Annotated in this window: 214 protein-coding genes and 1 pseudogene (2 of these 215 running past the window's edge); 105 read left to right on the plus strand and 110 right to left on the minus strand. The window is 73.1% G+C overall.

The features are described 5' to 3' along the window. The 3 genes from GA0070603_RS05645 to GA0070603_RS05655 form a co-directional block, all read left to right on the plus strand. Positions 1-694 carry the 3' portion of an FUSC family protein gene (locus tag GA0070603_RS05645; RefSeq protein ID WP_091308156.1) on the plus strand. The gene continues 470 nt to the left of window position 1, outside the view, so only the last 694 of its 1,164 coding nucleotides appear in the window; its start codon lies beyond the left edge, outside the window; it ends in the stop codon at positions 692-694. A 72-nt stretch (positions 695-766) separates the two neighbouring features. After that, on the plus strand, positions 767-1,951 hold the full coding sequence (locus GA0070603_RS05650; RefSeq protein WP_091308159.1) for a low temperature requirement protein A: 1,185 nt from the start codon (positions 767-769) through the stop codon (positions 1,949-1,951). Between the two features lie 68 nt (positions 1,952-2,019). Continuing rightward, positions 2,020-3,180, plus strand: coding sequence for an FUSC family protein (locus tag GA0070603_RS05655; RefSeq protein ID WP_244282420.1), 1,161 nt, complete (start codon positions 2,020-2,022; stop codon positions 3,178-3,180). 30 nt (positions 3,181-3,210) lie between these two features. Here GA0070603_RS05655 and GA0070603_RS05660 read toward each other — a convergent pair whose 3' ends face one another. After that, positions 3,211-3,858: a TetR/AcrR family transcriptional regulator gene (locus tag GA0070603_RS05660; protein WP_091308162.1), complete on the minus strand. Its 648-nt coding sequence runs from the start codon at positions 3,856-3,858 to the stop codon at positions 3,211-3,213. Positions 3,859-3,992: 134 nt separating this feature from the next. Here GA0070603_RS05660 and GA0070603_RS05665 point away from each other — a divergent pair, with 134 nt between their 5' ends. The 8 genes and pseudogenes from GA0070603_RS05665 to GA0070603_RS32475 all read left to right on the plus strand — a co-directional run. Beyond that, positions 3,993-5,126, plus strand: coding sequence for a VOC family protein (locus GA0070603_RS05665; protein WP_091308165.1), 1,134 nt, complete (start codon positions 3,993-3,995; stop codon positions 5,124-5,126). Beyond that, entirely contained in the window at positions 5,123-6,061 is a 939-nt protein-coding gene (locus GA0070603_RS05670; RefSeq protein ID WP_091308168.1) for a fumarylacetoacetate hydrolase family protein, read from the plus strand. The genes GA0070603_RS05665 and GA0070603_RS05670 overlap by 4 nt, the downstream gene beginning before the upstream one ends. After that, positions 6,058-7,941 carry an acyl-CoA synthetase gene (locus GA0070603_RS05675; RefSeq protein WP_091308171.1) on the plus strand — a complete coding sequence of 628 codons (1,884 nt, stop codon included), beginning with the start codon at positions 6,058-6,060 and terminating at the stop codon, positions 7,939-7,941. Before GA0070603_RS05670 ends, GA0070603_RS05675 begins: the two co-directional genes overlap by 4 nt. Further along, positions 7,938-8,291 carry a DoxX family protein gene (locus tag GA0070603_RS05680; RefSeq protein ID WP_091308174.1) on the plus strand — a complete coding sequence of 118 codons (354 nt, stop codon included), beginning with the start codon at positions 7,938-7,940 and terminating at the stop codon, positions 8,289-8,291. Before GA0070603_RS05675 ends, GA0070603_RS05680 begins: the two co-directional genes overlap by 4 nt. After that, complete coding sequence (gene mhpA / locus GA0070603_RS05685) at positions 8,288-9,805, plus strand: bifunctional 3-(3-hydroxy-phenyl)propionate/3-hydroxycinnamic acid hydroxylase MhpA (protein ID WP_091308178.1); 1,518 nt, start codon at positions 8,288-8,290, stop codon at positions 9,803-9,805. The genes GA0070603_RS05680 and mhpA overlap by 4 nt, the downstream gene beginning before the upstream one ends. Positions 9,806-9,841: 36 nt before the next feature. Then, the gene (locus tag GA0070603_RS05690; RefSeq protein WP_091308180.1) at positions 9,842-10,525 is read left to right on the plus strand and encodes a DUF1345 domain-containing protein; all 684 of its coding nucleotides are present in this window, start codon (positions 9,842-9,844) and stop codon (positions 10,523-10,525) included. Positions 10,526-10,732: 207 nt separating this feature from the next. Next, positions 10,733-10,990 carry a zinc finger domain-containing protein gene (locus GA0070603_RS05695; RefSeq protein WP_091308183.1) on the plus strand — a complete coding sequence of 86 codons (258 nt, stop codon included), beginning with the start codon at positions 10,733-10,735 and terminating at the stop codon, positions 10,988-10,990. 19 nt (positions 10,991-11,009) lie between these two features. Continuing rightward, a pseudogene (locus tag GA0070603_RS32475) lies at positions 11,010-11,211 on the plus strand (MFS transporter); the annotation flags it as partial. Between the two features lie 114 nt (positions 11,212-11,325). Here GA0070603_RS32475 and GA0070603_RS05705 read toward each other — a convergent pair. Further along, positions 11,326-12,123, minus strand: a complete 798-nt coding sequence (locus GA0070603_RS05705; protein ID WP_208862818.1) for a winged helix-turn-helix transcriptional regulator — start codon at positions 12,121-12,123, stop codon at positions 11,326-11,328. 59 nt (positions 12,124-12,182) lie between these two features. Between GA0070603_RS05705 and GA0070603_RS05710 the strand changes: the two genes are divergently transcribed. Together GA0070603_RS05710 and GA0070603_RS05720 are read left to right on the plus strand one after the other, a co-directional pair. Continuing rightward, positions 12,183-12,941, plus strand: a complete 759-nt coding sequence (locus GA0070603_RS05710; protein ID WP_091308191.1) for a DUF899 family protein — start codon at positions 12,183-12,185, stop codon at positions 12,939-12,941. A gap of 630 nt (positions 12,942-13,571) precedes the next feature. Continuing rightward, the gene (locus tag GA0070603_RS05720) at positions 13,572-14,075 is read left to right on the plus strand and encodes a DinB family protein (protein WP_091308198.1); all 504 of its coding nucleotides are present in this window, start codon (positions 13,572-13,574) and stop codon (positions 14,073-14,075) included. A gap of 180 nt (positions 14,076-14,255) precedes the next feature. On the opposite strand, the gene GA0070603_RS05725 is transcribed toward GA0070603_RS05720, so the two are convergent. Then, positions 14,256-15,173: an NADP-dependent oxidoreductase gene (locus GA0070603_RS05725; RefSeq protein WP_091308202.1), complete on the minus strand. Its 918-nt coding sequence runs from the start codon at positions 15,171-15,173 to the stop codon at positions 14,256-14,258. A 328-nt stretch (positions 15,174-15,501) separates the two neighbouring features. Next, a complete protein-coding gene (locus tag GA0070603_RS05730) occupies positions 15,502-16,197 on the minus strand; it encodes a hypothetical protein (RefSeq protein WP_091308205.1) in 696 nt (231 codons plus the stop codon). Between the two features lie 173 nt (positions 16,198-16,370). Here GA0070603_RS05730 and GA0070603_RS05735 point away from each other — a divergent pair, with 173 nt between their 5' ends. Continuing rightward, the gene (locus tag GA0070603_RS05735; protein WP_091308209.1) at positions 16,371-16,631 is read left to right on the plus strand and encodes a hypothetical protein; all 261 of its coding nucleotides are present in this window, start codon (positions 16,371-16,373) and stop codon (positions 16,629-16,631) included. Between the two features lie 493 nt (positions 16,632-17,124). Here the strand turns inward: GA0070603_RS05735 and GA0070603_RS31720 are convergent, their stop codons facing one another. Then, positions 17,125-17,322 carry an SRPBCC family protein gene (locus GA0070603_RS31720; protein ID WP_208862819.1) on the minus strand — a complete coding sequence of 66 codons (198 nt, stop codon included), beginning with the start codon at positions 17,320-17,322 and terminating at the stop codon, positions 17,125-17,127. Next, a complete protein-coding gene (locus GA0070603_RS31725; RefSeq protein ID WP_208862820.1) occupies positions 17,319-17,516 on the minus strand; it encodes an SRPBCC family protein in 198 nt (65 codons plus the stop codon). The genes GA0070603_RS31720 and GA0070603_RS31725 overlap by 4 nt, the downstream gene beginning before the upstream one ends. 166 nt (positions 17,517-17,682) lie before the next feature. Between GA0070603_RS31725 and GA0070603_RS05745 the strand changes: the two genes are divergently transcribed. After that, positions 17,683-18,177 (plus strand): GNAT family N-acetyltransferase, encoded by a 495-nt coding sequence (locus tag GA0070603_RS05745; protein ID WP_167544505.1) that lies wholly within the window; start codon positions 17,683-17,685, stop codon positions 18,175-18,177. Positions 18,178-18,201: 24 nt separating this feature from the next. Here GA0070603_RS05745 and GA0070603_RS05750 read toward each other — a convergent pair whose 3' ends face one another. Beyond that, on the minus strand, positions 18,202-18,831 hold the full coding sequence (locus GA0070603_RS05750) for a maleylpyruvate isomerase family mycothiol-dependent enzyme (protein WP_091308216.1): 630 nt from the start codon (positions 18,829-18,831) through the stop codon (positions 18,202-18,204). A 349-nt stretch (positions 18,832-19,180) separates the two neighbouring features. Here GA0070603_RS05750 and GA0070603_RS05755 point away from each other — a divergent pair, with 349 nt between their 5' ends. The 4 genes from GA0070603_RS05755 to GA0070603_RS05770 all read left to right on the plus strand — a co-directional run bounded on the left by GA0070603_RS05755 (position 19,181) and on the right by GA0070603_RS05770 (position 23,186). Continuing rightward, a complete protein-coding gene (locus GA0070603_RS05755) occupies positions 19,181-19,795 on the plus strand; it encodes a dihydrofolate reductase family protein (RefSeq protein ID WP_091308219.1) in 615 nt (204 codons plus the stop codon). A gap of 321 nt (positions 19,796-20,116) precedes the next feature. Continuing rightward, positions 20,117-20,956, plus strand: coding sequence for an alpha/beta fold hydrolase (locus GA0070603_RS05760; RefSeq protein ID WP_091308222.1), 840 nt, complete (start codon positions 20,117-20,119; stop codon positions 20,954-20,956). A gap of 507 nt (positions 20,957-21,463) precedes the next feature. Next, entirely contained in the window at positions 21,464-22,081 is a 618-nt protein-coding gene (locus GA0070603_RS05765) for a DUF5317 family protein (protein WP_091308225.1), read from the plus strand. Positions 22,082-22,421: 340 nt separating this feature from the next. After that, complete coding sequence (locus GA0070603_RS05770; protein WP_091308229.1) at positions 22,422-23,186, plus strand: SDR family oxidoreductase; 765 nt, start codon at positions 22,422-22,424, stop codon at positions 23,184-23,186. A gap of 74 nt (positions 23,187-23,260) precedes the next feature. Here GA0070603_RS05770 and GA0070603_RS05775 read toward each other — a convergent pair whose 3' ends face one another. Beyond that, the gene (locus GA0070603_RS05775; RefSeq protein WP_091308233.1) at positions 23,261-24,154 is read right to left on the minus strand and encodes a LysR family transcriptional regulator; all 894 of its coding nucleotides are present in this window, start codon (positions 24,152-24,154) and stop codon (positions 23,261-23,263) included. On the opposite strand from GA0070603_RS05775, the gene GA0070603_RS05780 reads away from it, so the two are divergent. Both GA0070603_RS05780 and GA0070603_RS05785 read left to right on the plus strand, forming a co-directional pair. Continuing rightward, on the plus strand, positions 24,111-25,259 hold the full coding sequence (locus tag GA0070603_RS05780) for a DMT family transporter (protein ID WP_244282421.1): 1,149 nt from the start codon (positions 24,111-24,113) through the stop codon (positions 25,257-25,259). The two genes, GA0070603_RS05775 and GA0070603_RS05780, sit on opposite strands and share 44 nt — an antisense overlap. Positions 25,260-25,270: 11 nt before the next feature. Next, positions 25,271-25,666: a VOC family protein gene (locus GA0070603_RS05785; RefSeq protein WP_091308236.1), complete on the plus strand. Its 396-nt coding sequence runs from the start codon at positions 25,271-25,273 to the stop codon at positions 25,664-25,666. Between the two features lie 94 nt (positions 25,667-25,760). Here the strand turns inward: GA0070603_RS05785 and GA0070603_RS05790 are convergent, their stop codons facing one another. From GA0070603_RS05790 to GA0070603_RS05810, 4 genes are all read right to left on the minus strand, one after another. Continuing rightward, the gene (locus tag GA0070603_RS05790; RefSeq protein ID WP_091308239.1) at positions 25,761-26,132 is read right to left on the minus strand and encodes a VOC family protein; all 372 of its coding nucleotides are present in this window, start codon (positions 26,130-26,132) and stop codon (positions 25,761-25,763) included. A gap of 153 nt (positions 26,133-26,285) precedes the next feature. Then, the gene (locus tag GA0070603_RS05795) at positions 26,286-27,236 is read right to left on the minus strand and encodes a DUF7710 domain-containing protein (RefSeq protein ID WP_091308243.1); all 951 of its coding nucleotides are present in this window, start codon (positions 27,234-27,236) and stop codon (positions 26,286-26,288) included. A gap of 153 nt (positions 27,237-27,389) precedes the next feature. After that, entirely contained in the window at positions 27,390-28,373 is a 984-nt protein-coding gene (locus GA0070603_RS31730; protein WP_208862821.1) for a mycothiol transferase, read from the minus strand. A gap of 43 nt (positions 28,374-28,416) precedes the next feature. Beyond that, complete coding sequence (locus GA0070603_RS05810; RefSeq protein ID WP_244282422.1) at positions 28,417-29,475, minus strand: Glu/Leu/Phe/Val dehydrogenase dimerization domain-containing protein; 1,059 nt, start codon at positions 29,473-29,475, stop codon at positions 28,417-28,419. A gap of 109 nt (positions 29,476-29,584) precedes the next feature. Between GA0070603_RS05810 and GA0070603_RS05815 the strand changes: the two genes are divergently transcribed. Further along, positions 29,585-30,043 (plus strand): Lrp/AsnC family transcriptional regulator, encoded by a 459-nt coding sequence (locus GA0070603_RS05815; RefSeq protein WP_091308247.1) that lies wholly within the window; start codon positions 29,585-29,587, stop codon positions 30,041-30,043. A gap of 138 nt (positions 30,044-30,181) precedes the next feature. On the opposite strand, the gene GA0070603_RS05820 is transcribed toward GA0070603_RS05815, so the two are convergent. Together GA0070603_RS05820 and GA0070603_RS05825 are read right to left on the minus strand one after the other, a co-directional pair. Then, entirely contained in the window at positions 30,182-30,787 is a 606-nt protein-coding gene (locus GA0070603_RS05820) for a YdeI/OmpD-associated family protein (protein WP_091321612.1), read from the minus strand. A 60-nt stretch (positions 30,788-30,847) separates the two neighbouring features. Then, complete coding sequence (locus tag GA0070603_RS05825) at positions 30,848-31,411, minus strand: hypothetical protein (protein ID WP_091308250.1); 564 nt, start codon at positions 31,409-31,411, stop codon at positions 30,848-30,850. A 114-nt stretch (positions 31,412-31,525) separates the two neighbouring features. On the opposite strand from GA0070603_RS05825, the gene GA0070603_RS05830 reads away from it, so the two are divergent. The 3 genes from GA0070603_RS05830 (at position 31,526) to GA0070603_RS05840 (ending at position 33,637) form a co-directional block, all read left to right on the plus strand. Next, positions 31,526-32,104 (plus strand): alpha/beta fold hydrolase, encoded by a 579-nt coding sequence (locus tag GA0070603_RS05830; RefSeq protein ID WP_091308253.1) that lies wholly within the window; start codon positions 31,526-31,528, stop codon positions 32,102-32,104. A gap of 38 nt (positions 32,105-32,142) precedes the next feature. Then, entirely contained in the window at positions 32,143-32,679 is a 537-nt protein-coding gene (locus GA0070603_RS05835; RefSeq protein WP_091308257.1) for an alpha/beta fold hydrolase, read from the plus strand. Between the two features lie 262 nt (positions 32,680-32,941). Then, positions 32,942-33,637 carry a hypothetical protein gene (locus GA0070603_RS05840; protein ID WP_167544506.1) on the plus strand — a complete coding sequence of 232 codons (696 nt, stop codon included), beginning with the start codon at positions 32,942-32,944 and terminating at the stop codon, positions 33,635-33,637. 272 nt (positions 33,638-33,909) lie between these two features. On the opposite strand, the gene GA0070603_RS32590 is transcribed toward GA0070603_RS05840, so the two are convergent. Continuing rightward, positions 33,910-34,035, minus strand: a complete 126-nt coding sequence (locus GA0070603_RS32590; RefSeq protein WP_208863000.1) for a helix-turn-helix domain-containing protein — start codon at positions 34,033-34,035, stop codon at positions 33,910-33,912. A 95-nt stretch (positions 34,036-34,130) separates the two neighbouring features. On the opposite strand from GA0070603_RS32590, the gene GA0070603_RS05850 reads away from it, so the two are divergent. After that, positions 34,131-34,520, plus strand: a complete 390-nt coding sequence (locus GA0070603_RS05850; RefSeq protein ID WP_244282686.1) for a squamosa promoter-binding protein 15 — start codon at positions 34,131-34,133, stop codon at positions 34,518-34,520. A 150-nt stretch (positions 34,521-34,670) separates the two neighbouring features. Here GA0070603_RS05850 and GA0070603_RS05855 read toward each other — a convergent pair whose 3' ends face one another. Both GA0070603_RS05855 and GA0070603_RS05860 read right to left on the minus strand, forming a co-directional pair. Beyond that, positions 34,671-35,192: a GNAT family N-acetyltransferase gene (locus tag GA0070603_RS05855; RefSeq protein WP_244282423.1), complete on the minus strand. Its 522-nt coding sequence runs from the start codon at positions 35,190-35,192 to the stop codon at positions 34,671-34,673. Between the two features lie 623 nt (positions 35,193-35,815). Further along, entirely contained in the window at positions 35,816-36,307 is a 492-nt protein-coding gene (locus GA0070603_RS05860) for a hypothetical protein (RefSeq protein ID WP_091308268.1), read from the minus strand. A 210-nt stretch (positions 36,308-36,517) separates the two neighbouring features. On the opposite strand from GA0070603_RS05860, the gene GA0070603_RS05865 reads away from it, so the two are divergent. Next, positions 36,518-37,144, plus strand: a complete 627-nt coding sequence (locus tag GA0070603_RS05865) for a GrpB family protein (protein ID WP_091308272.1) — start codon at positions 36,518-36,520, stop codon at positions 37,142-37,144. 110 nt (positions 37,145-37,254) lie between these two features. Here the strand turns inward: GA0070603_RS05865 and GA0070603_RS05870 are convergent, their stop codons facing one another. Further along, entirely contained in the window at positions 37,255-39,870 is a 2,616-nt protein-coding gene (locus tag GA0070603_RS05870; protein ID WP_091308276.1) for a helix-turn-helix transcriptional regulator, read from the minus strand. 78 nt (positions 39,871-39,948) lie between these two features. On the opposite strand from GA0070603_RS05870, the gene GA0070603_RS05875 reads away from it, so the two are divergent. Continuing rightward, positions 39,949-40,296 carry a nuclear transport factor 2 family protein gene (locus GA0070603_RS05875; protein WP_091308281.1) on the plus strand — a complete coding sequence of 116 codons (348 nt, stop codon included), beginning with the start codon at positions 39,949-39,951 and terminating at the stop codon, positions 40,294-40,296. Beyond that, positions 40,293-41,666 carry an MFS transporter gene (locus GA0070603_RS05880; RefSeq protein WP_091308285.1) on the plus strand — a complete coding sequence of 458 codons (1,374 nt, stop codon included), beginning with the start codon at positions 40,293-40,295 and terminating at the stop codon, positions 41,664-41,666. Before GA0070603_RS05875 ends, GA0070603_RS05880 begins: the two co-directional genes overlap by 4 nt. Positions 41,667-41,743: 77 nt before the next feature. Here the strand turns inward: GA0070603_RS05880 and GA0070603_RS05885 are convergent, their stop codons facing one another. Further along, positions 41,744-43,564, minus strand: a complete 1,821-nt coding sequence (locus GA0070603_RS05885; protein ID WP_091308288.1) for a glycoside hydrolase family 15 protein — start codon at positions 43,562-43,564, stop codon at positions 41,744-41,746. Positions 43,565-43,594: 30 nt separating this feature from the next. Beyond that, complete coding sequence (locus GA0070603_RS05890) at positions 43,595-44,071, minus strand: hypothetical protein (RefSeq protein WP_091308290.1); 477 nt, start codon at positions 44,069-44,071, stop codon at positions 43,595-43,597. Between the two features lie 256 nt (positions 44,072-44,327). Here GA0070603_RS05890 and GA0070603_RS05895 point away from each other — a divergent pair, with 256 nt between their 5' ends. Continuing rightward, positions 44,328-44,744, plus strand: a complete 417-nt coding sequence (locus GA0070603_RS05895) for a ribosomal maturation YjgA family protein (protein ID WP_208862823.1) — start codon at positions 44,328-44,330, stop codon at positions 44,742-44,744. Positions 44,745-44,765: 21 nt separating this feature from the next. Here GA0070603_RS05895 and GA0070603_RS05900 read toward each other — a convergent pair whose 3' ends face one another. Both GA0070603_RS05900 and GA0070603_RS05905 read right to left on the minus strand, forming a co-directional pair. After that, entirely contained in the window at positions 44,766-45,857 is a 1,092-nt protein-coding gene (locus GA0070603_RS05900) for a CapA family protein (RefSeq protein ID WP_091308297.1), read from the minus strand. Positions 45,858-46,296: 439 nt separating this feature from the next. Beyond that, positions 46,297-46,893 carry a DJ-1/PfpI family protein gene (locus GA0070603_RS05905; protein ID WP_244282424.1) on the minus strand — a complete coding sequence of 199 codons (597 nt, stop codon included), beginning with the start codon at positions 46,891-46,893 and terminating at the stop codon, positions 46,297-46,299. Between the two features lie 391 nt (positions 46,894-47,284). Here GA0070603_RS05905 and GA0070603_RS05910 point away from each other — a divergent pair, with 391 nt between their 5' ends. The 7 genes from GA0070603_RS05910 to GA0070603_RS05940 all read left to right on the plus strand — a co-directional run bounded on the left by GA0070603_RS05910 (position 47,285) and on the right by GA0070603_RS05940 (position 55,713). After that, on the plus strand, positions 47,285-49,720 hold the full coding sequence (locus tag GA0070603_RS05910) for a low temperature requirement protein A (protein ID WP_091308300.1): 2,436 nt from the start codon (positions 47,285-47,287) through the stop codon (positions 49,718-49,720). A gap of 177 nt (positions 49,721-49,897) precedes the next feature. Further along, a complete protein-coding gene (locus GA0070603_RS05915) occupies positions 49,898-51,871 on the plus strand; it encodes a potassium transporter Kup (RefSeq protein WP_244282425.1) in 1,974 nt (657 codons plus the stop codon). Between the two features lie 151 nt (positions 51,872-52,022). Further along, positions 52,023-52,262, plus strand: coding sequence for a tetratricopeptide repeat protein (locus GA0070603_RS32595; protein ID WP_091308308.1), 240 nt, complete (start codon positions 52,023-52,025; stop codon positions 52,260-52,262). A gap of 209 nt (positions 52,263-52,471) precedes the next feature. Then, a complete protein-coding gene (locus GA0070603_RS05925) occupies positions 52,472-53,434 on the plus strand; it encodes a glycosyltransferase family 2 protein (RefSeq protein WP_244282426.1) in 963 nt (320 codons plus the stop codon). Positions 53,435-53,754: 320 nt separating this feature from the next. Continuing rightward, on the plus strand, positions 53,755-54,258 hold the full coding sequence (locus GA0070603_RS05930; RefSeq protein WP_139131831.1) for a nitroreductase/quinone reductase family protein: 504 nt from the start codon (positions 53,755-53,757) through the stop codon (positions 54,256-54,258). Then, positions 54,255-55,124 carry an SDR family oxidoreductase gene (locus GA0070603_RS05935; protein WP_091308314.1) on the plus strand — a complete coding sequence of 290 codons (870 nt, stop codon included), beginning with the start codon at positions 54,255-54,257 and terminating at the stop codon, positions 55,122-55,124. Before GA0070603_RS05930 ends, GA0070603_RS05935 begins: the two co-directional genes overlap by 4 nt. A gap of 43 nt (positions 55,125-55,167) precedes the next feature. Then, positions 55,168-55,713 carry a TetR/AcrR family transcriptional regulator gene (locus GA0070603_RS05940; protein WP_091308318.1) on the plus strand — a complete coding sequence of 182 codons (546 nt, stop codon included), beginning with the start codon at positions 55,168-55,170 and terminating at the stop codon, positions 55,711-55,713. A 12-nt stretch (positions 55,714-55,725) separates the two neighbouring features. On the opposite strand, the gene GA0070603_RS05945 is transcribed toward GA0070603_RS05940, so the two are convergent. Further along, complete coding sequence (locus GA0070603_RS05945; protein WP_167544507.1) at positions 55,726-56,952, minus strand: RNA polymerase sigma factor; 1,227 nt, start codon at positions 56,950-56,952, stop codon at positions 55,726-55,728. Between the two features lie 43 nt (positions 56,953-56,995). Further along, positions 56,996-57,367, minus strand: coding sequence for a YciI family protein (locus GA0070603_RS05950; protein WP_091308322.1), 372 nt, complete (start codon positions 57,365-57,367; stop codon positions 56,996-56,998). Positions 57,368-57,595: 228 nt separating this feature from the next. Between GA0070603_RS05950 and GA0070603_RS05955 the strand changes: the two genes are divergently transcribed. The 4 genes from GA0070603_RS05955 to GA0070603_RS05970 all read left to right on the plus strand — a co-directional run bounded on the left by GA0070603_RS05955 (position 57,596) and on the right by GA0070603_RS05970 (position 63,412). Further along, a complete protein-coding gene (locus GA0070603_RS05955) occupies positions 57,596-59,422 on the plus strand; it encodes an AMP-dependent synthetase/ligase (protein ID WP_091308327.1) in 1,827 nt (608 codons plus the stop codon). A gap of 115 nt (positions 59,423-59,537) precedes the next feature. Then, on the plus strand, positions 59,538-60,020 hold the full coding sequence (locus tag GA0070603_RS05960; protein ID WP_208862824.1) for a GNAT family N-acetyltransferase: 483 nt from the start codon (positions 59,538-59,540) through the stop codon (positions 60,018-60,020). Positions 60,021-60,336: 316 nt separating this feature from the next. Beyond that, on the plus strand, positions 60,337-62,448 hold the full coding sequence (locus tag GA0070603_RS05965; RefSeq protein WP_091308334.1) for a PQQ-dependent sugar dehydrogenase: 2,112 nt from the start codon (positions 60,337-60,339) through the stop codon (positions 62,446-62,448). 19 nt (positions 62,449-62,467) lie between these two features. Further along, complete coding sequence (locus GA0070603_RS05970; protein ID WP_091308337.1) at positions 62,468-63,412, plus strand: sugar phosphate isomerase/epimerase family protein; 945 nt, start codon at positions 62,468-62,470, stop codon at positions 63,410-63,412. A gap of 71 nt (positions 63,413-63,483) precedes the next feature. Here the strand turns inward: GA0070603_RS05970 and ggt are convergent, their stop codons facing one another. Beyond that, entirely contained in the window at positions 63,484-65,286 is a 1,803-nt protein-coding gene (ggt, locus tag GA0070603_RS05975; protein ID WP_091308340.1) for a gamma-glutamyltransferase, read from the minus strand. Positions 65,287-65,430: 144 nt separating this feature from the next. Between ggt and GA0070603_RS05980 the strand changes: the two genes are divergently transcribed. The 3 genes from GA0070603_RS05980 to GA0070603_RS05990 are packed head-to-tail and all read left to right on the plus strand — an operon-like array spanning position 65,431 to position 66,800. Then, positions 65,431-65,826, plus strand: coding sequence for an ArsR/SmtB family transcription factor (locus GA0070603_RS05980; protein WP_091308344.1), 396 nt, complete (start codon positions 65,431-65,433; stop codon positions 65,824-65,826). Continuing rightward, positions 65,759-66,241 carry an SRPBCC family protein gene (locus tag GA0070603_RS05985; protein ID WP_091308348.1) on the plus strand — a complete coding sequence of 161 codons (483 nt, stop codon included), beginning with the start codon at positions 65,759-65,761 and terminating at the stop codon, positions 66,239-66,241. The genes GA0070603_RS05980 and GA0070603_RS05985 overlap by 68 nt, the downstream gene beginning before the upstream one ends. Then, on the plus strand, positions 66,228-66,800 hold the full coding sequence (locus GA0070603_RS05990) for a TIGR03086 family metal-binding protein (protein ID WP_091308353.1): 573 nt from the start codon (positions 66,228-66,230) through the stop codon (positions 66,798-66,800). The genes GA0070603_RS05985 and GA0070603_RS05990 overlap by 14 nt, the downstream gene beginning before the upstream one ends. Before the next feature lie 9 nt (positions 66,801-66,809). On the opposite strand, the gene GA0070603_RS05995 is transcribed toward GA0070603_RS05990, so the two are convergent. Genes GA0070603_RS05995 through GA0070603_RS06005 form a run of 3 tightly spaced genes read right to left on the minus strand, consistent with a single transcriptional unit; the run spans position 66,810 to position 69,820 of the window. Then, positions 66,810-67,619: an SDR family NAD(P)-dependent oxidoreductase gene (locus tag GA0070603_RS05995; protein ID WP_091308356.1), complete on the minus strand. Its 810-nt coding sequence runs from the start codon at positions 67,617-67,619 to the stop codon at positions 66,810-66,812. Positions 67,620-67,670: 51 nt separating this feature from the next. After that, on the minus strand, positions 67,671-68,825 hold the full coding sequence (locus tag GA0070603_RS06000; protein ID WP_091308359.1) for a mandelate racemase/muconate lactonizing enzyme family protein: 1,155 nt from the start codon (positions 68,823-68,825) through the stop codon (positions 67,671-67,673). Further along, on the minus strand, positions 68,822-69,820 hold the full coding sequence (locus tag GA0070603_RS06005; RefSeq protein ID WP_244282427.1) for a LacI family DNA-binding transcriptional regulator: 999 nt from the start codon (positions 69,818-69,820) through the stop codon (positions 68,822-68,824). The genes GA0070603_RS06000 and GA0070603_RS06005 overlap by 4 nt, the downstream gene beginning before the upstream one ends. 228 nt (positions 69,821-70,048) lie before the next feature. Here GA0070603_RS06005 and GA0070603_RS06010 point away from each other — a divergent pair, with 228 nt between their 5' ends. The 7 genes from GA0070603_RS06010 to GA0070603_RS06040 are packed head-to-tail and all read left to right on the plus strand — an operon-like array spanning position 70,049 to position 77,107. Next, complete coding sequence (locus GA0070603_RS06010; protein WP_091308366.1) at positions 70,049-70,927, plus strand: ABC transporter permease; 879 nt, start codon at positions 70,049-70,051, stop codon at positions 70,925-70,927. A 16-nt stretch (positions 70,928-70,943) separates the two neighbouring features. Next, positions 70,944-71,960, plus strand: a complete 1,017-nt coding sequence (locus GA0070603_RS06015; RefSeq protein WP_091308369.1) for an ABC transporter substrate-binding protein — start codon at positions 70,944-70,946, stop codon at positions 71,958-71,960. Between the two features lie 5 nt (positions 71,961-71,965). After that, the gene (locus GA0070603_RS06020) at positions 71,966-72,787 is read left to right on the plus strand and encodes an ABC transporter ATP-binding protein (protein WP_091308372.1); all 822 of its coding nucleotides are present in this window, start codon (positions 71,966-71,968) and stop codon (positions 72,785-72,787) included. A 19-nt stretch (positions 72,788-72,806) separates the two neighbouring features. Continuing rightward, on the plus strand, positions 72,807-73,958 hold the full coding sequence (locus GA0070603_RS06025; protein ID WP_091308375.1) for a Gfo/Idh/MocA family protein: 1,152 nt from the start codon (positions 72,807-72,809) through the stop codon (positions 73,956-73,958). Then, complete coding sequence (locus tag GA0070603_RS06030) at positions 73,955-75,118, plus strand: dihydrodipicolinate synthase family protein (RefSeq protein WP_091308379.1); 1,164 nt, start codon at positions 73,955-73,957, stop codon at positions 75,116-75,118. The genes GA0070603_RS06025 and GA0070603_RS06030 overlap by 4 nt, the downstream gene beginning before the upstream one ends. A gap of 58 nt (positions 75,119-75,176) precedes the next feature. Then, a complete protein-coding gene (locus tag GA0070603_RS06035; protein WP_091308382.1) occupies positions 75,177-76,013 on the plus strand; it encodes a sugar phosphate isomerase/epimerase family protein in 837 nt (278 codons plus the stop codon). Then, positions 76,013-77,107 carry a glycerate kinase gene (locus tag GA0070603_RS06040; RefSeq protein ID WP_091308385.1) on the plus strand — a complete coding sequence of 365 codons (1,095 nt, stop codon included), beginning with the start codon at positions 76,013-76,015 and terminating at the stop codon, positions 77,105-77,107. Before GA0070603_RS06035 ends, GA0070603_RS06040 begins: the two co-directional genes overlap by 1 nt. A 310-nt stretch (positions 77,108-77,417) precedes the next feature. Here the strand turns inward: GA0070603_RS06040 and GA0070603_RS06045 are convergent, their stop codons facing one another. Then, on the minus strand, positions 77,418-77,723 hold the full coding sequence (locus GA0070603_RS06045; protein WP_091308387.1) for a hypothetical protein: 306 nt from the start codon (positions 77,721-77,723) through the stop codon (positions 77,418-77,420). Between the two features lie 580 nt (positions 77,724-78,303). On the opposite strand from GA0070603_RS06045, the gene GA0070603_RS06050 reads away from it, so the two are divergent. Beyond that, on the plus strand, positions 78,304-78,507 hold the full coding sequence (locus tag GA0070603_RS06050) for a cold-shock protein (RefSeq protein WP_091308389.1): 204 nt from the start codon (positions 78,304-78,306) through the stop codon (positions 78,505-78,507). 650 nt (positions 78,508-79,157) lie between these two features. Here GA0070603_RS06050 and GA0070603_RS06055 read toward each other — a convergent pair. From GA0070603_RS06055 to GA0070603_RS06070, 4 genes are all read right to left on the minus strand, one after another. Continuing rightward, entirely contained in the window at positions 79,158-79,709 is a 552-nt protein-coding gene (locus GA0070603_RS06055) for a YciI family protein (protein WP_091308392.1), read from the minus strand. Positions 79,710-79,932: 223 nt separating this feature from the next. Next, positions 79,933-82,062, minus strand: coding sequence for a ThuA domain-containing protein (locus GA0070603_RS06060; RefSeq protein ID WP_091308395.1), 2,130 nt, complete (start codon positions 82,060-82,062; stop codon positions 79,933-79,935). Between the two features lie 257 nt (positions 82,063-82,319). Next, positions 82,320-84,425: a PQQ-dependent sugar dehydrogenase gene (locus GA0070603_RS06065; RefSeq protein ID WP_091308398.1), complete on the minus strand. Its 2,106-nt coding sequence runs from the start codon at positions 84,423-84,425 to the stop codon at positions 82,320-82,322. 38 nt (positions 84,426-84,463) lie between these two features. Next, entirely contained in the window at positions 84,464-85,414 is a 951-nt protein-coding gene (locus GA0070603_RS06070) for a LamG-like jellyroll fold domain-containing protein (protein WP_091308401.1), read from the minus strand. Positions 85,415-85,693: 279 nt separating this feature from the next. Between GA0070603_RS06070 and GA0070603_RS06075 the strand changes: the two genes are divergently transcribed. From GA0070603_RS06075 to GA0070603_RS06085, 3 genes are all read left to right on the plus strand, one after another. Then, a complete protein-coding gene (locus GA0070603_RS06075) occupies positions 85,694-86,734 on the plus strand; it encodes a LacI family DNA-binding transcriptional regulator (RefSeq protein WP_091308405.1) in 1,041 nt (346 codons plus the stop codon). 17 nt (positions 86,735-86,751) lie between these two features. Continuing rightward, positions 86,752-87,081, plus strand: coding sequence for a DUF4326 domain-containing protein (locus GA0070603_RS06080; RefSeq protein WP_091308406.1), 330 nt, complete (start codon positions 86,752-86,754; stop codon positions 87,079-87,081). A gap of 221 nt (positions 87,082-87,302) precedes the next feature. Then, a complete protein-coding gene (locus tag GA0070603_RS06085; RefSeq protein ID WP_341864953.1) occupies positions 87,303-87,602 on the plus strand; it encodes a YciI family protein in 300 nt (99 codons plus the stop codon). 16 nt (positions 87,603-87,618) lie between these two features. Here GA0070603_RS06085 and GA0070603_RS06090 read toward each other — a convergent pair whose 3' ends face one another. After that, positions 87,619-88,149, minus strand: coding sequence for a GNAT family N-acetyltransferase (locus tag GA0070603_RS06090; RefSeq protein WP_091308412.1), 531 nt, complete (start codon positions 88,147-88,149; stop codon positions 87,619-87,621). 118 nt (positions 88,150-88,267) lie between these two features. On the opposite strand from GA0070603_RS06090, the gene GA0070603_RS06095 reads away from it, so the two are divergent. Next, positions 88,268-89,155, plus strand: a complete 888-nt coding sequence (locus tag GA0070603_RS06095; protein WP_091308416.1) for an alpha/beta hydrolase family protein — start codon at positions 88,268-88,270, stop codon at positions 89,153-89,155. A gap of 19 nt (positions 89,156-89,174) precedes the next feature. Here the strand turns inward: GA0070603_RS06095 and GA0070603_RS06100 are convergent, their stop codons facing one another. After that, positions 89,175-89,483, minus strand: a complete 309-nt coding sequence (locus GA0070603_RS06100; RefSeq protein ID WP_091308420.1) for a TraR/DksA family transcriptional regulator — start codon at positions 89,481-89,483, stop codon at positions 89,175-89,177. Between the two features lie 489 nt (positions 89,484-89,972). Here GA0070603_RS06100 and GA0070603_RS06105 point away from each other — a divergent pair, with 489 nt between their 5' ends. Next, positions 89,973-90,728: an AfsR/SARP family transcriptional regulator gene (locus GA0070603_RS06105; RefSeq protein WP_167544508.1), complete on the plus strand. Its 756-nt coding sequence runs from the start codon at positions 89,973-89,975 to the stop codon at positions 90,726-90,728. Here the strand turns inward: GA0070603_RS06105 and GA0070603_RS06110 are convergent. The 3 genes from GA0070603_RS06110 to GA0070603_RS06120 form a co-directional block, all read right to left on the minus strand. After that, positions 90,659-91,462: an AfsR/SARP family transcriptional regulator gene (locus GA0070603_RS06110; protein WP_091308426.1), complete on the minus strand. Its 804-nt coding sequence runs from the start codon at positions 91,460-91,462 to the stop codon at positions 90,659-90,661. The genes GA0070603_RS06105 and GA0070603_RS06110 overlap by 70 nt on opposite strands. A gap of 81 nt (positions 91,463-91,543) precedes the next feature. Next, a complete protein-coding gene (locus GA0070603_RS06115) occupies positions 91,544-91,918 on the minus strand; it encodes a hypothetical protein (protein WP_091308430.1) in 375 nt (124 codons plus the stop codon). Positions 91,919-91,945: 27 nt separating this feature from the next. Further along, positions 91,946-92,161 (minus strand): hypothetical protein, encoded by a 216-nt coding sequence (locus tag GA0070603_RS06120; protein WP_139131833.1) that lies wholly within the window; start codon positions 92,159-92,161, stop codon positions 91,946-91,948. A gap of 144 nt (positions 92,162-92,305) precedes the next feature. Here GA0070603_RS06120 and GA0070603_RS06125 point away from each other — a divergent pair, with 144 nt between their 5' ends. From GA0070603_RS06125 to GA0070603_RS06155, 7 genes are all read left to right on the plus strand, one after another. Beyond that, positions 92,306-92,746 (plus strand): GNAT family N-acetyltransferase, encoded by a 441-nt coding sequence (locus GA0070603_RS06125; RefSeq protein ID WP_091308439.1) that lies wholly within the window; start codon positions 92,306-92,308, stop codon positions 92,744-92,746. A gap of 151 nt (positions 92,747-92,897) precedes the next feature. Then, the gene (locus tag GA0070603_RS06130; protein ID WP_091308442.1) at positions 92,898-94,457 is read left to right on the plus strand and encodes a phage tail sheath family protein; all 1,560 of its coding nucleotides are present in this window, start codon (positions 92,898-92,900) and stop codon (positions 94,455-94,457) included. Positions 94,458-94,468: 11 nt separating this feature from the next. Further along, positions 94,469-94,990: a phage tail protein gene (locus GA0070603_RS06135; RefSeq protein WP_091261579.1), complete on the plus strand. Its 522-nt coding sequence runs from the start codon at positions 94,469-94,471 to the stop codon at positions 94,988-94,990. A 5-nt stretch (positions 94,991-94,995) separates the two neighbouring features. Beyond that, positions 94,996-95,709, plus strand: a complete 714-nt coding sequence (locus tag GA0070603_RS06140; protein ID WP_091308446.1) for a hypothetical protein — start codon at positions 94,996-94,998, stop codon at positions 95,707-95,709. Continuing rightward, the gene (locus tag GA0070603_RS06145; protein WP_091308449.1) at positions 95,706-96,584 is read left to right on the plus strand and encodes a hypothetical protein; all 879 of its coding nucleotides are present in this window, start codon (positions 95,706-95,708) and stop codon (positions 96,582-96,584) included. The genes GA0070603_RS06140 and GA0070603_RS06145 overlap by 4 nt, the downstream gene beginning before the upstream one ends. Further along, positions 96,581-97,831: a Pvc16 family protein gene (locus GA0070603_RS32345; RefSeq protein ID WP_091308452.1), complete on the plus strand. Its 1,251-nt coding sequence runs from the start codon at positions 96,581-96,583 to the stop codon at positions 97,829-97,831. The genes GA0070603_RS06145 and GA0070603_RS32345 overlap by 4 nt, the downstream gene beginning before the upstream one ends. Continuing rightward, positions 97,828-99,738: an ATP-binding protein gene (locus GA0070603_RS06155; RefSeq protein WP_091308456.1), complete on the plus strand. Its 1,911-nt coding sequence runs from the start codon at positions 97,828-97,830 to the stop codon at positions 99,736-99,738. Before GA0070603_RS32345 ends, GA0070603_RS06155 begins: the two co-directional genes overlap by 4 nt. A 9-nt stretch (positions 99,739-99,747) precedes the next feature. Here GA0070603_RS06155 and GA0070603_RS06160 read toward each other — a convergent pair whose 3' ends face one another. After that, positions 99,748-100,023 carry a DUF2283 domain-containing protein gene (locus GA0070603_RS06160; RefSeq protein ID WP_091308459.1) on the minus strand — a complete coding sequence of 92 codons (276 nt, stop codon included), beginning with the start codon at positions 100,021-100,023 and terminating at the stop codon, positions 99,748-99,750. Between the two features lie 198 nt (positions 100,024-100,221). Between GA0070603_RS06160 and GA0070603_RS06165 the strand changes: the two genes are divergently transcribed. Both GA0070603_RS06165 and GA0070603_RS06170 read left to right on the plus strand, forming a co-directional pair. Then, positions 100,222-100,716, plus strand: a complete 495-nt coding sequence (locus GA0070603_RS06165; protein ID WP_091308463.1) for a GNAT family N-acetyltransferase — start codon at positions 100,222-100,224, stop codon at positions 100,714-100,716. A 128-nt stretch (positions 100,717-100,844) separates the two neighbouring features. Beyond that, positions 100,845-101,270 (plus strand): hypothetical protein, encoded by a 426-nt coding sequence (locus tag GA0070603_RS06170; RefSeq protein ID WP_091308467.1) that lies wholly within the window; start codon positions 100,845-100,847, stop codon positions 101,268-101,270. On the opposite strand, the gene GA0070603_RS06175 is transcribed toward GA0070603_RS06170, so the two are convergent. Both GA0070603_RS06175 and GA0070603_RS06180 read right to left on the minus strand, forming a co-directional pair. Then, on the minus strand, positions 101,271-102,257 hold the full coding sequence (locus GA0070603_RS06175) for an endonuclease/exonuclease/phosphatase family protein (protein WP_425270500.1): 987 nt from the start codon (positions 102,255-102,257) through the stop codon (positions 101,271-101,273). Between the two features lie 292 nt (positions 102,258-102,549). Continuing rightward, positions 102,550-103,071, minus strand: coding sequence for a MarR family winged helix-turn-helix transcriptional regulator (locus tag GA0070603_RS06180; RefSeq protein WP_091308474.1), 522 nt, complete (start codon positions 103,069-103,071; stop codon positions 102,550-102,552). Positions 103,072-103,159: 88 nt separating this feature from the next. On the opposite strand from GA0070603_RS06180, the gene GA0070603_RS06185 reads away from it, so the two are divergent. Then, positions 103,160-103,747 (plus strand): NADPH-dependent FMN reductase, encoded by a 588-nt coding sequence (locus GA0070603_RS06185; RefSeq protein WP_091308476.1) that lies wholly within the window; start codon positions 103,160-103,162, stop codon positions 103,745-103,747. A gap of 46 nt (positions 103,748-103,793) precedes the next feature. Here the strand turns inward: GA0070603_RS06185 and GA0070603_RS06190 are convergent, their stop codons facing one another. From GA0070603_RS06190 to GA0070603_RS06200, 3 genes are all read right to left on the minus strand, one after another. Beyond that, complete coding sequence (locus tag GA0070603_RS06190) at positions 103,794-104,390, minus strand: TetR/AcrR family transcriptional regulator (protein WP_091308478.1); 597 nt, start codon at positions 104,388-104,390, stop codon at positions 103,794-103,796. Beyond that, positions 104,380-105,198 (minus strand): SDR family NAD(P)-dependent oxidoreductase, encoded by an 819-nt coding sequence (locus GA0070603_RS06195; protein WP_091308479.1) that lies wholly within the window; start codon positions 105,196-105,198, stop codon positions 104,380-104,382. The genes GA0070603_RS06190 and GA0070603_RS06195 overlap by 11 nt, the downstream gene beginning before the upstream one ends. 107 nt (positions 105,199-105,305) lie before the next feature. Further along, positions 105,306-105,923, minus strand: coding sequence for a DinB family protein (locus GA0070603_RS06200; protein WP_091308481.1), 618 nt, complete (start codon positions 105,921-105,923; stop codon positions 105,306-105,308). Positions 105,924-106,101: 178 nt separating this feature from the next. Between GA0070603_RS06200 and GA0070603_RS06205 the strand changes: the two genes are divergently transcribed. After that, complete coding sequence (locus tag GA0070603_RS06205; RefSeq protein ID WP_091308482.1) at positions 106,102-106,305, plus strand: hypothetical protein; 204 nt, start codon at positions 106,102-106,104, stop codon at positions 106,303-106,305. Between the two features lie 25 nt (positions 106,306-106,330). On the opposite strand, the gene GA0070603_RS06210 is transcribed toward GA0070603_RS06205, so the two are convergent. The 11 genes from GA0070603_RS06210 to GA0070603_RS06265 are packed head-to-tail and all read right to left on the minus strand — an operon-like array spanning position 106,331 to position 124,565. Then, a complete protein-coding gene (locus GA0070603_RS06210; RefSeq protein WP_139131834.1) occupies positions 106,331-110,932 on the minus strand; it encodes an eCIS core domain-containing protein in 4,602 nt (1,533 codons plus the stop codon). Then, the gene (locus tag GA0070603_RS31420) at positions 110,929-114,006 is read right to left on the minus strand and encodes a DUF6519 domain-containing protein (protein WP_091308486.1); all 3,078 of its coding nucleotides are present in this window, start codon (positions 114,004-114,006) and stop codon (positions 110,929-110,931) included. The genes GA0070603_RS06210 and GA0070603_RS31420 overlap by 4 nt, the downstream gene beginning before the upstream one ends. A 1-nt stretch (position 114,007) precedes the next feature. Next, positions 114,008-116,185 carry a phage tail protein gene (locus GA0070603_RS31425; RefSeq protein WP_091308488.1) on the minus strand — a complete coding sequence of 726 codons (2,178 nt, stop codon included), beginning with the start codon at positions 116,183-116,185 and terminating at the stop codon, positions 114,008-114,010. Continuing rightward, the gene (locus GA0070603_RS06230; RefSeq protein ID WP_091308490.1) at positions 116,182-118,746 is read right to left on the minus strand and encodes a baseplate J/gp47 family protein; all 2,565 of its coding nucleotides are present in this window, start codon (positions 118,744-118,746) and stop codon (positions 116,182-116,184) included. The genes GA0070603_RS31425 and GA0070603_RS06230 overlap by 4 nt, the downstream gene beginning before the upstream one ends. Continuing rightward, positions 118,743-121,247: a putative baseplate assembly protein gene (locus GA0070603_RS06235; protein WP_091308491.1), complete on the minus strand. Its 2,505-nt coding sequence runs from the start codon at positions 121,245-121,247 to the stop codon at positions 118,743-118,745. Before GA0070603_RS06235 ends, GA0070603_RS06230 begins: the two co-directional genes overlap by 4 nt. Further along, positions 121,244-121,627, minus strand: coding sequence for a GPW/gp25 family protein (locus GA0070603_RS06240; protein ID WP_091308493.1), 384 nt, complete (start codon positions 121,625-121,627; stop codon positions 121,244-121,246). Before GA0070603_RS06240 ends, GA0070603_RS06235 begins: the two co-directional genes overlap by 4 nt. Next, on the minus strand, positions 121,624-121,941 hold the full coding sequence (locus GA0070603_RS06245) for a hypothetical protein (RefSeq protein WP_091308495.1): 318 nt from the start codon (positions 121,939-121,941) through the stop codon (positions 121,624-121,626). Before GA0070603_RS06245 ends, GA0070603_RS06240 begins: the two co-directional genes overlap by 4 nt. Next, positions 121,941-122,438 (minus strand): phage baseplate assembly protein V, encoded by a 498-nt coding sequence (locus GA0070603_RS06250; RefSeq protein WP_091308497.1) that lies wholly within the window; start codon positions 122,436-122,438, stop codon positions 121,941-121,943. Before GA0070603_RS06250 ends, GA0070603_RS06245 begins: the two co-directional genes overlap by 1 nt. Before the next feature lie 19 nt (positions 122,439-122,457). Further along, positions 122,458-123,609 (minus strand): hypothetical protein, encoded by a 1,152-nt coding sequence (locus tag GA0070603_RS06255; protein ID WP_091308498.1) that lies wholly within the window; start codon positions 123,607-123,609, stop codon positions 122,458-122,460. Between the two features lies 1 nt (position 123,610). After that, positions 123,611-123,910 carry a LysM peptidoglycan-binding domain-containing protein gene (locus GA0070603_RS06260; RefSeq protein WP_091308501.1) on the minus strand — a complete coding sequence of 100 codons (300 nt, stop codon included), beginning with the start codon at positions 123,908-123,910 and terminating at the stop codon, positions 123,611-123,613. 1 nt (position 123,911) lies between these two features. After that, positions 123,912-124,565 carry a hypothetical protein gene (locus GA0070603_RS06265; protein WP_091308503.1) on the minus strand — a complete coding sequence of 218 codons (654 nt, stop codon included), beginning with the start codon at positions 124,563-124,565 and terminating at the stop codon, positions 123,912-123,914. A 145-nt stretch (positions 124,566-124,710) separates the two neighbouring features. Between GA0070603_RS06265 and GA0070603_RS06270 the strand changes: the two genes are divergently transcribed. The 3 genes from GA0070603_RS06270 (at position 124,711) to GA0070603_RS06280 (ending at position 126,991) form a co-directional block, all read left to right on the plus strand. Beyond that, on the plus strand, positions 124,711-125,769 hold the full coding sequence (locus GA0070603_RS06270; RefSeq protein ID WP_091308506.1) for a S8 family serine peptidase: 1,059 nt from the start codon (positions 124,711-124,713) through the stop codon (positions 125,767-125,769). 66 nt (positions 125,770-125,835) lie between these two features. Next, positions 125,836-126,276, plus strand: a complete 441-nt coding sequence (locus tag GA0070603_RS06275) for a VOC family protein (protein ID WP_208862825.1) — start codon at positions 125,836-125,838, stop codon at positions 126,274-126,276. Positions 126,277-126,325: 49 nt separating this feature from the next. Continuing rightward, entirely contained in the window at positions 126,326-126,991 is a 666-nt protein-coding gene (locus GA0070603_RS06280) for a ribonuclease FAU-1 family protein (protein WP_091308509.1), read from the plus strand. Between the two features lie 9 nt (positions 126,992-127,000). Here the strand turns inward: GA0070603_RS06280 and GA0070603_RS06285 are convergent, their stop codons facing one another. Continuing rightward, positions 127,001-128,122, minus strand: a complete 1,122-nt coding sequence (locus GA0070603_RS06285) for an LCP family protein (protein WP_244282430.1) — start codon at positions 128,120-128,122, stop codon at positions 127,001-127,003. A gap of 226 nt (positions 128,123-128,348) precedes the next feature. Between GA0070603_RS06285 and GA0070603_RS06290 the strand changes: the two genes are divergently transcribed. After that, the gene (locus tag GA0070603_RS06290; RefSeq protein WP_091321622.1) at positions 128,349-128,777 is read left to right on the plus strand and encodes a PPOX class F420-dependent oxidoreductase; all 429 of its coding nucleotides are present in this window, start codon (positions 128,349-128,351) and stop codon (positions 128,775-128,777) included. Between the two features lie 19 nt (positions 128,778-128,796). On the opposite strand, the gene GA0070603_RS06295 is transcribed toward GA0070603_RS06290, so the two are convergent. Then, positions 128,797-129,990, minus strand: a complete 1,194-nt coding sequence (locus GA0070603_RS06295) for a thiolase family protein (RefSeq protein ID WP_091308511.1) — start codon at positions 129,988-129,990, stop codon at positions 128,797-128,799. A gap of 140 nt (positions 129,991-130,130) precedes the next feature. Here GA0070603_RS06295 and GA0070603_RS06300 point away from each other — a divergent pair, with 140 nt between their 5' ends. Next, a complete protein-coding gene (locus GA0070603_RS06300; RefSeq protein ID WP_091308514.1) occupies positions 130,131-130,706 on the plus strand; it encodes a TetR/AcrR family transcriptional regulator in 576 nt (191 codons plus the stop codon). A 4-nt stretch (positions 130,707-130,710) separates the two neighbouring features. Here GA0070603_RS06300 and GA0070603_RS06305 read toward each other — a convergent pair whose 3' ends face one another. Further along, positions 130,711-131,847: a CaiB/BaiF CoA transferase family protein gene (locus GA0070603_RS06305; RefSeq protein WP_244282432.1), complete on the minus strand. Its 1,137-nt coding sequence runs from the start codon at positions 131,845-131,847 to the stop codon at positions 130,711-130,713. 224 nt (positions 131,848-132,071) lie between these two features. Here GA0070603_RS06305 and GA0070603_RS06310 point away from each other — a divergent pair, with 224 nt between their 5' ends. Next, positions 132,072-133,481: an acyl-CoA synthetase gene (locus GA0070603_RS06310; RefSeq protein ID WP_091308520.1), complete on the plus strand. Its 1,410-nt coding sequence runs from the start codon at positions 132,072-132,074 to the stop codon at positions 133,479-133,481. A gap of 77 nt (positions 133,482-133,558) precedes the next feature. On the opposite strand, the gene GA0070603_RS06315 is transcribed toward GA0070603_RS06310, so the two are convergent. Continuing rightward, positions 133,559-134,392, minus strand: coding sequence for a hypothetical protein (locus tag GA0070603_RS06315; protein WP_139131836.1), 834 nt, complete (start codon positions 134,390-134,392; stop codon positions 133,559-133,561). After that, positions 134,389-134,886, minus strand: a complete 498-nt coding sequence (locus GA0070603_RS06320; RefSeq protein ID WP_091308525.1) for a YcxB family protein — start codon at positions 134,884-134,886, stop codon at positions 134,389-134,391. Before GA0070603_RS06320 ends, GA0070603_RS06315 begins: the two co-directional genes overlap by 4 nt. 138 nt (positions 134,887-135,024) lie before the next feature. On the opposite strand from GA0070603_RS06320, the gene GA0070603_RS06325 reads away from it, so the two are divergent. Together GA0070603_RS06325 and GA0070603_RS06330 are read left to right on the plus strand one after the other, a co-directional pair. Then, positions 135,025-135,504 (plus strand): heme-degrading domain-containing protein, encoded by a 480-nt coding sequence (locus GA0070603_RS06325; RefSeq protein WP_091308528.1) that lies wholly within the window; start codon positions 135,025-135,027, stop codon positions 135,502-135,504. A gap of 60 nt (positions 135,505-135,564) precedes the next feature. Continuing rightward, positions 135,565-136,053 (plus strand): NUDIX domain-containing protein, encoded by a 489-nt coding sequence (locus GA0070603_RS06330; protein WP_091308531.1) that lies wholly within the window; start codon positions 135,565-135,567, stop codon positions 136,051-136,053. Positions 136,054-136,068: 15 nt separating this feature from the next. On the opposite strand, the gene GA0070603_RS06335 is transcribed toward GA0070603_RS06330, so the two are convergent. Continuing rightward, the gene (locus GA0070603_RS06335) at positions 136,069-136,566 is read right to left on the minus strand and encodes a DinB family protein (protein ID WP_091321625.1); all 498 of its coding nucleotides are present in this window, start codon (positions 136,564-136,566) and stop codon (positions 136,069-136,071) included. 124 nt (positions 136,567-136,690) lie between these two features. On the opposite strand from GA0070603_RS06335, the gene coaD reads away from it, so the two are divergent. Beyond that, positions 136,691-137,128, plus strand: coding sequence for a pantetheine-phosphate adenylyltransferase (gene coaD, locus GA0070603_RS06340; protein WP_091308534.1), 438 nt, complete (start codon positions 136,691-136,693; stop codon positions 137,126-137,128). On the opposite strand, the gene GA0070603_RS06345 is transcribed toward coaD, so the two are convergent. Continuing rightward, entirely contained in the window at positions 137,125-137,682 is a 558-nt protein-coding gene (locus GA0070603_RS06345) for a DinB family protein (RefSeq protein WP_091321627.1), read from the minus strand. The genes coaD and GA0070603_RS06345 overlap by 4 nt on opposite strands. A 327-nt stretch (positions 137,683-138,009) precedes the next feature. Here GA0070603_RS06345 and GA0070603_RS06350 point away from each other — a divergent pair, with 327 nt between their 5' ends. Further along, positions 138,010-138,747 (plus strand): zf-HC2 domain-containing protein, encoded by a 738-nt coding sequence (locus GA0070603_RS06350; RefSeq protein ID WP_091308538.1) that lies wholly within the window; start codon positions 138,010-138,012, stop codon positions 138,745-138,747. Between the two features lie 24 nt (positions 138,748-138,771). On the opposite strand, the gene GA0070603_RS06355 is transcribed toward GA0070603_RS06350, so the two are convergent. Further along, positions 138,772-139,347, minus strand: coding sequence for a sigma-70 family RNA polymerase sigma factor (locus GA0070603_RS06355; protein ID WP_091308542.1), 576 nt, complete (start codon positions 139,345-139,347; stop codon positions 138,772-138,774). A gap of 153 nt (positions 139,348-139,500) precedes the next feature. After that, complete coding sequence (locus tag GA0070603_RS06360) at positions 139,501-139,974, minus strand: molybdenum cofactor biosysynthesis protein (protein WP_091308545.1); 474 nt, start codon at positions 139,972-139,974, stop codon at positions 139,501-139,503. Between the two features lie 90 nt (positions 139,975-140,064). Between GA0070603_RS06360 and GA0070603_RS06365 the strand changes: the two genes are divergently transcribed. After that, positions 140,065-141,273 (plus strand): hypothetical protein, encoded by a 1,209-nt coding sequence (locus GA0070603_RS06365; protein WP_091308548.1) that lies wholly within the window; start codon positions 140,065-140,067, stop codon positions 141,271-141,273. Positions 141,274-141,292: 19 nt separating this feature from the next. Here the strand turns inward: GA0070603_RS06365 and GA0070603_RS06370 are convergent, their stop codons facing one another. From GA0070603_RS06370 to GA0070603_RS06390, 5 genes are all read right to left on the minus strand, one after another. After that, positions 141,293-142,396, minus strand: coding sequence for a PIN domain-containing protein (locus GA0070603_RS06370; protein ID WP_091308551.1), 1,104 nt, complete (start codon positions 142,394-142,396; stop codon positions 141,293-141,295). Positions 142,397-142,432: 36 nt separating this feature from the next. Continuing rightward, positions 142,433-142,660, minus strand: a complete 228-nt coding sequence (locus tag GA0070603_RS06375; RefSeq protein ID WP_244282434.1) for a hypothetical protein — start codon at positions 142,658-142,660, stop codon at positions 142,433-142,435. Positions 142,661-142,743: 83 nt separating this feature from the next. Beyond that, entirely contained in the window at positions 142,744-143,301 is a 558-nt protein-coding gene (locus tag GA0070603_RS06380) for a dihydrofolate reductase family protein (protein WP_091308555.1), read from the minus strand. Between the two features lie 54 nt (positions 143,302-143,355). Then, positions 143,356-144,303 (minus strand): sigma-70 family RNA polymerase sigma factor, encoded by a 948-nt coding sequence (locus GA0070603_RS06385; RefSeq protein WP_091308559.1) that lies wholly within the window; start codon positions 144,301-144,303, stop codon positions 143,356-143,358. A 44-nt stretch (positions 144,304-144,347) separates the two neighbouring features. Further along, entirely contained in the window at positions 144,348-144,761 is a 414-nt protein-coding gene (locus GA0070603_RS06390; protein ID WP_091308562.1) for a nuclear transport factor 2 family protein, read from the minus strand. Between the two features lie 116 nt (positions 144,762-144,877). On the opposite strand from GA0070603_RS06390, the gene GA0070603_RS06395 reads away from it, so the two are divergent. Beyond that, the gene (locus GA0070603_RS06395; RefSeq protein WP_167544510.1) at positions 144,878-145,393 is read left to right on the plus strand and encodes a DinB family protein; all 516 of its coding nucleotides are present in this window, start codon (positions 144,878-144,880) and stop codon (positions 145,391-145,393) included. Positions 145,394-145,475: 82 nt separating this feature from the next. Here GA0070603_RS06395 and GA0070603_RS06400 read toward each other — a convergent pair whose 3' ends face one another. Together GA0070603_RS06400 and GA0070603_RS06405 are read right to left on the minus strand one after the other, a co-directional pair. Then, positions 145,476-147,062: a DHA2 family efflux MFS transporter permease subunit gene (locus GA0070603_RS06400; RefSeq protein WP_091308570.1), complete on the minus strand. Its 1,587-nt coding sequence runs from the start codon at positions 147,060-147,062 to the stop codon at positions 145,476-145,478. Between the two features lie 163 nt (positions 147,063-147,225). Beyond that, the gene (locus tag GA0070603_RS06405) at positions 147,226-148,158 is read right to left on the minus strand and encodes an AraC family transcriptional regulator (RefSeq protein WP_091308573.1); all 933 of its coding nucleotides are present in this window, start codon (positions 148,156-148,158) and stop codon (positions 147,226-147,228) included. A gap of 81 nt (positions 148,159-148,239) precedes the next feature. Between GA0070603_RS06405 and GA0070603_RS06410 the strand changes: the two genes are divergently transcribed. Continuing rightward, positions 148,240-148,728, plus strand: a complete 489-nt coding sequence (locus GA0070603_RS06410; RefSeq protein ID WP_091321629.1) for an anthrone oxygenase family protein — start codon at positions 148,240-148,242, stop codon at positions 148,726-148,728. Between the two features lie 25 nt (positions 148,729-148,753). Here GA0070603_RS06410 and GA0070603_RS06415 read toward each other — a convergent pair whose 3' ends face one another. Together GA0070603_RS06415 and GA0070603_RS06420 are read right to left on the minus strand one after the other, a co-directional pair. Further along, positions 148,754-149,317 (minus strand): DUF305 domain-containing protein, encoded by a 564-nt coding sequence (locus GA0070603_RS06415; protein ID WP_091308577.1) that lies wholly within the window; start codon positions 149,315-149,317, stop codon positions 148,754-148,756. A 71-nt stretch (positions 149,318-149,388) separates the two neighbouring features. Beyond that, positions 149,389-150,132, minus strand: a complete 744-nt coding sequence (locus tag GA0070603_RS06420) for a lytic polysaccharide monooxygenase (RefSeq protein WP_091308579.1) — start codon at positions 150,130-150,132, stop codon at positions 149,389-149,391. A gap of 247 nt (positions 150,133-150,379) precedes the next feature. Here GA0070603_RS06420 and GA0070603_RS06425 point away from each other — a divergent pair, with 247 nt between their 5' ends. Then, positions 150,380-152,455, plus strand: a complete 2,076-nt coding sequence (locus GA0070603_RS06425; protein ID WP_091308582.1) for a cellulose binding domain-containing protein — start codon at positions 150,380-150,382, stop codon at positions 152,453-152,455. Between the two features lie 12 nt (positions 152,456-152,467). Here the strand turns inward: GA0070603_RS06425 and GA0070603_RS06430 are convergent, their stop codons facing one another. The 3 genes from GA0070603_RS06430 to GA0070603_RS06440 all read right to left on the minus strand — a co-directional run bounded on the left by GA0070603_RS06430 (position 152,468) and on the right by GA0070603_RS06440 (position 155,620). Next, a complete protein-coding gene (locus tag GA0070603_RS06430) occupies positions 152,468-153,415 on the minus strand; it encodes a phosphatase PAP2 family protein (RefSeq protein WP_244282435.1) in 948 nt (315 codons plus the stop codon). A 97-nt stretch (positions 153,416-153,512) separates the two neighbouring features. After that, entirely contained in the window at positions 153,513-155,153 is a 1,641-nt protein-coding gene (locus GA0070603_RS06435; protein ID WP_091308584.1) for an MDR family MFS transporter, read from the minus strand. Continuing rightward, a complete protein-coding gene (locus tag GA0070603_RS06440; RefSeq protein ID WP_208862826.1) occupies positions 155,150-155,620 on the minus strand; it encodes a MarR family winged helix-turn-helix transcriptional regulator in 471 nt (156 codons plus the stop codon). The genes GA0070603_RS06435 and GA0070603_RS06440 overlap by 4 nt, the downstream gene beginning before the upstream one ends. A 101-nt stretch (positions 155,621-155,721) precedes the next feature. Here GA0070603_RS06440 and GA0070603_RS06445 point away from each other — a divergent pair, with 101 nt between their 5' ends. The 5 genes from GA0070603_RS06445 (at position 155,722) to GA0070603_RS06465 (ending at position 159,864) form a co-directional block, all read left to right on the plus strand. Continuing rightward, on the plus strand, positions 155,722-156,312 hold the full coding sequence (locus GA0070603_RS06445; protein ID WP_091308587.1) for a TetR/AcrR family transcriptional regulator: 591 nt from the start codon (positions 155,722-155,724) through the stop codon (positions 156,310-156,312). A 30-nt stretch (positions 156,313-156,342) separates the two neighbouring features. Then, positions 156,343-156,705, plus strand: a complete 363-nt coding sequence (locus GA0070603_RS06450) for an MmcQ/YjbR family DNA-binding protein (RefSeq protein WP_091308590.1) — start codon at positions 156,343-156,345, stop codon at positions 156,703-156,705. Between the two features lie 28 nt (positions 156,706-156,733). Further along, positions 156,734-157,360 carry a GNAT family N-acetyltransferase gene (locus GA0070603_RS06455; RefSeq protein WP_091321635.1) on the plus strand — a complete coding sequence of 209 codons (627 nt, stop codon included), beginning with the start codon at positions 156,734-156,736 and terminating at the stop codon, positions 157,358-157,360. A gap of 65 nt (positions 157,361-157,425) precedes the next feature. After that, positions 157,426-158,757, plus strand: coding sequence for a low temperature requirement protein A (locus tag GA0070603_RS06460; protein ID WP_091308592.1), 1,332 nt, complete (start codon positions 157,426-157,428; stop codon positions 158,755-158,757). A 48-nt stretch (positions 158,758-158,805) separates the two neighbouring features. After that, entirely contained in the window at positions 158,806-159,864 is a 1,059-nt protein-coding gene (locus GA0070603_RS06465; protein ID WP_091308595.1) for an SRPBCC domain-containing protein, read from the plus strand. A gap of 53 nt (positions 159,865-159,917) precedes the next feature. Here the strand turns inward: GA0070603_RS06465 and GA0070603_RS06470 are convergent, their stop codons facing one another. The 7 genes from GA0070603_RS06470 to GA0070603_RS06500 all read right to left on the minus strand — a co-directional run bounded on the left by GA0070603_RS06470 (position 159,918) and on the right by GA0070603_RS06500 (position 173,688). Next, positions 159,918-164,201, minus strand: coding sequence for a discoidin domain-containing protein (locus GA0070603_RS06470; protein ID WP_091308598.1), 4,284 nt, complete (start codon positions 164,199-164,201; stop codon positions 159,918-159,920). Positions 164,202-164,293: 92 nt separating this feature from the next. Next, complete coding sequence (locus tag GA0070603_RS06475) at positions 164,294-167,170, minus strand: galactose-binding domain-containing protein (protein WP_091308601.1); 2,877 nt, start codon at positions 167,168-167,170, stop codon at positions 164,294-164,296. Positions 167,171-167,287: 117 nt separating this feature from the next. After that, positions 167,288-168,913 carry a glycoside hydrolase family 13 protein gene (locus GA0070603_RS06480; protein ID WP_091321637.1) on the minus strand — a complete coding sequence of 542 codons (1,626 nt, stop codon included), beginning with the start codon at positions 168,911-168,913 and terminating at the stop codon, positions 167,288-167,290. A 114-nt stretch (positions 168,914-169,027) separates the two neighbouring features. Further along, complete coding sequence (locus tag GA0070603_RS06485) at positions 169,028-169,915, minus strand: carbohydrate ABC transporter permease (protein WP_091308605.1); 888 nt, start codon at positions 169,913-169,915, stop codon at positions 169,028-169,030. 12 nt (positions 169,916-169,927) lie between these two features. Beyond that, entirely contained in the window at positions 169,928-170,884 is a 957-nt protein-coding gene (locus tag GA0070603_RS06490) for a carbohydrate ABC transporter permease (RefSeq protein ID WP_091308608.1), read from the minus strand. Between the two features lie 84 nt (positions 170,885-170,968). After that, positions 170,969-172,348, minus strand: coding sequence for an ABC transporter substrate-binding protein (locus GA0070603_RS06495; RefSeq protein ID WP_091308611.1), 1,380 nt, complete (start codon positions 172,346-172,348; stop codon positions 170,969-170,971). Positions 172,349-172,686: 338 nt separating this feature from the next. Further along, positions 172,687-173,688 carry a LacI family DNA-binding transcriptional regulator gene (locus GA0070603_RS06500; RefSeq protein WP_244282436.1) on the minus strand — a complete coding sequence of 334 codons (1,002 nt, stop codon included), beginning with the start codon at positions 173,686-173,688 and terminating at the stop codon, positions 172,687-172,689. Between the two features lie 251 nt (positions 173,689-173,939). Here GA0070603_RS06500 and GA0070603_RS06505 point away from each other — a divergent pair, with 251 nt between their 5' ends. Further along, positions 173,940-175,973 carry a glycosyl hydrolase family 28-related protein gene (locus tag GA0070603_RS06505; RefSeq protein WP_091308614.1) on the plus strand — a complete coding sequence of 678 codons (2,034 nt, stop codon included), beginning with the start codon at positions 173,940-173,942 and terminating at the stop codon, positions 175,971-175,973. A 57-nt stretch (positions 175,974-176,030) separates the two neighbouring features. Here GA0070603_RS06505 and GA0070603_RS06510 read toward each other — a convergent pair whose 3' ends face one another. The 5 genes from GA0070603_RS06510 to GA0070603_RS06530 all read right to left on the minus strand — a co-directional run bounded on the left by GA0070603_RS06510 (position 176,031) and on the right by GA0070603_RS06530 (position 184,308). After that, a complete protein-coding gene (locus GA0070603_RS06510; protein WP_244282437.1) occupies positions 176,031-180,539 on the minus strand; it encodes a HAMP domain-containing protein in 4,509 nt (1,502 codons plus the stop codon). A 223-nt stretch (positions 180,540-180,762) separates the two neighbouring features. Then, on the minus strand, positions 180,763-181,575 hold the full coding sequence (locus GA0070603_RS06515; protein WP_091308617.1) for a SigB/SigF/SigG family RNA polymerase sigma factor: 813 nt from the start codon (positions 181,573-181,575) through the stop codon (positions 180,763-180,765). Positions 181,576-181,730: 155 nt separating this feature from the next. Further along, positions 181,731-182,291: a GerMN domain-containing protein gene (locus GA0070603_RS06520; protein WP_091308620.1), complete on the minus strand. Its 561-nt coding sequence runs from the start codon at positions 182,289-182,291 to the stop codon at positions 181,731-181,733. Then, the gene (locus tag GA0070603_RS06525) at positions 182,288-183,637 is read right to left on the minus strand and encodes a sensor histidine kinase (protein WP_091308624.1); all 1,350 of its coding nucleotides are present in this window, start codon (positions 183,635-183,637) and stop codon (positions 182,288-182,290) included. Before GA0070603_RS06525 ends, GA0070603_RS06520 begins: the two co-directional genes overlap by 4 nt. Further along, complete coding sequence (locus tag GA0070603_RS06530) at positions 183,634-184,308, minus strand: response regulator transcription factor (protein WP_091308627.1); 675 nt, start codon at positions 184,306-184,308, stop codon at positions 183,634-183,636. Before GA0070603_RS06530 ends, GA0070603_RS06525 begins: the two co-directional genes overlap by 4 nt. Positions 184,309-184,450: 142 nt before the next feature. Between GA0070603_RS06530 and GA0070603_RS06535 the strand changes: the two genes are divergently transcribed. The 4 genes from GA0070603_RS06535 to GA0070603_RS06550 all read left to right on the plus strand — a co-directional run bounded on the left by GA0070603_RS06535 (position 184,451) and on the right by GA0070603_RS06550 (position 187,207). Next, positions 184,451-184,765 (plus strand): hypothetical protein, encoded by a 315-nt coding sequence (locus GA0070603_RS06535; RefSeq protein ID WP_091308631.1) that lies wholly within the window; start codon positions 184,451-184,453, stop codon positions 184,763-184,765. Further along, positions 184,762-185,301, plus strand: a complete 540-nt coding sequence (locus tag GA0070603_RS06540; RefSeq protein WP_091308634.1) for an STAS domain-containing protein — start codon at positions 184,762-184,764, stop codon at positions 185,299-185,301. The genes GA0070603_RS06535 and GA0070603_RS06540 overlap by 4 nt, the downstream gene beginning before the upstream one ends. Positions 185,302-185,345: 44 nt before the next feature. Then, positions 185,346-185,636, plus strand: a complete 291-nt coding sequence (locus tag GA0070603_RS06545) for a BON domain-containing protein (RefSeq protein WP_091308636.1) — start codon at positions 185,346-185,348, stop codon at positions 185,634-185,636. A gap of 131 nt (positions 185,637-185,767) precedes the next feature. Then, the gene (locus tag GA0070603_RS06550; protein WP_091308639.1) at positions 185,768-187,207 is read left to right on the plus strand and encodes a cellulase family glycosylhydrolase; all 1,440 of its coding nucleotides are present in this window, start codon (positions 185,768-185,770) and stop codon (positions 187,205-187,207) included. Positions 187,208-187,250: 43 nt separating this feature from the next. On the opposite strand, the gene GA0070603_RS06555 is transcribed toward GA0070603_RS06550, so the two are convergent. Further along, entirely contained in the window at positions 187,251-188,153 is a 903-nt protein-coding gene (locus GA0070603_RS06555) for an AurF N-oxygenase family protein (RefSeq protein WP_091308642.1), read from the minus strand. A gap of 47 nt (positions 188,154-188,200) precedes the next feature. Between GA0070603_RS06555 and GA0070603_RS06560 the strand changes: the two genes are divergently transcribed. The 4 genes from GA0070603_RS06560 to GA0070603_RS06575 all read left to right on the plus strand — a co-directional run bounded on the left by GA0070603_RS06560 (position 188,201) and on the right by GA0070603_RS06575 (position 190,746). Next, the gene (locus tag GA0070603_RS06560) at positions 188,201-188,917 is read left to right on the plus strand and encodes a TetR family transcriptional regulator (protein WP_091308645.1); all 717 of its coding nucleotides are present in this window, start codon (positions 188,201-188,203) and stop codon (positions 188,915-188,917) included. Beyond that, positions 188,914-189,189 carry a DUF4873 domain-containing protein gene (locus GA0070603_RS06565; RefSeq protein ID WP_091308649.1) on the plus strand — a complete coding sequence of 92 codons (276 nt, stop codon included), beginning with the start codon at positions 188,914-188,916 and terminating at the stop codon, positions 189,187-189,189. The genes GA0070603_RS06560 and GA0070603_RS06565 overlap by 4 nt, the downstream gene beginning before the upstream one ends. Positions 189,190-189,230: 41 nt before the next feature. Then, positions 189,231-189,866, plus strand: coding sequence for an ElyC/SanA/YdcF family protein (locus GA0070603_RS06570; RefSeq protein ID WP_091308652.1), 636 nt, complete (start codon positions 189,231-189,233; stop codon positions 189,864-189,866). Positions 189,867-189,987: 121 nt separating this feature from the next. Further along, positions 189,988-190,746 carry a glycosyltransferase family 2 protein gene (locus tag GA0070603_RS06575; protein WP_091308656.1) on the plus strand — a complete coding sequence of 253 codons (759 nt, stop codon included), beginning with the start codon at positions 189,988-189,990 and terminating at the stop codon, positions 190,744-190,746. On the opposite strand, the gene GA0070603_RS06580 is transcribed toward GA0070603_RS06575, so the two are convergent. From GA0070603_RS06580 to GA0070603_RS06595, 4 genes are all read right to left on the minus strand, one after another. Continuing rightward, the gene (locus tag GA0070603_RS06580; protein WP_091308659.1) at positions 190,706-191,479 is read right to left on the minus strand and encodes an SDR family oxidoreductase; all 774 of its coding nucleotides are present in this window, start codon (positions 191,477-191,479) and stop codon (positions 190,706-190,708) included. The genes GA0070603_RS06575 and GA0070603_RS06580 overlap by 41 nt on opposite strands. 4 nt (positions 191,480-191,483) lie before the next feature. Further along, the gene (locus tag GA0070603_RS06585) at positions 191,484-191,606 is read right to left on the minus strand and encodes a 50S ribosomal protein L36 (RefSeq protein WP_091265774.1); all 123 of its coding nucleotides are present in this window, start codon (positions 191,604-191,606) and stop codon (positions 191,484-191,486) included. Positions 191,607-191,716: 110 nt separating this feature from the next. Next, a complete protein-coding gene (locus tag GA0070603_RS06590) occupies positions 191,717-194,302 on the minus strand; it encodes a discoidin domain-containing protein (RefSeq protein WP_091308663.1) in 2,586 nt (861 codons plus the stop codon). A 217-nt stretch (positions 194,303-194,519) separates the two neighbouring features. Further along, positions 194,520-195,854: an extracellular catalytic domain type 1 short-chain-length polyhydroxyalkanoate depolymerase gene (locus tag GA0070603_RS06595; protein WP_091308667.1), complete on the minus strand. Its 1,335-nt coding sequence runs from the start codon at positions 195,852-195,854 to the stop codon at positions 194,520-194,522. Positions 195,855-196,087: 233 nt separating this feature from the next. Between GA0070603_RS06595 and GA0070603_RS06600 the strand changes: the two genes are divergently transcribed. Then, a complete protein-coding gene (locus GA0070603_RS06600; protein ID WP_091308670.1) occupies positions 196,088-196,645 on the plus strand; it encodes a GNAT family N-acetyltransferase in 558 nt (185 codons plus the stop codon). Positions 196,646-196,669: 24 nt separating this feature from the next. Here GA0070603_RS06600 and GA0070603_RS06605 read toward each other — a convergent pair whose 3' ends face one another. Next, positions 196,670-197,653, minus strand: coding sequence for an NAD(P)-dependent alcohol dehydrogenase (locus GA0070603_RS06605; RefSeq protein ID WP_091308674.1), 984 nt, complete (start codon positions 197,651-197,653; stop codon positions 196,670-196,672). 102 nt (positions 197,654-197,755) lie between these two features. Here GA0070603_RS06605 and GA0070603_RS06610 point away from each other — a divergent pair, with 102 nt between their 5' ends. Beyond that, entirely contained in the window at positions 197,756-198,472 is a 717-nt protein-coding gene (locus tag GA0070603_RS06610) for a TetR/AcrR family transcriptional regulator (protein ID WP_091308677.1), read from the plus strand. 10 nt (positions 198,473-198,482) lie between these two features. Here the strand turns inward: GA0070603_RS06610 and GA0070603_RS06615 are convergent, their stop codons facing one another. After that, entirely contained in the window at positions 198,483-199,373 is an 891-nt protein-coding gene (locus tag GA0070603_RS06615) for a winged helix-turn-helix transcriptional regulator (RefSeq protein WP_091308680.1), read from the minus strand. A gap of 83 nt (positions 199,374-199,456) precedes the next feature. Between GA0070603_RS06615 and GA0070603_RS06620 the strand changes: the two genes are divergently transcribed. Continuing rightward, positions 199,457-200,722 carry an MFS transporter gene (locus GA0070603_RS06620; RefSeq protein ID WP_091308684.1) on the plus strand — a complete coding sequence of 422 codons (1,266 nt, stop codon included), beginning with the start codon at positions 199,457-199,459 and terminating at the stop codon, positions 200,720-200,722. Between the two features lie 15 nt (positions 200,723-200,737). Here the strand turns inward: GA0070603_RS06620 and GA0070603_RS06625 are convergent, their stop codons facing one another. Both GA0070603_RS06625 and GA0070603_RS31935 read right to left on the minus strand, forming a co-directional pair. Beyond that, entirely contained in the window at positions 200,738-201,811 is a 1,074-nt protein-coding gene (locus tag GA0070603_RS06625) for a DUF4037 domain-containing protein (protein ID WP_091308688.1), read from the minus strand. A gap of 60 nt (positions 201,812-201,871) precedes the next feature. After that, a complete protein-coding gene (locus GA0070603_RS31935) occupies positions 201,872-203,203 on the minus strand; it encodes a haloalkane dehalogenase (RefSeq protein WP_091308692.1) in 1,332 nt (443 codons plus the stop codon). An 89-nt stretch (positions 203,204-203,292) separates the two neighbouring features. Between GA0070603_RS31935 and GA0070603_RS06635 the strand changes: the two genes are divergently transcribed. Further along, the gene (locus tag GA0070603_RS06635; RefSeq protein ID WP_091308695.1) at positions 203,293-204,216 is read left to right on the plus strand and encodes a 5'-3' exonuclease; all 924 of its coding nucleotides are present in this window, start codon (positions 203,293-203,295) and stop codon (positions 204,214-204,216) included. 143 nt (positions 204,217-204,359) lie between these two features. Here GA0070603_RS06635 and GA0070603_RS06640 read toward each other — a convergent pair whose 3' ends face one another. Then, a complete protein-coding gene (locus GA0070603_RS06640; RefSeq protein WP_091308698.1) occupies positions 204,360-205,244 on the minus strand; it encodes an MHYT domain-containing protein in 885 nt (294 codons plus the stop codon). Between the two features lie 164 nt (positions 205,245-205,408). Further along, positions 205,409-208,210 carry a DEAD/DEAH box helicase gene (locus tag GA0070603_RS06645; RefSeq protein ID WP_091308702.1) on the minus strand — a complete coding sequence of 934 codons (2,802 nt, stop codon included), beginning with the start codon at positions 208,208-208,210 and terminating at the stop codon, positions 205,409-205,411. A gap of 86 nt (positions 208,211-208,296) precedes the next feature. Here GA0070603_RS06645 and GA0070603_RS06650 point away from each other — a divergent pair, with 86 nt between their 5' ends. Both GA0070603_RS06650 and GA0070603_RS06655 read left to right on the plus strand, forming a co-directional pair. Beyond that, the gene (locus GA0070603_RS06650; protein ID WP_091321643.1) at positions 208,297-209,061 is read left to right on the plus strand and encodes an HAD family hydrolase; all 765 of its coding nucleotides are present in this window, start codon (positions 208,297-208,299) and stop codon (positions 209,059-209,061) included. A gap of 67 nt (positions 209,062-209,128) precedes the next feature. After that, entirely contained in the window at positions 209,129-210,094 is a 966-nt protein-coding gene (locus GA0070603_RS06655; protein WP_091308705.1) for an EamA family transporter, read from the plus strand. On the opposite strand, the gene GA0070603_RS06660 is transcribed toward GA0070603_RS06655, so the two are convergent. From GA0070603_RS06660 to GA0070603_RS06680, 5 genes are all read right to left on the minus strand, one after another. Then, positions 210,057-210,983 carry a diacylglycerol kinase gene (locus tag GA0070603_RS06660; RefSeq protein ID WP_091308707.1) on the minus strand — a complete coding sequence of 309 codons (927 nt, stop codon included), beginning with the start codon at positions 210,981-210,983 and terminating at the stop codon, positions 210,057-210,059. The genes GA0070603_RS06655 and GA0070603_RS06660 overlap by 38 nt on opposite strands. 71 nt (positions 210,984-211,054) lie before the next feature. Beyond that, positions 211,055-212,098, minus strand: a complete 1,044-nt coding sequence (locus GA0070603_RS06665; RefSeq protein WP_091308710.1) for a zinc-dependent alcohol dehydrogenase family protein — start codon at positions 212,096-212,098, stop codon at positions 211,055-211,057. A 167-nt stretch (positions 212,099-212,265) separates the two neighbouring features. Continuing rightward, positions 212,266-212,964 carry a hypothetical protein gene (locus tag GA0070603_RS06670; protein WP_091308713.1) on the minus strand — a complete coding sequence of 233 codons (699 nt, stop codon included), beginning with the start codon at positions 212,962-212,964 and terminating at the stop codon, positions 212,266-212,268. Positions 212,965-213,110: 146 nt separating this feature from the next. Continuing rightward, a complete protein-coding gene (locus GA0070603_RS06675) occupies positions 213,111-215,162 on the minus strand; it encodes an amylo-alpha-1,6-glucosidase (RefSeq protein WP_091308715.1) in 2,052 nt (683 codons plus the stop codon). Then, positions 215,159-215,536, minus strand: a complete 378-nt coding sequence (locus GA0070603_RS06680; protein ID WP_167544511.1) for an SCP2 sterol-binding domain-containing protein — start codon at positions 215,534-215,536, stop codon at positions 215,159-215,161. The genes GA0070603_RS06675 and GA0070603_RS06680 overlap by 4 nt, the downstream gene beginning before the upstream one ends. Before the next feature lie 164 nt (positions 215,537-215,700). Between GA0070603_RS06680 and GA0070603_RS06685 the strand changes: the two genes are divergently transcribed. Beyond that, entirely contained in the window at positions 215,701-216,585 is an 885-nt protein-coding gene (locus GA0070603_RS06685; protein WP_091308724.1) for an ABC transporter substrate-binding protein, read from the plus strand. 126 nt (positions 216,586-216,711) lie between these two features. On the opposite strand, the gene GA0070603_RS06690 is transcribed toward GA0070603_RS06685, so the two are convergent. The 6 genes from GA0070603_RS06690 to GA0070603_RS06715 form a co-directional block, all read right to left on the minus strand. After that, the gene (locus tag GA0070603_RS06690; RefSeq protein WP_208862828.1) at positions 216,712-217,107 is read right to left on the minus strand and encodes a hypothetical protein; all 396 of its coding nucleotides are present in this window, start codon (positions 217,105-217,107) and stop codon (positions 216,712-216,714) included. 142 nt (positions 217,108-217,249) lie between these two features. Beyond that, positions 217,250-218,203 (minus strand): twin-arginine translocase subunit TatC, encoded by a 954-nt coding sequence (gene tatC, locus GA0070603_RS06695; protein WP_091308727.1) that lies wholly within the window; start codon positions 218,201-218,203, stop codon positions 217,250-217,252. 20 nt (positions 218,204-218,223) lie between these two features. After that, entirely contained in the window at positions 218,224-218,508 is a 285-nt protein-coding gene (tatA, locus tag GA0070603_RS06700; RefSeq protein WP_091308730.1) for a Sec-independent protein translocase subunit TatA, read from the minus strand. Positions 218,509-218,724: 216 nt separating this feature from the next. After that, on the minus strand, positions 218,725-218,973 hold the full coding sequence (locus GA0070603_RS06705; RefSeq protein WP_091308733.1) for a hypothetical protein: 249 nt from the start codon (positions 218,971-218,973) through the stop codon (positions 218,725-218,727). 10 nt (positions 218,974-218,983) lie between these two features. After that, positions 218,984-219,991, minus strand: coding sequence for a helix-turn-helix transcriptional regulator (locus GA0070603_RS06710; protein ID WP_091308737.1), 1,008 nt, complete (start codon positions 219,989-219,991; stop codon positions 218,984-218,986). After that, a complete protein-coding gene (locus GA0070603_RS06715) occupies positions 219,988-220,986 on the minus strand; it encodes a helix-turn-helix transcriptional regulator (RefSeq protein ID WP_091308740.1) in 999 nt (332 codons plus the stop codon). Before GA0070603_RS06715 ends, GA0070603_RS06710 begins: the two co-directional genes overlap by 4 nt. 150 nt (positions 220,987-221,136) lie before the next feature. On the opposite strand from GA0070603_RS06715, the gene GA0070603_RS06720 reads away from it, so the two are divergent. Then, complete coding sequence (locus GA0070603_RS06720) at positions 221,137-222,150, plus strand: cation diffusion facilitator family transporter (protein WP_091308743.1); 1,014 nt, start codon at positions 221,137-221,139, stop codon at positions 222,148-222,150. A 55-nt stretch (positions 222,151-222,205) separates the two neighbouring features. Further along, a protein-coding gene (locus tag GA0070603_RS06725) for a DUF3866 family protein (RefSeq protein WP_091308746.1) crosses the window boundary here: on the plus strand, positions 222,206-222,383 show its beginning. Its footprint extends 908 nt past the window's final position; the window shows 178 of its 1,086 coding nt (coding positions 1-178); the start codon lies at positions 222,206-222,208; its stop codon lies beyond the right edge, outside the window.

Consider the following 222,383-nt stretch of genomic DNA (forward strand, 5'->3'; position numbering starts at 1 on the left):
GGTCCAGCGCAATCTCGAATGGGAGCGGGTCATCGAGGCCGGAGCGGGCGCCGTCGTCGGGCTGGTGGTGGTGGCGTTGCTGGTGCCGCTCGATCCGATGCGCACTCTCGACCGCGCGGCGGCGCCCCTTGCCGAGACACTCGCATCGCAGCTTGAGGAAGTCGCCCAGGCGCTGAGACGGCAGGACCCGGATCGCGGGGTGCGGGCGCTGGACCAGCTTCGCGGCATGGATGGCGACATCATCCGGCTGCACGAGGCCCTGGGCGGCGCCGAGGAGGTGACGTTGATATCGCCGGTCCGCTGGCAGCGGCGACGCGATGTCGAACGCTACCAGCGCGGCATCCAGTACATGGACCGGGTGACCCTCGAGTGCCGGGGGGTGGCACGCTGGGCCGCCACCTCGCTGCAGTACGGCGAGCCGGTGCCGGAGGAGCTCATCGTCGCCCTGGAACGGCTCGCCGACACGGTGCGGACGCTGCAGCGGGAGGCACGAAGGGCTGGGCCGTTGGAGCAGACCCGCGAGGGGGTACTGGACGTCGCGCGGCTGCTCGGCCAGGCGTGCCGGAAAGGCCTCCGGGCGTACGGGAGTGCCATGGTGATCCAGCTCCGCACCGCGTCGAGTGACCTGCTCCGGGCGACCGGCTACGAGACGGAGACGGCCAACCGAATGGTGCGCGAGGCCGTCAACGCCTAGGCCGGTCGGGAACCACTTGCTCCGGGGACGACGACTGCTGGGACGGGCGGGAAGGGCAGAAGCGGGCGACCGATGACGACAGGCAGAGCGGGCGTACTGCTGCGAAGGCCGGAGCAGGCGCGGTCGGCGTTCCTGGAGCTGTTCTTCGACCTGGTCTTCGTCCTCGTGTTCTTTCAGGTCTCGCGCGAACTGCTCGAGCAGCTGACGTGGACCGGCGCGTTCCAGACGCTGGTGCTGCTGTTCGCCATGCTGCATCTCTGGGGCGCCACGACGAGGTTGCTGGACGCGTTCGACCCGCGACATCCGCTGGTGCAACTGCTCACCATGCCGATCATGCTCGGCGCCCTCGTTCTGGCGGCTGCGGCTCCGGAGGCGTTCGGCCGGCGGGGCCTGGTCTTCGCCGGTACGTACCTCACCATCCGGCTTGGTGGCCTCGCCATCGCCATCTTCTTCCTGCAAAGCCACGAGGCACAGGCGAGCGCCATGCGGATCTTCTTCTGGGTCGCCTTGTCGGCGCCGGCATGGATCGCGGGTGCGCTGTCACCCGAGTCGGTGCGTGCGGCGCTGTGGATGACGGCGGCCGTCGTGGAGTTCGCCGCGCTCGCGCTCGGCTTTCCCACGCCGAAGCTGGGCCGCCACGGCCCGCGTCGACTCGAGATCGTGGCGTCCGAGGAGCACGTGGCCGAGCGGTACCAGCAGTTCTTCATCGTCGCGCTCGGCGAGCCGATCCTGGTGACCGGACTGACCTTCGCGAGCGGCGAGGTCGGCCCGGACCGCGGCGCCGCCACGCTACTGGCCTTCGCCACCACGGCGCTTCTGTGGCGCATCTACATCCACCGTGCCGGAGCACTGCTGGCGGGGGCCATCGCGGCCAGTCACGACCCACTGCGCGTCGCTGTCCTGACGTTCTACGGCCATGTGCTGATGGTCGTCGCCGTGGTCGCCATCGCCGTCGGCGACGAGCTCGTCATCATGCACCCGTCCGGTCACGCGGAACCTGCGTGGATCGCCGTCACGCTGGGCGGTCCCGCCCTGTTCCTCACCGGACGGGCGCTCTTCGAGTACGCGGTGTTCGGGCGCGTGTCTCTGCCCCGCGTGATCGGCGCACTCGGCCTCCTCGCCCTCATCCCAGCGCTGATGCCGGTGCCGCCGCTCGCGGTGGCCACCGCCGCCACCCTCGTCCTGGCCGGCGTCGCCGTAGCCGACGCGGCCCGTACCCGAAGACTTCCCGCCGAGCCACCGTCGCCGCCCCGTTGAACGATCGCCGGCGGCCAGCGACAGGAAGAGCCGGAGGTTTGCGGAGGAAGGGTCGGGTAAGCCGTCCGATGGCCGCTGACCGGCGAGACCCGACTTCCCCCGGCGGTGCCGAGCACGGCAAGGCCCTGGTGGCGAAGGCTCGGCGTCGAGGTAGCGAGGCAGGCCGACTGCGGCTGCGTCTGTTCACGATCATTCTGGTCGTCGCAGCTCAGTGTGGGCTGGCCGCGACGTTGTCCTGGGGGCTGGCCCACGACGTTCTGGGGCGCCCCGCGCCCATCTTCGCCCCCAGCGCGGCCGTCGGCACGATCGTCGCCTCGCTCGGGCAGCGCGCCCTCCGTACCGCCGAGATGATGTTGGGCGTCGGGCTTGGTCTGCTCGTCAGTGATCTTCTCATCCGCTCCATCGGGTTCGGGCCATGGCAGATCGGCCTGGTGGTGATGCTGTCCATCACGGTCGCCCTGTTGATGACCGGGCGCAGCGGCGCGCTGGTCGCTCAGGCCGGCGGTACCGCCGTGCTGATCGCCACGCTCTCCCATGTGCAGCAGGGCCTCGAATGGGCGCGGATCATCGACGCGGGAGTGGGCGGTGTCGTCGGGCTGGCGGTGGTGGCGTTGGTGCTACCGGTCAACCCGATACGCATTCTTGAGCAGGCTGTCGCACCGGTCGTCGCTACCCTCCACGCGCAACTCCACGAGGTGGCACAGGCACTCGCCCGGCGTGACCCGGAACGCGCGGTGCGGGCGCTGGACCAGTTCGGCGGGATGGAACCCGACCTCGCCCGGCTGCACGAGGCCCTGGCTGGCGCCGAGGAGGTAACGACCATCGCGCCGGCGCGATGGAAGCGCCGCATCGATGTCGAGCATTACCGGCACGGGATCCAGCAACTCGATCGAATGACCCTTGGGTGCCAGGCGCTGACCCGCTGGGCCGCGACCACGCTGCAATACGACGAGCCGGTGCCGGAGGAACTCCCCGCCGCCGTGGAGCGGATCGCCACGGCGATCCGGCTGCTGCCGCGCGAGGCACGAACGGCTGGGCCGTTCGACCAGACCCGGGCCGCGGTACTGGACGGCGCCCACCTCGCCGGCCAGGCGTACCACAGGGGCGCCGAGCCGTTCGCGGATGCCATGGTGATCCAGCTTCGCACGTTGGCGAGTGACCTGCTCCGGGCGACCGGGTTCGAGCCGGCGACCGCCAACCAGATGGTGCGCGAGGCCGCCACTGCCTAGGAGCGGCCCCGCTCGGGGATGAACATCTGCCTACGGGCGACGGCCATCCAGCTCGGGGAGCGGGCGTCGGCAGACCTCGTGGGCCTCATCGGGCGGGAGTCCGAGCATCCGTAGCACGTCCTCGGTCACCTGGTCGGTGGTTGTGGCGTCGTCACGCTCGGGGTGGTCGTGCAGCAGCTGCCCTAGGCACAGCGCCGCGCCGGCCACGATCACCGTGGCCAGCTCGGGATCGCGGACGCTGAACCGCCCGGCGCGGACGCCGTCTTCGATGTCGCGTCGGGCCCGCGGCGCGAGCCCCTTCTCCGAGCCGGCCAGCGCCAGGCCGTTGTTGAGCAGGACCTTGCTTAGCTCGGGGCTCCGGCGGTGGAGGCGTCCGGTCAGCCGGAAGCTCTGCGCGAAGACGTGAGCCGGGTCGTCCAAACCGACGGTCAGCTCGTCGAGCAGGGCGCCGTAGCGGTCGAGCGCGTCTTCCACCGCGGCCTGGAAGAGCTGCTCCCTGCTGTCGAAGTGGTTGTAGAACGAGCCCATCCCCACGTCCGCGGCCTGGGTGAGCTCCAGGATCGGGACGTTGGGCTTGCCGGCGGCGATGAAGGCCTGGGCGGCGCGCACGAGCGCGCAACGGGTACGCGCTTTGCGCCGTTCCAGGCGGTTCGGGGCGTGCCTGGTCTGCTGCGCCATCGGTGTCCTCTCCAAGGTCGGTCCGCGCTCAGCTTAACCCGGTGACCGTCAGAGATGACGGAATCGTCATCCGCCCTTGACTGACGCTAAACTCGTAAGTGACGATTTCGTCAACGCCTTGAAAGGAGGGCGACATGATCGACCGGCACGATCCCCATACGGATTTGCACAGCGAGCAGGGCGCGGTGCGGGGCGAGCACCCGGGGCGAGCGCGGAACCCGATCGTCAAGGCGCACGACCTGGCCTGGCTGGAGTTCCAGAAGCCCGATCTCGAGCGGGCCGAGCTGTTCGCCCGGGCGTTCGGCTTCACGACGTCGCTGCGCACCCAGGACGAGCTGCACCTGCGAGGCACCGACCCGGGTTCCCCCTGCGTCCTCATCCGCCGGGGCCCCCGGTCCCGGTTCGTCGGCCCCGCCTTCAAGGCTGCCGACTCGAAAGACGTGCTGCGCCTTGCGGACGCGACCGGGAGGACGATGGCCGCCCTGCCGGAGAGCATCGGCGGGGTGGCGGTCGATCTGGTCGACCCCAGCGGGCTGCAGGTACGCGTGGTGGCGGACATGCACGTGCTCCCCGGGCTGCCCACCCAGCAACCGTTGACCTTCAACGTCGGGCACGAGGTGGCCCGGGTGAACGCCACCCAGCGGCCGCCGCGGGAGCCGGCCAAGGTCCAGCGCCTCGGTCACGTGGTGCTGCAGACGACCCGGTACCTGGAGACGCTCAACTGGTATCTCGAGCACCTGGGCCTGATCGTCAGCGACTTCCTCTATCACCAGGGACAGCGCGAGCGCGGACCGGTCATGAGCTTCATCCGCTGCGACCGCGGCAGCACACCCACCGACCACCACACGCTCGCGATGACCCTCGGCCCGGCCAACCGGTACGTGCACTCGGCCTACCAGGTCCCCGACCTCGACTCGCTCGCCGCCGGCGGGCAGCACCTGCTCGACCGGGGCTACCGGCGGTCCTGGGGTATCGGCCGGCACATCCAGGGCAGCCAGATCTTCGACTACTGGCGGGACCCCGACGGCTTCCTGGTCGAGCACTTCACCGACGGCGATCTGTTCGACTGCACGCTCGAGCCGGGCTGGGCGCCGATGGCCGCCTCCGGGCTCGCCCAGTGGGGTCCGCCCGCCACCAAGGACTTCCTCGGCATGACACCCGGCCGGGAAGCACTTCGCGAGCTGCGCGCGGTCATCGGCGCACTTCGCGAGGACAACGAATTCGACCTGCACCGCCTCCGCGGCCTGATGAAAGCGTTCAACTCATGAGCACCTCCGTCCTGCGCACCGCCGACGCCTGGTGGGTCCTCACCCCCACCGGCGCCGCCAAGGTGCACACCAGCGCCACCACCACCGCCGAACTCCTGGCCGACCGGCCGGCGATCGCCGCGGCCGCGACGAGCAGCGACACGGTTCCGGTCGACGACCTCGCCCTTGTCTCCCCGGTGACGGCCCCCTGCCGCGTCGTCGCGCAGATGACGAACTTCGCCTCGCATGTGAAGGACAGCGGCGGCGATCCCGCAACCGTCCCCCTCACCTTCTTCCGCAAGAGCTCGGGCTCGGTCAGTGGGCCGTTCGCCGACGTGGTCCGCCCCGCCCACGTGCGACTGCTCGACTACGAGGTGGAGATCGGTCTGGTCTTCGGCCGCGAGATGCCGGTCGGCACGACCGTCACCGACGGCAACCTCGCCGACTACGTCGCGGGCCTCGTGGTCACCAACGACATCTCGGCACGCGACGTGCAGCTGCCCAAGACCCAGTTCTACGAGGCCAAGTCGTACCCGACCTTCACTCCGGTCGGCCCCGCGCTGGTGCTGCTCGACGCCGATGAGATCACGCGCTTCACCGACCTGCGGCTGAAGCTGTGGGTCAACGGCGAGCTCCGGCAGGACATGACCGTCGCCGACATGATCTACCGCCCGGCCCAGGCGCTGCAGGCGCTGACCCGCTTCCAGCGGATCGATCCCGGTGACCTGCTGCTGACCGGCACGCCCGTCGGAACCGCCCTCAGCGCGCCACCGAAGCCGATCATGTTCCTCGTCTCGCTGCTGCCGCCCGCGGTCAAGTGGAAGATGTTCTTCAAGGGGCAAGCTCGCAACCCCAGGTACCTCCGGGACGGTGACGTCGTCGAGGCCACCGTCGCCACCGACGACGGCGCCATCGACCTGGGCCGCCAGCGCACGGTCGTGAGGTACGCGGCATGACGGGACCTCTGCTGTGGCCGGACTACGCCACGCCCGCCGATCTGGCCGCCATCGAGGCGGTGCCGCTGGAGGCGCGGGGCCTGCCCGAGTCGACGTACGCGCTGCTCGCCCGAGCGGCGACGCGCTGGCCCGACCGTCGGGCGCTCGCCGTCCTGCCGGACGCCGCCCACTGGCGTGAGCCGCTGCACCGTACCTTCGCCGAACTCCTGGCCGATGTCCACCGGTACGCGAACCTGCTCCACGACATCGGGGTGCGGCGGGGTGCTGCGGTCGCGCTGATGGCACCGAACTGCGCGGAGCTGGTCACCGCCACACTGGCCGCGCAGCTCGCCGGGATCGCGGCGCCCCTGGGCGGCGGGCTGGCACGGCAGCACCTCGCCGAACTCCTGCGGCGATCCGGTGCCCGAGTGCTGATCACGGCCGGGCCCGACCTCGCGCCGGACACGTGGGCCACCGCGCAGTGGCTGGCCCGCGACGGCCTGCTCGACGCGATTCTCGTGCTCCGGCCCACCGGTGCCGTGGGCACCCCGGAGCCGTTGCCCGCCATCGGCGACGTGCGCATGGGCTACCTCGGCGAGCAGGCCGCCGCCATGGACTCCTCCGCCTTCCACGGGGACCTGCCCCGGTCCGCCGATCTGGCCGCGATGTTCCACACCGGCGGCACGACGGGCGCTCCGAAACTTGCCGCGCACACGCACGCCAACGAGGTCACCGACGCGTGGATGCTGGCCGCCGGCGCCCTGTTCGACCAGGAGACCGTGGTGTTCGCGGCCCTTCCGCTGTTCCACGTGAACGCGCTCGTGGTGACCCTGCTCGCGCCCCTGTTCAAGGGACAGACGGTGGTGTGGGCGGGTCCGCTCGGCTACCGCGACCCGGCGCTGTACGGCGCGTTCTGGAAGATCGTCGAGCACTACCGGATCGCCGCCATGAGCGCTGTGCCCACGGTCTACGCCACGCTGGCGCAGTGCCCCGTCGACGCCGACATCAGCAGCCTGCGGTTTCCGATGGTGGGCGCCTCGCCGCTGCCGGCCGCGGTCCGGGCGAGCTTCGAGGCCCGCACGGGGACGACCCTCGTCGAGGGCTACGGGCTCACCGAGGCGACCTGCGCCAGCGCGCGCAGCTTCCCTGACGTGTCGCGGCCCGGCTCGGTCGGGCAGCGCCTGCCCTACCAACGGGTGCGGGTGGTGACCGTTGACGGGACCTGGAAGGACCTGCCCACCGGTGAGACGGGCCTGCTGGCGATCAGCGGACCGAGCGTTTTCCCCGGCTACGTCACCGACCGCGACGAGAACGGCCACGTCCTGGACGGACTGGGCAAGCTGGTCGACGGCTGGCTGGACACCGGCGACCTCGCCCGCATCGACGACGACGGCTTCGTCTATCTCACCGGCCGGGCCAAGGACCTCATCATTCGCGGTGGGCACAACATCGACCCCACCATCGTGGAGGACGCCCTGCTGGCCCACCCGCAGGTCACCGCGGCCAGCGCGGTCGGGCGCCCGGACGCCCACGCCGGCGAGGTACCCGTCGCATACGTCACCCTCGCGCCGGGCGCCACGGTCACGGAGGGCGAACTGCGCGACTGGGCGAGCGAACGGGTGCCTGACCGCACCGCCGCGCCCAAGACCGTGTCGGTCCTCGACGAGCTACCCGTCACCGCCGTGGGCAAGCTCTACAAGCCCGCACTACGCGCGGATGCCATCGGTCGAGAAGTCCGCGCCGCGCTCGACACGGTGGCGGGCGTCCGCGACGTCGGGGCCGCGATCGAGGGCAGCTCGGTCGTGGCCACGATCACCGTTTCCTCATCCGCCGACGAGGCGGCAGTCAAGGCCGTCCTCGGCCGTTATGCCATTGAATGGCGATTGGTGGTTATGTCATGACGATCGCTGCGGCAATCCTCGCGGTGCTGCTCGCCCTGGTCTTCCTCGCCCTCGGCACGGCCAAGGTCCTGGCCCTGCGACCGATGCGCGAGCTGGCCGCGGAGGCCGGTTTCACTGTCGCGGCCTATCGCCGCATCGGCCTGCTCGAGGTCGCCGGCGCGGTCGGACTGCTCATCGGCCTGTTCGCGCCGCTGATCGGCGCTCTCGCCGGCGCCGGGCTGCTGCTCCTGCTCGCCGGGGCCCTCGTGGTGCACCTGCGCAAGGGAGACGGCCCGCAGAAGTACGCACCGGCCCTCGTCTGCGGGCTCCTCGTCGCCGCCTACCTCGTCCTTCAGGTGCTGACGCGATGACAGCGGTTCCGGTGGTGATCGTCGGCGCCGGCCCCACCGGGCTCACCGCCGCGACGCTGCTCGCCCAGCACGGCGTCGAGTGCCTGGTCCTCGAGCGCTGGGAGTCGATCTACCCCCAGCCCCGGGCCGTCGCCCTTGACGACGAGGTCCACCGCATCCTGGCGCGCCTCGGGCTCCGGGACGAATTCGCCGCCATCTCCCGGCCGCACCTGGGTCTGCGCCTCCTCGACCGGGACATGCGGGTGTTGGCCGAATTCCGGCGCGACGTCGCGCAGGGCCGGCACGGCTATCCGCAGGGGAGCATGTTCGACCAACCGGAACTGGAGACGATCCTCCGCCGGAATCTCCAGCGGTACGCCGCCGTCACTCTTCGCGGCGGTGTCGAGGTCACCGGGCTGACCCAGGACGCCCAGGGGGTGCGGGTCGACGTCACCGACACCACCACGGGCGAGCGCGACTCCATCCGCGCGGGGTATGTGCTGGGCTGCGACGGCGCCAACAGCCTGGCCAGGGCCTCCATCGGCGCCACCATGCACGACCTGGGCTTCACGCAACGCTGGCTCGTCGTCGACGTGGCCACCGAGGCCGACCTCGACCAGTGGGAGGGCGTGCACCAGCTCTCCGATCCGGCCCGCGCCGGCACCTACATGCGCATCGGGAAGACCCGCTACCGCTGGGAGTTCCAGCTGATCCCGGGCGAGACCGCCGACGACTACCGCGACATGGCCCGGCTTCATCCGTTGATCTCGCGGTGGACCGGGGACATCCCCGTCGCGGAGCTGGAGGTCATCCGCGTCGCCGAGTACACCTTCCGCGCACAGCTCGCCGACCGGTGGCGAGACCGGCGTGTGTTCCTGCTCGGCGACGCCGCCCACCTCACCCCACCGTTCATCGGTCAGGGCATGTGCGCCGGGCTGCGCGACGCGATGAACCTCGCCTGGAAGCTCGCCGGCGTGCTCCACCGGATCCTGCCCGAGACCGTGCTCGACACGTACGAGATCGAACGCAAGCAGCACGCCCGCGCAATGATCAAGCTGGCGAAGTTCATCGGTACGGCAATGACGGCCGGCGGCGAGCTGGGCAGTGTCATCCGTCGCGCCGTGGCGCCGCGGCTTCACCTCGTGCCGGGCCTCACGGACCTCGCCACGGACAGCCGAACACCGCCGCTGCACCGCTCCGACCTCGTGGTGCGGCCACGGCTGCGCCGCGGCCTCGCCGGCTGGCTGTGCCCGAACGCGATCGTCGACGGAGATCGGCGTCTCGACGACGTGGCCGCCGGACGGTTCGCGATCGTCACGTCCCTCGAGCCGACCGCGGCACTACGAGCCGACATCGAACGGCGCGGGGCGGTCCTGATCAGGGTCCGACCCGGCAGCGAACTGCATCGGTGGTTGGTCGCCGGCGCCGCTCGCGCGGCCGTGGTCCGCCCCGACGGGACCGTCCTGCGTGCCGACCGACGGCTCCTCCCCCGGACGATCGAGGCTGTTCCCAGGACCGCCACGCGAGCGGCCTGAGCCGTCATTGGGTGACCGATCGGCGACACTCGGTCGATGACTGAATTGCCGCCGGAGAACCTGTATCACCGATCGCTGGGTTGGCACGCCCCTGCCCTACGGCGAGCCGTCATCGTCGCTGCCATCTGGCTGATCAGTTCCCTGGTCCTCCTGCGCTTCGTGCCCTGGGAGTTGGCGGTAGTGCTGGGGTGGGACACCGCCGCTCTCGTCTTTCTCACGTCCACGTGGCGCATCATCATCGGCGCCGGAAGCGGGCAGACCCCGTTGCTTGCCGGGCGTGAGGACCAGAGGCGCGGCATCGCCGCGGTCCTGGTGATCGGGGCGGGGGCGGTCACCGTGCCCGCCGCCGGCGTCGTGTTCAGCCTCGCCGGCCGGCACAGCGGTTCAGCGCGACTACTGCTCGTCGGCGTCGCCACGCTGACCCTCCTGCTGTCGTGGGCGGCCATCAACACCGTCTTCACCCTGCACTACGCCCACCTCCACTTCAGGACCACGGCCGGCGGCATCGACCTTGACGACCCGCTCGGGCGTCAGCCGCCCACCTACCGCGATTTCGCCTACGTCGCCTTCACCATCGGAATGACCTACCAGGTCTCCGACACCGCCATCCGCGATCCACGCATCCGGCAGAGCGTGCTGTCCCATGCCATCCTGTCGTACGTGTTCGGAGTGGTGATCGTCGCGAGCTTCGTCAACCTGATGGGCGGACTCCTCAGCTGAGCCCCTCCGGCGAGACAACTGCCGCCTGCCACCGTCCGGGTGCGGGTGCGTGGGTGGCCGCAGCCCGCACGAGCAGCTCCGAGGCTCAGCCCGGAGGGTGACGGATGGCGGCCCCACACCGGCGGGCGGGAGGGGCGCCGCCAGCCAGCCCGTTTCATCTGTCCAGGAACGGGAAGCCGGGACGGCATGTCCTCTGATCCTGGCGCAATGGCGAGGCAGCAACTGGAGCGGGCCCGAGAGTCGGTTCAGAAGATCCACCAAGCCGCCGTCCGACACCGGGACCCGGGATTGCACGAGCTGGCCAACGACATCAGCGAGGTGGCTCTGACCTTGGGGCACGACGCGGGCCCGGTTCAGGAGTGGCGAGCCTGCCCGGTGTGCGGCGCCGAGCCCGGATCGAACTGCATCCGCAGACCGGGCCACGAGATGGTCAACGGGATGCACCCCGAACGGACCAAGCTGTAGGTCGACGGGGGCGGCGCCGGGCGCGGTCACCGGGCTGGTCGGCGCGGCCGATGGCCTCGGCGGGTTCGTTCCACCGCTGATGATGGGCTGCGTCTACGGCGCACAGCGCCCGTACGCCCAGCGGGCTCATCCTGCCGTCGGACGTAGCGCTGGCCGCCGCGGTCTTCACCGCCGTCAAGATGAGCGGACTCGGCCGCCGCACGGGTGGACCGCGTCCGTGACTGGCGGCCCCCGGTTCGTGGTCGTCAGTCACGGCTGCCGCGGGGCCGGCCGCCGCCCCGGCGATCGACTCGACTTGACTCTGCCGGGCGGGCCGGATCTGCCGGGGCATCAGGTCACCTTTCGGGCAGCCTCTGGCGGCTATCCGCCGCCCCCCTTGGCCCGGCGGTGCCGTTTGAGCCCTGACCTGTGGCGCCCGGGACTCGCACGCCCGTGACGAGACGGCGTACGACCCCGGGATCACCGATGATGGCGGCGCCGGCAGCTACGAGCCCGGCGAGTTCGTCGCTGCCGAAGGCGGCGAGGAGGGCATCCGTCGTGGTGATCAGGACGGCGTGCGGCTCTCCGGGCGGCTCGTGGGTGACCTCGGCGCCGGCCGACGTGAGGCGGACGCCGAACACCCCGGCAGGGCCGTGGTCGCGTAGTTCGATCCGGAGCGTCACCTCGGGCTGCTCCGGCATCGGCACGAAGTAGGTGCGGATGGTCAGCATGGCGCTGTCCGCGCTCACGAAGAGCTGCTCCGCAGTCGGCGGGGCGGCCAGCGCCCAGGTGCCCAGCGCGACCACGATCGGCTCGAGGCCGCGACCCCAGGCGGTCAGCTCGTAGACCCGCACATTACCTGGCGGAGGCAGCTGCCGACGGCGCACGACGCCCGCGTCGGCCAGCTCGCGCAGCCGGTCGGACAGTGCGTTCGGGCTGGCGGTCGGGAGCGCCTGCTGGAGGTCGGTGAACCGTTTCGGCCCGAGCAGCAGCTCGCGCACCACGAGCAGCGACCACCGCTCTCCCACGATGTCGAGGCCGCGAGCAACGCCGCACGCCTGGCGATAACCCCGCTGAGTGGGCATCGAAAGCCTCCCTACGCCTTGTCCGGAACCGCGCCGCCCGTTCGTCACACCGGTGAGCCCAAGGATCATACTTGCTTGATCATAGCAGTCACTATTAGCCTCATAGCGCCTGACCCGAGGAGGAGCCCATGACCACGCCAGCGACACCCCCGATCACCGACCGCGAGACCTGGCAGAAGCAACTCGACGAGTTCCGGCTCCGCGAAAAGGCGCACACCCGGGAGGGCGACGCCGTCGCCGCGGCCCGCCGGCGGTTGCCGATGGTCGAGGTCGACCCGACCACCCGTCTGGTCGGTGCCGACGGCCCCGTGCCCCTGCTTGACGTCTTCGAGGGGAGGACCCAGTTGTTCGCGTCGTACCACATGTGGCACACGGGCAGGCCGGCAGCCGACCAGTGCGAGGGATGTACGTTCTTCACCGGGCAGGTGCTCGAGTTGTCCTACCTGCACTCGCGCGACGTCACGTTCGCGGTCTTCTGCCAGGGGCCGTTCGAGGAGACGTCGCGGTACCGCGACTTCATGGGCTGGCAGGCGCCCTGGTACTCGGTGCCCGCGGAGTCGCTCGACTCCCTCGTCGCCGGGCGCGCGTTCGGCATGAAGGCGTGCTACCTGCGCCAGGGCGACCGCGTGTTCGAGACCTACTGGACCACGGGGCGGGGCGTCGAATCGATGGCGCCGTCGTACGGCCTGCTCGACATGACCGTCTACGGCCGCCAGGAGACCTGGGAGGACTCGCCGGACGGCTGGCCGCAGCGCTTCCGGACCGACGGCGACCAGTTCCGGCTCGACGGCCGGCCCACCGCGCAGTGGTCGCGGATCGCCGCTGGCCGTGACGACGACCTGGGCGCCACCGAGCCCGCCGGCAGCGCGCACCAGTGCTGCCACTGAGGTTCGGCGTCTGCCGGAGGCCCCGCCACCGTTCGTGGGGCCGATGATCGGCATTGCCCCCCTCCGATGGCTGCTGGCAGTGGCGTTCGGAGGGACGCCGGGCGGTCGTGCCCTTCCGGTGTTCTTCGCCACCCGACAGGGACGATGGTGCGGATGGGTGCCTCAACACCGGGGCACGCCTCCGCCGTCGGCCACAGTGGTATGGACATGGCCGGGATGGGTCATGCGCCGGTCGGGTGTGCCGGATGGGCCAGTGCGCTGCTCGGGGGGGGTACCTGGCACTCGCCGGATTCTGGTGGGTTGGCCGCGGGATGCGCGTCGGTGGACCGTCCACGGCGACGACGGACGCGGTGGGGTGTCCGCTGGACTGGTCGGCACTGCGCCACGGCGTGATGAGCGCGGGTATGTGCATCGCCCTGTTGGCGATGGCGTAAACGATGGGTGCCAGGCGGGATGCTCGTCGCCGGGTGAAATTCGGTTGAGATCAACAGGAACACGCCAAGATCGGGCAGCCACTCTTCGACAGAAGCGGATAACTGGCACGCCAGTCGTCACGGAAAGTGTGCGGGTACGTATGCGCAAGGGTGCATTCGGCCCTATGAAGAAGTGTCGTGTCAGGGAGGCTCAGAAATGACGGTGGCAGTCGACGCCGAGATCACCGCGTTGATGCAGTGCCTCCAGAGGCAGCGAAACCACGTGCTGGGTGCCGTGGAAGGACTGAGCGATGAGGCGCTGCGGCGCCCTGTGCTGCCCTCCGGGTGGAGCTGCCTGGGGATGCTGCAGCACCTCGCGCTGTCGGTGGAGCGTATGTGGTTCCGCGCTGTTGTGGCTGGCGAGCCGGAGGTCATCGACATGGTCGGCAGCCAGGACGGCCCATGGCAGGTAGCCCCGGGACTGCCGGCCGGCGATGTCCTTGACTGCTATCGCCATGAGGCCTCACTGGCCGATGCCGTCATCGCCGCCTCATCTGCCGATGCCGACCTGGCCTGGTGGCCCTTCCCCGGAAGTGAGTGGCGCCTGCACAATCTTCGGGACGTCCTGCTCCATGTGATCACCGAGACCGCCTGCCACGCCGGGCACCTCGACGCGGTTCGCGAGCTCATCGACGGGCAACAGTGGCTGGTGAATACCTGACCAGTAAGCCCGGCGCCATTTCGACTCCCGGTGCGGCCGAACCCATGGTTGCGCCATTCCGGTCCCCCATGTCAGACCTGGCGACCACTCTGACGGCCAACCGGATCTGCCGCGAGGTGGGGTGCCGATCTCGTCAGTGGGGCGTCAGCATGACGGCGCTGTTGGCCTATTCCAGGGCGCTCAGGGGCGTACGCGAATGACGGTCTTGCCCTTGCGCCGCTCGGTCGGGTTGAGCGCGGGGATGGCGCCGTCGAGAGTCGCGACTGTTCCGATGTGCGTGCGAAGGCGCCCGTCTCGCACCCGGTCGACGATCTCCATCAGCTGACTCGGTACGGACTCGACGACGAAATCGACCGCCAAGCCGTGGACAGGGCGAGCCTCAACAGGTCCGACCACCGACACCAGCGTCCCACCAGGCCGGATGATGCTCGCCGAGCGCCTTTGGACATCACCGCCGATGACATCGAAGACCAGGTCGACCCCGCCGATGTCGTCGAGATCCTCGTGGTCGAGGTCGAGGAACTCGTTCGCGCCGAAGTCGAGCGCCGCCTGGCGGTCCGCCGCCCGACCGGTACCGACGACGTAGGCGCCGAACTCCCGGGCGAGCTGCGTCACCACTGATCCGACGGCGCCGGCGGCGCCGTGTGCGAGGACGCTCTGCCCCGCCTGAAGACGACCGTGCTGGAACAGGCCCTGCCACGCGGTCAGGCCGGAGATCGGCAGACTCGCACCCACCGTGAAGTCGACATTCCCCGGCAGCGGCGCAAGGTTGCGTGCCTCCACGGCCGCGTACTCAGCCAGCGTTCCATCGCGGTGCCAGTCCGTGATCCCGAACACCCGCTGTCCCAACGAGAGTCCCGTCGTGCCGTAGCCGAGAGAGGAGACCACTCCGGCGAACTCGTGGCCGATGATCGCCTGGGCGCGATCGTGACCGGAACGATCGACCCATGTCGAGGGCCACTCCCACTCCGCGGGGACGAAGCCCGACGCGTGGACTTCAACGACGACGTCGTTGATCGCCGGCGTCGGCTCAGGCCGCTCCGCGAGTGTGATCCCGGCTGCTTCCGCGGCCTGATCCATCGCGACGATTGCCTTCATGGGTGCCTCCGTATATCTCGTGCTCGTCGGCTCTGTGCGCCGCCTTTTGGGCCTGCTGGCCATGCAGGTGCCGACAATGACGTCCGCCCTGGTCATGGCGGTTTGACCACGACAAGAAAGATCTTGCCCTCATCAACGTGCCCAGGCTGGTCAAATCGCTGAAACCACTGGGCACGGATGACCGGTCGTGCTGCTTCGACTGGCCTACCTCGGCGTAACCAACGCGCTGGCGATGCTGGCACCCGATATCGAAGGCCACCCGAGCCTCGGCACTGGCACACATGCTGGCCGCCGAGGGCGGCGACCACGAGGGCGCTGGAGCGTTGACTTAACGCGACTGGCTGCTGGCATCGGCAAACCGCGGGTACGGGCGGCCGCCCTCCAGCGTGAGCCGTGCCGCGCCGTCGGCCGTGCTGATCTCCACGCAGGTTTCCCGGGTGTCGAGAAGCCAGCCGGCCGGGCGGCAGCTGCGCCCACCGTCGGGCTGCGGCCAGCCCCTGCTCGTCAGATGGCCCCACATCCGTCGGGCCACCTCGTCGGCCGACTCGCCCGGCCCGCCGACGAGCGCGTACGAGACGGCGCAACGACCGGTGCCGCACTCCGAGTCGCCGCCCGCGCCTCGAAGGTCGAGCCCGCCGGGCAGCGGGCCGAGTTCCCCCGCCGACGGCACGAACCCGTCGTCATTGAAGTCCCAGGCGGCTGCCGGGATGCAGGCCAGGGCGACGAAAAGGGCAAGACCGACCGCGATCCGGTACGGCCAGCGCCGGCCCGCCCGATCACCGTCGCCGCTGGCGGCGAGCTTGCGGCGCTGCGTCTCCCCCGCGGCGAGCAGCGTCACGGCGACCCCGAGGAACAGCAGCAGGCGCGCCTCCACCGCCGCCCGGGGCACAACGGCGGCGAGGGAAACCGAGGCGACCGCGACCAGGGTGAGCGCCACCAACACGACGCCGGTGAACCACGGCAGCCGGGCGACGGTCAACCACGCGAGAAGCGCCAGCATGGTGACGACGGACGCGACGAGCATGGGTCAATGATCTATCGGCGGTGGCTCGGCGGGCGACCCCATCGAGCCAGCCAGGTGATGTCGCGGACGGTCTCCTCGCTGAACGGCGTGTCGGCGTCCCGCTGGGGATGACGGGTTACCGACGGGTCACCTCCAGCGGCCGTTGGCTTGCCATTGACGGTTGGCGTGGCGGCATGGGGACGCTGTTGGTCGCACTGCTGGCGGTGTTCACCGGTGCTGCCATCGCCATCACCGCGACTGTTCGCCTCCAGCAACGCCGGACCGCCGGTGCGGGACGGCGGGCGATTCGGCAGCTGGGCCGAGCCGCGGAGCGTCAACGCAGGCGCAAGCCGTCGACAGGCGACGCCCCTCTCGACGACATCAACCGGGATGCGCGAAGCGCCGTCGACCAGCTCGGCGGCGGCTACCAGATGCCCGGTCGCACGACGGGGTGAAACCGACACGGTGGTCGCACCGATCGAAGCTCCGTCGAGCTCTGTGGCGGCAGCAGAATCAGGCCGCCCGACCCCTTCTGCCGCCGGTCGTCCGGGCGTAGCGCTCCCACCGGTCGGCGGGTTGGTCAGTGACACTCCGCTATCCGATGTCATGACGGAGTACGCGGAGACCAGTAACCAGGAAGGCTACGGACGTCTTCTCGGCCTGTTTCGGGCTTCCACCGTCGGCATCGTGGCCATCGGGACACCGTCCCAAGATCCGATCGAGGGCTTCAGGGCAGACGGCAACCTTGCGCGGGCAGGACCACTCACGGCGACGGTCGGGCACTCATACCGGCCTACGCGGATCCCGAGGCAGCCCTACGCAACTTCGGTCCCCGATTCACTGTCGGCCTGGCCGGCGAGGTTCTCCTACAGATGGCCGCAGCCCTTCCCGATTGCGATTGCGAAGGCATCATTGTCAACAGCGCCATCCGCGGAATCAGCCTAACTATCAGCAAGACAACCGCCCGGTCCGTCCTGGCATCCCCATGGGCGCGGTGAAGTCGATGACGTCGCGCATGATCGTGGCCGAGGATCCGGTCAGATCCGGCGTGAAGTTGTACTCGTGGCGCCATCGGCCGAACGGGCCGCTGACCTGCTCGTCGGTGAAGCCGCGCGGCCGCCGGTAGTCGGTGATTCGAACCGTCATCCGCCAGGGCAGGCCCCAGTGCCGGCTTCCCAGGTGACGACATCGCGAGCCCTCAATCGGCCAGTCGTCACGCCGCCGACCGCGCGTTCGGCACTGGCTCCCACGGATGCGGTGTGCAGGCCGACGTCGAGGCAGGCGTCGAAGACCGTTTCCGGGACGGCCTCGACGGCCGTGTTCAACTCGATGTGGGACATCGATCCACCGTGGCCCCTGGCGCCCCCGCTGACGCCAGGGCCGCAACCCGGGGCGTACCTTTCTCGCCCTCACGCCTGCCACCAGGAGACGGAGCGGACAGTGCCATACGTCGTACGCCGAATCGCGCCGGGGGAATGGCGTCAACTTCGTACCCTGCGCTTGGGGATGCTGCGGGAATCCCCGACGGCCTTCGGTACCTCATACGCGGACATGGCCGCGCTCACCGACGAGGCGTGGCGGCAGCAGGCCGAACAGAGCGCGACGTCAGCCACGTCGGCGACGTTCATCGCCGCCACCGAGGACGGCCGCTGGGTGGGGATGGCCAGCTGCGCTCCGCTGGAGGAGGTCCCCGGCCACGCACACATATACGGCGTCTACGTGGCGCCGGCACATCGCGGCCGGCAGTCGGGACTGGCGACCCGGCTAATGGAGGTCGCGATCAGGTGGGCGCGCGACAACACCGACGCCACCTGGCTCACCATCGGCGTGCATGAGGACAACCACCGCGCCCAAGCCTTCTATCGGCGGATCGGGTTCATCGGAACCGGCAAGGTCGTGCCCTACCCCCTCAACCCGTCCAAGACGCTCCACATCATGGGCTACCGGAACTTCCGCCAGACCCGCGCCGCGAGGGCGCTCGACCACCGGGAGCCTCTCTGATGAGCATGCGGCCCGTCCGGCGCCTCAGGTCATCCGGTCGCGCAGCAGCCGGACGCCGTCGCCGTCGAGTTCGTCAAGCACCGCGGGCCGGCCTGTCATGGCGAGCATGACCGCTTCTGCCGTACCCCGCACCACCGGGCCACTCCCCCAGGCCCAGTCCGCGTCCGGCGCCTCGAACCGGAGCCCGTCGAGTCGCCCTCTGCGCACGAAGAAGCCCCGGGCGCGGCGGCTCACCAGGAAGTGCAACGACACCCGCAGCCGGTCCGGGTGCAGCTCGTGCGGCAGGCCGAGCGGTCGGCGGATGTCCTGCCCGTGGATCTGCAGATCGGTGAGTTGGCCCCGGTATCCGACGATGGGTGGGCGGAACCGCCTCTCCGCGTTGTCCCGCAACAGCCCTGCGATCCGGTGGGCCGGCTCCCGGGCCACAACCTGCGCCAGCCGGGCGTTGAGCTGGTGGAGGTTGAAGCCGCTGCGCAGCATCAACGGCAGCAACGAGCGGCGCGGCGCGGCGAACGGCGACACGAGATGGGCGGCCACTTCCCGGACCGTCCACGAGCCGCACAGGCTCGGTGTCTCCAACTGCTCGATGCTCAACGATTCGACCAGATCAGCGGCCCGACGCCGCTCGGCTGCGATCATCCCCGTGAGTTCCATGAAGTGAGGCTACTGACCACAGTGGGCTGTTGCTGACCGCTCGGAAGCCTTGCACGCGGCGGGCATGCGGTGATGATCTACAGCCGGCGGTTCGGTGGGCGACCCGCGCGCCACCTAAGCGATGTCGCGGAGCCGTAGTCGCCCCGCCGGTTCGCGAGAGTCCCGGAAACACGGTCGTCTCACCGACCGAGCTCGGTGGTGGCATCCCAATCAGGCGCCCATCGGCTGTGCCGCCGGTCGTCCGGGCGTCCGCCCCCACCGGTCGGCGGGTTGGTCCCTGGCCAGCCGATGATTCTGAGATGCTGCGGCGGTCCACCTGTCGACGCCACCAACTCGAAGGGACCCTGCGATGGCAAAGGTCATCTCCACGCTGTTCATCTCGGCCGACGGCGTGGCCGAGATCGACCCGGACTGGCACTTTCCGTACTTCGACGAGAACATGGGCCGCGCCGTCGGCGAGGACTACGACACCGCTGACGTCATGCTCATCGGCCGGGAGACCTACGACAGCTTCGCCGGCGCCTGGCCCGACCGCGAGGCCGCCGGCGGCGAGGACGCGGTCTTCGCCAAGCAGCTCGGGGACATGCGCAAGGTCGTCGTCTCGCGCCAGCAGCTGGAGTTCACCTGGCGCAACTCGGAGCTGATCAAGGGCGACCTTGTCGACGCGGTCACCGCGCTCAAGGCCGATGCCGGCAGCAAAGGCATCCTCATCCCGGGGTCGATCTCCGTGGTGCAGCAACTGCTCGCCGCCGGGCTGGTCGACGAGCTGCGCCTGCTGGTGCATCCGGTGGCGGCACGCAAGGGCCGCAGGCTGTTCGACGACGGCGACACGCCGTACCACTTCCAGGTGACAGCGACGGAGGCCTTCCCGACGGGCGTGATCCGCGTGATCTACGCGCCGACCGCGGCACCGGAGAAGGTCGGCTACGCCGACGTCACGGACCAGGTGCCCGCTGGCAGCTAGTCGTGGTGATGGCGGGCGCTGGTCGGCGGAAGTCCTCCGAGTGCGGCGTGGCGCCGTGGGTGTACCACTCGAGCCATGGGGCAAGGGCGGCTGCTCGGTCATCGTTGCCTTGCGGACAGGGTGCCGATGAGTTTCCGTCCCGCCAGGCGTCCACCTCTGAGCAGTCGCCCTCGTCCGACTCGACGCAAACCACCGGCGGGGACACGTAGCGTGTCCCTCCCCGCGCCACCGGCCCACGACGCCACCCTGGAGGTACCTGATGTATCCGACGGTCCACCCGTTCCGCACGTCCGGCGGCATCAACCCGACGGCGGAGGCGTGATGACGACGGTCGAGGCGAACGGTGTCACGCTCGGAGTCGAGCACTTCGGCGACAGGGCTGCGCCGCTCGTCCTGCTCGCGGGCGGCACGACCATGCTCTCCTGGCCCGACGCACTCTGCGAGGCGCTCGCGCGCGGCGGGCGCCATGTGGTGCGGTACGACCTGCGCGATTCCGGCGGGTCGACCACCGCCGATCCCGAGGCTCCGGCGTACACGCTGCGCGATCTTGCCGCCGACGCCGCGGCGCTCGCCCGCGAACTCGACGACCGGCCGGCGCACCTGGCTGGCATCGGCGTCGGCGGGATGGTCGCCCAGGTCGCCGCGCTCGACCACCCGGACGCGTTCTCGGCGCTCACCCTCGTCGGAACGCGGCCCGTCGCTCCTGGCCCGGTCGACGACGACCTGCCCGATCATGACGCGGCGACGATGGGCCGGCTGTTCTCGCATGCGATGCCCGACTGGTCCGACCGCGCCGCGGTGGCCGAGTTCGCCGCCGAAGGCGCGCAGATTCTCGGTGACGACCCCGTCGCCGCGCGCGCGACCGCCGAGCGCAGATGGGACCGCACGCCGGGCACGGACCCCGCGGTGCAGATGGCCAACCATCTGGGCACGGTGTTCGCCAAGCTCGACTGCACGCCGCGCTGGCGCGAGCGCCTTCACGAGCTCGCGATCCCGACGCTGGTGGTGCACGGTCGCCGCGACCCGTTCTTCCCCGTCGGCAACGGCGAAGCGCTCGCACGCGAGATCCCCGGTGCGCGGCTACTCGTGCTCGAACGGGCCGCGACGGCTATCCCCGATGCCGCCGCCGGTGAGGTGGCGGGGGCGATGCTCGCGCTCTAATTGCGCCCCGCCATCACGTTTATCGTGACGGGAGGCTGGTTGACGGCAGTCCTCCGAGTACGGGTGACGCCGCTGAGCGTCCTACCGCTCAAGCGATGGGGCAAGGGCTCGGCTCCCAGATTGGCGACGCGGCCCTTGGCGTCGTTGCTCAGGGTGTAACCGAACTCGGGGTCCTTCCTGTGCTTCCTGTTCCTCGAGGTTGCCTGGCGCCACAGCGCAACGACCAGCGAACGTGGGCTGATACGGCACCAGCTGCGGCCGAACGGGTCCCGATCGGTGTCGGCGTCGCCGAATCAGTTGATGTCCGTCAACCCCTAGCGTTGAGTCATGAAGCTGAGAATCGTCCTTACGTTGGCCGCTCTCGCCACTCTGCTCTACGCCGTCGGCGCACCGCACGAGCACGGCGGCTGAGGTCCGTCGAGCATGAGAGCCCGCATCGTCCTGTTGCTCGTCGCGCTTGCCACCCTGCTCTACGCCGTCGGCGCACCGTACGACCACGGCGGCTAAGTGTCCGTCTTCCTCCTCGGCCCCGTCCTGGTCGGTCTGGCCGCCGGGTACCTCACGGGCGGCCGGCTGCGGCAGCTTGCCCGTCAGCCGCTGCGGGGCGTCCGGCTGCTGTACGCTGCCGCCGCCGGACAGCTGCTGGGCCACGTGCCGCCGGGCTCCCGCCTGCTCTCCTCGGCCGCACAACGGTGGCTGACCGCACTGGTGTTCAGCATGGTCGGCGTCGCGCTGCTGCTCAATCTGGCGCGCCTGTCCCGGCCGGCCCGCGCCGGCGTCGCCGCGCTCCTCGCCGGGGCGGCATTGAACGCGGCCGCCATCGTGCCCAACGGGCACATGCCGGTGGCGCCAGCCGCGCTGGGCGAGATCGGGGGCGTTCCGACTGACACCACCCTGGATCCCCACCACACCGTCAGCACCGAGACGACCCGGTTGGCGGCGCTCGGCGATGTTCTGCCCGTGCCGTGGCTGAACCTGGTGATCAGCATCGGCGACATCGTCGTCATGGTGGGTGTGGCCCTGCTCATCGCCGCCCTCATGCACGACCATCCGCCAGGCCGATGCCGGATCGTCGGCGCGCTGGACCGACGCCGGAACCACAATCGTCCCGAGGCCAACGGCTAGTAGGCCTCAGGCGGGGCCGACACCCGGGTGGGCTGGACCGCTACACGTGAGGCCGCCCGGCCGAAGCGGACCACACGCGGCTGTGCCCTGTCCGGGCCGCCGCACGAGGCCTGGTCCGTCGGTCAGCGGGAAACGGCCCGCACAGGTCGATTTCGGTCCCACGGCATGTCACCCTCCCCTAGGCTGAAGCTCTGGACGAGGCGTCGGCGCGATGTGCCGAATCGCGGACAGATGAAGCGATCGGTCGATGCGCTCGCCGTCCAGCTCGGTCACCATCCGGGCAGCGCTCGTCAACTGCGCGGCGGGTGACTCCCGCGCGGTTCGGAGACAGGAGCCAGACATGCGTGTGGCCGTCGCCGGCGCATCCGGCAACATCGGGTCCCTGACCGTGGCCGCGCTGCGCCGCCACGGCCACGAGCCCGTACCGATGAGCCGGTCGCAGGGTGTCGACCTGGTGGCCGGCACCGGGCTGGACGCGGCGTTGGCCGGGGTCGACGCCGTCATCGACGCGATCAGCGCGCCGGCGGCCGACCGCGAGGCCACCGAGGCGTACTTCGGCGCCGCCACCCGGAACCTCCTGAGGGCTGAGCAGGATGCGGGGGTTCGGCATCACGTCCTGCTGTCCATCGTCGAGGTGCACCGCATCGCCGGAACCGCGCACTACTCCGGCAAGCGGGAGCAGGAGCGCCTGGTCTCGGCCGGCGACGTGCCGTGGACCATCGTGCCCTTCACCCAGTTCTTCGACTTCGGCGCGACGGTGGCCACGTGGACCGAGAGTGACGGCACCGCCTATCTCGCGCCGCTGCTCATCCAGCCGATCGCGCCGGCCGACGTCGCGGAGGTCCTCGCGGAGGTGGCCGCCGGGCCGCCGCAGGGACGTCACCGCGACGTGGCCGGGCCCGATCGGCACGATCTCGTGGACATGGCCCGCCGGACCCACCGGGCGCTCGGGCGCGAGGTGAAACTCGTCCCCACCTGGGAGGCGATCCTCGGCCCGGACATGGCGGGCAATGTGCTGCTGCCCGGACCGGACGCCCGTATAGCGCCCACGACCTTCGACGACTGGCTCGCGGAACAGGAGGCGAACCGGGCGCGGTCGCAGTAGCGACCGTCCTGCGCGGCGCAGAGGCCACACGATTTCCAGGTGACGGGGAGGGAGGCCACCGAAGGGGCTCTCTCTCACGCCTTCGCGGCGCCCACGAGGGCGTCGATCAGCGCGCGCAGCGCGGGCTGATCAAGTGAGATCTCCCGGACGGCGGCGTAGATGGTCCGCACCGGCTCGGGGCGGCGGACCGGGCGGATGGTGACGCCCGGGTGGCGGGTGCCAAGTCCGAGTCGGGGGATCAGGCTGACGCCGAGGCCGGCCGCGACGAATCCCTGAGCCGTGGCGTAGTCCTCCGACTTCGCCACGAAGTCCGGGCTGAAGCCCGCCGCGGCGCAGGCGTCGGTGATGGGCTCCAGGCAGGGGCCCGGCGGTTCGCTGCCGACCCAGGGTTCGCCGGCGAGGGCAGCCAGGTCGATCATCCTTCGCCCGGCGAGCGGGTGTCCGGTGGGCAGCACGGCCTGGTACGCGTCATCGAGCAGGTGCATCAGGCGAATGCCCGGGCGGCTCTCGTCGCTGGTCCGGCGGACCACGATGGCCAGGTCGGCGTGTCCCTGCTCCACGTCCGGCAGTGGATCGTTCGGATCCGTCAGCTTCGGGTCGATCGTCACGTCGGGGTGCTCGCGCCGGAGCCGGGCGAGCGCGGGCGCCAGCAGGGTTGGGCCGACCGAGGCGAAGTAGCGGATCCCCAGCCGACCGGTACGGCCGGCCCGCAGGTCGGCCAACGCGGTCTCGGCCGCAGCCACATGTTGGCTGATGACGGCCGCGTGTTCGGTGAGCAGGCGTCCCGCCGCGGTGGGCCGCACGCCCCGGCCGACGCGTTCGAGCAGCGCGATCCCGGTCTCCTTCTCCAGTGCCGCCACCTGCTGGCTCACGGCGGAGGGGGTGTAACCCAGGTGCGCCGCCGCCGCGGTCACCGATCCGCTGGTGACCACCGCCCGCAACACCTGCATCCGCCTGACGTCAATCATGCAGCGGACCTTAACGTACGTGCAGAACCTTTTGCTTGTTCTTCCAGGTCCGGTCCGGCACCGTTCACGGAGAGAGATCGAGGAGGTCCGGGTGAACGGTGTGGCGGGCAGCGCATGGGCGTGGACGCGGGTGGGCGTGCTCGCCCTGCTGTGGGGCTCGACATTTCTCTGGATCGAGCTGGCCCTGGACGCCTTGACTCCGGTCCAGGTCACCCTCAGCCGGTGCGTACTCGGAACGGCCACCCTGCTGGTCGCATGCCTCGGCTCGGGTCGGCGGCTGCCTCGGGATCGGGCGGTCTGGGGTCACCTCGTCGTGGCCGGGTTCTTCTGCAACGCCCTGCCGTTCGCCCTGTTCAGCATCGGCCAGCAGACCGTCGACTCCGGGGTGGCCGGCGTGCTGAACGCGACGACCCCGTTGTGGTCCCTGCTCATCGGTGTCGTCATCGGCTCCGAGCGCGGACTCCGGCCGGTCCGGCTGGCCGGACTCCTGCTCGGATTCGCCGGGGTCATGCTCATCTTCGCGCCATGGCAGACGACCGGGCCGGTCGGCTGGGGCGCCCTCGCCATCGTCGCCGCGGCCGCGAGCTATGCCGTCGGCTTCGCGTACATGGGCCGCAACCTGGTCGGCAGGGGCATCCCCACCATCTCGCTGTCGACCGCGCAGCTCATCGTGGCGACCGGACTGACCTCGCTGACCCTGCCGGCCGAAGGCCTGACACCGATCGAGATCGACCCGAAGATCGCGCTCGCCGTCGTGGTCCTGGGCGTCGTCGCCACCGGGATCACCTTCCACCTCACCTACCGGATCATCGCCGCCGAGGGCGCCACCAACGCCGCGACGGTCGGCTATCTGCTGCCGGTGGTCTCGGTGGCGCTGGGGGCCATCGTGCTCGACGAGCGTTTCAGCCTCCGGGTCGCCGCCGGGATGGTGGTCGTGCTCGTCGGGGTCGGCCTGACCCGCCGGCAGAAGCGGGCCCCGTCGCCATCGGCGCCGGCGGAAATCCCACCATTGTTGAGCCCCCCGGCCCCTCGGCTCCGGAACGTGATCTTCGCAGACCTGTCGGACGGGGGGCGTGGCCAATACTCTGAGCCCCGTCGGCACTAACTGGGAGAGTCATGACGAGCAGGTTCACCGAGTTGACCGTTGACTGCCACGATCCGGAGAGACTGGCGGCCTTCTGGTGCGAGGTCCTGGACTTCAAGGTGATCGACCGGAGCGAGGGCAAGGTCGAGATCGGCTCGTGGGTGCCGACCGTCGAGGAGGTTCGGGCCCGTCAGATGCCGCCCACCCTGCTGTTCGTCCAGGTGCCTGAGGGCAAGACGGTGAAGAACCGTCTTCACCTCGACGTCAGCCCAATCGACGGCAGCACCGAGGAGGAGGTGACCAGATTACTCGGCCTCGGCGCCACCAAGGCGGATGTGGGCCAGGGCTCAGACCGCAACTGGGTGGTCATGGCAGACCCCGAGGGCAACGAGTTCGACGTCCTACGCACCCTGGCACCGCAGAGCTAGGCCACGGGCGGCACCCGCGCCCCGTCCCACACCGCAAGCGCCACGTCGCCGAGAAGACCTCAGTGCTTTGCCAGAGGTTGTCGTGGGCCTTCGATCAGCCGTTGGGGCGTGACGCGATCGCCTGCAGCGACCACCTGTTGCCGTCAGGATCGCCGAAGTAGACGAAGTTGCCCCATGGCTGCACCTCGACCTCGCTGGCGTCGACGTCGGCGTCGAGCAGTTGCCGGCGCGCCGCCTCGGCGTCGGCGACCACGACCTGGATCTCCTGCGTGCCGGGCGTCTTGTCGGTGATGCCATCGCCGATCACGATGGAGCAGGCCGAGCCGGGTGGTGTCAGCTGGACGAACCGTAGGCCCTCGTGCACCCGGTGATCGTGGTCGGCGTTGAAGCCCACCTTCTCGTAGAACGCCTTGGCCCGGTCGACATCGGTCACCGGAACGGGGATGAGCTCAATCTTCCAGTCCATGGGCCCACCGTAGGACGTGGCTACGACGTTCCGGGTTCACCGCGTCAGCCGTGGCGGACGTGCGCACCTGAGCACGGCCGCTCCGCCACCGGCTTGTCGGCGGCCGGTGCGCCGCCGGGCAGGTTCGCGACCTGCGGCACGAGCGGATGTTCCTCAATCCCGGCGGCCGCTGGTCAGGTGGAGGTGACGTAATCCCGGACTAAAGGCGGCCACGTGGTCCGCGGTGCCGTGGTGTGGCTTCGACGGCGTGAACCGGCCTTCGCTGACTGCGACGTCATAGGCGCCCCCGATGGCGTACTCGGCCAGGATCCCGGTCACGTGATGCTGGGCCGCCCAGGCGAGTCCGGCGTCCAAGGTGTCGAACACGCCGGAGGCGTTCCGGGCGTGTTCACCGTGGAAGAGCCAGACGGTCGGCCTGATCGGGCTCCGCTGATCGCCGGTGGGCCTGCGACGCAGGCCCTCCGGCGTGAACGAGAACGAGTCGGGAAACCTGCCGGGCCGATGGCGTACGGCGAGCACCACCGGTTCGGGGTGCACGCCTCGCCGCGTCGTCTCAGGCGAGGTGTTCGCGAAGGTGTTCCACAGGTGGAAGCAGATCAGGTCGTCGTCGGGATCGGCCGTGGTGTAGGCGAGCGTCTTGGGACAGAGGGGGTTTGTCCCGCCGATCCACAGCGACGGGGGCCCGTACGTCTCGATGACCTCGGACAGTGTGCGGTCCTGCGAAAGCCACCCGCCGACGTCGGCACCCAACTGGTGAAACTCCGCCTCCGACAACGCCCGGTCGAGCTCGAGCCAGCCGAGGCGATGGGCGATCTCGCCGTAGATGGAGGCCGTAGCGTCACGCAGCGCATCGGCCGGCAGGATGTTGCTGTAGGCGCCCACCACACCCGTCGGGCCGAACGCGTCGCGTTCGCGTAGTCCCTCACACTCCGCCCACCAGCGCTCCAGGCTTCCCTCCACGGCGGCCATCGCCTCCAGCAGAAGCCGTTCGGCCATCTCGTCCCTGCCGTACATGCCGGGGCGACGAACCACACCGTTCACCTGCGCCAAGTGGTGCTGGCGGGCCGCACGGAGAACGGTTTCGGAATCCCCACCACTGCTCATCGCCGCCGATCATGGCACTTCACGGAGCTTCGCGACACCCGTCAGCGGGAGCGTGGATCTAACGGAGGCCTCTCTGCTCCCAACGCCTTGGCACAGCAAGGCGCCGTTAGCGGTACAGGCCCGAGCACAGCGCGCCTGATCATGGCGGAAGCGCTACATGCCGATGGTTCCGTCGATGCGCTCCCGGAGCAGGTCGGCGTGTCCGTTGTGGCGGGCGTACTCCTCGATCATGTGGACGAGGACCCAGCGCAGCGAGACGGTGCCGCGCCAGCTGTCCTGGCCCTCGACGTCGAGGCTGTCGGCGTTGCTGATGAACGTGTCGGCGAAGGTGACCTCGTCGTGCCAGGCTCGGCGGGCTGCGGCGACGACGGCAGGATCGGGTACGGCGTCGTCGAAGTCGCCGTCGGGGTGGGTTGGGGACGAGAACAGTGGGGATGCGTGTTGCCCGGCCAGGACCTGGCGGAACCAGCGGCGTTCCACGTCGGCGAGGTGCCGGATCAAACCCAGCAGCGACAGCGTCGATGGTGGCACCGCTCGTCGAGCTAGCCCATCCTCGACGTTTGAGCACTTCATCCTCAGCGTGTTGCGCTGGGCTCGCAGCATGTCGTGCAGCAGCTGCCGTTCGCTGCCGTTGGCGGGTGTGCTGAACCGGCGGTCGTCGGCGGCGGGGAAAAGCCCGGCTCTCCTGTGGGTGGCGTCCGGCGCTGCGGTGACCGGCGCGTCGGCGGCGTAGAGGGGGAATCGCTTCGTCAGGGCGGTGATTCGGCTGCGTGGGCCGTACGCCGCGACGGCGACGTAGCCGATCTCCTCCGCGGGCGTTGCGGCGAGCGCGGCCACGTAGTCGTCGTACGTGCGGGCCTGTCGGGCGACCTCGTTGAAGGCCACGGTAATCAGGTCGCCGTCGGCGCGCACCGTTCGATGCAGGTCGCGGAGCTGGTCGGCGGTGGCGCTCAGGATTGGCACCGGATGGGGGTTCAGCCCGGCATGCGGTTCGCCGGAGCCGTCCTTGGCGTCGGCCGCCGGTGGATGGGGCAGCCGGCCGCCGAGACTCAACGCGAGCACTGCCGCGGCGTTGGCCGCCGATGCGGCTGGCAGGTCGGCACGGATGACGATCACGAGTGTGGTTGCCGGGGTCATGTGGGGGTGCTCCAGGGCGATGGGACGTTAGTGGTGGCTGTGATCAGCGGTGGCCATCCCGGATGCGTTGGCGGGCGTGGGAGCGGGCGGCGTCCGCCGGGGTCGAGCCGGTGGCGCGGGCGGTGTGCAGGATGTCGGTGAGGGTGTCGGCGATGGCGTGGACCCGGACGGTGGCCTGGGCCGAGGTCTCGTCGTGTAGTTCGACGGCGGTGGCGTGGATGATGCCGCCGGCGCTCACGACGATGTCCGGGGCCCAGAGGATGCCACGCCGGTGCAGCAGGTTGGCGGTGGCCGGGGTGTCGAGTTGGTTGTTGGCCGGTCCGGCGATCGCGGCGCAGCGCAGTTCCGGCACCGTGTGCGGGGTGAGCAGGCCGCCGAGGGCGGCGGGGACGAGTACGTCCACGTCGGCGGTCAGGCAGTCCTGGGGGCTGGCCCAGGCGGCGCCAGCGGAGCGGGCGAGCAGACGTCGGCTGTCGTCGACGTCGCTCGCCACCAGCGTCGCGCGGGCGTCGGCGAGCATCCGCAGCACGTGGCCGCCGACGCGGCCAAGGCCGAGCACGGCGAAGCTGCGCGTGGACAGGTCGGAGGATCCGAACCGCTCGGCGCACAGCGCGTGCAGTGCGGCGAGGACGCCGACGGCGGTGTGCTCGGAGGAGTCGCCGCTGCCACCGGCGCTGACCGGTCGGCAGAACGCGTACGGCGTCCGCTCGGCGATCGTGACCATGTCGTCCGGGCCGGTGCCCACGTCCGGGCCGGTCGCGTACGTGCCGTTCAGACCGGCGATGACGTCGCCCACGTCGTGCAGCACCGCCCGGCGGGAGGTGTCGTCCAGTGTCATGCCGAGGGGCAGGGCGACGACGGTCTTGCCGCCGCCGTTGGGCAGCCCGGCCAGCGCGCACTTGTCCGACATCGCGGCCGAGAGCCGCAGCGCGTCGTCCAGGCCGTCGCGCCAGTGTGGGTAGTGCGCCAGCCGGCATCCACCGATGGCCTGCCCGAGCGCGGTGGAGTGCACCGCGACGACGATCGGCAGGCCGGATCGGGCACCCCGCCTGGCGACGACGTTTTCGTGCATGGACTCGGTGCCGATGTCGGTCGCGACCATGTTGGCTTCCCCTCACCTGCTCGTCGGAACGGGACCGACAGTAGGCACATGACCGGCACCAACGGGCTCACACCGAACGTCGTTCGGAGAAGATGACAAGATCTCGGTCGTGGACGAACTTGATACGGCGATCATCCAGCATCTGCAGACACATGCGCGGCAGACCAATCGCGAGCTGGCCCGCGCCGTCAACATCGCACCGTCGACCTGCCTCGAGCGCGTCCGTGCGCTGAGGGAGAGAGGCGTGATCACCGGATACCACGCCGAGATCAGCCTGACCGCCCTCAACCGCGGCGTTCAGGCACTACTGCACGTGCAGGTCCGGCCTCTGAGCCGCACCGTCATCGACGGCTTCAAGAAGTACGCGATGGGGCTGCCCGAGGTGCTGTCGGTGTTCGTCGTGGCAGGCGGCGACGACTTCCTCGTCCATGTCGCCGTGCCCAGCGTCGACAGCCTGCACGCGTTCCTCATGGACAAGTTCAGCGGACGCCGCGAGATCGTCGGCTTCCGCAGCTCAGTGATCTATCAACACGCCCGGAAACAGGTCATCGAACCACTCGATCTGTGAACGGGGAGGCCAGTCCCGACCAGGCCGTGCGCCGCCCCTGCAGCCGCTCGTACGCGCTCGCAGCCGCAGAGTCGAGCGGTAGCGGCTGGTAGGTGCACGCCGGCGGCAAGCACCTCTCCATGATCATGAAGACGCCGCTCAGGGTTGGTTCGCGGGCTTGGCCTTCTGCGGGTAGATGGTCTCCTGACGCGCCAGCATGGCCACGAACTCGGCGATCTTCCGCTCGCGTGTCTCCGCCCGTTTCACGGAATTGACGCGATAGATAAGAGCGAACCGGTTGGCCTTGGTGAGCACGTCGAACATGGCCTGGGCGGCGGGTTCGGCGGCGATCGCGGCGAGCAGGTCGGCCGGCACCTCGGCCTCCGACGGCGGGGCGTAGGCGGCCGCCCAGCGCCCGTCCGCCTTCGCGGCCTCCACCGCCGCGCGGCCCGGGGGCAGCATCCGCCCCTGCGCTTCCAACCGGGCTACGTTGGCGACATTGCGCTGAGACCAGGAACTGCGGGGCCGGCGAGGGGTGAACCGGATCCACGAGGACTCCTCATCCCGCCTACGGGCCTGCCCGTCGATCCAGCCGAAGCACAGGGCCTCGTCGACCGCCTGCTGCCAGGTCAGCGTCGTGACCGAGCCGCCCTTCTTCGTCAGGGCCAGCCAGACCCCGGGCGACGTGGCGTGGTTGGCCGACAACCACGCCCGCAGCGCCTCGGCGTCCGCGACGATCAACTCATCCAGTTCGGCGCTCCCCATGAGTGGCAGGCTATCGCTGGCCCCCGACACTCAGGACGTGCTCGCCCTCGCGGTCCTCGCCTACCAGCTCGCGGTCCAGCTGTACCAGGCACCGCCGAGGTGCTTGAAGACCGGGGACTCGAAGTCGGGGGTCTCCAGGTCCGGAGTGGGGCCGTCGGGCAGGTAGGCAAACCCGGCGTCGTCGGTCATGGATCCGTTCACCTCGTAGAACACAACTCCGCCAGGCACGCGGTATGCCGACATGATGAGGTACGAGCCAATCCTCGACGGCACCGGAACGCTGGACCAGTCACCGTCCACCGCGCCTGTCGTGGGCACGGTGGCGACCACCCGATCGAACGCACTACGGCTCATCGCCCAGCGGGCCTGCAGCGGAGCTCCCGTGCCGAGCAGCGCCAGCGCGAGCACGACGATCATCGGAGCCGGCAGGAACGACCAGGACCATTGCCGCCGTACCCCGAACGTCACCACCCAGACAGCCCAGGCCGCACCGGCCAGACAGAGCAGGGGAAGCGCGCAGAGCACCAGGAGTAGGGAAAAGCCGGGAACGCTGAAGGCCCAGAGCAGACATGCCGCGGCAAGCGAGACCACGGCGTGCAGGGCCCACCACGTGCTGACTACCATCGGAGAACGCTGTCCAGCATCGTGTGATCATGATGCGCCACGACGCGCAGAGCAACCGTCCTGAAGCCAGCTGGCCCCGCACGCACAGGCAGAAGAGCGGGAAGGTGGATCGTCATGGCAGAGACCCGGCAGGTCCTGTTCATTCAGGGTGGCGGCGCGGGCGCGCACGACGAATGGGACGACAAGCTGTCCGACGGCCTGAGGCGAGAGCTCGGGGACGGGTACGAGGTCCGCTACCCCCGCATGCCGGACGAGGCCGACCCGAGCTACGCCAGGTGGAGCGCCGCCATCCGACGTGAGATGGCCGCCCTGGACGACGGCGACGTCGTCGTCGGCCATTCGGTGGGCGCGACGATCCTCGTCAACGCGCTCGCCGAGCGGCCACCGGAGCCGGAGCTCGGGGCGATCGTGCTGGTCGCCGCTCCGTTCGTCGGTGCGGGCGGCTGGCCCGGCGACGAGTTCGAGCTGCCGGACGACCTCGGCGCGAGGCTGCCGCAGGGCGTGCCCGTGCATGTGTTTCATGGGCTCCGGGACGAGACCGCCCCGCCGTCGCACGCCGACCTGTACGCACGCGCCATCCCGCAGGCACAGCTGCATCTGCTACCCGGCCGCGATCATCAGCTGAACAATGACCTGACCGAGGTGGCGAAGACGATCGTTCGTGAGGACCGCGGATCCGTCACCCAGGAATAGCCTCGGCTGGGCCCGCCGTCCTGGATAAGGTCGTCCGCATGGCTGACGCTGTCGTGATTCCCGGCGCTAGGTACGGACCGGGCGCTCCCCTGCTGATGTATGCCGGCGATGTGGCGGAGCAGCGGGGTGCGACGGTGCATCGGTACTCGTGGTCCGAGGAGTTCCCGAAGCCCGATCAGCCAGAAATCGAGAGCTGGGTCGGCCGGGAGATCGCTCCGCTGATCGACGCCGTTGGCGGTCGCCCGCTGCTGATCGGCAAGTCGCTCGGCACGAACGCGGCAGCGATTGCCGCCGGAAGATCCTTGCCCGCCGTGTGGCTCACGCCCTTGCTCACCCTGCCGTGGGTGGCGGATGCGTTGGGCCGTGCCACCGCGCCGTTCCTGCTCGTGGGTGGCACCGCCGACAAGGTGTGGGACGGTGACATCGCTCGCCGGCTGTCACCCCATGTGCTGGAGGTGGAGGGCGCGGACCACGGTATGTACGTCCCCGGCCCGCTTACCGAGTCGATCGCGGTACTGAGCCGAGTCGTGGTCGCCGTGGAGGAGTTCCTCGACGCGATCGGCTGGCCGAGCTAGGCCTCTGGCTCGCAGGCTGCTACCAAATTCGGGTCATTCCCCGCCACGCGTACCCCGGTCATGACCTGAAAGCGGTCCTCCGCCGGCCCGCCGGCCTCCACCAGACTGAACGCGGACGGTCGTGCAGGTTACAGAAAGCATCGGACCGTTCCTGCCCCCTCGTGACCACCCGCAGGCGCTCGCTAGTGGGCACATGGATGGCACACTACGGACGGAGCAAGGCGCGGCATGGACCACGGGCGCGGGGGACACAATGATCGATGTGGAGAGCCAGCGCCCCGCGGCGGCGAAGGTGTACGTGCGGACTCGGGCGTTGGCGGCGGTCGCACTCTGGACCTCGATCATCCCCGCGGCATGGTCAAGCGTTGAGGTCGGTTGGGATGGGGCGTTGATCTGGTGGCCCCCCACCGCCGTCGCCGCGATCCCCCTGTGCGTTCCCGGTCGCAAGCCGTTTCGGGTCGCCGCCCTCACCAGCGCCCTGCTGCTAGCTGTTTTGTCGCTCCCGGGCTTGTTCTTCGGGTGGTACCTACACCTTCCGGCCGCGCTGATTCTCGTCGCCGCCGCACAGGCCGACCCGCTGCAGCGGACGCCGAGGCTGTCCCGTGTAGCGGTCGCCGTCGGCGTGACCGTGGCTATGGTCACGACTGCGGCTTGGGCTGTGGAAATCTACCGGATGGCCCTAGCGCCGGCGGATGCGCTCACGGTCCACACCAGCTCCAGGTTCGACGTGACGGAGCAGCCCTATAGAAGGATCATCGAAGGCGACGGAAGCGGTATCGGATTCGGCGCGGACAGCGTCAGTTTCACAGGCACCGATGACGGCACCGGCCCGATCCTTTGGGTCAGCTTCCGCAAGGGCCTGTCTGGTGAGGAACAGGATCGACTCAGGCAACACCTGCTGGAGTTGCCCGAGGTAACAGCTGTCCGTCTCTGCCCACGCCTGCAGCCCTTGTGCTAGTCCTGGGTCTCCGTCGTCACGGCCACAGACCACGCGCACGTGACTCGAGGCACGCGACTCCGCCGTGCGGCAGCGATCGTCCCGACCAGGGCGGCGGGCAACCACGACGGCACCCGCCCCGGTCGACCATTTCACCGTCCGGTGCCTGTGCAGGCAGAATCCCCCGCACCCGTTGCAACGGGCTGAACCCGCACCCGTCGAAACCCATCGTGCAACGGCCGCGACACCGACCCGACCGATCTTCCGGGACTGGCACCGGGGAAGCAGGCTGGTCACAGCGCCAGGTCCGCCAGCTCGGTGCGGCTGGCGACCCCGAGTTTCGGATACGCCTTGTACAGGTGGTACGCGACCGCCTTGGGGCTGAGGAACAGCTGCGCGGCGATGTCCCGGTTGGACAGGCCGAGTCGGCGAGCCGGGCGATGTCAGCGTCAGCGGACTTGGTTGTACGGGTCCGGCGTGGATTGGGGATGCGGTGAGTTGGGTTGCCAACGTGATGCTGTCGGTGGGTTCGGAGGACCGCCTCAACGCGGAGGCGTTCAGCGGGTGGCTCGACAACGACTGCCCCCGTCGCGAGCTGGGCATGAGGCCGGGCGGCTGCGGCAACCTGCGCCTGATCACCGCTGCGGGCAACCAGTGGGGCGGACATAAGAACCCCGAGTGTGAGGTGTTCGCCGGGGCGCTCAACCACGCCGACCTCGCTGCTGTTGTGCAGCATTTCGGTTCCCTGGCCTGGCACAATCCCCATGTCGTGCAGCTCTTCGTGATGGACCAGGAGGAGCTTTTCTTCCGCGTCTGGATGATTCGCAACGGCGCTCTGCGTCAGTACGCCCCGTCGTCGCCGGACGAGGAGGACGACGAATTTTGGCCCACCGCCGGGTCGTAGCCGCAGGTTGGAAGAGCGTGCTCAAGCGGTGGTGATGCCCGAAACGTCTGCGGCCGCCGGTCCGCCGGGTTGCGTCTCGTGCCCGCCGCGGTTAAAGGCCAAGAGCTGGCCAGTGCCGGCCGCTGCGGAGGCAGACCTCGCTCAGGCGAGTCACTCGTCGCCAGCGATACGGGCGTGTAGGTGCATGTCGTGCCGGCCGTCGGAGTGGATGGCGTCGCTGCGTTTGGTGCCCTCCAGGAGGAAGCCAGCTTTGACGGCGACGCGGCAGGAGGCATGGTTGCGGGTTGAGTGATCCAGGTGCACACGATGGAAACCGGCCTCGCCGAGTGCCCAGGCGCTCAGGGCCGTCAGCGCCCGGGAGGCAACGCCTGCTCCGCGAGCGGCCGGGAGCACCCAGTATGCGCACCCTGCGACACCGTCATCGAGATTCATGCCGCCCAGGGCGATGCGCCCCAGCACCTCACCGCCGCCGCGCGTCACCGCCCAACTCGCGCCGGTCTCCTGCTCCCAGGCCTGGCGGTACTGTTGGAACCACTCACGGACCTGGTCCTCAGATGCGGGTTGGCGAGTGTGCCAGTGCTGGATCTCGGGATCCCGATACGCAGCGAAGAAGACCGGCGCATCGGAAGGCTCCCACGGCCGCAAGAGCAGGCCACCCTGGGCGGAAAGCATCGGTTGTGGACCTGCGGCGAGGGCGCCAGCGGGAATAGCAGGTGGCGTCGAAAGGCAGGACCGCACCCGCCTATCCTCTCCTGGCGACGATGACCTGCGTCAAGCGCCCGGGCCCAAACCGTCCAGCCTCGCTCGCGGAAGGCGGCCGCCAGACTGCCCCCCATCCCCCGGACAGGTGCCGAGGACTGCGGAGCCCGGTCGGGGTCAAGGGTGGCCGTAGGCCATCGGCGTGCCGACGCGCAGCGCCCTGGACACCGACCGGGTGACGAAGGCGATCGGGCTTCCGGAGGATGTGTCACGCCCTGGTCCTCGTCGTCATCACACCGCGGGCGGTGCCCACCAGACTCCGGGGGCAAGCAGCTCCCCTGCGCGGCAGTGATCGCCCTGATGCCGACGGGGAAGCGACCCCGTCAGCGATCGTCCCGCCTCAGCCCTCGCCTCTATGGTCCGTCAGCGCGGCCGGCCGGCCCGGCCCCCCCTTGCGGGCCGCCTTGATCTATGAAAGGTCTGTTCGGCAGTTGGTAGGCAGGAGGGATGTGTCGTGTCCCGCCTGATGCTTGACACCTGCCTCCCCACCTGATGCTTGACGTGATCGCCGTGGGCAGCGTTGGTTGGTGGATGAGCTAAGCCGCCAGCGGCTTCCAGCGCTTGATGACAACCGGGTCGGTATGCGGGGCAGGCCATACCTGCAGTCGAAGTCGCTCCATGGTCGCCGGATCGTCGTCGGAATCAATGCCGAGACGTTCCGCTTCGACCAAGTTGCTTCTCGCGGCCCGTACGCGAACCGGTCCCGCCGCTACCCGGAACCGTGCGGCGTCTGGCTCGTAGTCGGTGCAGCCCATGACGACGAGTCGGCCCGAGGAGACTTGCAGGCTTGCCTCGACGACGTGGTCGAACTCCGCGCTTTCGTCTTCTGGCGCTGCCTCCAACACCTCCACGGTCACGGCCACGTTGACGTTCACGGTGGTGCCGACCGCAATGGCGTCCGTGTCCACGGCAAGGTTGTCGAGCACCGCCTCTTCGGTCCAGGCGTCCCCAAGATCGGTCACGGATCCGTCATCGAACAGGTGGACCTGGTAGTAGTCCGCGAAGAGTTCCAGCTCCGTCGAGATCAAGGCACCCTCCCAGTCTTCGTGCCCTGCTCAGTCTCGTCGCAGACCAAGGTCAACTGTCAAGCATCTGGTGGGACGCCACGGCTGGGGCAGCCTGAGCGGGAACATGATCCAATGGTGCAGTGGGAGCGGGTGGTCCTGGCTGTGTGGCTTGGTGAACAGCCGAAGCTGCCTGGGGCTGCGCATGTCGCACCCGGTCGGTAGGAAGGGCTCATGAACGGGCGGCCGGGCAACGCACTCTGGTATCGGGCGGCACGGGTTCAGGTCCAGGTGTACGACCCGAGCTGGCCCGAGCGCTATGCCGAGGAAGCCGAACTGCTGACGCGCGCGCTCGCGGGATCGCTGCTGGCGGTAGAGCACGTCGGGAGTACGGCGGTGCCTGGCCTGGCGGCAAAACCGGTTATCGACATCCTCGCCGCTGTCCGCGATTTCAACGGTTTCCCGGCGCTGGTGGAGCGCCTGCAGGAGATCGGCTACACCTACACGCCTGAGTCGGAGGCAGACGATCCCAGCCGCCGGGTCTTCCGCAAGGGGCCAGAAGACCTCACCCGTCTCCGCACGCACCACCTGCATGTCACTGAGCAGGGCAGCGACTACTGGCGTCGGTTGGTGGCCTTCCGCGACCACCTCCGCGCCCACCCGGAAGACGCCGCCTCATACGTCACGCTGAAACGCGAACTCGCTGCCCGACATGCCGCTGACCCCGCTCGCTACACGAGGGACAAGCGGGACTTCGTGAGGGAGATCGAACGGAGAGCCATCAGTCCGCCCCCATCCCCCGGACAGGTGCCAGGGACTGCGGCGACCGGTCGAGGTCAAGGGTGGCGACACCGCAAGTAGACAGCACAACGGCGTGCGGCGGTCGCGACACCGACCCGAATCATCTTCCCGGGACTCGCATCGTCGAAGGCTGCCGTCTGCGTGTCCAGGTCTGACGGCACGCGGGCTGGTCACAATGCCAAGGCGGCCAGCTCGGTCCGGCTCGTGACCCCGAGCTTCGGATACGCCTTGTATAGGTGGTACGCGACCGTCTTGGGGCTGAGGAACAGCTGCGCCGCGATGTCCCGGTTGGACAGTCCCGTGCCGGCGAGCCGGGCGATCTGCAGTTCCTGCGGGGTGAGCTCGGCGGCCGCCGACGCCGCGGGTTGCGGGGCGCGCAGGCCGGTGGCCTCCAGCTCGCCGCGCGCCCGCGCCGCCCACGGCGCCGCACCCAACTGGTCGAACGTGCCCAGGGCGTGGTGCAGGCGGCCACGGGCGTCGGCCTTGCGCCGGGCGCGGCGCAGCCACTCGCCGTACAGGAGTTCGGTGCGGGCCTGCTCGAAGGGGCGGCCGCCGGCCTTCAGCGCCAGCAGGTAGTCCTGCTCGTCGCCGGAGAGCAGCGCCCGGCAGCGGTGCGCCAGCGACGTCGCCCAGGGCTGGTCGACCCGCTCCGCCCAGGCCGAGAAGCGGGTGTACGCCTGCTCGGCCTGCTCGGGCACGCCGGCCCGGACGGCCGCCTCGACCAGGTCGGGCACGCTGCGGTACGCGCACACCTGGTGGGCGTACGGGTTCTCCTGCAGGGCGGCGAGCCGGGTCACGGCGGACTCGACGCGCCCCTGGCCGAGGTCGAGCAGGCCCTGCGCCCACAGCGTCCACGCCCGGCCGCCCGCTTCGGCGCCCGCGGCGGCGCCGTCCAGCGCCGAGGCCACGAGTTCCTGGCAGCGCGCCTCGTCGCCGGCAACGGCGGCCAGGACCGCCTGCATGGCGAGCAGCTGGCTGACCCAGAGCGGCTGGTTGCCGTCGCGGGCGACCCGGACCGCCTCGTCGAGGCTGACCGCGGCGTCGCGGTGCCGGCCGTGGAAGAACTCCGCCTCGGCGAGGAAGAACAGCAGCGTGGGCAGCAGCCCGAGGACGCCGTCGGCCCGGCAGCGGGCGACCAGGCCGGAGGTCAGCTCGTACGTCTCGGCGTCCTGCCCGGCGACGAAGCCGAGCCCGCAGAGCTGCACGCGGTCGCGGGGTTCGGCGCCCACCTGGGCGGCGACCGTGGCCAGCGGCAGCGGACGGCCGCGGACGGCGGCGACCTGGTAGCGGGCCACCGGATGGTCGAGGGTCGCGAGCTGGTCGAGGCAGACGCCCAGGTACGGCTCGCCGAGGTACCAGGCCGGGTGGAACGCCGCCACCAGCAACGCGTCCCGCTGTCCGGGGTCGAGCTGCGCGCCCTGGCTCATGAGGTCGTACGCGGTCTGGTGGCCGCCCTGCCAGAACCAGGCGTGCCCTTCGACCCAGGCGACGCGGGCGTGGAAGGCCGGCTCGTTGACCAGGCCGGCGGCCCGCTCGGCGAGCCGTACCGCGTTGTCGAGGTGCCCGGACTGCAGGCCGCTCTCGGCGGCCGACAGCAGCCGGCGTGCCTGGGCGGCGGAGTCCCCGCTGAGTTCGGCGGCGCGCTCGAACGCTGCCAGCGCGGCACCGTAGCCGTTGCGGGCGCGGGCCTGCTCGGCGGTGCGTTCCAGGGTGGCGGCGACCTGCTCGTCCGGGCCGGTGGTGGCCGCGGCGAGGTGCCAGGCCCGCCGGTCGGCGGTGTCGGGCGTGGTGAGCACGTCCGCTAGGGCCCGGTGCGCGGCGAGCCGCTGCGGGTACGTGGCGGCGGCGTGCACGGCGGCGCGGACCAGCGGGTGGCGGAACCGCAGCCGCCGGCCGGTGACCTCGACGAGCCGCGCCTCCTCGGCCGGCCGCAGGTCCGCCGGGTTACCGCCGAGGGGGGCGGCGGCGCGCAGCAGCACGTCCAGGTCGCCGCTGTCCTCGACGGCCGCGACGAGCAGCAGTGTCCGGGCGCCGGCGGGCAGCCTGTCGACCTGGCCGTGGAACGCCGCCTGCAACCGGTCGGTCAGCGGCAGGGGGCCGCCGGCGTCGCCGGCCCGGACGACCCGGGGCAGCTCGATCAGCGCGAGCGGGTTGCCCTGCGCCTCGCCGAGCACCCGCATCCGTACCTCGGGGGCGAGCTGCGGGTCGAGGAGCTGGACGGCGTCGGCCGGCGCGAGCGCGCCGACGGTGAGTTCGGGCAGGCCGGGGGCGGGAAAGGCGCCGTCGCGGGCCGCGAAGATCATCACGACGCCCTCGGCGTGCAGGCGGCGGGCGGCGAACAGCAGCGCCTCGGCGGAGACGCTGTCCAGCCAGTGCGCGTCGTCGACGAGGCAGAGCAGCGGACCGTCGTCGGCCAGGTCCGCGAGGAGCGACAGCACCGCGAGCCCCACCAGCAGCCGGTCGGCCGGGGCGCCGCCGCCGAGCCCGAACGCGGAGGCGAGCACCTGCCGCTGCGGCGGGGGCAGCCGGTCGAGGCGGTCGAGCGCCGGGCGTACGAGCTGGCTGAGCCCGGCGAACGGCAACTCGGCCTCGAATTCGGCGGCGCTGGCGCGCAGCACGCGCGGCGGCTGGCCGGTGGGCGACGTCAGCTCCGCGGCCCAGTCCAGCAGGGCGGTCTTGCCGATGCCCGGACCACCCCGCAGCACCAGCGCCGCGCTCTCCCCCGCCCGTGCCCGCGCCACCAGGGCCGCGATCCGGTCCTGCTCTGCGTCGCGGCCGTGCAACATTCCCACGACCCTACACAGGTACGCGGTACCTAAGCGCTACCGATTCCCGGCCGCCGGATCCTCCATAGCGTCTTGGCCATGGAACTCATCGAGAAGTACCTCACCGCCTGGAACACCACCGACGCCGCCGCCCGCCGGGCCCTCATCGACGAGGTGTTGGCGGCCGACGGGACGTACACCGACCCGCTGGCCTCCGTCGCGGGCCGCGACCAGATCGACGCGCTGATCGCCGGCGTGCAGCAGCAGTTCCCCGGCCTGGAGTTCAGCCTCGCCGGCCCGGTCGACGCGCACCACGATCTGGCCCGGTTCACCTGGAACCTCGGCCCGGCCGGCGCCGAGCCGATCGTCGTCGGCTTCGACGTCGCGGTCATCGCCGACGGCCGGATCGCCACCGTGCACGGCTTCCTGGACCGGGTGCCGGCATGACCGTCCTGAGCGCGCGGCCGGTGCGGGTCACCGCACCGGCCGCGCGGCCCGGCGCCTTCCTGCCGGTGCTGCTGATCTCGACGTTCATGACCGCGATCGACGCGTTCATCGTCAACGTGGCACTGCCGGCGATGCAACGCGACCTGGACGCCGGGCCGGCCGCGCTGGAGTGGGTGGTCGCCGGCTACGTCCTCGCGGTGGCCGCCGGCCTGATCACCGGCGGCCGGCTGGGCGACCGGTACGGCCGCCGCCGGGTCTTCGGGCTCGGCGTGGCACTGTTCACCGCGGCCTCGGTGCTGTGCGGGCTGGCGCCCACCGCGGGTGTGCTCATCGGCGCCCGGGTGCTGCAGGGGCTCGCGGCGGCGCTGCTCATGCCGCAGGTGCTGGCCATCGTGCGGACCAGCGTCGCGCCGGCCGAGCAGCCGAAGGCGATCGCCCGGTACGGCCTGACGATGGGCCTGGGCGCCGTCTTCGGGCAGTTGATCGGCGGCCTGCTGATCCGGGCGGACCTGTTCGGCCTGGACTGGCGGCTGTGTTTCCTCATCAACCTGCCGATCGGGGTGGCCGCGCTGGCGCTGCTGCGCCGGGTGCCGGAGTCCCGCCACCCGGCGACCCGGCTCGACCTGGCCGGCGTGGTCCTGGTCAGCGCCGCGCTGGTGGCGCTGGTCCTGCCGCTGGTGGAGGGCCGGGAGCAGGGTTGGCCGCTGTGGACCTGGCTGAGCCTGGCCGGCGCGGCGCTGCTGTTCGCGCTCTTCGCGGCGACCCAGCGGCGCAGCAAGCAACCCCTCGTGGACCTCACGCTGTTCAGGGAGCGGGCGTTCTCGGTGGGGCTGGTGGCGACCCAGGTGTTCTGGATGGGCCAGGCGTCGTTCTTCCTCATCCTGGCGCTCTACCTGCAGGTCGAGCGGGGCCTGTCGGCGCTGGAGTCGGGCGTCGTGTTCATCGCCATCGGCGCCGGCTACCTGGCCACCTCGATGTACGCGCACCGGATCGCCGCCCGGCTCGGTCGGCAGGTGGTCAGCGTGGGCGCGCTGGTGATGGCGGTGGGCCTGTACGGCATGTGGCAGGCGGCCGGGCACGGGACCGGATGGCTCGTGCCGGGGCTGGCCGTGGACGGGATCGGCATGGGCATCGCGCTCGCCCCGCTCACCACGACCGTCCTCTCGCGCATCAATCCGCGGCACACCGGTGCCGCGGCGGGGGTGCTGGCCACGGTGAACCAGACCGGCAACGCGGTCGGGGTGGCGCTGATCGGCATCGTGTTCTACCGGGCCGCGGATCTGACCGGCGGGTTCCGGGCCGGGCTGGTCGCGCTCATCGTGCTGGAACTGGCGCTGGCCGCCATCATCCAACTGCTGCCGAGGCGGTGACGCCGTACGCACCGGCCGCCGTCCCTCGGGCCGGCGGCCGGTGGGCCCTCCGGTCTACCGGCGCGGCGTTCCCTCGGTCACCGGGCCGCTGGTGGGGCGTCGCGGATGGCGAGTGCGGCCTGGACGAGCGCGGCGTGGGTCAGCGTCTGCGGGTAGTTGCCCAGGTGGGCGCCCGTCGCGGGGTCCATCTCCTCGGCGTAGAGGCCGAGGGGGCTGGCGTGGTCGAGCAGGGTCTGGAACAGCTCGACGGCCTCGCGGCGGCGCCCGGTGCGGGCCAGGGCCTGCACGAGCCAGAAGGAGCAGGGCAGGAACGCGCCTTCCCCGCCCGGGAAGCCGTCGCGGCCCGGCGGGTAGCGGTAGAGCAGCGGACCTCCGGCGGAGAGCCGGTCCCGGACGGCGTCGATGGTGCCCCGGACCCGGGGCGAGTCGGCGCTGTCCAGGTCGAGCAGCGGCAGGACGAGCAGGGCGGCATCCAGGTCGGGGGTGCCGTAGCCGCGGACGTAGCAGCCCGCCTCGGGGTCGAAGCCGCGCGTGCGGACCTCGGCGGCGATCGCGTCCCGTGCCTCCTGCCAGCGCCGGCGCTGGCGGTCGGGCAGCGGGTGGGTGTCGGCGATGCGGAGGGCGCGGTCCAGGGCGAGCCAGCCCATGAGCTTGGAGTGGACGTGCTGGGCCGGTTCGCGGACCTCCCAGATGCCGGCGTCGGGCTCCTGCCAGCACCGGGCGACCACGTCGGCGAAGCCGCGCACCGCCCGCCACGTCTCGCTGTAGAGGCGCTGTCCGGCCTGCGCGAACGCCCAGGCCGCGTCGACCACCCAGCCGTAGCCGTCGAGCTGGTGCTGGCCGGCGGCGCCGTTGCCGATCCGTACCGGGACGCTGGCGAGGTAGCCGGGCCAGCCGGGCAGGTCCCGTTCCGCCGGCACATGGCGGCCGTGCAGGGTGAGCAGCGCGGGCAGGCGTGGCCGCTGCAGCCGGCTGGCGTGCAGCAGCCAGGCGAGGAAGCCGTGCGCCTCCCTGGCCTTGCCGACCCCCAGGAAGGCGCTGACGCCGATGCTGGCGTCGCGGGGCCAGACGTAGCGGTAGTCCCAGTTGCGCATCCCGCCCGGGTCCTCGGGCAACGACGTCGTGGGCGCCGCGACCGGCGCCTGCGAGGGCGAGTAGGTCAGCAGCCGCATGGTCAGCAGGCTGCGGACCACGGCCTCGCGGAAGGGCAGCGACTCGTCGATCTCGGTGGTCCAGTCCCGCCACCGGTTCTCGTCCTCGACGAGCAGGTCCCAGGCCGCCGCCGGCTCGACGTGGATCAGCGGTTCGCGGTGGGCCACGGCCAGCACGAGGGTGACCGGGTTGCCGGGCCGTACCGTGATCGGGGTGGCCCGGCCGGTCTCGATGGCGAGCTCGGGCGCACTCGACAGGGAAACCGCGACCGATCCCCACGAACAGACCAGAGCCTGGCGCCGGTGGTGGATCCGGGGCCGGCGGTGCAGGGCGCCGAGGCGGGGGTCGAACTCCACGACGGCCTCGACCGCCTCGTGCTCGGCCGACAGCCGCCGCACCAGCAGTGTCGTCGGCAGCAGCCGCCCTTTGACCTCGGTCACCATGCCCTCGGTGAGGGTGAGGCTCCCGCCGCCCACCGCCCAGGTCGTCTCCAGGGTGGCGGTGTGCTGGCGGTAGCGTCGGTCGACGACCGTCGCCGGCCGGGCCGGGCCGACGCGGAACGTTCCCGCTTCCGGGCCACCGACCAACCGGCCGAACAGCGGCTCGCCGTCGAAGCGCGGCACGCACAGCCAGTCGATGCCGCCGTCATCGGCGACGAGGGCGGCGGTGCGGGTGTCGCCCAGCAGCCCGTAGTCCCTGATCGGTGCCGGGCGCCGGGCGGGAGCCAGGTCGGTTCCATCAGTCATGCAGACCGCTCCCCCACGTGTCGGCGACCATCAGTCGGCCTGGAGGAGCAGTCCGAGGACGATCCCGTAGATCACGTGGATGACGACCGCGACCGCGGGGGTCTGCACGCCGTAGTTGACGGCGAACACGCCGGGCGGCTCCAACACGGCCGTGCTGGTCAGGCCGGCCCGCTGCGATGCCATGCGCGGGTGGACACCCGGAAGCAGCGGCAGCAGCACCGTCAACGCGATGCCGACGTGCAGCAGCCCGAGCAGCGCCCCGATCCACCAGGTGGCCCGGTGCAGCAGGGCGAACGTGGCCGCGTAACCGAGGGCGAAGCCCTGGCCCGCGCCGAGGTGCATGAAGAACCCGATCACGCGGGCCCGGTCGGGGTCCTCGGTGACGAGGGTCCCGAGCACCAGGGGAAGGTCGAGGCGGGTGAGGCCGGCCAGTTGGGCGGTGATCAGCGCCGCCGTGAGCGCCGCGGTGGCGACCAACCCGAACAGACCCCATCCGGCCCAGTCCATGTCAGCGGTGGCCGGCGTGGCGCTGGCTCCCGCCCGGAACGACGAGCGTTCCGGCGTGAGCGGATGTTCGTGCTGTCATGGGTCCATCCTTCAACCACAAACGTGAAGGGCCTACGGCTCTGATCGGGGCGCGCCGCGCATCAGAATCTCGCCACCATGGCCGCTCCGGCTTCACCATAAGCCACCCGCCCGGGCACATCGGCCTGCTTGTCGAGGTACGGCTGGGCCAGGTGGTACGTTCGCGAGAATGTCGATCATGGCCGGTAGGGTGCGGCTGCTCATGCCGGTGGCGGCGCTGCTGTTCCTGGGCCTCGCCCTGCTGATCCGCGTGGTCGACGACGGGGCGCTGCGGCAGTACTCCGGCACCGCGCTGTACGCGTCGATGATCTGGGCCGGGGTGCTGTTCCTGTGGCCCCGGATGGCGCCGGTGCCGGCCGGGATGCTCGCCACCGTGTTCTGCTGGTTGGTGGAGTGCGCGCAGCTCACCGGGGTGCCGGCCGCACTGTCGGCGCGGAGCGTGGTGGCGAGGCTGGCGCTGGGTGTGCAGTTCGACCCCGTCGACCTGGCCTGGTACCCGGTCGGCGTGGCGCCCCTGGTGGTACTGCACCACGTGGTGCGCACCCGCCGCCGCGCGGCGTCACCGGCGGCCCGCCCTCCTGACACCCACCTGTAGCCGGCGACCGGCTTCGCCGCGCTATGCGGGACGCTTCGCCGCGAGGCCGGTGCACCGCTGCGCGGTGGCGAGCTTGTCGAGGATGCGCCGCTTGGCGGCCCCGGTGGCCGGTACCGGCTGGCCACCGCCGGAGACGGTCGCCGGGACGAACGTGCTGTCCACCACCGTCCGGCCGCGGACGACCAGCTTCAGCACGCCGGAGTCCGTGCTGTGCGACGTGGCGTACCAGAGGAAGTTGCCGAGTCCGTAGTGCACGTAGGTCCGGCCCAGCCAGCCGTCGCCCAGCAGCGTGTGCGCGTGCGCACCGACCACGATGTCGGCGCCGGCCTCGGACAGCCGGCGGGCGAACGTCTTCATCTCCCCGGTCGGGCACGAGTTGCCCTCGACGCCCCAGTGCATGAAGACGACGACCAGGTCGGCGCGTTCCCGCGCCGACCGCACCGCGGCGGCGGCCCGGGCGGGATCGAACGCCATCGCCACCCCCGGTCGGGTGTCCGTCGCCCGCCACGACCCGGCCAGGTCGTGCACCTGGGACATGCCGAGCACCGCGATCCGCAGCCCTCGAACGGTGGTGAACCAGGGCGCGTACGCCGCGTCGGCGTCGCGGCCCGCGCCGAACACCGGGTACCGGGCTTCCGCGGCGGCGTCGAGGGTGTCGGTGAGCCCCTGCCGGCCGTAGTCGAGGATGTGGTTGTTGGCGATCGACGCCGCGTCGACCCCGGCCGCGCGCAGCGCCGCGAAGGCGCTCTTCGGCGCCCGGAAGTGGTAGGTCTTCGGCTCGGGCGTGCCCCGGTCGGTCACCGCCGTCTCCAGGTTGACCAGCGTGACGTCGGCGTCGCGCAGCGTCGACGCGATCGACCCGAAGGCCGTCTCCGGGTCGTTCAGCAGGCCCAGGGTGCGGCCCGTGAAATGGACGTCACCGGCGAAGGCCAGTCGCACCTCGACCGGCGCGGTCGACACGGGTGCTGCGGCGCCGGTGGCCGACGGTGTCGGACCCGGCGTGGCCCCGCGCCAGACCGGCGCCGGGTCGGTCGGTCCGGCGGCGCAGCCGGCCAGCGCGACGCCGACCGCCGTCAGCGCCGCCAGCGAGGCACGCGCCGTCCTGCGGATCACGCGGCCGAGGGTACGCTCTCCTGGCGATGCCCGGTGCCCCCCGCGGTCCCGAGGACGGACCCGCAGACATTCACCGCCGTACGGCTGTCGACAAACATCCGAGTTATGCCACTACGAGCGGCACACGCAGCGAGAACATCCTCAACAGAAGCGGTTCACGCTGGAGCCTGATCCACTCCTCCGCACCGATCGTGGGGCCATGGCCGACCGCCGAGCACGACAGTGGCACCGACTCGGCATCGTCAGCCCGTGGGTCGCGAAGGTCCAAACCGGGACAGCCCGGGGTGGCCCGGCCGCAGGCCCCTTCCCCCGCCGACGAAATCCGGCCGCGGACCCGGGTGGGGCGCCGCGCGGCGACCAGTGACGAGGCGTACGCAGGGGGCGGGCGACACCCGGCCGGCCCCAGCCTCGCGCGGTCACCGTCCGCCACCGCGGGGCGTCAACTCGTCACGACCTCACCGGCGTGGACGGCGCGCAGGGCGCGCTCGACGGTCTCCTGGTTCTCGCCGACCGGGGCCACATAGCCGATGACGTCGCGGGCGGCGCCCTCCCCGAGCGTGCGGGTGATCACCCACGTGGCGAGATACTGCGACGCCAGGCAGCCTCCGGCCGTGGCGATGTTGCCCTCGGCGTGGAACGGCGCGTCCAGCACGGTAACGCCGCAGGCTTCCACGAACGGCCGGCTCTTCATATCCGTGCAGGCGGGCGTGGAGTCGAGCAACCCGAGCCGGGCGAGCACCAGGGCGCCGGAGCACTGCGCACCGATCAGCTGTCGTGTCGGGTCGAGCGGCAGTCTGGAGAGCAGCTGATCGTCGGCGACCACTTCTCGCGCCCGCACCCCGCTGCCGATCAGCACGATGTCTGCTTCGGTCACGAACTCCATCGGGCGCTGCCCGGTCACCTCGACGCCGTTCATCGACGTGACCACCGGCGTCGGCGTCGTGATGAAGGCCGCCAACCCGTCCTCACGGCACCGGTTGATCAGCGCGGCGGCGATGAAGCTGTCGAGCTCGTTGAACCCGTCGAAGGTGACCACCGCTACCTGCATCACAAGCCCCCCGAGTACGGCATCAGGTCGCCAGTTTCGTTGCTCCGCCGTTCCCGGTCGAGAGCCAATCAGCGGCTGGCGGCATGCCGACCGCCACTGCCGGTAGATCCTCGACTACCCAGGGCGGCCGGGAGAAGCTCCGCGAGCGGTGCCGAACGGTGATCGAGGAAGACCGCCACCTGGTGGTCGTCGCCGAGATGACAGCGGCCGCAAGAGTGCCGAGGTTGATCGGGTCGAGGTGGGCGGCTTCCGAGGACATGTCCGGCGGCTCGCAATCCGCGCCCGACCTGGGTGAGGCGCAAGCCTTCGCCGTCCGGTCCAGCTCCGCTGGTAGCGGCGATCAACTGTCGCCGGGACGGCTTGTTGGCAGAGTGAGGTCGTGCGGAGCTTCCGTCGACTCCATCTGGCCCCGGGGGAGGGCAGCGTTACCCGGCTGGAGCTGTTCCTGGACCTGATCTTCGTTTTCGCGTTTCTGAACGTCACGGGCGTGACTGCCGAGCAGCTCAATCCGGCTGGTCTACCCCGGGGGCTGCTGCTGCTCGTGCTGCTGTGGGGGTGTTGGGCGCCGTACGCGTGGCTCGGCAACATCATCCGGCTCGACCGGGGCGTCATGCCGGTGTTCATGTTCGGGCTCAGCGCGACGCTGTTCGTGATGGGGCTGACTGCCCGGGAGGCCTTCGTCGACCGCCCCGGCGGGCTCTCGGGCCCGGTGGTGTTCGCGATCTGCTACATCCTCGCCCGCAGTGGCGCCCTCGGGTTCGCCACCGCCGCAGGGGTGGCGCAACGGGGCACTCGCCGGCGGCTGTGGAAGGCCTGGCCGTTGGTGGTGTCCGGTGAGCTGGCGCTGCTGGCGGCCGCCCTCGTGCCGTCGTACGAGCACAGCGAGCAGGCGTTCGCCGATGGCGTGGTGGCCCGCGAATGGCTCCGGTTCACCCTGGTCGCTTGCGCGATCATCGCCGGCTACGCGGGCAGCGTGCTGCTGGGTGCCGGAATCTGGCAGATCGGATCCATCCGTTACTGGGCCGAACGGCACAGCTTGATCATCCTGATCGGTGTCGGCGAGGCGATCATCTCGGTCGGGCTGGGCCAGGGCGTCGCCGTGGCGTCTCCTCTCACCGTGGAAGTGTTGGCTGGGGTGCTGCTCGGCGTCCTGCTTGCCGGGCTGCTGTGGTGGACCTACTTCGACATTGCCCGCTACGCCGCGGAACTGGCGCTGGAACGGGTGTCGGAGGCCCGGCGAACGCTTCTCGGACGCGACGCGTACAGCTTCCTGCACCTGCCGATGATGGCCGGGCTCATCCTGGTCGCCCTCGGCATCCACCACACGCTGTCCGAGCAGCGCGTGCCGTCGGAGACCTCGGCCGCGATACGGCTGCTGGTGCTCTACGGCGGGGTGCTCCTCTACCTCGTCGGCCTGATCCTGTTCGAGATACGCACGCTGCGCCTGCTCGGGCGGTCACCCGTTCTCGGGATTCTTCTGGTGGCGTCCCTGTCGGCGCTCGCTCCGCACGTGCCGGTGCTGGCTCAACTGGCGCTGGTGACAGCGGCGGTGGGTGCCATGGCGGTGGCCGACGCCACCGTCTTCCGACGCCGTCACCGCCGGCTGCACGCCGAGATAGAACCCGTCACGAAGCAGTCCGGGGTGACGCCGAAGGAACTCTTCTTCGACCTGGTCTACGTGTACGCCTTTCTCCAGGTCGCCGCCATGATGGCCAACGACCCGACCTGGCCCGGGGTGGTGCGGGGGCTGCTGGTGCTCGTCGTTCTCTGGATCGCCTGGTGCGCCTACACCTGGTTGGGCGTCGCAGTCCGTTCAGAGCACCTGGTGGTCCGCCTGGTGCTGGTGCTTGTCGTCGCGCTCACCGCAGTGATCACCCTGGCCAGCCCGGAGGCGTTCAGCGCCGACGGCACCGGCCTGCCGGGGCCGCTGATCTTCGTGACCTGCTACGCGCTGATCCGACTGCTGTTTCTCGGCGCGTTCTGGTACACCGTCCGACAAGAGCCGCCGCATCGGGCCGCGCTGAGGCGCAACGCCGTGCCGACCGTACTGGCGCTCGCCATCCTGCTTGCCGCCGCGTTGATCCCGCAGCCCGTCGGTGATGTCCGGCTCCTGACGCCAGTGCGCGCGGGGCTCTGGATCACTGCCGTCGCCGTGGATCTCGTCGGCAACCGGCTCGCTGGGACCCGGCACTCCTGGACCTGGTCCGCCGCGCACTGGGCCGACCGGTACAGCCTCGTCATCATCATCGCGCTCGGCCAAGCGGTAATCTCCATGGGCACCGCCGTGGTCTACACGCCCATCTCCGCGCGGATCATCGTCGCTGCCGCGCTGGGCTCCGCCCTGCTCGCCGCGCTCTGGTGGATCTATTTCAGCACGACCGCCAACTACGGTGCGCGGGCGCTGGCGGCAAGCGGCATGGACCGGCGGGCGGCGTTGGCTCAGGACGCGTACGCGCTGCTGCACCTGCCGATGATCGCCGGTATCGTGCTCGTCTCGCTCGGGCTCGGCAAGACGATGTCCGTGCTGGGCAACCGGGGCCTGTTGACACTCGGCGTCCCGCTGTACCCGGTCCCGCACCTCGCCCTCTTCGGTGGGGTGGTCATTTACCTGCTCGCAGACCACGCGATCCGGTGGCGGCTGGCCCACCGTGCGCGCGCGGAACGGATAGCCCAGACGGTGGCGGTCACAGCACTGGCGCTCGCCACCGTTCACGTACCGGCGCTGAGCGCGCTGGCCGCGCTGACCGTAGTGTGCCTGGGGTTCCTGGCGATCGAAGTGAGAAGGCGAGGTCCGTCGGCCCGACACGCGTCATGAGGAAAACTCCAGGCGACGGCGGGTTGACGTCGCAAGGCCATGACCCGGTCGCAACTGCAGGCCCTCCATCACCAGCAATTTCTGACCTGGGTCGGCGAATCGCCGGCGTCATGAGACAGGGCGACCGGATTTCGGAGGTCTGAGGTAGGGGCGGCTCCGGGTTGGTATGCCTGTGAGGTGACGGAGCGAGCGAACAACGAACAACCTGCGGTGGGCGGCGAGGGGCCCACCGAGGATGGCGGGACAGCCTCTCAGGCATCGCTCGCCGGTCGCCCGGCGGCGGGACTGGGGTTGCTTCTGGGCGCGTTGGGGGTGGTGTACGGCGATATCGGCACCAGCCCTCTCTACGCGCTGAAGACGGTCTTCACTCTCGACCGTGGCCTGGTGCCGGACAGGCCCGACGTGTTCGGCGTGATCTCGCTGGTGTTCTGGTCGATCATCCTGATCGTGTCGGTCAAGTACGTCATCTTCATCCTTCGGGCCGACAACGAAGGCGAGGGCGGGGTGATGGCCTTGGCCGCCCTCGCTCGAAGATCGCTGCTCAAGGCCAACGCAAAGCGGGCCGCAACGGTGTTGGCGTTGGGGGCGCTGGGCGCTGCCCTGTTCTACGGCGACAGCGTCATCACCCCGGCGATCTCGGTGTTGTCCGCGGTGGAAGGACTGGAGGTCGTCTCTCCGCGGTGGGCGGTGGTGGTGCTGCCGGTGTCGGCGGTGATCCTCACCCTGCTGTTCACCATCCAGCGATGGGGCACGGGACGGGTCGGGTCCGTGTTCGGGCCGATCATGCTGCTCTGGTTCGCCTGTCTGGGTGTCGCCGGCGCGGCCGAGGTGCTGCGCCACCCGGGCATCCTGGCCGCACTGTCGCCGACCTACGCCGCCGCGTTCTTCGTGGACCATCCGGTTATCGCATTCGTCGCGATGGGCGCCGTGGTGCTGGTGATCACTGGCGCCGAAGCGCTCTACGCGGACATGGGTCACTTCGGCCGCGCCCCGATCCGCCGGGCCTGGTTCGTGATCGTGTTTCCCGCGTTGACACTCAACTACCTCGGCCAGGGCGCGTTGATCCTGCGGGCGCCGAAAAGCCGGGACAACCCGTTCTTCCTGCTGCTGCCCGCCTGGGCGCAACTCCCGATGGTCGTCCTGGCCACCGTGGCCACCGTGATCGCGTCCCAGGCGGTGATCTCCGGAGCGTTCTCGGTGTCCCGAGAGGCCATGCGGCTGGGCTTCCTGCCGCACCTGCGCATCCGGCAGACCTCCCGCCGGGAGTACGGGCAGATCTACGCGCCGGGAGTGAACTGGGGTCTGTTCGCGGCGGTCCTGGTGGTCACGTTCGCGTTTGGCTCATCCACGAACCTTGCCGCCGCGTACGGGGTGGCGGTCACCGGCACCTTTCTGATCACCACGACGCTGTTCCTCATTGTCGCGCGGGTGCTGTGGCGCTGGGCCACGTGGCAGGTCGCGGTGTTCGCCGTCGTCGCCGGCAGCATCGAGCTGACCTTCTTCACCGCGAACCTGGCCAAGGTCACCCACGGTGGCTGGCTGACGTTGCTCATCGCGGTCATCGTCTTCACAGTCCTGCTGACGTGGCGGCGTGGCGCCGAACTGGTCACCGCCCGGCGGATCGAACGGGAAGGGCCGCTTTCCGACTTCATCGACACCCTGCACGCCACGAACATCCCCTGGGTACCGGGCACCGCCGTGTTCCCCCACCCGAACAAGGAGACGACGCCCCTGGCGCTGCGCGCGAACGTCGCGTACAACCACGTCCGACACCAGAAAATTGTGATCATTACAGGTCGCACCGCGAACATCCCACATATTCCGTGGGATCAGCGCCTGACCATCGACGATCTCGGCGATCCGAATGACGGCGTCATCCACATCTCCGCGGTCTTCGGCTTCCAGGACCCAACCGACTTCCCCGAGGTGGTGCGCCGAGCCGGCGCCCATCCCCTCGCCAAAGAACTCGACCTCGACCAGGTCTTCTACTTCGTCTCGAGGATCACACTCCGTTGCACCCGTAGGCCCGGCATGGCCACCTGGCGTAAGCGCCTGTTCATCGGCCTCGCCCACAACGCCGCCAGTCACTCCGAGTTCCTTCACCTGCCTGAGGAACGCACGATCGTCCTCAGCGCCGAAGTCCCCGTCTGAACTCGACCCCGATCAGTCACACCGAGGCCAGGGCTCCTCCGGTAACGGCTGCTCAAGCGCCCACGTGGATGCCTGGCCAAAGTGCCGGATCTCGTTCGGCCCGGAAACAGAAGGCCGGAAGGTCGCTCGGGCTGCGGCTGGTGACCGCGCGATGCAGCAGCAGGGAATCGTCGCCCGGCGGACGGGCCGGTACCCGCAGGCGCGCCAGCACCTCGGGCGGGCGCTGCAGCTCGCCGATCAGACGGGAGACCGCAGGACACGCGGTAGCACGCTGTACAACCTGGGCATCGTCCACCGCCGGCTCGGCGAATGTCGGCGGGCATCTCCCCCGCGGGTGAGACGGAACGCGCGGAAGCGGTCGGCCTGTTCGCCGGGACGGGCATCCCGTTGACCACGGTCCTGCCGAAACCACCCTGATCGTCGGGGAACCGTCCATGGAACTCTGCGGAGGGCCGGGAGTGGACTCCCGGCCCTCCGCTCGTCTCGACGCGTCGGCGCGCCTACCGGCTCAGGAGCCGGCCGGCGGGTTCACCACGCTGACGGTCGCACGCGCTCAGGAGCTGCACCGTCTGCGACTTCCCGCTGCCTGCCAGCACCTCCTTGTGCAGGCACATCTCCGGCACCGGCTGGAGCCCGAAGGTCGCGTCGAACGGCTGGCGGCGGTTGCTCGGCCGGGTGCCGTCCGCCGCGGGCGCGGAGGCACTGCCCATCACGTACGTGCTGCCGATCCGCCGGCTCGACACCCGCGACAGTGACGAGCTGACCTCGTACCTACGCTGGCTGGCCGCCCGGGTGGAGGTCATCGTCGTCGACGGCTCGCCGCCGCGGGTCTTCGCCCACCACCACCGGCTGCGGGCCGAGCTGGTCCGGCATCTGCCACCCGAGCCGGGGCTGCGGGGGCGCAACGGCAAGGTGCTCGGCGTGCTGACCGGCGTGCCCGCCGCCGGCCACGAGGCTGTGGTGATCGCCGACGACGACGTGCGCTACGACGAGCACGGCCTGCGCGCCGTCCGGCTCCTGCTGCGCCGGGCGGACCTGGTGCGCCCGCAGAACTATTTCGACCCGCTGCCCTGGCACGCCTGCTGGGACACGGGACGGATCCTGCTCAACCGCGCGGTCGGCGCGGACTTCCCGGGGACCCTGGCGGTGCGGCGCAGCGTCTTCCTCGCCATGGGCGACTACGACCCGGACGTGCTCTTCGAGAACCTGGAACTCATCCGGACCGTGCGGGCTTACGGAGGTACCGTCGCCACCGAGGCCGGTCTGTACGTCCGGCGCCTGCCCCCGACCACCCGGCACTTCTGCTCGCAGCGGACCCGGCAGGCGTACGACGAACTCGCGCGGCCCGTGCGGCTGCTGGCGGCGCTTCTCGTGCTGCCCGGCGTTGTCGCGGCCGTCGCCGCACGACGGCCCGCGCTGCTGGCCAGCGGCGCCGCGGCTGTCGTCGCGCTCGCCGAAGCGGGTCGCCGCCGTGCCGGCGGCAGAGCGGTCTTCCCCCCGGCCACGGCCTGGACGGCGCCACTGTGGCTGCTGAACGCGGCGTGTGCAGCTGGCTCGCCGTGAGCCAGGCGGTGTGCCGCGGCGGGGTCCGCTACGCCGGCGGGCGCCTGGGCCGCGCGGCGAACTCGACCCGCGCCCTGCGCCGCCGGCTCGCACAACCGCGGCGCGCTACCTGGTGGAAACAGGCGGACAGCGCCGACGCCGGTCGCCGCTCCCCGGGCTCATCCGCACCAGCCGCCCCGGCCACGCAGACCTGAGTGGTCGGTCATCGGGCGGCTGACCTCGATCCGCGGTGACCGTCGTGCGTTCGGAGGCGGGCCGAACGTCGGCCGCTGCCGTCCCGCCCTGTTTCGCTACGCGACCGTAGCGTTAGTGTGGGCGACATGGCATCCTCACCGCGACCGCCCGTCGAGCGGGTCCGTCCGCCGAAGGCTCCGTACCGGGTCGTCAACCGGCTCGTGCGCACGCTGCTGTCGACACCGTCCCGCGCCCGCCGGATCGGCCGGCACCTGCTCCTGCTGCACGTCACCGGCCGACGGTCGGGCCGCCAGCTGGTCTTCCCGGTGGCCTACCGGGACAACGGCGACGGCCGGCTGCTCGTCCTGACGAACTCGCCGTGGCGGGTCAACCTGCGCGACCGCCCGGACGTCGCCGTGACGCTGCTCGGCCGGCAGCGGCCGGCGCGGGCGCACCTCGTCGAGGACCCGGACCGCGTGGCCACGGTCTACCGTGCGCTCATCGAAGCGGTCGGGCACCAGCGCGCGGGCCGGCGGATGGGCATCCGGATCAACGTGCCCCGCACGCCCACCCACGAGGAACTCGCCGAGGCGGCACGCCGCGACCGCCTGGCCCTGGTCTACCTCGACGTCGAGGGCGGGACGCGATGACCGCTCCGGTGCTGGTCACCGGGGCGACCGGGAACGTCGGCGGGGCGGTGGCCCGGTCACTGCACGCCGCCGGCACCCCGATCCGCGTCGCCGGCACCGACGTGGCCAAGCTCCGGCGGCGGTTCCCCGACGTACCCCCGGCCCGCCTGGACCTGCTGGATCCACGCACGTTCGACGCGGCGCTGCGGGGCGCGGGCGGGCTGTTCCTGCTCCGGCCGCCGCAGATCGCCCGCGTCGGGCCCACCCTGAACGCGCTCGTCGACGCCGCCGCCCGCCACGGCGTCGGGCACGTGGTGTTCGCCTCGGTCACCGGCGCCGACCGCAACCGGCTGGTGCCCCACCACCGGGTGGAGACGCACCTGCGCGCCGCCGGCCTGCCGTACACGATCCTGCGTCCGGGGTTCTTCGCCCAGAACCTGGCCGACGCCTACGGCCGGGACATCCGCGAGGACGACCGGATCTACCTGCCCGCCGGCAGCGGGCGGGCGGCGTTCGTCGACACCCGCGATCTCGGGGACGTCGCCGCCACGGTCTTCGCCGACCCGGTCGCGCACGGCGGCGCCGCCTACGCGCTGACCGGCCCCCAGGCGCTCGACTTCGACGAGGTGGCCGCCCTGCTCACCGAGGTACTCGGCCGGCCGGTCCGCTACCAGGCGGCCAGCGTCGGCGGCTACCTCCGACACCTCCGGCGGCGGGGGACGCCCCTGACGCAGGCGCTGGTGCAGGCCGTCCTGCACACCGGCCTGCGCCGCGGGCAGGCGGAGCGGGTCGACCCCACCCTGCCACGCCTGCTCGGCCGGCCACCGCGCACCCTGCGACAGTATGTGCAGGACCACCGGGACCGGTGGCGGACGGCGACAGGATGACCAGCGCGGGGAGGGACGGATGAGCTCGACGACGGACCCACGCGTGCGGCGCACACGCGCCGTGGTGGTCACCACCGCGCTGGGCCTGCTCGCCGAACGTGGCATCGCGGGAACCACCATCGAGGCCGTCGCCGAACGCTCCGGAGTGGCCAAGACGACGATCTACCGGCACTGGGACGGCCAGGCCGCCCTGGTGTTCGACGCCTTCGACAGCATCCGGCGTGCGCCCGAGGACCCCGACACCGGGACCCTGCGCGGCGACCTGACCGACCTGCTCACCGGCCTCGCCGCGGCGCTGTCCGAGGGCGCCGCGGCCGGGCTGTGGTTCGCGCTGGTCGAGGCCGCCGAACGCGACCCGGGCCTCGCCGCCCTGCACCGCCGCGAGGCCGAGGCGCGGCACGGCGTCATCCTCCGCGTCATCCGGCGGGGCATCGGCCGCGGTGAACTGCCCGCCGATACCGACCCCGCCGAGGTGCTCGACCTGCTCGCCGGCCCACTGTTCTACCGCCGGGCCACCTCCGGCGCCCCCGTCGACCGGTCCTTCGCGCAGCGCATGGTCGAACGGGTGCTGCGGGCCTACGCGCCCTGAGACGACGCGATCTCAGCTCAGCGCGGCCGCCTTGCGCAGCAGCACGGACCGTTCGCGCCCGTTAGCGCACAGCCGGGCCGCCAACTCCAGCTCGGCGCGCGCTTCCGGTCGCCGTCCGAGCCGGGCCAGCAGCTCACCGCGTACGGTCGGCACCAGATGCGAACCGGGGAGCCGGTCCGCGGCGATCAGCTCGTCCACGATGGCCAGGCCGTGCGCCGGACCCGACGCCATGGCCACGGCGACGGCCCGGTTGAGCTCGACCACCGGCGACGGTGCGACCCGGCCGAGCGCCTCGTAGAGCACCACGATCCGCTCCCAGTCGGTCGCCTCGACCGAGGGCGCCGAGGCGTGGGCGGCGGCGATCGCGGCCTGCAGGCCGTAGGGGCCCAGGCCGCGAGTCGACGCCGTGGCCAGCGCGGCCAACCCACGGCGGATCGCCGCGACGTCCCACCGTCGCCGGTCCTGGTCCTCCAGCAGGATCGGCGAGCCGTCCGGGCCGGTGCGGGCCGGGAAGCGCGCGGCCGTCAGCTCGAACAGGGCGAGCAGCCCGTGCACCTCGGGCTCGTCGGGCTGCAGCGCGGCCAGCGTACGAGCCAGCCGGACCGCCTCGTACGCGACCTCGGGGCGCAGCAGCCGGTCGCCCGACGTGGCCGTCGACCCCTCCGCGAAGATCACGTAAAGGACGCTGAGCACGCCGCCGAGCCGCTCCCGGCGCTCGCCGGCCGCCGGCAGCTCGAACGGCACCCCGGCCGCCGCGATCGTCTTCTTGCCCCGGGTGATCCGGGCCTGCACGGTCGGCACGGGTACGAGGAACGCGCGAGCGATCTCCTCGCTGGACAGGCCACCGACCACCCGCAGGGTCAGCGCCACCCGGACCTCGGGGGACAGCACCGGGTGGCAGCTGATGAACATCAGCGCGAGCACGTCGTCATCGATCCGGTCGGGATCGACCGCCTCGTCAACCGGCGGACCGGCCGCCAGGTCGGCTGCCAGCACGGCGTACCGGTCCTGGAGGGTGGCCCGGCGGCGGATCGCGTCGACGGCCCGCCGCCGGGCCGTGGCCATCACCCAGCCGGCCGGATTGGCCGGAGAGGCGAGCGGCCACGACACCAGCGCCTCGGCCACCGCCTCCTGGGTCGCGTCCTCGGCCAGCCCGAAATCGCCCGTGAACCGGGTCAACGCGGCGACGATCCGCGCCGACTCGATCCGCCAGACGGCCTCCACGCCCGCCGCGTCCATCAGATCCGGCCGTCGCTCGCGTGCCCGGCCAGGTCCTCGCCGGTCACCTGTCGACCTGCGGGACCTCGTCGCTGCCGGGCACCCGCCGGACCTCGATCTTGGATCCGCGGGCCGCCGGGACCCGCTTGGCCCATTCGACCGCCTCCTGCTTCGAGGCGACGTCGAGCAGGAAGAAGCCGCCGAACAGTTCCCTGGTCTCGCCGTACGGGCCGTCCGTGACCACCGGCGCCTCACCGCTGAAGTCGACCACGACGCCCCGGCCCGGATCGTCCAGCCCTTCGGCCGCGAGGAGAACGCCGGCCTTGACCGTCTCCTCGATGAACTGACGGGTCGCGGCCATCATCTGGTCGATGTCGGCCATCATGGCCGCGTTCGACTCGTCGGTGCCCCGCATGATCAGCAGGTACTTCGGCATCGCGTTCTCCTCGTCCAGCGGGCCCGCCTCTCGGCCCTCGCACCCTAACGTCGAACGAGCGGCCCGCGGATCGACACGGCCCCGGAGAAATCTGCCGCCGTGACGCACTGTTCGCCCGCTCCCGACCCTTCGGCCCGGACGGGCGGGGCGTTTGCCCGGGTACGCATCGGGCATTCGCGCTGCGGAGCACGGCGACGCGACGATCGACAGCCAGGGGGCGTACCGGGCATGCGGGGCAGCATCGCGGTGAAGCCGGCGGTGACCGGCGGCGAGTCGGCGGGGCTGGCCGACGTGGTCTGGGAGAACGCGCGCCGGAAACCGGACATGGTGCAGTTCCTGCGACCGGACCCGGACATCCGGTCGTGGCCCGCGCAGCCCGGCGCCGCGGACGCGGTGACCTGCCGACAGTTCCGCGACGACGTGCTGGCGTTGGCGCGCGGGCTGATCGCGGCGGGGATCGAGCCCGGGGCCCGCGTGGCGTTGATGAGCCGGACCCGCTACGAGTGGACCCTTGTCGACTACGCGGTGTGGACGGTCGGCGCGGTGACCGTCCCGGTGTACGACACCTCCAGCGCCGAGCAGCTGGCCTGGATCCTGGCCGACTCCGGCGCGGTGGCGTGCGTGGTCGAGACGTCCGAGCACGCCGCGATGCTGTCCGGCGTGCGCGACCGGCTGCCCGGGCTGGGGCAGGTGTGGCGGATCGACGCCGGCGACCTGGTGCGGGTGGCGGCCCGCGGCCGGGCGGTCGACGAGGAGCGGGTGGAGGCCCGCCGTGGCGCGGTGTCGGGCGCGGACGTGGCGACGATCGTCTACACCAGCGGGACGACGGGCCGGCCGAAGGGCTGCGTGCTGACGCACCGCAACATCGGTCTCGACGTCGGCAACGCGGTCGCGGCCCTGCCGGAGTTGTTCCACGAGCGGGCGTCGACGGTGCTCTTCCTCCCGTTGGCGCACGCGTTCGCCCGGATGATCCAGGTGGGGATGGTGCAGACCCGGGCCACGATGGTGCACAGCGCCAGCATGAGCGGCGTGATGGATCAGCTTCGCCGGTACCGGCCCACGTTCGTCCTCGCGGTGCCGCGCGTGTTCGAGAGGATGTACAACCGGACGCAGCAGAAGGCCATCGAGAAGCACCAGGGGCGCCTCTTCGCCGTCGCCGACCGGGTGGCCGTGCGGTACAGCCGGGCCCTCGACCGCCCGTCCGGCCCCGGCCGGCTGCTCCGGCTCGCGCGGCGGATCTTCGACCTGCTGGTCTACCGGAAGCTGCGGGCGGCGCTCGGCGGACGCTGCCGGGTCGCGATCGTCGGCGGCGCCCCGCTCGGTGAGCGGCTCGGGCACTTCTTCCGCGGCGCCGGTCTGACGCCGCTGGAGGGGTACGGGTTGACCGAGACCTCCCCGGCGCTGGCGACGAACCGGCCGTCGGCCATGCGCATCGGCACGGTCGGCAGGCCGCTGCCGGGCGTCGAGTTGGCGATCGCCGACGACGGGGAGATCCTCGCCCGCGGCGACGTCGTGTTCCAGGGCTACTGGCACAACCCGTCCGCCACCCGCGCGGCGTTCACCGCCGACGGCTGGTTCCGCACCGGCGACCTGGGCACCCTCGATGAGGACGGCTATCTGCGCATCACGGGTCGTACCAAGGAGATCCTCGTGACCGCGGCGGGCAAGCACATCGTGCCGGCACCGATGGAGGATCGGGTACGCGCCGACCCGCTGGTCAGCAACTGCATGCTCGTCGGCGACGCCAAGCCGTACGCCGCCGCGCTGATCACCATCGACCCGCAGGCCTGGCAGCGGTGGCGGACCGCGCACGGCCATCCGGGCGCCTCGGTGGCGGACCTGCGCGACGACCCCGCCCTGCGCGGCGAGATCCAGGCCGTGGTCGACCGGGCGAACAGCTCGGTCTCCAAGGCGGAGGCGATCAAGACCTTCCGCATCCTGCCCCACGACTTCACCGAGGCCAACGGCGAGCTGACCCCCACCTTGAAGATCAAACGGGAGGTGGTGGCGCAGCACTGCGCCGCCGAGATCGAGGCCCTCTACGCCGGCCACTAGCGCTGCCGCGGGTCGACCGGCCTTGATCGCTGCCGAGCCTGCTGATTGGCTGGCCGGCATGACCGACCTCGGGCCCGTCGCCTGGCCGCCTGAGCCGATCCGGACCGGGAGGCTCGTGCTCCGTGAGCCCGAGGCCCGGGACCGTGCGACGTTCATCGAGCTGCTGGCGTCGCCGGAGGTGCACACCTACCTCGGCGGTCCCCGCCCGCGTGACGAGCTGGAGCGCGAGTTGCCGGAGGCACCCGGGCGGTGGCCCGGGAGTTTCGTCGTCGATCTCGACGGGGCGATGATCGGCCGGATCCTGCTCCGGAGGGCGACGGAGCACCGGCGCGCGGCTGCCGTGGGCAAGGCCGACCTCGGTTACCTGTTCCTGCCGCGGGCATGGGGATTCGGGTACGCCGCCGAGGCGTGCGCGGCGGCACTCCACTGGTTCGACGGCGTCCTCCCGGGCGAGCCGGTGGTGCTCACCACCCAGACCGCCAATACGCGCTCGATACGCCTCGCGGCGAAGCTGGGGTTCATCGAGGTGGAGCGGTTCTGGGCCTGGGACGCCGAGCAGTGGCTCGGCCTGCGCCCGCCGGCCACGCCGCCTGCGTGAACTCGAACTGCGCCGGCAGGCGCAACGCGATGGACCACTTTTGTCGGCTCAGGACAGAAGTTTGAATGAATCGAATGAAAGCTATAGACACCTCGTCATGTCTTTTGTAGCGTCGGCCAGGTCAACGGTGTTTCGCCGCGGTTAACGCCGACCGAACGCCACCTGTCCCCTACCCAGTCCGCCGCGCGTCCCCAGCACGCCCCTGAGTAACGCGTGCATGGTGACGGGCCACTCCGCCATGCCCGCAACAGGTCCACCAAGGAGTAGCTGACCCCCTCGACCTGCCCCGACCGGTCCCGAGCACAAGGAGAGGCAGATGAAGAGACGACTCGCGCTCGCCGTAGCGGGTCTGACGACCACGGCACTCGTCGCCACCCCCACCGTCGCGACGGCCGCGCCCGACGCGGCCGCTCCCCCGCCGGACAGCGACTTCCAGAAGGTCACCCTCAACGACAGTCCGGGCGAGCCGATGGACCTCGCGGTGCTGCCCGACAACCGGGTGCTGCACGTGACCCGTGCCGGTGAGGTCTGGTTGCACGACCCCACCACCGGCCGCAACACGGTCGCCGCCACCCTGGACGTCTACCGGCACGACGAGGAGGGCCTGCAGAACGTCGCCATCGACCCCAACTTCGGCAGGGCCGGCAACAACTGGGTCTACCTGTACTACTCCCCGCCCATGGACACCCCGGTCGACGACCCGTCGACTCCGGACGTCAACGAGGGCGACGCGCCGGCCTGGGGCACGGCCGCGGACTTCGCGAAGTTCAAGGGGGCCCTGCGGCTCTCCCGGTTCCGGCTGGTCAAGGACAAGCTGGACCTCTCCACCGAGCAGCAGATCCTCGACGTGCCGGTCGACCGGGGCATCTGCTGCCACGTCGGCGGCGACATCGCCTTCGACGCCGCGGGCAACCTGTACCTGTCCACGGGTGACGACACCAACCCGTTCGAGTCCGGCGGCTACTCGCCGCTGGACGAGCGTCCCGGCCGCAACCCGGCGTACGACGCGCAGCGCACCGCGGCCAACACCAACGACCTGCGCGGCAAGATCCTGCGCATCACGGTCGGCGCCAACGGCGGGTACCGCATCCCGGACGGCAACCTCTTCCCGCAGGGCACGGCCGGCACCCGGCCGGAGATCTACCTCATGGGCCTGCGCAACCCGTTCCGGATCGAGCTGAACCGCGAGACCGGCGACCTGTACGTCGGCGACTACTCGCCGGACGCGGGCGCGCCCGATCCGCTGCGCGGGCCGGCGGGGCACGGCAAGTGGCTGGCCGCCCGCAAGGCGGGCAACTACGGCTGGCCGTACTGCGCGACCGCGCAACTGCCGTACGTGGACTACGACTTCGCCACCGGCCAGTCGGGGGCGCCGTTCAACTGCGCCGCGCCGGTCAACGACTCGCCGCACAACACCGGGCTGCGCCAGCTTCCGCCCGTGGAACAGCCGCAGGTCTGGTACACCTACGGTCCCTCGGCGCAGTTCCCCGAGTTGGGCACCGGCGGCATCGGCCCGATGGCCGGGCCGGCGTACCAGTTCTCGCCGCCGACCACCCGGGGGCGCGCGCCGGTGGCGTGGCCCGCCCACTACGACGGCATGCCGCTGTTCCACGAGTGGACGCGGGACTACGTGAAGGGCTTCCGGCTGGACGCCGACGGCGACCTGACCGGGATCGAGCCGGTGCTTCCCTCGATCACCTTCGACAACCCGATGGACCTGGAGTTCGGCCCGGACGGCGCGCTCTACGTGCTGGAGTACGGCGACGGCTACTTCAGCGAGAACCCGGACGCGCAGCTGGCCCGGATCGACTACACCGGCTGGACGGGCAACCACACCCCGATCCCCCAGGTCTCGGCCACACCCACGAACGGGGTCGCCCCGCTGACCGTCACGTTCTCCAGCGAGGGCACCACCGACTACGACGGCGACCGGCTGACGTACGCGTGGGACTTTGACAACGACGGCAAGGTCGACTCGCGGGCGGCGAACCCGACGTTCACGTACCGGAAGAACGGTCTGTACAACGCGACGCTCAACGTGAGCGACCCGGGCGGTCTCTCGGCCTCCGCCTCGGTCCGGATCGTGGTCGGCAACGCCGCGCCCGTGGTCGAGCTGGTCAAGCCGGCCGACGGCCAGCCCTTCGCCTTCGGCGACACCGTCCAGTTCGAGGTACGGGTGACCGACGACCAGCCGGTGGACTGCTCCCAGGTCACCGTCACCTACGTCCTCGGCCACGACCAGCACGGACACCCGCAGACCACCGCAAGCGGCTGCACCGGCTCGATCCAGACGACGGTGCCCTCCGGCCACGACCCGGCGCACGACAACCTGACCGCGGTGTTCGTCGCGTCCTACACCGACGCCGGCGGTGACGGCCTGCCGTCCCTGTCCGGCAGCGACCAGGTCGTCCTGGTCCCCACCGCATAACCCTCGAAAAGGAGCAATCATGTGTTACGGACACGACGGGATGGCCGCGCTGCGGCGCTCCGTTGACCGGCGCAGCCTGCTGCGCGGCTCACTCGCCACCCTCGCCGGCGTGGGGCTCGCGGCGTCCGGCGTCGGCGCGACGGCCGCCTCGGCCACCATCCACAGCACCGGCCGGCACCACGTACCCCCGGGCCTGATCAGCATCCAGCTGTGGACCGTGCGCGACGCCCTGTGGGGCTCGCCCGGCTACGACGCCACCCTCACCCACCTCGCCCGCATCGGGTACCCGCGCGTGGAGCTGGCCCTCGGCTACTTCGGTCGGACCGCCGCCCAGCTGCGCCAGTTCCTCGACGGCATCGGCATCAAGGCCAGCTCCAGCCACGACGGGATCAGCGCCGACACCGCCGGGCTGGAGCAGAAGATCCAGAACGCGGTCACCCTGGGCCAGCAGTTCATGGTGGTGCCCTACCTGTACTCCGAGAGCGCCGACGAGTGGAAGCGCTGGGCGGAGCAGATGAACGTGGAGGCCGCCGCGGCGCGGGCGGCCGGCCTGCGCTACGGCTACCACAACCACGCCCACGAGTTCACCATCGACCTCGGCGGCGGCAAGCGGCCCTGGGACGTATTGACCGCGGAACTCGACCCGAAGCTCGTGCACCTGGAGGTCGACCTCTACTGGGCGGTCACCGGCGGCATCAACTCCGGCGACGGCGTCGCGGATCCCGAGGGCTTCACCCTGGACGTCATCCGCTCCGCGCCGCAGCGCGTCCTCCAGTACCACGTCAAGGACCGCGACGCATCGACCGGCGACATGGCGGACCTGGGCACCGGGATGATCGACTTCGCCCGGATCTTCCGGGAGCACTCGGTGCTGGAGTACATCGTCGAGAACGACACCCCCGACGTGACGCCGCAGCAGACGGCCGAGGTCGGCTACCGCTACCTGCGCAAGCTGCGGTACTGAGGCATCACCCGCAGGAGTGCTGACGGGCACCAGGGCCGGAACTGCCGGCCCTGGTGCCCGTCACAGCGTCGTCAGTCGCGCGCCCAGCGGCCGACGACGGCCGCCGCGCCGCCGCCCCGGCGTACGGGCTCGGCCGCCGCGACCAGCCGGCCGTCGGGCAGGAACTCGATACCGGTCGCCGCGCCGATCTCCGCGGTGGGCGAGAGGGCGTGGCCCGGCGGGAGGCCGGTGGCGTACCCGGTGATGAAGGCCGGCTCCGCCTGGGTGCTGGCGCCGTTGCGCTGCGACGCGCGCGGCGCGGCGAGGGCCTGCGGCAGCGTCATGCCCCGGTCGATCCGGTTCACCAGCGTCTGCAGGACGGTGGTGATGATCGTCGCGCCGCCGGGCGAGCCGACGGCCAGGAACGGCCGTCCGTCGGCCAGCACGATCGTGGGTGACATGGAGCTGCGCGGGCGCTTGCCCGGCCCCGGGAGGTTCGGGTCGGGCGCGGTGCCCTGCGTCGGCGCGAAGTTGAAGTCGGTCAGCTCGTTGTTGAGCAGGAAGCCCCGGCCGGGCACGACCATGCCGTTGCCGCCGGTCGCCTCGATGGTCAGCGTGTACTCCACCACGTTGCCCCACCGGTCGGCCACGGTCAGGTTGGTGGTGCCGGTGCGGTCGTCGCGGACGTCGGCGACCGCCGCCGCCGAGCAGCCGCCGTAGGCGCCATCGGGGACGCCGGGCGCGACCGGCTTGGGCAGCGCCGCCGACGGGTCGATCAGGCAGGCCCGCTCCTTGGCGTACGCGTCGCTGAGCAGCTCGCGGAGCACGTTCTGCGGGGTGTGGTCGCCGACGTACCGGTTGCGGTCGGCGAACGACAGCGCGCTGGCCTCCAGGTAATGGTGCATCGCCTGGGTCGCGGTCATGGAGCGCAGGTCGAACTGTTCGAGGATGTTGAGCGCCTCCCCCACGGCGGTGCCGCCGCTGGACGGGGTGGACATGCCGTACACCTCGAGGCCGCGGTAGTCCGACCGGGTCGGCTCGGGGAAGCGGGTGCGGTACGCGGCCAGGTCGGCGGCGGTCATGCCGGCGGGGCGGATGGGGTACGGCCACGAGCCGATCGGCTGCGCCGCCACCGGCGGGTGCTGCACGGTCGCGACCACGTCGCGGCCGACCTCGCCGCGGTAGAGGACGTCGGTGCCCCGCTTGGCGATCAGCCGGTACGTCTCGGCGAGGTCCGGGTTGCGGAAGGTGCTGCCGACCGCCGGCGGCTGCCCGCCGGGCAGGTACAGCGCGCTGGTCGAGCTGAACTGGCCGAACGCCGCCTGGTTCCCGGCGACCTGACCGGCGAAGGTCTCGTCGACGGGGAAGCCGTCCTCGGCGACGCGCGCGGCGGGCGTGAGCAGCTGCGCGAGCGACTGGGTGCCCCACCGGTCCAGCGCGTCCTGCCAGGTGAGCAGGGTGCCCGGGACGCCGACCGACAGGCCGCTGATCCGGGCCTCGTCGAACCGGTACGGCGCTCCGGTGGCCGGGTCGACGAAGGTGGTCTCGCTCATCGAGGCGGGTCCGGCCTCCCGGCCGTCGATGGTGTGCACCCGCCGGCTCGTCGCGTCGTAGTAGACGAAGAATCCCCCGCCGCCGATGCCGGCCGAGAAGGGTTCGGTGACGCCGAGCGTCGCGGCGGCGGCGACCGCCGCGTCGACCGCGTTGCCGCCGCGCCGCAGCACCTGCAGGCCGACGGCCGTGGCGGTGGCGTCCACGGTGGAGACCGCTCCCCCGTAGCCGACGGCCACGGGCTCCTTCGGCGGTGCGGCAGGCTTGGCCTGGGCGGGAACCGTGTTCGCGGCCATGAGCGTGGCCAGGGTGATGGTCGCGGTGACGAGGGCCCGAAGTCTCATCTGGCCTCCCAGATCGACATGAGTGAACCTCCTGCCTACTCCACCGATCGAGGGCGGGCAACCCGGGGACCGGGCGGGTTGTTGACGGCTGGTTCGTCCGGTGCCTACAGTGCTTTAAACCATCTAGTTGAAAGGGCGGAACGGATGACCACGGATGCGCTGTCCCGGGCCTTCGCCGCCCTCGCGGACCCGACCCGACGCGACATGGTGGCCCGGCTCTCCGAGGCCGACGCGACCGTGAGCCAGTTGGCCGAGCCGTACCGGATGACGCTGCAGGCGGTCTACAAGCACCTGCGGGTGCTCGAGGACGCCGGGCTGGTCAGCCGGCCGAGCGGGCCGCAGCCCCGGCCGGTGCGCCTGGAGGCCCAGGCCCTCGACCTGATGGACACCTGGATCGAGCGCCACCGGCGCCGCGTCGAGCAGCGCTATCGCCGCCTCGACGCCGTTCTGACGGAGATGAGAGGAGACGCGCATGGACAGGATCACGGAGGCCGTGATCGAAGCCGATCCGACGCTGCCGGTCATCCGGACGAGTCGTGACTTCGCGGCAACGCCCGAGCAACTGTTCCGCGCCCACACCGATCCCGAGTTGTTCGCCCGGTGGGTGGGTCCCGACACCACGGCCACCCGCATCGAGCACTGGGACGCGTCCACCGGCGGCAGCTGGCGCTACGCCTCGACGCACGACGGCACGGAGTACCGGTTCCGCGGCTGCTTCCACGACGTACGGCCGGACCGCATCGTGCAGACCTTCACGTTCGAGGGCGACCCCGACGGAGTCGCGCTGGAGACGCTGTGGTTCGAGGACCTGGGCGACGGCCGTACCCGGCTGCGGACACAGTCCCTGGTCGACAGCTTCGAAAGCCGCGACGCGTGGCTGCGCAGCGGCATGGAGGTCGGCGTCAACGACGGCTACGCGAAGCTGGAGAGGATGATCATCGATGGTGCTGTCTGACTCGCCGGCCGAGCGGCACCGCCAGGTCGCCGGGCTGTTCACCGACCGGGTCCGCGGCACCCGGTCGTGGGACGCGCCCGCCCCGGTCGCCGGCTGGACCGCCCGCGACGTCGTGCGTCACCTGACCGAATGGTTCCCCGGCTTCCTCGCCTCCGGCGCCGGCATCGACCTGCCGAAGGGCCCGTCGGTGGACGAGGACCCGGTCGCCGCGTGGCAGATCCACGCCGATGCCGTGCAGGCAGTGCTGGACGACCCGGAGACGGCGCACCGCCACCTCACCAACCCGCACCTCGGCAGCCTGCCGCTGGCCGCCGCGATCGACCGGTTCTACACCAGCGACGTGTTCATGCACACCTGGGACCTCTCCAGGGCCACCGGCCAGGACGACACACTGGACCCGGAGTTCTGCGCGGAACTCGTCGGTGGGATGGAGCAGATGGAAGAGGTCATCCGCTCCTCCGGCCAGTACGGCCCGCGGGTGGCGGTCCCGGAGGACGCGGACGCGCAGACCAGACTGCTGGGCTTCATCGGCCGGGACCCGTTCTGGTCGAGGCCCTGAGCCCTTTCGTCAGGACCGCCGCTCCGTCGTCCGGTCCTGCAACCAGTGCGCGAAGTCGGTGGCGACGATGCGCTCGTCATGCACGCCGGACGCGTCGTCGGACGCCAGCCAGACCACGGGCGGGCCCATCACGGCGGGGTCCAGGAACGCATGTCCCTCGGGCACGGCGTCGAGGGGCAGCATCCCGGTGACGGTGGCGCCCCCGGGCAGCAGGAGGTTGACGGTGACGCCCGTGTCCCGCAGGTCGGCGGCCATGATGTGGGACAGCGCCTCGCTCCCGGCGCGTGACGGCCCGTAGGGCACGAAGCCGGCGCGGTGCATTGTCGACGTGCTCACGGCGATGTTCACGATGCGTCCCCCGCCGGCGGCAAGCATCCGCGGCGTGACCTCCTTTGCCACCAGGAAGTAGCCGGTCAGGTTGGTCTCCACCACGGCCCGGAAGCCGTCGACCGGCACCTCCCAGAAGCCGCGTGGGTCGGTCATGAAGCGGGGGTTGACGGTGCGCATGCCGATCCCGGCGTTGTTCACCAGCATGTCGATGCCGCCCAGCCGTGACCACGCCTCGTCAACGGCCCTGGTCACCGACGACTCGTCCCGTACGTCCAACTCGACGCCGATCGCCTGCGGCAGGTCGGCCGCGACGGCCTGTGCGCGGGGACCGGACCGACCGGTCAGCGCCACGGCGGCTCCCGCCTCGGCCAGCGCGGTGGCCATGGCGAGTCCCAGTCCGCTCGTCCCGCCGGTCACCAGCACCCGCACGGGACCACCCTCGCCGGTGAGCGGACGGTCGCCGGTCTCCTGACGGAACGAAGCACTCATGGCGGGGACGCTATGGGTTGGAGCCCGCTCGAAGTCAAGGCGATGTGATGGCTACCGGGCCAGCACGTCCACGGCGAGTTCCCGCACCACCGACTCGTCGACCTCGACGCCGAGGCCCGGCCCTGTCGGCACCCGCGCGGTCCCGTCCTTCACCTCGACCGTCGCGCCGGTGGCGTAGGAGGAGGTGAGGAACTGCCGCCCGTTGAGGTCGACCGGGGTGTCGATCCCGTACGCGGCGAACAGGTGCAGCGAGGCAGCGAGGCCCAGGTCGGAGTCGGTGAGGCCGGACCCCATGAGCCGCACCCCGGCGTCCTCGGCCAGAGCGCAGAGCCGCCGGGACAGAGTCAGGCCGCCGCTGCGCTGCACCTTGGCGATCGCCACGTCCACGGCGTTCAGCTTCACGAACGTCGCCAGGTCGCTCGGGTGGCGCAGGCTCTCGTCGAGCGCGACCGGGATCGGTGAGGTCTCCCGCAGCCGGCGCTGCCCGGCGACGTCGTTGGCCGGCAGCGGCTGCTCGAACGCGGTGACGTCGAGGTCGGCGAGCCGGCGGGCCATCCGCAGCGCGCCGTCGACGGTGTACGCCTGGTTGGCGTCCACCCACAGCGCGGCGTCGGGCGCGGCCTCGCGGACCGCCCGCACCACGGCGGCGTCCTCGGCCTCGCTGTGCAGGCCGACCTTCACCTTGAACGCCGCGTACCCGAGGCTCCTGCCCTCGGCCACCGCGTCGGCCACCTCCGCGGCGGTCTGCCCGGAGACGATCCAGCCGAGCTGGATGGTCTCCCGGCGACGCTGGCCCCACAGCACGCCGACGGACACGCCCAGCGCGCGGCCGAGCAGGTCGTGCAGGGCGACGTCGACCGCGCACTTCGCGAGCGGGGCGCCGATGGTGAAGCCCCGGTTGATGGCGCGGTCGAACGCGGCGGTCACCCCGTCGAGGTCCCAGGCCGGGCGGCCGAGGATCGCCGGGGCGAGGTAGCGGTCGACGGTGGTGACGATGGATTCGGCCGTCTCGTAGGTCCACGCCGGGATCGGGGTGGCCTCGCCCCAGCCGGTGACGCCGCCGGCGGTGACCTTGACGAGCACCCGGATGCTGGGCGTGCCGGCGACGGCGACCGAGCCGCCGGAGACGCCGAACGAGCGGATGGTGGGCAGCGCGACGGCGTACGTCTCGACCGCGTCGATCGTCAGGCCGGCGAGCGCGTTCACGAGCCCACCTTGGCGGTGCTGCCGCGCAGGACGACTTCGCCGCCCATCCGCAGGAGCCGGCGCCGTCGTCCGTTGTTCTCGGTCAGCGCCAGCTCCATCGCCTTCTCCCCGAGGCGTTGCAGGGGCAGCGCCACCGTGGTCAGCGCCGGGGTGAGGTCGCGGACGATCGGGATGTCGTCGAAGCCGGCGACGGAGATGTCGCCGGGGACGGAGAGGCCCCGGTCGCGTAGCGCCGCGCAGGCGCCGATGGCCATCACGTCGGTCAGCGCGAACACGCACGTGGCGGCGGACCGGCGGTCCAGCAGCTCGGACATCGCGCCGTAGCCGCCGTCGCGGGTGAAGGGGCCTTCGACGACGTCAGCCGGGTCGAGCGCCACGCCGGCCTTGGCCAGCTCCTCGCGGAAGCCGCCGAGCCGGTCGGCGACGGTGGTGAGGGCCCGCGGCCCGGAGAGCACGGCGAACCGGCGGTGGCCGAGGTCGAGCAGGGCGCGGGCCATGGCCGCGGCGCCGGCGCGGTTCTCCGGCAGCACGCTGTCGACCTTCAGGCTGCGGTGCCGGCTGACCACCGCGACCCGGCCGCCACCGTCCAGGTAGGGCTTCAGCTCCGCCTCCAGGGCCCGCTCCCAGCGGGCGTCCTCGAAACCGGAGCCGATCAGCAGGATGGCCGGGGCCCGCTCGGCGCGCAGCATCGACACGTACGCGATCTCCCGTTCGGGGTCGCGGAAGGTGCTGGCCAGCATGACGAGCAGGTCGTTGTCCCCGGCCACCCGCATGACGCCGCCGGCGATGGCGGCGAAGTAGGGGTCGGTGACGTCGTGGCAGATGACCCCGACGGTGCGGTGCGAGGCGCCGGCCAGGGCCCGGGCGTGCGCGTTGGGGGTGTAGGCCAGCTTCTCGGCGGCGGCGAGGACCCGGTCCCGTAGCTGCGGGGTGACGCGCATGCCGTTGAGCGCCCGGGAGGCCGTGGCCAGCGAGACGTCGGCGGCTCTGGCCACGTCTTCCAAGGTGACGTGCGCCCGTGGCTGCATCGACTTTCCCCCTGCGGAAGTTCTTGACCGGATTATTTCGGCGTGGTTACCGTAGCACCCTGAAAGCGCTTACTGAAAGCGCATTCAGGGCCGGTTCCCCGTCTTCACGGGGCCGTCCGGCCCTGCCGACGGCACGCGCCTACCCCGCGGCTGAAGACCCGGAAAACGCCGGCCAGCCAGGGAGAACGGAGGGTCATGGCCGCGCAGAGCACCATCGAGCAACCGGAGCGCACCGCTCCCGCCGGCGCCACCGCGTCGGCCGCCCGCCGCCCGGCCGCAGCGGGGGCCGGCCTGCTGCGGTTCGCCCGCAACACCTGGCGTCCCGCCGCGGTCCTCGCGGCCATCCTCGTCGTCTGGTGGCTCGTCACCGCCGCCGACCTGGTGAAGCCCTACCTGGTTCCCTCGCCCGGCACGACGCTGGACGTCGTCCTCGCCCAGCCGGGCTACTTCGCCCACCACACCTGGATCACCACCTACGAGACGGTGCTGGGCTTCGTCATCGCCATCGTGGTCGGCGTGCTCTCCGCCGTGGTGATGGTCTACTCCCCCACCGTCGAGAAGAGCCTCTACCCGCTGTTGCTGTTCGCCCAGGTCATCCCGAAGATCGCGATCGCGCCGCTGTTCATCGTGTGGCTCGGCTTCGGGCTGTCACCCAAGGTCGTCGTCGCGGTCCTGATGGCCTTCTTCCCGATCGTCATCTCCACGGTCACCGGCATGAAGTCGATCGACCCGGAGATGCTGCAACTGTCGGCGACCATGGGCGCGGGCCCGGCACAGACCTTCCGCAAGATCCGGTTCCCCGCCGCCCTGCCGCACCTGTTCGCCGGCCTCAAGGTGGCCGCCACCATGGCCGTCACGGGCGCCGTCGTCGGTGAGTTCGTCGGCGCCAACGAGGGCCTCGGCTACGTGATCCTGCAGGCCAACGGCAACCTCGACACCCCGACCCTGTTCGCCGGGCTGATCATCATGTCCCTGCTCGGCGTGCTCCTCTTCGTCGTCGTCGAACTGCTGGAGTACCTGGTCCTGCCCTGGCACGCCAGCCGCCGCACCGACGCCGCCACCACAACGCTGTGAACAGGAGAACCTTCGGATGAAGTTGCGTACTCTCGCCGCCGCGCTCGTGCCGGCACTCCTTCTGGCCACCACCGCCTGCGGCTCGTCCTCCGGCGAGCAGGAGAAGAACGCCCAGGGCCTGGACAAGGTCACCCTCACCCTCAACTGGTACCCGTACGGCGAGCACGCGCCGTTCTACTACGGCAAGAAGAAGGACATCTTCGCCAAGCACGGCATCGACCTGACCATCCAGGCCGGCCAGGGCTCGCAGAAGACGATCCAGGCCACCGCCGCCGGGCAGACCGACTTCGGCTGGGCCGACACCCCGGCGCTGCTCTCGGCCGTGGGCCAGGGGATGGACGTCAAGAGCGTCGGCGTCTTCCTCCAGACCACCCCGTCGTCGGTGCAGTTCTTCAGCGAGAAGAACATCAACTCCCCCGCCGACCTGAAGGGCAAGACCATCGCCTCCACGGCCGGTGACGCCCTGAGCAAGACCTTCCCGGCGTTCCTCAAGGCCAACGGTCTGGCCGCCACCGATGTGACCCTCCAGAACACCGACCCGGCCGGCAAGATGGCCGCCGTCATGTCGGGCAAGACCGACGCGCTGCTCGGCTTCGCCACCGACCAGGGCCCGACCATGCAGGAGAAGGCCGGCAAGCAGGTCTCCTACCTGAAGTTCGCCGAGCACGGCCTGACCTTCTTCAGCAACGGCCTGCTCGCCTCCGGCGACACCATCAAGAACAAGCAGGACCTGGTCAAGCGGATGGTCGCGGCCAGCAGCGAGGCCTGGGCCGCCGCCGAGAAGGACGCCGCCGGCGCCGTGGCGGCCATGCAGGGCGCATCCCAGCAGCTGCCGTCGGAGAAGGTGCTGACCGACCAGTTCAACGCCACGCTCCAGCTCCTGCACACCGACGCCACCAAGGGGCAGGCCCCGGGCGTCAACGACGAGTCCGACTGGCAGAAGACCATCACCGTCTTCGCCGACGCCGGCGTGATCACCAAGGCGGAGTCGCCCTCGAAGTACTGGGACGCGAGCTTCTCCCCGAAGGGATGAGACCGATGACGGTCGGCAACACCACCACGCAGCGCTCCGCGGACGCCACGGCGACCGGTGCCGCGGTCGACATCGAGCAGGTCGCGGTCCGGTTCCGCACCAAGAAGAAGGACGTCACGGCGCTGCGCGACGTCTCGGTGCGGATCGAGCCGGGCGAGTTCGTGGCCATCGTCGGCGCCTCCGGCTGCGGCAAGTCCACGCTGCTCAAGCTGGTGTCCGGCCTGCTGCGGCCGTCGTCGGGCCAGGTCCGCCTGCACGGCGAGGACGTGCGGGGGCCGCGGCGCGACATCGGGTACGTCTTCCAGCGCGCCGCCCTGCTGGAGTGGCGCACGGCCCGGCGCAACATCCTGCTCCAGGCCGAGATGCGGGGCATGCCGAAGGCGCAGGCGCGCCAGCGCGTCGACGAGCTGATCGCCATGACCGGGCTGACCGGCTTCGAGGACGCGTACCCGAACGAGCTCTCCGGTGGCATGCAGCAGCGCGTGGCCCTGTGCCGCGCGCTGCTGCACCGCCCCCCGGTGCTGCTCATGGACGAGCCGTTCGGGGCGCTCGACGCCCTCACCCGCGAGCAGATGAACGTCGAGCTGCGGCGGATCTGGCGGGAGACCGGCACCACCGTCCTGCTGGTCACCCACTCCATCGCCGAGGCGGTCTACCTGGCCAACCGGGTGATCGTCATGACCCCTCGACCCGGCACCGTCGCCGAGGTCATCGATGTCGACCTTCCCGTCGAACGGGACTACGGCCCGACCATGTCGGCGCCGGAGTTCGCCCGTGCCACGGGACGCATCCGGGACCTGCTGGGTGCGACGACGACCGCCGAATAACCACTGGAAGGACACACACGTGGAGCGCACGTCTATCGGGATCATCCTCAACGGGGTGACCGGACGGATGGGGTACCGGCAGCACCTGGTCCGTTCCCTGCTCGCCATCCGCGAGCAGGGCGGCCTGCCGGCCCGCGACGGCAGCCGGATCTGGCCGGAGCTGACCCTGGTCGGCCGCAACGAGGCCAAGCTCGCCGAGATCGCCGCCCGGCACGGGCTGACGTCGTACACGACCGACCTGGACGCCGCGCTCGCCGACGACTCCCACCAGATCTACTTCGACGCGCAGGTGACCGCGCAGCGGGAGAAGGCCATCCGGGCGGCCATCGAGGCCGGCAAGCACATCTACACGGAGAAGCCGCTCGCCGAGGGGCTGACCGGCTCGCTGGAGCTGGCCCGGCTCGCCGCCGCGCGGGGCGTCAAGAACGGCGTCGTGCAGGACAAGCTGTTCCTGCCCGGCCTGCGCAAGCTCAAGCGGCTGGTCGACAGCGGTTTCTTCGGCCGGATCCTGTCGGTGCGCGGCGAGTTCGGCTACTGGGTGTTCGAGGGTGACTGGCAGGACGCCCAGCGGCCGAGCTGGAACTACCGCGCCGAGGACGGCGGCGGCATCACCGTGGACATGTTTCCGCACTGGCACTACGTGCTGGAGCAGATCTTCGCCCCGGTGACCGCGGTGACCGCGCACATCGCCACGCACATCCCCGAGCGGGTGGACGAGACCGGCCAGACCTACCGGGCCACCGCCGACGACGCCGCGTACGGCATCTTCGAGCTGGCCGGCGGCATCACCGCGCAGATCAACTCCTCCTGGGCCGTCCGGGTGTACCGGGACGAGCTGGTGGAGTTCCAGGTCGACGGCACGCACGGCAGCGCCGTTGCCGGGCTGCGCGAGTGCCGCATCCAGCACCGCGGCGCCACCCCCATGCCGGTGTGGAACCCGGATCTGCCGGTCACCGAGCCCTTCCGCGCGCAGTGGCAGACCGTCCCCGACAACGAGGACTTCGACAACGGGTTCAAGGTGCAGTGGGAGGCGTTCCTGCGGCACGTCGTCGACGGGGAGGCGTTCCCGTGGGACTTCCTGGCCGGCGTCCGGGGCGTCCAGCTCGCCGAGGCGGGGCTCCGCTCGGCCCGGGAGGGGCGGCGGATCGAGATCGAGGAGATCCGGCTGTGACCGCCCGGATCACCCTGCCCCGCCCGGACGGCGGCGCGGAGGAGCTGACCCTGCGCGAGCCGGCCGGCTGGCAGCGGCCGGCCACCGCGCCGGCCAGCCGGATCGCGTACGCGGCGGCGCACGTGGTCGCCGACCCGCACGCCGACAACGCTCCCGGCCGGCCCGCGCGGCTGGACTGGGACGCGACGCTGAGCGTGCGGCGCAACCTGTGGTCCTGGGGGCTGGGCGTGGCCGAGGCCATGGACACCGCCCAGCGCGGGATGGGGCTGGACTGGGCGGCCACCCGGGAGCTGATCCGGCGCAGCGCCGCCGAGGCCGCCGCCTGCGGCGGGCGCATCGTGGCCGGGGCGGCCACCGACCAGCTCACCGGCGTGCCGGACACCCTGGACGAGGTCGTCGGCGCGTACGTCGAGCAGGTCGCGTTCGTGCAGGAGTGCGGCGCGACCGCCGTGGTGATGGCCAGCCGGCAGCTCGCCGCCCTGGCGACCGGCCCGGACGACTACCTGCGCGTCTACGAGCAGGTGCTGCGGGAGACGTCCACGCCGGTCGTGCTGCACTGGCTCGGCGACATGTTCGACCCGGCCCTCGCGGGCTACTGGGGGTCGAGCGACCTCGACGAGGCCACCAAGACGTTCGTCGCCCTCATCCAGGCCCACGCCGACGTCATCGACGGGGTGAAGGTGTCGCTGCTGGACGCCGAGCGGGAGGTGCGGCTGCGCGAGCTGCTGCCGCCCACCGTCAAGGTCTACACGGGCGACGACTACCACTACCCGGAGCTGATCGCCGGCGACGGCCGGCGGTTCAGCCACGCGCTGCTCGGCGCGTTCGCGGCCGTCGCCCCGGCCGCGTCCGCGGCGTTGCAACGCCTCGACGCCGGCGACACGGCGGGCTTCCGGGCGATCCTGGACCCGACCGTGCCGCTGTCCCGGCACGTCTTCGCCCCGCCGACGCAGTACTACAAGACCGGCATCGCGTTCCTGTCCTGGCTCAACGGCTTCCAGCCCGGCTTCACCATGGTGGGTGGGCTGCACAGCGGGCGCAGCGTGCCGCACCTCGTCCAGGTGTTCCGGCTGGCCGACGCCGCCGGGCTGCTGCTCGACCCGGACCTGGCGGTCGCCCGGATGCGCCGCTACCTGTCCGTGGCCGGGGTGACCGCGTGAGCGCGGGGAGTGCGCCGGTCCTGCGAGCCCCGCAGTCGCGAACGAACGGGAGCACGGCATGAGCACCGATCCCCGCCTGGCCAAATTGTCGCTGAACCAGCGCACCACCGAGTCCTGGTCGGTGCGGGAGGCCGTGGAGGGCTGCGTCCGCGCCGGAATACCGGCCATCGGCCTGTGGCGCGAGCCGGTGGCCGAGATCGGGGTGGCCGCCGCCGCGAAGCTCGTCGCCGACGCGGGACTGCGGGTGTCGTCGCTGTGCCGGGGCGGCTTCCTCACCGCCGGCGGTGACGCCGGGCGGGCCGCGCTGGAGGACAACCGGCGCGCCATCGACGAGGCCGCCGGCCTGGGCACGGACTGCCTGGTCCTGGTCGTCGGTGGCCTGCCGCCCGGCTCCCGCGACCTGGTCGGCGCCCGGCAGCGGGTGGCCGACGCCCTCGCCGAACTGGCGCCGTACGCGGGCGAGCGGGGCGTCCGGCTGGCCCTGGAGCCGCTGCACCCCATGTACTGCGCGGACCGGGCGGTGCTGTCGACCCTGGGGCAGGCGCTCGACCTGGCCGAACCGTTCCCGGTCGCGCAGGTGGGGGTCGTCGTCGACACCTTCCACATCTGGTGGGACCCGGAGGTGTGGCGGCAGATCGCCCGGGCCGGCGACCGCATCGCCAGCTTCCAGGTCTGCGACTTCCTCACCCCGCTCCCGGCCGACGTGCTCCTCGGCCGGGGCATGATGGGCGACGGGCACATCGACTTCCCGCCGTTCCGGCGGGCGGTCGAGGAGGCCGGCTACACCGGCGACACCGAGGTGGAGATCTTCAACGCCGAGGTGTGGGCGACCGACCCCGACGAGGTCCTCGCCACGATGAAGGACCGGTACCTCCAGCTCGTGCTCGCCGACTGATGCGGGTCGTCGTCGCCCCCGACTCGTTCAAGGGCTCGGTCACCGCCGACGATGCGGCCCGCGCCCTGGCCCGCGGCTGGCTGGCTTACCGGCCCGGCGACGACGTACGGCTGCTTCCCCTGGCCGACGGCGGCGAAGGCACTGTCGACGCCTTCGCCGCCGCGCTGCCCGACGCCGAACGCCGGACCATGACCGTGCCGGGTCCGGACGGCCGGCCGGTGTCCGCGGCCTGGCTGCTGCTGCCCGACGGGACGGCGGTGCTGGAGCTGGCCCAGTCCAGCGGGCTGCCGCTGATGGGCCGGCCGGACCCGCTCGGCGCGCACACGTACGGGCTCGGCGTGGTGGCGCGCGCCGCCCTGGCCGCCGGGGCCACCCGTCTCGTGATCGGCCTGGGCGGCTCGGCCTCCACCGACGGCGGCGCCGGCGCGCTGCGAGCCCTCGGGCTGCGGCTGCAGGACGAGGGCGGCCGGGACCTCCCGCTGGGCGGCGCGGCGCTTGCCGACCTGGCCCGTCTCGACGCCACCTACCTGCTGCCCGCGCCGCCAGGCGGGGTGCAGCTGCTGGTGGACGTGACCGCGCCGCTGACCGGGCCGGCCGGCGCGGCCGCCGTCTACGGGCCGCAGAAGGGCGCGGAGGCGGCGGACGTGAGGCTGCTGGACGGGGCCCTGCGCCGGCTCGCCGAACTGGCCGGCGGCGACCCCGACGAGCCGGGCGCCGGCGCGGCCGGCGGCACCGCGTACGGTCTGGCGGCGGTGTGGGGGGCCCGGATCGTGCCGGGCGCGACGAGGATCGCGGAGCTGGTCGGGCTGGCGGACGCGCTCGCCGGCGCGGACGTGGTACTCACCGGCGAGGGGCGGTTCGACGAGACCTCGCTGACCGGCAAGGTGGTCGGCACGCTCCTCCAGGCGGCCGGCTCCGCCGGCGCGTCGGTCGGCGTGGTCGCCGGCCAGATCGGCGGGCCCGTCCCGGGCTCGGTGTCCGCGGCGGTGCCCCTGGTGGAGCTCGCCGGGTCGGTCGAGGCGGCCCTGAGCGACCCGGCGAGGTGGCTCACCGAGGCCGGCGAGCTGCTGTCCCGGCGGCTGACCCGCGACTAGGACGACGGTTCCGGCGGCCGGGATCGCGCACCCGTCCCAGCCTCCATCTCGACGGCATGATTCCCGCCGAGGAGGGGCGCCGTCGTGCGTCACCGTCAGCGTTTCGATGCGTGGGCGGCGGCCCGTTCGGTGGAGCAGGTGAAGTCGCCGCCCAAGACAACTCGGTGCTCGGCGCGGATCCGGGCAGTGTGTTGGTAGCCGATCGCCAGCGCCGGGTGGGCATCCGTCCTGGACAGACAGCCGTCACGGTCGGTGAAGGCGTGGCGGAACCTCGAGTGGTGAGCAGCGATTCGCAGCGTGGCGGGCTGCGTCAATCCAGGGAGCCAGGGTGACGCAGAGGTGCGAGCTGCACCGTCCAGGTCCGTGCTGTCCCGACGACCGCAATCGCCCGGCAGAGGAGGTCGCAGCCCAGCTGCGGACTTCCTTCTGCGAAGCCGCGGTTGATGAAGCTGATCGCTCTCGGGTGGTCGCCCGCTTCGAGAGCCTTCTCCAGCCCGGTCGCCAGGACCGCGGCGAGCGCGGCGTGAAAGCTGTCTGCCCCTTTTTCGCGGAGGGTCTTGGTGGGCTCGCGCAATGGTGACGGAGAGACCGTGGGCGGGGCTAACACGAAGGTCATGTCGTTCTCCTGTGGTGTCGGTGCTGCTCGGTCGGGCCAGCTGGATCGGCGCCCACCTGCCGCAGCCGTGCCGCGTCGTACCGCGCAGGGCGGGATTGGCTGATTGTTGCCGCAACGTAGCGGCCGAAGACCCGGGCACGATTCCTGACGGGACGCCGTCAGCACACTGACGTGTCCGTGGCGATCGGATGGTCTGCCAACGCTCGGCCCTCGAACCTCGAAGTTGTCCTGGGGACACTGCCGAGACCTGGGGCAGCACGCCCGGTAGGCGCTGGCCCGTCAACGATGTTGACGAACTGATCCGGTGCCCACTCTACGCGCGCTACATGCAGCGGTGCCGGTGCCGGTGCCGGTGCAGTGCTGTGACGGGGCGGCGTGCATCGGTGGCGGCGATCGACGGATTCTGTGTTACGGTTGCCCGGTTGCAGTTTTGATTTCCGAAGACGTTTCGGCGCCTGATGGGTCAACCAAAGCCCATCCAGGCGCTTTTCTCGTTTGTGTCGTTTCCGGCGCGGCTGATCAACGCGGCGATGCGCGAGTCCGCACAGTGCGGTCTTCAACAGCCTGCGAAGGAGCAGACATGGCTACAGGTACCGTGAAGTGGTTCAACGGCGACAAGGGCTTCGGCTTCATCAGCCAGGACGGCGGCGGCGCCGACGTCTTCGCCCACTTCTCGGCGATCTCCGCGAGCGGCTTCCGCAGCCTCGAGGAGAACCAGCGGGTGGAGTTCGACATCACCCAGGGCCCGAAGGGCCGGCAGGCGTCGGATATCCGCCCGCTCTGATCCACGTTCTGCCGAACGGCGGCCTGACTGGTTCAGCAGGCCGCCGTTCGGCATTCCACCCATCATCGTTATTCAGGTTCGTTCTGCGATTTCCCGTGGCCTGCGGCCCGTGCCTTCTCTGCGACGTGCCGTTCAAGGAAGGCATAGCATGACCATGATCACCACGTCACCGCACGCACCGGCCGCCCACCCGCCGACGGTTCCCGGTGGGTTCAGCCGGGAACGGCACCCGGTTGCCGGCGTACCGGGTTTCCGCAGCCCGACCGCTGCGGCCGGCGGTTGCATGGCACCGTTTGTTTCACCGTCCACCGCGGAGGCAGTGAAGCCCGCGCCTCGTGCATCCGACTGCGGTGAAGTGGCGATGCATCGGTTGCGCCATCCGTTCACCGTCACAGCCGGCACGACGCCACACCGAACGACAGTGAAGATGTCACCCAGGTAGCCGGAGCCCATACAGCCACTGCCGGCGATGGTCGCCATCGAGCTGGACAGGGAGCACTCCGGACCGCGCCGTTTACGCGGCACCGTTACCGGCTGCGGCGCACCGCGATCACGGTAGGCCGGTACGGCCCCGATGGTGTCGAACGAGCCGAAGCCAACCCGGCCGGTGCGGTCCTGGCCGGCTGGCTGTGCGCGGAGTGAGTCGCAGTTCAGGACGGCCGCCCGCCGAACGCCCAGTCGTGCACCTCGATCTCGGCGTACCGGTCGGGGGTCAGAACGGCGCGCGCCTCCTCCGGGTCCGAAGCCCGCACCAGCACCGCCGTGCCCAGCCAGGTGGCGCCGTCGTCGGAGAGCAGCGGCCCGTACGCGATCAGGTCGTGCTGGTCGGGCGGTACGTCGAGGTCGGCGGTGTGTCCCGCGCCGAGGCCGAGCACCAGGTAGCGGTTGCCGCCGGTCCGTCCCCCGGGAAAGTCCCACATGGTGCGGCCCAGCGTGTTGCGCCACCGGCGCAGAAGCACGTCCCGGTACGCGCCGGCCTGGTAGTTCGGTTCGTCGAAGGCGAACGCCCGGGCGGCGGCGGGATCCGGCAGGTCGAGAATGTGCACGCTGCCGGTGGGCGTCTCACCGTCGGCGGCGAAGGTCGGGCCCCGGGCGACCATCTCGGCCGCGTACCGGTCCATGTAGGACCAGTGCGCTTCCAGCAGCTCCTTGCGCAACGCCAGAGAGCCGGGCCGGTCGCGGTGGTAACAGAAGAACTCCATAGCCACATCCTCGCCCGCCTCCGGGATTGTCGACCCCTCGCCACGCGTCCGGCACCCGACCCGTCACCACGGCGGGCAGCCTGCCAGACGGGGTTCGGACCTGCGGGCCCCCTTCAGCGCGTGATCGAGGCCGGCACCCGTGCCGGCCGAGCGGCTGCAGGACGCCTGGACGTCCCCGCCTGCGTTGCCGCCGGCCCGCAGGGGGCCGGCGGCAACGCAAGGGTCAGGACGATTTCAACGACAACATCCAGTCCCGCAGCTGGCGGGCCTGGCGGTCGAGCTCGGCACGCGCCGCCTCGCTGCCGGCAGCGGGGTCACCGGCGATCGCGATGATCCGGTTGAGCGACGTGGTCGCGGCGTTGTGGTCCAGCGCGAGGTAGGCGGCCTGAGCGTCGTCGAGCAGCGCGGAGGCGGCCGCTGCCGACTTCGCGTCCAGGGCACCGGCGGCGGCGTCGCCGCTGATCAGCATGCGGGTCTGCCGGAAGGTCGAGCAGTTCGCCTCGGTCTGGTCGGCCGTCCAGTGAATACCGCTCAGGAGGATCCGGGTGAACGGGTCGCGGTAGTACTGCGCGCGATCATGGCCGAGGATGAGCGAGAACTCGCGTCCGCCGTCGTACTCCTGGCACCACGCGATCGGGTGGTCGCCGCCCATCAGGCGCAGCGGGTTGGTCGCGGCGTTGCCGCTGTTGAGGCTCCGCTGGTACGAGGACTCGTCGAGGCTCAGCAGAGTGTGCACCTCGGCGCGCGGGTTGTGGTCGAAGTTGTACAGCTCGTCGATGGTGAGCCAGGTCTTCGGCAGGTGTGCGACGGCCGGGTTGCCGGGGTCCTCGGTGTTGACCCGCACGTTGATGCAGCTACCGCAGGTTCCTTCGCCGTTCTGGCCGCCGGGGTGGTTGGTGAACCACGCGCCGACCAGGTCGCGGTACCAGGGCACGTTGTGGATCGCGTCGGACGCGCCGTGCAGCCCGAGGTACCCGCCGCCGGCCCGGATGTATCCCTGGAAGGCGGCCAGCTCGCTGGCGTTGAGCGCGTCCGCGTCCGGCGCGCTGTTGGGATTCGTCCCGTCCACCGGTGAGGAGAAGATGATCGTCTTGTATTTCGCCAGGTCGGCGGCAGAGGTGAACGGCGTGCTCGGCAGCGACGCCGGGGCGAGCCTCGGGTCCCAGATGTCGACGTCGAAGCCGTACTGCTCGCCCAGCCGCCCGATGAGCAGGGCGGTGTCGGGGATGTGGTCGTGCCGGAAGCCCTTGGTGGCCGAGAAGTACAGCACCCGGAAGCTGGCACCGGGGAAGTTCGTCGACGCCGCGAGCGGGGTGGCCGCGGGGATCGGGTTCGGTCCGGCGGTCGGCGTGACGGTCATGCCGGTGGTCGGTTCCTCCGGCAGCGTGTCGGTGACCTGCTGCTTCAGGTAGCGGGCGTCACCGACCAGCGTGTCCCGGGTGGCGCCGGGTTCCGTCGCGCGCTGTGCGGCGGCGACGAACTGGTTGAGGGCGCGCACCGCTTCGGAGGCGTCGCCCGCATCGGCCAGGCTCGCCGCCTCCGCCAACGTGGCGCGCAGGCTGTCCCCGGCGGCGGCGCTGATCGCGCCGCTGGTGACGGAGCCGGTAAGGAGGGTGTCGAGGTCGGCGAAGGACGTGGTCACCATGAAGGCCTGGTCGAAGCGGGCCGCATTGCCGGCCGCGTCGCTGGCCACGAGGCTGATCGTGTGCCCACCGGTGGCCAGGGTCGAGGTGGCGACCGGCAGTGGGGTGACCTCGGACCCGTCGATCCACATGCGGTGGACGAAGACGCCGCCGGAGCCGGGCGGGGGGTCGGTCCGGGTCGGAATCAGCGTGGCGGTGTGGCCGACGCGCCCGTTGACGATGCCCGGCCAGCTGACCACCGGCGCGACGGTGTCGATCCGGATGGTGATGGTGCGGACAGCCTCGGCCGAGCCGTCGCCGCCGATGGCCCGGTATCCGACGGCGGTGGTGCCCTGCTGGGTGATCTGGACCGACCCGGTCAGGCTGGCGGGGTACGGGGCGGCCGCGGACGCCGCGGTCTGGAACGGTGCCGAGTTGCCGAGCCGGTACTCCAGGCGCTCGACACCGTTGGCCGCATCGGTGGCGGAGAGGTTCAGGGTGACCGGGCCGCGATACCAGCCGTTGGTGCCGGTGGGGGCGGTCGGGCTGAGTACGGCCGGCGCGCTGGTGGGCGCGGCCCAGGCCGGGGTGCCGACGGCGAGGGAGCCGGCGGACAGGGACGCCGCCGGCAGTAGGGCGGCGACGAGGCAGCGCAGCAGACGCCGTCGGGTCTCTCGACCCGCGCCGGGGTGTGATCTGAGGGTTCGTGCGACCGGAGGTTGGCTGGACATGTAGTTCCTTTCCAGTTCCAGCGTGGGAAGTGGAGGCGGATCTCGACGAGCCAGGCGGGAGTGATGCTCCCGGCGAGAGGCTATCGCCGGGAAAAGCAGGAAGCTAGACGACTGACGCGCAAACTTTGCATCAGTTCGTCAAAAGTCACGGCCGCCCGAAGCTAAAGTCCACCGTGAAATCACTCGTTTCGGTAAGCAGCCCGGGACGCGACGAGGGCGGCGGCATGCTCGCCGCCGCCCTCCACGTTGTCCGTAGGTCAGGCCGCTGGCGTACCGGTCGCCGTGAAGAGACGGGTACGGCCGATGTTGTCGAACGAGCCGAAGCCGACCCGACCGGAGGTGAAGGTGGTGTCCTTCGCGGTCAGCAGCGGATCCTTGTGTCCGTCGACGTAGACGGCGATCTCGCCGGTGGCGGGCAGGTGCACGACGCGCACCTTGTGCCAGTCGGCGTCGGTGATCGCCGGGTTGGCGCCGCGGGAGCGCCCGTTCCACTGGTGGTCGATCCGTTCCCGGTCGGCGTTGTTGACCTTGAAGATGCCGTTGTGCGGGTAGATCGTGTTGTCGGTGGACAGGTGCGCGTAGTAGTACTGCGTGTCCGACTGCCAGCCGAAGACGATGATCATGTCCCGGTTGGTGACCTCCACGGGCGTGTCGAGGCGTACGCGGGCGTCGATCTGGACCGACGAGAAGGCCGGGCCCTTGTTGAGGATGGCGTACTCGAAGGGCCGGCGCGGCCCGGGGCGGCTCACGCCCGCCTCGGCGAGGATGACCTCGTCGCCGTCGAACTGCCACTTCGACGGGGTGACCGGGGTCCAGTTCTCCGCGCCCCCGGTGTGGACGACCTTCGTCTTGCCCACGTCGCCCTCCGCCACGTTCTTCGTGCCGACCACCTTCCAGATCTTCCCGTTCGCCTTGGCGAGGATGTAGAGCTCACCGGCGGCGTCGGTGCCGAAGCGCAGGTCGACCCGGTTCGGGTCGCCCGGCGCGCCCGGGCTGGACAGGTCCCGCATGCGCACCAGGTCGCCGGCGGTGGTGTACAGGGCGAACCGGTGGATCGGGGCGAGCCCCTCGCCGCGGCGCATCTCGTTGGCCTCGGTGTAGAGGATACGGCCGTCGACCAGGTCACCGAAGACGTACTTGCCGATCAGTGCGGGGACGGTGTGTCCGCGGTAGACGAACCCGCCGGCCACCGCGACGCCGACGTCGGAGGTGCAGTTCCAGCCGGCGGCCGGGTCGTGGTCGTACGCGGCCACCGGGTACGTGTAGCCGTACTTCGCGTCGTCGGCCGGCAGCGGGTAGAGCTTGTCGCACGGGTTGGTGGCGGTCTTGTCGAAGACCCAGTTGCCCTCGCGCTCGCTCCAGCCGAAGTTGTCCCCGGCCTGGACCTCGTAGATCGACTCGACGGCGTGCTCGCCGATGTGGCCCAGGTACATCCGGCCGGTGGCCCGGTCCCAGCTGAACCGGTGGGGGTCGCGGAAGCCGACCGCGTAGATCTCACCGAGGGCCCCGTCGCGCCCGACGAACGGGTTGTCGGCCGGGATGCCGTACCGGCCGTTGGGCGCGTTGGTGCCGCGCGGGTCGATGCGCAGCAGCTTGCCGTGCGGCATGCCCATGTTCTGCGGGTCGCCGTTGCGGTAGCCCTGGCCGCCGTCGCCGACGGCGAGGTAGAGCATCCCGTAGTCGGGATCGTGCGGCTTCGCGGTCGGGTTGAAGTTGATTTCCTGTACGCCGTGGATCTGGCCGCCGAAGCCGATCCGCAGCACCTCCCGGTGGCTGCCGGCGAAGGTGTCCGCGGCCGGGTCGGTGGCCGTCCACTCGGTGATCACGGCCTGGTAGATGGTGTTCGGCTGGGCGTAGTCCGGCGTGCGGGTGGCGAGGGACGCCTGCTCGGTGTGGATGGTGTAGAAGCGGCCGTTGCGCCCGAAGTCCGGGTGGAAGGCGACGTAGCCGAAGCCCTGGCCGAGACCGCGGCCGGAGAAGAACTGCGGCGCGAAGGTGGCCGCGACGTCCAGGTAGACGTGCGGCGTGCCGTTCTCCACGAGGTAGAGGTTGCCGTTGAGGTCCGGCACGGCCCGGCGGCCGGAGCCGTCGGGCAGCTCGGTGATGGTGTTGATCCGGGCCTTGCGGACCAGCCGCTGGTCGACCGGGGCCGGGTTCGGCGTGGACTGCGGGAAGCTCGCGTACTCCTCGAGCACCAGGCCCAGCCGCGACTGGATCGGCGACTCGGGGATCGGGTCGTAGACGGCACCGGCGGCCCGGGCGGGCCCGGCGACGAGTGTGGACAGGACGAGGGTGGCGGCAGTGACCCCGGCGGTGAGGACGGCTCTGCGGAGCCTGCCGGTGCTGCCAGCGCGAATGGACACGCGGGTTCTCCTTCTCGGTGGGACGGTCCGAGGAACGGTCAGCGGGCCATGTAGCGGTACTGCTTGGCGATGTCGCCGGCCGGGATCACGCTGTCGAGGAACATGAGGCCGTCCATGCGGCAGTCGCACGGGTTGCGTTCCAGGTTGTTCTGCGGGAAGCTCCCGCCGATCTTGATGCCGCGCGGGTCGGTGGCGCTGGTGACGTGCGGGCCGGGCCCGTTGAGCTGCCACGGGTCGCCCGCGGTGGTGTAGAAGCCGTCGACCGGCTCGCCGTTGCGGTAGAGCGCCATGGTGCCGCTGGTGAAGTCGTAGGTGGCGGCCAGGTGCACCCACTCCCCCTTCGGCAGCAGGGTCCGCCAGTCCTCGTTCGCCGCGAAGGTCTGCGAGGCGCCGCCGTCGACGCGGCGGCCGAGGGCGACCAGGCGCAGCTCGCCCTTGACGTCGATGAGTTCCAGCAGGGCGCGCACGCCGTGCCCGTCGGAGTCGCCGGTCAGCACGCCGGCCAGCCCTATCGCGTTGTAGCGGTCGGTGGGGTTGGCGGTGGTGGAGTTGAGCGCGGGGCCGTCCATCTCGCGCTTGAACCAGCCCATCACCGTGGTGCCCTCGGCGCCGCTGAACGCGCGCAGCGTGCGTACGCCGTTGGAGGACCAGGTGCCGGCCTTCCAGTCGTCGTTGCCGGCGGCGTCCGGGTTGACCTGCCGCGTCTGCAGCGCGTCGCCGCTGCCCTTGTACGCCTGGTCGGGCACCCGCATGGCCTCGGCGCCGTTGACCAGCTCGATCTCGGTGCCGGAGCGGCCCAGGTCCCGTTCGAGCGCGGGGTCGCCGACCACCGGGTGGTCGAAGTCGTAGAAGGCGACAAGGTGTGACCAGAGGGCGGGGTGGACGTCGTGCGGTCCGGGCCGGTCGGCCTGGGCCGGGCTCGCCGCCGCGGTCAGCGCCAGCGCCAGCAGGGCGGTGGCGGCGACGGCGACGCGTCGAGGTCTTCTCATGGGGAGGAGCTCCCTTCGTCGGTGCGGTGGTGGCGGTGACGAAAGCGCTTACGTACCGGGCGTGGTGGGGTGCCCGGAGGTGGAGTCGGAGGCACGTCGGGACAGGACGGAGGTCCGTCCGAGCGCCGCGCGGCCGAGGTGAGGCTCGCCGGGCGGCGGGTCGGACGGCGGCGTTGCCGTTCGTACGAAAGCGCTTACGTAAGCGCTTTCGTACCCTAAGCTGTGCCCTACGCCACGGGCAAGAGCACGGCGCGGATCAATCCCTCCCAGGAGTCACCCATGCCCCGACCCGGACCACGGTTGCGTCTCGTCGACGTGGCGGAACGCGCCGGCGTCTCCCTGGCGACCGCCTCCCGCGCCCTCGCCGGGCGGGAGGGCGTCAGCGAGGAGGTGGCCCGGCACGTCCGGCAGGTCTCCCGGGAACTCGGGTACGTCGCCAACCCGTACGCCCGCACCCTCGCCGGCGGCGCCAGCTCCACCGTCGGCCTGATCGTCCATCAGATCGACGACCCGTACTTCTCCGAGATCGCCAGCGGCGTGCTCCAGGTCGCCGCCGAGGAGGGCCTGCTGGTCCAGATCGCCCACTCCGGACGCGACCCGGAGAACGAGCTACGCCAGCTGCGACACCTCATCGCCCAGCAGGTCGGGATCATCCTCATCGCCGGGTCCGGCTACGACGACCCGAGGGTGGAGGCGGAGGCGCGCGCCGAACTCGCCGGCTTCCAGCGGTCCGGTGGGCGGGTCGCCGTCATCGGTCGGCACGCCCTGGGCGTCGACGCGGTGGTGCCGGACAACGAGGCCGGCGGCCGGGCCATCGGCGCCCACCTGCTGGCCCTCGGCCACCGGCGGATCGCCGTCGCCGCCGGCACACCGGGCCTGACCACGGTGGCCGACCGGCTCGCCGGGGTGACCGCCGCGCTCGCCGCGCACGGCCACTCCCCCGACGACCTGGCCGTCGTCCACTCCGACTTCACCCGCGACGGCGGCCGGGTGGCCACCGAGCGGATCCTGCACCACCACCCGGAGAGCACCGCGATCATCGCGCTCAACGACGCGATGGCGATCGGCGTGCTGTCCGTCCTGCGGTCCCGGCGCATCCCCGTGCCGGAGCGCGTGTCGGTGGTCGGCTTCGACGACGTGTCCGTCGCCGCCGACCTGGCGCCCAGCCTGACCACCGTCCGGCTGCCGATGACCGAGATGGGCCGGATGGCGCTCACTCTCGCGTTGAAGCCCAGGTCGACGCGGCCACGACGTCGCTCCACCGGCCACACGCTCATCGTCCGCGACTCCACCGGCCCGGTTCCCGCGCCCGGCGGCTGACCGTCACACTGAGGGCCATGGGCAGAACCACGGTCGTCAACCTGAAGGGCCACCGGGACGACCCGGCGTACGCCGACGTGGTCTACGTCGGGCGGGCCATGTCGCGCGGCGGCTGGCGGCTGCCGCAGTCCCCGCTGTCCAGCCCGTACCGGCCCGGGCCGGACGGCACCCGGGACGAGGTGATCGAGAAGTACCGGGCGTACCTGCTCGGCCGGCCCGACCTGCTCGCGCTCCTGCCCGACCTGCGCGGACGCCGGCTCGGCTGCTGGTGCGTGCCGGAACGCTGCCACGCCGAGGTGATCGCCGAGCTCGCCGACGCGCCGCCGGAGTCGGCGCCCCGGGCCTGACCCGGGAGGCTGGCCGTTCCGACCGCAGCCGCGGCGGTGCTCGTCCGCGACCAGCGGGAGCGACAATGTGGGCAGCGGGCTCCGGGTGCTGGCAACGGGCACGCCGACATGCTGCGACAAGCCATCGACGGAGCGAAGGGCGTCAGAGTTTCCCGAGCGCTGGCGGCTGATTCCGTGGGGCCCTGCGAGCGGTCCCGTGCAGTACTGTCCGTGGCGTGGCCATGTTCCTCGTCCTGCTTCGGCGATCGGGCCCCCGCTGGGACCCGGCACGGCCCATGGAAGAGCAGTCCGGCTGGCCCGCGCACTCGGCGTTCATGGACGAGCTGCTGAATGCGGGCTTCGTCGTCCTGGGCGGGCCGCTGGCAGACGAGCACAGGGTGGTGCTCGTCGTCGACGCCGAGTCTGAAGACCTCGTCCGCGCTGCCCTCGCCCGTGATCCGTGGAGCGAGACGCATCTACAGGTTGACGATGTGCAGCCGTGGACGATCCGGCTCGACGGACGGCGCGCCCAGCGGGCCTGACGTCGCGCCGCGTGGCTCAGCCGAGCTTTTTCCGCAGGGTCTCGAATGCCAGATCAGGCCGCAGCGGCACGCCGAACCGCTCGTCGCCGTAGGGAAACGGGCTCAGCTCGCCGGTCCGGACGTAGCCGCGCCGCTCGTACCAGGCGATCAGGTCCTCCCGCTGCGTGATCACGGTCATCCGCATCTCGCCGCTGTGCCACTGCTCCCGCGCGTGCCGCTCGGCCTCCGCCAACAGGTCCCGGCCCAGCCCACCGCCCTGCCGCCCCGGGGCCACCGCGAACATCCCGAAGTAGACGTGGTCGTCGCGGCGCTCCAGGTGGCAGCAGGCCACGATCTCCGTGCCGTCCTCCACCACCAGAATCGTCCCCGCCGGGCTCGACACGGCCTCGGCCACCATGTCCGGGTCGGTCCGCTGCCCGCCGAGCAGGTCGGCCTCGGTGGTCCAGCCGGCCCGACTGCGCTCCCCGCGATAGGCCGACTCGACCAGGTCGACGAGAGCGGCCACGTCGGCGGGACGGGCGGTGCGGACGGTGCGCGGGCTGGTCATCGGCGGTCTCCACGGTCGCGACGGTCTACCGCGCCAGCGTACGCAGCCCGACGGCCCGGGGAATGCCGGCCCGACGGCGGGGCGGCCGGGACCGCGCGCGACGTGGTTGACTGCGTGCATGGAGCCGCGCGTCGGTGAGCTCGACCTGGCCGCCACCCTGGACCTGCCGGCCGGGCCGGCCCGCGGCGGCCTGGTGGTGCTGCACGGCTCGCACGCCGGCGAGCGGTCCCATTTCCTGTACGAGCACCTGGCCCGGCTGCTGCCGCCAGCGGGGATCGCGGTGCTGCGGTACGACCGGCGTCCCCGGGTGGACGGCCACGATGTGCCACTGGCCGCGCAGGCCGACGACGCGGCGGCGGCCCTGGACCTGCTGCGCGCGCGGGTCGGGAACGTTCCGGTCGGGCTGTGGGGGTTCAGCCAGGGCGCCTGGGCGGCGGCCCTCACCGCCACCCGGCACCGGGTCGACTTCCTCGTGCTGGTCGGGTGCAGCGGGGTCAGCCCCGCCGCGCAGATGCGCTACGGCACCGCGGAGCAGTTACGCCGGCACGGGTACGGCGGGGCCGACCTCGCCGAGCTTCACCGGCTGCGCGGGATCGCCGAGGGGTTCCTGCGCGGCGACGTGCCCCGGGCCACCGCCCAGGCGGAGCTGGACGTCGCCGTGCGGCGGCCCTGGTTCCCGCTCGCGCACCTGCCCCGCGAGCTGCCCGACACTCCCGGCACCTGGGCCGACATGGACTTCGACCCGGAGCCCGTCTTCGCGAAGCTGTCCGACCCGGTGCTGCTCTGCTACGGCGAGACCGACGCGTGGACGCCGATCGAGCAGAGCCTGGTGGTGTGGCGGCGGGCCGCACGCGACGCGGCGCTGACCGTGGCCCGACTGGCCGGCTGCGACCACGCGCCGACCCTGGACGGTCGCGACGACCTGGCCGGCGTCAGCCCGGACTACGAGCGGGTCCTGCTGGACTGGCTCGGACGCCTGCTGCCGGAGCGCCGGGCCGCGTGGTGACGGCCCGGCGCCCGTCGGGTCAGCCGTGCTTCTGCTGGCAGGGCACGCAGAAGGTGGCGTGCGGCAGCGCCTCCAGCCGCTCCACCGGGATCGGCCCGGCGCACCGCTGGCAGCGGCCGTAGCCGCCGTCGGCCATGCGGCGCAGCGCGTCGCCGATCTGCCCGAGGCTCTGCCGGGTGGCGGCGATCAGCGCGGCCCGGGTGTGCGCCTCGCCCGGGTCGCCGGTGTCCGCGGTGAGCTCGGTCAGCCGGGCCGTCTGCGCCGCGAAGTCCTCGGTCAGCGTGGCGCGCAGCCGGGTGAGCCGGTCGTCGTGCAGGTCGGTGCCCATTCAGATCCCCTCCAGGAAAAAGAAAAAGGGCCGAAGCCGGTTGGCTTCGCCCTGGGTGGCCGTACGCGGATGAACGGGATCCGGGTGGGCCACGGTCGGTGGGGATCGGGCTCGGGAGGCCGTGGATGGGCGCGACGGAGCGGGTGCCCGCCGGTCGGGCGGGCACCGTCTCGGGACGCCGGCGCTGGGCAGCAGCGGGCGCCGCCGTGGTGACGGCGGTCGCGGACAGCAGCCCGGCCGGGTACATCGGCCCACCATAGGCGACCCCGCGCGGTTCGCCAACGACTTTGCCCCTTCGCCTCCATGCCGGCCGGCGCGTCCGCCGGGGCAGCCGTTCGGCCGGTCTCCGCCGTCGATCGGAACCGGCCGCCGGGCCACGTGGACGAACGGGATGTCCGGCCACCGACAGGCCCGTTCCCGGCGACCCGCCGGCTGCGGTATTCGAGAGATGACCCTCCGCCCACACCCCGAGCAGAGCGGAGCGCCGACATGTGGATCACGACGGAACCAGCAGCGGCAGGCGTACCCCCGCAACGGGTCGGCTGGCGGCTTCGGCTGCTTGGCGGTTTCGGGCTCGACCGGGACGGCGATCCGGTCGCCCTGCCCGCGACGGCGCAGCGGCTGGTGGCCTTCCTGGCGGTGCGTGGCGCCTCGGACCGGGCGCGCACCGCCTGGTCAATGTGGGCCGGCAAGCCGGAGGAACGGGCGTCGGCGGACCTGCGCACGGCGCTGTGGCGGCTGCGCAAGGCCGCGCCGGAGCTGCTCGCGGACTCCACCGGCGCGCTCGCGCTGGCCTCCGGGGTGGTCGTGGACACCCGCGCGCTCGCCGCCCGCGGTCCGGTCGACCCGGCGTTCCTGCGCCGGCACGCCGCCGCCGGCTGCCCCGACCTGCTGCCCGGCTGGTACGACGACTGGGTGCTCATGCACCGGGAACTGCTGCGGCACCGGGCCCTGCGGGCGCTGGAGGACGCCGCCGCGGCGGCGATCCGGGCCGGTGACCCGGCCGCCGGGCTGGGCTGGGCGCTGGAGGCCGTGGCCGCCGACGCGCTGCGGGAGAGCGGCCACCGGCTGGTGCTCACCGCGATGCTGGCGAACGGGAACGTCAGCGACGCGCTGCGCCACGCCGACCTGGTGGTCCGGCTGCTCGCCGAGCAGTTGGGGGTGCGGCCCTCGGCTCAGCTCATGGCGTTGATCGAGGAGGCGCGCGGCCGGTCGGCGGTGGCCGCCGGCCGGGCGCGCGGATAGGCGTCGAGCAGTTCGGCCAGCCGTGGATCGGGTTCCATGTCCAGCTCGCGGGCCAGAAGCCGGCGGTAGGTGTCCAGGCCGCGCCGGCCCTCCACCCAGTTGCCCTCGGCCAGGTGGGCCTCCAGCAGCACCCGCTGGGCGCTCTCGCGCAGCGGCTCCGCCCCGGCGGCGGTCAGCGCCACCTCGACGGCCTCCGCGCAGCGGCCCGTGGTGACGAGGTGCCGGCTCATCGCCTCCATACCGTGCAGCACCCGCTGGCGGACGCGCTCCCGTTCGGTGAGCACCCAGTCGTCGTACCAGCCGGGGAGCAGGTCGAACAGGATGCCGCCGGTGGGCAGCGCGGTCAGGTCGGCGCCGGCCGGGCGGCCCGCGATCAGCCGGCCCGCCCAGGCGGTGACCAGGTCGATGTCGACAAGCACGCCGGGCCGGAACGCCAGGTGGTGCCGGTCCACCCCGATCAGGCCGACGTGCGCCTGGTTGAGCCGCCACAGCGCCGAGCGCAGGTTGCCGGCGGCGCGCGAGTCCGGGGCGTCCGGCCAGAGGGTGGCGGCGGCGTGGCCCCGGTCGAGGCGGCGGCGGTGCAGTGCCACGTAGACGAGCAGCCGCTTGCTGCCCTCGGGCACGTCGTACCAGCGGGTGCCGTGGCTGACCCGGACGTCACCGAGCAGCCGCAGCACCGGGCCGGCCCCGGCCGGCTGGTCGGCGACGAGGGCGTCGACGAAGTCGGCGGTCATCCGGGACCTCCCCTGCGGCGCGGGCCTGCCCCGGCAGGGTAGAACGCGCTGCGTCACCCCGGCGTCACATCGCCGCGGCCCTCACGGGGTGACGTCCCGGCCGACCAGGATGTCCAGCCGGGCCGGTTCGGCCGTGTCGTTGGTGAAGGTCAGGCTCGCCGGGTCCGCGCCGAGCAGCCGGGCCGCCCCGGCGCCCAGGAAGGCGTGCGCGCCGTCGAGCGCGATCGCCGTGCCGTCGATCTCGTACGACAGGTCGGCGCTGGGCGTGGCCGGCACGATCAGCACCATGCCGACCCGCTCGGTGCCGGCGGGCACCAGATCCACCTGCTGGCTCTCCCCGGCCGCGATCTCGACCGAGACCTTGTCGTACGCCTCGACGTCGACGACGCCGGTGGCCGCGATCTGCGGCCCGTGGGCCACGCGGACCTGGAGGCTCCAGTTGATCTTCTCGGTCATGTGCCTTCCCTGGGTCGGGCGGTGGGGTCACCGCGGTTGGTGACCGGCGAGGATGTCCACCAGTCGGCTGCGCACCACCTCGACGACCGCGTCCGGCGAGGTCACCGCCCGGCTCTCCGACCGGCCGCCGGCCAGGTCGACGCAGCTCGTCACCAGGGCGCGGAAGCCCAGCTCGTCCGGCCGGTCCTCGAACCACACCCGGACGACCACCACCCCACCGCGGTCCGGGTCAGGGGTTGTCACGGGAGCGCCTCCGGGGCGGGAGTCTGGTGCGCGGGCCGACCCAGCCTGCCGCCCGCCCGTCACCGGCCCGTGCCCACCGCGTCACCGAACCACCTGGCGCCCGCTCCCGGCCAGCCGCCCGCTCGGGGCAGTAGTTTGGCGATCATGGCGGACTGGAAGATTCGGCCGGCTTCACGGGACGACGTCGAAGTGGTGGCCGAGTTGCGGGCCGTGGTGCTGAGGGCGGATCTGGAGCGGCTCGGGCGGTACGACGAGCAGCGGGTCCGGCAGCGACTGCGGGACGGGTTCGCGCCCGCCCACACCTGGGTGATCGAGGTGGGCGGCGCGTTCGCCGGCTGCGTGTCGCTGCGGCCGGCCGAGGACGCCCACTGGCTGGAGCATTTCTACCTGGCACCGCACCTGCAGGGCAGCGGCATCGGTGCGGACGTGCTGCGTCGGCTGCTGGAGCGGTGCGACCGCGAGGGCAGCCTGGTTCGGCTGAACGTGCTGCAGGGCAGCCCGGCCCGACGGCTGTACGAGCGGCACGGATTCACAGCCGAGACCGAGGACCCGGTGGACGTGTTCATGGTGCGCGAGCCGAGGTAGCGCCGGCCCGACCCTCCGGCCTCCCGCGACGCGGACCGTACCCACAGCCACCGAGATCCGGGGGCGACACGGCCGGGTGACGGCGCGGTGACGGGCGGGCGGCACAGTCGCGCCAGCGGCGTACGGCCGCCCGTGGAGTCGAGGAGTCGTCATGGCGGCAACGCTCAGCCATCCCGGGGTGTACATCCAGGAGATACCCGGCGGCAGTCGCACCATCACCGGCGTCGCCACGGCCGTGGCCGCGTTCGTCGGGCGGGCGCTGCGCGGGCCGGTGGACGTGCCGGTGGCCATCTCCTCGTACGCGGAGTTCGAACGCACCTTCGGCGGCCTGTGGCGGGACAGCGGCCTCGGCTACGCCGTCCGCGACTTCTACCTCAACGGCGGCAACCAGGCCGTGATCGTGCGGCTGGCCCGCGACGCCACCAGCGCGCAGCTCGACCTGAACGGCGCGCTGACCCTCGACGCGGTGGGGCCGGGCGGCTGGGGCAACGGGCTGCACGCCGAGGTGACGCACGCGTCCGGCGAGGAGGCCACCACTGTCGCCGACCAGCAGGGCGTGGACGCCGACGAGCTGTTCCACCTGACCGTGCGGGAGGGCCCGGCGGAGAACCCGGTGCTGGTCGAGACGTACCCGAACGTGACCCTGGTGGACGGGCCGCGCCGGGTGGACACCGTGCTGGCCGCGTCCCGGCTGGTCCGGGTGGGCACGGCGCCCGCGCTGCCCGGCACGGGCCGTCCCGACGCGGGCGGCTACGACGTGGACACCGCCGACCCGGCGGCCACCGGCACCGACGGGACGCACCTGACCGCCGCCGAGTACACCGACGGGGGTGCCCTGGAGGGCACCAAGCAGGGCATCTACGCGCTGCGCGACGCCGAGCTGTTCACCCTGCTGTGCCTGCCGCCGTCGGTGCCCGACCAGGCCCTCGACGACACCGTGTGGGCCGACGCGCTGGACTTCTGCGTACGCCAGCGGGCCTTCCTGCTTGTCGACCCGCCGCCCACCGAGACCGCCGACACGGTGCGGGCCTGGGTCGGCGCCCGGGGGCTCACGGCCAACGGCCGCAACGGGGCGCTCTACTTCCCGCGGGTGCGCCGGCCCGACCCGCTGCGCGCCGGCGCGGTCCGCGAGTTCGCGCCGTGCGGCGCGGTCGCCGGGGTGATGGCCCGCACCGACGCGGCGCGCGGCGTGTGGAAGGCGCCCGCCGGCGTGGAGGCCGCCCTCGCCGGGGTGACCGGGCCGGCGCTCGCGCTCACCGACGGCGAGAACGGAAGCCTCAACCCGTACGCGGTGAACTGCCTGCGCACCTTCCGGGCCACCGGGACGCTGGTCTGGGGCGCGCGGACGCTGCGCGGCGCGGACGTGCTCGCCGACGAGTACCGGTACGTGCCGGTGCGGCGGCTGGCGCTCTTCCTGGAGGAGACGCTGGTCCGGGCCACCCAGTGGGTGGTGTTCGAGCCCAACGACGAGCCGCTGTGGGCGCAGATGCGCGCCTCCATCGGCGGGTTCCTCCAGGACCTGTTCCGGCAGGGCGCCTTCCAGGGCCGCACCCCGCGGGAGGCGTACTTCGTCAAGTGCGACAGCGAGACCACCACGCAGTACGACATCGACCGGGGGGTGTTGAACGTCCTGGTCGGCTTCGCGGCCGTCAAACCGGCCGAGTTCGTGGTGATCGGCATCCAGCAGCGGACCGCGGCCGCGGCGACCTAGGAGGGGCGGGCATGGCCGAGTTCACGGTCAACGCGCAGCGCTTCGACCCGTACAAGAACTTCAAGTTCCGGGCGAAGTGGGACGGGCGATACGTCGCCGGGATCAGCAAGATCGGCACGCTGAAGCGGAGCACGGAGGTGGTCACCCACCGGCACGGCGGCGATCCGAGCAGCAGCCGCAAGTCGCCGGGGCGCACCGAGTACGACGCGATCGTGCTGGAGCGCGGCGTCACCCACGACCCGGACTTCGAGCAGTGGGCCAACAAGGTGTGGAACTACGGCTCCGGGCTGGGCGCGGAGACCTCCCTGGCGGACTTCCGCAAGGACATCATCATCGAGATGTACAACGAGGCCGGGCAGCTGGTCATCGCGTACAAGGTCTACCGGTGCTGGGTGTCGGAGTGGGTCGCGCTGCCCGAACTGGACGCGAACGCCAACGCGGTGGCCATCCAGAGCATCAAGCTGGAGAACGAGGGCTGGGAACGCGACTACACGGTGGCCGAGCCGGCCGAGCCGTCCTTCGTCGAACCCTGACCGCCATGACCACGCTGGACGACCCCGGCCGGCTCCTCGCGGTCTGGGAGGCCGCCGCCACCGCCCCGCCGGCCGCCCGGGGCCCGGTGCTGCTGCACGCCGCCGGGCTCCTGCCCGACCTCGACGCCGCCCTGGATCTCTCGGTCGGGACGGTCGCCGCGCTGGCCGCCCGGCTGCACGCCGACACCTTCGGCGACCCGGTCGACGCCGTGCTCACCTGCGCCTGTGGGGAGGTCCTCGACGTGGCGCTGCCCCTGGCGCCGGTCGCCGCGCTGCCGGCCGGCGACGCCGGGACGGTCGCCGACGGCACGCTGCGGGTCCGCGCCCCCACCGCCCGGGACCTGCTGGCCGCCGGGTGCTCCGAGGACCCGCTGGGCACGCTGCTGGCCCGCTGCGTCCGGGACGCCGCCGACCGGCCCGTCGCCCCCGGCGAGCTGACCGCCGAGCAGCGCGCGGCCGTCGACGCCGCCGCCGAGGAACTGGCCGGCGCGGCCGCCGTGGTGCTGCGGACCCGCTGCCCCGGCTGCGGGGAGACCGTCGTCGCCGCGCTGGACGTGGCGGAGCTGCTGTGGGAGCGGGTCGCCGGCCGCGCCCCGGCCGTGCTGGCCGAGGTGGCGACCCTGGCCGCCGCGTACGGCTGGGCCGAGGCCGACATCCTCGCCCTGCCGGCCGGGCGGCGGCGCGCGTACCTGGCCCTCACGGCGGGGCGGGCGGCGTGAGCGGCGACGGCGGCTTCTTCGCCCGGCTGGCGCGGCAGGCCACCGGTCGGGAGCCGCTGGTCCGGCTCCGCGCCCCGCAACCCTTCGAGGTCGCGTGGCCCGACCCGCCGGCCGACCTGCCGGTCGAGGCGCCCGCGTCGTCGCCCGAGCCCGCCGCGCCGGCGTCGCGGGCGGTCCCGGACCGGCCGGCCGCGCGATCCGTCACGGCGGCCGGCCGCACCGGGCCGGTGCCGGCCGCCCCGGACCAGCCGCGGTCGCACCGGTCGTGGTCGGACCGGTCGCGGGTGGACCCGACACCGCCGGCCACGGCTTCCGAGACCGCCCCGGACCGGGCCGCCGCGCGGGCGGAGCCGGCCGGCCCGGCACGCCGCGAGCCGAACGGCCCGGCGGTCACGGACCCACCCGCCGCCACTCCCCCGGTGGCCGCCCCACCACCGGAGGTCGCCCGGCCGGCCGCCGTGGTCCCGGCCGCGCCGCCGGCCCCGGCGCCCGCCGCCCGCCGTCCCGCCCCCGGTCCGGTACGCGCCGCCGCGCCGGACCTGGCCCGGCTGCTGCGGGAACGCCTCGGCCCGGCGCTGGTCGCCCGGCGTGCCGTGGAGCCCGGGGAGCGCCTCGTCTTCGTAAACCGGCCGGCCCCGGCCGCCACGCCGCCCCGGCCCGGCACCGCCGAGGTGCGCACCGGCCCGATCCGTCCCGCGCCGGCCGTGCCACCCGGAGCGGCCGAGGACCCACCGCCGCCCGGCGACGTCCACCTGCACATCGACCGGGTCGTGGTGACCCGCGCGCCCAGCCCGCCGCCGCCCGCGCCGGCGCCACCGGCCCGCTCCACCGTGGACCACGCCGCGTACCTCGCCCGCCGCCGGGAGGGCCGATGAGCAACAGCCTCGCCATCGCCGCCGTCACCTCGACCCTGCGGTACGTCCTCGAACGGGCCCTCGACGCCACCCACCCCGGGCCGGTCGGCGGCGCCACCGTGACCACGCTGCGCCCCAACCAGCTCTCCGACACCGCCCTGGTCACCGCGCCCGGCATCAACATCTACCTGTACGACGTGCGCCCCAACCACGCCTGGAACCTCAGCGACCTGCCCACCCGGGGCCGCGACGGCGGCTTCACCCGCCGGCCGGTCGCCGCGCTCGACCTGTACTACCTGCTCACCTGCTACGGCGAGGCCGAGTCCCTCGACGCGCAGCGGCTGCTCGGCCGGGCCGTGCTCGCCCTCGCGGTCACCCCGACGCTGACCCGGGACGTGGTCACCGCCGCGATCGACCTGTACGCCGACGACGTGCCGACCGCCTTCCTCGCCGAGTCCGACCTGGCCGACCAGGTCGAGCGGGTCAAGGTCGCCCCGTACACGCTGTCGGTGGAGGAGATGTCGAAGCTGTGGGCCACCTTCGCCACCCCGCACCAGCTGTCCCAGACGTACGTGGCGACGGCCGCGCTCGTCGAAGCCGACGTCACCCCGCGCCGGGCGCTGCCGGTGCGGCAGCGCCCCGTCACCGTCCTGGCCGGCGGCCCCACCGTGCTGACCGCCCTGGTCACCGACCCGCCCGGCGGGACCGCCGCCACCGGCGACCGGGTCGAGCTGCGCGGCGCCGGGCTGCGCGGCCGCCCCGGGCAGACCACCCGAGTCCACGTCGGACCGGCCACCCTCACTCCTGACCCCGGCGGCACCGACAGCGCCCTCGCCGTCACCCTCGACGGCACCGTGCCGGCCGGGCTGCACGGCGTACGGGTCGCGCACGTCACGCCGGCCGCCGGTGGCGCGCCCGCCCGGGTCACCGCAGGCTCCAACGCCCTGCCGCTGCTGGTCCGCCCGACCGCCTCGGTGGTGGACGGCCCGCCCGACATCGTGCTCGGGGTGGACCCGCCGCTGATGCCCCGGCAGCGGGCCACCGTCCTGCTCAGCCGGCTCACCCCCGGCCCGGCCGGCGAGCCGGACGCCCTCGCCATCCGGCTCGCCCCGCTCGCTCCCGACGCCGCCCCGCAGGACCGGCTCGCCCTCGCCACCGGCGACGTGCCCAGCGGCGACTGGCTCGTCCGGGTGCAGGTCGACGGGGTGGACAGCCTGCCCGACCTGGTCGGAGAGGTTTACGGCGCGCCCGCCCTGACCGTGCCGTGACCGCCGCCGACCGCCAGGCCCGCCCGGCCGACCCGCCCGGCGTGTCCTGGGACGAGGCGAACCGGCTCGCGCTCGTCGCCGAACTGGACGTGCTGCGGGTGCGGCTCGTCGCGTACCCGGGGGAACCCGACCGGGCCGAACTCGCCGCGGCGGAGGGCCGGCTCGCGGCGGCCCGCGCGCTGCTCGACCGGCCCACGGCGCTCGACGCGCTCGCCGCCGCCCTGCGGCTCACCGGCTTCGAACGGGCGGTGCTGCTACTGGCCACCGGCCCCGAGCTGGCCGGCGAGGTCGCCGACGAACTCACCGCCGCGCACGGGCAGCCCCGCCCCACCTTCGGCCTCGCCCTGGCCGCGCTGCCCGGCGCGCACTGGAGCGCTCTCACGCCGGACGCCCCGCTGCGCCGCTGGAACCTGGTCCGCCTGCTCGACCCGGACACCCCCACCGGCAGCCCGCTGGTCATCGAGGAACGGGTGCTGCACCACCTCATGGGCGTGCGCTACCTCGAACCCGACCTCGCCGCCGTGGCCCGACCCGTCCCGCCGCCCGCCGCGCTGCCGCCCGCGTTCGCCGCCGTCGCCGCCACCATCCGCACCGTCTGGGAACATGGCCGCCCCGCCGTGCTCCAGGGGCCGCAGCCGGCCAACCTGCCGGTCGTCGCGGCCGCCGCGGCAGACGCCGCCGGCTGCGAGCTGCGGCTGGTCGCGGTGGCCGACCTCCCCTCCGCGGTACGCGACCGGGACCGGCTGCTGCGCCTGATCGGGCGGGAGAGCCTGCTCGCGCCGGCCGCGTGGGCGTTCGACGCCGACGGGGCCCGCCCCGAGGACGCCCGCGCGCTGGTCCGCGCCCTCGGCACGCTGCCCGCCCCGGTCGCCGTGCTGGGCGCCGTGGACACCGTGCTGGCCGACGGCGTGCTGGTCGGCGTACCCCGGTTGCCCATCGCCGAACGCGCGACGGCGCTGGACGCCGCGCTCGACCGGCACCTGGCGGACCGGGCGGCGGGCGAGGCGGCCGCGGTGGCCGGGGTGTTCGACCTGGCCCTGCCCGACCTGGAACTGGCCGCCGGGGACGCGGCCGCCGGCACGCCGCTGTGGCAGGCGTGCCGGGCCCGCTCCCGCAGCCGCTACGGCGGGCAGGCCCGGGTGGTCCGGCCCCGCGCCCGCTGGGCCGACCTGGTGCTGCCGGACACCCACGTGGCGCAGCTGCGGTCGCTGGTCGCCGCCGTGCACCACCGCACCCGGGTGCTGCACGAGTGGGGATTCGCCGACCGGAGCAGCCGCGGACTGGGCACCGCCGCGCTCTTCGCCGGGCCCAGCGGCACCGGCAAGACCCTCGCCGCCGAGGTGATCGCCCGGGAGCTGGGCCTGGACCTGGTGGTGGTCGACCTCAGCCAGGTGGTCAGCAAGTTCATCGGCGAGACGGAGAAGAACCTGAGCCGGGTCTTCGACGCCGCCGAGGACGGCGCGGCAGTGCTGCTGTTCGACGAGGCGGACACCCTGTTCGGCAAGCGCACCGAGGTACGCGACAGCCACGACCGGTACGCCAACCTGGAGGTCGGCTACATGCTCCAGCGGATGGAGTCGTTCACCGGGCTGGCCATCCTCACCACCAACGCCCGGTCCGTGCTGGACCAGGCGTTCCTGCGCCGGCTGCGGCTCGTGGTGACGTTCCCGTACCCGGACCGGGCCGCCCGGGAGACCATGTGGCGGCGGGCGTTCCCGGCGGGTGTGCCGGCCGACATCGATCCGGAACGGCTGGCCGCCGTGGACCTGCCCGGGGGCGGGATCGCCGCGGCGGCGCTGACCGCGGCGTACCTGGGTGCGGACGGGGAGCGGATCACCGGGGAGCAGGTGGCCACGGCGACCCGGTGGGAGCTGGCCAAGAACGGCCGCTCCCTGGGCGGCCGCTGACCCCTTCGGTCAGTGGCGTCGGCATTCGCTCTCTGCCTGCTCCTGGGTCGGGTTCGAGATCGCCCGCAGGAGCGTGGGCGGTAGCCGCTTGCCGGCGTTGAGGATTTCCAGGCCGACGACATGCCCCTGGGCGTTGACGTCGAGGTTGTACATGCCTTCATCAGTGTCGAAGGGCACCACGCGCTGCACCCCACCCGCCGGCACAGGGCAATCGAGATAGATATAGGCCGCATCAGCGTCGCTGTCGTAGGTGCAGACCAGCGCGACCCGTGTCTCTGCGTACATGGCCGTCAGGCTGGCACACGGTTGGCGACTCGCACCTCCGACGGTCGGCCGCCTGCCGGTTTGTCGGGCTCCACTAGTCGCGTGACGGATCAATCTCGGGTGACAGGTGACAGCTCGCCGTCCGACAGCGCCTACTCGTCACACCGTGTCACCGGATACCGGGTTGCCTGCTCGCCATGCCTGCGGAACCCTCTCCGCATGATCGAAACACGCGTGCTCGGCGAGGGCGATTGGAAGTCGTGGCGGGAACTGCGGCTTGCTGCGCTGGCGGAGGCTGGGCATGCCTTCGGCGCCCAGCTGGCGGACTGGCAGGGCGACGGCGACCGAGAGGAACGCTGGCGTGGGCGGCTGTCCATCCCCGGCTCGTACAACATCTTGGCCATGCTCGACGGGCAACCCGTCGGAATGGCGAGCGGGGTGCCGACCGATCACGACGGGGTCGTCGAGCTGATCTCGATGTACGTGGCACCTGTGGGACGCGGCCAAGGCGTGGGCGACCACCTCGTGCAGGCGGTCGAGCAGTGGGCCCGGCTGGTGGGCGCGCGGACGCTGCGGCTGGGCGTGGTTGAGGGCAACACGAACGCCTGGGGGCTCTACCAGCGGAACGGTTTCCGTGACACCGATGAACTGGGCGACCTCATGCCCGACGGCGTGCGCCGCGAGCACATCATGGCCAAGAACCTCCTGGGTTAGCGGCGGGCCCGGTCGACGGCCTCCGATCGGAGGTCGCACAGTCGGGTAACCACGAACCGGCCATCGCGTGGTGGGGCCTTGATGCGTCCCCGCCGAAGTCTCGGCGCGCCTGGTTAGGCTGCGCGGCTATGGACATCGCTGAGTGCGTCACCCGCAGCTGCACGACCGGGTGGCTGGACTGGATCCATGGCGAGCTGTGGCTCACACCCACTGGACTGCTCCGACGGCGGCTCACCCTCGAGGAGTCCCGTTCGCATGGATTCGGGCCCACAGTGACGGAGCCGTTGGGACGAGCCGACGTCGCCGAATTCGACCTGGAGCGCCTGCCGGCCGAGCACCCGACGAACAAGGTCATACTCTTTGCAGAGGTCTCGCACGCTCGATTGGTTCGGGGCGTCACCGCTCACGGCCTGCGGCTGCGGATGCGCGACGGCGAGCGGCACAAACTGCTGTGGTTGACCCGGGACCCCGCATACCGAATCCTTGGTGAGGCATTGCAAGCCGCGCTCGGGGATCGGCTGCATCAGGCTGCGGGGCGGCTTCGGAAGGCGTGATCAGAGCGCGATTCGGGCCGCTGTCGGCAGGTGGTCGCTGCCGGTGGCCGGCAGCACCCACGAGCTCCCGGCCTTCACGCCTCTCACCAGGATCTGGTCGATCCGCACCACCGGGAACTTCGCCGGCCAGGTGAAGCCGAAGCCGTTCCCGGCCGCGTCCTGGGCCGACCGCAGCTGCGAGGTGATGCTGGCGAACGCGCGGTCGTCAATGGTGCCGTTCAGGTCGCCGAGCAGCACCACCCGCTCGTTCTGCTCGGCGGCGATGGCCTCGCCGAGCGCCTGGGCATTTCTGTCCCGGTGGGCCGTCCAGAAGCCCGCCCTGGGATTCACCCGCGCGGACCCCAGGTGGGCCACATACACCGCCAGGGGGCCCTGATGCGTGGCCACCGTGGTGCGCAGCGCCCGGTTGTAGGCCATCTTGATGTCGAGCGGCTTGGTGTCCCCCAGCGGCCCGGCGTCCATCTTGGTGTCGACTGGCTGGGTGTCCGACAGCGGCAGCTTGCTCCACAGCCCGACCGTGCCCTGCACCGTGTGGTAGGGGTACGCCTTCGCCAACTCCGTCTCGTACGTGCCCCGGGCCTCCTCGGTCAGCTCCACCAGGGCCAGCACGTCCGCCCCGGAGGCGGCCAGGTCGCGCGCGGTGCCGGCCGGGTCGGGATTGCCGGCGCCGACGTTGTGCTCGGCCACGGTGAGGCCGCCGCCCGGGTGGGACCTGTCGCCGAGCAACCCGCCGAAGAGGTTCAGCCACACGATCACCGGCAGCAGCAGCGCGGCCACCGCGGAGGCGGATCGGCGCCACAGCGCCGCGATCAGCAGGACGGGGATGAACAGACCGAACCACGGCAGGAAGGTCTCCACCAAACTGCCCAGATTCCCGATCCGGTTCGGGATCCTGGCGTGCAGCAGCATGAGCAGCCCGAGCAGCAGCGCCAGCGCCGTGAGCACCGGGCCGCGCTTCCAGGGGCCCGGCCGGGAGGCAGCGCGTATCGCCGGGCCGATGCGCGCGCGCCAGGTCCCGGCGCCGGTATCCCGGCGCCCGGCGCCGCCCTGCCCGCTTCCCGCCGTGTCCACCTGCGCCATCGCCTGTCCTCGCTCACCGCCGGCCACTGCCGCATCCTCGGGTCCTGGATGCCGGGCTACATTCTCGGTCAGCAGACCTCGTCGATTGCCTCGGGCCGCAATTCGTCGTAGTGCCAGGCCTCGTTGCCGCCGACATCCGACGTGGCTGGGGAGGCGCGGTCCGTGCGATCTGATCCCATCCAAAGAACGCCAGAGGGGTTCAGCGTTCGAGTCCCTGGCGGCCGGCCTGGGCTGCGGCGCGCGGAGCCGGGCCGCCGGTGCGGGAGATGCCCGTAAGTCCAGCGGCGTCGGCCACCCGCTCGGCGATGGCCGTGAGGTGGGTCAGGTCGTGCTGGTCGAGCTGGTCGAACAGCACCCGGCGGACCGTCTCGACGTGCCCCGGCGCGGCGGCGGTGATCGCCGTACGCCCGAGGTCGGTGAGGTGGACCAGCGTGCCACGCCGGTCCGTCGTGCTGCCGGACCGCGCGACGAGCCCGCGCTGTTCCATGCGCCGGAGCTGGTGGGCGATGCGGCTGCGGTCCCAGCCGATCTGCGCGGCCAGGTCCCGTACGCGCAGTGCTTCCCCGCTCTGGGAGAGCGGGGCCAGGACGTCGTATTCGGCGGGCGACAGGCCGGCCTCGGCGAGCTGACCGTCGATGGCGACGTCGATGGCGCGCCGCATGCGCAGGAAGGCCAGCCACAGGCGTTGTTCCTCGGGGTTCAGCCACCGCGGTTGGGTCATGCGTCACAGTCTACGCCGGATTGCTGACACGTCAGCAATCCGGCGGTTAGGTTGCTGATACGTCAGCGACTTCTCGAGGAAGCGGAACATGACCACCTTGCAGATCATCATTGCCAGCACCCGGCCGGGCCGGCTCGGCCTGCCGGTCGCCGAGTGGATCCACGCCGCGGCGGTCAAGCACGGCGGCTTCGACCAGGTGGAACTCGTCGACCTCGCCGAGTGGAACCTGCCGTTCATGGACGAGCCGCACCACCCGCGCCTGCGCCGCTACGAGCACCAGCACACCCGCGACTGGAGCGCCACGATCGACCGGGCCGACGCGTTCCTGATCGTCATGCCCGAGTACAACTACGGCTACACGGCCCCGCTGAAGAACGCCATCGACTACCTCGCGCACGAGTGGGCCTACAAGCCGGTCGGCCTGGTCAGCTACGGCGGTGTCAGTGCCGGCACCCGCGCCGCGCAAATGATCAAGCAGGTGCTGACCACGCTGAAGATGACGCCGATCCCCGAGGCCGTGCACATCCCGTTCGTCGCCCAGTTCGTCGACGAGGACGGCGCGCTGCGACCCAACGAGACCATGGACGCCAGCGCCGAGGCGATGCTCGACGAACTGGTGCACTGGACCGCGGCCCTGGCCCCGCTCCGTGCACGAGCACGGCAACAGGCGGCCTGATGATGGTGCTCGACGGCGACTGATCAGCCACCTCCGCGCCCCGGGCTCAGTCTGGGGCGAGGGAGCGCCAGATCCGGTCGGGCAGGACGCGGGCGGCCTGCCCGAGATCGATGCCGGGCACGCCGGCGAGCCACCGGCGTGCCGTCTCCGCCACCGGGCCGATCATCAGCATCTCGACCAGGGGCTCCGGCAGGGTGGCGATCTCGCCGGCCGCCATGCGCGGCCGCAGCCAGCCGGCGACGGCCGCCATGCGCGGCGCCTTGGCCGCGGCGACCTGTTCGGCGTGCGCGGCCAGGTAGCCGGTGTAGGCCGAGTCGTGGATGAACCGCGCCGCGGCCGGGTTGTCCTCGGTGAAGCGCAGGTAGGCCACCACGATGGCGCGGACGCCGGTGCGGGCCGTCCGGGCCCGGCCGAGCGCCGCGATCAGCTCGTCGAACAGCGCCGCCATGCACCGGCTGTACAGCGCCGCGGCCAGACCGTCGAAACTGCCGAAGTGGTGGTAGAGACTCCCGAGGCTCACGCCGCTGGCCGTGGTCACCGCGTTGACCGTGAAGCCGGGCTGGCCGGCGGCGTCGAACACGTCGAGCGCCGCGGCGAGCAGCCGCTCGGCGGTCGCCTCGCCCCGCTGCTGCTTAGGCGACATGCGCCATCCCCTGATCCCACAGTCGTCGCGCCAGAGCGGGATCGTCCGCCACCGGCGCGAGCGGTGCCGGACGGTCGCCGTCGAAGTAGCGACCGGAGCGCTCACCGGGCGCGAACGCCAGCCGCACCACCGGCGCCGCGCCGGCCTCCGGAGTGGCCCACCGGCGCTTGACCACCTTGAGCAGGAGGCCCAGCACTCCGCCGGAATCGCCCAGCCCGGTCCTGATGACGCCGGGATGCACCGCGTCGATGGTCACGCCGGTGTTCGCCCAGTGCTGCGCGAACAGTGGCACGGTGAGCAGGTTCGCGAGCTTGGTGTCGCAGTAGGTGCGCATCCGGTGGAAGTCCGCACCCCAGGGCGTCCGGTCCGGATCCACCCTGCCCTTGACGTAGAGGCCGGCGCTGACCTGGACCACCCTGCGCAGCCGAGTCTCCAGCAGGTGGTTGAGCAGGAACGGCGCCAGGTGGTTCACCGCGAACGACTGCTCGTACCCGTCCTCGGTGCGTATCAGCCGGGTCGGCCAGACACCGGCGTTGTGCACCAGCACGTCGATCCGCTCGCAGCGGTCGCTCAGCTCGGCCGCGACGGCCCGGACGGACGACACCACCGACAGGTCGCCCACCACCAGCTCCGCCGAACCGGCCGCGCCGCCCGGGGACGCCCGCAGCGCCGCCAGGGCCTGCTCGCCCCGCGCCGGATCCCTGGTCACCAGCACCACGCGGCAGCCTCGTCGCATCAGTTCCCCGGCCACCGCGAACCCGATGCCGCGATTGGCCCCGGTCACGACCGCCGTCACCGTCTCCGCCATGGCCGCAGCCTAGGCCCGAACTAGAGCAGATTTCTAGAACCGATTTCGGCATCGCTGGGATCAACCTCCCCGGAGGACGTGATCCCGGAAAAGCAACGTGCCGTGGTTCAGCCTTGTGTGAGGGGAAGGCCGTCGTGACCGGAGCCCGCGGCGGCTGCCTTGGCGGCCCGCTCGATCCTCGCGCACCGCGCCGCCAGGAAGTCCTTGTCGGTCGGTTCCAGGTGCGCGTACTCGGCCATCGCCCCGGTGGAGCCGTCGAGTTGTTCGCGGAGGATGTCGGCGTGTCCGGCGTGCCGGCTGGTCTCGGTGAGCACGTGGACCAGGATGTTGAACAGCTTCACGTTCGGACGTGGCCACCAGGGCACATGACCGGGCGCGTCGATGGCGAGGGCGTCGATCGTCGCGTCCGAGTGCGCCCAGACCCGCCGATAGCGGTCGATGATCTCCTCGCGCGTCTCGTGCTCGCTCGCCCACATGTCGGTGTCGTCGTGGGCGGCGTCGTCCCACCTGGGCAGGGACTCGGGGAACGGCCGGCCGAAGACCTCGCCGAAATACCTGGCCTCGCAGGTCGACAGGTGCTTGACCAGGCCGAGCAGGTTGGTGCCGGTCACGGTCAGGGGTCGGCGCACGTCGTACTCGGACAGCCCGTCGAGCTTCCACAGCATCGTCTCGCGGATGTCGCGCAGATCGTGGTGCAGGTACTCTTTCGCGAACTCATCGATCATGGGTCACGACCCTGCCATGCGGTGTTTGTCGGCGCAGCCCCGTGTGCAGCACCCTTACGCATGGGAGGGCTGGCCGTGCCGATGGCGGCGATCGCCTGAGGGCGCCCGGCTACGGCCTGCTGGCGTCGGCGCCTTCGGGGCGTTGACCGGCCGGTGGGTGAGGGCGGATCGTGGCCGCATGGAGAGTGTGGATCCGGGCGGGCCGCCGACTGACGCCGAGATCCGGCACGGCCAGCGGAGCTGGACGGTGTGGCGGCAGGACGACAACGGCAACCGCTATGTGGTCTCCCGACACGACACCCGGGCGGAGGCGGACTCGGTGGCCGCCACGATGGAAGCACGAGGCCACAAGCAGACCTACTGGGTCGTCCGATCAGCCTGACCCGGCTGCGGCCCACGGGGGCATGTCAGAGAGCGCCGGTCACGTACCGGAAGCGGCCTCCCAGCTCCGTGACGAGCAGGTCGAGTTCGGCGCGGGCGGCGTCGTCGAGCGCGCCGGTGATACGCCACTCGACGCGGGCGTCGACGAACCTGGTGAGGAGTTCGATGTCCTTGTCGATCTGCGTCCGGTAACCCTCGGTGAGCCGGAACATCCGCACGTTCTTGCTCTCGCGCAGCACCACCGTCGAGCCGTCCACGAACATGTGGTCGATGTACCGGCCGCCGCCGCGACCGGTCGGCAGGAACACCTGGGCGGCGCCCTCCGGCGGGAACTGGCGCGCGAAGTCGACCAGGCTGCGTTCGCCGCTGAGGAGTTCGGCTCGCAGCTCTGCCTGCCGTGCCGGTGACACGACGTCGCTGGCGCGTCTCGGTACGGTCGGGGCGACCTCCAGGGCGTGCCGGGCCTCGCCGACGGTGCCGCGGGCCCCGCTCTCGATCGGCGGCGCGCCGCGCGGGCGGTCCAACGGGGAAAGCCCTTCCGCGGCCGCCCGGGGGTCGACGCCGCGGCTCGGCATCTGCGCCTGGTCGAACAGGTCCGCCACGCCGCGTCCGCCGCGGTTGGTCAGTTCCTCCTCCAGGGCCGCCGCGGCCCGGGCCGCGCCCTCTGCGTCCGTCTGGGCCATCCGGGCGATCCGGCGGAACCGGGCCCGGACGGCAGGGTTGGCGTCCAGCACGTCCTGGAAGTTCTCGGTGATGCGCGACAGCGTGTCGCGGGTCGACCGGAATCCGGTGGTGTAGCCGCCGAGGTCGTGGTGGCTGGCGATCAACTCGATCCGGTAGGCGCCAGGTCCGGTCGGCACGGCCTCGAACGTGTCGATCCACCGGTAGCGGCGCTTGAGCAGCATCAGCTCGGCGAGCAGTGCGGGGACCGGCGTGTCCACCCGGTCGTTCGCCGCCTTGATGAAGCGGGCAGCTCCGATCGCCTCCGGAAGTTGGGCCAGCTTGGCGGCGTCGTCGGCGACTCTCGGCACGCCGGGCTCGTCGGCCGCGCGGACCACGCCCTCGCCCAGCTCGTCGGCCTCCCGGGTGGCGGCGCCCTCGGCGCCCTCGCGGCCGGCCCGGGCGCCACCGGCCTCGGTGGCCTCGCGGGCGGCGCGGGCCTCGGCCGCCTCCCGGCCGGTGCGGGACGCGCCGGTCGCCGCGCCCTCCCGAGCCACGCCGGCCTCGACGGCCTCCCGGGCGGTGCGGGACGCCCCGGTCTCGGCGCCCTCCCGGGCGGCCCGGCTCGCGGCGAGGGCCGCCTCGTCGCCCAGGCCGAGCATCCTCCCGGCCAGCCCCTCGACCCGTTCGAGGAGCCCGGCGGCGAAGCGGAACCGGCTGAGGAAGCCGCGCGCGGCGCCGATGCCCCGCATGAGCGGCCCGCGCAGCGGGCGCAGCGCCCGGCCGAGCACGCCGAGCAGTTCGCCGCCGAGGTCGAGGAAGCGAAGCAGGTAGACCAGCAGGGTGCGCAGCCCCGGCTCGACGGCCTTGAGGGCGGCGTAGTTGCCGGCGCTGAAGTAGATGATGGCGGCCTGGAGCAGCAGGAACCCGGCCACGAAGCCGATCTTCCGGCCCAGCTCGAAGTCGGGCAGCATGATGAATTCGAGCAGCGCGTCGGCGGCCCGCGCGCCGAGCGACTGGGCGCCGGCCACCATGGCCGCCCAGGCGTCGCCGAGGAGCTGGGCCAGCCCGCCCACGGTGGCGCCCTCGCTCTGCACCTCGCCGCGCATCTCGGTCTCCAGCGTGACCGGGTCGAGGTCGGCCTCCACCCCGCCGGCCGCCGCCTGGGCCAGGGCGCCGGCCGGCAGCGCCGCGACGATCTGCGCGTCGGTGGGTTCGCCGGGCACGGCCGCCAGCTCCACCGCCGCGCCGGCCGCCCCGCCGCCGACCGCCGTCGGGCCTGCGGCGACGGCGGGGACGGCGGCGGCCGTCGGGCCGGTGCCGGCCGCCGGAGCGGCGGTGACCGTCGGAGCGGCGAGGGCAGCGGTCGTCGCGGTGGGGCCGGCACCGGCCGCCGCGAGCGCCGGGGCGGCCGTCGAGGCCGCCGCCGCGCCGACGCCGGGCGCCGTGGCGGCCACACCCGACGCCGGCGGGACGGAGCCGGCGGTGACGGGAACGGAGACCGCCGCGGTGGTGGCCGCGCTCGGCGAGGCCGCAGTGGGTGCCGGCCCGGCGGCGCCGGCCCGTCCGCCCACGGCCGGCGGGGCGCGGACCAGGGCCATGCCCGGGGCGTACGACTGGACCACCCGGGCCACGGCTCGGGCGGCGGCCACCAGGAGCTGGGCCAGCATGAACAGGAGCCGGAACGGGTCGATGATGCCGTCGACGACGCCCTGCACGATGCCCCACGCCATGCCGGCCACGAAGGACACGCCCCCGCCGGCGGCCAGGTTGGCGATCTTGTTGCTGGCGTCGATGCGCTGCTGGTCGCCGATCCGCTCGCCGTAGCGCAGCTGGGTGAGGAAGCCGACGACGCCCTCGCGCAGCAGCGCGCCGAGCGGGCCCAGGCCGGTGAGCAGGGTGGGCAGCGCGCCGATCGCCACGATGAGCAGGTCGAGCACGAAGTTGATCACGGGCGGTTTGAGGTCGTCCGGGCAGAGCAGCCAGATGACCGCGCCGATGACGATCGGCAGCATGAGTGGGTTGGCGACCACCACGGCCAGCCGGACCAGGAAGTCCAGGATGGGCTGGAAGATGGCGACCAGCGCGTCGAAGACGGCGTGCAGGGCCTCGGTGAGCCCGCTGAACCCGCCGCGTGCCCAGGCGGCCATCCGGGTGAACTGGTTGGCCACGCCGGTGAGCAGGGTGGACACCGCGGTGAGGCAGGTGCTGGCGCCGAACGCGCCGAGCACACCGCCCATGGCGGTGCCGACCTGGCCGGCCACGTCGGCGAGCCAGGCCGCCGCGGCCGCGAGGGTGCTGGCCGCGCCGGTGACCGCGCCGATCACGGTGGGCAGGATGCGGTCCTGGAGCACCTGCCGGGCGGCGACGAGGATCTCGCGGGTGTTCCAGTTCTCCCAGAGCCAGGTCAGCCCGTCCCACAGCGGCGGGAGCACCTGCGTCAGCACCACCACGGGGCCGAGCGGGGAGAGCAGGACCAGGATGCCGCCGACCACCATGAGCGGCGTACGGATCGGTTCGATGGTGGCCCGCAGGGTCTCCCAGGCCGAGTTCGCGAGGTTGGCAAGCCAGCTGCGGGCGCCCTCGGTGCTGTCCCAGGCGAGACCGAACTGGGTGCAGAGCCAGTCCCAGGCGTACGACGCGCCGGCGCGGATGGGCGCCGTGAGGTCCCACAGCCAGCCACCCAGCCGGGTGAAGGACTCCCAGACGGCGCCGCCGGCCGCGCCGAGCAGGTCCAGCGCGGGGACCGCGAGGTGGTCCCAGAGCCCGGTGAAGACCTCGTTGACGGTGTCCGCGACGGTGCGCAGGTTCCGGATGATCGGGCCGTCCCACTCCTGGAGGGCGGCCACCACCGGGCGCAGCAGGGCGCCGACGGCGGACCGGGCGGCGCCGCCGAGGCGGGCCTGGACGTCGCGGACGCCCTGGGCGAGCCCGGTGAAGGTGGACTCGATGGCGGACATCGGGTCGAAGTCGGCGAGGCCGGCGAGCAGCCGGCCGAGCAGCGCGTTGACGCCGGTGCAGAGCAGCTCGCGCAGCCGGACCAGCGCGCCGCCGCGGAGGAACTCCAGCAGGCCGGGCGCGAGCCGGTCGACGACCGCGGAGGCCGCCTCCAGGGCGGTCCCGGCGATCTCCCCGCCCACGTCGAGGGCGGTGTCGAGCGCGCCACGGCCCAGGGCGGCGGCGTCGCTCGCGGTGTCGGAGACGAACCGGCCCACGGGGGTGTCGGCGAGCGCGAAGCACTGCACGCCGAGCGGCGCGGACCGGGCCGGGGTGGCCGGTGGGCCGCGACCGGGGTGCTCGGTGGCCCCGCCGGCCGGGGCGGGCACGGGACGGGCCTGCTGGCGGACGTGGGCCAACTCGTGGGCGAGCACCAGCTCCCGGCCGGGCGCGCCGCCCGGCCCGGCCCCGGCGCCGAGGACCACGTGGTTGCCGTACGTGAACGCGTGCGCCCGCCGTTCCTTGGCGGCCAGCTTCGCGGCGAGACCGTCGTGCAGGCGCACCCCGGTCAGATCCATGCCGAGCGCCGGCTCGTAGCGGGCGCGTTCGGCGCCGGTCAGCGGCCGGCCGCCGCCCAGCCGCGGGTCGGGCACGGTGGCGAGCCGGGCGACCGGCCGGGCGGCGGCGGCCGGCGACGCGGGCCGGGCGGCGGCGGCCTGGATGGGTCGGGCGGCGGTGGCGTGCGTGGGCCGGGCGGCGGTGGTGTCGGCGGGCCGGCCGGCGGTGGCAAGCGTGGGTCGGGCGGCGGTGCCGTGAGTGGGTCGGGCGGCGACGAGGCGGGCGGCGGTGGCGTGGGCGTCGTGTTCGGCGGCCGGGTCGGGCGGGGCGTGCACGGGGATGCGGGCCACGCTGTGGGTGCTGCGGGCCGGCCGGCTCGACCGCCGCTCCGGCCGTTCCGCCTCCGGGCGGGCGCGCTCGGGCTCGTCCCGGTCAGCCGACCGGGACGGCTGGGCCGCCTCCGCCACCCTCACACGCCCACGTTCCCCTCGTCGCGCCACGAGCCGGTGCCGTCGACAAGCACCGGACCGGTGGTGCAGACATTGTCCCGCGCCACCCACAACGCGGGCGAGCCCGACGGGCCGGGTACCACGCGGATGCCGAGCACGGTGCCGTCGAAGGTGTTCGCGGCGGCGACCGCGTGCGGGCCGAGCCGGCCGGCGCAGAGCAGCCCCTGCACGGGGTACCCGGGCTTGGCGCCGGCCAGGTCGACGACGTTGGACGACACGTCGAGGCGGTGGCAGTCCCCGACGTAGATCCCCTGGTGCAGGAAGGCGGTGGCGGCCTGCGCCGGCGGGGCGACGGTGTTGCCGGTGATCCACGTCCGGCGTACCGTCTCGCGCTCCTCGTCCGGGTCGCCCAGGGCGACGCTGATGCCGGTGAGCGCGCCCGTGACGGTGTTGTCGCGGACCCGGACGTCGGCGGCGGTGGTCCCCGCGATCGTGATGCCGGCGGTGGCCGTCGCCTCGGCGGCGAATTCCTCGGCGACGCGGCGCAGCCAGGCGGCGAACCGGGTCCGCTCGTCGAAGAACCGGGAGTCCGGGTTGTGCCGGACCAGGTCGTCGCGGACCACGTCCTGGAGCTCCTCGACGGTCCGGACCTGCTGGTCGCCGAGGTACGCGGTCCAGCCCTTGGAGTCGTCGATCTCCGAGCCGAAGCGCAGGTTGCGGGTCTCCACGAGCGACGACCAGCCCTTGCGCAGGCCGAGGGCATCCTCCCCGGCGAGCAGCGGGTGCACGGCGCGCCGGGCGATCCGCCGGGCGAAGCGGGGGTCGGCGAGCCATTCGAGGAACCGCTTCTCCGGGTCGGCGCCCGGGTCGGCGGTGGCCAGCACGTCGCAGCCGACCACGTCGGTACGCCGGCTGTGCAGCACCAGCACGCCGGTCTGCGCGTGCCCCGCCTCGACGCGGCAGTCCCGGACCACGGTGCGCTCCACCGGCCGGCCGCCCTCGGTGTCGTCGCCGCGGACGGTGATCCCGCTGGCCACGGCGGCCGGGGCGTCGCCGATCTCGGCGTGGACCCGTTCGACGAGGACCAGGCCGGTGCGCTGGATGTCGAGGGCACCGTTGCGCTTGTCGCTCTCGACCGGCACGGCCGCCACGGACAGGTCGCGGACCTGCACCTCGCCGCAGTCGACGAAGCGCAGCGCCGACTCGGCGGCGGAGACGATCCGGGTGGCGGAGCCGACCCCGGTGATCAGCACGCAGGAGACCCCGGTCAGCACGGCGGGCTCGTCCAGCGTCCACTCCCCCGCGGTCAGGCAGAGCGCCAGCGCGGTGACCCCGGACAGGTCGGCGAGGAGTTGCACGAGGTCGGTCTCGGGGCGTACGACCAGGCAGACCGTGCCGCCCTCGTCGCGGCGGCCGGTGACACGGACCTCGGCGTCGACGGGGGCGTCGGCGTCGTCGAGCCGGACCGCGGTGAGGACCCGGGTGGCCGGGCCGGTGCCGGGCAGCAGCCAGCGTACGTCGATCTGCCCGCGCGGGTCGGTCTCCAGGACCACCTGGGCCGGGTCGGCGGCGGTGGGTACGCCGGTGGCCAGGTGCCCGTCGGCGGCGGTGAACCGGACCCGGGCGCGGTGCACCGGGCGGCCGCCGTTGCGGACCACCACCCGCACCGGCTCGGGCAGCGGCTGGCCGGGCGGGGCCTCCTGGCCGTCGCCGCCGAGCAGGTCGAGGGTGACCAGGTCGGTCAGCGGCGGGGTGAGCTTGCGGCAGTCGTCGTCGAGCGCCCAACGGCCGGCGCCGCCGACGGTGGTGCGGCGCAGCATGCCGAGCACCGCGACGTGGTGCACCGGGCCCAGCGGCGGCCGGGCGAGGGGGTTGCCGAGGCCGTCGGTGGGCCAGTCGATGGTGCCGGAGAGGGCGCTGACGCCGTAGACGAGGCGGACCGTGCGGGCGGGGATCAGCCAGTGGTCGCCGACCCGGAAGTCGCCGGCGCCGAACCGCACCTCGATGCCGGCGTCGTCCAGTTCGTCGGGGCTGGCGTTCGCCACCTGGGCCGGGCCGTCCCAGCGCCGGACGATCGGGGTGCGGCCGAGGGCGGCGAGGCTGGCCGGCGCGCCGGCGGCCCACGTCACCGGCAGCGTGGTCCCGTCCGGGGCGCCCGCGGTGGCCAGGTGCCCGGGCCGCCCGTGCAGCTCCCGGTCGGGGCTGGTCACCTCGACGAGGTCACCCTCCCGGAAGGACAGTTCCTCGTCCCGGCCGACCCGGTCCAGGCTCAGCTCGGCGTCCATACCGGCCGCGGCGGCGGCCGCCGAGGGCGGGCCGATGGCGGTCAGCCCGGCCACCACGCTGCCGTTCTCCCGCGACCAGAGGTAGCGGGCCGTGCCGTCGGTGGCCACGTCGTGCACCTGCACGCGGTAGAGCTGGTTCTCCAGCCGGCGGTAGCCGCCGGAGCCGCTGAGCCGGCACGGGTCGGCGGTCGGGTCCACCTCGCGCAGCGCGGCGGTCATGGTGGGTGCGGTCCGGCCGCCCCACACCGGGTCGACCACGGTCGCGCAGGCCGTGCCGGCGGCCACCTTGACCAACCGGACCTGCCAGACCGTGCGGGCCCGGGTGGTGGTGTCCGGGCCGCCGAGGGCGGACTCCCGCAGCCGGGGCGCCTGGTCGGCGGTGACGTGCTGGTCGGCGACGTCGAGCAGGACGGCGTACCGGCCGTCGGCGGTGGGCTCGGGCAGCCCGGGCAGGTCGCCGACCTTGGGCAGGTACGGCTGGTCGGCGAGCTTGTGCCCGGGCCCGCCGCCGGCCGGCGGGAGGGCGTCGACAAGCACCCCGTCCACGTAGTAGCGGCCGGGGGTGATCCGCAGGTCGGCCCAGGCGGTCGCCGTGGGGGTGGCGCCGGCGGTGTCCACCACCGCGAAGCCGGCCCCGTCGAGCGGCCCGCCGGCCGCGCCGACGATGTCGCGGGTGCGTTCCTCGTCGTGCCAGGCGGTGATCTTCGTCTGCTCGTTCCACTCGGCGTCGAGCAGCATCCGGCCCTGCTGCAACAGCACCTGGCGGTAGCCGTCGCGCGGGTCGAACGTCCAGCGGGTGAAGTCTCCCTGCACGTCAACTCCCGAAGATCCCGAGCTCGATGCCGACCGGCCGGTACGGGTCGAGCTGCCGCTGCGCCGCCCGGAGCCGCAACGGTCGCCTGAGGTGGTGGTGCACGCCCGGCTCGGCCCGGTCCTCGCCGCCCTCGCGGATGGGCAGCGGGCAGGACCCCGCGAGGGCCGGGTACGCGGGCGAGGCCGGGTCGGTGGCCGCGTACACCGGGAGGGGGCCGGGTTCGTCGTCGGCAGGCACGCAGCGGTAGCGGCGCGGGGTGCGCGAGCCGGGGGCGACGTAGCTGAACCGCAGGCATCCGACCTGGCGGTGGGCCACCTCCACGGGCCCGTCCAGCACGCAGCTGCTGGCGTCGAGGCTGCGGACCCGGACCGCGCCCCGGACGGTGCTGCCCTCCAGGCAGGCATGCACGCCCTCGCCCGTGAGGGCGGTCCCGCCGCCGGTGGTGGCGTCGAGGACGCTGGTGTCCACGGTGACCACCGGCACGGTGGCGGCGAGGGTGACCGCGCCGGCCACCACCCGGCTGAGCCGCAGTTGGAGGCGGCTGTTGGGCCGGCCGGCGGCGGACTCGACGCGTACCGCGCCGGTGACGGTGGCGTGCGCGATCGTGAGGTGGCCGAGCTGGCCGGGCGCGACGACCACGTCGCCCTCCACGAGCAGCCCGTCGACGACCACGCTGCTGCCGGGCTCGCCGGTGAGCCGCAGGCTGCCGCGCAGGTGCGGGCGCAGCCCGTCGGGGGCGTACCGGCCGGGGACCGGGGCCAGCACCTCGCCGTCGGGGCGGCGGCGGGTCGGCCAGGCGGCGGCCACCAGCACCAGCCGGGTGCCGGCGGGCACGGTGACCGCGACGTCCCCCGGGTAGCTGGCGCTGTCGGCGACCGAGACGACGTAGGTGCCGCCCCGGGTGGTGCTGCCGGGGGCCGCCCAGGACGCCTCGGCCGCGGCCAGGCCGGCGGCGAGCGTAGGCACGCTGCCGACCGGGGCGGGCGTACCTGAGCAGACCTGGGTCTGGCCGGCGGCGGGCGGGGCGTCCGGAGCGTCGGCGGTGACCGGGGCGCCGGGGTCGGTGGCGAGCAGCGCCTCGTGGGCGGCGGTGCGGTCGTAGGTGCCGGCGCCGACGTCGGCGAGGCCGCCGTGGGTGTAGCGGACGAAGACCGCGTCGGGGGCGGCCGGCGCATAGACCTTCAGCCGGCCGGCCACCGGGTCGACCATCACCTGCGGCGCCGGGCCGGGGGCCAGGTCCTCCAGGTGGCAGACCCGGATCCGGTCGGGGGTCAGGTCGGGCTGGTCGACACCGCCGACCCGCAGCCGTACGCCGAGCGGCAGCGCGGTGGCCGCCAGGGCGCCGGCCCGGGCCTGCCCGAGCAGGTCGAGCAGCCGGCGCGGGCGCAGCGGCACGGGCAGGTCCGCCTCGGTGGCCAGCCGCTCGACGGACTCCTCCCGGCGGGGCGGGGCGTACAGGGGCACGGCCCGGCCGAGCGGGTCGAAGGTCCAGTGGTCGGCGGCGGCGCGGGCGGCGGACCAGCCGCCGTTCGGGCCGGCCGGCGGATCGGCCTCGGGGGCGCCCACCTCGTACGCCTGGGTGGCGAACAGGTGCACGGCCACGTGGTCGATGCCGTAGCGGCCCCGGCGGGTGGGGATGCGGCGTACCTCGGCGGTGTGGGTGAGCGGGTCGAGGGCGCCGCGCGGCCCGGGCGGGCTGACCACGGCGGCGGCCTCGATACGGGCCGCGCCGCGCAGCGAGACGGTGGCCGGCCGGTCGGGGCGGACGTGGTTGACGTGGGTGGCGCCGACCAGCAGCGGGTGGTGCTCGACGGCGCGGGCCGGCCAGCCGGTGACGTCCCGGGCGACCTGTTCCAGCACGGCCACGGTGCCCTTGCGGCGGCGGTAGGCGACGGTGTTGGCGACCAGGGCGCGCCGGCTCACCGTGACCCCGAGGTCGGGGGGCAGCTCGGCGAGGCCGACCAGGTCGGCGAGGTACGGCACCAGCCACTCGGCGCAGGTTTCGACGAAGAACCCGTCGTGCAGCCGGTCGAGGTCGGCCTCCAGCAGCTCCAGTTCACCGGCCACGGCGGCGAGCAGCGCGGTGAGCGGGCCGGTGCCGCCGTCGGCCTGCGCGTCGCGGGCGAGCAGGTGCACGGGGACGAGGTCGAGCAGGCGGCTCAGGGCGGGTTCGGTCACGACATCACCCCGATCGTCAGGTCGGTGAGGGTGAGCACCTGGGCGGGGCGCAGCGTCCCGGCGAACCGGCCGGGCAGCGCGGCCAGGAGGTCGACGGCGGCGGCGCCGGGCGGCGCGGCGAGCCGGGGCAGGGTGCAGGCGCGCACCCCGGGCACCGCGCGGACGGTGACGAGGGCCCGGGAGGCCACCACGCCGGTGGCGAAGCCCAGCGCCGGCGGCGTGTACGCGGCCGCGAGCGCGGCCCGGACGGCGGACTCCACGTCGGCGCGCGGGTACGCCGGGTCGTGCGCGAGGTCGACGTGCAGTCCGAACGGGACGGTCTCCCCCGCGAGCACGGCGAGCCGGGTGCCCGGGTCCCGGGCGGCCACCAGGGCGGCGCGCAGCGCGGCGACCAGCTCCGGCCCGGCCGGGGCGGCCCCGCCACCGGCCGCCGCGCCGAGCGCGGAGACGACGACCACCTGCTCCCGGCCGTCCCACACGTCGTCGGCGCGGGCCAGGGTGACCCCGGCGAATCCGGCCGCGAAGTCCTCGTGGTCGGCCACCGAGACCGCCCGGTCCAGGGTGCGGATCCGTAGCGGGGCGTGCGACCGGGCCGCGTCGAGCTGTTCCGGGTCGGCCCAGTCGCGGGCGGGGCCCGGGTTGGCGGCGGCCCGCACCCCGTAGGGGCGGCGGGGCAGGATGCTGAGCTGGCCGGCCCGGACCGCGCCGGCGGCGCCGACACCGACCCGGTAGGTGGCCACGACGTTCTCGACGCCGCCGGGCAGCCGGGCGCCGTGCCGGCCGTCGCCGGTGGTGACGGTGGCCAGGCCCTCGTCGTCGAGCCGTTCGGTGTGCACCCGGTCGTGCGGGCCGGCGGTGTCCAGCGCGGGCACCGGATCCCAGCGCACCCCGTCGACCCGGACCTCCAGGGTGCTGCGGGCGCCGGCGGGGCTGTCGTCGCGGACGTGGGTGAGCGGGCCGCGCCGGGTGCGCATCCGCTGGAAGGCGAGGGTGGGGTCGCCGCTGCCGAGCGGCTGGACGACGGTCTCGCCGTGGCTGGCCGGCGCGACGTTGCCGCGTACCCGCAGGCCGCGCGGGTCGTAGCTCAGGATGAGGTCGCGGTCCAGGTCGACGGTCATGGTCCGGCCGTCGGCGGCGACCGTGCAGGCCAGCACCACCGCGGTCTCGGCCAGCGGGGGCGCGGTGGCCGCCGCGACGAGCGGGTCGGCGGGCGGCCCGCCGGGCGGGAACCCGGTCACCACGACCCGCCGGCCGGTGGGCAGTGGCGGGTCGGTGGCGGCCAGGGTGAGCCGCCGGCCGCCGACCGGCTCCACGAGGGGCCGCTCCGCCGCCGGCAGGGGCCGGGACTCGCCGCGTACGAGGGTGTCCCGCCGGCCGAAGGTGTCCAGGTTCTCGGTGATGTCGACGCGCAGCCGGGTGGTCCGGCCGCTGACCCCGAACCGGGAGCCGCCGGCCGGGTCGGCCGCCTCGACGGCGTACAGCTCGCGGTAGTCGGGGCGTTCCAGCAGCAGCCAGGAGCCGGGCACCATCCGGGGGTGGTCGCCGTCGACCTCGACCACGTCGGCGGGGTGCGGGTTCCCGGGCGGGAACGGGTTGCCGATGTCGTCCCACTCGCCGTTGGTGATGCCGGGCGGCGGCGGGTCGTTGCCGGCGAGCAGGCCAGCCATCGGCGCGTTCCAGCCGAACAGGTTGGTGCGGGTGGCGAAGGCGTGCACCTGCACGCCCTCCTCGGCGGTCAGCGGCGTCGAGCGCCGCCAGCCGATCCGCTCGGCCAGTGCCAACCGGGTCCAGCCGGCCAGGCCGGGCGGGCCCTCCTCGACGGCCGTGACGATGCGGAAGTCCCACCGCTCGTCGTCGCGCCGCCGGTCGGCGGCGGCCCGGCTGTGGACGGGGGTACGCCCGTAGCGGCGACGTTCGGCCCCCACCACCAGCACGCCGTCGCCGGCCCGCACGCCGAGGGCGGTGCCGCGCAGCCAGATCGCGTCGGTGGCGAAGTCGATCTCCTGCGGCCCGGCGGTGGCGCCGGGGATCGCGTTCCACACCGCGTACGCGCGCAGGTCGGCGCCGGTCTCGAAGGTCTGCGGCAGCTCGCCCTGCCCGGGCACCGACTGCACCGGGGTACCGGCGGGCACGTCCACCTCCGGCGGTGCGCCGGGAGCGTCCTCGACGTCGAAGGCGATGTCCACGGCGGCGGCGACGCCGGGGCGGGGCTGGTAACCGATCATGCCGGCGAGGTGCCGCACCGAGGTCAGCTCGGTGGCGGTGCGCAGGTACGCCTCCTGCGCGATCCGCTCGGTGTAGAAGGAGACCACGTCGGTCATCACGGCGGCGGCGTCGAGCAGCGCCAGCATCGGATCGTCGGCGTCCTGCCCGGCCACGGCCCGCACGCCGGCCGGCAGGCCCGGGTCGGCGAGCGCGGCCCGCATCCGGGCCAGGGCGTGGCTGTGCGGGGCGACCCGCCACGCCAGGGCCGGCTGGCCGGGCGGGTTGGTCACGTCGGGCGCGGGCGGGCGCAGCGGGTCGCACCCGCATCCGCCGCCGCAGCCGCAGCCGCAGCTCACGCGCCACCGCGCAGGTGGAAGGCGACCCGGCCGTACTCAGGGTTGCTCGGGTCGCTGTCGGCGCGCAGCACCTCGCGGGCGGCGGCGTCGATCCGGCCGCGGGCCACCTCCCCGGCGGGCGGCCGGCCGAGCCGGCGGAACCGCAGGCCGGTGGCGTCGTCGTCGGCCACCTCGACGTAGCCGACGCCGGGCACCGCCATGACGGCGGCGACCAGGTCGGAGACGTACAGGGACTGGCCGAAGGTGAGCCGGTCGGGGTGGAAGAAGCCGAGCCGGCCGTCGGGCAGCACCCGGGTGGACAGTTCGGCGCGCAGGCGGCGTTCCACGTCGGCGGCGAGGTGGCCGTCGGCCACGCAGATCCCGAGGACGATCTCCAGCGGCACGTGCGCGGGCGGGGCCAGCTCCACGTCGGTGCCGGCCAGCCGGCGTACGTCGAGCAGGGCGGCCACCTCGTCGGCGAGCCCGGGGTCGCCGGCCCGGCGGGCCACCGGGTCGAGGGTGACCTCCTGGGCGTACCAGGAGCCGGTCCAGCGGCGCCGGGCCACGGCGCGCTGCACGCCCGGGTTCTCCTCGGCGGCGGCGGCGTGGTCGGCGCTGGTGACCGCGCGCAGCTGGGTCCGGAACGCGTACGGGGCCAGCTCCTTCACCTCGTCGACCGACTCGGCGTCGACGCCGCCGGTGGCCGGGAGCGGGTTGCTGACGCTCACCCCGGCCGGCACCGCCCACGCCGCGGTGGGCAGCGGCAGGGTGAGCACGTCCGCGCCGACGTTGCCGGCGGTGCCGCCGCCCACCCGGGGCCACGCCGTGAGGGTGACGCCGGGCGCGGGGCGCCGACCGTTGATCCCGTCGCCGGGGCGCAGCCGCAGCACGCCTGTGGTCTCCGGTTCGGCCACCACGTGCGGGTCCAGCCGGCCGCTGGCCAGCAGGTCCGGCACGGGCGTCCAGGTGCGGCTGCCGTCGTCGAGCAGCACGGCGGGCAGCGCGCGGCGCGGGTCGGGACGCAGCGCGGCGGCGGCGCTGCGCGCGTCCACCGCCGCGTCGGTCCAGGCGACCGGGTGCCGCCCGGTGGGCAGCCGCGGCCGGTACGCGCCGTCGTCGGGGGCCTGCGGCGGTAGCAGCCCGCGCGGGGGCAGCCCCCCGGCGTGCTCGGCGAGCGCGACGTTCGCGAGGGCCACGGCGGCCGGGGCGGCGGTGCCGTCGGCGGCACGGCGGGCCACCGGCAGCGGCACGGCCAGGGCGTCCTCGGCCGCCCAGTGCAGCTCGCGGACAACCGTGCCGGCGGGGGCGAGCGGGTCGGCCCGGGTGACCGGGTCGCGGTCGAGCCGGACGGCGTGCCGGCGGGCCTCGTCGCCCACCACGGTCCCGGTCTCGTCGACCGGCGCCAGGACGAGCACGTCGCCGGCGCGCAGCTGCGGGTCGGCGGCGGCCGGGTGGCGCAGCCAGCCGCTGGTGGCGCCGGCCGGCAGGCAGGCGTCCGGGTCGCCCCAGGCGTGCAGGTCGAGCTGGTTGCGAGCCGGGCGCAGCGCCAGCGGGGCGAGGGTCTCGAAGACGGTGGCGCCGGCGTCCACCGCGACCTCGACCCCGGCGTCGGGCGGCAGCGGGTCCTCGACCCCGGCGACCGGGGTACGCGCCGGCAGGGTCAGCGGCGCGGCGGTGTGCCACGCCAGCCAGGTCCGGGCCGCGCAGCCGTCGTGCATCCGGTAGTCCAGCAGCCGGGCGTGCCGGCGTACCGAGGAGCGCAGCCGGGCGGTGGCCAGGTGCGCCTCGGCGGCGATCGCGTCCTGCCGGTAGGTGAGCCGGTCCCCCACGTACGCGAACAGCTCGGCGAGGGTGACCAGCGGGTCGGCCGGGTTGCTGTCGGTCCAGCCGGGCAGCAGCACGGCGAGCCGGTCGAGCAGCCGGGTGCGCAGTCCGGCGTAGTCGCGGGCCAGGTAGTCCAGGGCGGGCGTGGTGGCGGGCACCGGAGGGCACCCGTCGTCGGGCCGGCAGTCCAGTTCGTCGGGGCAGTCGACGGCGAAGGCGAACGGGCAGGTGGACAGCGGCTCGTCGAAGCCGGCCGGGAAGCCGTCGCCGCCCGCGCCGGTGAGGGTGAGCAGGTAACTGGACCAGTCCCCGCTGGAGGAGGTGCGCACCACGAGCACCCGGGCTCGCGCGGGCGCCGGCACCGCACCGGTCACCAGCGTCCGGTCGGCCGCGGTCACCCCCGGCGGCGGCCCGGCCGCCACCACGTTCGCCGGGTACGCCCAGAGCACCCGCACCGGGTTGACCCGCGGGTCGACGCGCACCCCGCCGAGGACGCGGACCCGGCCGGCGTCGAGGTCGGCGGGGACCGGGCCGCGCAGCAGGTGCACGAGGAGGGTGCGCTGGCGGGGCGCGCCGGGCACGTGGCCGGGGGTGCCGGGCCGGTTCGACAGCACCTCGACGTGGTCGATGCCGTCGAGGGCGCTCTCCCCCTCGACGAGCGCCCGGCGGGCCTCCCGGTCGAGCAGCGCCCCGGTCACGGGGTGCCGCCCACGACGGTGAGGCTGCGGCGCTCGCCGACGGTGGCCCCGGCGACCAGCGGCACGTAGCTGACGGTGACCCGCAGTTGGGCGTCGACCGCCTCGACCCGCACGTCGTCGATCTGCACGAGGTCGCCGAGCCAGCGTTGCAGGGCGCCGTGCACCAGCGCCCGGGTGGCGTGCGCCATCTCGTCGCCGGCCGGGGCGAAGACCAGCCGGTCGACGCCGCTGCCGAAGTCGGGCCGGTTGACCCGTTCCCCGGGCCGGGTGAACAGCACCGCCTCGACCAGGCCGCGCAGGTACTCCTCGTCGCCGACCAGGGCGGTGCGGCCGCGGCCGCCGACGCGCAGCGGGAAGCCGACGTGCCGGCCGGCGCTCACGTCGCCACCGCCCGGAACTGGCTGGCGGTGACGGCGAGCGGCACCCCGGTCGGCGCGCAGGTGGCCAGGCCGGAGGCCAGCACGAGGGGCTGCCCCATCGAGCGCACCCGGACGCTGCCGACGCTCCACACGCTGGTCACGCACGGACCGCCGGAGACCGGCGGGAACGGGCACGCCGCCACCGTCCACGGCGCGGCGAGCAGCACGGTGGACTGCCCGCCGACGCGTACCCGGGGGTTGGGCACGGTGGGCATCGCCTGGCCGCCGTGCGCGCAGATCACCACGGCGCCCTGGTGCACGAGGGGCCCGGGCATCACATCACCTCCAGCGCGCCGTCGTTGACCGAGACCCGCACGCCGTCGAGGACCACCTTGGTGGCGCCCGTGGACAGCTCGATCCCGCCCGGGCCCAGCACCACCTTGAGCGGGATCAGCACGGCCGGCGGCCCCACCTCGATGGTCAGGCCGCCCATCATGGGCAGGTCGCTGACCGTGACGCTCACCGAGTCGGACTGGAACACCCGCTGCTGCGGCAGCCCGGGCGCGGGCGACTCGCCGATCTGCCAGTAGCAGCCCAGTAGGACGGGGTAGTCGGGGTTGCCGCCCTCGAACGCCACCCAGGCGGCGGCGCCCACCGGCGGCAGGTTGAACCCGCCGACGCCGTTGCCGGCGTAGGGCACGCACGGCTCGGCCCAGGCCAGCCGGCCGTCGCCGAGCACCTTCGGGACGGAGACCTGCACCCGCCCGCGCAGCATCGGGTCCAGGTTCTGCTCCACCTTTCCCCGGTAGACGCCGAAGAACTGCCGGGTCATCGCCGCTCCTCCCGGGTGGTCACAGTGGGCTCCGGGGCAGCGCGGGGGTGACCGAGCCGTGGCCGTCCCGGGACAGGGTGAAGCCGAACCGGTAGCCGCCGTAGGCGAGGTCGTGCTCGACCTGGCGGACGTACCAGAGCCCGTCGTGGCTCCAGCCAGCGCCGCGCATGCCGACCAGGCCGCGCGGGCGCAGCACCGCCCCGTACCGGGCGCCGTCGGCGCTGCCCTCGGCGACCAGCGCGTCGGCGCTGCGGTCCACCTCGCCCTGCGCGCGGGCGAAGGCGGAGACCGCGTCGCTGCTGCCCTCGCGCAGCCGGCGCCGCCGCACGTCCCCGGCGTTGGCCAGGGCGAACGGCACGGCGGCCAGCGGCGGCCGGGTGCTCACCACCGCGGCGACCGGCAGCGTGACTCCGGTACGCCGGTCGTGCACCGCCCCGGTGACGGTGGCCGGCCGGGTCGCCTCGGTGCGGAAGGACACCTCCCGCACGTTGCTGTCCGAGCCCAGGTCGACGGCCAGCGCGGGCTGCGGCAGGCCGAGGCGCACCGGCGGTCCCCAGTAGAACGAGCTGATCCCGGGCACCGGGCCGGGGTCGACGTAGGTGACGTAGCCGTGCCGCTCGGCCAGTTCGGCCAGGTGTTCCAGGTCGGTGCCGTGCTGGGTGGGGATCCGGTCGATCGGCAGCGGCGGGTCGGTGACCGGCGCGGGCAGCGCCTTGGGCAGGATGCCGCGCGCCGCGTACGGGGCGAGGATCTTCAGCACGGTCAGGTAGTCGTCGAGGGCGGGGTGCTCGACGTCGCGGTCCTCGCGGTCGAGCAGGTTGCCCACGTCCTCGCCGGTGACCGTGAAGGTGGCCCGCCCGGCGCCGGTGCCCGGGTCGAGCCGGGTCTCGGTGACGATGCCGTCGAAGAGCACCTTCGGCACCACGCCGAAGGTGAGCACCAGCACGACCCGGGCGAACGGCACCAGTGGGCCGGTCGGCCCGAACGGGCTGTCCACGGCGGCCAGCGGGCCGGCCCGGCCGGCGTCGAAGACCAGGGAGAAGACGCTGCGCTCGGCGTCGCTCTCGGTGACCCGGGTGGACCGCCAGCGCTGGGCCAGGTCGACCGACAGCGGCAGCGGCACGGTCCGTCCCGCCAGGACAGTGAGCCGCAGCCCGGACCCGAGCAGCACGTCACACCCCCGGCAGTGGGATGACGATCAGCTCGCCCTCGGCGTCCGGGCCGGTCAGCGCCTCCGGGTCGAGCGCCCCGTTGGCGTCGGCGATCCGCCACCACGCGGTGGCGTCGCCCAGGTACCGGTGGCTGACCAGGTCGATCCGGTCCCCGGCGCTCACCCGGTGGGTGGCGGCGGCCCGCACGTCGCGCAGGTCCGGCAGGGGACGCCGGCGCAGGTAGCGCACCTCCCGCAGGCCGCCGGCGCCGTCGGGCACGGTCGTTCCGGCCACGGGTACGGAGTCGTAGCGCCCGGTCATGTCACGCTCCGGCCAGGTCGGTGACGGCGTCGACGGCGCCGCTGACCGCGCCCACCATGGCGAGGACCTCCTTGGCGACCAGGTGCGCGAGGTAGAGCCCGTAGCCGACGTCGGTCAGCGACAGGTCGTCGTAGGTGAGCACCTGGGCGGAGACGTCCACGGTCGCCCGGATCGGGCTGAGCGCCGGGTTGAACGCCTGCTCGGTGACGCCGAGCTGGGTGATCCGCACCGGCACCACCCGCGCCGGCCCCCAGACCAGCACCGCCATGGGCAGCTCCACCGGGAGGATCTCGATGGTCCCGGCGGCCAGCAGCACCGAGTTGGCGATCACCCGCACGCTGCCCGGGTGCAGCAGCATCTCCAGCACGGACAACTGGGGCAGGACGCCGACGGTGGCGGCCACCGGATCGCCGGTCTCCAACTGGTCGGCCGCGTCGACATCGACCGTCATGGTGATCGTCTCGGTGGGCGCGCCCCAGGCGCGGTGCGCGTCGGCGGCGCGCTGCCCGGACTCCCCGCCCGAGCGGGGCGCGATCGTGCGCTGCACCTGGTCCGGGTTGTACTGGAACACCACCACCCGGGACAGCGGCCCCAACGGGTCCACCGCGATGATGGCGCCGCGCAGGGTGCGCGGACTGCCCGGGAAGCTGCTCACGCCGCCGAGGGTCCCGCGGAGCCGTCGCCCCGCCGTCACGCCCGCGTCACGCCGGACACGGTCGGGCGCGATCCCACCGCTGTTGCGTTTCGCGCCCGATCTCCGATCCATAGATGACAGTGCTGCCCGTGGGAGGAGAGATCAGATGTCGTTCACCCGGTTACTCGCCGGCACCGCGGTGGTCACCGCACTGGTGGCGGCCGCGGCAACGCCCGCCCAGGCGGCCGTCAACGATGCGTTGTACGACAAGCAGTGGGGCCTGCGGCAGATCCACGCCGAGCAGGCCTGGGCGACCAGCACGGGAGCGGGCGTGGTCATCGCGGTGGTGGACACCGGCGTCGACCTCGGCCACCCGGATCTGGCCGCCAAGCTCGTCCCCGGCGCGACCTTCGTCGACTGCGGCCCGGCCTCGTGCGGCAACGGCGACTGGCGCGGCCCCAACGGCGTGCCCGACACCGGTGACGAGCACGGCACCCACGTGGCCGGTATCGCCGCCGCGGCGACGGGCAACGGTGTCGGTGTCGCCGGCGTCGCCCGCGACGCGAAGATCATGCCGATCAAGGTGCTGGAGGCGGGAAGCGGCAGCTTCGCCGACATCGCCGCCGGCATCCGTTACGCGGCCGACCACGGCGCCAAGGTGGTCAACCTCAGCCTCGGCGCACTGCCCGGCAGCCAGGCCCTCACCCTCACCGGCCTGGAGTCCGCGGCGACCGAGGCGATCGCGTACGCGCAGGCGAAGGGCGTTGCCGTCATCGCGGCCGCCGGCAACGAGACCGCCCCGCTGTGCGACACCCCGGCCTGGGAGGCCGGGGCGCTCTGCGTCACCGCCACCGACCGCAACGAGGTCAAGGCGTGGTACTCGAACCTGGGTGTCAAGGCCGACCTGAAGGCCGTCGCCGCGCCCGGCGGTGCCGGCCTCGTCAACTGCGACGACGACATCTGGTCCAGCGTCCCGGTGGGCGCCGGCGCGGCCACCTGCGGCCAGGGCGACTACGACGCCTACGCCGGCACGTCGATGGCCACGCCGTACGTGTCCGGGGTGGCGGCGCTGCTCGCCGCCCAGGGGCGCAGCGTGGCCAACATGTACGCGGTGCTGATGTCGACCGCCCGGACCCCGGTCGCGGGTCTGCGTGGCGTCTACACGCCGCTCTACGGCTGGGGCATCGTCGACGCCCAGGCCGCCGTGGCCGCGCCACGCACCTGAGGCGGCCGGCGCCCCCGGCCTGAGGAGTCCCACACAGCCAAGCATCCTGCCCATATGCTCGGGGACATGGCGCTCCAGCGGATGGACCACGTCGGCATCGTCGTCGGCGACCTCGAGGCCGCGGTGGCGTTCTTCGTCGAGCTCGGCATGGAGCTGGAGGGCGAGGCGGCGGTCGAGGGACGGTGGGTGGACCGGGTCAACGGGCTCGACGACGTCCGGGTCGACATGGCCATGTTGCGGACCCCGGACGGCCACAACAAGGTGGAGCTGACGAGGTTCCGCTCGCCGGCGGCGGTCAGCGCCGAGCCGGCCGTGGCACCGCCGAACACGCTGGGCATCCGCAACGTCATGTTCGCCGTCGACGACATCGACGACGTCATCGCCCGCCTGCGCGCCCACGGCGCCGAACTCGTCGGCGAGGTGGAGCGGTACGAGGACATCTACCGCCTCTGTTACGTCCGCGGCCCCGAGGGCATCATCGTCGCCCTGGCCGAGCAGTTGGGCTGACGGCTGTCGGAGGGCAGTCCTCACCGGACCTCGTGGGTATCGTGCTCGAATGATCTTCGAGCGGGGGCAGACGATCGTCCGCCGGCACCTGTACCCGGACGGCCGGGTCGGCTCGGTGCTGTGCGGGCGGGTGGTCAGCGATGACGAGCGCGGGCTGGCGCTGTGGGTCGACGTGGGCTCACAGGCCATGCGCCGGGTCGACGCCGCCGGCCGGCCGACCCGGCAACTGTCACTGCTCACCGAGCTGCGGATGACCACGATGCACAGCCTGAGCACGTGGCAGCCCTTCCGGACGTTGATGCTGATGCCGCCCGGTGCGGCCCATTCGATCTGGTGGAGCTGGCGGACCGACGGCGACTTCGACGGCTGGTATGTCAACCTGGAGCGCCCGATCACCCGGTGGGCCGGCGGGGTCGACGTCTACGACCAGGAGCTCGACCTGCTCGTCTACCCGGACGGCAGGTGGTCGTGGAAGGACGAGGACGCGTTCGCCGAGTACACCGGCCACCCGGCGTTCTGGGATGAGGCCGAGGCCGCCGGAGTCCGGGCCGAGGGCGAACGACTGCTTGCCCTGGCCCGTGCGGGGGCCGCACCCTTCGACGGCCGGTGGATGGACTTCCAGCCGGATCCGGCATGGCGGCCGACGGTGATGCCGCACTGGTGGGAGTTGCCGGCGGACGCCACCTGCTGGGGTCCGGACTACTTCCAGCCCTGACAGCGGGCCTCAGTGGTCGGCGCTGGTCGGTCCGGAGTCGGCCACCCAGGTCGGGTGGGCCGCCACGAACGCCGCGACCGTGTCGTCGCGTACCGCGCGCAGCAGTTGCAGGCTGGTGGGGCTGAGGATCTCGGCGCTGCCGACGCCCGGGACGGTACGGCTGTTGAAGGTGCCGCCGTTGGTCTTGATCGTGGTGATCGCGTCGGGCTTCACGCCGTGCATGGCGAAGGCCCAGTCGGCGAGGGGGATGCCGCCGTCGTCCACGGTCATCGTGCGGCCGACGGCCGACAGCAGGCCGGGCAGCTTCGTCGGTGAGTCCAGCCCCTGGCTGACCACCTGGGCGAGCACGGCCTTGACGAACTGCTGCTGGTGGCGCTGCCGGCCGTAGTCGAAGTCGTGGTTGGCCAGCAGGTCCCGCTGCCGGACGAAGTCCAGCGCCTGCGCCGGGTCGAGGCAGTGCTGGCCCTTGGTGTAGACGTTCGGGGTGACGCCGGTGATGCGGTGGTTCACCGTGCCGTCGGGGTTGATGGCGTACGGCGCGGCGGGCTTGCCGGCGGTGTCGTGCCCGACGTGGATCGAGGTGGTGGTCTCGTCCACGTACATGCAGACGCCGCCGAGCACCTGGACGATCTGCTTGAAGCCCTGGAAGTCGATGATCGCGCCGGCGTCGGGGGTGATGCCGGTCAGGTCGCGGACGGTCAGCGCCAGCAGTTCGAAGCCGTGCGAGAGCGCCGCGGAGCCGGTCAGTCCACGGCTGCCGAAGGCGAAGGCCGAGTTGATCTTGTTCTGCCCGCCGCGGAAGGGCGTCGCCCCGTTGTCGTACGCCGGGATGGTGACCAGCGAGTCCCGGGGCAGCGAGACCAGGTACGCCCGGCTGTGGTCGGCCGGGACGTGCAGCAGGATGATCGAGTCGGCGCGGGTGAGCTGGCTCGGGTCCTGGTTCGGGCGGGTGTCGACCCCGACGAGCAGGATGTTCTTCGCCCCGGTGATCGTCCGGTGCTGCTCGGCGGGCGCCGCGGCGGCGCCGAGCAGGTTCTGCCGGGTGACCTCGCCGGTGGCCGCGTGCAGCAGCCAGGCGCTGCCGCCCAGCGCCACCCCGCTCAGCGTCATCAGCGTGGTGCCGACCGCCACGCACCACCGCGCCCAGCGCGGCCAGGGCCGCCGCGCGGACCGGCGCGGCGGGACCGGACCGGACGGTCCGGCGGTGATGGGGTGAGACACCGTGTGATCTCCCAGGTCAGAGGGGGTGGCGGGCCGGTCCAGGCTACGTCGGGCCCGGCCGGCCGGACAGGTCGCGCGGCTGTGAGCTGGCTGGGAGCGGGCCGGAGTGTCGGGGTGGTGCGCCAGAATGGCCGCCATGGCGCAGCGGATGACCGACGAGCAGTGGCGGGCCTTCGTGTCCGCCGGCACCCGCACGGGGAAACTGGCGACCGTGCGGGCCGACGGCTCCCCGCACGTGGCGCCGATCTGGTTCGTGCTCGACGGCGACGAGCTGATCTTCAACACCGGCGGGAGCAGCGTGAAGGGGCGCAACCTGGTCCGCGACCCCCGGGCCGCGCTGAGCGTCGACGAGGAGCACCCGCCGTACGCGTTCGTCACCGTGCGGGGCACGGTGACGATCAGCGAGGACCCGGCCGAGTCCCTGCCCTGGTCCACCCAGATCGCCGCCCGCTACATGGGCGCCGAGCGGGCCGAGGAGTACGGCCGGCGCAACGCCGTGCCCGGCGAGCTGCTGGTGCGCCTGCGCGCCGAGCACGTGGTGGCGTTCGCCGGCATCGCCGACTGAGCCGCCCGCGTCCGGCCGGTCAGCCGTCGAGGCGTTCGATGATCGTGGCGTTGGCGGTGCCGCCGGCCTCGCACATGGTCTGGAGGCCGTAGCGGCCGCCGGTGTGTTCGAGGACGTGCAGCAGGGTGGTGGCGAGCCGGGCGCCGCTGGCGCCGAGCGGGTGGCCGATGGCGATGGCGCCGCCGTCGACGTTCACCTTCGCCGGGTCCGCCCCGGTCTCGGCCAGCCAGGCCAGCACGACCGAGGAGAACGCCTCGTTGACCTCGAACGCGTCGATGTCCCCGATGGCGAGGCCGGCCCGGGCGAGCACCTTGGCGGCGGCCGGGATGATGCCGGTGAGCATCATGATCGGGTCGTCGCCGACCACCGTGGCGGTGTGGATCCGCGCCCGGGCCCGCCAGCCCCGCCGGCGGGCGGTCTCGCGGGTGGTGAGCAGCAGGGCCGCCGCGCCGTCGTTGAGCGGGCTGGAGTTCCCGGCGGTGACCTTCCAGTCCAGCTCGCCGAAGCGGGCGGTCCAGTGGTCGGCCGCGAAGGCCGGCGGCAGGTCGGCCAGGCGGGCCACGGTGGTCCCGGGCCGGATGGTCTCGTCCATGGCGAGGTCGACGCCCGGCAGCGGGGCGACCTGGCCGGCGAACCGCCCCTGCCGCCACGCCTCGGCGGCCCGCTGGTGGCTCGTGGCGGCGTACTCGTCGAGCCGCGTGCGGGACAGGCCCCACTTGCGTGCGATCAGCTCGGCGGCGACGCCCTGCGGGACGAGGCCGCCCGGGTAGCGCGCCGCGACGCCGGGGCCGGCGAAGTCGGCGCGGACGCCGTCGACCACTGCGGCGCTGCCGATCGGCACCCGGCTCATCGACTCGACGCCCGAGGCCACCACGATGTCGTACGCCCCGGCGACCAGGCCCTGGGCGGCGAAGCTGAGCGCCTGCTGGCTGCTGCCGCACTGGCGGTCCACGGTCACCCCGGGCACCGACTCGGGGAAGCCTGCGGCGAGCGCGGCGAGCCGGGTGGTGTTGGTGCTCTGCTCGCCGACCTGGGCGACGGCGCCGCCGACGACGTCGTCGATCTCGACCGGGTCCAGCCCGGGCACCCGGGCGACCAGGCTGCGCAGGGCGTGCGCGTGCAGGTCCACCGGGTGCACGTCGAGGTACGCCCCGCCCCGCTTCGCCCGCCCCACCGGGGTCCGTACCGCCTCGACGATGACCGCGTCGCGCATGGCTGCCTCCTGGACACAAGCCGGACCGATCGGTCCGGGACCGAGTGGTCCGATACTGCGCCCCGGCCCGCCGCGCGGTCAATCGTCGCCGGACCGATCGGTCCGTTATCCTCGCCACAGGCGCCGGCGAAGGAGGAGCGATGGCCCGCACCGCGGCACCGGGAAGCCGGGAGCGCATCCTGCGCACCGCCGGCGAGCTGTTCTACCGCCACGGGGTCCGCGCCGTCGGGATGAACCAGGTGATCGACGCGGCCGGCTGCGGCAAGAACCTGCTCTACACCCACTTCCCCAGCAAGGACGACCTGGTCGCCGCCTACCTGCGGGCGTGCCGACGGGAGCGCGAGCGGGCCGGCGACGCGGCGACCCACGGGCTGCCCGACGACCCGGCGACCCGGCTCCGGGCGCTGGTCGCGGAGATCGCCGCGACCGCCACCGCCCCCGACTTCCGCGGGTGCGCGTTCCGCCTCTACCTCGCCGAGTTCCCCGGCGACGCCGGCGAGCCGGGCCGGGTCGCCCGCGACTACCTGCGCGACACCCGCGCCGAGATCGACGCGCTGGTGGCCCGGCTGGACGTGCCCGACCCGGGCCGGCTCGCCGACCGGATCTGGCTGATCGTGGAGGGCCTCTACGGCAGCGCCGGCCGCGCCGACGCCGCCGCGGCGGCGGACACCGCCACCGGGCTGGTGGACGACCTGCTGGCCGCCGCGAGACGCTGACCGGTCAGCCGGCCAGCCAGGCGCGCAGCTCCGCGCCGTGCTCGTCCAACGCCGGGGGCGGCAGGTCGTAACGGGGCGGGGTGGCCGACAGGCCGATCGGGTTCCGCACCCCCGGCACGCCGTCGACGGTGACCACCGGGTCGAGCCCGAGCCCCTCGGCCAGGGCCAGCCCGTCGGCGACCGTGTTGATGGGGCTGCACGGCACGCCCGCCGCGCGCAGCTCGCGGAACCACTCGGCGCTGGTCCGGGCGGCCAGGGCGGCCACCAGCAGCGGCCGCAGCGCGTCGCGGTGCGCCGTGCGGTCCTGGTTGCGCCGGAACCGGGGGTCGTCGGGCAGGCCGGGCAGGCCGAGGACCTGGCACAGCGTCCGGAACTGGCCGTCGTTGCCGGCGATCACGACCAGTTCGCCGTCGGCGGTGGGCAGCGGCTCGTAGGGCACGATGCTCGGGTGGGCGTTGCCCATCCGGTGGGGCACCACTGCCCCGGCGACGTGCGCGCTGGTGTGGTTGACCAGCCCGGACAGGGCCGAGGAGAGCAGGTCAACCTCGACGTGCTGCCCGACGCCGGTGGCCGCCCGGTGATGCAGGGCGGCCAGGATCCCGACCGCCGCGTGCAGCCCGGCGATCACGTCGAAGACCGCCACCCCCGCCTTGTACGGCGGGCCGTCGGCCGCCCCGGTCAGGCTCATCAGCCCGGACGCCGCCTGCACCATGAGGTCGTACCCGGGCAGGTCGGCGCCACCGGCCGCGCCGAACCCGCTGATCGAGGCGTACACCAGCCGCGGGTTGGCGGCGGTGACCGTGTCGTGGTCGAGGCCGAAGCGGCGCAACGCGCCGGGCCGGAAATTCTGGATCATGACGTCGGACCGGGCGGCGAGCCGGCGGGCCAGCACCGCGTCCCCGGGATCGGCGAGGTCGAGGACCAGGGAGCGCTTGTTGCGGTTGACCCCGAGGTAGTAGGTCGAGACCCCGTCGCGGACCGGGGGCTGCCAGGTGCGTGTGTCGTCGCCGCCCGGCGCCTCCACCTTGATCACGTCGGCGCCCAGGTCGGCCAGCAGCATCGTCGCGTACGGCCCGGCCAGGATCCGGGAGAAGTCCGCGACGAGGACACCGCGCAGCGGCCCGGACGAACCCTCCCCCACGGCCGCTCCCTCCCTCGGGGCGCGCGCACCACCGCGGCCCAGACGGCCAACGATGGCATACCGGCCACCGCCCGGCATCGGCGCCTCACCCTGCGGGGTGGCCCGCTCGGAGTGCCCCCGGCTACGGTCGGATCGTCCGGCGCCGGGGCGCGCCGAGCCGCCAGGACCGTACCGGGGGCGGGGCGGTGGCGCGCCCGCCGACCCGACCGGAGAGGGGCCGTACCGTGCCGCTGCTGAGCTGGCTGACCGAGTCCACCGACGAGCGCCCGGAGGCGGTCCGCGTCGACGACCGGTCGCTGTCCTGGGTGGAGCTGCGCCGGGCGGCCGCGGCCGTGGCCGACGACCTGCGCGGTGTCCGGCGGGTGGCGGTGCCGGCCGCACCGACCCTGGAGACGGTGGTCGCCGTGGTGGGCGGGCTGCTGGCCGGCGCCGCCGTCGTCCCGGTGCCGCCGGACGCCGGGCCGGTCGAACGCGACCACATCCTGCGCGACTCCGGTGCCGAGGTGCTGCTGGCGCCCGCCGGGGACGCACCCGTCGGCTCACCCGCCGCTCCCCCGGCCGTGCCGGTCGACCTGACCCGGCGGTCGGACACCCGGCACCCCGAGCCCGACCCGGCGACCACCGCGCTGATCCTCTACACCAGCGGCACCACCGGCGCCCCGAAGGGCGCCGTGCTGTCCCGCCGCGCCGTCGCCGCCTGCCTGGACGGGCTCGCCGACGCCTGGGCGTGGACGCCCGAGGACCGGCTGGTGCACGGGCTGCCGCTGTTCCACGTGCACGGGCTGGTGCTCGGCGTGCTCGGCCCGCTGCGGCTCGGCAGCCGGCTGCACCACGTCGGCCGGCCCCGCCCCGAGCGGTACGCGGCGGCCGCCGGCTCGCTCTACTTCGGCGTACCCACGATCTGGTCGCGGATCGCCGCGGACCCGGACGCCGCGCGGGCGCTGCGTGGGGCGCGGCTGCTGGTCTCCGGCAGCGCCGCCCTGCCCGAGCCGGTGTTCGCGGCGCTCGCCGACGTGGCCGGCCACCGGGTCGTCGAGCGGTACGGCATGACCGAGACCCTGATCACCCTCAGCGCCCGGGCCGACGGGCCGCGGCGGCCCGGCACGGTGGGCCTGCCGCTGCCCGGGGTGCGCACCCGCGTCGTGGACGAGCAGGGCGGCCCGCTGCCCGCCGACGGGGCGGCCATGGGCGAGCTCCAGGTGCGCGGCGACACCCTCTTCGACGGCTACCTGCACCGGCCGGACGCCGACGCTGCCAGCCGGACGATCGACGGCTGGTTCCGCACCGGGGACGTGGCGACGGTCGGGCCGGACGGCTGGCACCGGATCGTCGGCCGGGCCGCCACCGACCTGATCAAGAGCGGTGGCTACCGGATCGGGGCCGGCGAGGTGGAGGACGCGCTGCTCGGCCATCCCGGGGTCCGCGAGGCGGCCGTGGTCGGCACGCCGCATCCGGACCTGGGACAGCAGGTGACCGCGTACGTGGTCGGCGACGGCCTGCGGGAGGCCGAGCTGATCGACTTCGTGGCCCGGCAGCTCTCGGTGCACAAGCGGCCCCGGCAGGTGCGGCTGGTCGACGCCCTGCCCCGCAACGCGATGGGCAAGGTGCAGAAGAACCTGCTGGCCGAGGGGTGACGCACCGCCTCAGCCGTGGCTGAGCCGGTGGTGGAAAGGGTGCGGGAGCCGCGGCACTGGCCGGGCCTGTGACGGTCTCAGCCGCCCAGGCCGAGCTGGGGATACAGGGCGTCGGGGGCGGCGACGGCTCCCTGCGGCCGTGCCACCGAGACAGGCGCGCCGAAGTCGCTGTAGCGCAGGGTGGCGTCGGGCATGCCGTTGGCCGCGGGGATCGCGAAACTGACCAGCCGGCCATCGGCGTCCAGCGTCGCGCTGAACGCGTTGCTGCGGGCGCCGTCCGGGAAGCCGTCCGGGCCGGCGCGGAAGTTGATCCCGGTGCCGGCGCCGACCCGGGTCAGGTCGATCGTCCCGGTGACGTGCGGGCCGTCAGCTCGCGCGGTGACGATCGCGTTGATGAGGCGCGCCGAGCCGCCGGGATCGTTCCTGCCCGGGGCGAAGCTCACGGCGAAGTCCGCGGGCACCCGGGCCGGGTCGAGCCTCATCCATTCGTGGCCGACACCGGGGAGGTCCATGTCGGTCTTCAGGTAGACCTCGTCGTCGATCATCCGGATCTCGACGACCCGGCCGAGAGCCGAAATCGTGGTGTCGGCGCGCTTGTTGATGTTGTCAGCGTGCGCCACCGTCGTGACCTGGCTCGCGATGTCGGCGTCGACGCGGAAGCTCGTCTGATCGATGAACGCGGTGCCGGATCTCAGCAGGTCCGTCGCCTTCGTCGTGGTGGCGGCGTCAGCGCCGACTGTCGGCGCCCGGTCTGGTTCGTCTCCCACCCGCGCGCCGAGCGACCAACCCAGCAGAAGCAGGGTCACCGCGGACATCGCGGCCACTGCGGCTCGACGCGTCATGGCCGCAGCGTAGGCCGCTCCCGCAAGGCCACGCGCAGGCTCGGCGCCGCCCCCGGCGCAGGGGTTCACCGGGGCGGGAGCAGACCCCGTTCGGCCATGAAGGCGCGCAGGGTCTCCGCGTCCTGGGCGGACATCAGGTGGCGTGGGATCACGGTCGCCGGCATCCGGCCGACGTACAGGATCCAGAAGTCCCGGGTGTCCTTCACCTGGGCGACCCCGTCCCACGCGATGCCGCCGGACTCGGAGCCGCTGCGCATCATGATGTTCTGGTCGGTGATGTCGTAGGCGCCCTCGACGGCGTAGCTGCCCGAGCGGCGCCGGGCGCGCCACCGCACCCAGGGTGCGTACAGCATCGACAGCAGCCCGGCCGCGACCAGCGCCACGGACAGCGGCACGATCCGGTCGCCCCGCGCGATCGCCCGTGAGACGGCGAGACCGATCACCCCGACCGCCGCCAGCACCGCGCCGATGTAGCCGTACCTGCGCAGCCGGACACTGCTGAGCGCCGCGGCCACCCGGCCGGGGTAGGTGGGATCGGCGGGAACGTCGAAACGGATGTGCACGTCGAAACGATAGTGCCCCTGCCCGCTCGCGGGCGGTGCCCGGCTCACCCTGCCGGCCAGGATCGTCGAGGGCCGGCCGCTCGCCGGCTCCTCCTCTGCTTAGATCCTTCTGACGATCGAGGAAGGGAACGGTACGCCGTGACGCCGGAGCTTCGGGAGCAGGAAGAACGCCTCCAGTTCGACCGCTTTGACCATGACGACGCCTGGGGCCTGGGAACTCTGCTGGTCGGGCTGGCCAGGGAGCGCGGCCACGGTGTCACCGTCGACATCCGCCTCGGCGACCACCAACTCTTCCACTACGCGCTGCCCGGCACCTCTGCCGACAACGACGACTGGATCGAACGCAAGATCCGCGTCGTCCGCCGGTTCGGGCACAGCTCCTACCTCGTGGGCCAGACCTACCGCGACCGCGGCACCACCTTCGAGGAGAAATCCCACCTCGACGCGGCCCTGTACGCCGCCCACGGCGGCTGCTTCCCGATCATCCTCAGGGGCACCGGGCCGGTCGGCACCGTCACCGTCTCAGGACTGCCCCAACTCGACGACCACCGCCTCGTCGTCGAGGCCCTCGAACTCTTCCTGGATGCCAGGAGCTCCGGTGACGGGGCCGTCTCGTGAACGGCTGTTCCTCAACCGCGTGACGTTGAGCCTGTCCCACCCCTGTGCTCAACTCCCGTCATGCATGTCGTCGTCACAGGGGCACTCGTGGAAAACGGCGCGGTCCTGCTGGTGCACCGCAGCCCGACCCGCCGGGCATACCCCGATCTCTGGGACCTGCCCGGGGGGCACGTCGAGGCGGGCGAGTCGGAACTTGAAGCCCTCGCGCGTGAGATGCGCGAGGAGCTCGGCGTTCACATTGTGGCGGAGTGCGCTTCACGGTTGGGCGACCTGCGTGCCGGCAGCGGTGCGGACGCCGTTCACCTGGGCGTCTGGCACGTGGGAGACTGGGTCGGCTCTCCCACCAACCGTGCACCTGACGAGCATGACGACATCGCCTGGGTCGGAATCGGCGAGCTGGACGACCTTCCCCTCGTGCACGACGGCATGGCGGCACTGGTCCGTTCTCTGCCCGAGCCCGACCGGCGGCCTCGTCGCGACGAAGCACGGACAGCGGCATCGCCGAGCGGTCCGGAGATCCCTGGTCTTGACGGCTCCACCGCCGCATGAGCGGGCGTCCGCGCACTACTCGTTGACGAGCTGCTCGCGGAGAATGTCGGCGTGCCCGCAGTGCTGGGCCAGCTCGCGCAGCACGTGGAGATACACCCACCGCAGCGGAAGCGGCCCGCGCCGGTGCCCGCGGAGGATGTCGTCCAGCTCCAGGGACGCGGTCGCTCGGCGTGATGCCTCGCAGGCTTCGCGGTGCGCGTGCCGAACGCTGGCGATCGTGTCGTCGTCATCGAGGACGAAGGACTCCTCCGACACTGCGGGAATGCCGATCTCCGCGCGCGACCGGCCCGTGACCGCCTCGTCGAACCACACCTTCTCGACGAACGTCGCATGCTTCACCAGGCCCAGCAGGGTGGTCCGGGAGGCCACCAGCGACCGCCGCGCCTGTTCCTCGGTCAGCCCGTCCAGGCAGCCGTTGAGCGCGCCGCGATGCTCGTCGAGGAACGCCTCGAACTGGGCCTGAGCCGGCTTGGCGACGACCTCGTCGGCGAAGGTGGGCGGAAAGGAAGGCATGGGCGAAGCATCCCAGACCATCGCCGTTCGAGTGCGGGGACCAGAGTCGGGTCGGCAATCGTGTGGCTGGGATGATCGTGGTCATGTGGTGGGTGTCGCGGTGACGGCTACGTCGGATCGTGGAGTGGCGCCGGTACGCGGCTCGTTGGCGGTGTATCCCGGCACGTTCGACCCGTTCACCCCGGGCCACCGCGATCTGGTGGCCCGCGCCCGGGTGATGTTCGACCGGGTCATCGTGTTGCTGGCGGTCAACGCCGACAAGCGACCGACCGCCGAGGCCACGACCAGGGCCCGACGCGTGCGCGACGCCGTACCGGCGGCCTGGGGCAATGTCGAGGTGGACACCTGGACCGGCCTGACCGCCGCCTACTGCCTGCGCCGCGGCGCCTCGGTCATCGTCCGCGGCCTACGCTCGGCCGCGGACCTTCGCCACGAGCACCAGCTCGCCGCGATGAACGAGCAGCTCGGCATTCAGACCATCTGGCTGCCGGCCCGCCCGGAGCTGGCCGCCACGTCCTCAACTGTCGCACGCGCATACCGCTCGACAGTTGAGGACGTCTAGATGGTGAAGTCCGGGGGCGCGCCTTCACCCACGCGGCCGTCCACCGCCTCTCGGAGGATGTCCGCGTGGCCCGTGTGTCGTGCGTACTCCTCAACCATGTCCAGGAGCATCGCGCGCACTGTGGGCGTGCGGCCGTCCGGCCAGGTGAAGGACGCCGGCCCGTCGAGCCCGCGCTCCCTGATGACCGCAGCCACGAGCTCGCGCGAACGCTCGACGGCTGCTCGCCACAGCGCGTAGACATCTTCCGGAGAGTCCAGCGCCCCGGTGCGCCATTCCCAGTCGGGGTCGGCGTCGAAATCCACGGTGTCCCACGGGGCTCCGTACTCCTGTCCGGCGAGCTTGACGGCCAGCCAGTCGGCCTCGACCAACGCCACATGCTTGACGAGACCACCGAGGGTCATGGCACTGGCGGCGGTGGTCGCGCGCAGACCCTGCTCGTCGAGTCCCGACGTCTTCCAGGCGAAGGTGCGCCGGTTGCGCTCGAGAACCGACAACAGGGACTGGGCCTCGGTGGAGTCCGCCGACGGGGAGGGCTGCGGAGACGCTTCGCTCATGGCCGGCAGCATAGCCAGCCGCTGGTCCACCGCTCATCGGCAGACGCGGATGCGGCACGGTCTTCCCGAACGCACGCGGGCCGTCGCCGGGCCGGGCCGGCGGGTGATCTCCCGGCGGCACGACTGCGAGGGTTCGCGGTCGTGACGGACATCATCATGTCCCCGGCGGGGACCGCGCTGCTGCTGGCGAACGCGGCCTCCCGGCGCATCCCGGCGAGCCCGTGCCGGCCCACCAGATCGACGCCTACCTGGACTTCTTCGGGCTCTGAGCCGCGGATCGGCCCGGGCCTCGGGAACCAGGCGGGCCGTGCGGACGACTACCTGTACATGGCGTGTGAGCAGTGGCGGGAGATCCTGTCGGCGCAGCTCGACGGGGAGGCGTCCCGGTCGGAGAGCGAGGCGGCCGACGCGCACCTGGCGGGCTGCGCCGGCTGCCGGGGTTGGTTCGAGGCGGCCGCCGGGGTGACCCGGCGGGCCCGTACGCAGCTCGCCCCGCAGGTGCCCGACCTCGTCGACGCGGTGCTCGCCGCCGCGCCGCCGCCCCGGCCCGGGTGGCGGGAGCGGCTGGCGCTGGGGCTGCGCGGGGTGCTCGGGCTGCTCGGCGCGGTCCAGCTCGTGCTCGGCCTGGCCCAGGTGGGCCGCGAGACCGTGATCGACCACGGGCACGCCGCCGGCCAGCACCTGTGGCACGAGTCGGCCGCGTGGAACGTGGCGGTGGGAGCCGGCTTCCTGTACGTGGCGCTGCGGCGCTCCGCCCCGGCGGGGCTGCTGCCGATGCTGAGCGCGTTCGTCGCCACCCTGGTGCTGCTGTCGGTGAACGACCTGATCACCGGGCAGGTGGCGGTGCAGCGGCTGGTCAGCCACGGCTTCCTGCTGGTCGGCTGGGTGGTGATGGTGCTGCTCGCCCGGCCCCGGTGGCGCCCCGGCGGCACGCCGCCCCGCCAGGGCCGCCCGGCCGGGTCGCGCTGGTCCCTGCGTACGGAGGAGCCGCCGGAGCCGGCCCCGCTGCGCCTGCTGCCGCCCGCGCCGTACGCCGCGCAGGCCCGCCACCGCCGGGCCGCCTGACCGGCGGACGGTCCGGCAGCGCCGTCAGACCGCGCGGCCGCCCCGGGCCGGTCGGGCGTCGCCCTGCCAGGCGGCGACCAGGTCCTCGCGGGCCCGGGCCACCCGGGAGCGGATGGTGCCGACCGGGCAGCCGCACACCTGGGCCGCCTCGGCGTAGGAGAGGCCGACCACCTGGGTGGCGACGAACGCCTCCCGCCGCTCCGGAGCGAGCCCGGCGATGAGCCCGCGCAGGGTGATCGCGTCGTCCCCGCCCGGGGTGACCGCGCCGGCCGCCTCGGCCGCGGCCTGCCAGTCGGGCAGGGCGGCGACCCGGGGACGTGCCGTGGCGGCCCGGACGTGGTCCACGGCGACCCGCCGCGCGATGGTGAAGACCCAGGTGCGCGCCGCCGACCGGCCGGCGAAACCGGGCAGGCCGCGCAGCGCGCGCAGGAACGTCTCCTGGGTCAGGTCGTCGGCCTCCGCAGGGCCGGCCAGGTGCGCGAGGAAGCGCCACACCGGGCCCTGGAGGGCCCGGACGAACGCGGCGGCGGCCTGCTGGTCGCCCCGGCCGGCCCGGTGCGCCCACCGGGTCACCTCCTCGTCGTCGGCCTCGGGACTCATCCGCGACCGGCCCGCCGGTCCACCGTCGTCATGAGCGACGGTACGGGCGCGAGCCTCGCTCGGTTCATCCCTGGCGTCCTCCCTGCCCCCTCGCCGCCGACCGGACGGTCGCAGGTTGGTCGGCCGGCGGGGCCGGAAAGTTCCCGGGCCCGCTCAGGAGCTGACGGTGACCTCGACGGGCCCGACCCGCAGCACGCCGTCGGTGAGCGGGGAGCAGCGCACGCCGCCCCGGCCGCGCAGCGCCTTCCAGGTGCCGGGCGCGATGGTGACGTCCAGCCAGGCGCAGGGCGGGGCGGCCCGGTGCACCCGCAGGCTGACCGGCCCGTCGCCGGAGTCCAGGGTGAGCACCCGGCCGACCATCTCGTCCACGGCGATGCCGCTGGTCAGCACGTTGCGCCGGACCTGGGTGAGGTCGGCGCCGGCAGGCAGGGACTCCTGCGCGATCAGCGTCACGCTCGCCTCACGGTGCGCCGGCCGGCCGAAGTAGCGGTCGCCCACGACGCCCAGCCCGGCCCGGATCCGGACCTCCTCCACCAGCTCGCCGGGCGGCGCCGGGGCCGGGCCGTCCGCCGGCCGGCCCACGTAGCGGTGCACCGGCGAGGCGAGTAACTGGACGATCTCGGGCATGCGCCGATTGTAGACACGGACGTACCGCCACCAAACCGGACGTTAGCCGCCCTCACGTGTCCACGCTCGGTGGAGGGCGTTGTACCGGGCGTGACGGCGAGACGGTCCACCCCGGCCGGGCGTCACCCCGGGCTGGGACGGCAGATTGCATGGGCGCGGCGCGAGAACGAACGCCGGCGGCGCGCGTACGAGACGGCGGCCCGGGACTGGCGCCGCCGCGACCAGCACCTGGAACGGCTACGGATCGAGGCGACCGGGTTCCACGGGTGCGCCCTGCCCGGCACCGAGCTGCCGGTGCGGCTCGACGACGGCGAGGTGGTCTACCGGATCCTGCCGGTGGCGGAGCTGGTCGAGGCGGAGGCCCGGCACCTGCCCGGTCTCCCCGCGCCCGACCCGGCGCTCACCGCGGAGCTGCTCGACCCGGCCGGCGGCCCGCTCCCCACCGGGCTGCGGGTGGTGGACACCGGCGCCGCCGTGGTGACCGACCGGCGGACCGTCTTCGCCGGACGGGCCGGCCGACGCGAGTGGGCCCACGCCGACCTGCGCGGGCCGGGGCACCACCCCGGCGCGCCGGTCACCCTGCTGCACCCCGGGGACGGCGGGCGCCCGGCCGGGCTCCGGGTGCCGGTGAGCGCGGCGGCGAACTTCCGCTTCTACCTCACCCTGGCGTACGCCACCGCCACGGGAACCCGCGACACGGTGGCCGCGGGGCTGGACGCGCTGCTGGCCGACCACCGCTCGGTCCGGCCACGGCCACCGCGGCCGCTCGGTGTCGCGGACGCCCCGGTGGTACGGCGGCGTCCGGAGCGCCTGGCCGCGGCCGGGGCCGTGGCGATCGCCGTGCTGCTCGGGGTGACGGCCGCGGGCACCTGGCCGGCAACGGCCGGTCCGGCGCACCGTGCGGGGCCGGCCACGGGCAGCGCCACCGGCGCCCCGGACGGCGACCTCGCGCCGGATCCGCTCCCCGCCCCGGCGGGCGGTGGCGACGGCGGGCCGGCCCCGTCGCCGGCCGGCGGACCCGCCCCGCTTCCCCACCCGGCCGGGGGGCCCACCCGGCCGACCGTGACGCAGACCCCGGCCGGGGCCGGCACGACGCAGGTAGTGCTCCCGGCGCCGTCCCGCGCCACGGCGCCCACGCCGGCGGCGCCGTCGACGACCCCGCCGGCGGTGGGCCCCACCGGGAGCCCGTCCCCCACGGTGAGTCCGTCCGGAAGCCCCACCGGGACGACGCCCGGGACGCCGCCCCCGACGGGCGCCTGCCGGCCGCCGGTGGACCCGCCGCAGTGCCGGCGCGGCTGAGCCGGGGCCGGTCCGGCCGTCAGGCGGTCTGCGGGGTGAGCAGGTAGTCCTCGGCCTCCGCGCTCCACCGCAGCTCCACCGCGCCGCTCGTGGCGGCGGCCTTGCAGAACTGGAGGAAGCTGCGGTAGCCGAGCTTCTTCTCGCTGAAGTCGGGCCGCGCCCGGCGGAGCTGGTCCTTCAACCCGGACAGCGCCGCCGCGCCGCCCTCGCCGGCCAGGTCCACCACCACGGACCGCAGCAGCGCGAAGGCCACCTCCCGGTCGCCCCGCTCGGGCAGCGACACCTCCGGGTCGCCCTTGGCCGGCCCGGCGGCGAGCTCGATGACGTTGTGCCCGGCGAGGTGGCGCAGCAGCTCCCCGAAGGTACGGAAGCCGTAGTCGGACTCGCTGAACGTCGGGTCCTTGCGGAGCAGGGTGCGCTTCAGGCCGGAGGCGGTCACCTCGCCGCTGGAGCTGCCCTGCATGCCGGCCACGGTCTGGGCCACCAGCACGGAGAGGGTGTCGACGTCCCGCGCCGGCTCCTCGGCGACCGGGGCGGCCTCGGCGGGTGGCTCGATCGACGGCTCGGCCGGTCGCTCGGCCGGCGGCGGCGCCACGGTCCCCGCCGGACGGGCCGCCCGGCCGCGGCGGCCGGCCGCCGGCGGCACCTCGACCCCTTCGAGGCGGTCGTAGAAGAGGAACTCGTCGCAGGCCGGCGGGAGCAGCGCCGAGGTGGAGTTCTCCACGCCGACCCCGATGACGCGCTTGTTCAGCTCCCGGAGCTTGTGCACCAGCGGGGTGAAGTCGCTGTCCCCGGTGCCGATGACGAACGTCGAGATGTACTCCCGCTCGAAGGCGAGCTCCACGGCGTCGACGGCCATCTTGATGTCGGCGGCGTTCTTGCGCGAGGCGCCCATCCGTTGGGGGATCTCGATGAGCTCGACGTGCGACCGGGTGAGCATCCGCCGGTCCTCGTCGAAGTAGGACCAGTCGGCGTACGCCCGGCGCACCACCACGCGGCCGCGCTCGGCGAGCGCGTCGGCGATGGGACGGAGGTCGAACGCGCGGCCGCCGTGATGGTCGCGTACGCCCAGCGCCAGGTTCTCGTAGTCGAGGAACAGCGCGATCCGGTCTTCCTGATCCACCCGGTCAGCGTAGCCGGACCCCCGGGCCCGGCCGGCTCACCGCCGCGGCCGGTCGCGGTAGAGGGTGTCGCGGCGGGCCGCGTACTGGATGGCGTAGCTGGCGACCAACAGCAGCAGGGCCAGCACGACCTCGACGCCGGCGACCGCGCCGTTGGCGACGGTGAGGGCGAGCAGCAGCAGGATCAGGGCGACCACGGCGAGCAGTCCGGCCAGGAGCAGGCGGTTGCGCCGCGCCCTCGACCGATCCTGACCGCCAGCAGCCACGGCTCCGCCTCTCATCCGGCTCCCCCGGCCAGCCTAGGCGCTGGCCGGGGGCCTCCTCCCGCAGTTCGGCGAAGGCGGCGAGGTCAGCGGGCCGGCCGCGCGTACCGCGCGAGGACGGCGGCGCCCGCCTGCTCCGCGGACCGGCACTCCAGGTGCGCGGGCGGGCCGCCGGCGGGGAAGAGCCGCCGGCCGGTGCGCAGGATCGTGGGGAAGGTCAGCAGGCGGTACTCGTCGACGAGGTCCTCGGCCATCAGCGCGTGGACGACGCTCAGGCTCCCGGTCACGATGACGTCGCGCCGCTCGCGCCGGACCGCGTCGAGGAGGTCGCCGTCGAGGACACGGGAGTTCCCCCACGCCGAGACGTCGGCCAGCCTGCGGGTGGCGACCAGCTTGGGCACGGCGTTCATCCGCCGCGAGAACGGGTCGTCGCGCCCGGGCCACAGCCGGGAGAACAGCTCCCAGGTGGTACGCCCCAGCAGCAGGACGCCGTCGTCGAGCAGGGCGCCGAGGCGGAACTTGTCCCCCGCGACGGTCTCCGGCCCGTGGCGGAAGGCCCAGCCGCCGGTGGGCGTGCCCCCGGACCCGTCCGGGTCGGACACGATCCCGTCGAGGGTGACGAACTGGATGACGATGACGCTCACGATGGTTCCCTTCGGTAGGTGCTCACCGGTACCTACCGGCGGCACCGCCCGGACTCATCGCGCCGGCGGAAGATCGTCGGAGGAGATCTCCGGGCGCAGGTCGAAGGCCGCGAACACGCCCGGATCGGCGAACACCACGTTGTGCGCCACCAGTCCGCCGGTGACCGTGAGGACCTGCAGCGTGTGCAGCCGGTGCGGCCCGCCGGGCTGCGGCGCGTACGCGGCGAGCGCCGGTTGCCCGTTGGCGCTCAGGGACGCCATCCGCCAGCCCGTCCCGCGCAGGTGGAAGACCCGGTCCAGGAACCGGCCGTAGTCGCGGCTGCCGCGGTACCAGAGCGGGACCGGCGGCATCTCCAGGACCGCCTGGTCGGTGAGCAGCCGTACGAGCGCGGGAACGTCGGCGGCCTCGAAGGCCCGCACGTACCGCTGGACCACGGCACGCACCTCCGGATCGTCCGGCTCGGTGACCGCGCCGGCGTCACCCACGTCGGCGAGTGCGACCCGGGCGCGTTGCAGCGCGCTGTTGACCGCCGCCACCGTGGTGCCGAGCTGCGCGGCGACCTCGGCGGCGCTGAACTCCAGCACCTCCCGCAGCAGGAGCACGGCCCGCTGGCGGGCCGGCAGCGCCTGCATGGCCGCCACCAGCGCGAGCCGCAGGTCGGTGCGCACGTCGGCGTCGAGCCGGGCGTCGGGGAACGGCTGTAGCCACGGGATGTCCAGCGCCGGGGCGAGGGGCGCCTCCGGGTCGACGCTCGGCGCGCCCAGCCCCGACGGCAGCGGTCGTCGCGCCCGCCCCTCCAGCGCGGTCAGGCACGCGTTCGTGGCGATCCGGTAGAGCCAGGTCCGCACCGACGCGCGTGCGGGGTCGTACCGGTCGCGGGCCCGCCACGCGCGCAGCATCGTCTCCTGGACCAGATCCTCGGCCTCGTGGAAGGAGCCCAGCATCCGGTAGCAGTACGCCAGCAGCTCACCCCGGTGAGGCTCGAAGTCCACGGCGCCCATCCTGGCGTACGCGGCGGCCGCGCCCCGGCCCGGGCGGGCGACCCTCAGGCCGGCACGTCCTGCCACAGCTCGTTGAAGGCGATGCTGTCGAAGAAGGCGGTCCCCTCGACCACCTTGCCGTCGCGCATCGTCAGGAACCAGGCCACCGTGTCGGTGTACGTCGTGCCGATCGTCGTGGTGCCGGCGCCGTTCCACGCGACGATCACGGTCCCGGTGGTCGGGTCCTCGTGGATGCCCCGGATCCGCACGGGCCGGAACGGATCCTCCGCCGTGAAGCGTGCCTCGAACGGCGTGAGCACCTCCTCGACGAACTGCCGGGCGGGCTGGTACAGCCCGGCCGCGACGGAACGGCCGATGATCTCCCACCGCAGGTCCTCGGCGAACAGGTCGGTGATGCTGCCCGTGCCGGCGGACCAGGCGGCGAAGGCGTCCGCGACGATCTCCCGGTTGGCGGTCATCGGCGGCTCCCGTTCCTCTCCCGGCGGGCACCTCGGACCCCGGCGCCCCTGCGCCCATCCTGCGCCGCGACCTCCGGGGGCGGGGGCGGATCCGCCGCACCGCTTACCCTGAGCGCGTGGATCGGTGTGACGAGTGCCTGTTCGTCTATTCCGCGCTCGGCAGCGGCGAGCTGCCGCAGCGCCTGCGTGACGTGGCCGCGCGCTATCCGGCCGCCCTGCACGGGGTGCCCGACCCGCGCCGGCGACCGGCACCGGAGGTGTGGTCGCCGCTGGAGTACGCCTGCCACGTCCGGGACGTCTTCCGCGTCCAGGCTGAGCGGCTGGCGCTGGCGCTACGGGTGGACGAGCCGGAGTTCCCGCCGATGGGCCGCGACGAGCTGGTGATCACCGAGCGCTACAACGCCCAGGACCCGGAGGTGGTCCTCGCCGACCTGGCCACGGCCGCCGACGGGTTCGCGGCCCGCTTCGGGGCGCTCGGCGAGGTGGAGTTGGCCCGCACCGGCGTCTATCCGTGGCCCCGGCGGGAGGCGCGGACGCTGCGCTGGCTCGGCCGGCACACGGTCCACGAGGCCGAGCACCACCTGCTCGACATCCGCCGCGCCGGCGAGCCCGGAACGGCCGGCGGGGCCTGACGCCTACTGGCGTCAGGCCCCGCGACGGCGAGCCTGCCCGGATCGGGCCGCCGGGACGGTGCCCCGCGGCCCGACCCGCCGGTCAGTGGATCGGGACCGGGGTGGGACGCTGACCCTCGCCCGCCTCGCCGTCGAGCAGGTGCGACGGCTCGCGCCGGCGCGGCAGGAGCGCGGCCGGGATGAAGGTGAGCAGCACCAGACCGAAGCCGACCCAGAAGGTGGTCGCGAAGGAGCTGGCCGCGTAGTCGAGCCCGCGCTCGATCAGCGACGGCGGCACCGGGAACTGCTGGAGCAGCTCCGGCCGCAGCTGCGACGTGATGGCCAGGCCGGCCTCGGTGACCGGCTTCCCGCTCGGGTCGGTCGCGCCGGGGATCACCTCGGAGCCGTTCAGCCGGCTGGTGAGGATCACCGACATCACGGCGGCGCCGACCGAGCCGCCGATCTGCTGGAGGATGTTGACGAGCGTCGAGCCGCGGGCCACCTCGGCGGCATGCAGCGTCTTCAGCGCCGAGGTCATGATCGGCATCATGGTGCCGCCCATGCCGAGGCCCATCACGAACAGCGAGCCGCAGAGCAGCCAGTAGGACGTGTGCGGGTCGACCTGCGTGAAGGTGAAGAACCCGGCGGCGATGAGCACCAGCGCGAACGGCACCGTCCGGCCGACCGGCACCTTGTCGGCCAGCATGCCGGCGATCGGCATGGTCAGCATCGCGCCGAGGCCCTGCGGCGCCATGAGCAGGCCGGCGGTGAGCGTCGACTCCCCGCGGACCTGCAGGAAGTAGCTCGGGAACAGCAGGCCCGCACCCATGAACGCGATGATGAAGACGAACAGGGTCACCGCGGCGATCGTCAGGTTGCGGTTGCGGAACAGCCGCAGGTCGAGCAGCGGGTGCTTGGGCCGGAACGAGTAGAACACGAAGGCCACCACGAGCACGGCGCCGACCAGCATGGGCAGCCAGACGCTGTTGTCCCGGACGGTGCCGGCCTCCGGCAGCGAGGAGACGCCGTAGAGGAAGAGCGCCAGACCGGGCGAGAGCATGAGCATGCCGAGGAAGTCGAACGACTCCGAGGGCTCCGGGTTGTCCTTCGGCAGGGCGAGCTGCGCGTAGATCAGGGCGACGATCCCGATCGGCAGGTTGATGAGGAAGATCCAGTGCCAGCTGGCCGTGTCGATGAGCCAGCCGCCGAGGATCGGGCCACCGATCGGGCCGAGCAGCATCGGGATGCCGAGGACGGCCATGAGCCGGCCGATCCGGTGCGGGCCGGCGGCCCGGGTCATGATCGTCATGCCGAGCGGCATGAGCATGCCGCCGCCGAGGCCCTGGAGCACGCGGTAGCCGATGAGCTGGCCGATCGAGTCGGCGGTGGCGCACAGCCCGGAGCCGATGGTGAACAGCGCCAGCGCCACCATGTACAGGCGCTTGGTGCCGAACCGGTCGGCGGCCCACCCGCTGAGCGGGATCACCGTGGCCAGCGCGAGGGTGTAGCCGGTCATCGTCCACGCCACCCGGGCGTACGAGGCGTCGAACTCGTCCTGGAACGTCGGCAGCGCCACGCTGACGACCGTCACGTCGAGGATCGACATGATCGCACCGAGCACGACGACGCCGGCCACCGTGAGCACCGCGGCGTCGAGCTTGTTCGATGTCGCGACAGGTTGCTGGGTCACAAACAGTCTCCTGGTTCTGGTCCGGTCGGGGGCGCCCGCGGCGCCGCGCGCCCGTGCGGGCGCGGGGTGGCGTGCGGTGGGGCGGCGTCCGGCAGGAAGCGTAGTCACGGGCTGCGACACCGCGCGGCCGGTTTACCGGGATCACCGGCGCCGCGGACCGCGCTCAGGCCGTGGCGCGGTGGTCGCGGGGATTGACGCCGCGCACGCGCTTGAAGGCCGCGCTGAGCGCGAAAGCGCTGCTGTAGCCCACCCTGCGGGCCACCGCCGCGAGGGTCAGCTCGGTGTCGCGCAGCAGGTCGGCCGCGAGCGCGAGGCGCCAACTCGTGACGAAGGTCATGGGCGGTTCGCCGACCAGGTCGGTGAACCGGCGGGCGAACGCGGCCCGCGAGGCGCCGGTCGCGGCGGCCAGGTCGGCCACCGTCCACGCCCGGGCCGGATCGTGCTGCACCAGCCGGACCGCGTGGCCGACGACCGGGTCGGCGTAGGCCCGGTACCAGCCGGGCGGCTGGGCGCCGGGTCGGGCCAGCCAGGTGCGCAGCACGCCGATGACGAGCAGGTCGAGCAGCCGGTCCAGCACCGCCTCCTGCCCGGGGCCGTCCCGGTCCAGCTCGGCGGCGAGCAGCGCGACGACCGGCAGCTCGCCGCCGGCGGCGGTCAGCACCACGAGGGGCGGCAGGGCCGCGAGCAGGCCGGCGCCCACCGCGCCGCTGCTGGCGTACGTGCCGGTGAGCAGGGCGGTCGCGCCGTCCGGCCGGGTGCCCCAGGTACGCAGCCCCAGCGCCATGGTCTCGGTCAGCTCCTGCCCGCCGAGGGTGGTGCAGCGCTGCCCGGGGTGGATCACCACCTGCGGCGGGGTGGCCGGGTGGTCGGCCACCGTGTACGGGTCGGGCCCGCGCAGCACGGCCACGTCGCCCGGCTGGAGCAGCACCGGCGCGCCGCCGTCGGGCGCCACCCACGCGCTGCCCCGGACCACGGTGGTGACGCTCAGCGGGGCGCCGTCGCGGACCCGGATCGACCAGGGCGGGTCCATCACGGTGCGGAGCAGGAAGGCGTCCCGGGCGCGCAGCCCGCGGAGCACGTCGGCGAGGACGTCCACCCGGTGAGCGTAGACGCTCGCGTATGGTTTCGGGCGTTCCGGCCATGGAGCGTCCAGCCGACCCGGTGTCCAATGAACGTCATGATCGCATCGAACGTCCGGGCCGGCATGCTGCTGCTGGCCACGGTGACCACGGGGTTGACGGCGGGGCTCTTCGCGGCCTTCGCGTACGCGGTGATGCCGGGCCTGGCCCGGGTGGACGACCGGGCGTTCGTGGCCGGCATGCGGTCGATCAACCAGGCCATCCTCAACGGCTGGTTCGCGCTCTGCTTCGGCGGCGCGCTGGTCTGCACCCTCGCGGCGGTCCTGCTGCACCTGCCCGCCGGGCGGCGCGGGCCGCTGCCCTGGCTGATCGCCGCCCTGGCGCTCTACGTGCTGGTGCTCGCGGTGACCGCCGCGGTGAACGTGCCGCTCAACGACCGCCTCGAGGCGGGCGCCGCCCGGCTGGCCGACCCGGCGGAGCTGCGCGCGGCGTTCGAGGGCGCCTGGGTGCGGTGGAACGTGGTCCGGGCGGTGCTGAACACGGCGGCCCTCGGCTGCCTCGGGTGGGCGCTGCTGGTGGCCCGGTAGCTGCCCGACTGACCGCCGCCAGGCCTCACCGGGCGGGCAGTTTCGCCAGCAACGCGACCTCGGCGGTCCGGGACCGTTCGATCCGGCCGGCGAGGTCGCGTACCCGGGCGCTGGTGCCGGCCTGGACCTGCGCGCGGGCCAGGTTCGCCGCGGTCCGCTGGTGCGCGGCGAGCACGTCGGCCAGCACCCGGTCGACCTGGCCGGCCGGGGCGGCCCGCAACCGGGCCAGACCGGCGGCGGCGTCGCTGTGCCCGGAGTGGTCGTGCCGCTCGGCGGCCGCCACCGCGGACGGGCCGGCCTCGCGCAGCCAGCCGCGCATGGTCGCGAGTTCGTCGGTCTCGGTGGCCCGGACGGCGGCGATCAGCGTGCGGAGTTCCGGGTCGGTGCCGCGGTCGAGCCCGACCTGGACGAGTTCCAGGGTCTGCTCGGTGTGCGCCACCATCATGGCCAGGAAGAGCGCGTCGATGCCGCTGGTCGCGGTCTCGGCGGCCGGCCCGGGGCGGGTGGCGGCGGTCGGCGCCGGCTGGCCGGCGCACCCGGCGGTGGCGAGCAGCGCGGCCAGCAGGACGGCGGTGAGCGGGCGGCGCATGCCGGTTCTCCGATCGGGGGTACGGCGGGTGCCGGGTGCGGCGCACGCGGAGCGTGGCCGCACCCGCCCAGTCAGATCTGGAGCCACAGCGCCGGCACGTTCGGCGGTTCCCAACCGGCGATCGCGGTGTGCGCCTGCCGGCAGCGGTAGGTCAGGCCGTTGTAGGTGACGGTGTCCCCCACCTGGTAGGTGCGCCCCGCGGTCCAGGTGCCGCTCGGGGCCGGCGAGCTGGTCGCGGTGGGCGTGGGTGCCGGGGTGGTCGGGGCCGGGGTGGGCGTGGGTGACGGTGTCGGGTTGCCGCCGCCTCCACCGATCTGGAGGTCGACGCAGGAGTAGAAGGCGTTCGCCGTGTCGGCGATGTTCCACACGGCGAGCAGCTTCTGCCGGCCGGAGAACCCGCCCAGGTTGACGGTGTGCGACACGGTGGCGTCGGGCTGGCGGCCGCCGCCGTCGACGACCGCGACACGGGTGTTGCCGATCCAGTACTCCCAGTTGGACGTGGCGTGCCGGGCGGTGTTGACCCAGGTGAACGTCACCGAGCTGCCGACCGAGGTGGCCGGCCAGCCGCGGCTGTCGTCGTTGAGCACGGCGAACTGGGCGATGCCGGCGTTGCAGCTCTTCAGGCCCTTGGGGCCCTCGACGCTCTGCGGCTCGTACTTGATCTGGCCGCAGTCGGGCACCCGGTTCTCCGCGCAGAGCGCCTGGCGGCTGGGGGGTGAGGACACGTAGCCGTGAGCCTGGGCAGGAGCGGCGACCGCCAGGGTGGCGGTGACGGCACCCGTGGTGAGCAGCGGCAGGGTGATTCTTCGACGCATGTCGGCAACTCCTTCGGGGCGGTGGGAGATGCCAATGAAGATAAATTAAACCTTGTTAACAGTAAAGACTCCTGTCTATAAATTAAGTCGCGTAGCCGGGGCTCTCCTTGAGCGCGTCGCGGCCGCCGTGGGATTCTGGTGCGTCGATGGCTCGCGCGGGGCCGGTCGTCGTCGCTCCGGGCACCCGGACACCTCTCCGGGAGGGCGACGCGGACAGACGATCGCCCGACCCCTGAAGGAACCCCGCATGAGCAGAACCATCCCCACAGCGCGCCGGCTCACCGCGTACGCGGCCGTCCTGCTGCTCGCCGCCGCGGCGCCGGCCGCCGTCGACCCGCCCGCCGCCGGCGCGGCGGCCGACCCGGTGGCGGTGACAGTGAACGCCCGCGCCGGGCTGGCCACCGTGCCGGACACCGCGCTCGGCGTCAACCACGCCATCTGGGACCAGCACCTGGGCAGCACCGAGACCTCGGACCTGCTCCGCGCGGCAGGTGTGAAGATGCTGCGCTATCCCGGTGGCTCGTACGCCGACATCTACCACTGGCGGACCCACACCGCGCCGGGCGGGTACGTCGCCCCGAACACCGACTTCGACACCTTCATGGCGGCGGCCCGGAGGGTCGGCGCCCAGCCGATGATCATCGCGAACTACGGCACCGGCACCCCGGCCGAGGCCGCCGAGTGGGTGCGCTACGCCAACGTCACCAAGGGTTACGGCGCGACGTGGTGGACGGTCGGCAACGAGAACTACGGCAACGGTCACTACGGTTCGGCCTGGGAGGCCGACGACCACTCGGACAAGAGCGCCACCCAGTACGCCCGCCTGGTCGTCGAGTACGCCGACGCCATGAAGGCGGTCGACCCGAGCATCAAGGTCGGCGCGGTGCTGACCATGCCGGCGAACTGGCCGGACGCACTGACCGCCGGCGCCGACCCCGGGCCCTGGAACCAGACGGTCCTCTCCCTCGCCGGCCCGAAGATCGACTTCGTGGACGTGCACTGGTACCCGGGCGGCACCGCCGCCGAGTCCCTGGCCCGGACCGCCCACCTCCCCGACGCCGCCTGGCTGCTGCGCCAGCAGATCGCCCGTTACGCCGGCCCGGACTCCGGCCGGATCGGGATCAGCTTCACCGAGCTGAACGTGAGCGCCGGCCAGAACACGCAGCCGGGCGTGCTGTTCCTGGCCGACGCCTACAGCGGGCTGCTGGAGCAGGGCGTCTTCACCGTGCAGTGGTGGAACGTGCACAACGGGATCGGCACGGTCTCGGAGGTCGCCGGGCAGACCGACTACGGCGACTTCGGGATGCTGTCCAGCGGCGGGTGCACGGCCGACGGGTCGGTCTGCGAGCCGCCGTTCAACACGCCGTTCGCGCCGTACCACGGGCTGGCCATGATGAACCTCTTCGCCCGGGCGGGTGACCAGTTCGTCCGCGCCGGCACCGACCAGCCCCTGGTCACCGCCCACGCGGCCCGCCGGCCCGACGGCAGCCTCGCGGTCCTGCTGCTGAACAAGGACCCGGACAGCGCCCACGAGGTGGCGATCGAGTACGCCGGCTTCACCCCCTCGGCCGAGGCGCCGACCGTGCACACGCTGGCCAACGGCGCGAGCGGGGTGGCCACCGGCCGCTCCGGCAGCGCGACGGCCCGGACGCTGCCGCCGTACTCGCTGACCACGCTCGTGCTGCGCCCCGCCGGCACAGCCGACGGACGGCCCGGGGCACCCGGCCGGCCCACCGCGGGCGTGGTCACCGACCGGACGGCCACCCTCTCCTGGCCGCCGGCCGCGCCGGGCGGCGCGCCGATCGCCAAGTACGAGGTGTACCGGCAGCAGGGCGCGGTCAGCGAGCAGCTCGGCGAGACGGCGGGCACCTCGCTCACGGTCGGCAACCTCGACCCGGGCACCCGGTACACGGTGAACGTGCTCGCCCGGGACACCGCGGGCCGGGTCTCCTGGTCCTCCCCGCCGCTCACCTTCGCCACCGGCAGCCCGGCGGCCAGCACCTGCGCGGTCCGGTTCAGCAAGGACACCGACTGGGGCAACGGGTACGTGGCGACCGTCGAGGTCGTGAACACCGGACCGGACGCGATCGACGGCTGGACGCTCACCTGGACGTGGCCGACCGGCTGGCAGCAGGTGAGTAGCGGCTGGAGCGCCAACTGGTCGCAGGTGGGCACCGCGGTCAGGGTGACCAGCACCCCCGACAACCGCCGGCTCGCCGCCGGCGGCGGCAGCACCAGCGCCGGCTTCGTCGGCGCGTACAGCGGGCCGAACGTGCAGCCCGGCGCGTTCCGGCTCAACGGCACCGTGTGCACCACGCGGTGAGCCGGGCGGCGGTCACCCCCGACGTGGTGGCCTGAGCCGCGCGTCGGCCGCCGACGGGGTCCGCGGGCTCCGTCGGCGGGTCGCGCCGCCCGGGCGGCGCGGGGCCGGGACCACGTGCGGGCGCAGCCGCGCGGCGGGCGCCGGGCCGGCCGATGGCCGGCGCGGCGCGCCCGGCCGGGGCAGCGCGGCCAGGATCAGCCCGAGAAGCGTCACGGCGACCACCCCGTCGAGCCAGTAGTGGTTCCCGGTGCCGACCACCACGAGCAGGGTGAGCACCGGGTGGGCCAGCCACAGCCACCGCCACCGACCGGCGCTGACCGCCACGAGCGCGACGGCCACGGCCACGGCCCAGCCGACGTGCAGGGAGGGCATCGCGGCGTACTGGTTGCTCAGCGTGTCGGCCTCGGGCGGGCCGTAGACGGCGGGGCCGTACCGGCGGCCGGTGTCCACGAGGCCGGTGAGCGCGGTCATCCGGGGCGGGGCGAGCGGGACGAGGACGTGCAGGGCCAGCGCCGAGGCGGTGAGCGCGGCGAGCGCCCGCCGTGTCCAGCGGTAGTGCGCGGGATGGCGGAGGTAGAGCCAGACCAGGCACAGCGCGGTGGCCGGGAAGTGCACGTACGCGTAGTAGCAGTTGGCCAGCCGGACCGGCAGCTCGTGGAGGAGCAGCGGCGCCTGCACGGCCGCCTCGTCGGGCAGGTGCAGCAGGCGCTCGAACCACCAGATCCGCTCCCCGTTCACCTGCGCGTCGGCGGACCGCCCCGCCACCGCCAGCCGGCCCGCCTTGTACGCGAGGAAGAGCACGGCGACGAGGGTCAGCTCGCGGAGCGCACGGCGTACCGCCCCGGCCGGCCGCGCCTCGACCGGCCGCGCTTCAACCGGCCCCGGATCGGCCGGCCTCGGGTCGACCGGCCGCGCGTCGACGGCCAGCGCCGGGGGCGGCGCGGGCTGCGTGGTGTCCACAGCGCCTCGATTCGGTCACGGCCGGCGTACGCCGGCCCGGGTGGGCACGGACCAGGGCCGCCGCCGGAATCGGCGACGGCCCTGGGACGACGGGGCGTCAGCGGCGGGCGCGTTCGCCCGGGCCCGTGACGTCCACGGCCACCTCGTCGAAGGCGGGCGCCCCGTCGACCGCGTCGGCCGCGACGGCGACCGAGCGGGCGGTGTCGGGCAGGTCCAGGCTGGACCGCAGGGTGACCGGCTTGAGCAACAGCGCGGCCAGGATCCCGACGACCGCGATGGCGGCGGAGATCAGGAAGATGTGCCCGGTCGCGTCACCATACGCGGCCCGCACAATGTTGCGCACCGGCTCGGGAAGGGCGGCGAGGTTGAGCGTGCTGCCGCCACTGCCGCCCGAGGTGGGGATCCCGGCCGCGGCCAGGTCGTGGGTGATCCGGTCGGTGACGCGGCGGGCGAGCACCGCGCCGAGCACCGACACGCCGATGGTGCCGCCGAGGGAACGGAAGAACGCCACCGTCGAGCTGGCCGCGCCGATGTCCTTGAGCGCCACGGTGTTCTGCACCGCGAGCACCAGGTTCTGCATGGTCATGCCGACGCCCACGCCGACCACGAACATGGCGGCGCCGACCAGGACCAGCGAGGTCTCGTGGTCGATGGTGCCGAGCAGGGCGAAGCCGGCGACCAGGATGACCGACCCGGCGACGATGTACGGCTTGATCTTCCCACTGGCGGTGATCAGCCGGCCGGCGACGATGGACGACAGCAGCACGCCGGCCATCATCGGGATGGTGAGCAGGCCGGCCTCGGTCGGGCTGTAGCCGCGGCCGATCTGGAAGTACTGGCCGAGGAAGACCGCGCCGCCGAACATCGCCATGCCGACCGCGAGGCTGCCCAGGATGGCCAGCGCGGTGGTGCGCTCGCGGACGATCTCCAGCGGCACGACCGGCTCGGCGGCCCGCGACTCCACGAGGACGGCCAGGGCGAGCAGCAGCACCGAGCCGCCGACCATCGCGCCGGTCTGCCAGGACAGCCAGGCGAACGAGTCGTCGACGAACGAGATCCAGACCAGCAGCAGGCTGACGCCGGCGGCGATCAGGGTGGCGCCCAGGTAGTCGATCTTCACGTTGTCCCGCCGCGCGGTGGGCAGGTGCAGGGTCACCTGGAGCAGGATCAGCGCGATGATCGCGACGGGCACGCCGACGAAGAAGCACCAGCGCCAGCCGAGCCAGGAGGTGTCCACGATGAGGCCGCCGAGCAGCGGACCGCCGACCGTGGCGAGCGCCATCACGCCGCCGAGGTAGCCGTTGTAGCGGCCCCGCTCGCGGGGCGGGATCATCGCCGCGATGGCCACCTGGACCAGGGCCTGGAGGCCGCCGACGCCGATGCCCTGGAAGGCACGGGCGGCGATGAGCTGGCCGGCGGAGTGCGCGAAGCCGGCCGCGACCGAGCCGGCCAGGAAGACCACGATGGCGACCTGGATCAGCAGCTTCTTGTTGAACAGGTCGGCGAGCTTGCCCCAGATCGGGGTGGTCGCCGTGGCGGTGAGCAGGGTGGCGGTGACCACCCAGGTGTACTGGGTCTGCGAGCCGTTGAGGGATCCGATGATCTTCGGTAGGGCGGTCGAGACGACCGTGCTGCTCAGCATGGCCACGAAGAGCACCAGCAACAGGCCGCTGAGGGCCTCGAGCGTCTGCCGCCGGTTCATGGGCTCGGCGTCCGCCGTCGCGGTGGGTGCGCTCATCGCGCGTCCTCCAGGTTGTCGTGTCGGGTGAGCGCGACCTCGAGGTCGCGGGTGAGGCGCGCGAGCGCGGCGGACAGGGCCGCCACCTCGCCGGGGGTCCAGTCGGCGAGCGCCCGGGCGAGCACCCCGCCGTACCAGTCGTAGGCCTCGGTCAGGGCGGCACGGCCGGCCGGGGTGACGGTCAGGTGGCTGGCCCGCCGGTCATCCGGGTCGGTGCGCCGGTCCACCAGGCCGTCGGCGACGAGGGCGGCGACCGCGCGGCTGACCGTCGAGGGGTCGAGCCGGCTCCGTTCCGCCAGGTCCCGGGCGTGGCATCCGGTGTCGGCGCCCCGGTCGATGTGCCGGAGCAGGCCGACGAGGCCGGGCGGCACGGCCGGCCGGTCGTCCGCGCGCCGCTGCTTGAGCAGCCGCACGCCGGTCAGCATGTCCTGCAACCGCGTGACGAGTTCCTGGCTGGTGGCGTCCACTCTTCCCCTCCCCTGCCTTGGTTGCCTCAAGCAATCATTCGCGAATCTTGCGCAGTAGGCAAGTTTGCTCATTGAGAAACGGATCACGTACGCTGGAACCCATGGAGGAGGCCACCGGGCTGCGGGAGCGGAAGAAGGCGGCGACCCGCCTCGCCCTGCACGAGGCGGCCCTGCGCCTCGCCGCCGAGCAGGGGCCGGACCGGGTCACCGTCGAGGCGATCGCCGACGCCGCCAACTTGTCCCGGCGCACGTTCTCCAACTACTTCTCCAGCAAGGAGGAGGCGCTCTTCCACGGCGACACCATGCGGCTGCGCCGCCTGCTGGAACTGATCGCCGAGCAACCCGCCGACCTGACCCCGTGGGCGGCGCTGAGCCGTGCCGCGCTGCGCCAGGCCGACGAGATGGACGGCGAGACCGCCGAGTCCTGGCTCGCCCGGCGCCGCCGCTTGCACGGCAACCCGGGCCTGGTGGCGCACCAGGTGGCCGCGTACACGGCGATCGAGCGGGAGTTGGCCGGGGAGATCGGCCGCCGGCTCACCGGCGCCGACGGGCCGCTGCGCGCCCGGATCCTCGCCGCGACCTTTCTGGCGACCCTGCGGGTCGCCGTCCAGCAGTGGATCGAGGCGCCGGACCAGCCGCTCACCGGCACGCTCCGGGCCGCGCTCGCGCACGCCACCCCGGCGACCGGCTGACTGTCGGAGGGTGGCGCTAGCGTCCTCGGCGTGGTCACCGTCGACGAGGTCCGCGCCCTGGCCCGCACGCTCCCCCGCACCAGCGAGCACCTGATCCACGACCGGATCAAGTTCCGGGTGGGCGCGATCGTCTACGTCGCGTTCAGCCGCGACGAGCAGACCATGGGCTTCGGCTACCCCAGGGAGCAGCGCGACGGGCTGATCGCCGCCGAGCCCGCCCTGTTCTTCCTCCCACGCCCCTCCGACCTGAGGTTCAACTGGGTCTGCTGCCACCTGGAGCGGCTCGACCACGCCCAGATGACCGAGCTGGTCTGCGAGGCGTGGCGGATGGTGGTGCCGAAGTTCCTGGCCCGCCAGCGGCTGGGTGAACCCGGGCCGCCGGGGCTTCGGTGAGAGCGGTACCACGCCGTACGGTCCCGGCATGAGCGGCACCACGACATCCACGGCGGCCGTCCGGCCGTACCGGCCCGCCGACCACGACGCGGTCTACGACATCTGCGTCCGCACCGCCGACGCCGGCGGCGACGCCCGCGGGAGGTACGCCTCCGACGACCTCATGCCCGACCTCTTCGCCGGCCCCTACGTGCACCTCGAACCGGATCTGGCGTTCGTGCTGGCCGACGCCGGCCGGGTCGTCGGCTACGTGGTGGGCACCGCCGACACCCCCGCCTTCGTCCGCGCCTACCGACGGGTCTGGATCCCCCGGCTGGCACACCGCTACCCCGAGCCGTCCGGCGACCCACGCACCCCGGACGAGGAGATGATCGCCCTGCACCACCACCCCGAACGGATGCTGGTGCCGGAGCTGGCCGGCTACCCGGCCCACCTGCACATCGACCTGCTCCCCAGCCACCAGGGGCGCGGCCACGGCCGGCGGCTGCTGGAGACGTTCCTGGCCGCCGCCGCCCGGGCCGGCGCGCCCGCGCTGCACGTCGGCATGGTCAGCGCGAACGTCCGCGCCCGCGGCTTCTACGACCGGCTGGGCTTCCACGTCATCCCGGTGCCGGACCCGGGTCCGCTCACCTACCTGGGCCGGCCCACCACCTGACGAGCCGGCCGGGATGCGGGTCGATTCCGCCCCGGGGGCCGACCCGCCGCTGACAGACTCGGTCGGTGGGCCGCGACAGGTGGGGCAAGGGGCTGGGGCCCGCCGTACCGGTCGCCCCGGCCGCCCGGGTGGACAAGTTCGAGGTCTTCTTCGACCTCGTCTTCGTGGTGTCGTTCTTCATCATCACCCGGGCCACCGCCGCGAACGTGACACCGCGGGAACTGCTGCACGCCATGCTCGTGCTCGCCGTGCTCTGGTGGTGCTGGGTCGTGCACAGCGCGGTGGCCAGCCGGCTCCGGCTGGGCGAGGGCTTCGTGCCGGTGCTCATGGTGATCGGCATGGTGGCGCTCTTCACCTTCGCGCTGGCCCTGCCGCAGACCTTCGGCAACCTCCAGCAGGGCACGGCCGGGCCGATCCTGGTCACGGTCAGCTACATGGTGATCCGCGCCGTCCACATGTCGCTCTACGCGTACGCCACCCGGGGCGACCCGCCGGCCCGGCGCAAGCTCTGGCAGCTCGCCCCGGAGGTGCTGATCACCACGTGCCTGCTGCTGATCGCGGCGCTGCTCCCGCCCGAGGTCGACGATCCCGGCCTCGGGCTCTGGCTGCGCGACGGGCTCTGGATCGCCGTGGTGGTCATCCAGTACGCCAGCGGCCTGCTGGCCGGCGCGGAGGGCTGGCAGATCACCTCCGCCGAGCACTGGACCGAACGCTACGACCTGATCCTGATCATCGCGCTGGGCGAGTCGGTGATCTCGGTCGGCGTCGGCGGCAACCTGATCGGCAAGCCGGTGACCTGGCCCGCCATTCCGGCGGCGATCTTCGGCATCCTGTTCACCGCGGCGCTCTGGTGGGCGCACTTCGACATGATCGGCCCGGCCGCCCGGATCGCGCTGCACGCCGCCGAGGGCCGCCCGCGGGTGGCCATGGCCCGGGACGCGTACGCCTATCTGTACCTGCCCATGATCGCCGGGGTGATCCTGTTCGCGATCGGTGCGGAGGAGCTGGTCCGGACCATCACCGACCCGGTCGGCGGGGTGGCCGAGCGGGCCCACGGCCCGGCGGTGCCACTGCTCTTCGCCGGCGTGATGCTCTATCTCGCCGCGGACATGGCGTTCCAGCTGCGCACCCTGCGGACCGTGTCGTGGACCCGGGTCGCCACCCTCGTGGCGCTCGCCGCCGGGCTGCCGGTGGGCCGGCACCTGCCGGCGCTCGCCGCGCTCGGGCTGCTCACCGCGATCTGCGTCGCCCTCGTGGCGGTGGAGCTGGTGATGATGGCCGAGGCGCGCGCCGCGCTGCGCCGGGCCGTCTACGAGGAGAAGGCCAGCCACGAGGCCAGCGAGGCGGCGTTCCGCGCCCGCTGGCACGACGGCGGTCCGGAGCGGCCCGAGGAGTAGGGATCGCCCGTCCGACACGGCCGGCGGGGCGACCCTTAGAGTCTCCGCGTGATCGAGATCGCCACCGAGGTAGACCTGTTCCACCCGCCGGCACGGATCTGGCAGGCCCTCACGGAACGGGAGCTGCTCGCCAAGTGGTTCGCCGGAAGCGAGTCGGTGGGCGACCGGACGCTGCTGCGCACCTCGGGGCTGCCCGGGTACGACGCCGACACCGAGGTCGAGGTGGTCGAGCTGCGCGCGCCGGAGCGGCTGGTGCTGCGCTGCCGCGAAGCGGACCGGAGCACCCGGCTGGCCTGCGACATCGTCGCCACCGGCCACGGTTCCCGGCTGTCCGTGCGCGAGGTGCTGGAGGAGGGCGACTGGGACGCCGACCGGCGCGCCGAGCAGCACCAGGCAGCGGTGACCGGCCGGCTCCCGGCGATCCTCGACTGGATCGCGTTCCAGCAGGTCGACCTGCGCCGCGCCGAGGGCGGGCTGACCGCCGAGCTGCCGGTGGTCGGGCTGCTCGGTGACGTACACAGCCGGGCCGGTCGCCGCCGGGCGGTGCTCGTGGCCGCGGTGCTGGTGGTGCTCGGGGCGGCCGCCGGGGTCACGGTGTGGGCCACCCGGCCCGCGCCGACGGCGCCGGCCGCCCCGCCGCCGTCGGCGCCGCTCGTGGTGCCGTCGGCGAGCAGCGGGTCCCCGACGGCGACGCCGTCACGGGCCACACCGTCGGCCACCCGCCGCAGCGTCGCGCCGGACCCGACCCCGTCGGCCTCCCCCACCCGTACGCCGAGCCCCAGCCCGTCGCCGGCCGCTCCGCTGGAGGCCAGCTACGAGACCGTCTCCGACCGGGTGTTCGGCTACCGGGGTCAGGTGGTGCTGAGCAATCCCGGTCCGTCGGCGCGGTCGGGCTGGACGGTGACCGTCACGCTCGGCGACGGCGCCACGGTCGGCACCGTCAACGGGGCCGAGGCGAAGCAGGACGGTGCGGTGGTCACCTTCACCGGCGCGGCCGTGCCGGCGGGCGGGTCGGCCACCATCCGGTTCGACGTCCGGGATCCCGACCTGACGGCCACGGGACCGGAGGGCTGCACTGTCGACGGGGCGGCCTGCGCCGGGCTGTGACCGCGACGGGCCGCCGGGAGGGGTGTCCTCCCGGCGGCCCGCCGACCCGAGGGTCAGTTGCGGTTGATGGTGAACGTGCTTGTCGTGTTCCTGATGTCCTGGTAGTTGTCGGTCAGCCGGAGGTTGGTGAAGGTCGCCGAGCCGACCGCCGGGCCCTGCCCCGGCTCGGGCATCTCGTTGGCCCAGATCCCGAAGCCCGACTTGGCGTCGAAGGCGTCACCGCTGCGCTTCGCCCGGGAGATCGACACGTTGGTGAAGACCGTGTCGGTGACCGGGTTCTCGGGTTGGCCGCCGTTGTACTTGGTCTGGAACATGATCCCGGAGTACGTCGGGTCGACGATGTCCACGTCGGACACCCGGATGCCGCGGAACTCCTTGGAGGCGGAGAACAGCCACATCGCGGGGAACGTCTGCGCACCCCAGAAGTGCCCGCCCGCCCGGATCAGCGAGACGTTCTGGAACTGGGTGGGCGGGCTGGCGCCGAACCCGACGAACGGGTAGCCGAAGTCCAGCGAGCTGATGGTGATGCCCGAGTACGTCAGCATGTCGGCGATGTAGAGGTTGCGGAAGATGTTGTCGTAGCCGCCGTACACCGCCACCCCGGCCGCCCGCCAGGTGAGCGTGGCCGTCAGGTTCTCGAACACGTTGCCGTGGTTGCCGCCCGAGCCGCCCTGGTCGGTAGCGGAGAACAGCGCGAACGCGTCGTCGCCGTTGGAGCGGCCCTCCGAGTTGGTGACCAGGTTGTTCGTGCTGGCGTTCGTCATGTTCACGGCGTCGGCGAAGGTGTCGCGGAACCGGCTGTCCCGGATGGTCAGCCCGCTGACGCTCACCCCCCAGTACGCGCACACGGTGTGCTCCACCCAGACGCTGTCGAGCGTCATGTTGTCGACGTCCTTCAGCTCGCCCCACACCTTGCCCGGACCGTCGATCCGGTTGGTGTAGTTGCCGAAGAACGCCAGGTGGGCGAAGGTCGACCCGCTCGCCGAGGACTCCACCCGGAAACCGGCGTCGGTGTTCTGCTGGTTGGTGGGCGTCTGGAAGCGGGTGTACCACATGCCGGCGCCGACCACCTTCACCGCCTTGCCGTACACCTGGAACTTCTGCGCGGTGTCGTAGGTACCCGGCGGCAGGTAGACGCCGACCAGGGTGCCGGTGGTGTCCATCCGGACGGCATCCAGGGCGTTCTGCACGTCGGCGTGGCTGAAGCCGTTCGGCACCTTGTAGCGGGCGGGGTCCGGGTTGGCCCGCGGTGACACCAGCTCGGTGTTGACGAAGTCGATCGCGTACGTGGTGCTGTTGGCCGGGTCCTTCTGGAGCCGGATGGTGGCGCCGGCCGGGACGGTCGAGTTCAGCATCACGTTGGCCTCGTCGTACAGGTGGCGGGGTGCGCCGGCGCCGGGCGAGTCGCTCGGGCCCGCCTCGGCCCCGTAGAGCCAGATGTGCTTCGAGGTCAGGTTGATCGGCTTGTGCAGCACCCCGTTGACGTAGATGTTCAACGTCGAGTCGATCCCGCCGCCGCCCGGGGCGTCGGGGATGGAGAAGCGGGTGACCAGGGTGTTGGTGGCGGCCCGGGTGGTCCACTCGACGTACGCGCCGGTGGTGTTCAGGGTGACCGCCCGGCGGCCGGACGCCTCGCCGGCCAGGTCGCCGATGGTCCGGTTCGGCCCGACCACCTGCGCGCCGCCGCCGACCCGGCCGTCCTCGGCCTCGTACGTGTCGTACGGGACGTTCGCGCCCCGGCCGACGAACAGCGGCCGGTCGCTGGTGTTGTTCTGCTGCTTGACCGGCAGTTCGTTGGCGTCGGCGGCGAGCGCCACCCGCACGGTGTACCTCCCGTTCGCCGCCGTCCAGGTGCCCAGGTCGACCGGCGGGCTGGTCGCCCCGGCCGCCAGGGTGCCGCTGTACGACCCGGTGAGGGTGCGCACCACCGCGCCGGTGTCGCTGAGCACGGTGAGGGTGATGCCGTGCGCCCCGGCGGCTGAGGCGACAGTGCCCTGGTTGCGGATCGACACCGAGAAGGTGACCGTGGCGCCGGCGCTCGGCGTGCCGGGCGACCAGCTCACCGCCCCGGCGACCAGGTCGGAGCTGGGCACCGCGCTGACCGTCAGCGAGGTGGTCCGGCTGTTGTTCGACTCGTTCTGCTCGATGACCGTGTTCGCCTCGTCGGCCGTTGCGGTCACGTCGTAGGTGCCGGCGTTGCGCGCGCCGATGGCGAGGGTGACGGTCGCCGAGGCGCCGGCCGCGAGCGCGCCGACGGCCGCGGTGCCGACAGTCGTCGTACCCAGGGAGAAGGTCACCGCGGAGGCGGCGGCCGGCGCGGTGCCGGCGTTGCGGACGGTGGCGGACAGCGTGACCGGGTCGGTCTCCACCGGCGCGGACGGCGCCGCGGACAGGGCGGTGACGGTGAGGTCCGGGTTCGGCGCCGGGGTGCCGATCACCTGGAACTCGGCGACCTGCCCGTTGGACGAGCCCGAGTTGGCGGTGAACTGGAGCCGCACGTCCGCGGCGGTGGCGCTCACCGGGATGGTCACCGTGTTGCTGCTGGTCGGGCTGAACGAGTACGTCGCCGAGCCGACCACGCTGGTGAAGCCGGAGGCGGACTGCTCCCGGCCGAGCACCTGGAAGGTCTGCGTGCGCGGCCCCCACACCGGGTCCGGGTTCAGCTTGACCACTATCGCGCTGATGCTGGCGTTGGCGCCCAGCGCGACGGTCAGGGTGCTCGGGTACGCCCCCGGCGCGCCCTCCCAGTAGGTCGTCACGTCGTTGTCGTTGGCGTTGACCGCGGTGAAGACGTGCACCACCGAGGAGGCGGTGATCGGCTTGCCGGCGGCCAGGTTGGTGCCGCCGGGCGTGCTGCCGGTGCGGGTGACCGTGTTGGAGGTCGCCGAGACGTTCCCGGCGGCGTCGCGGGCCCGGACGTAGTAGGAGACGGTGGCGCTGTCCGGCTGGCTGTCCGTGTAGGCGAGCGTCGAGCCGTTGACGCTGCCGCGCAGCGCGTTGTTGGCGTAGACGTCGTAGCCGGTGACGCCGACGTTGTCGGTCGACGCCGTCCAGGTGAGCCGGATCTGCCCGCTGGCCGGCTGGGTGTACGCCAGGTTGCCCGGCGCGGTCGGCGCCGTGGTGTCCCCGGTGTTGCCGGTGCGGGTGACGGTGTTGCTGTTGGCCGACTGGTTGCCGGCCGCGTCGCGGGCCCGCACGTAGTAGGAGACGGTGGCGCCGGCCGGCTGGGTGTCGGTGTAGGTCAGGGTCGACCCGCTGACGCTGGTGCGCAGCGTGCCGTTGGCGTAGACGTCGTAGCCGGTGACGCCGACGTTGTCGGTCGACGCCGTCCAGGTGAGCCGGACCTGGTCGGCGGCGGGCTCGGTGAGGGCCAGGTTGCCGGGGGCGCTCGGCGGCTGGGTGTCGCCGGTGGCCGGGCCGTAGACCTCCAGCTCGGCGAGCTGACCGGCGGGCCAGCCGGTGTTGGCGGTGAACAGCAGCCGCACGTACCGGGTGGTGGCCGTGCCGACGGTGACGGTGACCGTGTTGCCGCCGGCGGGGTCGAACGCGTACCCGGCGGAGGCGACGAGGGTGCTGAAGGTGGACCCGTCGGTGCTGCCCTGCACGGTGAGCGTCTGGGTGCGCGCGGGCCAGCCGGTGGGGAGCTTGAGCACCACCTTGTTGACCGCAACGGCGGCGCCGAGGTCGACCCGGATCCACTGCGGGAACGCGTTGTTGGCGCTCTCCCAGTAGGTGGCCGGATTGCCGTCGTTGGCGTTGCCCGCGCCGTACACGTCGGAGTGGCTGCTCTCCGCCATGGTCCGGCCCAGGGCCAGGTTCGTCGAGGAGTTCGCGGTCCCGTACACCTCCAGCTCGGCGAGCTGCGCGGCGGCCCAGCCGGTGTTGGCGGTGATCGCGATCCGGACGTGCCGGGTGCTGGCGGCCGGGAAGCTCAGCGTGACCGTGTTGCCGTTGGCCGGGCTGAACGTGCGCCCGGCCGAGGCGAGCAGTGTGGTGAAGCTGCTGCCGTCGGTGCTGCCCTGCACCGACAGGGTCTCGGTGCGCGACTCCCAGCCGGTGGGGAGCTTCAGCACGACCTGGTCGACCGACTGGGCGGACCCGAGGTCGACCTGGGCCCACTGGGGGAAGGTGCTGCCGGCGCTCTCCCAGTAGCTGCCGGCGTTGCCGTCGGTGAGGTTGCCGGCCGCGTACGGGCCGTTGGCGCTGCTGGCGGTGGCGGTGCGGCCGAGCGCGAGGTTGGGACCGCCGGCCGCGGCGGCCGGGGACGGGGGCGGGGCCGTGACGGCCAGCGCGACCGCGGCGAGCACCGCGACCAGCCGGGTACGGAATCTGGACATGGTGGAGGGACACCTTCTTCCGGGGACGTGGAGAGGTGGTGTGGTGGGGGGTGGGACGGGGTCCCCGCCGCGCCGCGGGGACCCCGGGGCGGTCAGGTGGCGTACACCTCGAACTCGCCGAGCTGGCCCGCCGGCCAGCCGGTGTTGCCGGTGAAGGTCAGCCGCAGGTAGCGGCGGCCGGCGGACGGGAAGGTGACGGTGGCGGTGTTGCCGGTGGCCGGATCGAACGTGTAGCCGGCCGACGCCTTCACCGTGGTCCAGGTCGACCCGTCCGTCGAGCCGAGGACCGACAGCGTCTGGGTGCGGGCCTGCCAGGCCGAGGACGGCGGCAGCTTCAGCACGACCCGGGACACCGGGTACGTCGCGCCGAGGTCCACGGTGAGCGACTGCGGGAAGGCGTTGTTGGCGCTCTCCCAGTAGGTGCCGGCGTTGCCGTCGACCGTGTTGGCCGCGCCGTACACGTCGGCGTGGCTGGTCTCGGTGACCGGCCGCCCGGCGGCCAGGTTGCCGGTCGGCGGCGGCGGGGTGGTGGTCGGGGGCGGCGTGGTGGTCGGCGGCGGTGTGGTGGTGCTGCCGCCGTACACCTCGAACTCGGCGGCCTGGCCCGCCGGCCACCCGGTGTTGCCGGTGACGCTGAGCCGCAGGTGCCGCCGCTCCCCCGCCGTGAGCGGGATCGTCACGGTGTTGCCGGTGGCCGGGTCGAAGGTGTAGCCGGCCGACGCCTTCAGCGTGGACCAGGTGGACCCGTCGGTCGAGCCGAGCACGGACAGCGTCTGGGTACGCCGCTCCCAGCCCGGCGGCAGCTTCACCACCACCCGGTCGACGGTGCGCGCCGACCCGAGGTCCACGGTCAGCGACTGCGGGAACGCGTTGTTGGCGCTCTCCCAGTAGGTGCCGGCGTTGCCGTCCACCGCGTTCGCCGCCGCGTACGTCTGGGTGCTGCTGGACGCGGTGGCCGGCCGACCGAGGGCGAGGTTGCCGCCCGACGGCGGCGGGGTGGTCGGCGTCGGGCTCGGGGTCGGGCTGGGCGTCGGGCTGGTCGGGGTCGGGGTGGGCGGGCTCGACGGGCCGTTGCCCCACTGCGGCTCGGGCCAGGGCCCGCAGTACGGGCTCGCCGAGTACCAGCCGGAGTTGCCGGCGCCCTGGGTGATCTGGAAGCCGCTGCCGACGCAGTTGTACATGGGGTTGGCCTGGGCGATGCCGCTGGCCCGGACGCCTGTGAAGCTGACCTGGCTGGGCGCCTGCACCTGGAGCGCGAAGGTGCCCGCGCCGTCGATGCGCACGTTGTTCAGGTTGATCCCGCTGGTCTGGCCCTCGATCCAGTGCAGCGCCGCGTAGGAGCTGTCCAGGATGTCGGTGTCGGTGACGTTGATGGTGGCGCCCTGGATCGGCTCGTTGAGCGCCGAGAACCAGAGCGCGCCGACGCCGAACCGCCAGTTGTAGTCGGAGTTGCCGTTGCGGATCAGGGTGTTGCGGGCGACGGTGATCGTGCCGGCGACCGCGGTCGGGCCGTTGACGCCGGGATAGCGGTTGGCCACGTGGATGCCGCCGCCGTTGGTCACCGAGTCGGCGGTGACGTTGTCGGTGATCCGGATGTCCCGGCCGCCGTAGGTGACCAGGTTGTTGGCCAGGATGGTGACGCCGACGGTGTTGAAGGTGAAGGCGTTGTTGACGTTCGGTACGCTCTGCGCCCACATGGCCAGGCCGTCGTCGCCGGTGTTGCGGACGAAGGTGTTGGTCACCGTGGAGTTGGTGACGCCCCAGTGGAAGTTCACCCCGTCGGCGGTCTGGTCGAGGATCCGGCTGTTGCGGATGGTGAAGTTGTCCATGGGGCCGTCCATCCAGGCGCCGACCTTGGTGTGCTGCAACCAGAGGTTGTCCACCACCGAGTTCGACATGGCACCGCCCAGGGCGTTGACCTGGTCCTCGTCCACCCGCTCCCGGATGTCGCCGATGATGGCGAAGTCCCGCAGGGTGACGTTGCGGCTGGGCCCGCCGGCCTCGTGCGGCCGGATCTCGCCCCCGTAGCCGCCGCCGGGCACGTACTTGCCGTAGATGCCGGCGGCCCGCTTGCGGTCGGTGGGGTGCCGGCCACCGAGCACCGAGTACCAGGGCCCGGCGCCGCGCAGGGTCACCCCGTCGACCACCACGTGGTCCCAGAGCGTGAAGGTGCCGGCGGGGATCCAGACGGTCTTCCCCTGGGCCCGGCCGGCGTCCACGGCGGCCTGGAACTTCGCTGTCGAGTCGGTGGCGCCCGTGGGGTCGGCGCCGAAGTCGGTGACCGCGTCCAGCACGCCGGCGGGCTTGGCGATCTGGCCGCCGACCAGCTCGAAGTCGGCCAGGTCGATGGTGAAGGTGGGCGACTGCGCGGTCGAGGAGACCTGGAGGCGGATCTTCGTGCCGGCCGGGTAGGTCGTGCCGAACAGGGTGCGGGTCTCGTCGTAGAAGTGGTGCGGGTTGGTGTCGCCGGGGTTGTTGTTGAACGGGTAACCGCCGTAGTACCAGCCGTACCGGGAGGTGACCGGGACCGACTTGACCAGGGCGCCGCCGGCGCGCAGGTCGATACTGGCGTCCCGGCCCGTGCCGGCGGCGCTGTCCGGCAGGCTGTAGCGGAAGGTGACCGCGTTGGCGGGCGCCGTGAGGGTGAACTCGACGTACTCGCCGACGGCGTCGAGGGTGACCGCCTCCCGGCCGGACGCCTCCGACGGGAGGGTGCCGTAGCGGCGGTCGGGGCCGATCCGGGTGCCGGTATGGACGGCCTTCTCCGCCTCCTGCTCGACGAAGGGCACTGTCGCGCCACGGCCCGCGATGTCGAACGGGGACAGCCCGGCGGCCCGGGCCGGGGTGGCGGTGGTGGTGAGCGCCACGACGGTGACGGAGGTGGCGGCCAGCGCGGCGCCGGCGAGGGCGGCCAGCCCCGCGCGGAGCCGGCGGCGGCGCGGGTGGTGCGGGGTGGTGTGGTCGGCCATGAGGGGTGCGCTCCCTTTCGTCGGATGGCCAGGTCCCCCGTGCGGTGCGGTGTCTCGCTCCTCCTTCCTGCTCGGGCGGCGCCGGCGGCCGGGACGGGCCGCCGACGCCGGGTACTGTCAGCGGGTCCGCAGCCAGGCCGCGGTGTCCGGCGGCAGCCGGTCGTCGTCGAGCGGTCCGCTGGCGAGCAGCAGCCGCTCGTGCGCGGGCAGCGGCACGGCGGCCGCGGAGAGGTTGACCACGCAGGTGAAGCCGGGATCGCGGGCGAAGGCGAGCACCTTGTCGGGGGCGGGCAGCCAGGTGAGCCCGCCGTCGCCGAGCGCGGCCTCGGACCGGCGGATCCCGATGGCCGCCCGGTAGAGCTCCAGCATCGAGTGCGGGTCACCGGTCTGCGCCCGGACCGTGCGGTCCTTCCAGTCGGCCGGCTGGGGCAACCAGGGCGCGGCCGCCGCACCGTCGGGGCTGAACCCGAACGGCGGGGCGTCACCGGTCCAGGGCAGCGGCACCCGGCAGCCGTCCCGGCCGGGGTCGACCCGGCCGGACCGTTCCCACATCGGGTCCTGGCGCAGCTCGTACGGGATGTCCTCGACCTCCCAGAGCCCCAGCTCCTCCCCCTGGTAGACGTACGCGGCGCCGGGCAGCGCCAGGGACAGCAGCGCGGCGGCCCGCGCCCGACGGGTGCCGAGTTCCAGGTCGGTGGGGATGCCCTCGCGCTTGGCGGCGAAGCTGAACCGGGTGTCCGCCCGGCCGTAGCGGGTGACGTGCCGGGTGACGTCGTGGTTGGAGAGCACCCAGGTGGCCGGCGCGCCGACCGGCGCGTGGGCGCTCAGCGTCCCGTCGATGCTCTCGCGCAGCGCCGCGGCGTCCCAGGCACAGCCGAGGAAGTCGAAGTTGAAGGCGGCGTGCAGCTCGTCCGGGCGCAGGTAGTTGGCGAACCGCTGCCGATCCGGCAGCCACACCTCGCCGATCAGGGCCCGGTCGCCCGGGTAGGAGTCGGCCACCCGCCGCCAGTCGCGGTAGATCTCGTGCACCCCGTCGAGGTCGCGGAAGGGATGCGGCCGGTCGGGCAGGGTCTCCGGCAGCGTCCCGTCCTTGACCAGCAGCCCGGCCGAGTCGATCCGGATGCCGTCCACCCCGCGGTCGAACCAGAACCGCAGGATGTCCTCGAACTCGGCGCGCACCCGCGGGTGGTCCCAGTTGAAGTCCGGCTGCTCGGGGGCGAACAGGTGCAGGTACCAGTCGCCGGGAGTGCCGTCCGGGTTGACGGTCCGGGTCCAGGTCGGGCCGCCGAACTCGCCGATCCAGTCGGTGGGCCGCTGGTCGCCTCCGGGCCCGCGGCCGGGGCGGAACCAGAACAGCTCCCGCTCCGGCGCGTCCGGCCCGCCGGCGAGGGCGGCCTGGAACCAGGGGTGCGCGTCGGAGCAGTGGTTCGGCACGACGTCGACGATGGTCCGGATGCCGAGCGCGTGCGCCTCGCTGATCAGCGCCTCCGCCTCGGCGAGGGTGCCGAAGACCGGGTCGATGTCGCGGTAGTCGGCCACGTCGTAGCCGGCGTCGGCCATGGGTGAGGGGTACCAGGGGCTGAACCAGATCGCGTCGATGCCGAGCTCGGCCAGGTAGGGCAGCCGGGACCGGATGCCGGCGATGTCACCGACGCCGTCGCCACCGCCGTCGGCGAAGCTCCGCGGGTACACCTGGTAGATCACCGCTCCACGCCACCACGGACCGCTGTCTGGTGTGGACACGAGCACCTGCTTTCTGCGTCGGTACGTCGGCGGGTTCGCCGGACCTGGATGTGGGGGCCGGGCGAACTGTCGTCGTTCGCCGCGGGAGGTGTCGCCGGTGGGGTGCGGGTGCGGTCAGCCCTTGAGGCTGCCGGTGGTCAGGCCCGACATGATGTTCCGCTGGAAGATCAGGAAGATGACGACTGTCGGGATCGCCGCGATGACCGAGGCGGCGATCACCACGTTCATGGGCGTGCCACCGGAGAAGGCGTAGATGCCGACGCTCACCGTCCGGGTCTCGGGCGACGGCATGACCAGCTTCGGCCAGAGGAAGTCCTTCCAGACCGCCGTCACCGCGAAGATCGAGACCACGCCGAGGATGGGCCGCGACATCGGCAGGATGATCGACCAGAGGGTACGCAGCGGGGTGGCGCCGTCCACGAGGGCCGCCGCCATGAGGTCCTCGGGGATCGAGTCGAAGAACCGTTTCAGCAGGAAGATGTTGAACCCGTTCGCGACCAGGGGCAGCCAGATGGCGAACGGCGAGTCGAGCAGGTTGAGGTGCAGGATCGGCAGGTCGATCACGGTCACGTACTGCGGGACGATGAGCACCATGGCCGGGATCATCAGCGTGGCCAGCATCAGGCCGAGGATCACGTTGCCGAGCACCGGCCGGAGCTTCGACAGGGCGTACGCCGCGGCGGTGTCGAGGACGAGTTGGAAGAGCACCGCGCCGGCGGCGTAGTAGAACGTGTTGAACAGCAGCTTGGCGAGGCGCAGGTTGGTCCACGCGTCGACGTAGTTCTGCGGCTGGGGATCCTTCGGGAACAGCGACGGCGGGGTCTGCGCGATCTCCTGGCCGGACTTGAGTGCGCCGGTGACCATCCAGTAGAGCGGCCCGATGAAGACCAGCGTGAACACCACCACCACGACGGCGAGCAGCGTCCAGTAGATGACCCTGCCGCGCCCACGGGTGAGCTGGGCCTGGGAGATGAGGGTCCGGGTGCCGGAGTCCTGTGCCATTCCTGGTCCGTCCTAGTCCTGTTTCGCGGTCAGCCGCACGTAGACGGCGGAGAAGCCGGCCAGCACCACGAGCATGATCACGCCGAGCGCCGCGGCGCCGTTGAGGTCGTTCTGGAAGAAGCCGTGCTGGTAGATGAGGTACGCGACCGAGGTCGCGGAGTCCCCGGTGCCGGCGCCGTTGGCGAGGATCAGCGGCTCGATGAAGAGCTGCATGGTGGCGACGATCTGCATCATCGCCAGCAGGGCGAGGATGAGCCGGGTCTGCGGGATGGTCACGTGCCGGATCCGCCGCCAGATCCCGGCGCCGTCGAGTTCGGCCGCCTCGTAGAGCTCTCCGGGGATGTTCTGCAGCGCCGCCAGGTAGATGAGTACGGCGCTGCCCATGTTCATCCAGGTGGAGGCCAGCACCATGGCGGGCATGGTCATGCCGGGTGACTGCATCCACTCCGACGTGGGCAGGTGCAGCGCCGCGAGGATCGCGTTGAACAGCCCCGCCTCGCTGGGGTCGTACGCGTAGAACTTGAAGAGGAACAGCGCCGAGGCCGGCGGCAGCATCACCGGCAGGTAGACCAGGATCCGCAGGTAACCCTTGGCGTGGCGGAACTCGTTGAGCAGGATCGCCACGAAGAACGGCACCGCGTACCCGAGGACGAGCGCGAGGGCGGTGAAGTAGAACGTGTTCTGCCAGGCGGTCCAGAAGCTGGGGTCGTCGATGATGCGGGTGTAGTTGTCCCAGCCCACCCAGGTCGTCTCGCCCCGGCGGGTGCGCTGGAAGCTCATCACGATGCCGCGCACCATCGGGTACCAGGAGAAGACGGCGAAGCAGAGGACCGCCCCGATCAGGAACGCGTGCCCGGTGAGGTTGTCCCGTACCTTGCGGCCGAGGCCCCCACGACGTGGCGGTGACGGGTACGGCGGCCCGGAGCGACCCGCTCGTCTGGTGGTACCCGGGACGGTGGTGATGGCCAAGACGTCTCCTGCGGAAGGTGGGTGGCCGGACGGTGTGCGGACGGAGGGTGGGGGCCGGGGATGCCGGCCCCCACCCGCGCCGGGTCAGCTCCCGGCGGCCAGCAGCTGGTTGACCTTGTCCTCGGCCGTCTTGAGCAGCGCGTCGATGTTCGCGTTCGGGTTCGTGAGGACCCCCGACATCGCGGCGTCGAGCACCGCGTAGATGGCCTGCGCGTTGCGGGGCTCGCCCTTGATCGGGACCGGGTTCGCCTCGAAGATCGCGAAGTTCGCGGTGTCCACGTTCGCGTTCGCCTTACGCAGCTCCAGCTCCTGCTTCTGCGCGTCGCTTCCGTTGGCGAACAGCAGCGGCTGGGGCAGGCCCACCGGGTAGTTCTGCGGCTTGGCCCGGACGTAGTCGAACTGGCCCTTGCCCGGGGTCAACTTCTGGTACGCGATCCACTTCAGACCGGCCTTGACCTGCTCCGGGGTGAGGCCCTTCTTGAAGAAGTAGCCCTCACCGCCGCCGAGGGTCGCCTTCGCCGGGCCGTCCTGGCCGGGCAGCGGGCCCATGGCCCAGTCCTGGAACTTGCCCTGGAACTGGCTCACGATCGCCTGGGTGGCGTCCGGGGCGCCGATGAACATGCCGACCTTGCCCGCGCCGGCGTTGGTCAGCAGGTCGCCCCACTGCAGCAGTTGGCGGCTGCCCATGCTGTTGTCGCCGTACCGCATGTCCTTGAGGTTCTGGAGGACCTGCTTGCCCATGGCGTTGTTGAAGTCGGCCTTCTTGCCGTCCTCGCTGAGCACCTGGCCGCCCTGCGAGTAGAGCAGGGAGGTGAAGTGCCAGCCGCCGGTGTTGCCGGCGCTGTACTCCGAGTAGCCGGCGATGCCGTTGCCCAGCGCGGAGATCTTCTTGGCCGCCTCGCGGACCTCCGCCCAGGTCTTGGGCGGGTTGTTGACGTCGAGGCCCGCCCGCTGGAACAGGACCTTGTTGTAGACCAGGCCCATCGAGTAGTTCTTCACCGGGACGGCGTAGAGCTTGCCGCCGTCGGTGAAAACGCCCTTGAGTGCCGGGTCGATGCTGTCCCAGGTCGGGATCGTGTCCTTGGTGGCGTACTCCGTGATGTCCATGGCCTGACCGGAGTCGAGCACCTGCTGGAGATCGGTCATGTACCCGTAGAACACGTCGGTCACGGTGCCGCCGGCGAGGCGGGCCGTGAAGTCCGGCGGGTTGTTGCACTGCTCGCCGACGCTGACGCTCTTGATGACGATGTTCCGGTTCTGCTTCTGGAACTCGGCGACGTCGTCGTTCCAGTTCTTCAGCAGTTCCTTCTGTGCGCCGACCGGCTGGCAGTCGACGGTGATGGTGACCTTGCCGCTGGCGTCCTTCGCGGCGTCGTCGCTCTTCGTGGAGCAAGCCACGAGGCTGAGCCCCAGGCCGGCCACGAGCGCTATCGCCGCAGCCTTCCGGTACTGCGGTACGGACATCTGTCCATCCCTTCGGGGAACGGGGTATCCATGGCGTTCGCTTGATCTGGCGTGAACGTCACCGCCTGACGCCGGGGCCAGGTGTGAGTGGAGTCACTGTAGCGAGGTCGACTCATTGCGGCAAGGTTTCGATCGTTTGCTGAAAGAACACGACTTCGTCACGACAGTTGCGACCAGCCCTGCGGGCCCGGTCCGGCTTCCGGCTTTCGTCCCTCTCGGAGCCCACCTCCGCCGGCAACGACGAAACGGCCGCCGACCGCGGGTGGCGGTCGACGGCCGGAGCGTCGGTGCGGATCGTCGGGGAGGCGGTGGGGTGCCGGAGGCGTCCGGCGGGATGGTCAGCGGCGGGGGGCGGGCGCGGTGGAGCCCCGGACCACGAGCTCGGGCTCGAACAACAGCTCGTCGTGCAGCACGCCGGCGCCCTCGATCTGGGTGACCAGCAGGTCCACCGCGGCCTGGCCCATTGTCTCGATCGGCTGCCGCACGGTGGTCAGGGGCGGGTCGGTGCAGGTCATGAACGCGGAGTCGTCGAAGCCGACCACGGAGACGTCGGTCGGCACGGCCCGGCCCAGGCGCCGCGCGGCCCGGATGGTGCCCAGGGCCAGCACGTCGCTGGCGCAGATGATGCCGGTGACACCCCGCTCGACCAGCTTGGTCGCCGCGACCCGCGCCCCCTCCATGGAGAAGCTCGACCGCTCGACGTACCCGGTGTCGTCGGTCCACCCCGCGACCTGGACCATGGCGTCGCGCTTGCGCCGGGACGGGACGTGCCCCTCCGGGCCGAGCACCATGCCGATGTGCTCGTGCCCGAGGGAGCGCAGGTGCCCGTACGCCTGCTCGACCGCCACCGCGTCGTCGGTGGAGACCCGGGGGAAGCCCAGCTCGTCGACGCCCGCGTTGACCAGCACCACGGGCAGGCCGCGGTCGGTCAGCCGGCGGTAGTGCTCGTGGGTGGCGTCGGCGAGGGCGTACGACCCGCCCGCGAAGATGACGCCGGAGACCTGGTGGTCGAGGAGCATCTCGACGTAGTCCGACTCGGACACCCCACCGATGGTGCGGGCGCAGAGCGCCGGGGTGAACCCCCGCTGCGCGAGGGAGCCGGTCACCACCTCGGCGAGGGCAGGGAAGATCGGGTTCTGCAGCTCGGGCAGGACCAGGCCGACGAGCCGGGCCCGCTCGCCGCGCAGCTTGGTCGGGCGCTCGTAGCCGAGCACGTCGAGCGCGGTCAGCACCGCCGTCCGGGTCGCCTCGGACACGCCGCCCCGCCCGTTGAGCACCCGGCTCACGGTCGCCTCGCTGACGCCCGCCTTGCGGGCCACCTCCGTCAACCGTTTCGTCACGGCGGCAATCCTACGTCGTGTTCTTGCAAGAAATGAACAAGGCCCTGCTGGACGGCGGTCACGCCCGGTCGCCCGACGGTCCGGCACGCGGCTCCGGCGGGCGATCCTGGCCGCGCAAGATTCGAACAAGCAGGCGCTTGAATATCGACAAAGCCCAGGAATAACATGAGTCACCTTTCCGGCCGGCGCGCCCCCATCCGCGCCGACGCCACCACCGTCTCCCCCGTCCCCCGGCGAAAGTGGGTAGTCCGATGCAGCGGAGCGTGGAAGGCGCGGCGGGCCTGCGCCCGGCCGTGCCGATCGCCAGGATCCTCGCGGCGGCGGCCACCGCCGTCGCACTGGCCGTACCGGCCGGGAGCGCCGCACTTGCGGCCGGTCCCGCCGGACCGGCCCCCGTGGTCACCCGGGCCGGGCTCGACCAGGCGCTGGTCACCGGCCGCGGCGCCACGGTGGACTTCGTCGAGCAGGAGGCCGAGCACGCCCGGACCACCGGCACGGTGATCGGCCCGGACCGTGCCGCGTACACCCTCGCCGGCGAGGCGTCCGGGCGGCGGGCGGTCCGCCTCTCCCCCGGCCAGTACGTCGAGTTCACCCTCCCGGAGGCGGCCAACGCCCTCACCGTCCGGTACAGCATCCCCGACGCGCCCGGCGGCGGCGGGATCACCGCGCCGCTGCGGGTCACCGTCGGGCGCGCCCCGGCCCGCACCATGACGCTCACCTCGCAGTACGCCTGGCTCTACAACCAGTACCCGTTCACCAACGACCCCGGCGCCGACCTGCTCCACCCCGACTGGTGGATCACCGAGTGCTCCTGCGTGCCGGCGGCCACCACGCCCGCGCCGGTCATCACCAAGCCGTTCCGGCCGCACCACTTCTACGACGAGCAGCGACTGCTGCTGGGCCGCACCCACCGGGCCGGGGAGGTGGTCCGGCTGACCGCGCCGACCGGCACGGCCGCGGCGTGGACCGTGATCGACCTGCTGGACTCCCACCTCGTGGCCCCGCCCCGGGTGCTGCCGCACGCCGTGAACGTGCTGGCCTTCGGCGCCGACCCGACCGGCCGGCGCGAGTCCGCCGACGCCTTCGACCGCGCCGTCGCGTACGCCCGCCGGGTGGACCGCACGCTCTACCTGCCGCCGGGCACGTACCAGGTGAACCGGCACATCATCGTGGACGACGTGACCATCGCGGGCGCCGGCAGCTGGTACACCGTCGTCAAGGGTCGCGAGGTGGCCCTGGACACCCCGGCCCCCGACGGCTCGGTGCACACCGGCGTCGGCTTCTACGGCCGCGACGCCGCCGACGGCGGCAGCAGCGACGTCCACCTCTCCGGCTTCGCCGTCGAGGGCGACGTGCGCGAGCGCATCGACACCGACCAGGTCAACGCGATCGGCGGCGCACTCAGCCACTCCACCGTCGACGGGCTCTACCTGCACCACACCAAGGTCGGCCTGTGGTTCGACGGCCCGATGACCGACCTGCGGGTCACCGACACGGTCATCGCCGACCAGGTCGCCGACGGGCTCAACTTCCACACCGGCGTCACGCACTCCTCGATCTCGAACAGCTTCATCCGCAACACCGGCGACGACGCGCTGGCCATGTGGTCGGAGGGGACCGCCAACGCGCACAACACGTTCGACCACAACACCGTGCAGTCCCCGGTCCTGGCCAACGGCATCGCCCTCTACGGCGGCGCCGACCTCACCGTCTCCCACAACCTGATCGCCGACCCGGTCCGCGAGGGCAGCGCCATCCAGATCGGGTCCCGGTTCGGCGCCGAGCCGTTCACCGGCCAGCTCCGGATCACCGGCAACACCACTGTCCGGGCCGGCACGTACGACCTGAACTGGAACATCGGCCTCGGCGCCATCTGGTTCTACGCCCTGGACCGCAGCATCGACGCCGACATCCAGGTGGTCGGCGACAGCTACCTCGACAACACCTACAACGCGATCATGCTGGTCAGCGACTGGCCGGTGAAGGACGCGGTGTCCATCAGCAACGTGCACTTCAGGGACATCCGGGTCGACGGCACCGGCACCTCGGTGGTGAGCGCCCGGGCCGCTGGCTCGGCGTCCTTCGAGAACGTGGACGCGCGCAACGTCGGCGCGGTCCCGGTGAACAACTGCGGGTCGTTCCACTTCACCCCGGCCGGGTCCGAGTTCGCCCTCACCGACCTCGGCGGCAACGACGGCTGGCTCGCCCCCTGGCTGCTGCCGAACACCATCACCTGCGACGACCGCCCGCCCGTGGTGCCGCCGCCGGCCCCGAGCCCGTGGTGACCTGATCCGTACCGAGCCGGCCCGGCGGGCGATTTTCCCGCCGGGCCGCTTCGTGCGTCAGTTGGTCAGCCAGCGGTGGATGCAGGTGAGCAGGTCCTCCGCGTCGACCGGCTTCGTGACGTAGTCGCTGGCGCCGGAGGAGAGGCTCTTCTCCCGGTCCCCGCGCATCGCCTTCGCGGTCACCGCGATGATCGGCAGGTCCGCGTAGCGGGGCATGGCGCGGATCGCGGCGGTGGCCGCGTAGCCGTCCATCTCCGGCATCATCACGTCCATCAGCACCAGGTCGATGTCGTCGTGCCGCATCAGCGTCTCGACGCCCTTGCGGCCGTTCTCCGCGTAGACCACGTCCATGCCGTGCAGTTCGAGGATGTTGGTGAGGGCGAAGACGTTGCGGGCGTCGTCGTCCACCACCAGAACCTTGCGGCCGGACAGCTCGCGGGCGACCGGGTCGCCGACCGGGCTGCGGTCGGTGGTCGGCGCCGCGAACGACGGCACCCGCTCCGGGTTGTCCGCGGTCAGGTGCAGCACGATGCGCTCGCGCAGCTCGTCCAGGCTGCCGAGGATCTCCAGCGGGCGGTCCGCGGCCAGCCCCTGGAGCAGGGCGTCCTGCCCGCCCGCGAGCGGCTGACCGTGGTACGCCAGCACCGGCAGGCCGCGCAGGCCGGGGTGCTCGTGCAGCGCCCGGAGCAGGGCCGTGCCGTGCTCGTCGGCCGGGTCGAGCTGCACCACGAGCAGGTGGTGGCGGTGCCGGGCGAGCGTGTCGACCGCCTCGTCGACGTCCACCGCGGTGGACACCTCGACCGGCCCGCCGGTCTCCGCAGCCACGCCACGGGCCAGCAGGGTGAGCAGGCCCTTCTCGTGCGCCTCCAGCACCAGCACCCGGCGCTGCTGCCGCTCCACCCACCGCTGGGCCTCCGACTCGACCGGAGTCGCGGTCGCCGTGGCCGGTACGGCCACGCCGGCGTCGGGCAGCGGCGCGGTGGCCGTGGCCGGCAGGTAGAGGGTGAACGTGCTGCCCTGGCCCAGGACGCTCTCCGCGGTGATCTGCCCGCCGAGCAGCCGGGCGATCTCCCGGCTGATGGACAGGCCCAGGCCGGTGCCCCCGTACCGCCGGCTGGTGGTGCCGTCGGCCTGCTGGAACGCGTCGAAGATGGCGGTCAGGTGCTGCTCGGCGATGCCGATTCCGGTGTCGACGACCCGGAACGCGATGACCGTGTCGGCCGCCGGCATATCGGCCGGCAGCTCGTCCGGGCGGGCCCGCTCGATGCGCAGCTGCACCCGGCCCTTCTCGGTGAACTTGACGGCGTTGGAGACCAGGTTGCGCAACACCTGCCGCAGCCGCTGCTCGTCGGTGTGCAGCCGGGCCGGCACGTCCGGGCCGGTGACGAGGTCCAGCTCCAGCCCGCGCGGAGTGGTGAGCGGGCGGAACGTGGCGTCGACGTAGTCGCGCAGCGTGGACAGCTCGAACGTCTCCGGGTTGATGTCCATCTTGCCGGCCTCGACCTTGGACAGGTCGAGGATGTCGTTGATGAGCTGGAGCAGGTCCGCGCCGGCCGAGTGGATGACGGTGGCGTACTCGACCTGCTTCGGGGTGAGGTTGCGGTTGGGGTTCTGGGCCAGCAGCTGGGCGAGGATGAGCAGCGAGTTCAGCGGCGTACGCAGCTCGTGGCTCATGTTGGCCAGGAACTCCGACTTGTACTTCGAGGCGAGCGCGAGCTGCTGGGCGCGGGTCTCCAGCTCCTGGCGGGCCTGCTCGATCTCGGAGTTCTTCGTCTCGATGTCGTGGTTCTGCCGGGCCAGCAGGGCGGCCTTCTCCTCCAGTTCGGCGTTGGAGCTCTGGAGTTCCTCGGAGCGGGCCTGCAGCTCCTCCGAGCGGGCCTGGAGTTCGGCCGCCAGCCGCTGCGACTCGGTCAGCAGCACGTCGGTGCGGGCGTTGGCCACGATCGTGTTGACGTTGACGCCGATGGTCTCGGTGAGCTGGTCGAGGAAGTCCCGCTGGATCTCGGTGAACCGGCCCATGCCGGCCAGCTCGATGACGCCGAGGACCTGGTCCTCGAAGAGGATCGGCAGCACCACGAGGTGCAGCGGCACGGCCGCGCCCAGGCTCGACGAGACGGTGACGTAGTCGGCCGGCACGGCGTCCACCACGATGGCCCGCTTGCTCAGGGCGGCCTGCCCGACCAGCGAGTCGCCCAGGGCGTACCGGCGGCGGGTCGCGTCGTGGCCGTAACCGCCGACCACCCGCAGGCCCCGGCCGTCGCCGCCGTCGTCGACCAGCAGGAACGTGCCGAGCTGCGCGGAGACCAGCGGGGCCAGCTCGTTCATGACCAGACCGGCGACGACCTCGAGGTCCCGGTGGCCCTGCATGAGGCCGGAGATGCGGGCCAGGTTGGTCTTGAGCCAGTCCTGTTCCTGGTTGGTCCGGGTGGTCTCGCGCAGCGACTCCACCATGGAGTTGATGTTGTCCTTCAGCTCGGCGACCTCGCCGGAGGCGTCGACAGTGATCGAGCGGGTGAGGTCGCCGGTGGCGACCGCGCTGGTCACCTCGGCGATGGCCCGCACCTGCCGGGTCAGGTTCCCGGCCAGCTCGTTGACGTTCTCGGTGAGCCGCTTCCAGGTGCCGGAGACGCCCTCCACCTCGGCCTGGCCGCCGAGGCGGCCCTCGCTGCCGACCTCGCGGGCCACCCGGGTCACCTCGGCGGCGAAGCTGGAGAGCTGGTCGACCATCGTGTTGATGGTGGTCTTCAGCTCCAGGATCTCGCCGCGGGCGTCCACGTCGATCTTCTTGGTCAGGTCGCCCTGTGCCACCGCGGTGGTCACCTGGGCGATGTTGCGGACCTGGCCGGTGAGGTTGTTCGCCATCGAGTTGACGTTGTCGGTCAGGTCCTTCCAGGTGCCCGCCACGTTCGGCACCCGGGCCTGGCCGCCCAGCTGCCCCTCGGTGCCGACCTCGCGGGCCACCCGGGTCACCTCGTCGGCGAACGCGCTGAGCGTGCCCACCATCGTGTTGATGGTCTGGGCCAGCACGGCGACCTCGCCCTTGGCCTCGACGGTGATCTGCCGACTCAGGTCGCCCTGCGCGACGGCGGTGGCGACGAGCGCGATCGACCGCACCTGGTTGGTCAGGTTGTTCGCCATCTCGTTGACGTTGTCGGTCAGGTCCTTCCAGGTGCCCGCCACGTTGGAGACCCGGGCCTGGCCGCCGAGGCGGCCCTCGGTGCCCACCTCGCGGGCCACTCGGGTCACCTCGTCGGCGAACGCCGAGAGCTGGTCGACCATCGTGTTGATGGTCTCCTTCAGGGCGAGGATCTCGCCCCGGGCGTCCACCCGGATCTTCTGCGTGAGGTCGCCCTTGGCGACCGCGGTGGTGACCTCCGCGATGCTGCGGACCTGGGCGGTGAGGTTGTCCGCCATGACGTTCACCGACTCGGTGAGGTCCTTCCAGGTGCCCGACACGCCCTTGACGTCGGCCTGGCCGCCGAGGCGGCCCTCGGTGCCGACCTCCCGGGCGACCCTTGTCACCTCGTCGGCGAACGAGGAGAGCTGGTCCACCATCGTGTTGATGGTGTTCTTCAGCTCCAGGATCTCGCCGTGCGCGGTGACGGTGATCTTCTGGGACAGGTCGCCCCGGGCCACGGCGGTGGCGACCTGGGCGATGCTGCGCACCTGGTCGGTGAGGTTGACGGCCATCGAGTTCACCGAGTCGGTGAGGTCGCGCCAGGTGCCGGCCACGCCGCTCACCTGGGCCTGACCGCCGAGCCGGCCGTCGGTGCCGACCTCCCGGGCGACCCGGGTCACCTCGTCGGCGAACGAGGAAAGCTGGTCCACCATCGTGTTGATGGTGCTCTTGAGCTCCAGGATCTCGCCCCGGGCGTCGACGGTGATCTTCTGGGAGAGGTCGCCGCGGGCCACCGCCGTGGTGACCTGGGCGATGTTGCGGACCTGGCTGGTCAGGTTGCCGGCCATGAAGTTCACGGAGTCGGTGAGGTCGCGCCAGGTGCCGGCGACGCCGGGCACCTCGGCCTGGCCGCCCAGCCGGCCCTCGCTGCCGACCTCCCGGGCCACCCGGGTCACCTCGTCCGCGAACGAGGAGAGCTGGTCCACCATCGTGTTGATGGTCACCTTCAGCTCCAGGATCTCGCCGCGCACGTCGACGGTGATCTTCTGCGACAGGTCGCCCCGGGCCACCGCCGTGGCCACCTCGGCGATGTCCCGGACCTGGTCGGTCAGGTTGCCGGCCATCGCGTTGACCGAGTCGGTCAGGTCCTTCCAGGTGCCCGACACGCCCGGCACGTCGGCCTGGCCGCCGAGCTGCCCCTCGGTGCCGACCTCCCGGGCCACCCGGGTGACCTCGGAGGTGAACAGGGAGAGCTGATCGACCATGCCGTTGAAGACGGTGGCGATCTCGCCGAGCAGCCCGTCGGCGTCCTCCGGCAGCCGGGTGCCGAAGTCGCCGTCCCGGACCGCGGTGAGACCGGCCAACAGCTGGCGGAGATCCGGGTCGGCCACCGGGGCCCCGGCCGCCGGAGCCGTGTCGCGTCGCCGCGGGATCGTCTGATCGACCACCACTACCGCCTCTGTCACAGCCGCGCGGCGGACCGCCGCGGCAACGATTGCATCCGCGCAAGTATGCACAGGCCCGCCCCGGCGCGCTGGGCGGCGGGGCGGGTGGAGCGAAAGACGCACCGCCACCGAGGGGAGTCGGTGGCGGTGCGTGGGACCGGGGCGAGGCGGCAGCGCTCGCGGGAACCGGGAGGAACGACTCGGGCGGACGTCCGCCCGGGGTGGATCAGGCCTCGGTGAGCTGGCCGCGCAGCTTGGTCAGCGCGCGGGCGAGCAGCCGGGACACGTGCATCTGGGACACCCCGACCCGGGCGGCGATCTCGCTCTGGGTCAGGTTGCCGTAGAAGCGCAGGGTGAGGATCTTCTGCTCGCGCTCGTCGAGGGTGGCGAGCGCCGGGCCCAGCGAGGCGCGCAGCTCGGCCAGCTCGTACTCGTTGTCCTCGGTGCCGAGGGTGTCGCCCAGCTCGGTGGCGCTGTCGCCGTCGCCGATCGGGGTGGAGAGCGAGACGGCGTTGTAGGCGCGGGCGCCCTCCAGGCCCTCGAGCACCTCTTCCTCGGTGACGTCGAGGTGGCTGGCGATGTCGGCGACCGTCGGGGCCCGGTTGAGGGTCTGGGTCAGCGTGCTGTTCGCCTCGGAGATGCGCAGCCGCAGCTCCTGGAGGCGGCGCGGGACCCGGATGTTCCAGGTGCGGTCGCGGAAGTGCCGCTTGATCTCGCCGAGGATGGTCGGGATGGCGAAGCCGGCGAAGTCCACGCCCCGGGAGGCATCGAACCGGTCCACCGCCTTGATCAGGCCGAGGGCCGCCGTCTGGGCGAGGTCGCCGGCCGGCTCGCCGCGGCCGCTGTAGCGGGCGGCGAGGTGGTTGGCCAGCGGCAGCCAGGCCTCGATGACCTGGTTGCGCAGCGCCGGCCGCTCCGGGTGGCCCTCGGGCAGCTCGGCCAGTGCGGCGATCAGCTGGCTGGCGCGGGTCTCCTCGCCGGTCACCGCCGCGCGGTGAACCTCGCTGGTCGTCGTCGGCGCGATGGTCGTCGTGGTCATGCTGGCCTTCCTGTCCTGAGGAGAACGGGTGCCTCCCGAGCACCGGTCGTGCCAGCCACCCTAGACCAAAGGTTGCCGCCTAATCAACCGAACGGACGATGGATATTTCACCCATGATCGGACAAATCAGCGGTGAGCCGGGCCACGGACGGTCGTCAGCGGTGCAACAGCGGCCGGTAGTCGGCGGCGGTGAGCGGCAACGAGGACAGGTTGCCGTCGGCTCTCGGCACCTCCAGCGGCTGCCCGTCCCGGCGGAACGCGACGCTGTCCACGTCGGGACGCTGGGTCAGCGTGCAGACGATCTGCCCGAACGCCAGGACCTCGTCGTTGCGGCCGGTCTCCTCGCCGGCCTGCCGCACGTCGACGGTGGCCACCGTGCCGGTGAGGGTGGCCCCGGCCACCGCCACCGTGCCGGGCAGCGCGGTGGCCAGCCCGCGGTCCCGCTCCGTGCCGTCCGGGCCGGCCAGCAGGTGCTGGAGGTGCTCGTCCACGCCGGGCAGGCCGTCGACGCGGCGGGTGACCGCCGCCAGCCCGTCGTCCCGGACGAAGCAGAGCGGCTCCACCATCCGCCCGGCCGGGTCGGCCGTCGCCGTGCCCGCCGGCGTCGGGAGGCTCCCGGGCGGGGCCTGCACCACGCGGGGCTCGTCGTCGACCGGCACCCCGCAGCCGCCGAGCAGCGTCGCGGCCAGCAGCACCGGGAGCAGTCGCCGGCTCATCCGCCGGCCCCCGGCAGCTCGACCCGGAACCGGGCCCCACGCTCCCGGTCCACCACCGCCGCGTGCCCGCCGTGCGCGGCGGCGTGCTGGGCCACCAGGGCCAGGCCCAGGCCGGTGCCGTCCGTGCCGGCCCGTGCGTGGGCCGCCCGGCCGCGGACGAAGCGGTCGAAGATGACCTCCCGGTCGGCCTCCGGCACGCCCGGCCCGTCGTCGTCGACGTCGAGCACGCCGATCCCGTCGCGCATGTCGAGGCGTACGGCGACCGGACCGCCGCCGTAGCGCACGGCGTTGTCGAGCAGGTTCAACAGGATCTGCTCGAACCGGCGCCGGTCGACCCGCCACCGGGCCGGTGTGCCCTCGGCCACCTGGACGAGGCTCTCCGGCACCGACCGTTCCCGGCAGGCGGCCCGGGCCAGCCCGGCCACGTCGACCGTGTCGCGGTGCGCGGGCTGTTCGGTGCGGGCCAGCTGGATCAGGTCGTCCACCAGGCGCTGGAACCGGGCCACCTCGTCGGCGACGAGTCCCGCCGCGGTGGCGGTGCGCTCGTCCTGGTGCTCCCGGCGGCGGGTCAGCACGCTCGCGGCGGCGGCCAGCGTCTGCAACGGGGAGCGCAGCTCGTGGCTGACGTCGGCGGCGAACCGGCGGTCCCGCTCGATCCGCCGCACCACCTGGTCGACCATGTGGTTGAACGAGGTGGAGAGCCGGGTCAGGTCGGGGTCGGTGGTGGGGTCGAGCCGGGTGGCGAAGTCGCCGGCGGCGATCCGCTCGGCGGCGTCGGCGACCGCGGTGAGCGGCCGGACGCTGTGCCGTGTCGCGTACCAGCCGAGGGCGGCGCCGGCCCCGGCGACCATGATCGCCACGGCGGTCAGCGCCAGCCCGACCACCTGGAAGGTCTCCTCGACCTCCCGCAGCGAGGTCAGCTCGTAGTAGCCCAACTCGCCGGCGAGCGGGACGCCGACCAGCAGGGTCGGCTGCCCGTCCACGCGCACCCGCTGCACGGCCGGCTGGCCGGCGGCGACCAGGCGTTGCAACTCCACCGGGACCGAGCCGGCGCCGACGTCGGCGGTGCGGGCGTACCAGCCGCCGCGCAGGTGCAGCAGCGGCCGGCGGCTGCTGCCGGTGTCCAGGGACCGCAGCACCGCCACCACGTCCGGGGTGCCGGTGTCCAGCCCGGAGCGGACCACCGCGGCGTCGTAGTACGCGGCCCGGACGGCCGTGCGCTCCCGCTCCTCGAGCAGCGAGCGGCGGGTCAGGTCGTACGAGAAGAGGGCCATCACGGCGGCGAGCAGCAACGCGCCGACGGCGAACGCGGCGGTGACCCGGGCGCGCAGTCCGAGGCGGGTCATCGCTGGAGCTTGTAGCCGAGGCCGCGGAGGGTGACGAGGTGCCGCGGGTTCGCCGGATCCGGCTCGATCTTCTGCCGCAGCCGGCCCACGTGCACGTCGACCAGCCGCTCGTCGCCGGTCTCGTAGCCCCAGACCCGGCGCAGCAACTGCTGCCGGGACAGCACCCGGCCGGCGTGCTCGGCCAGCTCGCAGAGCAGCCGGAACTCGGTGCGGGTGACGGCGACGGGCCGGCCGGCGCGGCGGACCTCGCCGGCCTCGGCGCTGATCTCCAGGTCCCCGAAGACCTGGGCGGGGACGCCGGCCGTCACGACCCGGCCGCGCCGGCGCAGGGCCCGCAGCCGGGCCGACAGCTCCTTGATCGCCACGGGCTTGACCACGTAGTCGTCGGCCCCGGCCTCCAGCGCGGCGACGATGTCGTGGGTGTCGTCGCGGGCGCTGACCACCACGATCGGGACGTCGTCGTCGCGGCGCAACTGGCGGATGCACTCGAACCCGTCGAGGCCGGGCAGCATGAGGTCGACCAGCACGTGGTCGGCGGGACTCTCCCGCTGCCGGCGCAGGCCCTCCTCGGCGGTCGCCGCCCCGTACGCGGAATAGCCCTCCTCCTCCAACGCGAGCAGCAGGGCCAGCCGGATGCGGTCGTCGTCCTCGATCACCAGTACGGCCGTCATATGCGCATCATGACGGGCCACCCACGAGTCACCCAACCGTGTCAGCCGTTCCCGGCTTTTGTCACACAACTGTCATGGAACCGCGCGGCGACCTCCAATGTCGCTCCGCAGAGTGGGGAGCCGGAGCGGACGGGGAGGCACGGTGAACGGCAGCACGTTGGTCGGGGCGCTCGTGGTGGGGCTCGCCGTCGGCACCGTGGGTCGGTTGGTCGTGCCGGGACGCACGGCCGCGCCGGTCTGGCTGACCCTCGCGCTCGGGGTCGCCGCCGCGCTGCTCGGCGCGATCGTCGTGGGCCTCGTGGACACCGGGCCCGCCGAGCCGGAGGTGTGGCCCCTGGTCGTGCAGTCCGGGTTCGCCGCCGTCGCGGTCGTGCTCGCCGTCCTGACCGCGGGGCGTGCGCCGGCCGGGAAGGAACCGCCGCCCCGACCGGGCGCGCGGCGGAGGGAGGGATCGTGACTGTCGTACCGGCGGAGCACCTGATGATGCTCATCTGCGACGGCTGCGGTGACAGCGTCACCGGCACCGGCTGCACCCTGCCGGACGCCGAGGTGGTCTGGACGCTGGTGTTCGAGAACGACTGGGTCGGCTCGCCGTTCGCCTCCGGGCCGCACCACTGCCCACGGTGCAGTGTGCGGGCCGTGGTGGACGACGACGGTCTCGGTGTCGACGACCTGGACGACGTCGGTGGGGCGCCGCCCGTCCCCGAGGCGGACCCCGTCGAACGGGTACGCCGGGCGCTGGACGAGGCCGTCACGGTCGGCGAGCGGGTGCTCGTCGACCTCACCGAGGTCGAGGTGATCGACTCGGCCGGGCTCGGGCTGCTGGTCCGCGCCCACCAGGACAGCCGGCAGGACGGCCGGCGGCTCTGCCTGGTGGCGCCGTCCCGGTTCGTGCTCACCGTGCTGCACACCATGCGGCTGGACGGGGTCTTCCCGGTCTTCGACAGCCGCACCCGGGCCACGAGCGGGGCGTCCGGCCCGCGCCCGGCCTGAGCCGCCCGACCGGGAAACGTGAACGAGCAGAAGGAGCCCGACACATGGTGATGCCCTGGCCGTACCCCGACTTCCCGTTCGCCGGGGACGGGCCGGCGCCCGACGGCGAGGACGTGCGGCTGGCCGCCCTGGTGGCGCAGCGGTTGAGCGTCGACTGGACCACCCGGCGGCAGCAGATCACCGTCACGGTGCAGAACCGGGTGGTGATCCTGGCCGGGCTGGTGGCCGACGCGGAGACCCGCCGGGCGGCCGGTGAGCTGGCCTGGGACGTGTCCGGGGTGTTCGACGTGTGCAACGCGCTGCGGCTGCACTCCGGGCGGCGGCGCGGGCGCTGATCTGTTGCACGGATCGGCGTCCGCCTCTACCCTCGGCGTGGGAGCGCTCCCGAGGCTGCCACGTCGGACTTTCCGGGCGAGTTCACGACGGGCACCGTCCAACCACCACCCACCAGATGGGACGATCCCGCATGTTCTCGATCCCCCGCCCGTCCCGGCGGCACCTCCTCGTGGGCGGCGCCGCCGGTGCGCTCGCCCTGGCCGCGACGGCCGTGCTGCCGTCGACGAACGCGATGGCGGCGACCGGCTGCGCCGTCACCTACACCACCAACTCCTGGCAGGGCGGCTTCACCGCCACGGTCACGGTGAAGAACCTCGGCGACCCGGTGAACAACTGGACCCTCGGCTTCGTCTTCCCCGACGCCGGGCAGCGGGTCGTTCAGGGCTGGTCGGCGACCTGGCAGCAGAGCGGCAGCGCGGTCACCGCACAGAGCATGAGCTACAACGGCTCCCTCGGCACCGGCGCGAGCACCACCGTCGGCTTCAACGGCTCCTGGACCGGCGCCAACCCGGCCCCTACCGCGTTCACCCTGAACGGCACCGCCTGCACCGGCGGGACCACGCCCACCACTCCCCCACCCACCACGCCGCCCCCGACCACCCCGCCACCCACGACGCCGCCACCCACCGGCACCACGCCCGTGGCGATCAACGGCCAGCTGCGGGTCTGCGGGGTCAACCTCTGCAACCGGTACGGGCGGCCGATCCAGCTGCGCGGCATGAGTTCCCACGGGTTGCAGTGGTTCGCCAACTGCTACAACGACGCCTCGCTCGACGCGCTGGCCAAGGACTGGCAGGCCGACCTGTTCCGCATCTCGATGTACGTGCAGGAGCAGGGCTACGAGACCAACCCGACCGGCTTCACGAACCAGGTCAACAGCCTCGTGGACAAGGCGGAGGCGCGCGGCCTGTACGCGCTGGTCGACTTCCACACGCTGACCCCGGGTGACCCGATGTACAACCTGGACCGCGCGAAGACCTTCTTCGCCGCGGTGTCGGCCCGCAACGCCGCGAAGAACAACGTGATCTACGAGATCACCAACGAGCCGAACGGCGTGAGCTGGTCGACCATCAGGAACTACGCCGAGCAGGTCATCCCGGTGATCCGGGCCAACGACCCGGACGCCGTGGTCATCGTCGGCACCCGGGGCTGGTCGTCGCTGGGCGTGTCGGAGGGCGGCAACTCCGACGAGGTCGTCAACAACCCGGTCCGGGCCGACAACATCATGTACACGTTCCACTTCTACGCCGCGTCGCACAAGGACAGCTACCGCAACGAGGTGCAGCGCGCGGCCTCCCGGCTGCCGCTGTTCGTCACCGAGTTCGGCACGGTGACCTACACCGGTGACGGCGCGGTCGACACGGCCAGCAGCACGGCCTGGCTCGACCTGCTGGACCAGCTGAAGATCAGCTACGCGAACTGGACGTACTCCGACGCGAGCGAGGGCAGCGCGGCCTTCCGGCCGGGCACCTGCGCGGGCGGCACCTACGCGGGCACCTCGGTGCTCACCGAGTCGGGGAACTTCATGCGCAACCGCATCCGCACCCCGGACAACTTCCCCACGTCCTGACGGCGCGACCGGCGGCGGCCCTCCCCGGGCGGGCCGTCGCCGGTCAGTCCCCGATGAGGCCGGCGCGGCGCCAGAGTAGCCGCCCCGGCCCGGCGACCAGCCCCAGCTCGGTCAGGTGCTCGGCGATGCGCTGGGCGGACCAGCGCAGGGTGGCCCGCCAGTGCGGATTGGCCCGGGCCGCGGCCACCCCGGCCGCCGGCGGGATGCCGACCGCCGCGTACGCCCGCGGATTGACCAGGCGGCGGGTGATCGAGTACGCGGCCCGCCCGATCACCACCCGCGCGTAGGCCAGCTCCACCGGACCGGCGGCCTCGACCTGACGGGCCAGCTCGTCCCGGGCGAACCGCACGTGCCGGGCCTCCTCGACCACGTGGATCCGGGACACCATCCGGATCAGCGGCTGGATCGACTCGTCGGCCATGGCCTCCCGCTGGAACGCGTCGAGGATCTCCTCGGCGATGAGGATGGCCGCGTACATCCGCGGGCCGGTGGCGGTGGCCTTGAGCCAGCGCCCGAGCAGGTGGTCGAACGGGTCCGCCCGGTAGACCGGGCAGCCCATGGCCTCGATGAGCCGACCGAACATGATGGAGTGCCGGCACTCGTCCGCGACCTCGGTGAGCGCGTACTGGGCGTGCCGGCTGGTCGGGTCGGCGTCGTAGTAGTGCCGGATGAGCATCTGCATGAGGATCGTCTCGAACCACAGCCCCGCGCTCGCCGCGCTGGCCACCTCGTGCTTGGTCAGCTCGACCCGCTGCTCCTCGATCAGCCCCTCCCACAGCGGCGTGCCGTAGAGGCTGCTGCGCTGCGGCGGCATCCAGTACGCCCCGGGCACGTGGGGCGCCGACCAGTCGATGTCCACGACGGGGTCGTAGCTGGTGCGCACCGAGGCGGCAAGCAGGCGGGTGGCCACGGCCTCGCGCGGGAATCCGGTCGGCGTCCCCTCCATGACCCCTCCAGTTGACGTAACTTCGAGTAACTGTTACGAGTGGTAGCATGCGACGCACCTCCACCGATGTCAATGCCCCGGACTCCCCGCCGGAGCCGCCGACGCCCCGGCGCACGGGCCGGCGGGACCGCTGGGCCGACCACCGCGAACAGCGGCGGCAGGAGCTGATCGGGGCCGCCGTGCAGGCGCTGCTGCGGCACGGGCCGACTGTCGACATGGACCAGGTGGCCGCCACGGCCGGGGTCAGCAAGCCGGTGCTCTACCGCTACTTCGCCGACAAGGCGCAGCTCTGGCTGGCCGTCAGCGAGGTGGTGGCGGCCCGGGTCGTCGACACCATCGCCCCCGCCGTCGAACAGGTCCGCGAGGAACGGGCACTTGTCGAGGCGACCATCGACGCGTACCTGAGCGTCATCGAGTCCGAGCCGACGCTCTACCGGTTCCTGCTGCACGAGGCCGGGCATCCCGGGATCCAGCAGGTGGTGGCCGGCACCAGCCGGCAGGTGGCGACCGGGCTGGCCCGGGTGATCGGCGACCGGCTGCGCGCGCTCGGCCTCGACGCCGGTCCCGCCGAACCGTGGGCGTACGGCCTCGTCGGCTTCGTGCAGTCCGTCGGCGACTGGTGGGCAACCCACGGCCAGCCGATCCGCCGGGCCGCGCTCACCGAGTACCTGGCCACCCTGCTGTGGAGCGGCATCGAGGGCGTCCGGCGCGGCGCCGACCTGCCCCACGAACTGACCCGTGCGCACGAACGGATCGAGCGGTGAGCTGGCAGGGCACGGCGGAGATCGCCGGCGCCACGGTCCGGCTGCACGCCGGGGGCCGCTTTGAGCCGGTCGACGGGCGCTACCACTGGGCCGGGCGGATCGAGCCGGAGCCCCGGATGCTGCGCCTGCTCCGCTCCGGTCGGCGCGACGTCGAGGTCCGGGTCGGCGAGCGGGTCGTCCGGGGCCGGCTCGCCGAGGCCGACCCATGGGGCGGGGTACGCATCACCGGCGTCGGCGAGCCGCCCTGGCCGCCCGACGCGGACGAGGACTGACCGCCGGCCGACCCGGCGCGGACCGGCGTAGCGTGGGTCGGGTGACGCCGACCGCCACCGTGCTGCTGGTCTTCGGCCGCGGGGTGGTCGCGGGCGACGACGGCTACCGGCTCACCGCCGAGAGCGCCGCCCGGGTCCGGGCCGCGGTCGAGTACGTCCACGCACACGCCACCGAGTTCCGACGGGCCGCCGGGGCGCGCGTGGTGTTCACCGGCGGCTGGCCGCACGGACCCGCCGGGGCGGCCGGCCCGCCGGCCGGGTCCCGGGAGGGCGAACTCATGCTGGCCCTGGCCCGCGCCGCCGGCCTCGACGGGTACGCCCGGCTGCACGCGGAGACCCGGTCCCGCACCACCCTCCAGAACCTCGCGCACACCGTCCAGGACGGACTGCTCGCCGGGCCGGTCTACACCCCGGCCCGGCCGCTCGGGCTGGTCTCCCACCCGTGGCACCTGCCCCGGATCCGGTTCCTCGCCGGCAAGGTGCTCGGCCTCACCGGCGCCACGCTGCTGGACGTGCCGGTGGCCGGCCCCGACCCGGTGCCCGCCCGGCGCGAGCGGGCCGCCCGGGCGGCCAGCCGTCTCTGCTACCTCGGCCTGCGCACGCCGGAGACGCTGCTGCGCCGGGAACGCCACCTGGCCAGGTCGGCGGAACGCCTGGCCGCGCTGTTCCGCCGCTGACCACGATGGATCCTCCACCGCTGACCGGGTGGATTCGCCGGCCGCCGGCACGGGTAAGGACGGACCTCGATCGGCCCCGGTGAGCGGGGCCGGCGGGCGACGGGTCATCCCGGGAGGTTCCATGATCGTGCTGGTGCCGGTGTACCGACCCGGGGACCGCCTGCCGCGGCTCGTCGACGACCTCACCACGGCGCTGCCCGCGGCGCACGTGCTGATCGTCGACGACGGCAGCGGCCCGACCGCGGCCGGCGTGCTCGCGGCGGCCCGCGACCGCGGGGCCACCGTGCTGCGGCGCCGGGTCAACCGGGGCAAGGGTGTGGTGCTGAAGACCGGGTTCCGGTACGTCTCGCGCCACCACCCGGGGCGCGACGTGGTGTGCGTGGACGCCGACGGGCAGCACCTGATCCCGGACGTCGTCCGGGTCGCCGACCGGATGCGCGAGACCGGCGCGCTGACGCTGGGCGTCCGCCGGTTCGACGGTGAGGTGCCGCTGCGCAGCCGGTTCGGCAACGTGCTGACCCGGGCCGCGTTCCACCTCGCCACCGGTCGTCGAGTCCAGGACACCCAGACCGGGCTGCGAGCGTACCCGGCCGGGCTGCTCGGCTGGCTCCGGACCGTGCCGGGCGAGCGGTTCGAGTACGAGATGAACGTGCTGCTGCACGCCTCCCGGGCCGGCCGCCCGATCGAGCAGGTTCCCATCGTCACCCACTACCAGGGCGGCTCGTCGCACTTCTCCTCGCTGGCCGACTCGGCGCGGATCTACGGGCCACTGGTCCGGTTCGCCGCCGCCCGGCTGCTCGCGCCGGGGCGGGACTCCGGCGACCCCGCGCCGGCGGAGGTCACGTCGTCGCGTCCCACACCTGCGACTCGAACTCCCTGAGCTGCCCCCGGATCTCCTCTGGGTACGCCGTCCGGAAGGGGTGCCGGTCGGCCGGGATCACCCGGACCATCTCGTCGACCATCTCCGCCGGGTCGCGCTGGTGCTCCAGGTAGTCGTCGAAGTCGGGCCGGTCCAGCAGGGCGGTCGAGGAGTCCCACCACTGGAACATCGCCTCGACGCCGGTGTCGTTGTACCCGGTCCGGTAGGGGCCGGGGTTGACGACGGCGACCCGGACGCCGCGCGGCTCCAGCTCGCCCTTCATGGCCCACGCGAGGGCCTCGATGGCGTGCTTCGTGGCGGCGTAGGCGCCGACCCACGGCCGGGTCCGGATGCCGACCGCGGAGGACACCCAGACGACCTTGCCCGCACCCCGCTCCAGCATCGGCGGCACCAGGTCCTGCACGAGGTGCAGGTGCCCGAAGACGTTCACCTCGAAGGAGCGGCGGACCCGGTCCATCGGGATCTCCACCACCGACCCCGCCTCCTGGACGCCCGCGTTGAGCACCAGGACGTCCACCCGGTGGCGCCGGGCGTACGCGCGGTCGGCCGGGTCGGTGACGTCGAGCTTGATCGCGTCGAGGCGCACCCCGGCCCGCTCGGCCTCGGCGCGCAGCTCGCGTACCTGGGGCCAGATCTCGGCGCCCGCGACGACGTGGTGGCCGGCGCGGGCCAGCCCGAGCGCGGCGCCCCGGCCGAGCCCGCTGCCGGCCCCGGTGATCAGGATGTCGGCCACCCGGTCAGCCCTGCCGGGCCTTCTGCCGGGGATCCGCCTTGTTGAGCACGAAGACCTTGCCCCGGCGGCGTACCACGATCGAGTTGGCCTTGCGCTTCAGCGCGCGCAGGGAGCTTCGGACCTTCATCCCGCACCTCCGTTCCCGGTGGTTCCCCCGTTCGGGGTCGCGTACCCGCCGGGGCCGCTGTCATGCGCGGGAGCCGGGGGCGGCGGGTTCCCCCGCCGCCCCCGGTCCGGTCAGGGGTAGCTGACCAGGTTCACCGGCACGGTGTCCGTGCCCTGCGCGGTGCCTCCGGTGTCGTTGATGACGTGGGTGATCGATCCGTTGCCGCCCAGCGAGACGGTGAGCAGGCTGTGGAACTTCACGCCGGACTTGATGGGCGCTTCGAAGCTGTGGTACGCGGCGATCGTCGGGTCGACGTTGAAGTAGCAGTAGCTGCCCATCCCCCAGCCCTCGAACGTGCTGACCGCGTCGGCGACCTTCACGGCGGCGTAACCGACCCGCGAGCCGTTCATCCAGGCCGACGCGCTCGGCGGGTCGTACGGCAGCTCGTTCTGGAAGAAGATGATGCGCCCGTTGTTGCCGTTCCAGATCACCTCGTGCTTCTGGTAGTGCTCGACGAACAGGCCGAGCCCGGTGACGTTGTTGCCGTTGACGATGAGGCCGGTGTCGGCGGTGTTCACGGTCCAGCCGATGCCGGTGCCGTGGTCGCCGCGCCACGCCCAGATGTGGTCGATGAGGGCGTCGTTCTGGTTGACGACCAGGCTGGTGGTGGCCTTGCCCGCGCCGGCGCCGCCGATGCGGAAGAAGACGTCCTGGATGGAGGTCGGGTTGGCGGCGTGGCTCGCGGTCGAGCCGGCCGTGCCGACCTGGAGCAGCACCGGCGAGTTGGTCGGGCCGGCGTCGAAGAGCAGACCGGCCAGCCGGACGCCGTCGACGTCGGCGACCGTCATGGGGGTGACCCCGTTCTGCGGGATCAGCGTCGGGTAGCCGATGCCGAGCACCACGGTGCCCGGGCGGGTGACCGTGATGGTCTGGCTGACCGGGTAGATGCCGGGGGTGAAGAGCAGGTTTAGGCCCTGGGCCAGGGCCGCGTTGATGGTGGCGGCGGAGTCGCCCGGCTTGGCGACGTAGAACTGGCTCAGCGGCACCGAGGTGCCGGGCGTGGCGCCGCCCAGCCAGGACGCGCCGCTGGCGTTGGTGCGGGTGGACGGGACGAAGACCTGGTAGGTGCCGCTGCCGTCGAGGTAGAGGTAGGGGATGTCGCGGCTGACCGGCGTCTGCGCCAGGGTGGTGTACGCCGGGTTGGGGAAGCTGGTGGCCGGCGCGCCGACCACACCCGAGTTGGTCACGTTCCACACGGCGTTGAGGTAGCCGCCGACGTTGCTGTCCCGGGTGTACCACTGCTGCTGCGAGTACGGCTGGACGACGCCGGTGACCCGGCTGTCGGCGATGTAGCCGCCGCTGGCCCAGCCGTAGCCGTTGGGGGCCAGGTTGAGGTCGCCCTGGATGTCCATGCGGCGGAACGGCGCGGCCTGCGAGACGGCCCACCGGGTGAACCCGGCCGACGGGAAGACCTGCATGTTGGACGCCGAGCGCCAGAAGTTCTGGGTGGCGTTGCCGTTGAACCAGCCGGCGTCGACCGTGACATCGCCGTGGATGCGGACGTCGCCGGGATTCCGGCCGAGCCCCATGATCGAGGTGTAGAAGCCGATCTGGGCGTTGATGCCGGAGTAGTCGCCCGGCTTGAACATGAGGGCGTACCGCTGGGTGCCGAACTGGTTCGACTCCTGGGTGCGGAAGACCGCGTCGAGCTGGCTCTGGATGCTGGCGCTCGACATCGACGGGTCGAAGGTGAGCACGTTCGGGCCGAGCGACCCGCCGCCCGGGATGGTGCCGCCGCCGGTGGTGTTCACGGTGAGCTCCCAGAGCGAGTATCCCCAGCCGGTGGCCCGGGTGGTGCCGTACATCCGAAGGTAGCGTCCGGAGCCGCTGACGGTGAGGGTGTCGGTCCCGCCGTCGCCGGTGGTGGTGGCGTACACGGTGGTCCAGGCGGCGCCGTCGGTAGAGGTCTGGATCTGGTACGCGCGGCCGTAGGCGGCCTCCCAGTTCAGCACGACCCGGCAGAGGGTACGGACGCTGCCGAGGTCGACCTGGAGCCACTGCGGGTCGCTCGCGGCGCTGGCCCAGCGGGTGCTCGTGCTGCCGTCCACCGCCGCCGCGGCGGGGGTGCCGGCGTTCTCGGTGGACGAGGCGGTGGCGGGCCGGCCCTGTGCCGCGTTGGTCGCGGTGTCGCAGCCGGTGCCGCCGCCGGTGCTGCCGTAGACCTGGAACTCCCACAGCGAGTAGCCGTACGCGGTGGCCCGGGCGGTCCCGGTCATCCGCACGTAGCGGCCGGTGCCGCTGACCGTGAGGTCGTCGGTGCCCCCGTCACCGGCCGCGGTGCTGAAGACGGTGGTCCAGGTGGTGCCGTCCGTGGAGGTCTGGACCTGGTAGGACCGGGCGTACGCGGCCTCCCACACCAGGGTGACCCGGGAGACGGTGGCCGTGGCGCCCAGGTCGACCTGGATCCACTGGGGATCGGTGAACGCGCTGGACCAGCGGGTGCCGGTGTCCCCGTCGGTGGCGTTGCCGGCCGGGGTGCCGGCGTTCTCCACCGAGGAGGCGGTGGTGGGCCGGCCCTGCGAGATCAGCGGGTCGGCCGCCCGGACCGGGGACGGCGGGGCCACCAGCGCCACCGTGGCGAGCAGCGTGGCGAGCACGGCGAGCAGCCGGCGCAGTGGCGGGCGGGGTGGACTGAGGTGCGGCGGGACGGGTGACATGGGCGTCTCCGGGGGCGGGGGTGGTGGGGAACGGGACGGCGGACGGGTTTCCGGCGTGTTGCGGTCACCCGCCCGTTCCCGCTGGACCCTTCCTCCGGGAAGTGGCGCATGTCAATTCTTCGAACCCTTGCGCGAGGCTTTTTTCGCGTCTTGTGAAAAGTCCGGAACTAAGCGCGGGAGCGGCCGCCGGGGTGGGCCCGGCGGCCGCCGCTCGGCGTCAGGCGACCGCGCAGGCGGTGCCGTTGAGGGTGAAGGAGGTGGGCTTGCCGGTGTTACCGGTGTGCGTGGCCTGGAAGCCGATGTCCACCGAGCCGTTCGGCGCGATGGTCCCGTTGTAGGAGACGTTGCGGGCGGTCACCGCCCCGCTGGTCGGTGCGTACGTGGCGTTCCAGCCGTTGGTGACCGTCTGACCGGCGGGCAGGGTGAAGGCGAGGCTCCAGCCGTTGACCGCCGTGGCGGCGGTGTTGGTGATCGTGACGGACGCGGTCAGCCCGGTGTTCCACGCGTTCACCGCGTACGCCACGCGACACCCGCCCGACGGCGGCGGCGTGCTCGGCGGCGGCGTGGTGGGCGGCGGCGTCGTGGGCGGGGCGCTGGTCGGCGGCGGGCTCGTGGGCGGCGTGCTGGTGTCCAGGCCGAAGAACCGCACCGCCTGGGCCGCGTCGACCGGCAGGTTGTGCGAGACGCCCTGCATGCTGATCGCCTCGACCGTGGCGGTGCCACCGGTGCCGCCGTACCGGGTCCGGGTGTAGCCGGACTGCGGGCTGTCGGTGTACGCCGGCGTCTGGCTCAGCCCGTTGACGTTCGTCCACTGCTTGATCTCTTCGGTGAAGTTCGGGTAGCGCAGGGTCTCGTCGTTGGTCCCGTGCCAGAGCTGCATCCGGGGCCGCCGCCCGCTGTATCCCGGGTAGGCGTTGCGGACCAGGTCACCCCACTGCTGCGGGGTCTTCACGACCTGGCCGTTGGCGCACTCGCTGTTCCACTCCGACCCGTTGGTGGTGGCGAAGCAGCCGAAGGGCACGCCGGCGAACGCCGCGCCCGCGCTGAACACGTCGGGGTAGTCCCCGAGCAGCACGTTTGTCATCATGGCGCCGGACGAGACGCCGGTGGCGAAGATGCGGTCGGCGTCGACGGGGTAGCGCTGCCGCACGTAGTCCACCATCGACTTGATGCCCACCGGGTCGCTGCCGCCGTCGCGGCGCAGCGCCTGCGGCGAGGAGACGTCGAAGCACTGGCTGCTCCGGGTCACCGACGGGTAGACGACGAGGTAGCCGTACCGGTCGGCCAGCGCGGCGAACTGGGTGCCGGAGTACATGGCCGGCCCGGAGCCGGTGCAGTAGTGGTTGACCACGAGCAGCCCGGGCCGCGCCGCGACGGTGTTCGGGACGTACAGGTACATGCGCAGGTTGCTCGGGTTGGCGCCGAAGTTCGTCACCTCGGTCAGCGCGGCCGCGGCGGCGGGGCCGGGGGCGGTGAGCGCGGCCAGGGCGGCCAGCCCGGCGGCGACCACGGCGGCGCCGAGCAGCCGGAATCTTCTCCTTCTGGGCAGCATGGCATCTCCTCAGGTGGTGGGGACGCCGCGCAGGGCAGGCGCGCCCGCGGCGTGCTCGCCGGCGAGGCGCCTACGACGGCGGCCCGGACCCTCGGAGACGAGATAGACGACCGCGAATCAACGCGGTCCGAAGGGGAGTCTAGGTCGCGACCGCGGGGCCGACAACAAGTTCCGGAAACGCTCGGACCGCGGCTAGAGTGCATAACAAACGTTCGGTACGCACCTGGAGCGCCATGTTTTCCCTTCCCCTCACCGACCGCGCCGCCCTGCACCCGCTCGCCCCGTGGCAGGCGGCCGAGTTCGCCGACTTCGTCGCACGCACCCGCACCCACCTCGCGCCCTGGCTCCCCTGGGCGCACACCGTCACCGACACCGACACGGCCCGCGCCTTCCTCCAGCGCTACGCCGACGCCCAGGCCCGCGACGCCGGCTTCATCTACGGCATCCGGCTGGACGGGACGCTCGTCGGGGGCACCCTGTTCCGCACCTTCGACCCGACGGCCGGGGTGTGTGAGATCGGCGTGTGGCTCGCGCCGGAGGCCGAGGGGCACGGCCTGGTGACCCGGGCCGCCCAGCGGATGATCGACTGGGCGCTCGGCGAGCGTGGCCTGGCCCGGGTGGAATGGCGGACCGTCCCGCACAACGCCCGCAGCCAGGCGGTGGCGCGGCGGCTGGGCATGACCCGGGACGGCGTCCTGCGCGCCGCGTTCCCGTTCCTCGGCGAGCGGCTGGACATCGAGGTCTGGTCGCTGCTGGCCACCGAGTGGCGTCCGGCCGGCGCCCGGGAGTAGCGGGCGGGAGTCCGCGTGGGCGGGTCAGACGGTGATGACGACCTTCGCCCGCGCGTGCTCACCTTCGAGGTACCGGATGGCCCGGGGCACCTCGTGGAGCGGGTAGGTCCGGTCGATGACCGGGGTGAGGCGGCCCGCCTCGGCATGGGCGCGGAGCGTGTCGAGGTGGTGCCGGCCGGGCGCCGTCGCGAGCGTGACGATGCGGTGCCGGACGAAGGGCGCCAGCAGCCGGCCGCGCGCGATGAGCCAGACCGGCCCGACGAGGCTGCCGCCGCGGTACACGCCACCGCCGGAGAGGACCAGCGTCCCGGTCGGGGTCAGCGCCCGCCGGAGCGCGGTGAGCGAGCGGTTGCCGACCAGGTCGAGCACGACGTCGTGACGGCCGGCGTCGCGGGTGAAGTCGTGGCGGGTGTAGTCGACGACGTGGTCGGCGCCGAGGGAGCGGACCAGATCCACGTTGCGGGTGCTGCACACCCCGGTCACTGTCGCGCCGAGCACCGTGGCCAGTTGGACCGCGAGGGTGCCGACGCCGCCGGAGGCGCCGTTGACCAGCACCCGCTGACCGGGCCGCACCCGCCCGGCGTCCCGCAGGCCCAGGAGCGCCGTGACGCCGGCCAGCGGCAGTGCGGCGGCCTGCTGCGGCGTCAGGTTCGCCGGCTGCGCGGCGACCAGGGTCTCGGGCACGCACACGTACTCGGCGAACGCGCCGTTTGCCTCCCCGAGGTCGCCGAAGACGGCGTCGCCCGGACGTACCTGTCGCACGTGGGCTCCGACGGCCTCGACCCGGCCGGCGAAATCCCGGCCACGGATCCGCGCCCGGGGCCGCGACCGGCCCATCGCCAACCGCGCCAGCCGCGGGTCGCCGCGCATGGCGTGCCAGTCGTACGCGTTGAGCGCGGCGGCCTCCACCCGCACGAGCACCTCGTCGGCGGCGGGCACCGGGGTGTCCACCTCCGCGAGCGTCAGCGTGTCCGGCGGCCCGTACCGGTCCTGCACGATCGCCCTCATCTTCCCCTCCTCAGGTGTACGGCGTACACCTGACGGTAGGTGTACGCCGTACACCCGTCAAGGGCGTTATGGTTCCTACGCCGCCGGAAGACGAGGATCGACATGGCTGAGCAGGCAGAGACGCTGCGCCGGACGCCGCTGAGCAGGGACCGGATCCTGCGCGCCGCCATCGCGCTCGCCGACCTGGCCGGGATCGAGTCCCTCAGCATGCGCAACCTCGCCCAGGACCTGGGCGTCGTGCCGATGGCCCTCTACAAGCACGTGGCCAACAAGGACGAGCTGCTCGACGGCATGATCGACGTGGTCGTCGGCGAGATCGACCCGCCGGTGCCCGACCCCGACTGGAAGCAGGCGGTCCGCCGACGCATCCTCTCGGCGCGGGAGGTGCTGCGGCGCCACCCGTGGGCGCCGCTCGCCATCGAGTCGCGGAACATGGCGACACCGGCCATCCTGGCCTACCTCGACTCGATGGTCGCGACGTTCCGCGCCGGCGGGCTCTCCACCGACCTCGCGCACCACGTGATGCACGCGATGGGCAGCCGGATCCTGGGCTTCAGCCAGGAACTGTTCGACGCCTCCCGGAGCGCCGGCCGGTCCGGCACGACCAACCCGGACCCGCCGGCGGCCTTCCCGCCGGAGGCCGCGGCCCGGTTCCCGCACCTCGCGGAGATCGCCACGGCGGCGTCCCACGACGACGAGTCGGTCGTCGGGCCGGGCTGTGACGACCGGTTCGAGTTCGAGTTCGCCCTGGACCTGCTGCTGGACGGCATCGAACGGCTGCAACGGCAGGGCTGGACCTCGTCCGGCCGGCCCCGCTGAGGCGGGACGCCTAGACGCCCTCGGCTGCGGTTCGGCGGCGCACCTCGGCGAGCATCTCGTCGACCGAGCCGGCCGGGTCGGTGACCGGGAACTGCACGGCCCGCACCACCGCCTCCGGGTCGAGCAGCAGGGTGAGCCGCTTGAGCCGGGTCACGCCGCCGGCCCGGAAGGTCGGGAGCAGCAGGCCGGCGGCGAGCCGACCGTCCTCGTCGGAGAGCAGCGGGTACGGCAACCGGGCGTGCGCCGCGAAGGCGGCGAGCTGGTCCGGACGCTGGGTGCTCACGCCCCGCACCTCGGCCCCGGCCGACTGGAACAGCGGGTGCCGGTCGGCGTACGTGCGCGATTCGAGCGTGCACCCGACGGCGCCCGGGATGTCCCCCCAACTCGGCGGCAGGGCCGGGGCGCCCGGCGCGAACGCGCCCGGGAACAGGTAGAGCACCGTCCACCGCCCGGGCGACGCCGGTGACTCCGTGCCGCCGTCGTGCCGGGCCAGGCTCATCGGGGGTACGCGCCGGCCGACGAGCCGGTGCACCCGGCGCGCCTCGGCGGAGTCCGCGTCCGCGGTCGCGGTCAGCCCGCCGTCGCCCATCACGTGCCGGGTGCCCCAGTCCTGGAGGGCGACCAGCACCGGCAGCAGGGCCTCCCCTTTTCCGGTGAGCAGGTAGTCGTGGCGGGGCGGGTGCGCCGAGTAGGGCTCGCGGCGCAGCACGCCGTGCTCGACCAGCCCGGTGAGCCGCTCGGTGAGCGCCCGCCGGCTCACGCCCAGCTCGCGTTGCAACCCGTCGAAGCGTGTGGTGCCGCCGGCGACCTCGCGCACGATCAGCACCGTCCACCAGTCGCCCAGCACGCCGAGCGCCTGCGCGATGCCGCAGTCGGCGTCGCCGAGGTCCGCCCGTCTCACATCCCACCTCCCGCTCGACCCGGAGCCTCGACTATAGTCCGTTTCAAATTGGAACTCACTGGCTCGGATCGGGGGTTGGCGGCATGTCCGTCGAGCAGGGGGCCGGGGTGTTCTGGCGCTGGTGGGCCGCCGGCACCACCAGCTCGGTGGGGTCGGCGGTCGGCGCCGTCGCGTTGCCGCTCACCGCGCTGACCGTGCTGGACGCGTCGGCATTCGAGATGGGCCTGGTGGCCGCCGCGAGCTACGTCGCCTGGCTGGTGATCGGGCTGCCCGCCGGCGTGATCGTCCAGCGGCTGCCGCTGCGCGGCGCGCAGGTCGGCGCCGACCTGGCCCGGGCCGTCGCCGTGGCCTCCGTGCCGCTCGCCTGGTGGTGGGACCGGCTCACCGTGGCCCAACTGGTCGTCGTGGCGCTGGTGGTCAGCTTCGCCAACGTGCTGTTCGACGTCGCCAACTCCACCTTCCTGCCGGCCATCGTCGGCCGCGACCAACTGCACGCCCGCAACAGCCTCACCTCGGCCACCCACGCCGCCACCCAGCTCACCGGCCCGTCCCTGGGCGGCCTGGCGGTGCAGGCCCTCGGCGCCGTGCCGGCCGTGCTCGTCGACGCGGCCAGCTACCTGGTCTCCGCGGCGCTGCTCACGTCGCTGCCGGCCCGCCGGGTCGACGCCCCGGACCGCTGGCCCCCGGTCCGCGCCATGATCGGCGAGGGCTGGCGGTACGTCACCCGCCACCCGGTGATGGGACCGACCATGTGGACGGCCACCGCGGTGAACTTCGTCTGCGGGGCGCAGCTCGCCGTCTACCCGCTCTACCTGGTCCGCGAGCTGCACGCCCCGGCCGCGCTGGTCGGCGTGCTGCTCGCGGTCGAGGGGGTCGGCTCACTGGTCGGCGCGGCGCTCACCCCGTGGATCACCGGACGGTGGGGCACCGCCCGGTCGCTGCTGGTCGCCTGCGTGGTCGCGGTCGGCGGCGCGTTCCTCGTGCCGGTGGGCGCCGGCTGGCCGGCGTACCTCGCGTTCGCGGCCGGCAACGTGGCCTTCGCCGGCGGCGTGGTGGTGCTCAGCGTGACCACCCGCACCTACCGGCAGACCGCGAGCCCGCCCGACCTGCTCTCCCGGGTGATGGCCACCGTCCGGTTCGTCTCCTGGGGCGCCATCCCGGTCGGCGGGCTGCTCGCCGGGGCGCTCGCCGGGCTGGCCGGCGCCCGGGTCACCCTGTTCTGCTTCGCCGCGGCCACCGTGCTGGCTCCCCTGGCCCTGCTGCTGTCCCCCGTACGCCGCCTGCGCGACCTGACCGACCTGCGGGCCGACGGGCCGGCCGACCGGGAGGTCCTCGCAGCGGCCGGGTGACTCCCGCCCCGGCGCTCAGTCGGGCAGGACGGCCGCGGCGACCCGGCGGGCCCGCGCCGGGCGGGTGAGCACGTCGACGTTGTCGAGGTACTGGTCGACCGCGCCGACCGGTGGGCGGTCGCGCAGCACCGGGTCCGTGATCGCGGCGCGCAGCGCGGTGGTGAACCGCTCCGCCCGCAGGACCAGGAACGGGCGGTCGTGGAACGGCCGGGCGGCCGGGTCGACCGGCTCGGCCAGGCCGGTGTCGTTGGTCCAGGCCGCCACCGTCTCCAGCGCCCGGACCAGCCCGGCCTGCCGCCGGGGCCAGCCGTCCGGGCCGAGGGCGGTGGTCAGCCCGTCCACCACCGGCGCCGCGACCGGCAGCGCGGCGAAGACCGTGCCGAGCCATTTGGCGTACGGGGGCCAGCGGCGGTGCACCAGCAGGCCCAGGCGCATCAGGTCACGGGCCAGCGTGGCGGTCACGACCCGGCTGCCCAGCTCGTCGCCGACCTCGGCGCAGCGGCCGGCCAGGTGCTCGACCTGGCCGACCCGCTGCCACCCGGCGGCCAGCACGTGCCGCCAGACGTCGTCCGGATACCAGGCCAGCCGGGCCCGCACGGCGGTGAGCGCCCCGTCCAGCCCGTCGTGGAAGACCGCCCCGCCGGTCAACTCGGCGAGCCGCTGGGTGGGCGCGGCCAGCCAGTCCGCCGTCGTCATCCCGGCCTGCGGGTCACCGCCCAGCCGGTCCCGCAGCCACGCGCCCAGCTCGTCGACGCTCACCCCGTGCCGCTCGCCGTCGGCGCGGGCCACGCCGAGTCGGACCGTCGGGCCGCCGGTGAACCGGGTCGGCCAGCCGAGGAACTCGGTCGGCAGCTCCGCGTCGAGGACCGCCCGCACCGGCGCCACCTCGGCCGCGTCGGCGACGAAGAGCTGGGTGCGCGGCCCCCAGTCGTGGTCGGTCGACCGGGGCGTGTCCAGGCCGAGCAGCTCCGAGCCGCCGTCGAGCAGCCCCGCGGCGTAGCGCAGGCGGGGCAGCCGGCGGGCCAGCAGCGGGGCGACCACCTCGTCGTGGAACCGGTGCGCCAGGGTCAGGCCGGGTACGAACGTCACCCCGCCAGTCTGCGCACCGCACGCCTGTCGCGCGCCCCGGTTTCCGGCCGACGCCGCCGGTCAGCGGAGGTGGTGGCGGTCCGCCCAGGCGGAGATCGCACTGGCGATCTCGGTGGGGCGGTCCTCCGGGGCGTGGTGCCCGGCCGGCCCGCAGGCGACCGTCTCCAGGGCCGCCATGTTGCGCGCGCACCAGTCGGCCAGCTCAGGGGTGATCAGCAGGGTCGGTGAGCCCTCGAAGGTCAGCAGGAGCTTCGGCACCCGGTCGCTGGCGGCCAGCCACCGGTCGTACGCCTCGATCCGGGCGACCAGCGCGGCCGGCTCGCCGCCGAGCGGCATCTGGCGGGCCCAGGCCAGCAGCGGCCGCCGGCTCTCCCGCGTCGGGTACGGCGCCAGGTAGGTCTTCAGGTCCTCCTCGCCGACCGGCTGGAGCACCCCGCCGGTGAACGCCTGCCGGACGAGCAGGTCCTGGTCGAGCACGAGCTGCTCCCCCACGCCCGGTGTGCGGATCGCCTCGGAGCGGGCCCGGGCCTGCGGCGAGAGGTCGCTCCACGCCATCGGCTTGACCATGGTCTCCAGGACGGCCACGCCGCGCACCCGCTCGGGGTGCCGGGCCGCCCAGTCGAAGGCCAGCGCGCCGCCCCAGTCGTGGCCGACAAGCACCACGTCGGTCAGGTCGAGGGCGTCGAACCAGGCGTCCAGGTAGCGGGCGTGGTCGGCGAAGAGGTAGGGCACATCGGGCTTGCCGGAGCGGCCCATCCCGATCAGGTCGGGCGCGAGCAGGCGGCCGGCGCCGATCCCCGGCAGCACCCGGCGCCAGGTGTGCGACGAGCCGGGGTTGCCGTGCAGGAACACGAACGCCGGTCCGGCGCCGCTCTCCTCGTGGTGGATGGTCGAGTCCAGTACGCGCGTCTCGGGCATGTCCCGGCGCTCCTTCCCGGGTGGGTCGAGCGGGGTGTCCAGCAGCGCGCTCAGGTCGCGGACGAGTCCCGCCGTACGCGGGTCGTCCCGGCCGCCGAGCGGGGCGAGCAGCCGGTCGAGCAGGGCCTGGACGGTGTCGATCGCGGGGCGGACCACGTCCTGCCCCCGCTCGGTCAGGGTCAGCCGGACCGCGCGGGTGTCGGCCGGGTCGCGCTCGCGCCGCACCAGCCCGTCGGCCTCCAGGGACCGGGCCAGCTTCGACACGTAGAGCGGCTCCAGGCCGGTGTGGTCGGCCAGCTCGCGCTGGCTCGGGTGCAGGCCGGCCCGGCGCATGCCGTGCAGCGACGAGAGCAGCACGTACTGCGCGTGGGTGAGGTCGAGCGGCGTGAGCGCCCGGTCGACCGCCACACGCCAGCGCATCGCGAGCCGCCAGACCAGGTGGCCGGGGCTGGGGCCGAGGGGCGTTCCGTCCATGCGAGAAACAGTACATGGACATGATGTACATGGCTAGTATTTCCCGCGGCGTCCCCCACCTCGTCGGTGGGCTGTGCCAGGCTGTCCGCGTGGCACACCGACCCCCGATCCTGCTGATCGACTCCCCGAGCCTCTACTTCCGCGCCTACTTCGGCATCCCCGAGTCGGCGGCGAAGACGGACGACGGCCAGCCGGTCAACGCCGTCCGCGGCTTCCTCGACATGCTGGCCCAGCTCGTCCGCACCCGGCGGCCGGACCGGATGGTCTGCGCGCTCGACCACGACTGGCGACCGGCGTGGCGGGTGGAGCTGCTGCCCTCGTACAAGGCGCACCGGGTGGCACCGGAGGGCGGCGAGGTGGTGCCGGACACGCTCTCCCCGCAGGTGCCGATGATCCTGGAGGTGCTCGACGCGCTCGGCATCCCGGCGGTCGGCGCCACCGGCTACGAGGCCGACGACGTGCTCGGCACCCTCTCGGTAACCCAGCCCGGCCCGGCCGAGGTGGTCTCCGGCGACCGCGACCTGTTCCAGCTCGTCGACGACGACCGCCAGGTGCGCCTGCTCTACGTGGGCCGCGGCGTGGCCAAGCTCGACGACTGCGACGACGCCGCGGTCCGGGCCCGCTACGGCGTGCCCGCCGACCGCTACGCCGACTTCGCGGCGCTGCGCGGCGACCCGAGCGACGGGCTGCCCGGCGTGCCCGGCGTGGGCGAGAAGACGGCGGCCCGCCTCATCGAGCGCTACGGGGGGCTGGACGGCATCCTCGCCGCCCTCGACGACGGCGAGACCGGGTTCGCCCCGGGGCTGCGCAGCAAGCTCGCGGCGGCCCGCGACTACCTGGCCGTCGCGCCCAAGGTGGTCCGGGTCGCCCTCGACGTCCCGCTGCCGAAGCTGGACACCGCGTTGCCGGCGGCGCCGGCCGACCCGGACCGGCTGCTGGAGCTGGCACAGCGGTGGAACCTCGCCGGCTCGTGCCGGCGCCTCGTGGACGCGCTGGCCACGCCCCGGCCCTGACCGGCGCCGCGGCCTGACGGAACGGCCGGGCCTGACGGAATGGGCGGCCTGACGGAATGTCCGGCCCTGACGGAATGTCCGGCCCTGACGGAATGGCCGGGGCCCGGCCGGCCCGGTCAGGCCGTGGCGACGACCGGAAACGGTCAGCGGCGGCCGGTGTCCCGGCGGGACGGGAACGGGGTGCCCGGCTGCCCCAGGGTGGACCGGGCGCGCAGACCCACCGGGTCCGGCGCAGGCTGCGCGGTGGCGACCTCCGGCAGCCCGTCCCGCCGCGAGTCGAGATACGCGGCGCCGGCCCGGTCGTCGTCGGTGGGGGCGGCGAGCAGCGCGTAGACCAGCCCGACCACGCCGAACACCACGGCCAGGATGATCGGCACCAGCAGGCCGCTCACCTCGGTGCCGGACAGATCGCCGCGCGACTCGTGCGGGTGCACCGACAGGGCGCTCATCCCGGTGAAGTGCATGCCGTTGACGGCGACGCCCATGACCAGGGCGGAGGCCGCGATGGCCAGCCCCCGGCGGACGGTCATCGACAGCCAGAGCGCCACGGTCGCCGCCACCACGGCGATGCCCACGGAGAGCGCCACCCGCGCCCGGTCGTAGCCGAGGATGCCGTCCAGGCGCATGGCGGCCATGCCGGTGTAGTGCATGGCGGCCACCCCGGCGCCGGTGAACAGCCCGCCGGCGATCAGCCGGACCGCCGAGAGCCGGCCGGTGCCCACGATGGCCAGGCCGAGACCGACCGCGGCCACCGCGATGGCCGTGCTGGCGGCGGTCAGCGGGACGTCGTACCGGATCCGGGTGCCCACGACGGCGAAGCCGAGCATCGCCATGAAGTGCATCGCCCAGATGGCCGTACCGCCCAGGGCCCAGGCCGCCAGGAGACCCCACCAGGCCCGCTGGCCGGCGCCGGTCGCGGTCCGGATCCGCCCGGCGCAGACCAGCCCGAGCGCCGAGCCGAGCACGGACAGCGCGTAACTGAGCGCGGGGGTGATCCACCCGTACTCGAAGTGATTGATCTCTGCCACGACGGCCTTCCCCCAGCTGGGCTACCGGCGCGTAACCCTTGCGCCCCGGCAATCATGGAGGAGCCGCTGACCAGGCATGACACCACCCCCCGCACGTTTCGGGGGGTGGTGTCACAGTGACAGCGATGCGTCGATTTCCCGGCGGCGGTGACCGAAAGTGATGGTCAGGCGGTGGCGTGATAGGCCAGCACGCCCCGGTTGACCGCCGCGATGGCCTGCCGGGCGGTCGAGCGCAGCTCGGTGGACGCGCCGCCGGAGTCGGCGAGCTGGCCGAGCAGGTCGACCACCTGCCGGGCCCAGCGGACGAAGTCGCCGGCCGGCATCTCGCCGTCGATCTGGTGCCCGCTGGCCAGCACCTTGGCCAGGGCCTCGCCCCGCGCCCAGCGGTAGATCGGCCAGGCGAAGCCGAGATCCGGCTCGCGGGTGACCGCCAGGCCGCGCGACGCCTCGTCGGCCTCGATGTCGCCCCACAGCTTCAGCGTCTCGTCGACCGCCTCCGCGACCGGGCCGCGGGGCAGACCGGCCCGCTCGTCGACGTCCCGGCGGGCCTCGAACACCACCACCGAGACGGCGGCGGCCAGCTCGGCCGGGGAGAGCCCGTCCCACACCTTGCGGCGCAGGCACTCGGCGACCAGCAGGTCGGCCTCGGTCCAGATCCGGCCGAGCATCCGGCCGGCGTCGGTCACCTCACCCTCCGCGGTGAGGTAGCCGCGCGCGGTCAGCAGCGCCACGATCCGGTCGAAGGTGCGGGCCAGCGAACCGGTCCGGCCGGCCACCCGCTGGCGCAGCTCCTCGGTGTCGCGTTCCAGGCGGCGGCGCCGCTCGGCCCAGCGGGCGTGCTCCTCCCGGTCGGGGCAGGCGTGGCAGGGGTGCCGGCGCAGCTCGGTGCGGAGCTGGCTGAGCCGGTGGTCCTCGCCGACCGCCTGCCGGGAGCGCCCGCCCCGGCGGCCGCCGTGCCGGTCCAGCCCTGTGCCGCTGACCTCGGCGGCCAGGTCCCGGCGGGCCGCCGGCGAGCGGTGGTTGAAGTGCTTCGGCACCCGGATCCGGGCGAGCACCTCGGCCGGGGTGGTGAAGTCGCCGGGGCTTACCCGCCCGGCCCAGCGGTCCTGGGTGAGCACCAGCGGGCGGGGCTCGCCGAAGCCGCCGGTGGCCGGGTCGAGCACCACCGCGAGGCCGGCCCGCCGGCCCGAGGGCACCCGGATCACGTCGCCGACCCGCAGCCGCTCCAGCGAGGCGACCGCCGCCGCCTTGCGCTGGGTCTGCCCCTGCCGGGCGATGGCGCGCTCCCGGTCGGCGATGGCCACCCGCAGGGCGAAGTATTCGTCGAAGTCACCCTGGTGGCAGGTCGCCTCGACGCCGTACGCCTCGATCGTCTCGGTGTTGCGCTGCACCTGCCGGGCCAGGCCGACCACCGACCGGTCCGCCTGGAACTGCGCGAACGAGGACTCCAGAAGGGCCCGGGCCGGCTCCGCGCCGACGGTGCCGACCAGGTTGACGGCCATGTTGTAGGAGGGCCGGAAGCTGGACCGCAGCGGATAGGTGCGGGTCGAGGCGAGGCCCGCCACGTGCCGGGGGTCGGTCTCCGGCGACCAGACCACCACGGCGTGCCCCTCGACGTCGATGCCGCGCCGGCCGGCCCGCCCGGTGAGCTGCGTGTACTCCCCCGGGGTGAGGTCGACGTGCGCCTCGCCGTTGAACTTGACCAGGCGCTCCAGCACCACGCAGCGGGCCGGCATGTTGATGCCCAGGGCGAGGGTCTCGGTGGCGAAGACCGCCTTCACCAGGCCGCGGACGAACAGCTCCTCGACGACCTCCTTGAACGCGGGCAGCATGCCGGCGTGGTGGGAGGCGAGCCCGCGCTCCAGCCCGTCGAGCCACTCCCAGTAGCCCAGCACGGTCAGGTCCTCGCCCGGAATGGCGGTGATCCGCGACTCGACGACCTGCCGGATCTCGGCGCGCTCCTCGGGCGAGGTGAGCCGCAGCCCGGCGGCGAGGCACTGCTGGACGGCCGCCTGGCAGCCGGCCCGGCTGAAGATGAACAGGATCGCCGGCAGCAGGTTCTCCCGATCTAGCCGCTCGACGATGTCGGGACGCAGGGGACCGCGCCACCGGGGTCCACGGCGGCCCGCACCGGGGCCCGCGCTGCGCCCCTCCCCCAGCTCCAGCCGGCGCACGGTGTCGCGGGTGTAGCGCAGCAGCTCCGGGTGGACGTCGTGCTTGCGGGCGGCGTCCGCGTCGTGGAACAGGTCGAACATGCGCCTGCCGACCAGCATGTGCTGCCAGAGCGGCACCGGGCGGTGCTCGCTGACCACCACGGCGGTCTCGCCGCGCACGGTGACCAGCCAGTCGGCGAACTCCTCGGCGTTGGAGACGGTGGCCGAGAGCGAGACCAGGGTGACCGAGGCGGGCAGGTGGATGATCACCTCTTCCCAGACGCCGCCGCGGAACCGGTCGGCGAGGTAGTGCACCTCGTCCATCACCACGTAGGCCAGGCCCTCGAGGGTGGCCGAGCCGGCGTAGAGCATGTTGCGCAGCACCTCGGTGGTCATCACCACCACGGGCGCGTCGCCGTTGATCGCGTTGTCACCGGTGAGCAGGCCGACCTGCTCGGCGCCGTAGCGGTCGACCAGGTCGTGGTACTTCTGGTTCGACAGCGCCTTGATCGGGGTGGTGTAGAAGCACTTGCGGCGGGTGGTCGGCCCCCCGCCGCCGTCGGCCGCCGCCGGCTTGCCGGCCGTGCCGCGCAGCGCCAGGTGTACGGCGAATTCGCCCACCACGGTCTTGCCGGCGCCGGTGGGAGCGCACACCAGCACACCACTGCCCCGTTCCAGGGCCTCGCACGCCTCCCGCTGGAAGTCGTCGAGGTCGAACCCCAGATCGCGGGCGAATTCGTCCAGGGCCGGGAAGGCGGAGGCCTGCGCGGCCCGGCGGCGCGCCGCGGCGTACCGCTCGGCGGGGCTCGACATGTCCCCAAGATTAATCGGTGGGGCCGACGGCCACCGGCCAAGGCCGTCCGGCAGGTGGGTCGGAGCGGGTCGGTAGGGTGCACGACGTGCCGGATCATGCCGAACCGCCCCGACTCTCGAGCGGCGCCGACGACGCCGTCCGCCCGAGCCCGTCCCGTCGCCCCGTGGAGGCGGTGCTCTTCGACTTCCACGGCACCCTCGCCCAGGTGGAGGAGCCCCGCGAGTGGGTGCTCGCCGCCGCCGCGGCCTGCGGGGTCGAGCTGGACCGGGTGCGGGCCACCGCGCTGGCCGACCGGCTGCTCACGGCCGGCCGGGCGGGCGGGCCGCTGCCGGCCCGGGTGCCGCCCCGGCTGGCCGAGCTCTGGGCCGACCGGGACCTCTACCCGCACGCCCACCGGGGTGCGTACACGGGGCTGGCCGAGACGGTCGACGCCGGCATCGAGGGGTTCGCCGACGCGCTCTACGAGCGGTTGCTGATTCCCGAGGGCTGGGTGCCGTACCCGGACACCGAGCCGGTGCTGGGCGCCCTGCGGGAGGCGGGGGTGAAGGTGGCGGTGGTCAGCAACATCGGCTTCGACCTCCGGCCGCTGTTCGCCGCCTGGAAGCTGGACGGGCTGGTCGACGCCTGGGCCCTGTCGTACGAGGTGGGGCGCTGCAAGCCGGACCCGGGGATCTTCCTGCGGGCGTGCGGGATGCTCGGCGTCGACCCGGAGCGGACGCTCATGGTGGGTGACACCCCCGCCGACGCGGGCGCGGTACGGGCCGGCTGCGGGGTGCTGGTGCTGCCCTGCGCGGACCCGGGCCGGTCGAACGGGCTGGGCGCCGTCCTCGACCTCGCCCTGCGCAACTGACCGCACCGGTCGGACGGCCGGGCGGCCCGGCGGCACCGCGGCTGACCAGCGGCGCTAGCGTAACGGCATGACGTCCGACCGCTCCTTTCGTTCCCGGCTACCCGGACGGCTCTCCGGCGGCCGGGTGGGCGCGGTCGGGCTGGTGCTCGGCGGGGCGCTGTCGGTGCAGTTCGGCTCGGCGGTGGCCGCGCTGCTGTTCCCGCGTACCGGGGTGGCCGGGGCGGTCACCCTGCGGCTGACCATCGGCGCGCTGCTCATGCTGGCCGTGTGCCGCCCCCGGCTACGGGGGCACGGCCGGGGCGACTGGGTGGCCGTGGTGGCCTTCGGGCTGGCGCTGGCCGGCATGAATTCGATCTTCTACCAGGCGATCGAGCGGATCCCGCTGGGGCCGGCCGTGACCCTGGAGGTGCTCGGGCCGCTGGCGCTGTCCGTGGTCACGGCCCGACGGCTCGCGGCCTGGTGCTGGGCCGGGCTGGCGCTGGCCGGGGTGGCCCTGCTCGGCCAGGGCGGGTTCGACCGGCTGGACCCGGTCGGCGCCGGGCTGGCGCTGGCCGCGGGCGCGCTCTGGGCCGCGTACATCGTCTGCTCCGCCCGGGTCGGCGGGCGGTTCCCCCGGGCCGACGGCCTGGCCCTCGCGCTCGCGGTGGCCGCGCTGGTCACCCTGCCGATCGGGCTGGTCGGCTCCGGCGGCCGGCTGTGGCACCCGGCGGTGCTGGGCCTCGGCACCGGGCTGGCCCTGCTCGCCTCGGTGCTGCCGTACACCCTGGAGCTGCTGGCGCTGCGGCGGCTGCCCACGGCGACCTTCGCCGTGCTCATGAGCCTCGGGCCGGCGATCGCCGCGCTGGCCGGCTGGCTCGTGCTCGGCCAGGCGCTGCACCCCGTGGAGGTGCTCGCCATCGGCCTGGTGATCGCCGCCAGCATCGGCGCGGTACGGGCCGGCGCGCCGGCGGCCGCGCCGCCGCCCGCCGGGCCGGGCGCCGAGGGCGCCGCGCTGGTCAGCGCAGCAGCCGCACCGCCGCCGGCACCGCGCTGACCCACACCGGGAGGTCGAACGCCCGCTCCCCGTCGACGTACGTGGTGATGCCCTCGGCGTCCAACTCGACGGTGCGGGCCCGGTAGCTGCGCACCAGCGGGTGCGTGACGTGGGTGCCCTGGTAGATGCGGGGTTTGACCCGCATGAGGGTGCGCCGGTCGAAGCGGCCGCCCACCACCACGTCCAGCAGGCCGTCGTGCGGGTCGGCGTCAGGACAGATCCGCATGCCGCCGCCGTAGCTGGCCGCGTTGCCGACCGCGACCAGCACCGCGTCGACCTCCTGCTCCACCCCGTCGAGGCGCAGCCGGTAGCGGCGTGGCCGCAGCCGGGCCAGCTCGACGAGGATGGCCAGGTCGTAGCGGCGCGGGCCGCGCGGCCAGCGCATCCGGTTGGCGCGCTCGTTGACGATCGCGTCGAAGCCGGCGGCCAGGACGGCGCCGTACCAGCGGTCGCCGCCCGCGGGGGTGGTCAGCCGGGCCAGGTCGACCGCTTGGGTCCGGCCGTCGCGCAGGGCGTCGGCGATCACGCCGGCGGCGGCGAGCGGGTCGGCCGGGAAGCCGGTGTCCACGGCGAAGTCGTTGCCGGTGCCGGCGGGGACCGGACCGAACGGCACCGCGGTGCCCGCGACCGCCTGCAACGCCCGGTGCACCGTGCCGTCCCCGCCCACGGCGACCAGCGCCCCGGCGCCGTCGGCGACCGCGGCGTGGCACGCGGCCTCCGCCTCCTCCGGGGTACGCGCCGACAGCAGTTCCACCGGCCGGCCGGCGCCGCCCAGCCGCTCCAGCAGCCGGGGCAGCAGGCCACGGTGGCGTCCCCGGCCGGCGGTCGGGTTGGCGAGCACGGCCACCGGGCCGGGCGGGACAAGATCGTGCGCGGTCACGGCGAGCACCGTACGGCACGAGCCAGGCCGTTCACCAGGGGTGACACCGTCCCGTGCCACCGCCGGCCGGGCGCGCCGGATCAGAAGGTGATGCGCACCTTCAGCGCGGTCCGCTCGTCCATCGCCCGGTAGCCGTCCGGCACCCCGTCGAGGGTCACCGACCGGTCGAACACCGGGGACGGGTCGATGGTTCCGGCCAGCACGTCGGCCAGCAGTTCCGGGATGTACGCCCGGGCCGGCGCGACGCCGCCCGCGAGGGCCACGTTGCGGTTGAACATCTGGCCGATGTCCACCCCGGCGCTGCCGCCGTGCGGGACCCCGACGTAGCCGACCGCCCCGCCGTCGCGGGCGATGGAGATCGCCGTCCGCATGGAGTCCTCGGTGCCGACCGCCTCCAGCACGGCGTGCGCGCCGTGCCCCCTGGTCAGCTCCCGCACCGCGGCGATCGCCGCCTCGCCACGCTCGGCCACCACGTCGGTGGCCCCGAACGAGCGGGCGATGTCGGTGCGGGCGGTGTGCCGGCCCAGCGCGATGATCCGCTCCGCGCCGAGCCGCTTCGCGGCGAGCACCCCGCAGAGCCCGACCGCGCCGTCACCGACCACGGCGACGGTGGCCCCGGGGCGGACCCGGGCGGCCAGGGCGGCGTGGTGGCCGGTGGCCAGCACGTCGGAGAGGGCCAGCAGCGCGGTGAGCAGCCGCTCGTCGCCGGCCGCCTCGGCAGGCAGCCTCACCAGGGTGCCGTCGGCGTACGGCACCCGGACCGCCTCGCCCTGACCGCCGTCGGAGCCGACGGAGCCCCAGAAGCCGCCGTCCGGGCAGGAGGTGTGCAGCCCCTCCCGGCAGAAGTCGCAGGTGCCGTCGGACCAGACGAACGGCGCCACCACCAGGTCGCCGACCCGCACCGAGCCGACCTCGGCGCCGACGGCCTCGACCACGCCGAGGAACTCGTGCCCGATGCGTTGCCCCGGCTGCCGCTGCGCCACCCCGCGGTACGCCCACAGGTCGCTGCCGCAGATGCAGGCCAGCACGACGCGGACGACGGCGTCGGTGGGGGTGCGGACGGCGGCGTCCGGCACCTCCTCGACCCGGACGTCGTTCGGGCCGTGGATCACGGTGGCGCGCATGGCGGAGGTCCTCCCGATGGGCGGGGCGGGCGCCGGGCCGGTGCGGCCGGCGGCGGGGCGGGCGGCCCCGGGCGAACACTAGACCGCCCGGGATTCGCCGCGGCTCCGGTTTCCCCGCCGGGTGGCGGGGCTCACCGGTCGACCCGCCGGCAGGCGGGGCGCACCGGTCAGCGCACGACGAACTGTCGGGTCACCGGCTCGACGCCGTCGCCCTGGACCTTCAGCGTCCAGGTGCCGGCGCCGCCGAGCACCACTACCGCCTCCGCCTTGCCGCCCGGCTTCACCTTGATCTCGGCGGCCGGCTTGGCGTCCGGGTCGAGCACGTGCAGCGTCCGGGCGCCGGTGGTCTTGTTCGTCACCCGCAACGCGATCTTCTCGCCGGGCTCGGCAATCAGCCCGTCGGCGCCGGCGATCCCGGCCCCCGTCAGCTCGACGGCGACCTCCCGGTCGTACGCCGTCTCGGCCGCGGCGCTGGCCACCGTGCCGTCGTCGGAGACGGTGATCCGGGTCCGCATCCCGTCGCCCTTCCGGCCGGGCTTGCAGGCGACCTCGTACAGGCCGGTGGCGAGGGTGGCGCGCAGGTCGCCGGTCTTCCCCGGCGCGACCTCCGCCGTCTCGGCCACCACCTTGGTGAACCCGGCGTCCTCCCGCCCGTAGAGGTAGACCCCGGTGGCCTGCTGCCCCCGGTTGGTCACCGTGAAGGTGACCGCGCCCGGATTGAAGAGGGTGGTGGTGACCTCGCAACTGGTGTCGGTGGCGGTCACCGGGACCTGGCTGCCCTTCGGGGCGGTGTCGTCGTCACCGCAGGCGGTGAGGGCGGCGGTGGCGCAGATGGCGACCACGACGGCGGCGGTACGGCTCTTCATCGGCTCTCCGGAGCGGAGGTCAGCGTGCTGACCAGAACGGGCGCCGACAACCGCCCCGGCACACCGCCCGGGGGGACTCGGCGGAGTCAGGAGAGTGTAAGCGTGCCGGCCGTGCTGGCAAGGGGACAGGGCGGCGCGATCGGCGGTCAGTGGCCGGCGTGGGCCAGCCCGCTGCCGATCACGTCCCGCCGGCCCCACCGGCCCGGCACGTCGAGCAGTTCCACCCGGCCGAACCGGGCCGGCACGCGCGGCGCCATGAGCAGGTGCTCGCCGACCGCCTCCAGCCCGAGCAGGGCGCGCAGCAGCAGGAACGGGGCGGCCGTCGCCATGGCCTGCGGGCTGTTCGCGGTCGGATAGCGCACCGGATACTCGGTCAGCTCGCGGGGATAGCCGGCGAACGCCTCGGGCAGCCGGCCCTGGAAGAACCGGGAGGCGTCCACGATGGCCTCCGCCACCCGCCCGGCCTCCTCCGCGAAGCCGTACCGGCGCAGACCAAAGGTGATCAGCGCGTTGTCGAACGGCCACACCGCGCCGACGTGGTAGCCGAGCGGGTTGTAGCGCTCCTGCCCGGTGGCCAGGCTGCGGATCCCCCAGCCGGAGAAGAGCCGGGGCCCGACCAGGTGGGCGGCCACCTCGGCGGCCCGCTCCGCCGGCACGATGCCGCTCCACAGCAGGTGGCCCATGTTGGACGCCAGCGCGTCGACCTGCCCGCCGTCGCTGTCCAGGGCGAGCGCGTAGTAGCCCCGGTCGGCGATCCAGAAGTCCCGGTCGAAACGCTCCCGAAGCGCCGCCGCCTCCCGCTCCAGCCGGTCGGCGTACGCCGGGTCGCCCCAGAACTCCCGGGCCATCCGCGCGCCGCGCATCTTCGCGTCGTACGCGTATCCCTGGAGTTCGCAGGTCGCCAGCGGCGGGTCCGGCAGCCGCCCGTCGGCGAAGCAGATCGCCTCCGGGGAGTCCTTCCAGCCCTGGTTCGCCACCCCGGAACGCTCGTTGCGGCGCAGGTACCGGACGTAGCCGTCACCGAGCAGGTCGCCGTACTCGTCGATCCAGCGCAGCGCCGCGCGGGCCTCGTCCTCGAACTCCCGCACCAGTTCGACGTCGCCGGTCCACCGCTCGTACTCGTCGAGCAGGATCACGTAGAGCGGGGTGGCGTCGGCGCTGCCGTAGTACGGGGACTCGGGGCGCTCCTCGAAGGCCACCATCTCCCCGTAGCGGAACTCGCGCAGGATCTTGCCGGGCTCCTCGTCGCGGAAGTCGTCGAGCACCGCGCCCTGGTCGATGCCGAGCATCCGCACCGTCGCCGACGCCAGCTCGGACGCGACGGGCAGCGCCATGAAGCTGGTCAGGATGCTGTCCCGGCCGGTGATCGTGGCCGCCCACGGCAGGCCGGCGGCGGGCATCACCTGGCTGGGCAGGGTGAGCGGCGAGTACCGCAGGGCCGCCAGGTCCACAAGGCTGCGCCGGTAGACGTCGGTCAGCGCCTCCCAGTCACAGCTGAGCTGCGGCGTCCGGGACAGCCAGCTCGCCAGGTCATGCTGCCGCTCGTCGGCGCCGGCCCGGGGCCGCCGCTCCAAGTGGTCGCGGACGTCCACGCCGTCCGGGCGCAGCACCAGCGCCTGCACCCGCAGCGTCGTGGTCCAGGACTGCTTGGGGTCCAGCCGCACCGTCCAGGTCAGGCCCGCCTCGTCCACCCGCACCGGCTCGCTGCTGGTCACCAGCGTCTCCCGCTGGAACCTCTCGCGCTGGTAGCCGAGGCGCAGGCCGCGCTCCTCGGGACACCGGTAGAGCCGCCCCGGCGGCCGGCGCTCCATGGAGACGGCCAGGATCGGGGCGAAGTCGCTGCCCACGTCGAGCCGCACCGTGTAGTCCACCGACATGTGGTTGTGGTTGAGCACCGTCAGCCGTTCCTCCAGGACACCGCCGGTGATGGTCCGTTCCCGGATCACCGACGACTTGGCGTCCACGTAGTGGGTCGGTTGGCCCGGCACGAGGAAGAACCGCAGGTGGAGGTGGTCCCGCTCGGCGATCGAGAGCGGGTGGAGCGGCTCGCCGTCCAGCGTGAGCCGCCACACCGACAGGAACCGGGTGTCGAAGTCGAAGAAGCCGCACGGGTTGGCGACGTTCGCCTCGATGTCGCCGTTGTCCTCGCTGAGCACGAAGACGTTGCCGTCCAGCACGCGGACCAGGTCCGGCTTCATCCGGGCTCCCCGCGTCCACCGGTGAGGGCCCGCGGGTGCCGCGCGCCGGGCGGCGCCGGGAAGAGCCGCTCCAGCAGGACCACGAACCGGAAGTGCCCCTCGGCGGTGAGGTCGTTGCGCAGCCAGGCGGCGAGCGGCTTGGCCTCACCGCGGGCCATCCGGAGGAAGAAGTCCCGCCGGGTCCGGATCACCGTGTCGGCGTCCCGGGCCCGGCGTTCCACGGCGATCCGGCCGTGGGAGATGGTCAGGTGCCAGACGTCGAGGCCGCCGTCCTCCTCCAGGTCGAACCGGATCATGCCGGCGGTGCGGCGCAGCAGCCGCTCGGGCGCCCGCCGGGCGAGCTGCGCGAAGAACGCCTCGATCGGATCGGACACGGCACCGCCTCCCGGGAGAGGGTCGTCACGCCGCCGGCGGCGACGCCGGGCGGGCCGCGACGACGGACGCGTCCGCACCGCCTCGGGCGCCGCCCCAGACTAACGCCGGGCCCCGGCGGGGACCTGGGGATCGGGGAACTGCGGAGGGCGGGCAGGATGGCGGGATGCGCCTGGTCTCCCTGCTCCCCTCGGCCACCGAGATCGTCTACGCCCTGGGGCTCGGTGACGAGCTGGTCGGGGTCACCTTCGAGTGCGCGGTGCCGCCCGAGCACCGGGCCGGCACCACGATCGTGGTGGGCGGCCGGGACACCCGGGGCATGAGCCCCGGCGAGATCGACGCGTACGTCAAGGGCCAGCTCGCCGCCGGCTCCGACCTGTACACCCTGCACGCCGGCGCGCTGGCCGGGCTGGACCCGGACCTGATCCTCACCCAGGACCTGTGCCGGGTCTGCGCGCTGCCGTCGGGCCGGGTCGCCGACGCCGTCGACCACCTCGGCTGCCGCGCGGAGGTGCTGTCGCTCGACCCGTACACCCTGGCGGACGTGCTGGACACGATCCTGGCGGTGGGCGCGGCGGCCCGGGTGCCGGACCGGGCCGAGGCCCTGGTCGACGCGCTGCGGGGGCGGCTCGCGGCGGTCCGCGCGGCGGTGGCCGGCCGGCACCGGCGCCGGGTCGCCGTGGTGGAGTGGGTGGACCCGCCGTTCGGCGCCGGACACTGGATCCCCGACCTGGTCGAGGCCGCCGGCGGCGAGCCGGTGGCGACCCACCCCGGCGCCCGGTCCACGCCGACCACCTGGGCGGCGCTGCGGGCCGCCCGGCCCGAGGTGGTGCTGGTCGCGCCGTGCGGATTCCACCTGGACGGGGCCGCCGCGCAGGCCGCCGGGGTGGCCGCCCGGTTCCCGGACGCGGAGGTCTGGGCGCTGGACGCGGACGGTCTGATCGTGCGGGCCGGCCCGCGCCTGGTCGACGGCGCCGAGGCCATCGCGGCGATCCTGCACCCGGACGCCGTACCCGCCGCGCCGCCGGACGCCGCCCGCCGGGTGGCCTGACCTTCCGAGGGCTGCGCGGCCCGGACGCCCGCCGATCCGCCGCGCCACCACCGCGTCCGGGTGACGGCATCCCGCGGACCCCCGGACACCGCCACCTCGCCCGTGGGGTCCGGCGAGCCGGTGGGGTCAGGTGGCGGGGCGGGCCGGACGGCCGTCGCGGCCGAGCGGCGCGAGCCGGCGCCAGCGGGGCAGCTCGGTCACCACGGTGGCCGCCGCCAGCACGGTCACCGCGACCGCGACCGGACGCGGCCAGGCCGCCCAGGCCGCGAGCACCGCGGCGACCAGTTGCAGCAGCACCAGCGCCACGGTGACCAGACCCGGCACCGGCACGATCACCTGCCGCTTGTCGCCGGGGGTGGCGAACACGGTGGGCAGGCCGATCAGCAGCACCACCGAGACGACCGCCAGCACCACGGAGTGCGGGGCGAGCGCCCACGGGGTGGCCACCCAGGCGACCAGTTCGGTCAGGAAGCGCAGCGTCGAGGGCAGGTCGGGGCGGCCCGCCCGGTCGTTGTCGATCACGGCCGCCAGTATGCCGAGCCGCCGGGGCCTGTGGTGCCCCGACATTCCGCCTGCCGGCGGCACGGTCGCCGGCCGACACGCGCGGACGCCGCCCCCGCGGTGGGGACGGCGTCCGGCGTGACGTGCTGCCCGGCCCGGCCGGTCAGGTCATGTCGTCGTAGCGGCGTTCGATAGGCGCCGGGGCGGCCACCGGCTCGGGCGCTCCGATCGGCGCGCTCGCCTCCACCCCACCCGCGGCCCCAACCGGCTCGACGGACAGGTCCAGCGGCGACACCTCGTCGTCGGCGACGTCCGCGTAGAGCTCCCGCCCGCGCCCGCGCCGTTTGTCGTTGACGAACGCCACCGCCACCGCGCCGAAGTAGAGCGCGGAGAGGCAGATCGCCAGCGCCGTCATGCCGAACGGGTCGGGCGTCGGCGTGACCACCGCGGAGAACGCGAAGAACACGAAGATCGCCACCCGCCACCAGCCGAGCAGGCGCTTGGCGCTGGCCAGGCCGACGAAGTTGAGCATCAACACGATCAGCGGGAACTCGAACGCCACCCCGAACAGCAGGATCAGGTTCGTGACGAACCCGATGTAGCGGGTGATGTCCAGCGTCGTGGTGACGTCACCGCCGCCGGAGACGTTGAGCAGGAACTCCAGGCCCTTGGACGTGACGAAGAACGCCAACACCGCGCCGGCCGCGAACAGCGGCGCGGCCAGGGCGGTGAAGAAGTAGGCGTACCGGCGCTCGTGCCGGTGCAGGCCCGGCGCGATGAACGCCCAGAGCTGGTAGAGCCAGACCGGCGCCGCGATGATCAGGCCGACCCAGAGGGCGACCTTCATCTGCAACAGGAACAGGTCGGCCGGGCCGAGCTGCACGAAGTTGCAGTCGCCGTTGGCGAGCCGCGCCTTCGGCAGGTTGCAGTAGGGCATCTGCAGCACGTGCAGGACCCGGCCGGAGAGCCAGACGCCGAACCCGAAGCCGACCAGGATCGCCAGCGACGCGCGGAACAGCCTGGTGCGCAGCTCGCGGAAGTGCTCGATGAGCGTCATCGAGCCGTCGGCGGCCCGCTCGAACGTGCTCGGGCCGCGCTTCTTCAACCCGAAGGCCACGGTGGTGGGGCCCTTTCGGATCAGTTCTCGCGGACGCGCTGCACCGGGTCGACCGGCGGGGCGACCGGCTGCTGCTGCGGCTGCGCGAACTGCTGCTGCTGCGGCGGGAGCGGCTGGTAGCCGGACTGCGCGTCGGCCTTCTCGGCCAGGTCACGGTCGTCGTCGTGCAGGCTCTTGGTCTCGGCCTTGATGATCCGCAGCGAACGGCCCAGCGAGCGGGCCGCGTCGGGGAGCCGCTTCGCGCCGAAGAGCAGGATCAGCACGACCACGAGTACGGCGATGTGCCACGGCTTGAGGGCACCCATGGGAAGCTCCAGTCGCTCTGTGTCGGTGAGGGGTGGTCGCAGCCCATCGTACGTGCGTCGAAGACCGTTGCCACCCTGCCGGGCCCCCGGTTGCGGGCCTGGTCGGTGAAGTCTCGGACAACCGGAAGTGTCCCGTCAACCACCCGCGGGGGCGCAATCCTGCGCGGATCGGGCCGCGAACGCGCAGCTACCGACCAGCGGACCGACCGCCGTCGATCACTTCCCGCGGCTGGCCTTGATCAACGCGATTCGTTCCTGCGCCACGCCCGCCCGCTCCTGGAGCGACTCGGCCCGCGCCTGGAGTTCCTCGGCGGCGGAGCGCAGCGACTCCGCCTCGGTGGCGCGCCGCTGGAGGGCCAGCGCGGCCCGGCGCAGCCGGGGCAGGCGTGCCAGCACCGGCCGCACCGCGAGGGCCAGCACGATCAGCGCGAACAGCACGACCCCGAGCACGATCCACGTCACCACGGCGGTCAGCCTACTGGGTCACCGCGGCCACCGCCGGATCGGCGCGGTCGGCCGGGGTGGCGTACGCGTCGAGCGCGGCGGCCGCCTGGGCGCGGACCTGCTCGGCCAGCTCGGTCGGCGCGACCACGGTCACGTCCGGCCCGAGCCCGAGCACGAACCGGCGGGCCCAGCCCAGGTCGGTGACGCGCAGCGACACCACCCACTGTTCGCCGTCGGCCTCGACCCGCTCGCACGGGTAGTACTCGGTGATCCACCGCTCGCCCCGGCCGATCCGCAGGGTGATCAGCGGCAGGTCCGGCGAGGGGCGGAACACCCCGTCGCTGAGGTCGTGCGGGCGGGCCTGCGGCGGCACCACGGCCGGCTCCACCAGCTCGGTGACCGCGTCGATGCGGTCGGCCCGGAACAGCCGGACCGCCTCCGCCCGTCGGCACCACGCCTCCACGTACGCCCGGCCGCCGACCATCAGCATCCGCAGCGGGTCGATGGTGCGCTCGGTGGTCTCGTCGCGGGCCGCCGTGTAGTACGTGATCCGCAGCGCCCGGCCGCGCTCCACGGCGGCGCGCAGCTCGCGGACCCGGGCCGTGTCGCCGGGCAGCCGCACCTCGACGGGGGCGCCCGCCAGGTCGCCGGCGGCGCTCTCGATCTTGGCGAGGGCCCGCTCGACGGCCTCCCGGTTGGCCACCCCGGGCGTCTCGGCGAGCATCCGCAGCGCCACCACCAGGGCCAGGGCCTCGTCCGGGGTGAGCCGCAGGGGGCGGTCGATGCCGGCGTCGTAGGTGATGGTCACCCGGTCGCCGTCGAACGCCATGTCGATCAGGTCACCGGGGCCGTAACCGGGCAGCCCGCACACCCAGAGCAGCTCCAGGTCCTCACGGAGCTGCTTCTCGGTCACCCCCAGGTCGTGCGCCGCCTCGGCGATCTCGATGCCGGGGCGGGCCAGCAGGTAGGGCACCAGGTTGAGCAGCCGGGCCAGCCGGTCGGCCGAGGCGCGGCCACCGCGGGCCGCCGGCCGGGTCACCGGGCACCTCCGGCCACCGCGAGGTCGTCGTGGCGGGCCGCGATCTCCTTCAACCGCTGGATGACCGCCTCGCGGACCTCCGGCGGCTCCAGCACCCGCACGTCCGGGCCGTAGCCGACGATCTGGCCGGCCAGGAAGTCGGCGTCGGCGTACGGCATGACCAGGCGGTCGCCGTCCGGCCCGGCCTCGGACTCCACCGCCCAGCGGCGCAGCCCCGCGGCGCGCCCGGGAGCGACGAGCACGGTGGCCCGGCCGGTCCGCTCCACCGGCCCGGACCAGCGGGCCACGTGGCTGATCAGATCCACCCCGGCGGGCGGCTCGTACGCGCCGGGCTCGCCGGTCACCCGGACCGCACCCACCACGCGGGAGAGCCGGAAGCAGCGGGTCGCCGCCCGGTCCAGGTCGTGACCGACGACGTACCAGCGGCCACGCCAGCAGACGACGCCCCACGGCTGGAGCCGGCGGCGGGTCGGCGCGTCCCGGTCCGGCACCCGGTAGTCGAAGTTGACCTCGCGCCGGTCCCGCGCGGCGGCGGTCAGCGGCGCGAACGCCGGGTCGACCGTGACCATCGGCTCCAGGCCCAGCGTGGCCTGCGGGTCGACGTCGATGCCGGCGGCGCGCAGTTTCGCCAGACCCGACGAGGCGGCGGCGGCCAGGCCGGCGTGCTGCCACAGCCGGGCCGCGATGCCCACGGCGGCGGCCTCGTCCGGTTCGAGGGGGATGTCGGGCAGGGCGTACTCGCGGGGCGCGATCCGGTAGCCCGGCTCGGCGTCGAAGACGCTGGCCGTGCCGGTCTCCAACGGCACCCCGAGTTCCCGCAGCTCGGCCTTGTCCCGCTCGAACTTGCGCTGGAACGCCTCGTGGTCCTTGGCGTCGTCCGGATCGTGCTCGTAACCGGGCACGGTCGCGGCGATCTGCGCGGCGGTCAGGAACCGTCGCGTGGACAGCAGGCAGATCACCAGGTTGACCAGGCGTTCGGTACGGGTCCGCGACACGTGGGAAACGCTAGCAGCCCGCACGTCCGCAGCGCGCACCCGCGCGGGCGCGGCGCGCGCGAGTCCGCGCCGGAGGCGATCCGCGCCACACCATCCGGAGCCCGTGCCGCTCGCCGCGCGGCGCGCCGGCGGCGGCCATAGGGTGAGCCCATGGCGGAGGCGCAGATCAAGAACGAGAGCGTCGGCACGGTCGTCGTGGCCGGCGCGGCGAACCTCGCCATCGCGATCGCCAAGCTCGTGGCGGGCCTGATCTCCGGCTCCGCCGCGATGCTCTCCGAGGCCGCCCACTCGGTGGCCGACACCACCACCGAGGTCCTGCTCTACCTGGCGCTGCGCCGCGGGGCGCGGCCCGCCGACACCCGGCACCCGTTCGGGTACGGCAAGGAGAGCTACGTCTGGGCGTTCCTCGCCGCCCTGTTCACCTTCGTGGTGGGCGCCGGCTTCGCCATCACCCACGGCGTCACCACCATCCTCGTGCACGAGCACACCGGCAACTACCTCACCTCGTACATCGTGCTGGCGATCTCCTTCGCCATCGAGTCGGTCTCCCTGGCCCGGGCGATCCGGCAGGTCCGCCGCGAGTCCCGGCGCTGGCGGTCGACCCCGCACCGCTACCTGCGGCTGACCGCCGACACCACGGTCAAGGCGGTCTTCCTGGAGGACACCGCCGCCCTGATCGGCCTGCTGATCGCCGCCGCCGGGCTCACGCTGTCCCACCTGACCGGCGACGAGCTCTACGACGGCGTCGCCTCGATCCTCATCGGCGTGCTGCTGCTGGTGGTCGCCGGCATCCTGGCCCGCAGCAACATCTCGCTGCTGGTCGGCCGGGCCGTGTCCGAACGGGTGCACCGGCAGATCGAGCACGAGCTGACCGGGCTGCCGGCGGTGGACCGCATCGACACCCTGATGACCATGGTGCTCGGCCCGGAGGACATCCTGGTCGCCGCCAAGGTCGACTTCCGCGACACCGCCACCGGCGCCGACATCGAGGCCGCCGCCGACGAGGCCGAGCGGCGGCTCACCGACCGGTTCCCGGAGGTCAAGTACGTCTTCCTCGACCCGACCCGCTCGTTGCGCGGCACCCACGGGCGCCCGGCCCGGACCACGCAGGACGAGAACCAGCGGCCGGTGGACCAGGAGGCGGGCGGCGGCGGGCCGGCCTGACCGGGCCGCCCACCCGGCCGCAGGGCGGCACGCGGCCGGCCGATAGCGTGCCGGCATGGTGCGATGGCGGTCCGGCACGGTCACGGCGGTACGGCGACGGTGGGCCGGCGCCGCGGAACTCGACGTCGACCTGCCCGACGGCGGCCGGATGCGCGCGCTGGCGTACCCGGCGCTGGTCGGCGACCCGGAGCCCGGCGACCGGGTGCTGCTCAACGCCGGCGCGCTGCTGATGG

Source organism: Micromonospora chersina, from assembly GCF_900091475.1.
Taxonomy (GTDB): Bacteria; Actinomycetota; Actinomycetes; order Mycobacteriales; family Micromonosporaceae; genus Micromonospora; species Micromonospora chersina.

Bases quoted from the DNA above. Each gene is read 5' to 3' on its own strand.
- GA0070603_RS05650 (WP_091308159.1), top strand. From the start codon at position 767: ATGACGACAGGCAGAGCGGGCGTACTGCTGCGAAGGCCGGAGCAGGCG.
- GA0070603_RS05655 (WP_244282420.1), top strand. From the start codon at position 2,020: ATGGCCGCTGACCGGCGAGACCCGACTTCCCCCGGCGGTGCCGAGCAC.
- GA0070603_RS05660 (WP_091308162.1), bottom strand. From the start codon at position 3,858: ATGGCGCAGCAGACCAGGCACGCCCCGAACCGCCTGGAACGGCGCAAA.
- GA0070603_RS05665 (WP_091308165.1), top strand. From the start codon at position 3,993: ATGATCGACCGGCACGATCCCCATACGGATTTGCACAGCGAGCAGGGC.
- GA0070603_RS05670 (WP_091308168.1), top strand. From the start codon at position 5,123: ATGAGCACCTCCGTCCTGCGCACCGCCGACGCCTGGTGGGTCCTCACC.
- GA0070603_RS05675 (WP_091308171.1), top strand. From the start codon at position 6,058: ATGACGGGACCTCTGCTGTGGCCGGACTACGCCACGCCCGCCGATCTG.
- GA0070603_RS05680 (WP_091308174.1), top strand. From the start codon at position 7,938: ATGACGATCGCTGCGGCAATCCTCGCGGTGCTGCTCGCCCTGGTCTTC.
- mhpA (WP_091308178.1), top strand. From the start codon at position 8,288: ATGACAGCGGTTCCGGTGGTGATCGTCGGCGCCGGCCCCACCGGGCTC.
- GA0070603_RS05690 (WP_091308180.1), top strand. From the start codon at position 9,842: ATGACTGAATTGCCGCCGGAGAACCTGTATCACCGATCGCTGGGTTGG.
- GA0070603_RS05695 (WP_091308183.1), top strand. From the start codon at position 10,733: ATGGCGAGGCAGCAACTGGAGCGGGCCCGAGAGTCGGTTCAGAAGATC.
- GA0070603_RS05705 (WP_208862818.1), bottom strand. From the start codon at position 12,123: ATGATCCTTGGGCTCACCGGTGTGACGAACGGGCGGCGCGGTTCCGGA.
- GA0070603_RS05710 (WP_091308191.1), top strand. From the start codon at position 12,183: ATGACCACGCCAGCGACACCCCCGATCACCGACCGCGAGACCTGGCAG.
- GA0070603_RS05720 (WP_091308198.1), top strand. From the start codon at position 13,572: ATGACGGTGGCAGTCGACGCCGAGATCACCGCGTTGATGCAGTGCCTC.
- GA0070603_RS05725 (WP_091308202.1), bottom strand. From the start codon at position 15,173: ATGAAGGCAATCGTCGCGATGGATCAGGCCGCGGAAGCAGCCGGGATC.
- GA0070603_RS05730 (WP_091308205.1), bottom strand. From the start codon at position 16,197: ATGCTCGTCGCGTCCGTCGTCACCATGCTGGCGCTTCTCGCGTGGTTG.
- GA0070603_RS05735 (WP_091308209.1), top strand. From the start codon at position 16,371: ATGGGGACGCTGTTGGTCGCACTGCTGGCGGTGTTCACCGGTGCTGCC.
- GA0070603_RS31720 (WP_208862819.1), bottom strand. From the start codon at position 17,322: ATGACGGTTCGAATCACCGACTACCGGCGGCCGCGCGGCTTCACCGAC.
- GA0070603_RS31725 (WP_208862820.1), bottom strand. From the start codon at position 17,516: ATGTCCCACATCGAGTTGAACACGGCCGTCGAGGCCGTCCCGGAAACG.
- GA0070603_RS05745 (WP_167544505.1), top strand. From the start codon at position 17,683: ATGCTGCGGGAATCCCCGACGGCCTTCGGTACCTCATACGCGGACATG.
- GA0070603_RS05750 (WP_091308216.1), bottom strand. From the start codon at position 18,831: ATGGAACTCACGGGGATGATCGCAGCCGAGCGGCGTCGGGCCGCTGAT.
- GA0070603_RS05755 (WP_091308219.1), top strand. From the start codon at position 19,181: ATGGCAAAGGTCATCTCCACGCTGTTCATCTCGGCCGACGGCGTGGCC.
- GA0070603_RS05760 (WP_091308222.1), top strand. From the start codon at position 20,117: ATGACGACGGTCGAGGCGAACGGTGTCACGCTCGGAGTCGAGCACTTC.
- GA0070603_RS05770 (WP_091308229.1), top strand. From the start codon at position 22,422: ATGCGTGTGGCCGTCGCCGGCGCATCCGGCAACATCGGGTCCCTGACC.
- GA0070603_RS05775 (WP_091308233.1), bottom strand. From the start codon at position 24,154: ATGATTGACGTCAGGCGGATGCAGGTGTTGCGGGCGGTGGTCACCAGC.
- GA0070603_RS05785 (WP_091308236.1), top strand. From the start codon at position 25,271: ATGACGAGCAGGTTCACCGAGTTGACCGTTGACTGCCACGATCCGGAG.
- GA0070603_RS05790 (WP_091308239.1), bottom strand. From the start codon at position 26,132: ATGGACTGGAAGATTGAGCTCATCCCCGTTCCGGTGACCGATGTCGAC.
- GA0070603_RS05795 (WP_091308243.1), bottom strand. From the start codon at position 27,236: ATGAGCAGTGGTGGGGATTCCGAAACCGTTCTCCGTGCGGCCCGCCAG.
- GA0070603_RS31730 (WP_208862821.1), bottom strand. From the start codon at position 28,373: ATGACCCCGGCAACCACACTCGTGATCGTCATCCGTGCCGACCTGCCA.
- GA0070603_RS05810 (WP_244282422.1), bottom strand. From the start codon at position 29,475: ATGGTCGCGACCGACATCGGCACCGAGTCCATGCACGAAAACGTCGTC.
- GA0070603_RS05820 (WP_091321612.1), bottom strand. From the start codon at position 30,787: ATGGGGAGCGCCGAACTGGATGAGTTGATCGTCGCGGACGCCGAGGCG.
- GA0070603_RS05825 (WP_091308250.1), bottom strand. From the start codon at position 31,411: ATGGTAGTCAGCACGTGGTGGGCCCTGCACGCCGTGGTCTCGCTTGCC.
- GA0070603_RS05830 (WP_091308253.1), top strand. From the start codon at position 31,526: ATGGCAGAGACCCGGCAGGTCCTGTTCATTCAGGGTGGCGGCGCGGGC.
- GA0070603_RS05835 (WP_091308257.1), top strand. From the start codon at position 32,143: ATGGCTGACGCTGTCGTGATTCCCGGCGCTAGGTACGGACCGGGCGCT.
- GA0070603_RS05850 (WP_244282686.1), top strand. From the start codon at position 34,131: ATGCTGTCGGTGGGTTCGGAGGACCGCCTCAACGCGGAGGCGTTCAGC.
- GA0070603_RS05855 (WP_244282423.1), bottom strand. From the start codon at position 35,192: ATGCTTTCCGCCCAGGGTGGCCTGCTCTTGCGGCCGTGGGAGCCTTCC.
- GA0070603_RS05865 (WP_091308272.1), top strand. From the start codon at position 36,518: ATGAACGGGCGGCCGGGCAACGCACTCTGGTATCGGGCGGCACGGGTT.
- GA0070603_RS05870 (WP_091308276.1), bottom strand. From the start codon at position 39,870: ATGTTGCACGGCCGCGACGCAGAGCAGGACCGGATCGCGGCCCTGGTG.
- GA0070603_RS05875 (WP_091308281.1), top strand. From the start codon at position 39,949: ATGGAACTCATCGAGAAGTACCTCACCGCCTGGAACACCACCGACGCC.
- GA0070603_RS05880 (WP_091308285.1), top strand. From the start codon at position 40,293: ATGACCGTCCTGAGCGCGCGGCCGGTGCGGGTCACCGCACCGGCCGCG.
- GA0070603_RS05885 (WP_091308288.1), bottom strand. From the start codon at position 43,564: ATGACTGATGGAACCGACCTGGCTCCCGCCCGGCGCCCGGCACCGATC.
- GA0070603_RS05890 (WP_091308290.1), bottom strand. From the start codon at position 44,071: ATGGACTGGGCCGGATGGGGTCTGTTCGGGTTGGTCGCCACCGCGGCG.
- GA0070603_RS05895 (WP_208862823.1), top strand. From the start codon at position 44,328: ATGGCCGGTAGGGTGCGGCTGCTCATGCCGGTGGCGGCGCTGCTGTTC.
- GA0070603_RS32595 (WP_091308308.1), top strand. From the start codon at position 52,023: ATGCAGCAGCAGGGAATCGTCGCCCGGCGGACGGGCCGGTACCCGCAG.
- GA0070603_RS05930 (WP_139131831.1), top strand. From the start codon at position 53,755: ATGGCATCCTCACCGCGACCGCCCGTCGAGCGGGTCCGTCCGCCGAAG.
- GA0070603_RS05935 (WP_091308314.1), top strand. From the start codon at position 54,255: ATGACCGCTCCGGTGCTGGTCACCGGGGCGACCGGGAACGTCGGCGGG.
- GA0070603_RS05945 (WP_167544507.1), bottom strand. From the start codon at position 56,952: ATGGACGCGGCGGGCGTGGAGGCCGTCTGGCGGATCGAGTCGGCGCGG.
- GA0070603_RS05950 (WP_091308322.1), bottom strand. From the start codon at position 57,367: ATGCCGAAGTACCTGCTGATCATGCGGGGCACCGACGAGTCGAACGCG.
- GA0070603_RS05955 (WP_091308327.1), top strand. From the start codon at position 57,596: ATGCGGGGCAGCATCGCGGTGAAGCCGGCGGTGACCGGCGGCGAGTCG.
- GA0070603_RS05965 (WP_091308334.1), top strand. From the start codon at position 60,337: ATGAAGAGACGACTCGCGCTCGCCGTAGCGGGTCTGACGACCACGGCA.
- GA0070603_RS05970 (WP_091308337.1), top strand. From the start codon at position 62,468: ATGTGTTACGGACACGACGGGATGGCCGCGCTGCGGCGCTCCGTTGAC.
- ggt (WP_091308340.1), bottom strand. From the start codon at position 65,286: ATGAGACTTCGGGCCCTCGTCACCGCGACCATCACCCTGGCCACGCTC.
- GA0070603_RS05980 (WP_091308344.1), top strand. From the start codon at position 65,431: ATGACCACGGATGCGCTGTCCCGGGCCTTCGCCGCCCTCGCGGACCCG.
- GA0070603_RS05985 (WP_091308348.1), top strand. From the start codon at position 65,759: ATGGACAGGATCACGGAGGCCGTGATCGAAGCCGATCCGACGCTGCCG.
- GA0070603_RS05990 (WP_091308353.1), top strand. From the start codon at position 66,228: ATGGTGCTGTCTGACTCGCCGGCCGAGCGGCACCGCCAGGTCGCCGGG.
- GA0070603_RS05995 (WP_091308356.1), bottom strand. From the start codon at position 67,619: ATGAGTGCTTCGTTCCGTCAGGAGACCGGCGACCGTCCGCTCACCGGC.
- GA0070603_RS06010 (WP_091308366.1), top strand. From the start codon at position 70,049: ATGGCCGCGCAGAGCACCATCGAGCAACCGGAGCGCACCGCTCCCGCC.
- GA0070603_RS06015 (WP_091308369.1), top strand. From the start codon at position 70,944: ATGAAGTTGCGTACTCTCGCCGCCGCGCTCGTGCCGGCACTCCTTCTG.
- GA0070603_RS06020 (WP_091308372.1), top strand. From the start codon at position 71,966: ATGACGGTCGGCAACACCACCACGCAGCGCTCCGCGGACGCCACGGCG.
- GA0070603_RS06035 (WP_091308382.1), top strand. From the start codon at position 75,177: ATGAGCACCGATCCCCGCCTGGCCAAATTGTCGCTGAACCAGCGCACC.
- GA0070603_RS06040 (WP_091308385.1), top strand. From the start codon at position 76,013: ATGCGGGTCGTCGTCGCCCCCGACTCGTTCAAGGGCTCGGTCACCGCC.
- GA0070603_RS06045 (WP_091308387.1), bottom strand. From the start codon at position 77,723: ATGACCTTCGTGTTAGCCCCGCCCACGGTCTCTCCGTCACCATTGCGC.
- GA0070603_RS06050 (WP_091308389.1), top strand. From the start codon at position 78,304: ATGGCTACAGGTACCGTGAAGTGGTTCAACGGCGACAAGGGCTTCGGC.
- GA0070603_RS06055 (WP_091308392.1), bottom strand. From the start codon at position 79,709: ATGGAGTTCTTCTGTTACCACCGCGACCGGCCCGGCTCTCTGGCGTTG.
- GA0070603_RS06060 (WP_091308395.1), bottom strand. From the start codon at position 82,062: ATGTCCAGCCAACCTCCGGTCGCACGAACCCTCAGATCACACCCCGGC.
- GA0070603_RS06070 (WP_091308401.1), bottom strand. From the start codon at position 85,414: ATGAGAAGACCTCGACGCGTCGCCGTCGCCGCCACCGCCCTGCTGGCG.
- GA0070603_RS06075 (WP_091308405.1), top strand. From the start codon at position 85,694: ATGCCCCGACCCGGACCACGGTTGCGTCTCGTCGACGTGGCGGAACGC.
- GA0070603_RS06080 (WP_091308406.1), top strand. From the start codon at position 86,752: ATGGGCAGAACCACGGTCGTCAACCTGAAGGGCCACCGGGACGACCCG.
- GA0070603_RS06085 (WP_341864953.1), top strand. From the start codon at position 87,303: ATGTTCCTCGTCCTGCTTCGGCGATCGGGCCCCCGCTGGGACCCGGCA.
- GA0070603_RS06090 (WP_091308412.1), bottom strand. From the start codon at position 88,149: ATGACCAGCCCGCGCACCGTCCGCACCGCCCGTCCCGCCGACGTGGCC.
- GA0070603_RS06095 (WP_091308416.1), top strand. From the start codon at position 88,268: ATGGAGCCGCGCGTCGGTGAGCTCGACCTGGCCGCCACCCTGGACCTG.
- GA0070603_RS06100 (WP_091308420.1), bottom strand. From the start codon at position 89,483: ATGGGCACCGACCTGCACGACGACCGGCTCACCCGGCTGCGCGCCACG.
- GA0070603_RS06105 (WP_167544508.1), top strand. From the start codon at position 89,973: ATGTGGATCACGACGGAACCAGCAGCGGCAGGCGTACCCCCGCAACGG.
- GA0070603_RS06110 (WP_091308426.1), bottom strand. From the start codon at position 91,462: ATGACCGCCGACTTCGTCGACGCCCTCGTCGCCGACCAGCCGGCCGGG.
- GA0070603_RS06115 (WP_091308430.1), bottom strand. From the start codon at position 91,918: ATGACCGAGAAGATCAACTGGAGCCTCCAGGTCCGCGTGGCCCACGGG.
- GA0070603_RS06125 (WP_091308439.1), top strand. From the start codon at position 92,306: ATGGCGGACTGGAAGATTCGGCCGGCTTCACGGGACGACGTCGAAGTG.
- GA0070603_RS06130 (WP_091308442.1), top strand. From the start codon at position 92,898: ATGGCGGCAACGCTCAGCCATCCCGGGGTGTACATCCAGGAGATACCC.
- GA0070603_RS06135 (WP_091261579.1), top strand. From the start codon at position 94,469: ATGGCCGAGTTCACGGTCAACGCGCAGCGCTTCGACCCGTACAAGAAC.
- GA0070603_RS06140 (WP_091308446.1), top strand. From the start codon at position 94,996: ATGACCACGCTGGACGACCCCGGCCGGCTCCTCGCGGTCTGGGAGGCC.
- GA0070603_RS32345 (WP_091308452.1), top strand. From the start codon at position 96,581: ATGAGCAACAGCCTCGCCATCGCCGCCGTCACCTCGACCCTGCGGTAC.
- GA0070603_RS06160 (WP_091308459.1), bottom strand. From the start codon at position 100,023: ATGTACGCAGAGACACGGGTCGCGCTGGTCTGCACCTACGACAGCGAC.
- GA0070603_RS06165 (WP_091308463.1), top strand. From the start codon at position 100,222: ATGATCGAAACACGCGTGCTCGGCGAGGGCGATTGGAAGTCGTGGCGG.
- GA0070603_RS06170 (WP_091308467.1), top strand. From the start codon at position 100,845: ATGGACATCGCTGAGTGCGTCACCCGCAGCTGCACGACCGGGTGGCTG.
- GA0070603_RS06180 (WP_091308474.1), bottom strand. From the start codon at position 103,071: ATGACCCAACCGCGGTGGCTGAACCCCGAGGAACAACGCCTGTGGCTG.
- GA0070603_RS06185 (WP_091308476.1), top strand. From the start codon at position 103,160: ATGACCACCTTGCAGATCATCATTGCCAGCACCCGGCCGGGCCGGCTC.
- GA0070603_RS06190 (WP_091308478.1), bottom strand. From the start codon at position 104,390: ATGTCGCCTAAGCAGCAGCGGGGCGAGGCGACCGCCGAGCGGCTGCTC.
- GA0070603_RS06195 (WP_091308479.1), bottom strand. From the start codon at position 105,198: ATGGCGGAGACGGTGACGGCGGTCGTGACCGGGGCCAATCGCGGCATC.
- GA0070603_RS06200 (WP_091308481.1), bottom strand. From the start codon at position 105,923: ATGATCGATGAGTTCGCGAAAGAGTACCTGCACCACGATCTGCGCGAC.
- GA0070603_RS06205 (WP_091308482.1), top strand. From the start codon at position 106,102: ATGGAGAGTGTGGATCCGGGCGGGCCGCCGACTGACGCCGAGATCCGG.
- GA0070603_RS06245 (WP_091308495.1), bottom strand. From the start codon at position 121,941: ATGCCCGGGCCCCTCGTGCACCAGGGCGCCGTGGTGATCTGCGCGCAC.
- GA0070603_RS06250 (WP_091308497.1), bottom strand. From the start codon at position 122,438: ATGACCCGGCAGTTCTTCGGCGTCTACCGGGGAAAGGTGGAGCAGAAC.
- GA0070603_RS06260 (WP_091308501.1), bottom strand. From the start codon at position 123,910: ATGACCGGGCGCTACGACTCCGTACCCGTGGCCGGAACGACCGTGCCC.
- GA0070603_RS06270 (WP_091308506.1), top strand. From the start codon at position 124,711: ATGTCGTTCACCCGGTTACTCGCCGGCACCGCGGTGGTCACCGCACTG.
- GA0070603_RS06275 (WP_208862825.1), top strand. From the start codon at position 125,836: ATGGCGCTCCAGCGGATGGACCACGTCGGCATCGTCGTCGGCGACCTC.
- GA0070603_RS06280 (WP_091308509.1), top strand. From the start codon at position 126,326: ATGATCTTCGAGCGGGGGCAGACGATCGTCCGCCGGCACCTGTACCCG.
- GA0070603_RS06290 (WP_091321622.1), top strand. From the start codon at position 128,349: ATGGCGCAGCGGATGACCGACGAGCAGTGGCGGGCCTTCGTGTCCGCC.
- GA0070603_RS06295 (WP_091308511.1), bottom strand. From the start codon at position 129,990: ATGCGCGACGCGGTCATCGTCGAGGCGGTACGGACCCCGGTGGGGCGG.
- GA0070603_RS06300 (WP_091308514.1), top strand. From the start codon at position 130,131: ATGGCCCGCACCGCGGCACCGGGAAGCCGGGAGCGCATCCTGCGCACC.
- GA0070603_RS06330 (WP_091308531.1), top strand. From the start codon at position 135,565: ATGCATGTCGTCGTCACAGGGGCACTCGTGGAAAACGGCGCGGTCCTG.
- GA0070603_RS06335 (WP_091321625.1), bottom strand. From the start codon at position 136,566: ATGCCTTCCTTTCCGCCCACCTTCGCCGACGAGGTCGTCGCCAAGCCG.
- GA0070603_RS06345 (WP_091321627.1), bottom strand. From the start codon at position 137,682: ATGAGCGAAGCGTCTCCGCAGCCCTCCCCGTCGGCGGACTCCACCGAG.
- GA0070603_RS06350 (WP_091308538.1), top strand. From the start codon at position 138,010: ATGGCGTGTGAGCAGTGGCGGGAGATCCTGTCGGCGCAGCTCGACGGG.
- GA0070603_RS06355 (WP_091308542.1), bottom strand. From the start codon at position 139,347: ATGAGTCCCGAGGCCGACGACGAGGAGGTGACCCGGTGGGCGCACCGG.
- GA0070603_RS06360 (WP_091308545.1), bottom strand. From the start codon at position 139,974: ATGCCCGAGATCGTCCAGTTACTCGCCTCGCCGGTGCACCGCTACGTG.
- GA0070603_RS06385 (WP_091308559.1), bottom strand. From the start codon at position 144,303: ATGGGCGCCGTGGACTTCGAGCCTCACCGGGGTGAGCTGCTGGCGTAC.
- GA0070603_RS06390 (WP_091308562.1), bottom strand. From the start codon at position 144,761: ATGACCGCCAACCGGGAGATCGTCGCGGACGCCTTCGCCGCCTGGTCC.
- GA0070603_RS06410 (WP_091321629.1), top strand. From the start codon at position 148,240: ATGATCGCATCGAACGTCCGGGCCGGCATGCTGCTGCTGGCCACGGTG.
- GA0070603_RS06415 (WP_091308577.1), bottom strand. From the start codon at position 149,317: ATGCGCCGCCCGCTCACCGCCGTCCTGCTGGCCGCGCTGCTCGCCACC.
- GA0070603_RS06420 (WP_091308579.1), bottom strand. From the start codon at position 150,132: ATGCGTCGAAGAATCACCCTGCCGCTGCTCACCACGGGTGCCGTCACC.
- GA0070603_RS06425 (WP_091308582.1), top strand. From the start codon at position 150,380: ATGAGCAGAACCATCCCCACAGCGCGCCGGCTCACCGCGTACGCGGCC.
- GA0070603_RS06435 (WP_091308584.1), bottom strand. From the start codon at position 155,153: ATGAGCGCACCCACCGCGACGGCGGACGCCGAGCCCATGAACCGGCGG.
- GA0070603_RS06445 (WP_091308587.1), top strand. From the start codon at position 155,722: ATGGAGGAGGCCACCGGGCTGCGGGAGCGGAAGAAGGCGGCGACCCGC.
- GA0070603_RS06455 (WP_091321635.1), top strand. From the start codon at position 156,734: ATGAGCGGCACCACGACATCCACGGCGGCCGTCCGGCCGTACCGGCCC.
- GA0070603_RS06470 (WP_091308598.1), bottom strand. From the start codon at position 164,201: ATGTCCAGATTCCGTACCCGGCTGGTCGCGGTGCTCGCCGCGGTCGCG.
- GA0070603_RS06475 (WP_091308601.1), bottom strand. From the start codon at position 167,170: ATGGCCGACCACACCACCCCGCACCACCCGCGCCGCCGCCGGCTCCGC.
- GA0070603_RS06485 (WP_091308605.1), bottom strand. From the start codon at position 169,915: ATGGCACAGGACTCCGGCACCCGGACCCTCATCTCCCAGGCCCAGCTC.
- GA0070603_RS06495 (WP_091308611.1), bottom strand. From the start codon at position 172,348: ATGTCCGTACCGCAGTACCGGAAGGCTGCGGCGATAGCGCTCGTGGCC.
- GA0070603_RS06505 (WP_091308614.1), top strand. From the start codon at position 173,940: ATGCAGCGGAGCGTGGAAGGCGCGGCGGGCCTGCGCCCGGCCGTGCCG.
- GA0070603_RS06515 (WP_091308617.1), bottom strand. From the start codon at position 181,575: ATGACCACGACGACCATCGCGCCGACGACGACCAGCGAGGTTCACCGC.
- GA0070603_RS06520 (WP_091308620.1), bottom strand. From the start codon at position 182,291: ATGAGCCGGCGACTGCTCCCGGTGCTGCTGGCCGCGACGCTGCTCGGC.
- GA0070603_RS06525 (WP_091308624.1), bottom strand. From the start codon at position 183,637: ATGACCCGCCTCGGACTGCGCGCCCGGGTCACCGCCGCGTTCGCCGTC.
- GA0070603_RS06530 (WP_091308627.1), bottom strand. From the start codon at position 184,308: ATGACGGCCGTACTGGTGATCGAGGACGACGACCGCATCCGGCTGGCC.
- GA0070603_RS06545 (WP_091308636.1), top strand. From the start codon at position 185,346: ATGGTGATGCCCTGGCCGTACCCCGACTTCCCGTTCGCCGGGGACGGG.
- GA0070603_RS06550 (WP_091308639.1), top strand. From the start codon at position 185,768: ATGTTCTCGATCCCCCGCCCGTCCCGGCGGCACCTCCTCGTGGGCGGC.
- GA0070603_RS06555 (WP_091308642.1), bottom strand. From the start codon at position 188,153: ATGGAGGGGACGCCGACCGGATTCCCGCGCGAGGCCGTGGCCACCCGC.
- GA0070603_RS06560 (WP_091308645.1), top strand. From the start codon at position 188,201: ATGCGACGCACCTCCACCGATGTCAATGCCCCGGACTCCCCGCCGGAG.
- GA0070603_RS06575 (WP_091308656.1), top strand. From the start codon at position 189,988: ATGATCGTGCTGGTGCCGGTGTACCGACCCGGGGACCGCCTGCCGCGG.
- GA0070603_RS06585 (WP_091265774.1), bottom strand. From the start codon at position 191,606: ATGAAGGTCCGAAGCTCCCTGCGCGCGCTGAAGCGCAAGGCCAACTCG.
- GA0070603_RS06590 (WP_091308663.1), bottom strand. From the start codon at position 194,302: ATGTCACCCGTCCCGCCGCACCTCAGTCCACCCCGCCCGCCACTGCGC.
- GA0070603_RS06595 (WP_091308667.1), bottom strand. From the start codon at position 195,854: ATGCTGCCCAGAAGGAGAAGATTCCGGCTGCTCGGCGCCGCCGTGGTC.
- GA0070603_RS06600 (WP_091308670.1), top strand. From the start codon at position 196,088: ATGTTTTCCCTTCCCCTCACCGACCGCGCCGCCCTGCACCCGCTCGCC.
- GA0070603_RS06605 (WP_091308674.1), bottom strand. From the start codon at position 197,653: ATGAGGGCGATCGTGCAGGACCGGTACGGGCCGCCGGACACGCTGACG.
- GA0070603_RS06610 (WP_091308677.1), top strand. From the start codon at position 197,756: ATGGCTGAGCAGGCAGAGACGCTGCGCCGGACGCCGCTGAGCAGGGAC.
- GA0070603_RS06620 (WP_091308684.1), top strand. From the start codon at position 199,457: ATGTCCGTCGAGCAGGGGGCCGGGGTGTTCTGGCGCTGGTGGGCCGCC.
- GA0070603_RS31935 (WP_091308692.1), bottom strand. From the start codon at position 203,203: ATGGACGGAACGCCCCTCGGCCCCAGCCCCGGCCACCTGGTCTGGCGG.
- GA0070603_RS06645 (WP_091308702.1), bottom strand. From the start codon at position 208,210: ATGTCGAGCCCCGCCGAGCGGTACGCCGCGGCGCGCCGCCGGGCCGCG.
- GA0070603_RS06655 (WP_091308705.1), top strand. From the start codon at position 209,129: ATGACGTCCGACCGCTCCTTTCGTTCCCGGCTACCCGGACGGCTCTCC.
- GA0070603_RS06665 (WP_091308710.1), bottom strand. From the start codon at position 212,098: ATGCGCGCCACCGTGATCCACGGCCCGAACGACGTCCGGGTCGAGGAG.
- GA0070603_RS06670 (WP_091308713.1), bottom strand. From the start codon at position 212,964: ATGAAGAGCCGTACCGCCGCCGTCGTGGTCGCCATCTGCGCCACCGCC.
- GA0070603_RS06675 (WP_091308715.1), bottom strand. From the start codon at position 215,162: ATGAAGCCGGACCTGGTCCGCGTGCTGGACGGCAACGTCTTCGTGCTC.
- GA0070603_RS06685 (WP_091308724.1), top strand. From the start codon at position 215,701: ATGCGCCTGGTCTCCCTGCTCCCCTCGGCCACCGAGATCGTCTACGCC.
- tatA (WP_091308730.1), bottom strand. From the start codon at position 218,508: ATGGGTGCCCTCAAGCCGTGGCACATCGCCGTACTCGTGGTCGTGCTG.
- GA0070603_RS06720 (WP_091308743.1), top strand. From the start codon at position 221,137: ATGGCGGAGGCGCAGATCAAGAACGAGAGCGTCGGCACGGTCGTCGTG.